The 228,799-nt window shown below is 71.4% G+C and carries 197 protein-coding genes, 1 tRNA gene and 4 pseudogenes (2 of these 202 cut by a window edge); 81 read left to right on the top strand and 121 right to left on the bottom strand.

The window, feature by feature from the left end; all coding sequences use genetic code 11:
• From CPH93_RS28610 to argC, 6 genes are all read right to left on the bottom strand, one after another.
• A protein-coding gene (locus CPH93_RS28610; RefSeq protein WP_093482281.1) for a mechanosensitive ion channel family protein crosses the window boundary here: on the bottom strand, positions 1-77 show its start. It extends 1,018 nt beyond the left edge of the window; 77 of the gene's 1,095 nt are visible here — the first part of the coding sequence; the start codon lies at positions 75-77; the stop codon falls past the left edge of the window.
• A 424-nt stretch (positions 78-501) separates the two neighbouring features.
• Positions 502-1,044 (bottom strand): arginine repressor, encoded by a 543-nt coding sequence (locus CPH93_RS28600; RefSeq protein ID WP_006607541.1) that lies wholly within the window; start codon positions 1,042-1,044, stop codon positions 502-504.
• An 8-nt stretch (positions 1,045-1,052) separates the two neighbouring features.
• A complete protein-coding gene (locus tag CPH93_RS28595) occupies positions 1,053-2,288 on the bottom strand; it encodes an acetylornithine transaminase (RefSeq protein ID WP_093482282.1) in 1,236 nt (411 codons plus the stop codon).
• A complete protein-coding gene (gene argB, locus CPH93_RS28590; protein ID WP_006607544.1) occupies positions 2,285-3,214 on the bottom strand; it encodes an acetylglutamate kinase in 930 nt (309 codons plus the stop codon). Before argB ends, CPH93_RS28595 begins: the two co-directional genes overlap by 4 nt.
• Before the next feature lie 67 nt (positions 3,215-3,281).
• Positions 3,282-4,433 carry a bifunctional glutamate N-acetyltransferase/amino-acid acetyltransferase ArgJ gene (argJ, locus tag CPH93_RS28585; RefSeq protein ID WP_096214478.1) on the bottom strand — a complete coding sequence of 384 codons (1,152 nt, stop codon included), beginning with the start codon at positions 4,431-4,433 and terminating at the stop codon, positions 3,282-3,284.
• A 64-nt stretch (positions 4,434-4,497) separates the two neighbouring features.
• A complete protein-coding gene (gene argC / locus CPH93_RS28580) occupies positions 4,498-5,526 on the bottom strand; it encodes an N-acetyl-gamma-glutamyl-phosphate reductase (RefSeq protein ID WP_096214477.1) in 1,029 nt (342 codons plus the stop codon).
• A 220-nt stretch (positions 5,527-5,746) separates the two neighbouring features.
• Here argC and CPH93_RS28575 point away from each other — a divergent pair, with 220 nt between their 5' ends.
• The 4 genes from CPH93_RS28575 to CPH93_RS28560 all read left to right on the top strand — a co-directional run bounded on the left by CPH93_RS28575 (position 5,747) and on the right by CPH93_RS28560 (position 9,497).
• On the top strand, positions 5,747-6,487 hold the full coding sequence (locus CPH93_RS28575) for a VOC family protein (RefSeq protein WP_096214476.1): 741 nt from the start codon (positions 5,747-5,749) through the stop codon (positions 6,485-6,487).
• 81 nt (positions 6,488-6,568) lie between these two features.
• A complete protein-coding gene (locus tag CPH93_RS28570) occupies positions 6,569-7,240 on the top strand; it encodes a HEAT repeat domain-containing protein (RefSeq protein WP_093482286.1) in 672 nt (223 codons plus the stop codon).
• 3 nt (positions 7,241-7,243) lie between these two features.
• The gene (locus CPH93_RS28565) at positions 7,244-8,248 is read left to right on the top strand and encodes a MerR family transcriptional regulator (RefSeq protein WP_096214475.1); all 1,005 of its coding nucleotides are present in this window, start codon (positions 7,244-7,246) and stop codon (positions 8,246-8,248) included.
• Positions 8,249-8,387: 139 nt separating this feature from the next.
• Positions 8,388-9,497, top strand: a complete 1,110-nt coding sequence (locus CPH93_RS28560) for an FAD-dependent oxidoreductase (RefSeq protein WP_096214474.1) — start codon at positions 8,388-8,390, stop codon at positions 9,495-9,497.
• A 61-nt stretch (positions 9,498-9,558) separates the two neighbouring features.
• On the opposite strand, the gene CPH93_RS28555 is transcribed toward CPH93_RS28560, so the two are convergent.
• Positions 9,559-12,216 (bottom strand): patatin-like protein, encoded by a 2,658-nt coding sequence (locus CPH93_RS28555; protein ID WP_159032209.1) that lies wholly within the window; start codon positions 12,214-12,216, stop codon positions 9,559-9,561.
• Between the two features lie 203 nt (positions 12,217-12,419).
• On the opposite strand from CPH93_RS28555, the gene CPH93_RS28550 reads away from it, so the two are divergent.
• Together CPH93_RS28550 and CPH93_RS28545 are read left to right on the top strand one after the other, a co-directional pair.
• The gene (locus tag CPH93_RS28550; RefSeq protein ID WP_231976980.1) at positions 12,420-13,316 is read left to right on the top strand and encodes an RNA polymerase sigma-70 factor; all 897 of its coding nucleotides are present in this window, start codon (positions 12,420-12,422) and stop codon (positions 13,314-13,316) included.
• Positions 13,304-13,768 (top strand): SRPBCC family protein, encoded by a 465-nt coding sequence (locus CPH93_RS28545; RefSeq protein WP_096214472.1) that lies wholly within the window; start codon positions 13,304-13,306, stop codon positions 13,766-13,768. Before CPH93_RS28550 ends, CPH93_RS28545 begins: the two co-directional genes overlap by 13 nt.
• An 85-nt stretch (positions 13,769-13,853) precedes the next feature.
• Here the strand turns inward: CPH93_RS28545 and CPH93_RS28540 are convergent, their stop codons facing one another.
• Positions 13,854-15,257, bottom strand: coding sequence for a flavin monoamine oxidase family protein (locus tag CPH93_RS28540; RefSeq protein WP_096214471.1), 1,404 nt, complete (start codon positions 15,255-15,257; stop codon positions 13,854-13,856).
• Between the two features lie 152 nt (positions 15,258-15,409).
• Positions 15,410-15,814: a DUF5997 family protein gene (locus CPH93_RS28535; RefSeq protein WP_096214470.1), complete on the bottom strand. Its 405-nt coding sequence runs from the start codon at positions 15,812-15,814 to the stop codon at positions 15,410-15,412.
• Between the two features lie 58 nt (positions 15,815-15,872).
• On the opposite strand from CPH93_RS28535, the gene CPH93_RS28530 reads away from it, so the two are divergent.
• Complete coding sequence (locus CPH93_RS28530; RefSeq protein WP_093482293.1) at positions 15,873-16,646, top strand: LysR substrate-binding domain-containing protein; 774 nt, start codon at positions 15,873-15,875, stop codon at positions 16,644-16,646.
• Positions 16,647-16,781: 135 nt separating this feature from the next.
• Here CPH93_RS28530 and CPH93_RS28525 read toward each other — a convergent pair whose 3' ends face one another.
• Complete coding sequence (locus CPH93_RS28525) at positions 16,782-16,973, bottom strand: DUF1059 domain-containing protein (protein WP_093482294.1); 192 nt, start codon at positions 16,971-16,973, stop codon at positions 16,782-16,784.
• A 123-nt stretch (positions 16,974-17,096) separates the two neighbouring features.
• Here CPH93_RS28525 and CPH93_RS28520 point away from each other — a divergent pair, with 123 nt between their 5' ends.
• Together CPH93_RS28520 and CPH93_RS28515 are read left to right on the top strand one after the other, a co-directional pair.
• Complete coding sequence (locus CPH93_RS28520) at positions 17,097-18,185, top strand: class I SAM-dependent methyltransferase (RefSeq protein ID WP_093482295.1); 1,089 nt, start codon at positions 17,097-17,099, stop codon at positions 18,183-18,185.
• A gap of 117 nt (positions 18,186-18,302) precedes the next feature.
• Positions 18,303-19,052 carry a helix-turn-helix transcriptional regulator gene (locus CPH93_RS28515; protein WP_096214469.1) on the top strand — a complete coding sequence of 250 codons (750 nt, stop codon included), beginning with the start codon at positions 18,303-18,305 and terminating at the stop codon, positions 19,050-19,052.
• A 268-nt stretch (positions 19,053-19,320) separates the two neighbouring features.
• Here CPH93_RS28515 and CPH93_RS28505 read toward each other — a convergent pair whose 3' ends face one another.
• From CPH93_RS28505 to CPH93_RS28480, 6 genes are all read right to left on the bottom strand, one after another.
• The gene (locus CPH93_RS28505; RefSeq protein WP_096214468.1) at positions 19,321-21,381 is read right to left on the bottom strand and encodes an IPT/TIG domain-containing protein; all 2,061 of its coding nucleotides are present in this window, start codon (positions 21,379-21,381) and stop codon (positions 19,321-19,323) included.
• 419 nt (positions 21,382-21,800) lie between these two features.
• A complete protein-coding gene (locus CPH93_RS28500) occupies positions 21,801-22,163 on the bottom strand; it encodes a DUF4333 domain-containing protein (RefSeq protein ID WP_096214467.1) in 363 nt (120 codons plus the stop codon).
• Between the two features lie 5 nt (positions 22,164-22,168).
• A complete protein-coding gene (locus CPH93_RS28495) occupies positions 22,169-22,870 on the bottom strand; it encodes a hypothetical protein (protein WP_096214466.1) in 702 nt (233 codons plus the stop codon).
• A gap of 259 nt (positions 22,871-23,129) precedes the next feature.
• Positions 23,130-23,699 (bottom strand): histidine phosphatase family protein, encoded by a 570-nt coding sequence (locus CPH93_RS28490; protein WP_093482299.1) that lies wholly within the window; start codon positions 23,697-23,699, stop codon positions 23,130-23,132.
• 43 nt (positions 23,700-23,742) lie between these two features.
• The gene (locus CPH93_RS28485) at positions 23,743-24,195 is read right to left on the bottom strand and encodes a GNAT family N-acetyltransferase (protein ID WP_096214465.1); all 453 of its coding nucleotides are present in this window, start codon (positions 24,193-24,195) and stop codon (positions 23,743-23,745) included.
• 106 nt (positions 24,196-24,301) lie between these two features.
• Positions 24,302-25,795, bottom strand: a complete 1,494-nt coding sequence (locus CPH93_RS28480; RefSeq protein ID WP_096214464.1) for an aminotransferase-like domain-containing protein — start codon at positions 25,793-25,795, stop codon at positions 24,302-24,304.
• Between CPH93_RS28480 and CPH93_RS28475 the strand changes: the two genes are divergently transcribed.
• Both CPH93_RS28475 and CPH93_RS28470 read left to right on the top strand, forming a co-directional pair.
• A complete protein-coding gene (locus CPH93_RS28475) occupies positions 25,794-26,798 on the top strand; it encodes a DMT family transporter (protein WP_096214463.1) in 1,005 nt (334 codons plus the stop codon). The genes CPH93_RS28480 and CPH93_RS28475 overlap by 2 nt on opposite strands.
• Before the next feature lie 213 nt (positions 26,799-27,011).
• On the top strand, positions 27,012-27,221 hold the full coding sequence (locus CPH93_RS28470) for a DUF1918 domain-containing protein (RefSeq protein ID WP_006607564.1): 210 nt from the start codon (positions 27,012-27,014) through the stop codon (positions 27,219-27,221).
• Between the two features lie 84 nt (positions 27,222-27,305).
• Here CPH93_RS28470 and CPH93_RS28465 read toward each other — a convergent pair whose 3' ends face one another.
• Complete coding sequence (locus CPH93_RS28465) at positions 27,306-28,538, bottom strand: glycoside hydrolase family 10 protein (protein ID WP_093482303.1); 1,233 nt, start codon at positions 28,536-28,538, stop codon at positions 27,306-27,308.
• 159 nt (positions 28,539-28,697) lie between these two features.
• Here CPH93_RS28465 and CPH93_RS28460 point away from each other — a divergent pair, with 159 nt between their 5' ends.
• The gene (locus CPH93_RS28460; protein ID WP_093482304.1) at positions 28,698-29,567 is read left to right on the top strand and encodes a 3-hydroxybutyryl-CoA dehydrogenase; all 870 of its coding nucleotides are present in this window, start codon (positions 28,698-28,700) and stop codon (positions 29,565-29,567) included.
• Between the two features lie 334 nt (positions 29,568-29,901).
• Positions 29,902-30,159: a hypothetical protein gene (locus CPH93_RS28455; RefSeq protein WP_093482305.1), complete on the top strand. Its 258-nt coding sequence runs from the start codon at positions 29,902-29,904 to the stop codon at positions 30,157-30,159.
• Positions 30,160-30,189: 30 nt separating this feature from the next.
• Here the strand turns inward: CPH93_RS28455 and CPH93_RS28450 are convergent, their stop codons facing one another.
• From CPH93_RS28450 to CPH93_RS28440, 3 genes are all read right to left on the bottom strand, one after another.
• The gene (locus tag CPH93_RS28450; protein ID WP_006607568.1) at positions 30,190-30,720 is read right to left on the bottom strand and encodes an NUDIX domain-containing protein; all 531 of its coding nucleotides are present in this window, start codon (positions 30,718-30,720) and stop codon (positions 30,190-30,192) included.
• Positions 30,721-30,768: 48 nt separating this feature from the next.
• The gene (locus CPH93_RS28445) at positions 30,769-32,106 is read right to left on the bottom strand and encodes a transcriptional regulator (protein WP_093482306.1); all 1,338 of its coding nucleotides are present in this window, start codon (positions 32,104-32,106) and stop codon (positions 30,769-30,771) included.
• Positions 32,107-32,230: 124 nt separating this feature from the next.
• On the bottom strand, positions 32,231-32,824 hold the full coding sequence (locus CPH93_RS28440) for a TetR/AcrR family transcriptional regulator (protein WP_096215626.1): 594 nt from the start codon (positions 32,822-32,824) through the stop codon (positions 32,231-32,233).
• 81 nt (positions 32,825-32,905) lie between these two features.
• Between CPH93_RS28440 and CPH93_RS28435 the strand changes: the two genes are divergently transcribed.
• Entirely contained in the window at positions 32,906-33,844 is a 939-nt protein-coding gene (locus tag CPH93_RS28435) for an oxidoreductase (RefSeq protein ID WP_096214462.1), read from the top strand.
• Here CPH93_RS28435 and CPH93_RS28430 read toward each other — a convergent pair.
• From CPH93_RS28430 to infC, 8 genes are all read right to left on the bottom strand, one after another.
• A complete protein-coding gene (locus tag CPH93_RS28430) occupies positions 33,819-35,039 on the bottom strand; it encodes a PP2C family protein-serine/threonine phosphatase (RefSeq protein ID WP_096214461.1) in 1,221 nt (406 codons plus the stop codon). The genes CPH93_RS28435 and CPH93_RS28430 overlap by 26 nt on opposite strands.
• A 344-nt stretch (positions 35,040-35,383) precedes the next feature.
• On the bottom strand, positions 35,384-37,909 hold the full coding sequence (gene pheT, locus CPH93_RS28425) for a phenylalanine--tRNA ligase subunit beta (RefSeq protein ID WP_096214460.1): 2,526 nt from the start codon (positions 37,907-37,909) through the stop codon (positions 35,384-35,386).
• Entirely contained in the window at positions 37,909-39,060 is a 1,152-nt protein-coding gene (gene pheS, locus CPH93_RS28420) for a phenylalanine--tRNA ligase subunit alpha (RefSeq protein ID WP_096214459.1), read from the bottom strand. Before pheS ends, pheT begins: the two co-directional genes overlap by 1 nt.
• Before the next feature lie 189 nt (positions 39,061-39,249).
• Positions 39,250-40,410, bottom strand: coding sequence for a sensor histidine kinase (locus CPH93_RS28415; RefSeq protein ID WP_096214458.1), 1,161 nt, complete (start codon positions 40,408-40,410; stop codon positions 39,250-39,252).
• Positions 40,411-40,493: 83 nt separating this feature from the next.
• Positions 40,494-41,348, bottom strand: a complete 855-nt coding sequence (locus CPH93_RS28410; protein WP_006607576.1) for a TrmH family RNA methyltransferase — start codon at positions 41,346-41,348, stop codon at positions 40,494-40,496.
• A 126-nt stretch (positions 41,349-41,474) separates the two neighbouring features.
• Positions 41,475-41,858 carry a 50S ribosomal protein L20 gene (gene rplT, locus CPH93_RS28405; RefSeq protein WP_006607577.1) on the bottom strand — a complete coding sequence of 128 codons (384 nt, stop codon included), beginning with the start codon at positions 41,856-41,858 and terminating at the stop codon, positions 41,475-41,477.
• Positions 41,859-41,962: 104 nt separating this feature from the next.
• On the bottom strand, positions 41,963-42,157 hold the full coding sequence (gene rpmI, locus CPH93_RS28400) for a 50S ribosomal protein L35 (protein ID WP_016576627.1): 195 nt from the start codon (positions 42,155-42,157) through the stop codon (positions 41,963-41,965).
• Between the two features lie 124 nt (positions 42,158-42,281).
• Positions 42,282-42,992, bottom strand: a complete 711-nt coding sequence (gene infC, locus CPH93_RS28395) for a translation initiation factor IF-3 (RefSeq protein ID WP_093482313.1) — start codon at positions 42,990-42,992, stop codon at positions 42,282-42,284.
• A gap of 333 nt (positions 42,993-43,325) precedes the next feature.
• On the opposite strand from infC, the gene CPH93_RS28390 reads away from it, so the two are divergent.
• Positions 43,326-43,706 carry a DUF1844 domain-containing protein gene (locus CPH93_RS28390; protein WP_006607580.1) on the top strand — a complete coding sequence of 127 codons (381 nt, stop codon included), beginning with the start codon at positions 43,326-43,328 and terminating at the stop codon, positions 43,704-43,706.
• An 86-nt stretch (positions 43,707-43,792) separates the two neighbouring features.
• On the opposite strand, the gene CPH93_RS28385 is transcribed toward CPH93_RS28390, so the two are convergent.
• The 4 genes from CPH93_RS28385 to CPH93_RS28370 form a co-directional block, all read right to left on the bottom strand.
• The gene (locus tag CPH93_RS28385; protein WP_096214457.1) at positions 43,793-44,563 is read right to left on the bottom strand and encodes an aquaporin; all 771 of its coding nucleotides are present in this window, start codon (positions 44,561-44,563) and stop codon (positions 43,793-43,795) included.
• A gap of 117 nt (positions 44,564-44,680) precedes the next feature.
• A complete protein-coding gene (locus tag CPH93_RS28380) occupies positions 44,681-45,415 on the bottom strand; it encodes an SseB family protein (RefSeq protein ID WP_096214456.1) in 735 nt (244 codons plus the stop codon).
• A 74-nt stretch (positions 45,416-45,489) separates the two neighbouring features.
• Positions 45,490-46,659, bottom strand: coding sequence for a type VII secretion-associated serine protease mycosin (gene mycP / locus CPH93_RS28375; protein ID WP_096214455.1), 1,170 nt, complete (start codon positions 46,657-46,659; stop codon positions 45,490-45,492).
• A complete protein-coding gene (locus tag CPH93_RS28370) occupies positions 46,656-47,948 on the bottom strand; it encodes a hypothetical protein (protein WP_096214454.1) in 1,293 nt (430 codons plus the stop codon). Before CPH93_RS28370 ends, mycP begins: the two co-directional genes overlap by 4 nt.
• Positions 47,949-48,152: 204 nt before the next feature.
• Between CPH93_RS28370 and CPH93_RS28365 the strand changes: the two genes are divergently transcribed.
• Complete coding sequence (locus CPH93_RS28365; RefSeq protein WP_096214453.1) at positions 48,153-49,403, top strand: amino acid deaminase/aldolase; 1,251 nt, start codon at positions 48,153-48,155, stop codon at positions 49,401-49,403.
• Between the two features lie 34 nt (positions 49,404-49,437).
• On the opposite strand, the gene CPH93_RS28360 is transcribed toward CPH93_RS28365, so the two are convergent.
• The 4 genes from CPH93_RS28360 to CPH93_RS28345 all read right to left on the bottom strand — a co-directional run bounded on the left by CPH93_RS28360 (position 49,438) and on the right by CPH93_RS28345 (position 54,373).
• The gene (locus CPH93_RS28360; protein WP_093482318.1) at positions 49,438-50,706 is read right to left on the bottom strand and encodes a haloacid dehalogenase-like hydrolase; all 1,269 of its coding nucleotides are present in this window, start codon (positions 50,704-50,706) and stop codon (positions 49,438-49,440) included.
• A 125-nt stretch (positions 50,707-50,831) separates the two neighbouring features.
• The gene (locus CPH93_RS28355; protein ID WP_093482319.1) at positions 50,832-51,617 is read right to left on the bottom strand and encodes a 3-oxoacyl-ACP reductase; all 786 of its coding nucleotides are present in this window, start codon (positions 51,615-51,617) and stop codon (positions 50,832-50,834) included.
• A complete protein-coding gene (locus CPH93_RS28350; protein ID WP_096214452.1) occupies positions 51,618-52,994 on the bottom strand; it encodes an aldehyde dehydrogenase family protein in 1,377 nt (458 codons plus the stop codon). It lies immediately after the preceding gene.
• A gap of 11 nt (positions 52,995-53,005) precedes the next feature.
• Entirely contained in the window at positions 53,006-54,373 is a 1,368-nt protein-coding gene (locus CPH93_RS28345) for a glutamine synthetase family protein (RefSeq protein ID WP_093482321.1), read from the bottom strand.
• A gap of 73 nt (positions 54,374-54,446) precedes the next feature.
• On the opposite strand from CPH93_RS28345, the gene CPH93_RS28340 reads away from it, so the two are divergent.
• The 3 genes from CPH93_RS28340 (at position 54,447) to CPH93_RS28330 (ending at position 57,594) form a co-directional block, all read left to right on the top strand.
• Positions 54,447-55,166 (top strand): FadR/GntR family transcriptional regulator, encoded by a 720-nt coding sequence (locus tag CPH93_RS28340; protein ID WP_093482322.1) that lies wholly within the window; start codon positions 54,447-54,449, stop codon positions 55,164-55,166.
• 279 nt (positions 55,167-55,445) lie between these two features.
• Positions 55,446-56,885, top strand: coding sequence for an amino acid permease (locus CPH93_RS28335; protein ID WP_231977489.1), 1,440 nt, complete (start codon positions 55,446-55,448; stop codon positions 56,883-56,885).
• Between the two features lie 19 nt (positions 56,886-56,904).
• Positions 56,905-57,594 (top strand): gamma-glutamyl-gamma-aminobutyrate hydrolase family protein, encoded by a 690-nt coding sequence (locus CPH93_RS28330; protein ID WP_093648811.1) that lies wholly within the window; start codon positions 56,905-56,907, stop codon positions 57,592-57,594.
• A gap of 28 nt (positions 57,595-57,622) precedes the next feature.
• On the opposite strand, the gene CPH93_RS28325 is transcribed toward CPH93_RS28330, so the two are convergent.
• Positions 57,623-58,555, bottom strand: coding sequence for a LysR family transcriptional regulator (locus tag CPH93_RS28325; RefSeq protein WP_173909899.1), 933 nt, complete (start codon positions 58,553-58,555; stop codon positions 57,623-57,625).
• 99 nt (positions 58,556-58,654) lie between these two features.
• Here CPH93_RS28325 and CPH93_RS28320 point away from each other — a divergent pair, with 99 nt between their 5' ends.
• Positions 58,655-59,797, top strand: a complete 1,143-nt coding sequence (locus CPH93_RS28320; protein ID WP_096214451.1) for a TDT family transporter — start codon at positions 58,655-58,657, stop codon at positions 59,795-59,797.
• Between the two features lie 69 nt (positions 59,798-59,866).
• Here CPH93_RS28320 and CPH93_RS28315 read toward each other — a convergent pair whose 3' ends face one another.
• From CPH93_RS28315 to CPH93_RS28300, 4 genes are all read right to left on the bottom strand, one after another.
• Positions 59,867-60,604 carry a helical backbone metal receptor gene (locus CPH93_RS28315; protein ID WP_096215625.1) on the bottom strand — a complete coding sequence of 246 codons (738 nt, stop codon included), beginning with the start codon at positions 60,602-60,604 and terminating at the stop codon, positions 59,867-59,869.
• A gap of 50 nt (positions 60,605-60,654) precedes the next feature.
• Positions 60,655-61,101 (bottom strand): hypothetical protein, encoded by a 447-nt coding sequence (locus CPH93_RS28310; protein WP_093482325.1) that lies wholly within the window; start codon positions 61,099-61,101, stop codon positions 60,655-60,657.
• Between the two features lie 303 nt (positions 61,102-61,404).
• The gene (locus CPH93_RS28305; RefSeq protein ID WP_096214450.1) at positions 61,405-64,005 is read right to left on the bottom strand and encodes an ABC transporter permease/substrate binding protein; all 2,601 of its coding nucleotides are present in this window, start codon (positions 64,003-64,005) and stop codon (positions 61,405-61,407) included.
• Positions 63,998-65,221, bottom strand: a complete 1,224-nt coding sequence (locus CPH93_RS28300; RefSeq protein ID WP_096214449.1) for a quaternary amine ABC transporter ATP-binding protein — start codon at positions 65,219-65,221, stop codon at positions 63,998-64,000. The genes CPH93_RS28305 and CPH93_RS28300 overlap by 8 nt, the downstream gene beginning before the upstream one ends.
• A gap of 227 nt (positions 65,222-65,448) precedes the next feature.
• On the opposite strand from CPH93_RS28300, the gene CPH93_RS28295 reads away from it, so the two are divergent.
• From CPH93_RS28295 to CPH93_RS28280, 4 genes are all read left to right on the top strand, one after another.
• Positions 65,449-66,363, top strand: coding sequence for a 5'-3' exonuclease (locus tag CPH93_RS28295; protein ID WP_096214448.1), 915 nt, complete (start codon positions 65,449-65,451; stop codon positions 66,361-66,363).
• A gap of 48 nt (positions 66,364-66,411) precedes the next feature.
• Positions 66,412-67,269, top strand: a complete 858-nt coding sequence (locus tag CPH93_RS28290) for a siderophore-interacting protein (protein ID WP_096214447.1) — start codon at positions 66,412-66,414, stop codon at positions 67,267-67,269.
• Positions 67,270-67,539: 270 nt separating this feature from the next.
• Positions 67,540-68,178, top strand: coding sequence for an ArsR/SmtB family transcription factor (locus CPH93_RS37345; RefSeq protein WP_093482330.1), 639 nt, complete (start codon positions 67,540-67,542; stop codon positions 68,176-68,178).
• A gap of 2 nt (positions 68,179-68,180) precedes the next feature.
• Positions 68,181-68,915: an SRPBCC family protein gene (locus CPH93_RS28280; RefSeq protein ID WP_093648818.1), complete on the top strand. Its 735-nt coding sequence runs from the start codon at positions 68,181-68,183 to the stop codon at positions 68,913-68,915.
• Positions 68,916-68,937: 22 nt separating this feature from the next.
• On the opposite strand, the gene CPH93_RS28275 is transcribed toward CPH93_RS28280, so the two are convergent.
• On the bottom strand, positions 68,938-69,294 hold the full coding sequence (locus tag CPH93_RS28275; RefSeq protein WP_093482332.1) for an L-rhamnose mutarotase: 357 nt from the start codon (positions 69,292-69,294) through the stop codon (positions 68,938-68,940).
• Between the two features lie 160 nt (positions 69,295-69,454).
• Entirely contained in the window at positions 69,455-72,271 is a 2,817-nt protein-coding gene (locus CPH93_RS28270) for a DEAD/DEAH box helicase (protein ID WP_093482333.1), read from the bottom strand.
• A 179-nt stretch (positions 72,272-72,450) separates the two neighbouring features.
• On the opposite strand from CPH93_RS28270, the gene CPH93_RS28265 reads away from it, so the two are divergent.
• A complete protein-coding gene (locus CPH93_RS28265; protein ID WP_093482334.1) occupies positions 72,451-72,738 on the top strand; it encodes a hypothetical protein in 288 nt (95 codons plus the stop codon).
• A gap of 174 nt (positions 72,739-72,912) precedes the next feature.
• Here the strand turns inward: CPH93_RS28265 and tatC are convergent, their stop codons facing one another.
• From tatC to CPH93_RS28215, 10 genes are all read right to left on the bottom strand, one after another.
• A complete protein-coding gene (gene tatC, locus CPH93_RS28260; RefSeq protein WP_093482335.1) occupies positions 72,913-73,878 on the bottom strand; it encodes a twin-arginine translocase subunit TatC in 966 nt (321 codons plus the stop codon).
• A 62-nt stretch (positions 73,879-73,940) separates the two neighbouring features.
• Positions 73,941-74,228, bottom strand: coding sequence for a Sec-independent protein translocase subunit TatA (tatA, locus tag CPH93_RS28255; RefSeq protein ID WP_093488502.1), 288 nt, complete (start codon positions 74,226-74,228; stop codon positions 73,941-73,943).
• Between the two features lie 216 nt (positions 74,229-74,444).
• Positions 74,445-74,648, bottom strand: coding sequence for a hypothetical protein (locus CPH93_RS28250; RefSeq protein WP_093482336.1), 204 nt, complete (start codon positions 74,646-74,648; stop codon positions 74,445-74,447).
• 16 nt (positions 74,649-74,664) lie between these two features.
• Complete coding sequence (locus CPH93_RS28245; protein WP_093482337.1) at positions 74,665-74,928, bottom strand: hypothetical protein; 264 nt, start codon at positions 74,926-74,928, stop codon at positions 74,665-74,667.
• 37 nt (positions 74,929-74,965) lie between these two features.
• On the bottom strand, positions 74,966-75,916 hold the full coding sequence (locus CPH93_RS28240) for a helix-turn-helix transcriptional regulator (RefSeq protein ID WP_006607609.1): 951 nt from the start codon (positions 75,914-75,916) through the stop codon (positions 74,966-74,968).
• A 16-nt stretch (positions 75,917-75,932) separates the two neighbouring features.
• Positions 75,933-76,901: a helix-turn-helix transcriptional regulator gene (locus tag CPH93_RS28235; RefSeq protein WP_093482338.1), complete on the bottom strand. Its 969-nt coding sequence runs from the start codon at positions 76,899-76,901 to the stop codon at positions 75,933-75,935.
• A gap of 206 nt (positions 76,902-77,107) precedes the next feature.
• Positions 77,108-77,482 (bottom strand): FKBP-type peptidyl-prolyl cis-trans isomerase, encoded by a 375-nt coding sequence (locus CPH93_RS28230; protein ID WP_093482339.1) that lies wholly within the window; start codon positions 77,480-77,482, stop codon positions 77,108-77,110.
• A 68-nt stretch (positions 77,483-77,550) separates the two neighbouring features.
• Positions 77,551-78,537, bottom strand: coding sequence for an FKBP-type peptidyl-prolyl cis-trans isomerase (locus CPH93_RS28225; protein WP_096214446.1), 987 nt, complete (start codon positions 78,535-78,537; stop codon positions 77,551-77,553).
• 135 nt (positions 78,538-78,672) lie between these two features.
• The gene (gene pafA / locus CPH93_RS28220) at positions 78,673-80,034 is read right to left on the bottom strand and encodes a Pup--protein ligase (RefSeq protein WP_006607613.1); all 1,362 of its coding nucleotides are present in this window, start codon (positions 80,032-80,034) and stop codon (positions 78,673-78,675) included.
• A 9-nt stretch (positions 80,035-80,043) separates the two neighbouring features.
• Positions 80,044-81,303, bottom strand: coding sequence for an MFS transporter (locus CPH93_RS28215; RefSeq protein WP_096214445.1), 1,260 nt, complete (start codon positions 81,301-81,303; stop codon positions 80,044-80,046).
• A gap of 121 nt (positions 81,304-81,424) precedes the next feature.
• Between CPH93_RS28215 and CPH93_RS28210 the strand changes: the two genes are divergently transcribed.
• Positions 81,425-82,546 (top strand): LacI family DNA-binding transcriptional regulator, encoded by a 1,122-nt coding sequence (locus tag CPH93_RS28210; protein ID WP_096214444.1) that lies wholly within the window; start codon positions 81,425-81,427, stop codon positions 82,544-82,546.
• Positions 82,547-82,591: 45 nt separating this feature from the next.
• Here CPH93_RS28210 and prcA read toward each other — a convergent pair whose 3' ends face one another.
• From prcA to arc, 6 genes and pseudogenes are all read right to left on the bottom strand, one after another.
• Positions 82,592-83,443 carry a proteasome subunit alpha gene (gene prcA / locus CPH93_RS28205; RefSeq protein WP_096214443.1) on the bottom strand — a complete coding sequence of 284 codons (852 nt, stop codon included), beginning with the start codon at positions 83,441-83,443 and terminating at the stop codon, positions 82,592-82,594.
• Between the two features lie 66 nt (positions 83,444-83,509).
• Positions 83,510-84,355 carry a proteasome subunit beta gene (prcB, locus tag CPH93_RS28200; RefSeq protein WP_093482344.1) on the bottom strand — a complete coding sequence of 282 codons (846 nt, stop codon included), beginning with the start codon at positions 84,353-84,355 and terminating at the stop codon, positions 83,510-83,512.
• A pseudogene (locus tag CPH93_RS37455) lies at positions 84,307-84,820 on the bottom strand (endonuclease VII domain-containing protein). The gene prcB and the pseudogene CPH93_RS37455 overlap by 49 nt, the downstream one beginning before the upstream one ends.
• The gene (locus tag CPH93_RS28190) at positions 84,759-84,977 is read right to left on the bottom strand and encodes a ubiquitin-like protein Pup (protein ID WP_006607619.1); all 219 of its coding nucleotides are present in this window, start codon (positions 84,975-84,977) and stop codon (positions 84,759-84,761) included. Before CPH93_RS28190 ends, CPH93_RS37455 begins: the two are co-directional and overlap by 62 nt.
• Before the next feature lie 189 nt (positions 84,978-85,166).
• Positions 85,167-86,678 (bottom strand): depupylase/deamidase Dop, encoded by a 1,512-nt coding sequence (dop, locus tag CPH93_RS28185; RefSeq protein ID WP_093482345.1) that lies wholly within the window; start codon positions 86,676-86,678, stop codon positions 85,167-85,169.
• A gap of 278 nt (positions 86,679-86,956) precedes the next feature.
• Positions 86,957-88,723, bottom strand: coding sequence for a proteasome ATPase (gene arc, locus CPH93_RS28180; protein WP_006607621.1), 1,767 nt, complete (start codon positions 88,721-88,723; stop codon positions 86,957-86,959).
• A gap of 249 nt (positions 88,724-88,972) precedes the next feature.
• Between arc and CPH93_RS28175 the strand changes: the two genes are divergently transcribed.
• A complete protein-coding gene (locus CPH93_RS28175; protein ID WP_006607622.1) occupies positions 88,973-89,266 on the top strand; it encodes a ferredoxin in 294 nt (97 codons plus the stop codon).
• Between the two features lie 45 nt (positions 89,267-89,311).
• Here CPH93_RS28175 and CPH93_RS28170 read toward each other — a convergent pair whose 3' ends face one another.
• The 3 genes from CPH93_RS28170 to CPH93_RS28160 form a co-directional block, all read right to left on the bottom strand.
• The gene (locus CPH93_RS28170; protein WP_096214442.1) at positions 89,312-89,887 is read right to left on the bottom strand and encodes a hypothetical protein; all 576 of its coding nucleotides are present in this window, start codon (positions 89,885-89,887) and stop codon (positions 89,312-89,314) included.
• 248 nt (positions 89,888-90,135) lie between these two features.
• Positions 90,136-91,134 carry a tRNA (adenine-N1)-methyltransferase gene (locus CPH93_RS28165; protein WP_093482347.1) on the bottom strand — a complete coding sequence of 333 codons (999 nt, stop codon included), beginning with the start codon at positions 91,132-91,134 and terminating at the stop codon, positions 90,136-90,138.
• 91 nt (positions 91,135-91,225) lie between these two features.
• Entirely contained in the window at positions 91,226-92,485 is a 1,260-nt protein-coding gene (locus CPH93_RS28160; protein WP_096214441.1) for a site-2 protease family protein, read from the bottom strand.
• Between the two features lie 176 nt (positions 92,486-92,661).
• On the opposite strand from CPH93_RS28160, the gene CPH93_RS28155 reads away from it, so the two are divergent.
• Together CPH93_RS28155 and CPH93_RS28150 are read left to right on the top strand one after the other, a co-directional pair.
• Positions 92,662-93,657, top strand: coding sequence for a RecB family exonuclease (locus CPH93_RS28155; RefSeq protein WP_096214440.1), 996 nt, complete (start codon positions 92,662-92,664; stop codon positions 93,655-93,657).
• A 68-nt stretch (positions 93,658-93,725) separates the two neighbouring features.
• Positions 93,726-94,397, top strand: coding sequence for a response regulator (locus CPH93_RS28150; RefSeq protein WP_006607627.1), 672 nt, complete (start codon positions 93,726-93,728; stop codon positions 94,395-94,397).
• A gap of 86 nt (positions 94,398-94,483) precedes the next feature.
• On the opposite strand, the gene CPH93_RS28145 is transcribed toward CPH93_RS28150, so the two are convergent.
• The 4 genes from CPH93_RS28145 to metH all read right to left on the bottom strand — a co-directional run bounded on the left by CPH93_RS28145 (position 94,484) and on the right by metH (position 102,588).
• Positions 94,484-96,082 carry an ABC transporter substrate-binding protein gene (locus CPH93_RS28145; protein ID WP_093648826.1) on the bottom strand — a complete coding sequence of 533 codons (1,599 nt, stop codon included), beginning with the start codon at positions 96,080-96,082 and terminating at the stop codon, positions 94,484-94,486.
• A 90-nt stretch (positions 96,083-96,172) separates the two neighbouring features.
• Positions 96,173-97,780 (bottom strand): ABC transporter substrate-binding protein, encoded by a 1,608-nt coding sequence (locus CPH93_RS28140; protein WP_093648827.1) that lies wholly within the window; start codon positions 97,778-97,780, stop codon positions 96,173-96,175.
• A 362-nt stretch (positions 97,781-98,142) separates the two neighbouring features.
• Complete coding sequence (locus CPH93_RS28135; RefSeq protein ID WP_006607630.1) at positions 98,143-98,856, bottom strand: HAD family hydrolase; 714 nt, start codon at positions 98,854-98,856, stop codon at positions 98,143-98,145.
• Positions 98,857-99,060: 204 nt separating this feature from the next.
• Positions 99,061-102,588 carry a methionine synthase gene (gene metH / locus CPH93_RS28130; protein WP_093482352.1) on the bottom strand — a complete coding sequence of 1,176 codons (3,528 nt, stop codon included), beginning with the start codon at positions 102,586-102,588 and terminating at the stop codon, positions 99,061-99,063.
• A gap of 260 nt (positions 102,589-102,848) precedes the next feature.
• On the opposite strand from metH, the gene CPH93_RS28125 reads away from it, so the two are divergent.
• The 6 genes from CPH93_RS28125 to CPH93_RS28100 all read left to right on the top strand — a co-directional run bounded on the left by CPH93_RS28125 (position 102,849) and on the right by CPH93_RS28100 (position 109,889).
• The gene (locus tag CPH93_RS28125) at positions 102,849-103,613 is read left to right on the top strand and encodes an IclR family transcriptional regulator (protein WP_006607632.1); all 765 of its coding nucleotides are present in this window, start codon (positions 102,849-102,851) and stop codon (positions 103,611-103,613) included.
• Between the two features lie 231 nt (positions 103,614-103,844).
• Complete coding sequence (locus CPH93_RS28120) at positions 103,845-104,633, top strand: MIP/aquaporin family protein (RefSeq protein ID WP_006607633.1); 789 nt, start codon at positions 103,845-103,847, stop codon at positions 104,631-104,633.
• Between the two features lie 46 nt (positions 104,634-104,679).
• Positions 104,680-106,221, top strand: coding sequence for a glycerol kinase GlpK (glpK, locus tag CPH93_RS28115; protein ID WP_093482353.1), 1,542 nt, complete (start codon positions 104,680-104,682; stop codon positions 106,219-106,221).
• Between the two features lie 2 nt (positions 106,222-106,223).
• Positions 106,224-107,828, top strand: coding sequence for a glycerol-3-phosphate dehydrogenase/oxidase (locus tag CPH93_RS28110; protein ID WP_006607635.1), 1,605 nt, complete (start codon positions 106,224-106,226; stop codon positions 107,826-107,828).
• 268 nt (positions 107,829-108,096) lie between these two features.
• Positions 108,097-109,143, top strand: coding sequence for a hypothetical protein (locus CPH93_RS28105; protein WP_371126760.1), 1,047 nt, complete (start codon positions 108,097-108,099; stop codon positions 109,141-109,143).
• Between the two features lie 74 nt (positions 109,144-109,217).
• Positions 109,218-109,889 carry a FadR/GntR family transcriptional regulator gene (locus CPH93_RS28100; RefSeq protein WP_096215624.1) on the top strand — a complete coding sequence of 224 codons (672 nt, stop codon included), beginning with the start codon at positions 109,218-109,220 and terminating at the stop codon, positions 109,887-109,889.
• Positions 109,890-109,980: 91 nt separating this feature from the next.
• On the opposite strand, the gene CPH93_RS28095 is transcribed toward CPH93_RS28100, so the two are convergent.
• The 7 genes from CPH93_RS28095 to CPH93_RS28065 form a co-directional block, all read right to left on the bottom strand.
• Positions 109,981-110,814, bottom strand: a complete 834-nt coding sequence (locus tag CPH93_RS28095; protein WP_096214439.1) for an amidohydrolase family protein — start codon at positions 110,812-110,814, stop codon at positions 109,981-109,983.
• Positions 110,814-111,839: an aldo/keto reductase gene (locus CPH93_RS28090; protein WP_096214438.1), complete on the bottom strand. Its 1,026-nt coding sequence runs from the start codon at positions 111,837-111,839 to the stop codon at positions 110,814-110,816. The genes CPH93_RS28095 and CPH93_RS28090 overlap by 1 nt, the downstream gene beginning before the upstream one ends.
• Positions 111,840-111,847: 8 nt before the next feature.
• Positions 111,848-112,882 carry an ABC transporter permease gene (locus tag CPH93_RS28085; protein WP_096214437.1) on the bottom strand — a complete coding sequence of 345 codons (1,035 nt, stop codon included), beginning with the start codon at positions 112,880-112,882 and terminating at the stop codon, positions 111,848-111,850.
• The gene (locus CPH93_RS28080; RefSeq protein ID WP_096214436.1) at positions 112,879-114,516 is read right to left on the bottom strand and encodes a sugar ABC transporter ATP-binding protein; all 1,638 of its coding nucleotides are present in this window, start codon (positions 114,514-114,516) and stop codon (positions 112,879-112,881) included. The genes CPH93_RS28085 and CPH93_RS28080 overlap by 4 nt, the downstream gene beginning before the upstream one ends.
• Positions 114,516-115,547, bottom strand: coding sequence for a sugar ABC transporter substrate-binding protein (locus CPH93_RS28075; RefSeq protein ID WP_096214435.1), 1,032 nt, complete (start codon positions 115,545-115,547; stop codon positions 114,516-114,518). Before CPH93_RS28075 ends, CPH93_RS28080 begins: the two co-directional genes overlap by 1 nt.
• Positions 115,548-115,826: 279 nt before the next feature.
• Positions 115,827-116,624: an SDR family NAD(P)-dependent oxidoreductase gene (locus CPH93_RS28070; protein ID WP_096214434.1), complete on the bottom strand. Its 798-nt coding sequence runs from the start codon at positions 116,622-116,624 to the stop codon at positions 115,827-115,829.
• Complete coding sequence (locus CPH93_RS28065) at positions 116,621-117,964, bottom strand: enolase C-terminal domain-like protein (RefSeq protein WP_096215623.1); 1,344 nt, start codon at positions 117,962-117,964, stop codon at positions 116,621-116,623. Before CPH93_RS28065 ends, CPH93_RS28070 begins: the two co-directional genes overlap by 4 nt.
• Positions 117,965-118,225: 261 nt before the next feature.
• Here CPH93_RS28065 and CPH93_RS28060 point away from each other — a divergent pair, with 261 nt between their 5' ends.
• Positions 118,226-119,353 (top strand): PAC2 family protein, encoded by a 1,128-nt coding sequence (locus CPH93_RS28060; protein ID WP_096214433.1) that lies wholly within the window; start codon positions 118,226-118,228, stop codon positions 119,351-119,353.
• 77 nt (positions 119,354-119,430) lie between these two features.
• Here the strand turns inward: CPH93_RS28060 and CPH93_RS28055 are convergent, their stop codons facing one another.
• The 5 genes from CPH93_RS28055 to CPH93_RS28035 all read right to left on the bottom strand — a co-directional run bounded on the left by CPH93_RS28055 (position 119,431) and on the right by CPH93_RS28035 (position 126,334).
• Positions 119,431-122,487 carry an NPCBM/NEW2 domain-containing protein gene (locus tag CPH93_RS28055; protein ID WP_096214432.1) on the bottom strand — a complete coding sequence of 1,019 codons (3,057 nt, stop codon included), beginning with the start codon at positions 122,485-122,487 and terminating at the stop codon, positions 119,431-119,433.
• A 141-nt stretch (positions 122,488-122,628) separates the two neighbouring features.
• Positions 122,629-123,858 (bottom strand): cysteine--1-D-myo-inosityl 2-amino-2-deoxy-alpha-D-glucopyranoside ligase, encoded by a 1,230-nt coding sequence (mshC, locus tag CPH93_RS28050; protein ID WP_096214431.1) that lies wholly within the window; start codon positions 123,856-123,858, stop codon positions 122,629-122,631.
• A 179-nt stretch (positions 123,859-124,037) separates the two neighbouring features.
• Positions 124,038-124,961: an SCO1664 family protein gene (locus CPH93_RS28045; protein ID WP_173909898.1), complete on the bottom strand. Its 924-nt coding sequence runs from the start codon at positions 124,959-124,961 to the stop codon at positions 124,038-124,040.
• Positions 124,925-125,515, bottom strand: a complete 591-nt coding sequence (locus tag CPH93_RS28040) for a DUF3090 domain-containing protein (RefSeq protein ID WP_093482366.1) — start codon at positions 125,513-125,515, stop codon at positions 124,925-124,927. The genes CPH93_RS28045 and CPH93_RS28040 overlap by 37 nt, the downstream gene beginning before the upstream one ends.
• A 120-nt stretch (positions 125,516-125,635) precedes the next feature.
• Positions 125,636-126,334: a histidine phosphatase family protein gene (locus tag CPH93_RS28035; RefSeq protein WP_093482367.1), complete on the bottom strand. Its 699-nt coding sequence runs from the start codon at positions 126,332-126,334 to the stop codon at positions 125,636-125,638.
• 59 nt (positions 126,335-126,393) lie between these two features.
• On the opposite strand from CPH93_RS28035, the gene corA reads away from it, so the two are divergent.
• Entirely contained in the window at positions 126,394-127,389 is a 996-nt protein-coding gene (corA, locus tag CPH93_RS28030) for a magnesium/cobalt transporter CorA (RefSeq protein ID WP_093482368.1), read from the top strand.
• A gap of 88 nt (positions 127,390-127,477) precedes the next feature.
• Here corA and CPH93_RS28025 read toward each other — a convergent pair whose 3' ends face one another.
• Positions 127,478-128,266: a hypothetical protein gene (locus CPH93_RS28025; RefSeq protein WP_093482369.1), complete on the bottom strand. Its 789-nt coding sequence runs from the start codon at positions 128,264-128,266 to the stop codon at positions 127,478-127,480.
• A 311-nt stretch (positions 128,267-128,577) separates the two neighbouring features.
• Positions 128,578-129,633 carry an LLM class F420-dependent oxidoreductase gene (locus tag CPH93_RS28020; protein ID WP_093648832.1) on the bottom strand — a complete coding sequence of 352 codons (1,056 nt, stop codon included), beginning with the start codon at positions 129,631-129,633 and terminating at the stop codon, positions 128,578-128,580.
• A gap of 127 nt (positions 129,634-129,760) precedes the next feature.
• On the opposite strand from CPH93_RS28020, the gene CPH93_RS28015 reads away from it, so the two are divergent.
• Together CPH93_RS28015 and CPH93_RS28010 are read left to right on the top strand one after the other, a co-directional pair.
• Complete coding sequence (locus tag CPH93_RS28015) at positions 129,761-130,744, top strand: aldo/keto reductase (RefSeq protein WP_096214430.1); 984 nt, start codon at positions 129,761-129,763, stop codon at positions 130,742-130,744.
• A complete protein-coding gene (locus CPH93_RS28010; RefSeq protein ID WP_231976978.1) occupies positions 130,741-133,500 on the top strand; it encodes a helix-hairpin-helix domain-containing protein in 2,760 nt (919 codons plus the stop codon). The genes CPH93_RS28015 and CPH93_RS28010 overlap by 4 nt, the downstream gene beginning before the upstream one ends.
• A 121-nt stretch (positions 133,501-133,621) precedes the next feature.
• Here CPH93_RS28010 and CPH93_RS28005 read toward each other — a convergent pair whose 3' ends face one another.
• Positions 133,622-134,296: a hypothetical protein gene (locus CPH93_RS28005; RefSeq protein WP_093482372.1), complete on the bottom strand. Its 675-nt coding sequence runs from the start codon at positions 134,294-134,296 to the stop codon at positions 133,622-133,624.
• A gap of 47 nt (positions 134,297-134,343) precedes the next feature.
• Between CPH93_RS28005 and CPH93_RS28000 the strand changes: the two genes are divergently transcribed.
• Complete coding sequence (locus CPH93_RS28000) at positions 134,344-134,532, top strand: DUF5703 family protein (RefSeq protein WP_006607658.1); 189 nt, start codon at positions 134,344-134,346, stop codon at positions 134,530-134,532.
• 87 nt (positions 134,533-134,619) lie between these two features.
• Here the strand turns inward: CPH93_RS28000 and CPH93_RS27995 are convergent, their stop codons facing one another.
• The 3 genes from CPH93_RS27995 to CPH93_RS27985 all read right to left on the bottom strand — a co-directional run bounded on the left by CPH93_RS27995 (position 134,620) and on the right by CPH93_RS27985 (position 137,307).
• The gene (locus tag CPH93_RS27995; RefSeq protein ID WP_093482373.1) at positions 134,620-135,432 is read right to left on the bottom strand and encodes a chaplin; all 813 of its coding nucleotides are present in this window, start codon (positions 135,430-135,432) and stop codon (positions 134,620-134,622) included.
• 173 nt (positions 135,433-135,605) lie between these two features.
• The gene (locus CPH93_RS27990; RefSeq protein WP_093482374.1) at positions 135,606-135,839 is read right to left on the bottom strand and encodes a chaplin; all 234 of its coding nucleotides are present in this window, start codon (positions 135,837-135,839) and stop codon (positions 135,606-135,608) included.
• A gap of 142 nt (positions 135,840-135,981) precedes the next feature.
• Positions 135,982-137,307, bottom strand: a complete 1,326-nt coding sequence (locus CPH93_RS27985) for a M20/M25/M40 family metallo-hydrolase (RefSeq protein ID WP_093648833.1) — start codon at positions 137,305-137,307, stop codon at positions 135,982-135,984.
• A 234-nt stretch (positions 137,308-137,541) separates the two neighbouring features.
• Between CPH93_RS27985 and CPH93_RS27980 the strand changes: the two genes are divergently transcribed.
• The 3 genes from CPH93_RS27980 (at position 137,542) to CPH93_RS27970 (ending at position 138,925) form a co-directional block, all read left to right on the top strand.
• Positions 137,542-137,629: transfer RNA gene (locus tag CPH93_RS27980), tRNA-Leu, on the top strand.
• 502 nt (positions 137,630-138,131) lie between these two features.
• Positions 138,132-138,560 carry a C40 family peptidase gene (locus CPH93_RS27975; RefSeq protein ID WP_096214429.1) on the top strand — a complete coding sequence of 143 codons (429 nt, stop codon included), beginning with the start codon at positions 138,132-138,134 and terminating at the stop codon, positions 138,558-138,560.
• A gap of 89 nt (positions 138,561-138,649) precedes the next feature.
• Positions 138,650-138,925 (top strand): MarR family transcriptional regulator, encoded by a 276-nt coding sequence (locus tag CPH93_RS27970; protein ID WP_159395059.1) that lies wholly within the window; start codon positions 138,650-138,652, stop codon positions 138,923-138,925.
• A gap of 656 nt (positions 138,926-139,581) precedes the next feature.
• On the opposite strand, the gene CPH93_RS35910 is transcribed toward CPH93_RS27970, so the two are convergent.
• From CPH93_RS35910 to CPH93_RS27960, 3 genes are read right to left on the bottom strand one after another with little or no spacing between them, the layout of a single operon-like run.
• Entirely contained in the window at positions 139,582-139,857 is a 276-nt protein-coding gene (locus CPH93_RS35910; protein ID WP_159395058.1) for a hypothetical protein, read from the bottom strand.
• Positions 139,858-139,872: 15 nt separating this feature from the next.
• Positions 139,873-143,658 (bottom strand): DUF6531 domain-containing protein, encoded by a 3,786-nt coding sequence (locus tag CPH93_RS27965; RefSeq protein WP_096214427.1) that lies wholly within the window; start codon positions 143,656-143,658, stop codon positions 139,873-139,875.
• Positions 143,655-144,386, bottom strand: coding sequence for a WXG100-like domain-containing protein (locus CPH93_RS27960; RefSeq protein ID WP_096214426.1), 732 nt, complete (start codon positions 144,384-144,386; stop codon positions 143,655-143,657). The genes CPH93_RS27965 and CPH93_RS27960 overlap by 4 nt, the downstream gene beginning before the upstream one ends.
• A 496-nt stretch (positions 144,387-144,882) precedes the next feature.
• Here CPH93_RS27960 and CPH93_RS27955 point away from each other — a divergent pair, with 496 nt between their 5' ends.
• The 4 genes from CPH93_RS27955 (at position 144,883) to CPH93_RS27940 (ending at position 148,467) form a co-directional block, all read left to right on the top strand.
• Positions 144,883-145,947: a pentapeptide repeat-containing protein gene (locus CPH93_RS27955; RefSeq protein ID WP_159395057.1), complete on the top strand. Its 1,065-nt coding sequence runs from the start codon at positions 144,883-144,885 to the stop codon at positions 145,945-145,947.
• A gap of 239 nt (positions 145,948-146,186) precedes the next feature.
• Positions 146,187-147,125, top strand: coding sequence for a pseudouridine synthase (locus tag CPH93_RS27950; protein WP_096214424.1), 939 nt, complete (start codon positions 146,187-146,189; stop codon positions 147,123-147,125).
• A 125-nt stretch (positions 147,126-147,250) separates the two neighbouring features.
• On the top strand, positions 147,251-147,934 hold the full coding sequence (locus tag CPH93_RS27945) for an HAD family hydrolase (protein WP_096214423.1): 684 nt from the start codon (positions 147,251-147,253) through the stop codon (positions 147,932-147,934).
• A 14-nt stretch (positions 147,935-147,948) separates the two neighbouring features.
• Positions 147,949-148,467 (top strand): NUDIX hydrolase, encoded by a 519-nt coding sequence (locus CPH93_RS27940; protein ID WP_443031407.1) that lies wholly within the window; start codon positions 147,949-147,951, stop codon positions 148,465-148,467.
• Positions 148,468-148,532: 65 nt separating this feature from the next.
• Here CPH93_RS27940 and CPH93_RS27935 read toward each other — a convergent pair whose 3' ends face one another.
• The gene (locus CPH93_RS27935) at positions 148,533-150,149 is read right to left on the bottom strand and encodes an ABC-F family ATP-binding cassette domain-containing protein (RefSeq protein ID WP_096214422.1); all 1,617 of its coding nucleotides are present in this window, start codon (positions 150,147-150,149) and stop codon (positions 148,533-148,535) included.
• A gap of 354 nt (positions 150,150-150,503) precedes the next feature.
• On the opposite strand from CPH93_RS27935, the gene CPH93_RS27930 reads away from it, so the two are divergent.
• From CPH93_RS27930 to CPH93_RS27920, 3 genes are all read left to right on the top strand, one after another.
• Entirely contained in the window at positions 150,504-150,905 is a 402-nt protein-coding gene (locus CPH93_RS27930) for a (2Fe-2S) ferredoxin domain-containing protein (RefSeq protein ID WP_173909897.1), read from the top strand.
• 165 nt (positions 150,906-151,070) lie between these two features.
• Positions 151,071-151,871, top strand: coding sequence for a response regulator transcription factor (locus CPH93_RS27925; protein ID WP_096214421.1), 801 nt, complete (start codon positions 151,071-151,073; stop codon positions 151,869-151,871).
• Positions 151,868-153,031 carry a sensor histidine kinase gene (locus CPH93_RS27920; RefSeq protein ID WP_093648838.1) on the top strand — a complete coding sequence of 388 codons (1,164 nt, stop codon included), beginning with the start codon at positions 151,868-151,870 and terminating at the stop codon, positions 153,029-153,031. Before CPH93_RS27925 ends, CPH93_RS27920 begins: the two co-directional genes overlap by 4 nt.
• Positions 153,032-153,056: 25 nt before the next feature.
• On the opposite strand, the gene CPH93_RS27915 is transcribed toward CPH93_RS27920, so the two are convergent.
• The 6 genes from CPH93_RS27915 to CPH93_RS27890 form a co-directional block, all read right to left on the bottom strand.
• A complete protein-coding gene (locus tag CPH93_RS27915) occupies positions 153,057-154,370 on the bottom strand; it encodes an MFS transporter (RefSeq protein ID WP_096214420.1) in 1,314 nt (437 codons plus the stop codon).
• Positions 154,367-154,993, bottom strand: a complete 627-nt coding sequence (locus CPH93_RS27910; protein ID WP_096214419.1) for a helix-turn-helix domain-containing protein — start codon at positions 154,991-154,993, stop codon at positions 154,367-154,369. The genes CPH93_RS27915 and CPH93_RS27910 overlap by 4 nt, the downstream gene beginning before the upstream one ends.
• Before the next feature lie 90 nt (positions 154,994-155,083).
• Positions 155,084-155,824: a cytochrome b/b6 domain-containing protein gene (locus CPH93_RS27905; RefSeq protein WP_096214418.1), complete on the bottom strand. Its 741-nt coding sequence runs from the start codon at positions 155,822-155,824 to the stop codon at positions 155,084-155,086.
• On the bottom strand, positions 155,808-156,560 hold the full coding sequence (locus CPH93_RS27900; RefSeq protein WP_093482384.1) for a molybdopterin-dependent oxidoreductase: 753 nt from the start codon (positions 156,558-156,560) through the stop codon (positions 155,808-155,810). Before CPH93_RS27900 ends, CPH93_RS27905 begins: the two co-directional genes overlap by 17 nt.
• Before the next feature lie 52 nt (positions 156,561-156,612).
• Complete coding sequence (locus CPH93_RS27895; protein ID WP_096214417.1) at positions 156,613-157,581, bottom strand: hypothetical protein; 969 nt, start codon at positions 157,579-157,581, stop codon at positions 156,613-156,615.
• Between the two features lie 344 nt (positions 157,582-157,925).
• Positions 157,926-159,581, bottom strand: coding sequence for an FAD-binding dehydrogenase (locus CPH93_RS27890; RefSeq protein WP_096214416.1), 1,656 nt, complete (start codon positions 159,579-159,581; stop codon positions 157,926-157,928).
• 209 nt (positions 159,582-159,790) lie between these two features.
• Here CPH93_RS27890 and CPH93_RS27885 point away from each other — a divergent pair, with 209 nt between their 5' ends.
• On the top strand, positions 159,791-160,684 hold the full coding sequence (locus CPH93_RS27885) for a DMT family transporter (RefSeq protein WP_096214415.1): 894 nt from the start codon (positions 159,791-159,793) through the stop codon (positions 160,682-160,684).
• A gap of 260 nt (positions 160,685-160,944) precedes the next feature.
• Here CPH93_RS27885 and CPH93_RS27880 read toward each other — a convergent pair.
• Positions 160,945-162,142 (bottom strand): annotated as a pseudogene (locus CPH93_RS27880) (RNA-guided endonuclease InsQ/TnpB family protein); the annotation flags it as partial.
• A 182-nt stretch (positions 162,143-162,324) separates the two neighbouring features.
• Here CPH93_RS27880 and CPH93_RS27875 point away from each other — a divergent pair.
• From CPH93_RS27875 to CPH93_RS27850, 6 genes are all read left to right on the top strand, one after another.
• Positions 162,325-162,858 (top strand): NUDIX domain-containing protein, encoded by a 534-nt coding sequence (locus CPH93_RS27875; RefSeq protein WP_093482388.1) that lies wholly within the window; start codon positions 162,325-162,327, stop codon positions 162,856-162,858.
• A gap of 37 nt (positions 162,859-162,895) precedes the next feature.
• Complete coding sequence (locus CPH93_RS27870; protein WP_093482389.1) at positions 162,896-163,306, top strand: YidH family protein; 411 nt, start codon at positions 162,896-162,898, stop codon at positions 163,304-163,306.
• A 3-nt stretch (positions 163,307-163,309) separates the two neighbouring features.
• Entirely contained in the window at positions 163,310-163,669 is a 360-nt protein-coding gene (locus CPH93_RS27865; RefSeq protein WP_093482390.1) for a DUF202 domain-containing protein, read from the top strand.
• Positions 163,670-163,795: 126 nt separating this feature from the next.
• Positions 163,796-164,815 carry an MBL fold metallo-hydrolase gene (locus CPH93_RS27860; RefSeq protein WP_093482391.1) on the top strand — a complete coding sequence of 340 codons (1,020 nt, stop codon included), beginning with the start codon at positions 163,796-163,798 and terminating at the stop codon, positions 164,813-164,815.
• A gap of 154 nt (positions 164,816-164,969) precedes the next feature.
• Positions 164,970-166,022: a phosphotransferase family protein gene (locus CPH93_RS27855; protein ID WP_096214413.1), complete on the top strand. Its 1,053-nt coding sequence runs from the start codon at positions 164,970-164,972 to the stop codon at positions 166,020-166,022.
• Positions 166,023-166,029: 7 nt separating this feature from the next.
• Positions 166,030-167,244, top strand: coding sequence for an acyl-CoA dehydrogenase family protein (locus tag CPH93_RS27850; protein ID WP_096214412.1), 1,215 nt, complete (start codon positions 166,030-166,032; stop codon positions 167,242-167,244).
• A 100-nt stretch (positions 167,245-167,344) separates the two neighbouring features.
• On the opposite strand, the gene CPH93_RS27845 is transcribed toward CPH93_RS27850, so the two are convergent.
• The 3 genes from CPH93_RS27845 to CPH93_RS27835 all read right to left on the bottom strand — a co-directional run bounded on the left by CPH93_RS27845 (position 167,345) and on the right by CPH93_RS27835 (position 170,532).
• Positions 167,345-167,950 (bottom strand): TetR/AcrR family transcriptional regulator, encoded by a 606-nt coding sequence (locus CPH93_RS27845; protein WP_096214411.1) that lies wholly within the window; start codon positions 167,948-167,950, stop codon positions 167,345-167,347.
• A gap of 26 nt (positions 167,951-167,976) precedes the next feature.
• Entirely contained in the window at positions 167,977-169,638 is a 1,662-nt protein-coding gene (locus tag CPH93_RS27840; RefSeq protein WP_096214410.1) for an AMP-binding protein, read from the bottom strand.
• A 123-nt stretch (positions 169,639-169,761) separates the two neighbouring features.
• Positions 169,762-170,532: an SDR family oxidoreductase gene (locus tag CPH93_RS27835; RefSeq protein ID WP_096214409.1), complete on the bottom strand. Its 771-nt coding sequence runs from the start codon at positions 170,530-170,532 to the stop codon at positions 169,762-169,764.
• Between the two features lie 208 nt (positions 170,533-170,740).
• Here CPH93_RS27835 and CPH93_RS27830 point away from each other — a divergent pair, with 208 nt between their 5' ends.
• On the top strand, positions 170,741-172,006 hold the full coding sequence (locus CPH93_RS27830; RefSeq protein WP_096214408.1) for an exo-beta-N-acetylmuramidase NamZ family protein: 1,266 nt from the start codon (positions 170,741-170,743) through the stop codon (positions 172,004-172,006).
• A 130-nt stretch (positions 172,007-172,136) separates the two neighbouring features.
• On the opposite strand, the gene CPH93_RS27825 is transcribed toward CPH93_RS27830, so the two are convergent.
• Positions 172,137-173,036 carry an alpha/beta hydrolase gene (locus tag CPH93_RS27825; protein ID WP_096214407.1) on the bottom strand — a complete coding sequence of 300 codons (900 nt, stop codon included), beginning with the start codon at positions 173,034-173,036 and terminating at the stop codon, positions 172,137-172,139.
• Between the two features lie 257 nt (positions 173,037-173,293).
• On the opposite strand from CPH93_RS27825, the gene CPH93_RS27820 reads away from it, so the two are divergent.
• Positions 173,294-174,157, top strand: a complete 864-nt coding sequence (locus CPH93_RS27820) for a helix-turn-helix domain-containing protein (protein ID WP_093482398.1) — start codon at positions 173,294-173,296, stop codon at positions 174,155-174,157.
• A 25-nt stretch (positions 174,158-174,182) separates the two neighbouring features.
• On the opposite strand, the gene lspA is transcribed toward CPH93_RS27820, so the two are convergent.
• The 3 genes from lspA to CPH93_RS27805 all read right to left on the bottom strand — a co-directional run bounded on the left by lspA (position 174,183) and on the right by CPH93_RS27805 (position 179,059).
• Positions 174,183-174,797, bottom strand: coding sequence for a signal peptidase II (lspA, locus tag CPH93_RS27815; protein ID WP_096214406.1), 615 nt, complete (start codon positions 174,795-174,797; stop codon positions 174,183-174,185).
• 130 nt (positions 174,798-174,927) lie between these two features.
• The gene (locus CPH93_RS27810) at positions 174,928-175,950 is read right to left on the bottom strand and encodes a LysR family transcriptional regulator (RefSeq protein ID WP_096214405.1); all 1,023 of its coding nucleotides are present in this window, start codon (positions 175,948-175,950) and stop codon (positions 174,928-174,930) included.
• Between the two features lie 289 nt (positions 175,951-176,239).
• On the bottom strand, positions 176,240-179,059 hold the full coding sequence (locus tag CPH93_RS27805; RefSeq protein ID WP_096214404.1) for a penicillin acylase family protein: 2,820 nt from the start codon (positions 179,057-179,059) through the stop codon (positions 176,240-176,242).
• Positions 179,060-179,431: 372 nt separating this feature from the next.
• Between CPH93_RS27805 and CPH93_RS27800 the strand changes: the two genes are divergently transcribed.
• From CPH93_RS27800 to CPH93_RS27790, 3 genes are all read left to right on the top strand, one after another.
• Positions 179,432-180,046 carry a hypothetical protein gene (locus tag CPH93_RS27800; protein ID WP_096214403.1) on the top strand — a complete coding sequence of 205 codons (615 nt, stop codon included), beginning with the start codon at positions 179,432-179,434 and terminating at the stop codon, positions 180,044-180,046.
• Positions 180,047-180,126: 80 nt separating this feature from the next.
• On the top strand, positions 180,127-180,873 hold the full coding sequence (locus CPH93_RS27795) for a 3-keto-5-aminohexanoate cleavage protein (protein ID WP_096214402.1): 747 nt from the start codon (positions 180,127-180,129) through the stop codon (positions 180,871-180,873).
• Positions 180,874-181,068: 195 nt separating this feature from the next.
• On the top strand, positions 181,069-182,508 hold the full coding sequence (locus CPH93_RS27790; protein WP_096214401.1) for an amidase: 1,440 nt from the start codon (positions 181,069-181,071) through the stop codon (positions 182,506-182,508).
• 48 nt (positions 182,509-182,556) lie between these two features.
• Here the strand turns inward: CPH93_RS27790 and soxR are convergent, their stop codons facing one another.
• Positions 182,557-183,132 (bottom strand): redox-sensitive transcriptional activator SoxR, encoded by a 576-nt coding sequence (soxR, locus tag CPH93_RS27785; RefSeq protein WP_093482405.1) that lies wholly within the window; start codon positions 183,130-183,132, stop codon positions 182,557-182,559.
• 135 nt (positions 183,133-183,267) lie between these two features.
• Between soxR and CPH93_RS27780 the strand changes: the two genes are divergently transcribed.
• Entirely contained in the window at positions 183,268-183,729 is a 462-nt protein-coding gene (locus CPH93_RS27780; RefSeq protein ID WP_096214400.1) for a MaoC family dehydratase, read from the top strand.
• A gap of 117 nt (positions 183,730-183,846) precedes the next feature.
• On the opposite strand, the gene CPH93_RS27775 is transcribed toward CPH93_RS27780, so the two are convergent.
• The gene (locus CPH93_RS27775; RefSeq protein ID WP_096214399.1) at positions 183,847-184,479 is read right to left on the bottom strand and encodes a TetR/AcrR family transcriptional regulator; all 633 of its coding nucleotides are present in this window, start codon (positions 184,477-184,479) and stop codon (positions 183,847-183,849) included.
• 164 nt (positions 184,480-184,643) lie between these two features.
• On the opposite strand from CPH93_RS27775, the gene CPH93_RS27770 reads away from it, so the two are divergent.
• The 3 genes from CPH93_RS27770 to CPH93_RS27760 are packed head-to-tail and all read left to right on the top strand — an operon-like array spanning position 184,644 to position 186,445.
• Positions 184,644-185,285 carry a TetR/AcrR family transcriptional regulator gene (locus CPH93_RS27770; protein ID WP_096215620.1) on the top strand — a complete coding sequence of 214 codons (642 nt, stop codon included), beginning with the start codon at positions 184,644-184,646 and terminating at the stop codon, positions 185,283-185,285.
• A gap of 54 nt (positions 185,286-185,339) precedes the next feature.
• Entirely contained in the window at positions 185,340-186,182 is an 843-nt protein-coding gene (locus tag CPH93_RS27765) for a helix-turn-helix domain-containing protein (RefSeq protein ID WP_096214398.1), read from the top strand.
• Positions 186,164-186,445: a DUF397 domain-containing protein gene (locus tag CPH93_RS27760; RefSeq protein ID WP_096214397.1), complete on the top strand. Its 282-nt coding sequence runs from the start codon at positions 186,164-186,166 to the stop codon at positions 186,443-186,445. The genes CPH93_RS27765 and CPH93_RS27760 overlap by 19 nt, the downstream gene beginning before the upstream one ends.
• On the opposite strand, the gene CPH93_RS27755 is transcribed toward CPH93_RS27760, so the two are convergent.
• The 4 genes and pseudogenes from CPH93_RS27755 to CPH93_RS27740 all read right to left on the bottom strand — a co-directional run.
• A complete protein-coding gene (locus CPH93_RS27755) occupies positions 186,442-187,542 on the bottom strand; it encodes a Zn-dependent alcohol dehydrogenase (RefSeq protein ID WP_096214396.1) in 1,101 nt (366 codons plus the stop codon). The genes CPH93_RS27760 and CPH93_RS27755 overlap by 4 nt on opposite strands.
• A gap of 79 nt (positions 187,543-187,621) precedes the next feature.
• Positions 187,622-189,016: an aldehyde dehydrogenase family protein gene (locus CPH93_RS27750; RefSeq protein ID WP_096214395.1), complete on the bottom strand. Its 1,395-nt coding sequence runs from the start codon at positions 189,014-189,016 to the stop codon at positions 187,622-187,624.
• Between the two features lie 244 nt (positions 189,017-189,260).
• Positions 189,261-190,709, bottom strand: coding sequence for a CitMHS family transporter (locus CPH93_RS27745; protein ID WP_096214394.1), 1,449 nt, complete (start codon positions 190,707-190,709; stop codon positions 189,261-189,263).
• 256 nt (positions 190,710-190,965) lie between these two features.
• Positions 190,966-191,598 (bottom strand): annotated as a pseudogene (locus CPH93_RS27740) (TetR family transcriptional regulator); the annotation flags it as partial.
• A 138-nt stretch (positions 191,599-191,736) separates the two neighbouring features.
• On the opposite strand from CPH93_RS27740, the gene hmgA reads away from it, so the two are divergent.
• Positions 191,737-193,077 carry a homogentisate 1,2-dioxygenase gene (hmgA, locus tag CPH93_RS27735; RefSeq protein ID WP_096214393.1) on the top strand — a complete coding sequence of 447 codons (1,341 nt, stop codon included), beginning with the start codon at positions 191,737-191,739 and terminating at the stop codon, positions 193,075-193,077.
• Positions 193,078-193,127: 50 nt separating this feature from the next.
• On the opposite strand, the pseudogene CPH93_RS27730 reads toward hmgA, so the two are convergent.
• Positions 193,128-194,362, bottom strand: a pseudogene (locus CPH93_RS27730) (RNA-guided endonuclease InsQ/TnpB family protein); the annotation flags it as partial.
• A 202-nt stretch (positions 194,363-194,564) separates the two neighbouring features.
• Here CPH93_RS27730 and CPH93_RS27725 point away from each other — a divergent pair.
• Entirely contained in the window at positions 194,565-195,311 is a 747-nt protein-coding gene (locus CPH93_RS27725; protein WP_096214392.1) for a GntR family transcriptional regulator, read from the top strand.
• 503 nt (positions 195,312-195,814) lie between these two features.
• Here the strand turns inward: CPH93_RS27725 and CPH93_RS27720 are convergent.
• Entirely contained in the window at positions 195,815-197,206 is a 1,392-nt protein-coding gene (locus CPH93_RS27720; protein WP_096214391.1) for an MFS transporter, read from the bottom strand.
• Between the two features lie 219 nt (positions 197,207-197,425).
• Between CPH93_RS27720 and CPH93_RS27715 the strand changes: the two genes are divergently transcribed.
• Positions 197,426-198,676: a type ISP restriction/modification enzyme gene (locus tag CPH93_RS27715; protein ID WP_096214390.1), complete on the top strand. Its 1,251-nt coding sequence runs from the start codon at positions 197,426-197,428 to the stop codon at positions 198,674-198,676.
• 247 nt (positions 198,677-198,923) lie between these two features.
• On the opposite strand, the gene CPH93_RS27710 is transcribed toward CPH93_RS27715, so the two are convergent.
• From CPH93_RS27710 to CPH93_RS27700, 3 genes are all read right to left on the bottom strand, one after another.
• Positions 198,924-199,187 (bottom strand): hypothetical protein, encoded by a 264-nt coding sequence (locus tag CPH93_RS27710; protein WP_093482419.1) that lies wholly within the window; start codon positions 199,185-199,187, stop codon positions 198,924-198,926.
• Between the two features lie 271 nt (positions 199,188-199,458).
• Positions 199,459-200,265, bottom strand: coding sequence for an SGNH/GDSL hydrolase family protein (locus tag CPH93_RS27705; protein ID WP_096214389.1), 807 nt, complete (start codon positions 200,263-200,265; stop codon positions 199,459-199,461).
• A gap of 247 nt (positions 200,266-200,512) precedes the next feature.
• On the bottom strand, positions 200,513-201,223 hold the full coding sequence (locus tag CPH93_RS27700) for a YoaK family protein (protein WP_096214388.1): 711 nt from the start codon (positions 201,221-201,223) through the stop codon (positions 200,513-200,515).
• A gap of 258 nt (positions 201,224-201,481) precedes the next feature.
• Here CPH93_RS27700 and CPH93_RS27695 point away from each other — a divergent pair, with 258 nt between their 5' ends.
• From CPH93_RS27695 to CPH93_RS27670, 6 genes are all read left to right on the top strand, one after another.
• The gene (locus CPH93_RS27695) at positions 201,482-202,594 is read left to right on the top strand and encodes a DUF5925 domain-containing protein (RefSeq protein WP_096214387.1); all 1,113 of its coding nucleotides are present in this window, start codon (positions 201,482-201,484) and stop codon (positions 202,592-202,594) included.
• A 79-nt stretch (positions 202,595-202,673) separates the two neighbouring features.
• Positions 202,674-203,690 (top strand): DUF5954 family protein, encoded by a 1,017-nt coding sequence (locus CPH93_RS27690; protein ID WP_093482423.1) that lies wholly within the window; start codon positions 202,674-202,676, stop codon positions 203,688-203,690.
• A gap of 132 nt (positions 203,691-203,822) precedes the next feature.
• Positions 203,823-205,037 (top strand): metal-dependent hydrolase family protein, encoded by a 1,215-nt coding sequence (locus CPH93_RS27685; protein ID WP_096214386.1) that lies wholly within the window; start codon positions 203,823-203,825, stop codon positions 205,035-205,037.
• Positions 205,038-205,169: 132 nt separating this feature from the next.
• Positions 205,170-206,132, top strand: coding sequence for a hypothetical protein (locus tag CPH93_RS27680; RefSeq protein ID WP_231976976.1), 963 nt, complete (start codon positions 205,170-205,172; stop codon positions 206,130-206,132).
• A gap of 20 nt (positions 206,133-206,152) precedes the next feature.
• On the top strand, positions 206,153-206,818 hold the full coding sequence (locus tag CPH93_RS27675) for a hypothetical protein (RefSeq protein WP_173909896.1): 666 nt from the start codon (positions 206,153-206,155) through the stop codon (positions 206,816-206,818).
• Entirely contained in the window at positions 206,802-207,665 is an 864-nt protein-coding gene (locus CPH93_RS27670) for an inositol monophosphatase family protein (protein ID WP_096214384.1), read from the top strand. Before CPH93_RS27675 ends, CPH93_RS27670 begins: the two co-directional genes overlap by 17 nt.
• Before the next feature lie 52 nt (positions 207,666-207,717).
• On the opposite strand, the gene CPH93_RS27665 is transcribed toward CPH93_RS27670, so the two are convergent.
• On the bottom strand, positions 207,718-208,860 hold the full coding sequence (locus CPH93_RS27665; protein ID WP_231977487.1) for an SLC13 family permease: 1,143 nt from the start codon (positions 208,858-208,860) through the stop codon (positions 207,718-207,720).
• Between the two features lie 120 nt (positions 208,861-208,980).
• On the opposite strand from CPH93_RS27665, the gene CPH93_RS27660 reads away from it, so the two are divergent.
• On the top strand, positions 208,981-214,956 hold the full coding sequence (locus tag CPH93_RS27660) for a TIR domain-containing protein (protein ID WP_096214382.1): 5,976 nt from the start codon (positions 208,981-208,983) through the stop codon (positions 214,954-214,956).
• A 252-nt stretch (positions 214,957-215,208) separates the two neighbouring features.
• Here the strand turns inward: CPH93_RS27660 and CPH93_RS27650 are convergent, their stop codons facing one another.
• The 4 genes from CPH93_RS27650 to asnB form a co-directional block, all read right to left on the bottom strand.
• Complete coding sequence (locus CPH93_RS27650) at positions 215,209-216,168, bottom strand: pirin family protein (protein WP_096214380.1); 960 nt, start codon at positions 216,166-216,168, stop codon at positions 215,209-215,211.
• A gap of 70 nt (positions 216,169-216,238) precedes the next feature.
• Entirely contained in the window at positions 216,239-217,015 is a 777-nt protein-coding gene (gene ddaH / locus CPH93_RS27645) for a dimethylargininase (protein ID WP_096214379.1), read from the bottom strand.
• A gap of 35 nt (positions 217,016-217,050) precedes the next feature.
• Positions 217,051-217,440 carry a GntR family transcriptional regulator gene (locus CPH93_RS27640; RefSeq protein WP_096214378.1) on the bottom strand — a complete coding sequence of 130 codons (390 nt, stop codon included), beginning with the start codon at positions 217,438-217,440 and terminating at the stop codon, positions 217,051-217,053.
• Positions 217,441-217,606: 166 nt separating this feature from the next.
• Entirely contained in the window at positions 217,607-219,457 is a 1,851-nt protein-coding gene (gene asnB / locus CPH93_RS27635) for an asparagine synthase (glutamine-hydrolyzing) (RefSeq protein WP_096214377.1), read from the bottom strand.
• Positions 219,458-219,697: 240 nt separating this feature from the next.
• On the opposite strand from asnB, the gene CPH93_RS27630 reads away from it, so the two are divergent.
• Positions 219,698-220,627, top strand: a complete 930-nt coding sequence (locus CPH93_RS27630) for a GNAT family N-acetyltransferase (RefSeq protein WP_096214376.1) — start codon at positions 219,698-219,700, stop codon at positions 220,625-220,627.
• Positions 220,628-220,649: 22 nt separating this feature from the next.
• On the opposite strand, the gene CPH93_RS27625 is transcribed toward CPH93_RS27630, so the two are convergent.
• Complete coding sequence (locus CPH93_RS27625) at positions 220,650-221,384, bottom strand: class I SAM-dependent methyltransferase (protein WP_096214375.1); 735 nt, start codon at positions 221,382-221,384, stop codon at positions 220,650-220,652.
• A gap of 194 nt (positions 221,385-221,578) precedes the next feature.
• Between CPH93_RS27625 and CPH93_RS27620 the strand changes: the two genes are divergently transcribed.
• On the top strand, positions 221,579-224,104 hold the full coding sequence (locus CPH93_RS27620) for a SpoIIE family protein phosphatase (protein ID WP_096214374.1): 2,526 nt from the start codon (positions 221,579-221,581) through the stop codon (positions 224,102-224,104).
• Positions 224,105-224,480: 376 nt separating this feature from the next.
• Positions 224,481-225,488 (top strand): lytic polysaccharide monooxygenase, encoded by a 1,008-nt coding sequence (locus CPH93_RS27615; protein ID WP_096214373.1) that lies wholly within the window; start codon positions 224,481-224,483, stop codon positions 225,486-225,488.
• A 317-nt stretch (positions 225,489-225,805) separates the two neighbouring features.
• On the opposite strand, the gene CPH93_RS27610 is transcribed toward CPH93_RS27615, so the two are convergent.
• Positions 225,806-226,288, bottom strand: coding sequence for an SRPBCC family protein (locus CPH93_RS27610; RefSeq protein ID WP_096214372.1), 483 nt, complete (start codon positions 226,286-226,288; stop codon positions 225,806-225,808).
• Positions 226,289-226,365: 77 nt separating this feature from the next.
• On the opposite strand from CPH93_RS27610, the gene CPH93_RS27605 reads away from it, so the two are divergent.
• A complete protein-coding gene (locus tag CPH93_RS27605) occupies positions 226,366-226,953 on the top strand; it encodes a TetR/AcrR family transcriptional regulator (RefSeq protein ID WP_093482438.1) in 588 nt (195 codons plus the stop codon).
• 90 nt (positions 226,954-227,043) lie between these two features.
• On the opposite strand, the gene CPH93_RS27600 is transcribed toward CPH93_RS27605, so the two are convergent.
• Positions 227,044-227,895, bottom strand: a complete 852-nt coding sequence (locus tag CPH93_RS27600) for an esterase/lipase family protein (protein ID WP_096214371.1) — start codon at positions 227,893-227,895, stop codon at positions 227,044-227,046.
• A gap of 400 nt (positions 227,896-228,295) precedes the next feature.
• Here CPH93_RS27600 and CPH93_RS27595 point away from each other — a divergent pair, with 400 nt between their 5' ends.
• On the top strand, positions 228,296-228,799 hold the 5' portion of the coding sequence (locus CPH93_RS27595) for a pyridoxamine 5'-phosphate oxidase family protein (protein ID WP_231976975.1). The gene runs 171 nt beyond the window's last position; only the first 504 of its 675 coding nucleotides appear in the window; it begins with the start codon at positions 228,296-228,298; the stop codon falls past the right edge of the window.

The following is a 228,799-nucleotide window of genomic DNA, read 5'->3' as shown; positions in this document are numbered from 1 at the left end:
AGCAGGCCGGCCACGATGCCGGCGGCCAGCGCCGCTCCGGCGACGATCAGGTCGTGCAGTGTCACAGCGCGGTTCACCGGCCGGCTCCTCCCGCGACCGGAAGGAGCGGACGTGCTATGAGCCGGATGTGATGTCTCGTCACCATGCCACCTTGTCTCTAGGGCTGCGAAGGCGCCGGGACATCCGTGGACGTCCCGGCGCGAACTGCCATCCTGCCGTATGGGGTTCGGCAGGCCGCGGGTGGCTAGGGCCTGTCCGGTGGATCAGGGTCGGAAAGGCCGCGGCGTCTGGTGTGGTGCATCGCAAGGCGCCGGAGCGTCCTCATAGCGGAGCTATGCGGACGTTTCGGCAACGCCGCGAGGTGCCGCGCCAGGCGTCGCGGACCCGGCCATGATCCACCGGACAGGCCCTAGGCGGAATTTGGGCACGGCCGCCGCACGGGGCGGGGCGATGTGCTCCGGGTGGTGGCGGGATGCGCCCCGGGCGCGGCGGGGGCGGCGCTCAGTGCGCCTTCTGCGCCAGCCGCAGCAGGTGGTCGGCGAGGGCCTGGCCGCCCGTCGGGTCGCGGCTGATGAGCATCAGGGTGTCGTCGCCCGCGATGGTGCCGAGGATGTCGTGCAGCTCGGCCTGGTCGATGGCCGAGGCCAGGAACTGGGCGGCGCCCGGCGGGGTGCGCAGGACAACGAGGTTGGCGGAGGCCTCGGCGGAGATGAGGAGTTCGCCGGAGAGGCGGCGCATCCGCTCCTCCTTGGCCGACTCGCCCAGCGGCGCCCGCGGCTTGCGGTCGCCGCCCTCACTGGGCACCGCGTAGATCAGCTCCCCACCGGTGTTGCGGATCTTCACCGCGCCCAGCTCGTCCAGATCGCGCGAGAGCGTCGCCTGGGTGACGGACAGGCCGTCGTCGGCGAGCAGCTTGGCGAGCTGGCTCTGGGAGCGGACCGGCAGTCGGTTGAGGATGTCCACGATCCGGCGGTGGCGGGCGGTGCGGGTCTGCGGCACGGCCTGGCCACCGTTGTGCGACTCGTTGTCCTGCGGCTCGGTCATCGTTGTCGTCAGTCTCCGGATCGTCGTTCCCCGTCGGCCCCTTGGCGGGCCGTGCTGAGGACCGCGGGCAGCTTCCGGAGGAACTCGTCCGCTTCGTCGTCGGAGACGATCAGCGGCGGGGCGAGCCGGACGACGTCCGGCGCGACCGCGTTCACCAGGAGGCCCGCGTCCTGAGCCGCCTGCTGCACCTGTGGCGCGAGCGACTCCGTCAAGACGATACCCAGGAGCAGCCCCGCACCGCGGACCTGGCCGACCAATGGGTGCCCCAGGGCCTCGGTCCCCTCGCGCAGCCGCTCGCCGACCCGCTTGACGTGGTCGAGGATGCCGTCCTTCTCGATGGTGTCCAGGACGGCGAGGGCGCCCGCGCAGACCACCGGGTTGCCGCTGAACGTCGAGCCGTGCGAACCGGGGGTGAGCAGGTCGGCGGCGGGGCCGAAGGCGAGGGTGGCGCCGATCGGGAGGCCGCCGCCCAGGCCCTTGGCGAGGGTGACGATGTCCGCCTCGACGCCCTGGGCCTGGGACTCCAGCCAGTGGCCGGTCCGGCCGATGCCGGTCTGGATCTCGTCGAGGACGAGCAGGGTGCCGGTGGCGGCGGTGATCTCGCGGGCGGCCCGGAGGTAGCCGGGCGGCGGCACGACCACGCCGTTCTCGCCCTGGACGGGCTCCAGGATGACGAAGGCGGTGTCGGTGGTGACGGCGGCGCGGAGGGCGTCGACGTCCCCGTACGGGACGTAGTCGACGTCGCCGGGCAGCGGGGCGAACGGGGCCTGCTTGGCGGGCTGGCCGGTGAGCGCGAGGGCGCCCATGGTCCGGCCGTGGAAGCCGCCGGCGGTGGAGACCATGTGGGTGCGCCCGGTCAGCCGGCCGATCTTGAAAGCGGCTTCGTTGGCCTCGGCGCCGGAGTTGGAGAAGTAGACCCGTCCCGGGCGGCCGGCCAGCGCGAGCAGCCGCTCGGCCAGGGCGACGGTGGGCTCGGCGACGAAGAAGTTCGAGACATGGCCGAGGGTGGCGACCTGGTCGGAGACCGCGCGGACCACCGCGGGGTGGGCATGGCCGAGGGCATTGACCGCGATGCCGCCGAGGAAGTCGAGGTACTCCTTGCCGTCGGCGTCCCACACCCTGGCGCCCTCGCCGCGTACCAGCGGGACGCGGGGGGTGCCGAAGTTGTCCATCATGGCGCCCTGCCAGCGGCCGGTGAGAGCCGCGTTGGTCACCGGGCCGTGGCCGTGTGCCGCCTCGCTCATGTCGCCCCCTCGATCGTGTTCGCGTCCGGCACGACCATCGTGCCGATTCCTTCGTCGGTGAAGATCTCCAGCAGGATCGAGTGCTGGACCCGCCCGTCGATGACCCGGGCGGTGTGCACGCCGTTGCGCACGGCGTGCAGACAGCCGCGCATCTTGGGGACCATGCCGCTGGCCAGGTCGGGCAGCAGCTTCTCCAGTTCGGAGGCGGTGAGGCGGGAGATCACCTCGTCGCTGTCGGGCCAGTCCTCGTAGAGGCCCTCGACGTCGGTGAGGACCATCAGGGTCTCGGCGCCGAGGGCCGCGGCCAGCGCGGCCGCGGCGGTGTCGGCGTTGACGTTGAAGACGCCGGAGCCCCCGGAGGCGGCGTCCTCGGCGTCGCTGCTGCGGGCGATGGAGGAGATGACCGGGATCCGGCCGTCGTCCAGCAGCGCCTGGACCGCGCCGGGGTCGATCGCGGTGATCTCGCCGACCCGGCCGATGTCCACCCGCTCCCCGTCGATGTCGGCGTAGTGCTTGGTGGCGGCCATCAGATGGGCGTCCTCACCGGTCATGCCGATGGCGAGCGGGCCGTGCTCGTTGAGCAGCCCGACCAGCTCACGCTGCACCTGGCCGGCCAGCACCATCCGTACGACGTTCATCGCCTCGGGCGTGGTGACCCGCAGGCCGCCCTTGAACTCCGACTCCAGGCCCAGCAGGTCCAGCTGCGCGCTGATCTGCGGGCCGCCGCCGTGCACGACGACGGGGCGCAGCCCGGCGTGCCGCAGGAAGACCACGTCCTGGGCGAAGGCGCGCTTGAGCTCCTCGTCGATCATGGCGTTGCCGCCGAACTTGATGACGACGGTCTTGCCGTGGTGCCGGGTCAGCCAGGGCAGCGCCTCGATGAGGGTGCGTGCCTTGGGAAGGGCGGTGTGCTTACGGGTGCTCATGCCGGGCCGGCCTCGTTTCTCCCGGCGGGCTGTGCGGACAGCGCGCGCCGGAGCCTCGGGTGCGCGCTCATGACGAGTACGCGCTGTTCTCGTGGACGTAATCGGCGGTGAGGTCGTTGGCCCAGATGACCGCGGACTCGGTGCCGGCGGCGAGGTCGGCGGTGATCCGCACCTCCCGGTAGCGCATGTCGACCAGCTCGCGGTCCTCGCCCACCGAGCCGTTCTTGCAGACCCAGACGTCGTTGATGGCGACGTTCAGCTGGTCGGGCTCGAAGACGGCGGACGTGGTGCCGATGGCCGAGAGCACCCGGCCCCAGTTGGGGTCCTCGCCGTGGATGGCGCACTTGAGGAGGTTGTTGCGGGCGATCGAGCGGCCGACCTCCACCGCGTCGTCCTCGCTGGCCGCGCCCACGACCTCGATCCGGATGTCCTTGCTGGCGCCCTCGGCGTCCCCGATCAGCTGCCGGGCGAGGTCGGCACAGACCGTGCGCACCGCCTCGGCGAAGGCGCCGGTGTCCGGGACGATGCCGGAGGCGCCGGAGGCGAGCAGCAGCACGGTGTCGTTGGTCGACATACAGCCGTCGGAGTCGATCCGGTCGAAGGTGGTACGGGTGGCCGCGCGCAGTGCCGTGTCGAGCTCGGCCGACGGCACATCCGCGTCGGTGGTCAGCACGACGAGCATGGTGGCCAGGCCCGGGGCGAGCATGCCGGCGCCCTTGGCCATGCCGCCGACGGTCCAGCCGTCCTGGGTGACGACGGCGGTCTTGTGCACGCTGTCGGTGGTCTTGATGGCGATGGCGGCCTTTTCGCCGCCGTGCGGGGTCAGTTGGGCGACCGCCTTGTCGACGCCGGGCAGCAGCTTGTCCATCGGGAGCCGCAGGCCGATCAGCCCGGTGGAGGCGACCGCGACCTCGCCGGCGCTGTGCCCCAGCGCCTCGGCCACCTTCTCCGCGGTGGCGTGGGTGTCCTGGAAGCCGAGCGGTCCCGTACAGGCGTTGGCGCCACCGGAGTTGAGGACGACGGCGGAGACCGCGCCGCCCTTGAGGACCTGCTCGGACCAGACGACCGGCGCGGCCTTGACGCGGTTGGAGGTGAAGACGCCGGCGGCGGCGCTCCGGGGCCCGTTGTTCACCACGAGGGCGAGGTCCGGGTTGCCGTTCTCCTTGATCCCGGCGGCGATGCCCGCCGCCGTGAATCCCTGTGCTGCCGTCACGCTCACTGCTTGTCCTCCGTCGCTTCTCCGGCCCCGCCGGTCACGCCTTGCTGTCCTGTGCCGGTCCCGGTCACGGGGCGACCCCGACCTTCGGCAGGCCCGTCTCCTCCGGGAGTCCCAGGGCGATGTTCATGCTCTGCACCGCGCCGCCCGCGGTCCCCTTGGTGAGGTTGTCGAGGGCGCTGATCGCGATGATCCGGCCGGCCGCGGCATCGAGGGTCACCTGGATCTGCGCGGTGTTGGAGCCGTACACGGAGGCGGTCGACGGCCACTGGCCCTCGGGCAGCAGCCGGACGAACGGCTCGTCGGCCAGCGCCTTCTCGTACGCGGCCCGTACGGCGGCGGCGTCCACACCGGGCTTCGCCTTCGCCGAGCAGGTGGCGAGGATCCCGCGGGACATGGGGGCGAGGGTCGGGGTGAAGGAGACGCCGATGCGCTCGCCGGCCACCGCGCTGAGGTTCTGGATCATCTCGGGGGTGTGCCGGTGGCTGCCGCCGACGCCGTACGGGCTCATCGCGCCCATGACCTCGGAACCCAGCAGATGCGGCTTGAGTGCCTTGCCGGCGCCGGAGGTGCCGGTGGCCGCCACGATGACTGCCTCGGGCTCGGCGAGCCGGTCCGCGTAGGCGGGGAACAGCGCGAGCGAGACGGCGGTCGGGTAGCAGCCCGGGACCGCGATGCGCCGGGTCCCCTGGAGCGCGGCGCGGCCCCCGGGCAGCTCGGGGAGGCCGTACGGCCAGGTGCCCGCGTGGGCCGTGCCGTAGAACGCCTCCCAGTCCGCGGCGTCGGTGAGCCGGAAGTCGGCCCCGCAGTCGACGACGAGCACCTCGGGCCCGAGCTCTTCGGCGACCGCGGCGGACTGGCCGTGCGGCAGCGCGAGAAAGACGACATCGTGCCCGGCCAGGACCTCGGCGGAGGTCGGCGCCAGCACCCGGTCGGCCAGCGGGAGCAGCTGCGGCTGCAGCGCTCCCAGGCGCTGGCCCGCGTTGGAGTACCCGGTCAGCGCCCCGATCTCCACCTCCGGATGCCCCAGAAGCAGACGCAGCACTTCACCCCCTGCGTACCCGCTCGCACCGGCCACTGCTGCTCGTACCGTCATGGACCCTCCTTCTTCATGGCATGACTATACGGACAGCGGCAGTTTTATGCAATGAGGTGGGGTGGGGGCGGTCCGGGACCTGTGACCGAGACTCTCGGTCGGCGGATCATGATCTGAACCGTGGAGGTCAGGAGCGCGTCGAGGATTCTTGTTGCCGAGTTGATCTCTGTTTGGCGACGGTCCGGATGTCGTGACAGAGCGGGTGCATAGGATCACCGGCATGGCACTGCGACCGGTTCAGGTGAACATCAAGGCTCTTGATCACTCGGCGGTCGGCCGGTTCTGGGCGGAGGCCCTCGGCTGGGGTGCTCACAGCCCGGGCGTGACCACCTACACCGGGCCCGCCGGCGGCACCGTCTGGCCGGAACCGGTCGGCCTCGGCATCGACGTCGTTCCCGTTCCGGAACCCAAGATGACGGCGAAGAACCGGGTACACCTCGATCTCGCCACCACCTCCGCGGCCCATCAGGCGGAGTTGGTCGCGCGCATGAAGGCTCTCGGCGCGACGCCCGCCCACGTGGGCCAGGTCGACGTGCCGTGGACGGTCCTCACCGACCCGGAAGGCAACGAGTTCTGCGTGCTGGAGCCTCGGGAGATCTACCGGGACACCGGGCCGATCGCCGCGGTGGTGGTCGACTGCGTGGATCCGCGGGCCATGGCCCGGTTCTGGGGTGCGGCGATGGACTGGCCCCTGCACGAGGTGACCGACGATCGTGCGGTGTTCCGCTCCGCCAAGGGTGTCGGCCCGTATCTCGAGTTCCTCCGCACGCCCGACGCGAAGACCGTGCCGGACCGCGTCCATCTTGACCTGCTGCCGTACGCCGGTGACGACAAGGCAGCGGAGGTGGCCCGGCTGCGGGCCCTCGGCGCCACCGACCTCGACCTCGGCCAGGGCGACGTCCCGTGGACGTGCCTGTCCGACCCGGAGGGCCACGAGTTCTGCGTCCTCGGCCCGTCCTGACGCGGAGCCCTCGCGCAGCGGGCGCTGTTTGACCTTGACACGGTGTCAGGGCCTTCACTGCTTGCCGAGGAGGTGGTCTCGATGACGATCACGGGGCAGGACACGGATGCGGTGCGGGCGCTTCAGGGGTTGGAGGACGGCCGTTCGTCCGTGCGACTGCGGGCTGCGCTGGCGGTCGGCACGACGCCCGACCCACGCTTCGTCGACAAGCTCATCGAGCGATGCGCGATCGAGCCCGAGTTTTTCGTCCGCGACATGCTGACCTGGGCGCTCACCCGCCACCCGGTGTCCATGACGCTTCCCGGGCTGCTCCGCGAAGTCCGCTCGGAGCGTACGCAGGCACGGAGCCAGGCGCTGCACACGCTGTCCAAGATCGGGGACCGGCAGGCGTGGCCGGCGATCACCCGGACGCTCCTGTCCGACGCCGACGACGAGGTGGCGCGGAGCGCCTGGCGGGCCGCGGTCGTGCTCGTGCCGGAAGGTGAGGAGTCCGCGTTGGCAACGGTGCTGGCGACGCAGCTCGGGCGCGGTGGGCGGGAGACGCAACTGAGTCTCAGCCGGGCGCTGGTCGCGCTGGGCGAGGTGATCGTGCCGGCTCTGCTTGCTGCGACAACGGCCCCTGACCCGCGCATGCGCGCACACGCGCTCGCCACACAACGGCTGCTGCGCGACCCGGACGCCGGATTCGAGTCCGCGATCGAGGAGGCGAAGCGCGTCGTGGCCCTCGGCGGGTTCGGCCAGGAGGGACGATAGGACGTGTTGATCGGTGAGGTGGCGCGACGATCCGGGGTCAGTGCCCGCATGCTCCGGCATTACGAGTCGCTCGGTCTGGTGCGTCCTTCGGGTCGTACCGGCTCCGGCTATCGGGAGTACTCCGGCGAGGACATCCAGCGGATCTTCCATATCGAGAGCCTGCGGTCGCTGGGGCTGTCGCTGCGTGAGATCGGACGCGCGCTCGACGATCCCGGCTTCACGCCCTCGGCGCTCGTCGACGACCTCCTCCGTCAGACGCGCGAACGCATCGCGGCGGAGACGGAGTTGCTCACCCGGCTGCGCCGGATCGATGCCGCAGACCCCGCCGGCTGGCAGGACGTCCTCCAGGTCGTTGCGCTCCTCCAGGCACTGGCGTCTAAGAGCGCCGACGCGCGCCAGCGCGCGGCCCTTTCCTCGGCCGACGAGGTTCCGGTGCCGGTGGAGGCCCTGGTCGAGGCCGTACTGAGCGAGACGGAGCCGAACGTCGCGGGCGCCCTTCGATGGGCGCTGGCGCGATCGGGCGACCGCGGCCCGGCGCTGCTGGCGGAGGGCCTCGGCTCACCGGTGGCCGAGGTGCGGGAACGTGCCGTTCGGTCCCTCGCCAAGATGCCCGGTGGGGAGGCCACCGCGCATCTGCGGGATGCCCTCGCGAACCCCGATGCCGTGGTCCGCGGGTATGCGGCTCTGGAGCTCGGGACACGTGGTGTGGCCGATGCGGTCCCGACGCTCCTCGAGATGATCGTGGAGGGAAGGAACGACACCGATGCCGCCGATGCCCTGAGCGTGCTGGCGAGCGACACCGTGACGGCGGATCAGATCGCGACCGGGCTCGTCGACCGCCTCGCCCATGACACCACGGAAGGGCCTGCACGCCGACGGCTGACCCAGGCGCTGGCGGGCATCCCGGGGACGAGGGCGTCCCGTGCCCTCGTGGAGCTGTCGCATGACGTGGACCGTGCCGTTGCGCTGACTGCGGCGTACCTTCTTCGGCTATGCGACGCACGGTGACGGAGCTCTCCTGGGGCGCCGCGTAGGTCGGTTCGGTCCCGGCACACCGTATTTCAGAGGCGCTTTCTTGGTGACTGTGTTTTCTTGGCATGCGCCGGACCTCCTGGCAACTCACCCACCTTTCCAAGGGGAAACTCCCATGAACTCCGCTCACGGCCCCCGCATCGCGGTCGTCGGCGCCGGCCTCGGCGGCCTTGCCTTAGCCCGTGTCCTGCAGCGCCACGACCGCTCCGTCACCGTCTTCGAATCCGATGCTTCCGCCGGCGCCCGCCCCCAGGGCGGCAGCCTCGACATCCATGCCGCCACCGGTCAGGCCGCCCTGCGTGCGGCGGGCCTGCTCGACCGGTTCCGCGCCCTGTCCCGCCCCGAAGGCCAGGAGTGGCGCGTGCTCGACCCCGTCACCGCCACCGCCCTGCCCTTCCCGGGGCCCGTCCACGACGACGACAGCCCGGAGATCGACCGCGGCCAACTGCGCAGCCTGTTCCTGGAATCCCTCGCCGAGGGCACCGTCCGGTGGGGCTGCACCGTCACCGGGGCCACCCCGCTCGGGGACGGCACCTGGCGCCTGCTCCTCGACGACGGCACCACCGAGGACGCCGACCTGGTGGTCGGCGCCGACGGCGCCTGGTCGCGCATCCGCCCGGCCCTGTCGGACGCCACACCCCGCTACACCGGTGTCACCTTCATCGAGACCGGTTTCGACGACTGCGACACCCGCCATCCCGACCTCGCACGCATGGTCGGCAACGGCACCCTGCTGGCGACGGCCGACGGCAAGGCCCTGCTCGCCCAACGCAACGGCAACGGCTACCTCCGCGTCTACGTCGCCTTCCGCGCCCCACGTGACTGGCAGGTGGCCGCCGACGTGGCACCCGACGACACGGCGGCCGTGCGCGCACATCTGCTGAAGAGGTTCGACGGCTGGGACGAGAGCCTGCTCTACCTCCTGCGGCACCACGACGGCGGGTTCGTCGACCGGCCCGTGTTCGTGCTGCCCGCCCCGCACACCTGGGAACACGTCCCTGGCATCACCCTGTTGGGCGACGCCGCGCACCTGATGCCCCCCGTCGGGCTCGGTGCCAACCTCGCCATGCTCGACGGCACCGACCTCGCCCACGCCCTCCTCACCGAATCCAGCATCGACGACGCCGTCCGCGCCTACGAGCACCTCATGCTGCCGCGCTCGGCCCAGGCCGCCCAGGACTGCGCCGAGGCACTGGACCACCTCATTCCCCCGACGGACTCCTGAGCAAGCGCCACCACCACGCCGGACATGAGCCCCACACTGCCGACGCCTGGATCTTGGTGTGTCAGCCCAGCCGCATACCGAGCACCAGGCCGAGGGCGAGAGCGACGGCAAGAGCGACGGCAATGATGACGAGGACGCCGGCGAGGACGGTGAGGGCCGTCCGCTTCAGCCCTTTCTTTGCTTCTCGGGGGATCTCGGTGGGGTCCCGCTGATAGGCGGACGAGATCGATCGCCGCAAGGGCCGGGTCAGCCGTCGGATCCATCTGCGCTTTCTGTTCTCCTTGCCCGCCAGGTCGGACTTGCTCAGGAATGGGTCAAGGACGCACTCTCCGTACGCCACAACGGTCTCCCACACTCGCGCCCAGCGCGGCACAGGGCCGCGAGCCGGCTGCTTGCCCGACTCTTTGAGAAGCCTCCCGACAGATTCCATGACGTCCTTCAGCGTCTCCTTGGCACTGTCATTGCCGCGGTAGACGGTCTCCAAGAGGTCGTGGCTCGACTTCTGCTGCTTTTGCAGGTTTCCTTCCATCCATGCGCGTGCGGCGCGCGCGGTGGCCAACTCCCCCGTGGGGCCCTTCGGCGCCTCCGCCCGGAGGATGGCCAAGTGGAGTTCGACCTCCGCACTTCGGCGGTCCTGGTTACTGAGCCCTGGCAGCAGGTACAGCAAATGGTGCGCACCATCGAGGCGGCCCCAGGCAAAGTCGGACCTGCGCCATTCGGCATCGATGAATGCACCGAAGTGCTCGAATTTGATACCGAAGAGCTTACGGTCGCCCAGCCCGTCATATCGGTCTTCATCGAACAGGGGGCTGATATTATCCGGGCCGAGTCGCAAGAAGTCGAATTGCGGCGCAAGGGGTTCGACGACCTCCGCGGGAGGTGCATACGTGCGGCAGAGCACTTCGACCGCCAGGCAGGCGGACACTACTGAATTCGCATCCCAATCTCCCCGGTACGCCCACTCCGTGCCGGAATCAGAGCCGTCCTGACTCATTTGACGAGTTGCCTCGCGAACCGCCTCGATATAATCGTTCGCCGCCTCCAGAATGATTCCCGCCGTCTTCTGAGGAACGTCCAGATCATCGAACACCCGCTGGTAAAGTCGAGCCGCCCCTTCGTCGGCGACCTCCTCACCTCGCGCATGCGTGAGGAGTTCGGCATTGACGGCATCCGTCATCGCCAATACCTCGCGCAGCTTTTCGCTGATTTTCTGTGCACCTTCGCTCAAAGGGCCCCGCGCCCTGTCGAGTTTCCCTCCCTGCTCAACATCGAGTGGCTGATGGAGATGCCCGATGAGGCATTGAAGGACCCGTTCCGCTGTGGAGAGCCCCCAGGACCAGCGCGTTGCCCTGTCGCTCTCACAGGGTCGCGTGATTTCACTGGCATCGTTGCACGGTACCCAGTTGGGGCGCTCCCACGTCCCCTCTTCCTCCCGGCCTTCCCCAAGCACCTCGTCGACCCACTTTCGCTCCGCTTCCGGCGTCGCGGACAGGCAATTCACCACACCCAGTGCCGTCATGCGCTTTCGCACGTCATACAGCACGGAGCGAGCCCGGTTCCGGCGGTACTCAGGAAGCAGGTCCGCCGCCACCTTGCGCGTGGTGTCATCCAGAGGGGAGTCGTTCGCCATTCTCTGAAAGAGGTCGAGTTGCCGGTCCCGAATACTGCTTGCCAGACGTTTCGCCAAGTCCTCGGCGCCGGATCGAAAATTGACCTCTGCGGGATACCGGATGGCGCTCATGCCGGCCGCATACCACTTGATTTCGTCGCACGCTCGGTCCTTGGTGTTCTCCGGTGGAACCCGGCCGGCGGACGGGACGATGAAGACAACGACGCGCCGCACCGGAAGGTCGATCTTTCGCCGGGTGATCGCGTCGAGCACCGGCCCGAACGGGGCGTTGTTCAGCACTCCGCCGTCCATGACGCAGCTCGCAGGGAACCCCAATGCTGCGGGCGGTTCCTGCCGGTACTTCATCAAAAGACTCTCGCTGACCGGACCGAATGCCATCGGAAAGCTCGCGGTGGCACGTGCGGCCAGGACGAGGGATTCATCATTGGCCTTGTCGAAGTCGGTGTGCAGCTTTCGCTTCATGTCCCAGGTGCGGCGTGTGTTCTTCGTGTAGGTCACCCGCTCACCCTGCTGGAAGCGGTACAGGCGCCGATGGTCACGTACATCGAAGACCGCGCCGAAGCCGTCGCTGAACTGTTTGCTCCGACCATCAAGCGCGGTCGCGGTGATGAACAACGTCACCGGCTGCTGGGGACAGGCAGCGCAGTCACCGATGGTGTTGAGGGCAGCCCTCATCTTGGCCTCGAATGCCTCGCCCCTGAGCACACTGTTCACCGGTTTTTTCAGCGGCTTCAGGAGCTGGTCCAGCGCGGCTGACTCCTGCCACACCGAACGGAGATTGGGAAGGGCCGAACCGCGGGCGAGAGCAGTCGCGAGCAACAGACCGTTCAATCCACCGGCAGATGTGCCGGATACGATATCGATCGACACCTTGGTCCCGGCGTTACGGGCCAGCCGCTCCCAGATTTCGAAAACCGGCCGGTCCTCGTCGGCCACGGCACCCGCCGAGTCGATACCGCTGGAAGCCCGTCGCAGAAGGTCCAGCTCGTGCGTCACGCCGCCCATCCACACGGCCAGGCTGACGCCGCCGTTCAGGACGAGCGCAAGCTGCGTTTCATGGTGCCGTGTGGGGGTGTTCGCATCCGTCATATGCTCGAAACTAATTCCGCATGATCCACGGCGCCTGGGGACAGGGCTATTCGGCTTGCGGCGACGCATTGCCGTCGGTGCCGCCATATGGCCACTCCGCTCCACCCCTCGCGAAGCGTGATGTGAAGCGGATCACAGCGGCAGGCTGTCACGGTTCTCCGGCGTGGGGTGTCCCGATGGGCGTCCGAAGAGAGGAGCCGGGTGTGGCTGAGGACGCCTTCACCGAGCACCGTTCGCTGCTGTTCACCCTCGCCTACGAGATGCTGGGCAGCGCTGCCGACGCCGAGGACGTGCTGCAAGAGAGCTACCTGCGGTGGAGCGCGGTCGATCCGGCCGCGGTCGCGCATCCGCGCGCCTACCTGGTCCGCGTGGTGACCCGGCTGAGCCTCAACCATCTGCGCGCGGTCAGGGCACGGCGCGAGGAGTACGTCGGGCCGTGGCTGCCCGAACCGATCCGCACCGCACCGGAGGTGAGCGATGACGCGATCCTGGCCGAGTCGGTGTCGATGGCCATGCTGCTCGTGCTGGAGACGCTGAACCCGAACGAGCGCGCGGTGTTCGTGCTGCACGACGTGTTCGGCTACACCCACCGCGAGATCGCCGCCGCCCTCGGCAAGACCGACGCCACGGTCCGGCAGATCGCCCACCGCGCACGCGGGCACGTGCACGCGCGGCGCCGCCGTTTCGAGCCCGACTCCGCCGCCACCCGGGAGACCGTCCAGCGGTTTCTGCGCGCGGCGGCGACCGGCGAAGTCCAGTCGCTGATGGACCTGTTGGCGCCCGATGTCGTGCAGCTCTCCGACGGCGGCGGGAAAGCGGTCGCGGCCCGCCGTCCGCTCACCGGCCGTGCCGAGGTGGCCCGGTTCGTCCTCGGCGTGATCCGTACGAGCGGTGCGACGACCCACGTCGAGCCGGCCACGTACAACGGCATGCCCGCGGCACGGTTCCTCACCGATGGGGCACTCGACTGGATGGTCGCGTTCGAGATCGTGGGCGGACGGATCACCGGCCTCTACGGCATCCGCAACCCGGACAAGCTGCATCGCGCCGATGCGGTACACCCACTCGACCGAGGAGAGCACCAGCCGTGGAAACCATGACCGTCGAACGCGTCATCAGCGCCCCGGTCGAGGAGGTGTTCGCCTGGCTCACCACGACCACCCACTACACGCGCTCGCCGCTGGTGTTGCGTTGCCGGCTGACCCGACGCGGCGAGAGCGCGCCCTACGGCGTCGGCGCGGTGCGCAGTCACCTCTGGCTGATCGGCTGGTTCCGGGAACGCATCACCCACTACGACCCGCCGCACGCCACCGAGTACGTCGTCGAGCGCAGCCTGCCGCCGTCCCGGCACGAACTCGGCCGCATGACGTTCACCGTGGTCGACGGCGGCACCCTGGTGTGCTGGACCACCCGCGCGGAGATTCCCGTCCCGTTGCTCGGCGCCCTCCTCACCCGACGGCTCGCGCGGCCGGTCGTCACCCGCACCTTCCGCAACATCCTCGACGCCGCCGAGACCGCACTGGCTCAACACCCCAGCCGGAAGCGGGCATAACGACCGCGGGTGAAGCGCTCCGTCACCGCGGCCGGTGCCCGGCCGGTGGGGCAGCCGCGGTGCCCGTCCGGTCCGGGCCGGCGGGTCAGGCAGAACGGTCGTGCAGGGCGGCCGTGGCGTGCCGCCGGCCGGAAGACAGCGCGGTCAGGACTTCCTGGGCGGCCCGCTCGCCGGAGCGCACCGCGCCCTCCATCAGCCCGTGCATCAGCGTGGCCGACTCGGTGCTGGCCCAGTGGATCCGGCCCACCGGCTCGCGCAGCGCGCTGCCGTAGTTGGTGAGGGTGCCGGTCGGGAAGTGGCCGATCATCCCGCCCAGCGACCACGGTTGGGAGGACCAGTCGGTCTCCAGGTACTGGCTGGGACGGCGTGCCTGGGCACCGAACCGCTCGGCCAGCGCGGCCAGCCAGATCTCCTTGCGTTCGGTCGGGTCCAGGCGCTCCATCCGCAGGGCCCCGGTGCTGAAGGCGTAGCTGCTGAGCACCCCCGGCTCGCCCGACTGCGGTGTCTGGTCGATGGTGAGCGGGACGGGCGACCGGGGCGCGAGCGTCTGTCCCGACAGGCCCTGCGCGCGCCAGAACGGCCGCGGGTAGACCGTGTGCACCCGGATGATCGCCCCCGGCACCACGCGCTGCAGCAGATGGCTGCACGCGGTGGAAAGCGGCGGGTCGAAGCTGATCCGCCCCGCCAGCACCGGCGGCGTCGCCACGATCACGCGCTGCGCCCGTACGGCGAGCGAGGCGGAAGCAATCCGCACACCGGTGGCGTCGTGTGTGATCCGCTGAACGGGGCTGGACAGATGCACCCGGTCCCCCAGCTGCTCGGCCATGCGCCTGGCCAGTTCGGGGGCTCCGCCGTCCACGAGGTGGGATTCGGTTCTGCGGGAGTCGGTGTAGTAGCCGAAACCGCCGCCGCCCCGGGCCAGGGTGAGGGCGCCCAGCAGCGAGACCTCCGCCGGATCGGCGCAGAACAGCAGGTTCATGGTCGACCTGAGCAGGGTGCGGGCGGCCGCCGAGGGCACGTTGAGCGGGTCGGACAGCCACTGCCCGAGCGTGCGGGAGTCCCACGCCCTGGCGCTCCGGGCCCGCCACGGGGCATCCGCCGGGAGGCGCCGCGCCATCAGATGCAGCCGCGCAAACGCCAGGCCGAGGGCGGCGAGGGTCCCCGGGCCCGTGGTGGGGACGGCACCGCGGTAACGGTGGTTGACGCCGTCCAGACGCAGGAGGTGATCGCCCTGCTCGTACTGGGGGTACACGGCAAGTCCGAGTTCCCGGCAGAGCTGGAACATGCGGTCCTGCCCCTTGCCCAGCCAGGTGCCGCCCGCCGAGACCACGGTCCCGTCGGGAAGCTCCCGGTTCCACACCCGTCCGCCCACGCGGTCCCTGGCCTCCAGGACGACCACCTCATGGCCGGCTTGTACGAGCCGTCTGGCAGCTGCGAGCCCGGCGAAGCCGGCGCCCACCACGCACACATCTGCCTGCACCTTTCCCATGACCCACCTCCACGGCTCAGCCTCGCCCAGCAGGCCCGGCTCCGCCCGGCGGGTGATCCATCAGGGCGTGACCGGTACGGCCGCGTGCGGGGCGAGCGCTGCGGAGGGTGGCCAGGGGAGCCTCGCGACGGGTCAGGAAAGCATCAGCGGAGTCACTCGCCCTGCTTCGCGTCCTTCGCGTCCTTCTCCTCGTTCCTCTCCTTGATGCGCACGGCTTCCTTGCGGACCTCGGCCTGGGTGGCGCGTTCCTTCTGCAGCCACTCGGGAAGCTCCTGCTTCAGCGCGTCGATCTGCTCGGTGGTGAGGGGCTCGGTGATGCCGCCGCGCGCCAGGCCCGAGATGGAGACGCCGAGCTTCGCCGCGACCACCGGGCGGGGGTGCGGGCCGTTGCGCCGCAGCTCCACCAGCCACTCCGGCGGATCGGTCTGCAGCGCGTTGAGCTCGCTGCGCGAGATCACACCCTCCTGGAACTCGGCGGGGGTGGCCTCGAGGTACACACCCAGCTTCTTTGCCGCGGTCGCGGGCTTCATGGTCTGGGTGGTCTGGTGCGACGTCATGGTGTCAAGGGTAGCCAGCGTGTGCGAGGGCTCCGACCACGACCGGTAACCTGGCGGCGTGACAGGCTCCGATGTGCCCCCCTCGTTCCGGCTCGCGTACGTACCGGGCGTGACGCCGGCCAAGTGGGTGCGTATCTGGCAGGAGCGGCTGCCCGGCATCCCGCTGACCCTGGTCGCGGTGGCCGCCGCCGAAGCCGCCGGTGTGCTGCGGGACGGCGGCGCCGACGCGGGTTTCGTGCGGCTGCCGGTCGATCGGACGACCTTCAGCGCGATCCCCCTCTACACCGAGACGACGGTGGTCGTGGTCCCGAAGGACCACCTCGTGGCAGCGGCGGACGAGGTGTCCGCCGAGGACCTGGCCGACGACATCGTGCTGCACCCCCTCGATGACACCCTCGACTGGGAGACCCTGCCGGGCCGCCCCGCGAACGAGCGTCCCGCCACGACCGCGGACGCCATCGAGCTGGTGGCGGCCGGGGTGGGCGTGCTCGTCGTCCCCCAGTCGCTCGCCCGGCTGCACCACCGCAAGGACCTCACCTACCGGCCCGTGACGGATGCCCCGGAGTCGCGCGTCGCGCTGTCCTGGCCGGAGGACGCGACCACCGACCTGGTGGAGGACTTCATCGGGATCGTGCGCGGGCGGACGGTCAACAGCACCCGGGGCCGCACCACCGCACCGGCCGAGCCGAAGCCGTCGAAGCGGGCTCCCGCCGGCGGTGCGCGGCGCCAGCCCGCGGCCGGCAAGACCGGCAAGACGGCCGGCAAGACCCCGCGGGGCGGCGCCGGCGGCGCCAAGGGCGGCAAGCGCGGCAAGCCCCGGCGCCGGTCGTAGCCCGCGCGGCCGGTGTGAGCCCCGGCGGCCCGCGTGAGGAGTCTCCAGCCCGCCCGCCGGTCGTCATCCCGGCGGCACGCGTCCGGACGCGACGAAACCGCCGCCCCATGTCAGGGCGGCGTATCGCCGCGCGCGTCAGGCGTGCTGCGGAACCTCGTCCTTCAGTTCGGCCTTGATCTGTTCTCGCAGTTCAGGGCTGTCCTCGTGCCCGTGGACGGATACCGCGTGCTCGGTGGCGGCGCGGATCACTTCGTCCTCCTCGCCGGAGATGACGAGGCTGCAGTTCATTTCGCTCGGGTGTTCCCGGCAGTCGACCTTCTTCCGCATGGTGCACCTCCTCGTCTTTCCAGTGTCGGCCGGTGTCGTCCCCGCGTCGAATACGGCGAATCCCGTATGGCGCGGGCGGCGGCCGCGCTGCTGCAGTGGAGAGGACGGAGGAGGTGAGCGCACATGGCGACCTCTGCCGACGTCACACCCGGTGGTGCCATGGACGAGGAGCGGGTGCAGCAGTTCCTGGAGAAGGTGATCTCGGACAGCGCCGCCGCGGTCGCCGGCCTGTGCACCTCGCTCGGCGACCGGCTCGGGCTGTACGCGGCCATGGCCGGTGCCGGACCACTCACCTCCGTACAGCTCGCCGCACGCACCGGGCTGGCCGAACGCTATGTGCGCGAATGGCTGGCCGCCCAGGTGGCCGGCGAATACGTCGACTACGCGCCCGGCACCGAGACCTACCTGCTGCCCGACGAGCACGCCGCCGTCCTGGCGGACCAGGACGCACCCACGTACGCGGCCGGTTTCTTCACCCTGCTGCAGGCCCTCTACGCCACCGAGGACGCCCTCATGACGGCCTTTCGCACCGGAGAGGGCGTCGGCTGGGAGGAGCACGGCCCGGCGCTGTTCGCCGGCACCGCGAAGTTCTTCCGCCCCGGCTATGCGGCCGCGCTGGTACCGGAGTGGCTGACCGCGCTGGACGGCGTGGTGGAGAAGCTGGAGCGCGGCGCGCTCGTCGCGGACGTGGGGTGCGGATACGGCTACTCCACGACGCTGATGGCGCAGGCCTTTCCCCGGTCACGGTTCCGCGGCTTCGACTTCCACCGCCCGTCCGTCGAGGCGGCCCGCGAGATCGTGGCCGAGCAGGGACTGGGCGACCGGGTCAGCTTCGATGTCGCCACTGCCCAGGACTTCCCGGGCGAGGACTTCGACCTGATCACGTTCTTCGACTGTCTGCACGACATCGGCGATCCGGGCGGCGCACTCCACCACGCCGAGGAGGCGCTGGCCGACGACGGGACCTGCATGCTGGTCGAGCCGAACGCCTCGGAGCACGCCGAGGAGAACACCAACCCCATCGGCCGGGCGATCACCGCATCCTCGGTCGCCGTCTGTCTGCCGTCCGCGCTGGCCCAGCACGGGCCGCAGGCACTGGGAAACCACGCGGGTGAGGAGACGATGCGGAAGATCGCCGACGAAGCCGGCCTCCACCATTGGCGACTCGCCGCAGAGTCCCCCGTCAACCGCGTCTATGCCGTCGGGCGCTGAGGCGCCTGACGCCCCGGCCGGTCTTCCCCCGGCCGGCCGGGTGGCCACCGCGCTCCCGCCCTCCGGGCGCCCCCGCTCTCGTTTGACTGGCTGCTGCCCCCTCGGCACGCTGGACGTATGAGCGCGGCCGCGGAGGCCGGCCTGCGGCGCATTCTCGCCGTCGTGGACCTCTTGGGCGATGCCGTCGACGAGGAGTCCCTCGTTCCGGCCCTGCTGCCGCTGTTGCTCGCCGCCGTGCCCGGCGACAGCATCGTCTGGTCCCCCCACGCCGGCTCCGCCGACCGCCCGCTCACCCTGCCCCCCGGCCTGCTGACCGACGACATCCGGGAGGCGTTCGCCCGCGAGTCGGCCGCCGACGCCCTCGTCGCCCACACCACCCTGGGCCCGGGCACCCCGATGCGCCGCTCCACGCTGCAGACCCCCGACGAATTCCATGCCCTCGCCGCCTACACGGACGTGTACCGGCCGTGCGGCAGCGAGCATCAGCTGGCGATGTCGTTCCCCGCCGGCCATGCGGACGGGGTGCCACGGCAGGTGTGCGTGGCGTTCAGCCGCAGGACCAGCGACTTCTCCGACGACGATGTCGCAGCCGCCGCTCTCCTACGCACCCGACTCAGCCACGTCCTCGGCCGGCTCGCCCCGCCGACGCCCGAGCCGTCCCCCGTCACCCGCCGCGAATCCGCCGTCCTCGCCCTGCTCGCCCGGGGCCTGACGAACCAGCAGATCGCCCACCGGCTGGCGATCAGCCCGCGCACCGTCGACAAACATCTGGAGCACGCCTACGCAAAGCTCCGGGTCGGCGGCCGGGTCGAGGCGGCGAACGCCTGGCTGACCCGCAGCCCGGCGGCGGCGCGGCCCGCGCCGTAGGGGTCACGGGCGGGGACAAGGACCAGGAGGCCGCGGCCGGTTGGCTGCCCGGAGGGCTGTCCGCACGACCAACCGCATATGTGACGAGGCATCAGCGCAGGCGAGCACGATCCGCAGCGCAGGACGAAGGCCTGGGCCGAGGTGGCCCGCCGCGAGCAGCGCAGCAGCGTCTCACGCTCCTCGTCGGTGAGAACCACCTCGGCCCTCGGCCGTCCCGTGCGCGCCACGGGATCCGCATCCTTCTACGGAGTTCCCGGGCCTCGGAACACTAGGGGGCGATGACTCCCCCGTGGGCGGTGGACGGTTGCAGAGTGGGGGTGCCTGCGAAGGCTGCGGTGTAGCCGCCGTTGAAGAGGATCACAGGGAAGCTGACGGCCTCGGACAGTTGGGCGGTGCCTTGGGCATTGGTGGTTGCGGTGCCCAGGAAGTTGCTGCCGGCGGTGAAGGTGATGGTCTGACCCGGCACGGGCAGGCCGGTGACGAGGTCGGTCAGAGTGGCGTACAGGAACGGGTAGTACACCTGCGCCGGGAACAGTTCGAGCAGGGCGGGGGTGGCGGTCAGCTGGGTGGCGTGGGCGACGACCACGTAGGTGAAGCCGTCGACCAGGCGGGCGCTGCCGCCGAGGGTGGTGACGACGACGGTCGCCGGACCGGGTACCCCGGCCGGGGTGGTGGCGGTGATCTGTGTCCCGGCGGGGTTGACGCTCACCCCGGTGGCCGGATTACCGCCGATCGTGACGCTCGCCCCGGCGAGATGGGTACCGGTGATGGTCACCACGGTTCCGCCCGCAGTGGACCCCTGGGTGGGACTGATACCGCTGAGCGTGGGAGCGGCGACGTAGGTGAAGGCACCGGCGAGAGTGGCGACACCACCAGGCGTGGTGACAGTGACATCCGCCGGGCCGGCCGACCCTGCCGGAGTCGTGGCCGTGATCTGCGTACCGGCCGGGTTCACGCTCACCCCGGTCGCCGGGTTACCGCCGATCGTGACACTCGCCCCGGCGAGATCGGTACCGGTGATCGTCACCACCGTCCCACCATCAGTCGACCCCTGAGCAGGACTGATACCGCTGAGCGTCGGAGCCGCAACGTAGGTGAACGCACCGGCGAGAGTCGCCACACCACCAGGCGTGGTCACAACGACATCCGCCGGACCAGCAGACCCAGCCGGAGTCGTCGCCGTGATCTGCGTACCGGCCGGGTTCACGCTCACCCCGGTCGCCGGATTGCCGCCGATCGTGACACTCGCCCCGGCGAGATTGGTACCGGTGATGGTCACCACGGTCCCGCCCCCAAGGGGGCCTTGGTTCGGGCTGATGCCGGTCAGGTCGGGGTACGGGGGGATGACGCTGACATCGTTCGATCCGATGTTGGTCACGTAGATCTTGCCGTTGGGGGCCACCGCGTCCGCGACCGGGCTGTTGTCCACCGGGATGCTGGGCACCACGACGGTGTTGGTGACGCTATCGATCACCGTCACGTCGCCTGTTGCCTCATTGACCACGTAGACCTTGCCGTTGGGGGCCACCGCCACCCCGCCCGGGGCTCCGCCGACGGGGATGCTCGCGATCAGGACGGTGTTGGTGGCGGTGTCGATCACCGTCACGTCGTTCGACAGACCGTTGGGGACGTACGCGTTGCCGTTGGGAGCAATCGCTACGCCGCTCGGTTCGGTGCCGGCGGGGATGCTGGTGATGACGCTGTTGGTGGCGGTGTCGATCACCGTCACATCGTTCGAATCGAGGTTGGCGACGTAGGCATTGCCGTTGGAGGCGACGGCCACCGCGAACGGCTGGGTGCCGACGGGGATGCTGGGGACGATGACGGTGTTGGTGGCGGTGTCGATCACCGACACGTCGTTCGAACCCTGATTGCCGACGTAGGCGTTGCCGTTCGGGGCGATTGCCACCGAGTTCGGGTTGGTGCCGACGGTGATGCCGGGGACGACGACGGTGTTGGTGGCGGTGTCGATCACCGTCACGTTGTTGGAGACGAAGTTCGTGACGTAGGCGCTGCCGTTGCCGGCGAGCGCCACCCAGGTCGGGACGCTGCCGGGCAGGGTGAGGCTGGGGATCACGACGGTGTCGGTAGCGGTGTCGATCACCGTCGCATCGTTCGACGCGGCGTTGATGACGTAGGCAAAGCCGCCAGGAGTGATGGCCACCCCGTAGGGGCCGCCCCCGACGGGGATCGTCGTTGCCGCCAGAGGGGCGAGCGCCGGAGCCGCTACCCGGCTCACCTCCGCACCCGCGGCAGTCGGCCGTTCCTGGCCGGAGCTGGAAGCGATCTGTAGCCGCTTGAGCAATCGTGGCTGGACGTTCGGACTCATCGGGACCCCTTCGGGTAGAGGGGCCGCCCCGGCCTGGTGAACCGCCGCCCGGGGACCGGGCACCGGCACCGGGCCGTGGTTCCTTCTGCGGGGCCACAACAACGAGAAACCGCACGTCACCGGATGCAACGGGCTGCCCACCCCGAAGAGGGATGGGCAGCCCAGTGGTTCGATTACCTCTGCGATGCCCGCACCGTAGCCGGACGAAACACCCCACGGTGAAACGTGATCGGCCTCGGGACACCGGCGCAGCGCCCCCGCCGGCCGGTCGGCCGCCCGGCCCGACGGGGCAGCGACCGGCCCGGCGTGACAGCCCGTCAGGCCGCCCCGCCGGTCAGCCTCAGCCGGTCGGCCCGTCAGGCCTGGGCCGCGCGGGAGTACGGGCTGAGGACCGGGGACGGACGCGGCGGCGGTGTCGTTCAGCGGGGCAGCGAGTGGCGCCGGTAGGTGACCTTGTTGTGGCGGACGTGGGTGACTTCGACGGTCAGGTGGCGGTCCCGTCCGATGGGGAAGTGCGCCGTGCAGCGCACCGCGTCGTACGGCACGGGCCGCAGGTCGCCGAAGCAGTGCACCGCGTCGGGCCCACTACGGAACGGCAGAGTGAGCTGGCCGCTGATCGCTCTGGCGATCTCGGTGCGCAGCACGGTGTGGGTGCCGTCGTCGACCTCGCTGGTGGCCTCGCGGTCGCGGAGCCGGGCGGCGGCGAACGCCAGCGCGCCCGCCGTGACGAGGGCCGCGAGGAGACCGATGAGGAGGCCGCGCCGGATGGGATGGTGGTCCACCGCCGTCAGCTCCCGGTGCCGCGGGTGCCCCGGCGGCGGGCGAGGGCGCCCCAGCCGGCCGCGGCCATCAGCAGCAGACCGCCGGCCGTCGTGGCCGTCCGGCCGGTACCGGCGGCGCCGCCGAGGCCGGTGTCGGCGCCGCCCAGGGGGACGGTGCCGTCGGCGCCACCGGAGACGATCATGGTGCCGGTGAGGGTCCGGCCGTCGCCCGATTCCTTGCCGCGCCCGCCGGCGTCCCCGTCGCCCTGCGCGGTGCCGTACCCCGCTTGGTCCTCATCGCCGTCCCGGCCGGATGCCAGGGCACCGGTCCGGGCGCCGGAGGTGCCGCCGCAGGTGAGGGTGACCGTGTACGAGCCGGGCGCCGTGCTCTCCGGGAGGATCGCGGTGCCCTCGGTCCGGCCGCTCTGGCCGGGCAGCTGCATCGTGGGGATGTCCGCGTCGCCGAAGGTCGCCGTGGCGGATTCGCCCCGGCAGCTGCCGCCGTCGTGGACGGAGAAGGCGGTGCCCGGTGCCACCGGGTCGGGCTGTACGACCACCGTGCCGGCGGTGTCCTGGGCGGCGGGAGCGGCCTCGTTGACGGCGTCGCTCACCGCCCCGCTGACGGCCTCGGTGGCGCCGTCCGCACCGTCGCCGTCGCCGACGAGCAGGACGGTCGCCAGCAGCGCACCGGCCCCCAGGGTGTACAGGGATATGTGGCGTATGTGCATAACCCGAGACAAGCGCCCGGTCACCCGCCGCGCACCTCGATCGGGTGCCGCACCAGGGGCGTACTGCCCGGGAACCCCTCCCGGCGCTCACTGTTCGCGCAGGTCAGACGGGTGCGTACGCCCCGGACGGCGGAACGCGCGGGATGGGCTTTCCGGGTGGTGCACGGGTACGGACCGGGACGTGCACCTCACACCGCGTGAGGATGACTCGTGGGCTCCTTGCCCGGCTGCCTCATTGCGCTGGCGCTCGGGCGGCGGTTCAGGTCTCCAGCTGGAGGTCCCAGCCGCCGGACCGGCTGGTGAGGGTGGTCACCGACAGCGGCTGCACATCGATCCGCCAGAACGCGTGCGGGGGCGCCTGGAGCACATAGACCAGGGCGGCGCGGATGACGCCGGGTTCGGCGACCGCGAGCAGTCCGGCGGCGTCGTCGGCCGGCCGGGTGTCCAGCCAGCCGCCGACCCGGGAGATGAACGCCGGCAGCGACTCCCCGCCGTGCGGCGCGGAGCGCGGATCGCCCAACCAGGCCTCCACCGCGCGCGGTTCGGCGGCGGTCACCTCGCCCAGCGTGCGGCCGCGCCAGCGCCCCATGTCGCAGTCGCGCAGCGCCGGCTGGGCCAGCGGGCGCAGCCCGAGCGCCTCGCCGGTCTCCCGGCAGCGGGCGGACGGCGAGCAGTAGCGCAGTTCGGCGGCGGCGAGCCGGCACAGGGCGGGGGCGGCCCGCTCGGCCTCGTACCACCCGGCGGCGTCGAGCGGGCGGTCGTCGTCGAACCGCGTTTCGAGCAGCGAAGAGTTGCGGGCGGCGGCGAGCAGCTTGAGTCGAACGCTCATTCGCCGATGGTAAGAGCCATGCCGCCCCGGTGACACCAGTTGATCACAATTCGACAGGACCCGGGTCGATCAGCCCCAAGGTCATCCACTGCTCCGGCGACACCAGGGGGCGGAAGCCGACCTTCTCGTACACCCCGTGGGCGTCCTGGGTGGCGAGCGTCAGCCGGTTGAGGCCGCTGGGCGCCATGTGGTCGGCGACGGCCTCGACCAGGGCCGTGCCCAGCCCCTTGCCACGGTCGTCCCAGCAGATGTAGACGTCGCAGAGCCAGGCGAAGGTGGCGTGGTCGGTGACCACCCGGGCGTAGCCGGCCTGACGACCCGAACCGGACACATACAGGCCGAAGTTGAGCGAGCCCGCCACGGCGCGGTCGTGCAGCTCCCGGGGGCGGCCCACGGCCCAGTAGGCGTCGGTGGACAGCCAGTGGTGGACCAGGCCGGCGTCCAGGCGGGCCGGGTCGGTGGAGATCTCGTAGCCGTCGAGGGCGGGGGCGTTCATGCCGGGAGGTTCGCAGAACGGCGGGGCGACGTCGAACCGATGGGCGAATGGGCCGCCCCCTCTCCGGGACGGCCCCGGCTCCGCGACGTCCAACGTGGCCCCGCCCTCAACTCACCTCCATCCCCAGCTCCGTACACGCCGTACGGAGCCTGCGCACGCCTTCGGCGATCTCGCCGGTGCCGGACGCCGCCGCGAAGCTCAGCCGCAGATACGCGGCCGGCGGCTCGGCGGCGAAATACGGGCGGCCGGCCGCGACCCCGACCCCCGCCCGCAGCGCCGCACCGGTCAGGGCCGCCTCGTCCGTGCCGTCCGGCAGCCGCAGCCAGAGGTGGAAGCCGCCCGGCGGGACGTACGGACCGCCGGGCGCGGGGTCGTGGCCCGGCGCCGGCCGGTGCCGGGTGAACGCGGGCAGCTGCCGGTGCAGTGCGGCGAGCAAGGCGTCGCGGCGAGTGGTCAACTCACCGGCGATCAGCCGCAGATGGCGGGGCCAGGCGGGCGAGCCGACGAGTTCCAGGGCGGCTTCCTGGAGCGGCCGGGGCACGAAGAAGCTGTCGACGACCTGGATGGCGCGCAACCGGTCGAGGACCGGGCCGCGGGCGGCCAGCGCCCCCACCCGCAGATTGGGCGAACTGGCCTTGGTCAGCGAGCGGACGTGGACGACGGTGCCGTCCTGGTCGTCCGCCATCAGGGTCGGCGGGGGCGCGGGGGCGTCGGCGTGGACCAGCAGCCGCGCGAAGTCGTCCTCGATCACGAAGGCGCCCGCCGCGCGGACCACCCGCAGCACCTCGCGGCGCCGCTCGGCGGCGAGCACCGCGCCGGTCGGATTCTGGAACAGCGGCTGGCAGACGAAGAGCCGGGCCCCGCTGGCGCGGAAGGCATCGGCGAGCAGATCCGTACGGACCCCGTCCTCGTCGATCGGTACGGGCACCGGCCGCAGCCCCGAGGCGCGGGCGACGGCCAGCACCCCCGGGTAGGTCGGGGACTCGACGAGCACCGGGGCGCCGGGCGCGGCGAGCGCGCGCAGGGCCGCGGTCAGCGCGCTCTGGCCGCCCCCGGTGACCAGCACGTCATTGGCGCTGAGCGGGCCGCCGGAGCCGGCGATCTCCCGGGCGAACCAGGCCCGCAGCTCCGGCACTCCGCCGACCGGCGGGCGCCCCCAGGCACCCGGCCGCCGGCCGGCCCGGGCGAGCGCGGCGGCCAGGGCGCGTTCGGGCTGCAGATCGGCGTGCAGATAGCCGCCGTCGAACTCGATGACGCCGGGGGCGGGGGTGGCGAGGGTGGCCAGCACGCCGGTGGCGTCCACGCTGCGCGGCACCTGATCGCCGGCCGGCTCCGCGCTCAGCGCGATCTCCTGCCAGGAGGTGTCGACGGTACGCGGCGCCTCGCCACGCGGTTCGGCCCGGAAGGCCCCGGCGCCGGGCCGGGTGACGACCAGGCCCTCCGCCGCCAGCTGGGCGAGCGCCCGGGAGACGGTCACCGGGCTGACCCGATGCCGTTCGACGAGGGCACGACTGGACGGCAGCTTCTCTCCTGGAGAGTAGCGGTCCAGCCCTCGACGAAGGATCGCGGCCAGCTCGGCACCACTGCTACGCTCTTGCATGAAGGACAACGATAGCGCTATCGCCACCGCCGGGATAGCGGTCAGCACCCCGGACGCCCACGCCGCCAGTGATCCGGGCACCGCGAAGACCGCCACCGTCAAGGGCCCGGGCACCCCGAAGGCCGCCACCACCGCCCCCGGCACCCACGTCGGCCGCGGCATGCTGCTCGCCGCCCTCGGCGTCGCCGCCTTCTCGCTCACCTTCCCGGCGACCGCCTGGGGACTTGAGGGCATGGGCCCGTGGACGGTGGTGATGCTGCGCAGCGTGCTGGCCACCGTCCCGGCCGGCGCCGCACTCCTCGCGCTACGGGTCCGCCCGCCGGAGCGGCGCCACTGGGCGGGCATCGCGGTGGTCGCGGGCGGCGTCGTGCTCGGCTTCCCGCTGCTGACCACCCTGGCCCTGGAGACCTCCACCACCTCGCACGCCGCCGTCGTGGTCGGTCTGCTGCCGCTGACCACCGCCGCCTGCTCGGCCGTACGGACGGGCGCCCGGCCCTCCCGTACGTTCTGGATCGCCTCGCTGGTCGGCGCCGTCGTCGTCATCGGCTTCGCGGTGCAGCAGAGCGGCGGGGTTCCGAACCGCAGCGATCTGCTGCTGTTCGCCGCGCTGCTGGTGTGCGCGGCCGGCTACACCGAGGGCGGCCGGCTGGCCCGCCACATGCCGGGCTGGCAGGTGATCGGCTGGGCGCTGGTGCTGGCGCTGCCCGTGACGGTGGCGGGCGCGGCGCTGGCACTGTCCGCCGAGCCGCTGGAGCTGACGGCGCGCTCGGTCGCCGGGGTGCTGTGGCTGGCGGTCGGCTCGCAGTTCCTCGGGATGGTCGCCTGGTACCGCGGGATGGCCACGATCGGCATCTCCCGGGCGAGCCAGCTGCAGCTCGCCCAGCCGCTGCTGACCCTGCTGTGGTCGGTGCTGCTCCTCGGCGAGCGCCTGCCCCCGGCCGCGCCCGCCGCGGCGCTGGCCGTCCTGGTGTGCATCGCGGTCACCCAGCGGACCCGGGGGTGACGGGCCGCGGGGACGGCCCAGGGGAACGGAACAAACGACCACTTCCCGGGTGCGACGGGCCCCTGCGGACGTAAACTTGCGGCGACGGCAGATAGCGCCGTCCGGGTCACGACAGGCCCGTAAACCGTTGAAACCGTTGGCCGTTCAACCGTTGGCCGGCGCACTGTCGGCCGCACCGGGCACACGGCCGCCCCGAGGCGGGGAGGAGCCCTGATGCACGCGAACAGGGGCGACCGGCTGGTGGTGCACGGCAGGACCGTCGGGCATCACGACCGGGTCGTCGAGATCATCGAGGTAATCGGCACGAACGGCGATCCGCCCTACCGTGTCCGCGGCGAGGACGGGCATGAGGCGATCATGTCCCCCGGCCCCGACTCCGTCGTGCGGCACGTCAAGGCCACCGACACCGAATCCGGCCGCTGACCCGGTCCCGCAGGCGGACCGCCGGCACATCGGCCGCACGGCCAAGATCCGTGCGGCCGGTCCGTACGGCCGCCCCGGCGGTCCCTAGGCCCGTGCCGTCGCGCTCCCGTAGTGGTCGCGTACGACCCGCGCCATGGCGCCGGACGGATCCTTGGCGACCACCTTCGCCGAGAAGTAGACATGGCCGCCGACCTGCGGATAGCCGCGGGCGAAGGTGAGATGGCGGGAGATCTCGGCCGGGTCCTTCCAGGCGACGGGCTCCGTCTCGCCCGCCTTGTAGAGCGCCTCGCCGATGTAGAGGTCGACTCCCGTGCCGTCGACGGTCCGCGCCCACCAGGGCACGAGTTCGGCGTAGTCGGCGGCCTTGGTGCCCAGGGGCCAGTAGACCTGCGGCACGATGTAGTCCAGCCAGCCCTCGCGCACCCAGCGGCGGGTGTCGGCGTACAGATCGTCGTAGGTCTGCACCCCTGCCTGGGTACGGGAGCCCTGCTGGTCGGTGGCGTGGTTGCGCCAGACCGCGAACGGGCTGACCCCGAACCGCACCGGGCGTCCGGCCCGCTCCCCCTCGTCGCGGAGCTTGCCGGCCATCTCGTAGACCAGCCGGTTGATGTTGTCCCGCCGCCAGGCGTCCCGGCTCTCGAACGTGCTGCCGTACTCCTGGAACGCCGCGTCGTCGTCCAGGTGCCGGCCGGCGACCGGATACGGATAGAAGTAGTCGTCGAAGTGCACCCCGTCGACGGGGTAGCGCCGCACCGCGTCGAGCATCGCGTCCTGGACGAAGGCGCGGACGTCCGGCAGCCCGGGGTTGTAGTAGAGCTTGCCGCCGTACGACAGGACCCACTTCGGGTGCCGGCGGGCGGGGTGGTCCGCGACGAGCCGGCCGGGGTCGGTGTGGTTGGCAATCCGATAGGGGTTGCACCAGGCGTGCAGTTCCAGATCGCGCCGGTGCGCCTCGCGGACCGCGAAGTCGAGCGGGTCCCAGCCCGGGTCGCGGCCCTGTTGCCCGGTCAGATACTGCGCCCACGGCTCGTACGGGGAGGGCCACAGGGCGTCCGCGGTGGCGCGGACCTGGAAGAACACCGTGTTGAGCTTGCGTGCGACGGCGGTGTCGAGGAGGGCGCGCAGTTCCCGCTGCTGCGCGGCCGGCGTGAGCCGGGCGCTGGAGGGCCAGTCGAGGTTGGCGACGGTCGCCAGCCACATGCCGCGCATCTCGCGCCGGGGCGCGCCGGCCGCGGGTGCCGCCGCCCCCGCGGTGAGCAGGGAGGAGGCCGCACCCAGTGCGGTCACCGCGAATCCTCTTCGTGTCATCCGACTCATCAAAAGTCCCCAAGTGTCTGGTTCATCCCGTCTTGAGGGCTCAGAATGCCCGCCCCGGCGCCCTTAGCACAGCACCTCGCGGAGTAACGTCGGGGCCGAAAGCGGGCGTCGCACCTTACGGCGCACCGCCGGTTCCTGAAGATCAGCGAAAGGCACGAGGTGACGGACACATTTGCCGACATTGCACGCGTCGGAGTGGTCGGCTGCGGCCAGATGGGCGCAGGCATCGCCGAGGTGTGCGCCCGCGCCGGGCTGGACGTCATGGTCGCCGAGACCACCGGCGAAGCGCTGGAGCTGGGGCGTACCCGCCTGACCAACTCGCTCGGCAAGGCCGCCGAGCGCGGCAAGATCACTACCGCGGAGCGGGACACGACGCTCGGCCGGCTCAGCTTCACCACCGACCTCGGCGAATTCGCCGACCGTGATCTCGTCATCGAGGCCGTGGTGGAGAACGAGCAGGTCAAGACCGAGATCTTCCAGATCCTCGACCAGGTGGTCACCCGGCCGGACGCCATCCTGGCCTCCAACACCTCCTCGATCCCCCTGGTGAAGCTGGCGGTCGCCACCTCCCGCCCCGACCAGGTCATCGGGATCCACTTCTTCAACCCGGCGCCGGTCCAGAAGCTGGTCGAGCTGATCCCCGCGCTGACCACCGGCGAGGAGACCATCAAGCGCGCCGAGGCGCTGGTCCAGGACGTCCTGGGCAAGCATGCGATCCGCGCCCAGGACCGCTCGGGCTTCGTCGTCAACGCCCTGCTCATCCCGTATCTGCTCTCCGCGATCCGGATGTTCGAGTCGGGCATCGCCAGCCGCGAGGACATCGACAACGGCATGGAGATGGGCTGCGCCCACCCGATGGGCCCGCTCAAGCTGAGCGACCTCATCGGCCTGGACACCGTCGCGTCGGTCGCCGCCTCGATGTACGAGGAGTACAAGGAACCGCTGTACGCCGCTCCCCCGCTGCTCGCGCGGATGGTCGACGCGGGACGGCTGGGCCGTAAGTCCGGGTCGGGCTTCTACTCGTACTGAGCCCGGGATGCGTCCGCCCGCCGCTCGGGGGAAAACCGGCGGGCGGACCCCGGGCCGGCGGGCGCCCGTCCGCCGGCGTCGGCCCCCGTGGCACCTTCGAGTCAACTCCCCTGCGGGCGCGAGGGGGAGCGTGTGAACCGCCCCGGTCGGGGTGCGCGATTCACACCCCGTACGAATGCGCCGCGCCGCCCGTCACCCCGTGTCACTTCACACGGGGTGTGAAGCACGGACAAACATCTCCCCGCCGCACACGCTCCCGCCCGTCGCCCCAGCGCAGTTGACTGTTATGTGTATGGACTACGAACTCGCGACACGAAGGAATGAGGAGCGGACCGTGACCGCCCACCCCCGAACCGATCCGGTGATCGCCGACTTAGCCGAGTTGAGACGCCTCCACGACGTCGGCACCGCCCGGGTCGACGGTCAACTCGCGCTGTTGGCCCAGCGCTCCGAGCAGCAGACGCGTGACGCGGACGAACTGCAGGTCCGCGTCACGCAGCTGGAGAGCGCCCGCTGGCCACTGCCCTCGCTCGCCGCACTCACGGGGCTCGCGGCGCTGGCGGTGGCGGTGTGGCAGGCCACGGGCCGGTGAACCGCCGGCCACGGTCACCGGCCGGTACGGTCAGCCCAGCCGGATGTGATGCAGCATCAGCAATGCGGCGGCCATGTTGGCGGCCGGCACCTCCCCTCGCGCCACCATGTCGGGCACCAGCTTCAACGACACCCACTCCCGCCGCTCGGACTCGAACCCGTCCTGGGGCGGGCCGGCGTACTCGGCCCGGTCGGACCAGTAGATGTGGTGCCGCGCATCGGTGAGGCCGTTGGACGGCTCCACCGTGAGGAGATGGTGGAGGGGCCCCGGGCGCCACCCGGTCTCCTCCTCCATCTCCCGGGCGGCCGCCGCCGCGATGTCCTCGCCGTCCTCGACGACCCCGGCGGCCAGCTCCCAGCCCCAGGTGTCGGTGATGAAACGGTGCCGCCACAGCAGCAGCACCTCGTTGGCCTCATTGACCACGGTGGCCACGGCGACGGGCCGCATCCGGATCAGATAGTGATCCAGGTGACGGCCGTCCGGCAGCTCCACATCGGCCAGTTGGACCCGGAACCAGGGATTCGCATAGACGGGCTTTTCGCTGAGATTGTTCCAACGCACGTAACTGCCACCTTCCGCTGTTTGGCCGGCAAGGTGACACGAGCCCGGTCACAGCGGAACGCGCAGCACCTCGTCGATGAGATCGGCAGCCTCGTCCGTCGCGGAGCTCCCGGTCCTGGCCAGATGCTCGCGCACCGCCCGCAGCCGGTCCCGCAGCCGTTGCGACTCCATGCCCCGAGCCTGCTCCGTCATCTGCGCGGCATCTGCCACGGCCCGGTCCGCATCACCTTGGCGCAGCTCGATATGGGTGAGCATGGCCAGCCGGTGGACCCGGCCGCGGTCGTGTGCGGGGGTGTCGACGGCGGCGTCCGCCTGCTCCCGGGCGGCCCGCAGGTCCCCGAGACTCAGCAGCGCCTCCGCTACCTGTACGTTCACCAGGCCGGGCTGGACATAGCCCGTCTCGGCCGGCTCCTGCCCGGGCCGGATGCGCTCCGCGGCCGCCTCCGCACGCCGGATGCACGACAGCGCGCTGGCGCCGTCGCCGAGCCGGGCGTAGGACTTGGCCTGCATCGCGTAGAGGTCCGCGGCGAGCGCCGGGGTGATCTGCGGGCCCGCGGCCCGCAGCGCCGCCTCCGCGAAGGCGACGGCCTGGCGGTATTCCCGTACGAAGAGGGACTGGTTGACCAGCAGCGCGATGACGTACGCGCCGAGGCCGCGGTCCCCGCTGGCCTTGGCCAGCCGCAGCGCCTGATGGAAGTAGCGCTGGGCCAGCCCGAGCGAGTCCGAGTCGTACGCACAGATGCCGGCGACCGCGACCAGTCCGCCGGTCGCCCGGTGGAGCTGACGCCCCGTCGCATCGCTGTAGCTGCCCCGCAGCAGCGGCGCCGCCTCGGCGTTGAGGAATCCCACGATGCGTGCTCTGGTAGCGATACCACCCGCCTTCCGGTACATCGTCTCGTAGTGCGTCCGCGCGGCGCGCAGCATCTCGATGTCGGCCATGCCGACGCGGGTCAGCCCGTCGCGGGACACATCGGAGTCCTCGGGAGGGTTCTCCCACTCCCATACGGGGATGACCGCCGAGGTGCCGGTCAGCGCGGGCGCGTCGAGGATGTGCGGCCGCTGCTGCTCGTCGGACCGCCACAGTGCGGTGGCCCGTTCGACGAATCCGGAGAGCTGGGTGTCCGCGCTGCGCCGGGCACCCGGTCCGCTCAGCCCGATGTCGTCCAGCCCGACCGGCCGGTGCAGCCGTTCGCCGAGGATCTCGCAGATGAGGTCCGGTACCTGCCCGCGCGGCCGCTGGCCCTTCAGCCACCGGGCCACCGCGGTGTGTTCGTACCGCAGCGCCAGACCGCGGCACCGGCCGAGCTGGTTGATGCGCGCGGCGAGCCCGGCATGGGAGATGCCGGACTCGTCGAGAATCGCGTCGAGCAGGGTGTTGGGCTCCATACCGGCCTCCTGGTGAGCCGGGCCCGCCCACGGGCCATCAGCTCATGGCCTTGTCGACTTCACCACTCCGTCAGTTGAGCGTAGTGAAGCGCCCCTCACACGGGGTGTGAAGGGTGACGGCAGCTCAACTCGGGGCGCAGCCCCGCAGTATGTACGCGAACACCGCATCGAGGCCGGAGGCGACGTCCTCGGCCGAGAGCACGCCGCTCACCGCGAAACTGGCGAAGCCGTGCAGGGTGGTGAACACCGGCATCGCGATGCTGTCGACGGGCCCCTCCCGCACCTCACCGCTGCGCTGGCCCTCCGCGACCAGCTCCCCCGCCATCGCGGCCAGCCGCTGGCCGGCCGCGATCAGCGCCTCGGACGCCGCCGGGTCGTGCTTGACCGTGTACATCAGGTCGAGCAGCTCGGCGTTGGCGAGGGCGAAGTCCACATAGGCGCGGACGAGCCCGCGGAGCCGGTCGGCGAATTCCTCACCCGCCGCTTCCCGGGACGCGGTCAGGGCTTCGTCCAGCCGCTCGAAACCGGCCAGCGCCAGCGCGTCGAGCAGGGCCTGCTTGTCCTTGAAGTGCCGGCTCGGCGCGGCGTGGCTGACGCCGAGGTCGCGGGCCAGTTCCCGCAGGGACAGCGCGCCCGGTCCCTTCTCGCGGAGCGTCTGCTCGGCGCGGGTGAGCAGCGCGGCGCGCAGATCTCCGTGGTGGTAACGACGAGTGTGCATGCCGGCCATCCTATCTCCCATGTATTCACTGGCTACATTGTTGGCATTGACATCATTGTTGGCGTTGCCTACATTGGCGCCATGGCTCACACCCCGAAATGGAACGCAACCGACCTTCCCGACCAGACCGGCCGCACCGCCGTGGTGACCGGCGCCAACAGCGGACTCGGCATCGCCACCGTCGACGCCCTCGCCCGGGCGGGTGCCCATGTCGTGCTCGCCGTACGCGACCCCCGGCGCGGCGAGGCCGCGGCCGAGACCGTGCGGGGCGCCAGGGGCAGCGTCGAGGTCCGCCGCCTCGACCTGGCCGACCTCGCCTCCGTACGCGCCTTCGCCGCCGGCTGGCAGGACCCGCTCGATCTGCTGATCAACAACGCCGGCGTCATGAACATCCCGGAGTCCCGGACCAAGGACGGCTTCGAGACGCAGTTCGGCACCAACCACCTCGGCCACTTCGCGCTGACCAACCTGCTGCTGCCGTACGTCACCGACCGCGTGGTGACCGTGGCGTCCGGGGCCCACCGACTGCCCGGCAATCGCATCCACTTCGACAACCTGAACCTCACCGACGAGTACCGCCCCGTCACTGCCTACAGCCAGTCCAAGCTGGCCAACCTGCTGTTCACCCTGGAACTGCAACGCCGCCTCACCGCCGCGGGATCGCCGGTGCGCGCCCTGGCCGCGCACCCGGGCTGGGCCGCCACCAACCTGCAGGGCGCCGACGCCAGCCCGCTGCGGCGCGCGGTGATGCAGGTGGGTAACCGCGTGGTCGCCCAGGACAACAAGGCCGGTGCGCTCCCCACCCTCTACGCCGCCACCCAGGACCTGCCCGGCGCCTCCTACCTCGGCCCCGACGGACTGGCCGAGATGCGCGGCGCACCGGCGATGGTCGGCAGGACGGCCGCGGCCAGCGACCCGGAGAGCGCCGCCCGTCTGTGGCAGGCGTCCGAGGAGCTGACCGGTGTCACCTTCCCGCCGCTGGGCGGCCGGCAGGTCACCGCGGAAGCCGCACGCCAGTAGGCGGGGTGCCGGCCGACTGGGCCGGCACCCGCACCCGGTCGTTGCTCAGCATCAATAACGCGACGTCGTCGGTGAGGCGCCCGCCCGCATGCCGCAGCAGCGCCTCCCGCACCTCCCCGACCACCCCCGCCGGCGAGGGGCCGCAGGGCGCCGCGGCCGCCTCGACACTGCTGCGCAGCTCCTGCGCCAGCGGAAAGAACTCCCCCGCCGCATCCCGCGCGTCGGCCGCCCCGTCGGTGTGCAGAAACAACCCCTCGCCGGGCCGCAGCCGCCCGCACCGCACCGCGGACAGCTCCTCGGGCAGCGGAAACAGCCCCAGCGGCGGCATCGGCTCGGCCGGCGCGACCGGGGCGACCGCCTGGCAGGCGACGCGGTACGGCCACGGATGCCCGCAGTTCAGCGCCGTGACGGAGCCGTCCCGCGCCACCTGAAGAAGCAGCAGGGTCACGAACTCCTCCGCGAGCCGGCCCACCGGCTCCCCGCCGCCGCCCGGCGGCTGCCCCTCCCCCGCCCGCTCGCGCAGATGCCGCTGGTGCGACCGCTCCAACCGCCGCAGTACGTCGCCGAGTTCGGGCTCGTCGTGCACCACTTCGCGAAAGCTGCCGAGCATCGCGGCGACCGTGCCTATGGCCTCCAGCCCGTGCCCGCGCACATCCCCGATCACCGCCCGTACGCCGTGCCGGGTCCCCACGACCTCGTACAGATCCCCGCCGACCTCGGCCCCCTCGCTCGCGGAGAGATGGTCGGCCGCCAGCAGCACCCCGTCGATCCGCCGCGGCAGCGGCCGCAGCACCACCCGCTGGGCGGCGACGGCGATCTCCCGGGTCCGCTCCAGCTCCCGTACGAGCCGCAGCCGCCGGCCGGCCGTCAGATAGCTGGCACCGATCACCGCGAGGATCGCCCCGCAGGTCATCATGCGGGTGCCCAGACCGGTGCCCGGCTCGACCGTGCCGAACGGCACCAGCGCGAGCAGGGCGCACACCCCGCCGAGCAGGACGCACTGCCGGCGGCCGGTGCCCGCACAGGCGATGGCCGGCGCGGCCGCGAGGAGTTGCAGCAGCTGACCGCTGGTCGGACGGCACAGCTCCCAGGCCACCACCCCGAGCACCCAGAGGCCGGGCAGGACGAAGACGAAGGCGCGCCGGGCGTGTGCCGCACCGGCGCGCACTCCGCCCCTCGCCCAGGTTCGAATCATGCCGATGGTCCCCTAGCAGGCGTTGAGCGGGTTGGTGCGGCCCGCTGCCGCGGTCACGCGGGCCGCCCGGACCCGACCGATTCTGGCGACGTTCCGTGTGTGCCCGACGACGATGCGTACATAATCACCCGATTGGGTGATCGTGTGCGGATCTGATGGTCTCCCCGGGACGGGGGGCTCTGTCCCTGCCGCCCCAGGGTCATCTCCCCCATCGCAGGTCCGCCCCACCTGCCGCGCCTGCCCCATCCGCCGCACACCGCACATGCTGAGGGCGCAGACGGTCAAACCGTCTGCGCCCTCAGTCTTCAGCACGCCGTTGCGGCGGTCGCGGGCAGCGCCCGCACTCAGCCGCGCAGCACCGCCCCGGTCCGCTCCACGGCCGTCGCGACCGCTGCGTCACGGGCCGCCGAGGCCTCCTCCGCGGTCAGCGTCCGGTCGTGGGCACGGAAGCGCAGCGCGTACGCCAGCGACTTCTTGCCCGCGCCGAGCTGCTCACCGGTGAAGACGTCGAACAGCCGCAGCGACTCCAGCAGTTCACCGGCGCCGTCGCGCAGCGCGCTCTCGACCTCCGCCGCGGGGACGGAACCGTCGACCACCAGCGCGACATCCTGGGTCGCGACCGGGAAGGCCGAGATCTTCGGGGCGCGCAGCGGACCGGTGCCGGCCCGCTCCAGGCGGTCGAGGTCGATCTCCATCGCGCAGGTGCGCTCCGGCAGGGCGAGGGTCTTGATGACCCGCGGGTGCAGCTCACCGGCGTTGCCGACGAGGACCTCCTCGCCGTCGACGAGGGCGAGGAGCGCGGCACAGCGGCCCGGGTGGAACGGGGCGTGCTGGTCCTGACGGACGATCAGCTCAACCCCCGCCTCCCGCGCGACCGTACGGCCCGCCTCGACGGCGTCCGCCCAGATCGCGGGGCGCGCGCCGGCCCACCAGCCGGCCTGCTCCCGGCCCCCGGCGAGCACCACGGCGGCGCGCCGCGGCTGCTGCGGGAGCGAGGCGTCCAGCGAGGCGATCTCGTCGTCGGTCGGCCGGCGGTCGACGACCAGCCGGGTGGCCGGCTTCTCGTCACCGGTCGACCGGAAGACCGGCCCGGTCTCGAAGAGCGCCAGGTCGTGGGTGCCGCGCCCGTAGTTGCGGCGCAGCGCGTTCAGCAGGCCCGGGATGAGCGTGGTGCGGAGGTCGGGCTCCTCGTCGGAGAGCGGGTTGACGAGGGTGACCGCCGCGCGCCGCGGGTCGTCCTGCTCGATGCCGAGCTGGTCGAGGACGTGCGAGCCGGTGAACGGGTAGTTCAGGGCCTCGACATAGCCCGCACCGGCCAGCGCCCGGCCGACCCGGCGGTGCAGCCGCTGACGCTCGGTCAGCCCGCGGCCGGCGGGCGGCTTCGGGAGGGTGGAGGGCAGGTTCTCGTAGCCCTCCAGCCGGATGACCTCTTCGGCCAGGTCGTTGGGCTCGCTGAGGTCCGGCCGCCAGGACGGCACGGTCACGACCAGCTCGTCCTGGCCGTAGACGTCACAGCCGACCTGCTGGAGGCGGCGGACGACGGTCTCCCGGCCGTAGGCGACACCCGCGACCTTGTCCGGGTGGTCGGCGGAGACGGTGATCGTGCGCGGCCCACTGGGGGTGACGATCTCCGTGACGCCGTCCTCCGCGGTACCGCCCGCGAGCAGCACCAGCAGGTCGACGGCCCGCTGGGCCGCGGCGGACGCGGCCTCCGGGTCGACACCGCGCTCGAAGCGCTTGGCGGCCTCCGAGGACAGCTTGTGCCGGCGGGCCGTACGGGCGATGGAGAGCGCGTCGAAGTGCGCGGCCTCGATCACGACATCGGTGGTGCCGCGCAGCCGCCCGGTCTCCGGGTCGGCGACCGCAGCCGCGATCTCGGTGTTCGCGCCGCCCATGACACCCGCGAGCCCGATCGGGCCGCGGTTGTCGGTGATGACCAGATCCGCCGCGTCCAGCACCCGCTTGGTGCCGTCGAGGGTGGTCAGCTGCTCGCCCGGGGTCGCCCGCCGGACACCGATCGGGCCGGCCACATTGGTCCGGTCGTAGGCGTGCAGCGGCTGACCGAGCTCCAGCATCACGTAGTTGGTGATGTCGACGGCCAGCGAGACCGGGCGCATCCCGGCCTTCTGCAGCCGGCGCTGCATCCACAGCGGCGTACGCGCCTCGGGCTCCAGGCCGGCGACCGTACGGGCGGTGAAGCGGTCGCAGCCCATCGGGTCGGAGACCTGGACGGGGTAGCCTCCGGCGTTCGGCGGCGGCACGTCGAGCAGCGCCGGGTCGCGCAGCGGCAGGCCGTAGGCGGTGGCGGTCTCGCGGGCGACACCGCGCATCGACAGGCAGTAGCCGCGGTCCGGGGTGACGGCGATGTCCAGCACCTCGTCGACGAGCTCCAGCAGCGCGATGGCGTCGGTGCCGACCTCGTACTCGGGCGGCAGCACGATGATGCCGTGCGAACCGTCGTCGCCCATGCCCAGCTCGTCGCCGGAGCAGATCATGCCGTGCGAGGTCCTGCCGTACGTCTTGCGCGCGGCGATCTTGAAGTCGCCGGGCAGCACGGCGCCGGGGAGAACGACCACGACCTTGTCGCCGACGGAGAAGTTCCGCGCACCGCAGACGATTTCCTGCGGCTCGCCGGTGCCGTTGGCCTGGCCGACATCGACCGTGCAGAAGCGGATCGGCTTCTTGAAGCCCTCCAGCTCCTCGATGGTCAGCACCTGGCCGACGACGAGCGGACCCTTGAGGCCCTCGCCGAGGCGCTCGACGGTCTCGACCTCCAGGCCGACCGCGATGAGCTTTTCCTGTACGTCACGACCGGTTGCCGTGGCCGGCAGGTCGACGTACTCCCGCAGCCAAGAAAGCGGGACCCGCATCAGATCTCCATCCCGAACGGCCGGGTGAACCGGACGTCGCCTTCGAACATGTCACGCATGTCTTCCACGTTGTGCCGGAACATCAGCATCCGGTCGATGCCGAACCCGAAGGCGAAGCCGCTGTACTTCTCGGGGTCGACGCCGCAGGCGATGAGCACCTTGGGGTTGACCATTCCGCAGCCGCCGAGCTCGATCCAGCCCTCGCTGGAGCAGGTACGGCAGGGACGGTCGGGGTTGCCCACGGACTCGCCACGGCAGACGTAGCAGACCATGTCCATCTCGGCGGACGGCTCGGTGAACGGGAAGTAGTTCGGCCGCAGCCGGGTCTTCATGTCCGGGCCGAAGAGCGCCCGGACCATGTGGTCGAGGGTGCCCTTGAGGTCGGCCATGGTCAGGCCCTCGTCGACGGCGAGCAGCTCGATCTGGTGGAAGACCGGGGAGTGCGTGGCGTCCAGCTCGTCGGTGCGGTAGACCCGCCCCGGGCAGACGACGTACACCGGCGGCTCACGGTCGACGAGCGTACGGGCCTGGACCGGCGAGGTGTGGGTGCGCAGCACGACGCCGCTCTCATCGCCCTCGGTTCCTCCCCCAGACTCCGTCTGGGAGGTGCCCCCACCCTGCACGAAGAAGGTGTCCTGCATCTGGCGCGCCGGGTGGTCGGGCACGAAGTTCAGGGCGTCGAAGTTGAACCACTCCGCCTCGACCTCGGGGCCCTCGGCGACCTCGTAGCCCATGGCCACGAAGACGTCCGCGACCCGCTCCATGAACGTGGTCAGCGGGTGCCGGGCGCCGGGCGGGGTCCGGTCGTAGGGCAGCGTGACGTCCACCGCCTCCTCGACCAGCACGCGCGCGTCGCGCTCCGCCTCCAGTTCCTCCTGGCGGGCCTTGAGTGCCTGGTTCACGCGGCCGCGGGCCTGGCCGACGCGCTTGCCGGCCTCCGCCTTGGCCTGCGGGGGCAGGGCGCCGATCTCGCGGTTGGCGAGGGCGAGCGGCGAGGTGCCACCGGTGTGCGCGATCTTCGCCTGGGCGAGCGCATCGAGGTCGCCCGCGGCGGCGATGGCGGCCAGCGCCTCGTCCAGCCGGGCGGCGATCTCTTCCGGTTTCAGGGCTTCGACCTCGACAGGGTCGTACGACTTATTGGGTGCGGACATCTCTTCCCGTGCTTCCGGTGGACTGGCTTGGCTTGGCTCGCTTCGCCTCGGCTCCTCGATCACAAAGGTCGGATGCCGAGCCCGCGCTGTGCCCGCGATGCCTGTGCGCCAAAGGTGCCAAAGGTCAAGTCTAAGGGGGACGGGCCACGCGGCAGGCCCGAGCCCCTGCGGGGCGCCCGGCGCGGAGCCTCAAGCCAGGAAGGCCGGGGCCGCGACGGGCAGGCTAAATCGGAACTGCGCGCCGCCGGCCGGCGCCCGGCCGACCGTGATCGTCCCGCCGTGGGCCTCGACGATGCCCTTGACGATGTAGAGGCCCAGGCCCGTGCCGCCGCGCTTGCTGCCCCGCCAGAAGCGGGTGAAGACGCGGCTCATCGACTCCTCGGGGATGCCGGGGCCCTCATCGCTCACGGTGACGCTCGTCCCCTCCGCGCTGGTCGTATCCGATACCGGTCCGACCTCGATGGTGACGGTTCCCTCGCCGTGGCGCACCGCATTTTCCAGCAGGTTGCCCAGGACCTGGTCGACCTTGTCCGGGTCCGCCCACAGATCGGGCAGCGGTTCCAGCATCCGGATCAGAAAGCGGTCGGGGCGCTGGCCGGCGGTGGTCTGCGCCTGGACGTTCCGGCGGACCGCGGCGCTCATGTCGACCCGCTGCCGGCGCACCTCCAGCCGCCCGGAGTCGATCCGGGAGATGTCCAGCAGCTCGGCGATCAGCCGGGTGACGCGGTTGGCGTCGGCGTCCACCGTCTCCAGCATCAGCCGCTTCTGGTCGTCGGTGAAGCGTTCCCACTTCTGGAGGAGGGTGGCGGTGAAGCCCTTGACGGAGGTCAGCGGCGAGCGGAGCTCATGGGCGACGGTGGCGATCAGCTCGGCGTGGCTGAGCTCCGTACGCCGCCGCGCCTCGGTGCCGCGCAGCGCGATCACCAGCCGCTGGACGGGGCCGGTCGGCGCGCTGCGGACGTAGCGGGCCGAGACCAGCACCTCGCGGCCGCCGAGCAGCAGATTGCGCTCCGGCTGGCCGCGGCGGATGGCCGGCCCGCCATAGGGGTCGGTGAGCCGCCACCAGCGGCGGCCCTCGATGTCCTGCAGCGGCAGGGCGTGTTCGAGGGGGTGGCCGAGCGCGTCCTCGGGGGCGATGCCGGTGATCCTGGCGGCCGCGGCGTTGAAGCAGATCACCCGGCCGGTCTCGTCGGCGACCACCAGGCCGTCGGGCAGATCGTCGGGGTCCAGTCCGAGACCGGTCCCCAGGGCGTCCGCTCCCCCGCCCGTGGCGGGCGACGGCTCGGGCAGCGGTCCGCCGGACGGGCGGCCGCCGGCAGTGGCTGTGGTGCCGGAAGTCCTCACACTCATCCCCGTTACCCCCTTCCGGGCCCCCGGGCACCAAAGCCTACTAGCTCACACCCCACGTGCCGCGAGGATCCGGGCTACGCCCCTCAGGCGGGTGACACCGCACGGCATCCGCCGGTGCCGCGCTGGGCGCGGGCGGAGGCGTAGAGGCAGACCGCGGCGGCCGTCGCGAGGTTGAGGCTCTCGGCCCTGCCGTGGATCGGGACGCGTACGACGGCGTCGGCCAGCGCCCGGGTCTCCTCCGGCAGCCCCCAGGCCTCGTTGCCGAACACCCAGGCGGTGGGCCCGCCCATGGAGCCGGCGTCCAGCTCGGCGTCCAGGTCGCGGTCGCCCGCCCCGTCGGCGGCGAGGATCCGGGCCCCGGCGTTCCGCAGTCCGTCCACCACCCGCTCGACCGGTACGCCCACCGTGACCGGGAGGTGGAAGAGCGAACCGACCGACGCCCGCACCGACTTGGGGTTGTACAGGTCCACGGACGCGTCGGTGAGCACCACCGCGTCCGCGCCGGCGGCGTCCGCGCAGCGCAGCACCGTGCCGGCGTTGCCGGGGTCCCGGACGTTGGCGAGCACCGCGATCAGCTGCGGGCGGGCGGCGAGGATCTCCTCGAACGGCGAGTCGAGGAAGTGGCAGACGCCGAGCAGGCCCTGCGGGGTGACGGTCTGGGAGATGTCGGCGATGGTCCGGTCGTCGGCGAGGTGCACCCGCACCCCGGCCGCGCGGGCCGCCTCGACGATCTCGGTGTGCCGTTCGGCGGCCTCGACGGTGGCGAACAGCTCGATCAGGGTGGGGACCCCGTCCGTGCGGTGCGCGATGGCCTCCCGTACGGCCTGCGGCCCCTCGGCGATGAACCGGCGCTCCTTGCCGCGGAAGGCGCGGCGGGCCAGCCGCCGGGCGGCGGTGACACGCGGGGAACGCGGGGAGATCAGCTCGGGGGTGCCCATGGGCGGCGGCTCGCTTCTGTTGTTCGGTGCGTGGGGCCCGGAACCGGGCGTCATCCGGTCCGGAAAAGCGGCGGACCCGCAGGCCGGGGCCTGCGGGTCCGCGTCACAACGTCGTCAGGCTGAGGTTCAGGCAGCCTTCGGGGCGTTGACGTCGCTCGGAAGCGCCTTCTGGGCGACCTCGACGAGCGCGGCGAACGCGTTGGCGTCCGTCACCGCGAGGTCGGCCAGGATCTTGCGGTCCACCTCGATGTTGGCGGCCTTCAGACCCTGGATGAAGCGGTTGTACGTCATGCCGTTGGCGCGGGCAGCGGCGTTGATGCGCTGGATCCACAGCTGACGGAAGTCGCCCTTGCGCTTCTTGCGGTCGTTGTAGTTGTAGACGAGGGAGTGGGTGACCTGCTCCTTCGCCTTGCGGTACAGGCGGGAGCGCTGGCCACGGTAGCCGCTGGCCTGCTCGAGGATCGCCCGACGCTTCTTGTGGGCGTTGACTGCCCGCTTGACGCGTGCCACTTGTTAACTCCTTGTAGCGGGGCCGTGGTTGTCGTCACACGGCCCGAATCGATTGGGTCCCGGTCGAAGTCGCGCGCCCCGTACGTCATGCGGGGCGCGGCGGCTCACTTGCCGAGAAGCTTCTTGATCTTCGCGGCGTCGCCCGGGGCCATCTCGGCGTTGCCGGTGAGGCGACGCGTCACGCGGGACGACTTGTGCTCGAGCAGGTGGCGCTTGCCGGCGCGCTCACGCAGCACCTTGCCGGAGCCGGTGACCTTGAAACGCTTGCTGGCACCGCTGTGCGTCTTGTTCTTCGGCATGCGCCGTTCTCTCCTCGTCAGTGGCGCTCCCGCAGGCACAAACCGGCAAGCGGGAGCGTCAGATGTATCGGTTGGTGTCCGGGGCGGGGTGCCCCGGCGGCAGCCGGGGCTCACGCCTCGGGGATCACGCCTGGGCGTGCTCCTCGGTGGGCTCCTCGGCGGGCTCCTCCACGGACTGGTCCGCGGCGACTCCGCCCTGGCGCTCCGCCTTGCGGGCGGCCTGCGCCTCACGGGCCTCGGCCATCGCCTCGGTCTTCTTCTTGTGCGGACCGAGAACCATGATCATGTTTCGGCCGTCCTGCTTCGGATTCGACTCGATGAAGCCGAGGTCCTCCACGTCGGACGCGAGCCGCTGCAGCAGCCGGAAGCCCAGCTCGGGGCGGGACTGCTCGCGACCACGGAACATGATCGTGATCTTGACCTTGTCACCCTGCTTGAGGAACCGGACGACGTGACCCTTTTTGGTGTCGTAGTCGTGCGGGTCGATCTTCGGCCGGAGCTTCATCTCCTTGATGACCGTGTGCGCCTGGTTCTTGCGCGCCTCACGGGCCTTCATGGCCGACTCGTACTTGAACTTCCCGTAGTCCATGAGCTTGCAGACGGGCGGGCGAGCGTTCGCCGCCACCTCGACCAGGTCGAGGTCGTACTCCTGAGCAAGCTCAAGGGCCTTGGCAAGCGGAACAATCCCGACCTGCTCGCCGCTGGGACCGACAAGTCGCACTTCGGGAACGCGAATCCGGTCGTTGATGCGGGGCTCGGCGCTGATGGATCCTCCTCGGTAGCACCACGCGACGGCCTGGCGGACTGCCGCGTAACGTCTTCTTGGTGTGACCAACCGCGCGGTACATGAAAAATGCCCCGGACGGGACACAGGCGGGGCTCCACATAGATCTGGAGCACCGCCGCGAAGTCTCCGCGGGGCGCAGCCGGACCGTTGACCCGCCAGCCGGTGAGGCCAGTCGGGTGGGAGATCGGAGCCTCCACTTGTGGGCCGGTCACATGCGTGTCCGGCCGGTCGGAACACCAGAATACACGAGTCAAGGGGTGGCACCCACTCCTGTGCAGTTCCCGCAGGCGGGGCGGGCAGTCACGGGCCCTCCCGCACGCGGGGCCCGGATGCGCTGGCCATAGGCTGGAGGCGACCCCTCAGCAGGAAGAAGCCCGAGACATGAGCGACCAGACCCCGCAGCAGCCCGACGCCCCGAACGCGGCGACCCCTGACTTCGACGCCATGACCCGAGACATCGCGGAGGTGCCGGCGGTCGAGGTGATCACGACGGTCGCGGTGCATCTGATGAGTTCGGCGGCGGTCAACCTCGGGCTCGCCGAGGAGGGCGCGGCGCACAAGGACCTGGACGAGGCGCGCAAGCTGATCCAGGCGCTGGCCGGGCTGGTCACCGCCAGCGCCACCGAGATCGGCTCGTACCACGCGGCGCCGCTGCGGGACGGGCTGAAGTCGCTGCAGCTGGCGTTCCGCGAGGCCTCGGTCGTGCCGGACGAGCCGGGCCAGGGCCCCGGGGAGAAGTACACCGGGCCGGTCCACGGCTAGAGCGCTTCAGCGACAGCGCACATACGACGGGCCCCGGCCGGGACACGGTCGGGGCCCGTCTGTGCGCGGAGAGCGGGCGGCGGGCGTCAGATCGGCTCGTGGGGCTCCGTCGGGGCGTCGTGCGGCATCGCTTCGTCGGCGATGAGGAAGGGCTCGTGCGGCGGGTGGGTGACCTGGTGCACCGCCGCCGCGAGGGCGCCACCGATCAGTGGCGCGACGATGAACAGCCACAGCTGGGTGATGGCCGCGCCGCCCGCGAAGAGCGCCGGGCCGATGGAGCGCGCCGGGTTCACGGAGGTGCCGTCGAGCGGGATGCCGATGAGGTGGACGGTGGCCAGCGCCAGGCCGATCCCCAGACCGCCGAAGCCGATCACGGCGACCTTGTGGGTGACCGCCAGCCACACGTAGACGAGCAGGAAGGTCATCACCATCTCGGCGACGAACGCGCCGCCGAGGTTGAGATGCACCGCCGAGCGGTCGCCCCAGCCGTTCGTGCCGAAGGACGCATGGGTCTGCAGGCCCGGGACCTGCTTGGCGACCAGGAAGAGCAGGGCCGCGCCGACGATGCCGCCGACGACCTGGGCGATCCAGTACTCGGCGGCCGTGCGCAGGGTGATCCGGCGGACCAGCAGCATGCCCAGGGTGACCGCGGGGTTGAGCTGGCTGCCCGAGACCGGGCCGAGCGCGTAGGCAAGCGCCACCATGGTGAAGCCGAAGGCCAGGGCGATGCCGAAGGTGCCGATGTATTCGCCCGCCAGCACTGCCGAGCCGACGGCGAAGAACACCAGGAGCAGCGTGCCGAGGAACTCGGATACGACCGGGCGGGTCAAGACCGTCGAGATCTCCGTTTTCTCCATGGGGGCTCTCCTCGCGTGGATCTTGAGCTCTCCTCCGCATTGTGCGGCCCTGGAGACGAACCCGCCCGTCGGCGGCCCGGGGGCCGGCAGCGGACGGCGGGCCCGGGCTGTGGGGTGTCAGCGCCGGAAGAGCGGCTCCCCGTCGGTGGGGGCGCCGGGCGGCAGCAGGGCCAGGTCCAGACCCTTCACCAGCCGGGCGCGCAGTACCTCGTCGGCGGCCACTGCCTGGGCCAGCCGCTGGGCGACCGTGGCCGGGTCCGCGTCGGGTGCGAGGCCGAGGGCGAGGGTGGCGTCGGTTTCCCGGGACGGCACGAGCCGGGCGAGCCGCACCGCCGGCTCGGCGTCGATCAGGGCGCGCAGGGCGTCGGTGACGGCCGGGTCGGCGAGCGGGTCGGCGCTGGTACGGCCCTCGGCGAGCGCGCGCAGGGCGGGGCCGGTGAGCTGGTAGGTGACCGGGCCGGCCAGGTCGACGACGACGGTGTCGGCCTGCTCGTGGGACGCGGCCAGCAGGGCCTGCTGGAGCGGGACCGCGACGGGCCTAGCGTCGGCGCGCCAGCGCTGGAGGGTGTCCATGGAGGTGAAGGCGGGGAGGGCCCGGCGGCCGTCCGGGGCCTGGAGGGTGGGGACGGCCATGTCGCTGCTCTTCTCGCGGCGCAGGCCGTCGGGTCCGGTCTCCACCTCGCCGAGCACCGCCACCACGGGGACCAGGACACGCGCCCCGGCCAGCACCGACAGGAGTTCCGGCTCGGCGCCGCGGTCCCGCTCGTAGGCCGCCAGGGCCGCGGTCAGTGCCGGGTCGGCGGAGCCGTCGTCGTCGGCGAAACCGGGGTCGGGGATGTTCTTCTGCACCACGTGAGCGTATCGGCTGGGGGTGCGGTGTCCTCGGGGCGGGCCGGGGGCCCGGAAGCCGGCGGGGTGCGTACCGGTCAGGGGTAGGTCCGGCGGCCGCGCCAGAGGACGACGGCGGCCGCGACGAGGGCCAGTCCGGCAGCGCCGGCGGTCCAGGGGAGCCAGTTGACCGGGGAGTCCGCGGCGTCGCCGGCGGTGGGGCCGGGGCCGAAGTAGCGGTCGGCGTAGGCGGCGGGGGACGGCTTCTGCGGCGTGGGCTTGAGGTCCCCTGCTGCCGCGAGGGCGGCGGCGGGGTCGATCAGACCGGCACCGTAGTCGTCGTCCCGGCCGCCCTCGGGGCTGTCCTGGGCGGTGGTGGTGAGCAGCCGGCGGATCTGGGCCGGGCTCAGATCGGGGTGGGCGGAGCGGATCAGGGCGATGGCGCCGGAGACGAAGGCGGCGGCGGGGCTGGTGCCCCAGCCCGAGAGGTAGCCGTTCCCGGCGTCGGCCATGACGATGTCGAAGCCGGGGGCGCTGACCGTGGCGTACCAGTGGCGGGTGGAGAAGCGGGCGCGCGCGCCCACATGGGTGACGGCAGTGGCCGCGATGACGCCCGGGTAGGCGGCGGGGTAGGAGACGTGGTTGCCCTTCTGGCCGCCGTTGCCCGCCGAGGCGACGACGGGGATTCCCTTGCCGAGGGCGTACTGGATCGCGGCGTCCTCCCGTGGCTCGGGGTGTGCGGACTCGCTGTCGTCGCCCAGGGACATGTTGATCACGTCGGCGCCGTGGTCGGCGGCCCAGCGGATGCCGTCGGCGAGTGCCCCCGCCTTCTGGGTGCGGGCCCGCTCGCGCTGCGGGTCGTTGTCCTCCAGGATCACTCGGACCGGCAGGATTTTGGCCTGCGGGGCGAGCCCGAGCACACCGTCCTGGCGGCCGGCGCCATGGCCGTGACCTGCGATGATGCTGGCCATGCCGGTGCCGTGCTGGGCCCAGGCGGTGTCTCCCGGCCCGGCGCCGAAGCCGACCAGGTCCTGTTCGGGCTCCACCTGGCCGTCGAGGTCGGGGTGGTTGGCGTCCACGCCGGTGTCCAGGACGGCGACGGTGACGCCCGCGCCCTTGGTGGTGCGCCAGGCCTGCTGGGCATGGACGGCCTGGAGGGCCCACTCCTGGGCGCGCAGGGCGTCGGCCTGGGCGGGGACGGCGGGCAGCACCGCGAGCGCCGCGCAGGACAGTGCGACGGCGGCGCCGCGCAGCACGGTCTTCGTCATGACGGTGCCTCCGTGGTCTGCGCGGGGCTGCCGGCTGCCGTGCGGAAGTCCTTCCCGATGCGGTCCGCCAGGTCCTTGGCGTCATGCCCCAGACCGGATTCGGCCGGGGCGGTGGTGGCGCCGGGCTTCGTCGCGGCCTCGGCGGGCTGCGGTTCGGCGAAGGTGCGGCCGTCGGCGAAGCCGGAGACGGCGTAGACGACGACCGGGATGTCGGTGAGCACCCGGACGGTCCAGCTGACCCGCTGGGCGCGGCCGAAGTCCTGGGCCGGGGTGTCCCGGGCGGCGTACGGCAGCGGCATCAGGTCGGTGCGGGTGCCCAGACTCCTGGTGCTGAAGCGGGTGTTGAGGGCCATCATCCCGGCCTGGTCGGCCTTGGTGATCTGCGCCCCGACGGTGATGACGCTGCTGCGGGTGGCATCGACGTAGGTGGCGCGCAGCAGGCGGAGGCAGCCCGCGCGGGCGAGCGCGGCGGCGAGCTTGGGGTCGTAGGCGCCGGTGCAGCCGCTGTCGGGGGCGACGGCGATCCGGCTCCAGGTCCGGTCGGCGCCGCCGGGGCCGGCGCCGAAGCCGTTGACGGTGCGCGGGAAGAGGGTGTCGACGGCGGTGTTGTGCCAGACGTCGCGGCCCTTGGCGAAGGTGGCCGCGGCGTCGGGGGTGGCACCGGCGGCCTCGTCGGTGAGCCAACTGCCCGCCGCCGCACCGCCGATGAGGCCGACGCCGAGGACGAGGCAGGCCGCGGCGGCCAGCGCCCGGGCGCCGGGGCGGTTCGCCGAGGGGCGGCTCGGCACACCGGGCCCGCCCTGTACAGGCACGGGGGCCGGGGACCACGGTGGCTGTGGCCGGCGCGCGGAGGCGGGGCCGGGCGGTGCGCTGCCGGCGGCCGCCTGCGGGGTGGCGGAGTCGGGCTCGCCGGGGCGCGACGGGGCGCCCGGCCCGCTCCACAGGTCCTGGCTGTGCGCCAGATGGAAGGCGGCGGTGTCACGGAAGGCGTCGGGGCGGGCTGCGGGCTGCGGCGGGACGGCCGGGCCGGGCGCGCCGGCCGGGCGGGGCGGCAGCGGGGCGCCGGCGCCGGGCGGCTGCGCACCCGGCGGGGCGGGCGGTGGAGCGGTGGGGCGCGGCGGGACGGGGGGCGTCCCCGGTGCGGAGGGTTCGGCCGGCACCCGGCGCAGCACGGCCGTGTGCGGGTCGCCCGCCGGCTCCGGCGGCGCGGCCGGAGCGGGCCGCCGGGGCGGCTGCGGGGGTATGGGCGGGATGCGCCGCGCATCGGCGAATTCGGCGTCGGTGCTCACCCGCGCTCCCCCTTGCACCGCTGGCCGCCCCACCCCGATCCGGAATCGGGGCACGGTGGTTCGTATCCGGACAACACCCGCTGACCTGCTGGTTGCGGTGTCGAGCCACTCTAAGGGCTGGCGGCGTCCGTGCTCCAACCCCTGTCCGCTCTGTGGCCATCTCTCCCCTTACCCCGTGGTAGGAGGTTCTGGCAGGCTGCGGCCATGTCACCGCAGACTGCCGACGCGCATGGCGACCGGGCCCGTCCCCCCGCTCTCGACGGGAAGACCCCGTTCGACCGGGCCACCGCACACCTCGACGCTCCGCTGGCCGTCGTCGACCTGGAGGCCTTCGACGCCAACGCCGCCGATCTGGTGCGCCGTTCCAAGGGGAAGCCGGTCCGGGTGGCGAGCAAGTCGGTGCGCTGCCGGGCGCTGCTGGAGCGGGTGCTGGCCCGGGAGGGCTTCGCGGGGATCATGAGTTTCACGCTGGCCGAGTCGCTGTGGCTGGCCCGCTCGGGCTTCCGCGACATCCTGCTGGCGTATCCGACCGCGGACCGGGCGGGGCTGGCCGAGCTGACCGCCGAGCCGCAGCTGGCGGCCGCGGTGACGGTGATGGTCGACGACCCGGCGCAGCTGGATCTGATCGACGCGGCCCGCCCGGACGGTGCGCCCGGCGGCGCGGAGGTGCGGGTGTGCCTGGAGCTGGACACCTCCTTCCGGCTGCTGGGCGGGAAGGTACGGGTCGGTGCGCGCCGCTCTCCACTGCGGGAGCCGGCCCAACTGGCCGCGCTGGCCCGGGCGGTGGTGCGCCGCCCCGGGTTCCGTCTGGTGGGGCTGATGGCGTACGAGGGGCATCTGGCGGGGGTGGGCGACGAGGTCGCCGGCAAGCCGGTGTTCTCGCGGGCCGTCCAGGTGATGCAGGCGGCGGCGCGCAAGGAGCTGGCGCGGCGGCGCTGGGAGGCCGTACGGGCGGTGCGGGCGGTGGCACCGCGGCTGGAGTTCGTCAACGGCGGCGGGACCGGCAGTGTGCAGCACACCGCGGCGGAGGCGGCGGTCACCGAGATCGCGGCCGGCTCGGGGCTGTACGTACCGCGGCTGTTCGACAACTTCCGTTCGTTCAGCGGGCGTCCGGCGGCATTGTTCGCCCAGCCGGTGGTGCGCCGCCCCGGCCCGGGCGTGGTGACGGTGCTGGGCGGCGGCTATCCGGCGTCGGGGGCGGCGGGCGCGGACCGGCTGCCGGTGCCGTATCTGCCGGCCGGGCTGCGCTACGACCCGCAGGAGGGCCCCGGCGAGGTGCAGACGCCGCTGCTGGGGCCGGCCGCCGACGGGCTGCGGATCGGCGACAAGGTGTGGTTCCGGCACGCCAAGGCCGGTGAACTGTGCGAGCGGTTCGACGAGTTGCACCTGATCGAGGGGGACCGGGTGGTGGACACGGTCCCGACGTACCGCGGGGAGGGCCGCACCTTTCTCTGACCGGTGCGGCCCTCCCCCGTACGGAGCCGGTGGCTCAGTACACCGTGTCCTGCTGGTCCGGGATCACCGAGCCGTCGGGGCGGTGGATCGGGGCGAGGGTGCCGTCCGGCTGGACGTAGCCGGCGGTCGAGCACGGGTACGCGTCGGTCTTGCGCTTCTTCGGCTCGATGAACATCGGGTTGATGATCCAGCGGTGGTCGCTGTTGTCGTACGCCCGGCACATCAGCTCGGTCTTGTTGCGGTTGATGGCCAGGTGGCCGGCGGTGGCATCGCCGACGAACGTCACATCGGTCTCGGCGTCGCCCGCCGCGAAGGCGGCACGGTGCGCCGGGTCCTGCTGCTGCCAGGCCTTGGCGCCCTTGACGTGGAAGATCTCCTGGTTGATCCAGCAGCGCTTGCCGTCCATGTACGTCAGGACCTCGCCGTTGGTGTCCTTGACGTCACCGCAGCCCTGGACGCCGGTGGTGAGCCGGCCGTCGCGGACGATGTTGCGGATGCCGACGATGTGGTCACGGTCGATGCCCACACCGGGCGCCCAGGCGCGCACCAGCGGCTCGGCGGACGCCGAGACGATGTAGACGTCGAAGCCGGCCTTCTTGAGAGTGCCGATGAGGTCGCGCTGCTGCTCGTAGTAGCGGATGTATCCGGCCCACTTGTGCGTGCCGACCGTCTGCTCCGTACCGATCGGCGCGGCGAGGTTCTGCTTGCGCGCCTTGGCGGCGTACGAGGTCAGGGTGTCCGGGCTGTGCCCGGCGAACAGCTGGGTGATCCAGACGTAGGAGGGCACCGTGCGCCGGTGGTTCCACTCCCCCGCGAACGCGGGCTTGCCGTCCGAGGTCTTCTCGTCGTTGTAGACGTCGAGGATCTCGTCGGTGCAGCCGGTGTCGGTCGAGGTCGGCAGCGGGCGGCCGGCCGGTACGGAGGTGCCGCAGGCCTTGGTGAGCGCGGCGGCCGCGTCGTCGGTCAGCCACTTGTTGGTGGCCTTCCAGCTGGCGGGGCGCAGCACCTTGTCGTGCCGCAGCATCCAGGCCAGCGTGGCGTCGGAGATGTCGTTCTTGACGACGGTGTTGTCCCAGTCGAAGGTCGCGACCGGCCGCGCCCCGTCGGAGCCGGCACAACTGCCCTGCTCATCGATCATTTTCTGCAGCTTGGCACGGTTGTCGCCGTACCAGCCCTTGGTGACGTGGAGGGTGGGGCACTGACGCGGTGCCGGGCCCGCCGTGGCCGTCTGGGCGGACGCGACGCCGCCTCCCACGACCGCGAGGGCGGCACCTGCTGCCAACCAGCGACGTTTGGTGAGCATGGAACGCACTCCTGTCGAACGAAGAATCGAAGGCGGAGGCTAGCGCATGGCGGCCGGGCGTGGTGCGAAGCCCGGCCACCATGATGCTGAAGTGGAGGTGAACAACTAGGGCCACGCCCTAGTGGTTACACCGGGGTGACGTACGCGCCCGCGATCCCACCGTCGACCAGGAATTCGGCGGCGTTGACGAACGAGGAGTCGTCGCTGGCGAGGAAGGCGACGGCCGAGGCGATCTCCTCGGGCTCGGCGAACCGGCCGACCGGGACGTGCACCAGGCGGCGCGCGGCCCGCTCGGGGTCCTTGGCGAACAGCTCCTTGAGCAGCGGGGTGTTGACCGGCCCGGGGCACAGCGCGTTGACCCGGATGCCCTCGCGGGCGAACTGCACGCCCAGTTCACGGGACATGGACAGCACGCCGCCCTTGGAGGCGGTGTAGCTGATCTGGGAGGTGGCGGCACCCATGACGGCCACGAAGGAGGCGGTGTTGATGATGGAGCCCTTGCCCTGGCGCTGCATGTAGGGCAGGGCGTGCTTGCAGCAGAGGTAGACCGAGGTCAGGTTGACCTCCTGGACGCGCTTCCAGGCGTCCAGGCCGGTGGTGAGGATCGAGTCGTCGTCGGGCGGCGAGATGCCGGCGTTGTTGAAGGCGATGTCCACCGAGCCATAGGTGTCGAAGGCGGTCTTGTAGAGCGCCTCGACCTGCTCGGAGTCGGTCACATCGACCTGGACGTACAGGCCGCCGACCTCTTCGGCGGCGGCCTTGCCCGCCACCTCGTCGATGTCGGCGCAGACGATGTGGGCGCCTTCGGAGGCCAGTCGGCGGGCGGTGGCCAGGCCGATGCCGCTGCCGGCTCCGGTGATCACGGCGGTACGGCCGACGAGGCGGCGGCACACTGCGGTCTGGTCGGTCACTTAGCGCTCCTCTGTGCTGATGAAGATGTTCTTGGTCTCGGTGAAGGCGGTGAGCGCGTCCGGGCCCAGTTCACGGCCGAGGCCGGACTGCTTGAACCCGCCGAAGGGGGTCCAATACCGCACGCTGCTGTGGGAGTTGACGGAGAGGTTGCCGGCCGCCACGCCGCGCGAGACCCGCAGGGCGCGGCCGACGTCACGGGTCCACAGCGAGCCGGACAGGCCGTAGTCGGTGGTGTTGGCGATCCGGACCGCGTCGGCCTCGTCGTCGAAGGGCATGACCACGGCGACCGGGCCGAAGATCTCCTCGACGGCCGTACGGTCCTCGGGGCGGCCCTCCAGGACGGTGGCCGGGTACCAGAAGCCCTTGCCGGCGGGCGCCTCGCCGCGGATGGCGGCCGGGGCGTCCTCGGGGACGTAGGACCGTACGCGGTCGCGCTGGGCAGCGGAGATCAGCGGTCCCATCTGGGTGGCGGGATCCGCCGGGTCGCCGACGGTGAACGCCTTGACCTGGGGCTCCAGCAGCTCCAGGAAGCGGTCGTAGACGCCGCGCTGGACGAGGATGCGGCTGCGGGCGCAGCAGTCCTGGCCGGTGTTGTCGAGGAAGGAGCCGGGGGCGGCGGCCGCGGCGGCTTCGAGATCGGCGTCGGCGAAGACGATGTTGGGGCTCTTGCCGCCGAGTTCGAGGGTGAGCCGCTTGGTCTGTGCCGCGCAGCGGCCCGCGATCTGCCGGCCGGTCGCGGTGGAGCCGGTGAAGACGACCTTGGCGACGCCGGGGTGGTCGACCAGCGCGGTGCCGGTGACCGGGCCCTCGCCGGGCAGGACCTGGAAGAGGCCCTCGGGCAGCCCGGCCTCCAGGGCGAGTTCGGCGAGCCTGAGCGCGGTGAGCGGGGTGGTCTCGGCGGGCTTGAGGAGGACCGCGTTGCCGGCCGCGAGCGCGGGGGCGGTGCCCCAGGCGGCGATCGGCATCGGGAAGTTCCAGGGCGCGATGACGGCGACCACGCCGAGCGGCTCCTGGACGGTGATGTTCAGGCCGCCGGCGACGGGAATCTGGGTGCCGTTCAGGCGCTCCACTCCCCCGGCCGCGTAGTGCAGCAGATCGCGGACGTTGCCCGCTTCCCACCGGGCGTTGCCCAGCGGGTGGCCGGCTTCCTTGAGTTCGAGCGCGGCGAGCGGCTCGATGTGGGCGTCGACGACCTCGGCGAAGCGGCGCAGCAGCCGGGCCCGGTCGCCGGGTGCCATCGCGGCCCAGGACTGCTGGGCGGCGGCGGCCCGGCGGACCGCGGCGTCGACCTCGGCGGGCGAGGTCGTGGGGACGGTCGCCACCACTTCCTCGGTCGCCGGGTTGAGGATCTTCAGCTCGTGCAGACCAGTGGACACGTGCGGGTTCCTTACATGCGCTCGAAGGAGCGGAAGCGCTCCCAGTCCGTGACGGCGGCGTCGTAGGCGTCCTGCTCGACGCGGGCCATGTGGCGGTAGTGGTCGACGACCTCGTCGCCGAAGGCCTCGCGGGCGATCGGGCTGTTCTCCCACAGCTCGGCGGCCTCGCGCAGGGTGGTGGGGACGTGTGCGGCGTCGCCGTTGTAGGCGTTGCCGGTGGTGGCCTCGGGGAGTTCCAGCTCGTGCTCGATGCCGTACAGGCCGGCCGCGACCATGCCGGCGACCGCGAGGTAGGGGTTCACATCGCCGCCGGGCAGGCGGTTCTCCAGGCGGTGGGCGCGGCCGTGCCCGACCACCCGCAGGGCGCAGGTGCGGTTGTCGGGACCCCAGGCGACGGCGGTGGGCGCGAAGGAGCCGGGGCGGAAGCGCTTGTAGGAGTTGATGTTGGGTGCGTAGAAGAGCGTGAAGTCACGCATCGCGGCGAGCTGGCCCGCCAGGAAGTGCTGCATGGTCTTCGACATGCCGTACGGGCCGCTCTCGTCGGCCAGCACCGGCCGGCCGTCCTCGTCCTGCAGCGAGAGGTGGATGTGACAGGAGTTGCCCTCGCGCTCGTCGTACTTCGCCATGAAGGTGAGCGACATGCCCTCCTGGGCGGCGATCTCCTTGGCACCGGTCTTGTAGATGCTGTGCTGGTCGCAAGTGGTGAGCGCCTCGTCGTAGACGAACACGATCTCGTGCTGGCCGAGGTTGCACTCGCCCTTGGCGGACTCGACCGTCATCCCGGCCGCGCCCATCTCGTTGCGGATCCGGCGCAGGACGGGCTCGACGCGGCCGGTGCCGAGGACGGAGTAGTCGCCGTTCCACTGGTTCGCGGGGTTCATCTCGCGGTAGCCGCGGGACCAGGCGTCCTCGTAGGAGTCCTTGAAGAGCATGAACTCCAGCTCGGTGCCGGCGTACGCGCTCCAGCCGCGCTCGGCGAGCCGGTCGAGCTGGCGGCGCAGGATCTGCCGGGGCGAGGCGACGACCGGGGAGCGGTCGTGCCAGGCGAGGTCGGCGGTGATCAGGGCGGTGCCGGCGTTCCAGGGGGTGCGGCGCAGGGTGGCGACATCGCCGTGCATGGCGAAGTCGCCGTAGCCGCGTTCCCAGGAGGACATGGCGTAGCCCTCGACGGTGTTGAGGTCGACATCGACGGCGAGGAGGTAGTTGCAGCCCTCCGTGCCGTGGTCGAGGACGGTGTCGAGGAAATATCGGGCCGCGAACCGCTTGCCCTGGAGCCGGCCTTGCATATCGGTGAAGGCGAGGACGACAGTGTCGATCTCCCCGGCGTCGACGAGGACTCTGAGCTCCTCGACGGAGAGTGGGGGCGTGCGGTCTGCCACGGTGTTGCCTCCTGTCACTGCATCCGGAGGTCATAAGGTAGGCACACGAACCATTGATTGGGAAGGGGTATCGATGGACGGTGCGGCTGACCGGCTGGCGCCCGTGCTGCGGCCGGTGCGGGCGGGCAACGGCTTCGAGGAGGCGCTGGAGCAGATACTCCAGATCGTCCGGCTCGGCCTGGTACCCCAGGGCGAGCGGCTGCCCGCGGAGCGGGAGCTGGCGGAGCGGCTGCAGATCAGCCGGGTCACCCTGCGCGAGGTGCTCAAGGTGCTGCAGGACGAGGGCCTGGTGGAGAGCCGGCGCGGACGCTACGGCGGCACCTTCGTCCGGGTACGGGCGGAGAATCCGGGCGAGGCCGAGCTGCGCCGCCGGACCGAGAAGATCGACGTCGAGGACACCCTGCGCTTCCGGGAGGTGCTGGAGGTGGGCGCGGCCGGGCTGTGCGCCGCCCACGGGCTGTCCGACGTGCGGCAAGACCGGCTGCGGGCGGCGCTCGCGGCGACCCAGGAGGCCCCGCTGGCCGACTACCGCCGGCAGGACACCCTGCTGCATCTGACGCTCGCCGAGCTGTCCGGCTCGCCGTCGCTGGCGGCGCAGTACGCGGCGGTGCGGGCGAGCGTGAACGATCTGCTGGACTGCATCCCGCTGCTGGTGCGGAATCTGGAGCACTCCCAGACCCAGCACAGCGCGCTGGTCGAGGCGGTGCTGGAGGGCGATGCGGACGGGGCGCGCGAGGTGATGCGGGAGCACTGCGCGGGCACGGCGGCCCTGCTGCGCGGCTTCCTGTCATGAAACCGCTCGCCTCGGGAAACCTCACCGTCACGAGATATTTCCGTCCAGGTCTTGCGCTCAGCCGCCCTGGCAGCAAAGGTATCGCCCCATACCTTTATTGCGAGGCTGGGAGCGGTTCGCCGGACGCCGTACCCGCCACGGATTCCCGAGGCCCTCGGAGGCGTTGTGTCCATCGACAAGCCCGCGACGAACCCAGACCAGGAACATCAATCTCCTCAGCTGTCCAGCGATGAAGAGCGCCTCCACCAACTCGGTTACGCGCAGGAACTCGCCCGCTCCATGTCGGCGTTCTCCAACTTCGCCGTCTCGTTCAGCATCATCTCGGTCCTCTCCGGCTGTCTGACGCTGTACGGCTTCGGCATGAACACCGGCGGACCCGCCCTGATCACCTGGGGCTGGCCGGTGGTCGGCGTCATGACCCTGTTCGTGGGCCTGGCCATGGCCGAGGTCTGCTCCAGTTACCCAACCGCGGGCGGCCTGTACTACTGGGCGGCGAAACTGGCTCCCTCCCGCGGCCCGGCCTGGTCCTGGTTCACCGGCTGGTTCAACTTCCTCGGCCAGGTCGCGGTGACCGCGGGCGTCGACTTCGGGGCCGCGTCCTTCCTGAACGCGCTGCTGGACCTGCAGTTCGGCTTCACCGCCACCCCGGCACACACCATCATGCTGTTCGGACTGGTCCTGCTGGCGCACGGCCTGCTGAACACCCTCGGCGTGAAGCTGGTCTCGCTGCTCAACAACGTCAGCGTGTGGTGGCACGTCTTCGGTGTGCTGGTCATCGTGGGCGCGCTGGTCGTCCTGCCGTCGAAGCACCAGTCCGCCTCCTTCGTCTTCACGCACGTCGTCAACAACACCGGCTGGCACTCCAGCCTCTACGTCGGGCTGCTGGGACTGCTGCTCGCGCAGTACACCTTCACCGGCTACGACGCCTCGGCACACATGACCGAGGAGACCCACGACGCGGCCAAGGCCGGGCCGCGCGGCATCGTGATGTCGATCCTCGTCTCGCTGGTCGCCGGCTGGATACTGCTGGTCGGCATCACCTTCGCCATCCAGGACTACGACGGCGCGCTGAGCAGCAAGACCGGCGTCCCCCCGGCACAGATCTTCATCGACGCCCTCGGCAGCACCGGCGGCAAGCTGCTCCTGCTGATCGCCATCGGCGCCCAGTTCTTCTGCGGCATGGCGTCGGTCACCGCCAACTCGCGGATGATCTACGCCTTCTCCCGGGACGGCGCGCTGCCCGGCTCCCGGCTGTGGCACCGCATCAACAAGCGGACCAAGACCCCGACCAACGCGGTCTGGCTCTCCGCCGGCGGCGCCTTCCTGCTGGGCCTGCCGTACCTGTGGAACACCACGGCGTACGCGGCCGTCACCTCGATCGCCGTGATCGGCCTGTACATCGCCTACGTCCTGCCCATCTTCCTCCGCCTGCTGCAGGGCGACCGGTTCGAGCGCGGCCCGTGGCACCTCGGCCGCTGGAGCAAGGTCATAGGCATCATCGCCGTCGGCTGGACCTTGGTCATCTCCGTCCTGTTCATGCTCCCCACGAGCAGCCCGGTCACGGCGGACACCTTCAACTACACCCCGCTCGCCGTCCTCGTCGTCCTCGGCTTCGCCGGCATCTGGTGGCTGGTATCGGCCCGCAAGTGGTTCACCGGACCGAAGGTCCAGGGCTCGGCCGAGGAGCTGGCCGCCATTGAGCACGAACTCGAATTCTGAAGGGACCCGATCCGTGTCCATGCCTCTCATCGGCATCAGCACCTACCAGCAGGAAGCCAGCTGGGGGGTCTGGACGCTGCCGGCCGCGCTGGTGCCCGCCGGATATCCGCGGCTGGTGCAGCGCTCGGGCGGGCTGCCCGTGCTGCTGCCGCCGGGCGACCCGGCGACCGCCGCCGCGACGGTGGCCCGGCTGGACGCGGTGGTGATCGCCGGCGGTGCGGATGTGGCACCGGCGCGGTACGGTGCGGAGCCGCACCCCCGCACCGGTCCGCCGTCCCTGGACCGGGACGCCTGGGAACTGGCCCTGATCGAGGCCGCGTTGGCGGGCGGCGTCCCGCTGCTGGGCATCTGCCGCGGCCTCCAGCTGCTGAACGTGGCGCTGGGCGGCACCCTCGTCCAGCACCTCGACGGCCACGCCGGCGCCCCCGGGGTCTTCGAGCGGCACGACATCAAGCCGGTCCCCGGGACGCTGCTGGACCGTACGCTGCCCGAGCCGGTCTCCGTGCCGACGTACCACCACCAGGCCGTGGACCGGCTCGGCCGCGGACTGCTGGTCTCGGCCTACGCGGAGGACGGCACCATCGAGGCCCTGGAGCTGCCGGACGCGCCCGGCTTCACGCTGGCGGTGCAGTGGCACCCGGAGGCCGGCGACGACACCCGGGTGATGGAAGCCCTGGTGGCGGCGAGCGGGGCGGCCGCGGAGGACTGACCCGGCGGCCCGCCGGGACGGCCGCCGCTCAGGCCGTCCCGCGGGTCAGTCCCAGCAGCTGGCGGGCCGGGCCCACCGGGCGCTGACCGGCCGGCCACACGGCCCGCAGCTCACGGCCCAGCCGCAGCCCGTGCACCGGAATCTCCACCAGCCGGCGCGCGGTCAGCTCCTCCCCGACGGCGAGTTCACTCAGCACGGAGGGTGCCGCCTCGCTCACCACCGCCGCCTTCACGGCGGTGGTCGAGGCGAGTTCGAGGAGCGGTGCGGCCAGGCCGCCGTGCCGGGCCAGCGCCGCATCCAGCACCTGCCGGGTCCCCGAGCCGCGTTCGCGCAGGATCAGCGGGGTGGCCGCGAGTTCGGCGGCGGTCAGCTCCGTACGCCGCCGGGTCCAGGGGTGGGACGGGGCGGCGACCACGATCAGCCGGTCGTGCCCGATGACCGTCCCGTCCAGCCCCTCCGGCACCTCCAGCCCCTCCACGAATCCGAGGTCGGCCGCGCCGGTCAGCAGCCGCTCGGCGACCGCGCTGGAATTGCCGGCGAGCAGCGAGACGGCGGTCCCGGGCCGCTGGGCGCGCAGGGCGATCAGCCACCCGGGCAGCAGGTACTCGGCGATCGTCATGCTGGCCGCGACCCGCAGCCGGGAATCGCGCCGGCCGCGCAGCGCCTGCGCCCCCGCGTCGAAGGCCTCGGCCGCCTCCACCACCCGCCGCGCCCAGTCGGTCACCAGCGCACCGGCGTCCGTCAGCCGGGAGCCGCGCGGCGAGCGTTCGACCAGCGCCACCCCCAACTGCCGCTCCATGGACCGGATCCGGCTGCTGGCAGCGGGCTGGCTGATCCCGCGCGCACGGGCGGCCCGCCCCAGACTGCCGAGCCGGGCGACGGCGAGCAGCAGCTCCAGCGCACCGAGATCCGGGACCCGGTGTGCCAGCGACACGGCACCGGGCTCGGCCTCCTCACCCATCGACTCCCCCAGACACGACCCTGCACATAACCCCAGCTTATGCCCTCATAGACGCGATGCCCCTGGTGGCGCCGGCGCCCGGCAACGACGCTGTATGCCATGGCAACCCTCGTGCACGCACCTTCCCGCGCCGGCACCGGTGGCGGCACCGGCACACCCGCTCCAAAGGGCTCGGTCCGCCATCTCGGGCCCAACTGGTACGCCGCTGTCATGGGGACCGCGATCGTCGCAGGCGCCGGTGCGGCCCTGCCGTTCACCGCGACCGGTCCCCGGCTCGCGTACCAGGCCGTCTGGGCGCTGTCGGCGCTGATGCTGCTGGCCCTGCTGGCCGCCCGGGCTGTGCACTGGGTCCGCCACGGGGACCAGGCGCGCCGCCATCTGCTGGACCCCGCGGTCGCCCCCTTCTACGGCTGTACGGCGATGGCGCTGCTGGCGGTGGGCGGCGGCACGCTGGCCGTGGGCCGGGAGGTCATCGGCGCCCCCGCCGCCCTCGCCGCGGACGCCGTCCTGTGGAGCCTGGGCACCCTCGTCGGCCTCGCGGCGGCCGCGGCGATCCCGTATCTGATGGTGACCCGGCACCGCATCGCCCCCGGCAGCGCCTCCCCCGTCTGGCTGCTGCCGCTGGTCGCGCCCATGGTCTCGGCGGCGCTGGGCCTGGCGCTGGTGCCGTATCTGCCGGCCGGCCCGTGGCAGCAGACCCTGCTCTTCGCCTGCTACGCGCTGTTCGGGATGTCCCTGCTGGCCACGCTGCTCGTGCTGCCGCTCGTGCTGTCCCGGCTGATCCATCACGGCCCGCTCCCGCTCGCGCTGACCCCCACGCTGTTCCTCGTCCTGGGCCCGCTGGGCCAGTCCACCACCGCGGTGACCAACCTCGCCCATGTCGCGCCGGGAGTCGTGGACTCCTCCCTGGCGCCCGCGATGGACGCCTTCGCGGTGCTCTACGGCGTCCCGGTGATGGGCTTCGCCCTGCTCTGGCTCGCGCTCGCGACGGCGATGGTGGTCCGCGCCTTCCGCAACGGCATGGGTTTCGCGATGACCTGGTGGGGCTTCACCTTCCCGCTGGGGACCTGTGTCACGGGGGCGGCGGGACTTGCCCGGCAGACCGGGCTGGGCGCCTTCGACGGGCTCGCGGTGGCCCTCTACGCACTGCTCGTCACGGCGGTGGCGGTGGCCTTCACCCGCACCGCGTTCGGGCTGGCCCGCGGACATCTGCTGGCGCCGCCCCGGCCGGTCGCCCCGTAGCCGCCAACCGCCCAACGGGCCCGTAGCCGCCAACCGCCCGACGGCCCGTAGCCGCCATCCGCCCGGCGGTCAGCGGGCCGTGGCCAGCGCCTCGGCCAGCACCGCCGGAGCCTCCGCCAGCGACGGCCCGTACCAGGTCAGATGCCGGCCGCTGACCAGCGCCGCGGGCAGCGCGGGAAACGCCTCCGGACCGTCCTCGGCGGTGAAGCGGTACGGCTCGTCGGGCAGCACGACGAGCTCGGCGCCGGCGCTGTGGAGCTCCTCCAGCGGGACCCGGGGGTAGCGGTCAGCGTGGCCCGCGTACCGGTTGCGTACGCCGAGCCGGGCGAGGAGGTCGCCGGCGAAGGTGTCCCGGCCCAGCACCATCCACGGCCGGCGCCAGATGGGCACCACCGCCGTGCGCTCCGTGGCCGGGGCCGGCAGCTCCCGCCAGGCGGCCTCGGCGGCCGCCAGCCACCCGGGCCGGGTCAGGCCGCAGCCGTCCACCAGCACCCGGGTCAGCTCGCGCCATGCCTGGTCCAGCGTCCGCACCTCGGTGACCAGGACGTCCGTCCCCGCGGCACGGAGCGCGGCCAAGTCCTGCGGACGGTTCTCCTCCTCGTTGGCGAGGACGAGCCCGGGCGCCAGCGCGGCGATCGCCCGGAGGTCGGGGTTCTTGGTGCCGCCGATCCGGGTGACGTCCAGCCCGGCGGGGTGGCTGCACCAGTCGGTGGCTCCGACCAGCAGCTCAGGCGCGCAGGCGGCCACCGCCTCGGTGAGGGAGGGCACCAGGGACACCACGCGCCGGGGGGAACGAGGACCGGTCATCCGCCCACGGTACGCGCCCGCCCCGGGACCGCCGCCCCGCATCCCGCCGGTCAACCCGCCCCTGGGGAGCGCCCGTTGGCCGTGCGGCGGAGCCAGTACGCCGCGCCTCCGGCCAGGGCGAACAGCGCCAGACCGCCGACCGCCTGACCGGCGTCGACCCCCTCGACCCGGCCGTCCCGCACGGTGACGGTCTCGGTGAACCTCTCCCGGCCCGGCCCGCATTCGACGGTGACCGGGTAACGGCCCGGCGCCGTCCCCTCGGCGACCTGGACATCGGCCGCCATCCCGCGGTGCGCCGGCCGCAGCACCACCGACCCGAACAGCGGCGAGGCCACCCGGGCCCCGGTGGCCGGAGCACACCGGCTGCCGTCACTGATGCGCACCCGCTGGCCGGCCACCATGGGATCCGGCTCGACATGGGCCGACGCGGCGGGCGCGGCGAGACCCAGGACGGCGACGCCGAGCAGGGCGGCAGCGGCGGTGTGCGCAGGCTTCACGATCCTCTCCTTCGGCGTCCGCGACCGCTGCGGCCGTGGGCAGACCACGGCGACCGCCAAGGAAATACCGTCATACACCAGAGCGAATCACCTGGCCCGTACCGCCGCGCAGCAAACGCGGCCGGTCAGGTGAGCCGTCCGGAGATCTCGCCGTACCGGCCGCGTTTGGGACCGGCGGCGGCCCACGATGGCCGCCGCCGAACGGGTCACCCGGCACGGGCCGCCCATGCGACGGGCCCCGCCACCCGGCCATTGCCGGGGACGGGGCCCACTGCGGGAGCGTGCCGGGCACGCCCCGCTCGCCTACTTCACCGGCGCCATCTTGTCGACGATGCCCGGATGGTCACCGATCCACTTCTCGACGCCCTTGTTCTCGTTGCCCTTGCCGGCGTCCTGGATGTCCTTCTCCACGCTGCCGAGCTCCTCGGCGTTCATCTTCCAGTTCTTCAGCCAGCCGGCGAACTCCGGGAACTTCTTCGGGAAGCTCTTGTTGCCGAGCGTCTTGATCTGGTTGTTGGCGCCCCAGGTGCCCTTGGGATCCGCGAGCTTGGTGAGCTTGTACTTGCTGTAGGCCCAGTGCGGCGACCACAGCACCACGGCAATGGGCTCCTTCTTGTGGTACGCCCGGTCCAGCTCCGTCAGCATGGCGCTGGTGCCGGCCGAGGTGACGTCGAAGTCCTTCAGGCCGTACGCCGGGGCGACGGTGTCCTTGAGGCGCTTCATCTCGCCGGTGCCGGGCTCGATCCCGATGATCTTGCCGCCGAACTCGTCCTTGTGCTTGCGCAGATCGTCGAGGGTCTTGACGCCCTTGACGTAGGACGGGACCGCGATCTCCAGCGAGGTCTTGTCGTACCAGGGCCCGACGTCGACGAGATCCTTCTTGTACTTGTCCCAGTACTGTTTCTGCGCCACCGGAAGCCAGCCGTCGGTCTCCACATCGATCTGGCCCGTGGACAGCCCGGTCCACATCGGCCCGATGTCGAGGTTGCGGATGTTCGGCTTGTAGCCGCGCTTCTCCAGGACGTTCTTCCACAGGTACGTGGTGGCGATGCCCTCGTCCCACGCGGGGTAGCCGATGTTCGGGGCCTTGCCCGCGTCCTTGCCCTTGGCGTAGGAGGCGTCCGCGGACGGCGCGAGCTTGTCGACCAGGCCCGGGTGCTTCTTGAGCCAGGTGCGCACACCGTCCTGCTCATGGCCGTCACCGGCGCTCTTGATGTCGTTCTCGAGGCTGGTGAGCTGCTTCTCGTCCAGATGGAAGTTCTTCATCCACTTGGCGACCTGGGGCTCGTCCTTGGCGAAGCCCTTGCGGCCCAGCAGATGCAGGCTGTCTCCGGCGCCGAAGGAGCCCTTGGGGTCCTTGAGCTTGGTGAGCTTGTACTTGTCGTACGCCCAGTGCGGCGACCACAGCGTGACCGCGATCGGCTTCTTGGCGTGGATCGAGCGGTCCAGCTCGCTGAGCATCGACGCGGTGCTGGACTCCTGGACCTTGTACTCGCCGCCCAGGCCGTAGTCCTTGAGGACCTTGTCCTTGAGGATCTTCATCTCGCCGGCGCCCGGCTCGATGCCGGTGATCTTGCCGCCGAACCGGCCGCCCTTGCCCTTGAGGTCGTCGAGGGACTTGATGTCCTTCATGTACGACGGGACCGCGATCTCCAGCGAGGTCTTGTCGTACCAGGCCCCCAGGTCCTCCAGCTTGTCCTTGTACTTCTTCCAGTACGAGGCGTGGGTGGTCGGCAGCCAGGCGTTGGTCTGGACGTCGATGTCACCGCGGGCCTGCCCGGCGAAGAGCGGACCGGCCTCCAGCGCCTGGGCCTTGGGCTTGTAGCCGCGCTGCTCCAGGATCTCCTTCCACAGGAAGGTGGTGGCCTTGCCCTCGTCCCAGTTGACGTAACCGAGGCTGATCGGCCGGCCGTTGCCGCCGCCGGACTTGCCGTTGGACTGGCCGAAGTAGCTCATCCCGCCGGCGAGCAGCGCGAGCACCACCACACCGGCCATCGCCACGGAGGTGGCGGGCCGCCACTGCAGGAACTTCATCCCGCCCAGCGCCGCCTGCGCCTTGGCCAGCGCGCGCCGGCCGAGCGGGGAGACCCGCTGGTTGAGCGCGCCGGTCATCCGGTCCAGGTACATGGCGAGGATGACGACCGCGAGGCCGGCCTCGGCGCCCAGCGCCACATCGACCGAGCTGATCGCGTTGTAGACCGACGAGCCGAGACCGCCGCCGCCGACCATGCCGGCGATGACGACCATGGACAGCGCCAGCATGATGACCTGGTTGATACCGGCCATGATCGTGGGCAGCGCCAGCGGCAGCTGCACCCGGAAGAGCGTGCGCCGCGGGTGGGTGCCGAACGCCTCGGCCGCCTCGACCAGTTCCTCGTCGACCTGCCGGATGCCGAGCTCGGTCATCCGGACCGCGGGCGGCATGGAGAAGACGATGGTGGCGACGATGCCGGGCACGACGCCGAGGCCGAAGAAGAGGATGCCGGGGATGAGGTAGACCATCGCCGGCATCGTCTGCATCAGGTCCAGGACCGGGCGCAGCGCCCCGCCGACGACCCGGCTGCGGGCCGCCCAGATACCGAGCGGCACGGCGACCACGACGGTGATCAGACAGGCCACCAGCACCAGGGAGAGCGACTCGATGGTCGGGCCCCACTGCTCGACCGACTCGATCAGCGCGAAGCCGAGGAAGGTCAGCAGGGCGGCCGGCAGACCGCGCAGCCACCAGGCGAGCACCGCGAGGATGCCGGCCAGCAGCAGCGGTTCGGGCCCGGACAGGACCGTGTGAATGACGTCGTAGAGGCCGTTCAGCACCTTCGTGATGAGGGTGAAGAGCCAGTCGAGGTGGTCGCGCAGCCAGTTGACGGCGTGCTCGGCCCAGCTGCCTATCTGGATCCTAGGCATCGGCGCTCACCTCGTCCTCGGGCGCGTCGTCCCCGGGCGCGGCCGGGGAGTCCTCCGCCGCCGTGCCCGTGGCGGGCTGCTTGTCGAGCCGCGCCGCCGTGGCGGGCGCGCCCGTGTCCTGGGAGGGGATGCCGGAGGCCGGCTCCCGGTCCGCGCTGTCGCCGAGGACGGCGAGCAGCCGCTCGGCCGGTACGGCGCCGGCCAGTTCACCGTTCGCGTCGGTCACGGCGACCGGTACGGTGCTGGTCGAGCAGGGGGCGAACAGCTCGGCGAGCGGGGTGTCGATACCGACCGTCGCGGGCGCGGCAGCCCGGAACTCCGCGGCGGTGCCGAGCGTCCGGCCGTCGGGGGCCTTGGCACCCAGTACGGTGCCGACCTCGGCCATCACCGCGCCGGCGGTGAGCACCCGGCTGCGGTCGACGTCCTGGATGAAGGACGCCACATAGTCGTTGGCGGGCCGCAGGAGGATGTCCTCGGCGCTGCCGATCTGCACGATCCGGCCGTCCCGCATGACCGCGATCCGGTCGCCGAGGCGCATCGCCTCGTTGAGGTCGTGGGTGATGAAGACGATGGTCTTCTTCAGGGTCTTCTGCAGTTCCAGCAGCTGGTCCTGCATGTCCCGCCGGATCAGCGGGTCGAGGGCGCTGAAGGACTCGTCCATCAACAGGAGATCGGCGTCGGTGGCCAGCGCCCGGGCCAGGCCCACGCGCTGCTGCATACCGCCGGAGAGCTCGTCGGGCCAGGACTTCTCCCAGCCCTTGAGCCCGGTGAGTTCCAGCGCCTCGGTGGCGCGCCGGGTGCGCTCGGCACGCGGTACGCCCTGCACGTCGAGGCCGTAGGCGGCGTTCTCCAGCACACTGCGGTGCGGGAAGAGCGCGAAGTGCTGGAAGACCATGGAGATCTTCTCGGAGCGGACCTTGCGCAGCTCCTTGTCGCTGAGCGACGTGAGGTCCTGGCCGTCGAACCGTACGGTTCCCGCGGTGGGCTCCAGCAGCCCGTTGAGGGTGCGCAGCAGCGTGGACTTGCCGGATCCGGACAGGCCCATGACGACGAAGATCTGGCCCTCGTCCACCTCGATCGAGGCGTCGATCACCGCCGCGGTGATGCCTTCGTCCCGCAGTTCCTCGCGGCCGGCACCGGCCTGGAGCCTGCGGACCGCTTCCTCGGGTCTTCTGCCGAACACTTTGTACAGGTGCTCGGCTTGCAGCCTGGCCACATATGCCTCTCTTGTCGCATGCGAAACGACCTGTCACCCCCATGGACAGGTCGTGGAGCGACACGGGGTCGGCCCGCCTTTACCGGTGGAATCCTTGAATCCGCTACCGGTCAGCTCCGGGTGCGCGCCTGCCCGCCTTTATCTGGCCCAAACACGGCGGTGTTTTAGATCACATCTGTGTGACGTATGGGGCATACGGCATCATGCGGGATGTGACTCGACGCCTGATGCTCCTCGACACCGCCTCGCTCTACTTCCGCGCCTACTTCGGGGTACCGGAATCGGTCAGGGCCCCGGACGGCACTCCCGTGAACGCGGTCCGCGGACTGCTGGACTTCATCGCCCGGCTCGTCCAGGACCACCACCCCGATGACCTGGTCGCCTGCATGGACTTCGACTGGCGCCCCCAGTGGCGGGTCGATCTGATCCCCTCGTACAAGGCGCACCGGGTCGCCGAGGAGGCCCCCGCCGGGTCCGCGGAGCCCGACGAGGAGGAGATCCCCGACACCCTCTCGCCGCAGGTCCCGGTCATCGAGGACGTCCTGGACGCCCTGGGCATCGCCCGTATCGGAGCGGCCGGCTACGAGGCCGACGACGTCATCGGCACCCTGACCGCCCGGGCGAAGGGCCCGGTGGACATCGTCACCGGCGACCGCGACCTCTTCCAGCTCGTCGACGACCGGCGCGGCATCCGCATCCTGTATCCGCTCAAGGGCGTCGGCACCCTCCAGCTCACCGACGAGGCGCTGCTGCGCGCGAAGTACGGCGTGGACGGCCCCGGTTACGCCGACCTGGCGCTGCTGCGCGGCGACCCCAGCGACGGCCTGCCCGGCGTACCGGGCATCGGCGAGAAGACCGCCGCCAAGCTGCTGGACGCCTACGGAGACCTGGCGGGCATCCTGGCCGCCGCCGCCGACCCGGCCTCGAAGGTCACCCCCGCCCAGCGCACCCGGCTGCTGGAGGCAGGCCCGTACCTGGCGGTCGCCCCGAAGGTCGTGAAGGTGGCCACCGATGCGCCCGTCCCCGCCGTCGACCACGCCCTCCCGGCCGAACCGGCCGACCCCGAGCGGCTGGAGGCGCTGGCCGCACAGTGGGGTCTGGGCGGGGCGCTGCAACGGCTGCTCGTCACACTTCGCCGGTAACCTGTTAGGTTAGGTAAACCTAACCATCACGCGTCAGGGGAGACCGCCGTGGCTGCAGAGCGTCCGTCCCGCAAGAAGCCCACCGTGCACCGCGCCCGGGTACAGCGCACGGAGCGGCTCACCCCGCACATGGTCCGCGTGGTGCTGCGGAGTGAGGAGCCGGCGGAGTTCACCGCGGGCGAGTTCTCCGACCACTACATCAAGCTGCTCTTCCCGGTGCCCGGCGTGCAGTACCCCGAGCCGTTCGACATCGCGCAGATCCGCGCCGACTTCCCGCGCAACCGGTGGCCCAGGACCCGTACGTACACCGTCCGCGCCTGGGATGCCGACAGCCGTGAACTGACCGTGGATTTCGTGGTGCACGGCGACGAGGGTCTGGCCGGGCCGTGGGCGGCCGCGGCCCAGCCGGGCGACGAGATCCTGTTCCTCGGCCCCGGCGGCGCCTACGTCCCGGACGGCGCCGCCGACTGGCATCTCCTGGCGGGCGACGAGAGCGCCCTGCCGGCCATCGCGGCCTCGCTCGCCCGGATGCCCTCGGGGGTGCCGGTGCACGCCTTCATCGAGGTGGCGGGCCCGCAGGAGCGCCAGGAGCTGGCCGCCCCGGCCGGCGCCGAGATCCACTGGCTGTACCGCGGCGACACCCCCGTCGGCCGCGAACTGGCCGCGGCCGTCAGCGCGTTGGAGTTCCCGGCCGGCGAGGTCCAGGCGTTCGTGCACGGCGAGGCCGGCTTCGTGAAGGAGCTGCGCCGGCTGCTCCGCGTCGAGCGGAACGTCCCCCGCGAGGCACTGTCCATCTCCGGCTACTGGCGCGCCGGCCATGACGAGGACGGCTGGCAGGCCTCCAAGCGGGACTGGAACCAGCAGGTCGAGGCCGAGCAGGAGTCCCCGGCGGCGACGGCCCCCTGACCGACGGGGGCGGCAGCCCCGCTACGACGTGGCCCCCGCGGGCGCAGGTGTGGGCCAAGTGTTTGTCCATGGGCCCGGAGCAACTCGACGTTGACTCCGGGCCTTTGGCGTGCGGTACCTGAGTCGTGGCGCTTTCCCGGCCCGTGGCGCGGCCGTCCCGCCGTCGATCGCCGCGCGTATCACCGTCCCTCGCCACCACAAGGCCTCCTCCTCTCCACCGACAATATCCCCTTCCTTGACAATAAAGTTTTTCGGTTGCATTCTGTTGGGGTGATCGATGTAGCAGTGATCGACGATCCGGCCGCCGCCGGGGTCTCGCTGGATCCGGTGCGGGCGCGGCTGCTGGCCGTGCTCGCCGTGCCGGGTTCGGCGACGACGCTGGCCGCGCAGGTCGGCCTGTCCCGGCAGAAGGTCAACTACCACCTGCGGGCCCTGGAGCGGCACGGCCTGGTCGAGCTGGTCGAGGAGCGCCGCAAGGGCAATGTGACGGAGCGGATCGTGCAGGCGACGGCCGCGTCCTATGTGATCTCCCCCGCCGCGCTGGCCGCGGTCGCGCCCGACCCCGGCCGGGCACCGGACCAGCTCTCCGCCCGCTGGCTGCTGGCCCTCGCGGCCCGGCTGGTGCGCGAGGTGGGCGAGCTCATCACGCGCTCGACGAAGGCGCGGCAACGGCTGGCGACCTTCGCCGTCGACGGTGAGATCCGGTTCGCCTCGGCCGCCGACCGGGCCGCCTTCGCCGAGGAGCTCGGCGCGACCGTGAACCACCTCGTCGCCAAGTACCACGACGAAGGGGCGGCGGGCGGGCGCAAGCACCGCCTGATCGTCGCCCTGCACCCCAGCATCACCCGTGACGCCGACGAGCCCGCGCCGGCCCCGGCGCACGGGTCCACCGCACCGACCGAGGAGTAGCCATGCCCAGAGAGTTCGAGATCCGCCGGGAGGTCGTGCTGCCGGCCGCCCCCGAAGACGTCTTCGCGGCCGTCACCACCGGTACGGGGGCGTGGATGTTCCCCAAGGAGAAGGTCACCGCCGTCGGGGGCAGCGACGCGGAGGACGACGCGGTCACCGTCTGGGAGCCGCCGCACCGCTTCGAGGTCCGGATGGACGGCGAGGACGGCTGGTTCAACGCGCTGGAGTACGTCATCGAGGCCCGCGACGGCGGCACCGCCGTCCTGCGGTACGTCCACAGCGGCGTGCTGAGCGACGACGACTGGGACGGCCAGTACGACGGCGCCTCCCTGCACACCGACTTCTATCTGCACACCCTCGGGCAGTACCTGACGTACTTCACCGGCCGCCCGGCCGCCTTCGCCGACATCCAGGGCCCGGCGGCCTCGCTCACCCCCGACGGGTTCGAGCGGCTGCTGCACGCCCTCGGGGTCACCGCCACGACGGCGGTGGGCGACCGGCTGCGCCTCGAACTGCCGGGCACGGCCCCGCTGGACGCGGTCGTCGACTACCGCACCGAGCACTTCCTGGGCCTGCGCACCGACGGCGGGCTGTACCGCTTCTTCGGGCGCAATGCCTTCAAGGCGCCGGTCGGCCTCACGCTCCATCTGTTCGCCGGCGACACCGACGCCGAGAAGGCCGGACGGGCCTGGCAGAGCTGGCTGGACGGGGTCTACACGGCGGGCGCCGCGGGCTGACCGTCCGTACCCCTCGGGCGGCTCAGTCGTGGTGGAAGACCTCCTGCATCGGTGTCCACCACTCCCCCGGCACGGCTCCCCGGGTCTGTTCCTGGCACGGGTCGGTGAGCCGCCACCATCGCCGGGTCACCGGATCGGCGGCCATCGCGGCCATATCGGCGGCGTAGTCGTCCCCGACGTACTCGGCGTACGAGAACAGCAGATCGCCCTCCAGGAAGATCGAGTAATTGCGGAGGTGGCAGGCGGTGATCGTGGCCAGTACCTCCGGCCAGACCTCCGCATGCAGCCGCAGGTACTCCGCACGGTGTTCGGGGCGCAGCTTGATGAGCTTCCCGAGGCGCCGCACCGGGGCGGCACCCTCGTCGCTAGTCATGGTCATGGCGGCATCCTCCTCCCACCGCCCCGGCCGTCACACCCGGCCGACCGCCCGCAGTGCCGTTAACTCGCCGCGGTGCCAAAAGAATTGAAAAACGGTGCCGCGCCCCCTCCAGGACGGGGCGCGGCACCGCTGCATGCCCGGAACGGGCGGGTCGTCCCCCTCAGCCCACCGACGAATACGCCACCACGCCGCGCAGCACGCCATCCATGGCGCGGCGGGCCGTGCGCGCCACCGTGCCCTCGGGCGGGGCCGCCGCCGCGATCTGGCCGAGTACGTCGATCAGCTGCTTGCACCAGCGGACGAAGTCACCGGCGGGCATCTCCGCGTCACGGAGCACCTCGTCGAGCCCGAAGCCGGAGGCCCAGCGGTACGCGGCCCAGGCGAAGCCGAGGTCCGGTTCGCGCTGGCCGACGCCCTCTGCCTGGTTGATCCGGTGGTCCTCCTCCAGGGCGTCCAGCCGGCCCCAGATACGGACCATCTCGCCCAGGGCCTCGCGGGCCTGGCCGGCCGGCAGCTTGGGCGCCACCGCATCGTCCGCCTGGCGCGCCTCGTACACCAGCGCCGAGGCACAGGCCGCCAGCTCCGCCGGGCCCAGACCCTCCCAGACGCCCTCGCGCAGACACTCGCTCGCCAGCAGATCCAGTTCGCCGTAGAGCCGGGCGAGCCGGCGGCCCTCGTCGGTGACGCTGTCGCCTTCGAGGTAGTCCAGCTCGGTCAGCAGGGCGCAGATCCGGTCGAAGGTGCGGGCGATGGTGTTCGTCCGGCCCTCGATGCGGCGCTCCAACTGGCGGGTGTCGCGCAGCAGTCGATGGTAGCGCTCCGCCCAGCGGGCGTGGTCCTCGCGCTCGTCGCAGCCATGGCAGGGGTGCGCGCGCAGGGCCGTACGCAGCCGGGTGATCTCCCGGTCGTCGGCCGCCGCCGACCGGGGCTTGCGATGCCGCGACGGGACGAGATGGCCGGCCTTCGTACGCAGCGCGGACGCCAGATCGCGGCGCGACTGCGGGCTGCGGGCATTGAAGGACTTGGGGATGCGCATCCGGTCCAGCGCCTCGACCGGCACCGGGAAGTCGATCGAGGCCAGCCGCTTGACCTGCCGCTCGGCGGTCAGCACCAGCGGCCGCGGGCCGTCCTGCGCATCGAAGCCGCGGTGGCCGTTCGTCCGCCCCGAGGGCATCCCGGGGTCGAGGACCAGCGCCAGACCCGCGAACTTGCCGGTGGGCACATGGATGACATCACCGGGCTTCAGCTTCTCCAGCGCCGCCGCGGCCGCCACCCGCCGCTGGGCCGCGCCCTGCCGGGCCAGCTCCGTCTCACGGTCCTTCAGCTCCCGCCGCAGCCGGGAATATTCCTCGAAGTCGCCGAGGTGGCAGGTCATCGAGCCGCGGTAGCCCGCCAGCCCCTCTTCGTTCTTCTGCACCTGCCGCGAGATCCCGACCACCGACTTGTCGGCCTGGAACTGCGCGAAGGACATCTCCAGCAGCTCCCGCGAACGGTGGTGGCCGAACTGGGAGACGAGGTTGACCGCCATGTTGTACGACGGCTTGAAGGAGGAGCGCAGCGGATAGGTACGCGTCCCGGCGAGCCCGGCGACCGCCCCCGGATCCATCCCCCGCTGCCACAGCACGACCGCATGGCCCTCGATGTCGATGCCGCGGCGCCCGGCCCGGCCGGTCAGCTGGGTGTACTCGCCGGGGGTGATGTCGGCGTGCTGCTCGCCGTTCCACTTCACCAGCTTTTCCAACACCACCGACCGCGCGGGCATGTTGATGCCCAGCGCCAGCGTTTCGGTGGCGAAGACGGCCTTCACCAGGCCCCTGACGAACAGCTCCTCGACGACCTCCTTGAACGTCGGCAGCATGCCCGCGTGATGCGCCGCGATGCCCCGCTCCAGGCCCTCCAACCACTCGAAGTAGCCCAGCACATGGAGGTCGTCGTCCGCGATCCCGGCCGTCCGCGCCTCGACTATGCGGCGGACCTGCTCACGGCCCTCCTGGTCGTTGAGCCGCAGGCCCGAATACAGGCACTGCTGGACGGCGGCCTCGCAGCCGGCCCGGCTGAAGATGAAGGTGATCGCGGGCAGCAGGCCCTCGTTGTCGAGGCGGTCGATGACCTCGGGCCGGCTCGGCGTCCAGATCCGGGACCGCTGCCGCCGCTCGCGCTCGCGGTCCGCCTCGCGCATGGTGCGGCCCCGGCGCTTGTCCCGGCCGAACGTCGGCCGGGAGTTCTCCATCCGGGCCAGCCGCTCCAGATCGGGGTTGACCTCGCGGCGCCCGCCGCTTTGTCCGTCCCGCTCCTCGAACAGGTCATATATCCGGCGGCCGGCGAGGACGTGCTGCCACAGCGGCACCGGGCGGTGCTCGGAGACGATCACCTCGGTGTCGCCGCGGACCGTGTCCAGCCAGTCGCCGAACTCCTCGGCGTTGGAGACCGTCGCCGACAGTGACACCAGCGTCACCGACTCGGGAAGATGGATGATCACTTCTTCCCAGACGGCGCCCCGGAAGCGGTCGGAGAGGTAGTGCACCTCGTCCATGACCACATAGCCGAGGCCCACCAGCGACTGCGAGCCGGCATAGAGCATGTTCCGCAGCACCTCGGTGGTCATCACGACCACCGGGGCTTCGGAGTTGACGCTGTTGTCGCCGGTCAGCAGACCGACCTTGCCGGCGCCGTAACGCTTGACCAGATCCTGGTACTTCTGGTTGGACAGCGCCTTGATGGGCGTGGTGTAGAAGCATTTGCGGCCCTGCTCCAGGGCCAGGTGGACGGCGAATTCGCCGACGATCGTCTTGCCGGATCCAGTGGGGGCCGCGACCAGCACGCCCTTGCCGGCCTCCAGCGCCTGGCACGCCTCGACCTGGAACGGATCCAGGCCGAAGTCGTACATCTCTCGGAAAGGGGCGAGTGCGGTGGCCTGCTCGGCCGCCCGGAGCTTGGCGGCGGCATAGCGCTCAGCAGGGGACATGTCCTCGGTCATCGTGTCTACGAGCCTACCGGCCACCTCTGACAACGAGCCGATGGCCACAACATGTCTTAGGATCATCTTGATCATTCCGTGCACTCGCGGGATCTTTCCATGACGCCTTATGACCAGAGGCGTCCCCCGCGGGCGGAGCGGAGGAGGCTACTCATGCCTCCCGATGACGAAGGGGACCGATGAACAAGTTCAAGGCAGCAACGGTGACAGCGGCGCTGGCCGTGACTGCGGTCGGGATGCCGTTGGCGACGGCTGGTCCGGCAGCGGCCGCGGGCGTGAACAAGTGCGTCAAGGCGACGTGGCACCCGAGCCAGAACTCCGTGGACATCGTCAACGACTGCAATAAGACGATCAAGGTGCAGATCGCCGAGCGCTGGTGGCCGGACAGCGACTGTTACACGATCAGGCCGAAGGGCGAGCTCCACTACCGGGGCACCGGCCAGCTTCAGGGCATCAAGTACTGCTGAACCGGAGTTGGCCGCGGCAGGGCCGTCTCCGCACTTCCTGAGAGCGGGCAGAGCACGATGAAGGGGGAGGCTCCACAGGAGCCTCCCCCTTCCATGATCCATCGGCCTCACATACGTGCCGCACCCGCGATACGTGCCGGGCCGGGGTGAGAGGACATCGGCCCGTCGTCTTCCTCAGGTGACGTCGTCGAAGCCGCCGCGCCTTGCATCGCCGTCTCCACGTGCTTGCTCCGGCAATGCCGCAGGAGTTGCTACCGGTTCGATCTCACCGATCTCCGCAGGCGTCAGATCAAGGTCGGACGCCTCGTCGTCGGCCGGCCCTGCCTCAAGCCGGCGCCGCCGTCGGGCGTCGTTGGCCAGCGCGATCCCGACCGCCCCGAAGTACAGCACGACGATCGGAACGGCCAGGGCAAGCATGGTCAGCGGATCCGTACTCGGTGTCGCGATCGCAGAGAAGACCGTGATGCCCATCACCATCGCCCGCCACCAGCCAAGCATGCGCTTAGCACTGATGATGCCGGCGAAGTTCAGCATCACCAGGAGCAACGGCAGTTCGAAGGACAGACCGAACACGACGACCATCCGCGCGATGAGGTCGAGCAGTTTGTCCAGCGTGAGGAGGTTGCCGATACCGATCGGGGTGAAGTCGATGAGGACCTGCGCCGTGGTGGGCAGCACCCGGTACGCGAAGTAGCCGCCGGCCACGAACAGCGGAAATCCCACGCCAACGAAGCTGAGCGCGTACTTCTTCTCATTACGGTGCAGACCGGGGGCGAGGAAGGCCCAGAGTTGGTAGAGCCATACCGGCGCCGAGAGGATGAGACCGGCGACCAGGGATACCTTCAGCGCCAGAGTAAAGGGGCCGAGGAGGTCCATCATCACGATGCTGGCGCAACGCGACCCCTTCTCCTGCTTGGCAAGGTCAGTGAAGAGTGAATTGCAGCCCACCGACTGCAACACCGGCTTCGTGAAGAAGTTGATGATCTCTTCGTAGAAGAAGGCGGCAACAATCGTCGCGAGGACGATGGCCAGCAAACCCTTGGCGAGCCGGTTGCGGAGCTCACGCAGGTGCTCCACGAGAGGCATTCGCCCCTCGGGGTCTTTCACCTTCTGTTGTTTTTTGGGGGCAGACTTGAGCAACCCACGTCCTCATCTCATGCGACGGGCAGCGGCCGCGCCACTACCGGCAGTCAAGCCCTGGATCAGCGCTGCACAGTGTGATCGTTCTCGGTAACCGGCCGAGCCGTGTTCGCGTCACCAGGCGCCGCCTTGATCGTCCGGGGCGCACTCTGCGAGTCGGGGTTCGGCGGGTCGGAGGGGGCTTCTTGCTGCTGTCCAGCCTCTGCCTTCATCGCCTTAGCCTCGCTCTTGAGGATGCGGGCGGACTTCCCGAGCGAGCGAGCCATGTCGGGCAGCTTCTTGGCGCCGAACAGCAGGAAGACGACGACGAGAATGAGAATGATCTCGGGAGCGCCGATCTTTCCGAACAACATAAGCGTCTACCTTCTCACCGAGGCGGCTGGGGATGGGACTACCTGACTTGGCCGGACATCCGTCCGCCCGCCGTGCTAGCAGCGATCGTAACGCTCACGGGTAAACGCTGGGCAACCCCTGTGCGCACTCCCGGCAGCGGGCCGCGCCTCACCCTTCGGCCCTGCCGACAGCCTACCGTCCACACGTACGAGAGCTCCGGCCCGTCACGCGTGCTACTCCGTTTCTCGCCAATGCGCCGACGCCGCGAGGGGCGCCGCGGCCCGCTCCAGATCCTGGGCGGCCCGCTGGATCCGCTCCGAGGCCGCACCGACCTGACGGGCCAGCCGCCGCACCTCCGCGAAGACGCGGACGGCCAGGACGCCGAGCACGGCGATCCCGGCGAAGCCGAGGGCGATTGCGATCATGGGCCAGAGCATGGGACGAGCCTATCGGTCAGCCCGTGTGCAGCCGCAGCGTGCGGACCCCGCCGCCGGTGAGCAGCTCGATGATCCGCTCGCCGGCCGGTTTGCGCACCGCGCGCCGGCAGTCGGGGCAGGTGAAGGAGTAGAAGGTGGTACGGCTGCTGGCGCCGATCGCCAGCCGGAAGGCGTCCGAGGCGAGCTCGAAGCAGCCCCGGCAGTCCGGGCAGGCAGCCTTGAAGAGCACCGGAGCGGCCCGGCCCGCCAGGCCGACGGCCGCCTTCGTGGTCCTCACCATCCCTGCCTCCTCCTTCTCCCCGCGGTGGCCGCGGGGCTCACTCGCCGTATGCCGCGAGTGCCTGGTCGGCGGCCTGCCGTGCGCTGTCCGCGAGGGCCTGCGGCGCGACGATCCGGCCGTCCCCGCCCAGCCGCAGCGCCAGCCGCCGCAGCGAGGCCGGGTCGGGGGTGCGCAGGGTGATCCGCAGACCGCCGTCGGGCAGCTCCTCGGCGCTGTCGTGCGGGTAGTACTCGGCGACCCAGCGGCCGCCGGGCCCGACCTCGATGCACACCTCGGGGTCCTCGGCCGCGGGCTGCACCAGGCCCTCCGACAGATCGCGCAGCTCGACCGGCGGCGGATCGGCCGGCGCGTCCAGCAGCGTGATCTCGGCGACCCGGTCGAGCCGGAAGGTGCGCCGGGCCTCCGAGAGCCGGCACCACGCCTCCATATACGTATGGCCGACGGCGAACAGCCGGATCGGGTCGACCTCGCGCTCGGTCAGCTCGTCGCGCGCCGGGGAGTAGTAGCGCAGCCACAGCCGGCGCCGCTCGGCGATGGCGCGGTCGACGTCGGCGAAGACCCCGCCCTCGGACTCGAAGGTCACCGAGAGCCGGGAGCTGGCGCCGGCCGCCTCACCGGCCGCCGCCTCCAGCTTGGCGGTGGCGCGCAGCAGCGCCTGCCGGTCGCCCTCGCGCAGTCCGGGCAGAGTGGCCACCGCCCGGGCCGCGACCAGCAGCGCGGTCGCCTCGTCGGCGGCCAGCCGCAGCGGCTCGGCGACATCGTCGGGGTTGTGCCACCAGATGCGGTCGCCGTCGGTGTCGATGTCCAGGAGGTCCCCGCCGCGGAAGCTCGTCCCGCACATCGGCAGGACGTCGAGGTCGGCGATCAGCTCGTCCTCGGTGATGCCGAAGGCGCGGGCGACGTCCCCGACGCGGGCGCCGGGGCGCTCGCGCAGGTAGGTCACCAGGGACAGCATCCGGCGGGTCTGGTCGATCGCGTTCGTCGCCATGGGTCTCGTATCCCTCTCAGCCCTTGGCCACGGCACGCAGCCGGTCGATGACCTCGGCGCGCAGTTCCGCGGGTTCCAGTACGACCACGTCCGGCCCGAACTCCACGAGCCAGGCGTCGAGTCCATGGCCGCTGGGGATCTCCAGCTCGTCCCAGCCGTCGCCCAGCGCGCGGACGGTGAGCGCACGGGCGCGCAGCGGATAGCCGTGCTCCGCACGGAGCTTGATGCGGGCGGTGCCGGTGGCGGTCTCCCCGGCCCAGCTCTCGACGGTCTCGCGGACGGTGACGTGATCGGGCACCGGCGCGGTGAACTTCCCTTGCCGGGAACGGACCTTGCCGGTGATCCGGGAGAGCCGGAAGACCCGCTCGGCCTTACGGTCGCGGTCCCAGCCGGCGACGTACCAGTGGCCCCGCCAGCACTCCAGGATCCAGGGTTCGACCTGCCGCTGCTCGGGGTGGGCGGCCGTGGACTTGCGGTAGTCGAAGACGACCGGCCGGCGGTCCCGGCAGGCCAGCATCAACGGCTCGAAGGCGGCCTCGTGGGCGGGGATCCGCGGCTCCAGCGCGCTGTGCGGCTGCGCGGCGTCGTAGTCCGCGCCCTCCCCGGCCAGCGGCATACCGGCCGCGCGCAGTTTCTGCAGCGCCCCGGAGGCGGCGCCGGCCAGCCGGGCCTGCTGCCAGATCTTCGCGGCCAGCCCGAGGGCGGCGGCCTCCTCGGCGTCGAGGGTGATCGGGGGCAGGCGGTTGCTGTCCCGCCGGGCGAGATAGCCGACGTCGCCCTCGATGCCCTCGACGGTCTCGATCACCAGACCGAGCTCCCGCAGATCGTCCTTGTCCCGCTCGAACATGCGGTTGAACGAATCGTCGTTGCCGGCCTCGATATAGGCCTCGATGGACGACCTGAGCTCACGCTTGGTCAGCGGGCGTCGCGTCCCCAGCAGGCACAGCGCCAGGTTCATCAACCGCTCGGCCTTGGCAATGGCCATCGACGCCCTTTCTCGTTGTCTTCCCGATCGTTGACCGTACCGCTCGCGATGCTCAGGGCAAAAGCCGGACGAGTAAGCCCTCACTCCCTTCGTCCGCCCGCAGGGCCGGAAGGGAGTGAGGGCTTACTCGTCCGAGGGCCCGTGCCATCGCGGCACGGGCCCTCGGATACGTCAGCCGTGGCCCCGCGGGGCGACCGGCAGCGGTCTCAGACGGAGACCAGGTCGCAGACGAAGATCAGCGTCTCGCCCGGAGCGATCAGGCCGCCACCTGCGCCACGGTCGCCGTAGGCGAGGTGCGCGGGGATGGTCAGCCGGCGGCGACCGCCGACCTTCATGCCCTGCACGCCCTTGTCCCAGCCGGCGATGACCTGGCCGGCGCCCAGCTGGAACTGCAGCGGCTTGCCGCGGTTCCAGCTCGCGTCGAACTCCTCGCCGGTGCTGAAGGACACACCGACGTAGTGCACGGAGACGGTGTCCCCGGCCTTGGCGACCGGCCCGTCGCCCTCCTTCAGGTCCACGATCTCAAGCTCGGTGGGAGCCGGGCCTTCAGGAAAGTCGATCTCGGGCTTGTCGATGCTCACGGATGTGCTCCTACTTACGAATCTTTACGATTACCGGGCCAGTCTTGCAGATCTTGCCGGTGCCGCCGTCAGACCGTGCCGACGATGTCGACCGAGAAGACCAGGGTGTTCTTGTCCAGCCCGCTCTGCGGCTGCCCGGCGTAGGCCAGCTTCGGCGGGATCACGATCTCCACCCGGTCACCGACGTGCTTGCCGACCAGCGCCTTGTCCCAGCCCTGGACGACCTGGCCGGCGCCGATCTGGAACGCGGTCGCGCCACCGTGGTCCCAGGAGGAGTCGAACTTCTTGCCGTCCTCCCACTTCACACCGGTGTACTGCGCGATCAGCCCGTCGCCGGCCTTCACCTCGGGGCCCTTGCCCTTGATCAGGACCTGCTGCTTGAGGTCCTTGGGCGGCTGCTCCCCCTTGGGCACGGTGATCTTCGCGGCCTTCTCGTCCGCGGCCGTCACCTCGGGCATCCCGCTCTCCGGAGCCGCCTGCTTGCCCTCGGCCTTCGCCTTCTTGTCGAGCTTCTTCGCCCCGACGACATCGATGACCCACACCAGGCCGTCCCCCGGCTTGATGCCGAGCTGCGGGTTCAGACGGGGGCCGACCAGCTCCTTGGCGGTGCCCTCGACCTCGAAGCGGCTGCCGACCTTCTGCCCGGCCACCGCGGCCAGCACCTTCGACGGCAACTGCTGCTGGGCCTGATCGGTGACCTCGCTGACGATCTGGGTGCGCGGGCCACCGGGCTTGGCCCCGGGCTGCCGCATCCAGCTGCTGCCGAGGTTCTGGCCCTTCATCGACTGCGCCGAGTAGTCCAGCCGGACCAGATCGCCCTTCTTGACGGTGGCGCCCTTGCCCTCGACGAGGGTCTTGGTGACGGCCTTGTCGGTCGGTTTGGCGCCCTTGGGCACCGTGATCTTGGGCTGCGCCCCTACCTTGCCGTCGACCTTGGCGACCGCGTCGCCCGCCGAGCCCTTGCCGTCGTCGGACCCGCAGGCGGCGGTGAACAGCAGGACGGGCACGGTCAGCACTGCTGCGGCGGCGCGACAGGTGTTCTTCGTGAGGTTCATCAGTCCAACTCGGGCTCGTGGGGAATGGGCAATGCCCGCCACTCTACGACCTGTGCCGCCGGACGCTGCCCGGCACAACAAGGCAATGTGCCGGGAGCCGTACGGCCCCCGGCACACCTCCGCATTCCCCGCGGGTCACATTCCGGCGATCAGCTTTTCCACCCGGTCGTCGACGGACCGGAACGGGTCCTTGCACAGGACCGTGCGCTGCGCCTGGTCATTGAGCTTGAGATGCACCCAGTCGACCGTGAAATCACGGCGCTGCTCCTGAGCACGGCGGATGAAGTCGCCGCGCAGCCGCGCACGGGTGGTCTGCGGGGGCACCGACTTGCCCTCGAAGATCTTCAGGTCATTGCAGATCCGCGCGGCCTGACCCTTCCGCTCCAGGAGGTAGTAGAGCCCCCGGCGGCGGTGGATGTCGTGGTACGCGAGGTCTATCTGCGCCACCCGTGGGTGGGACATGGTGATGTTGTTCTTTGTCCGATACCGCTCGATGAGCTGATGTTTCATCACCCAGTCGATCTCGGTCGAGATGCGGTCGAGCTCCTGGTCCCGGATCGCCTCCAGCGTCCGGCCCCACAGCTCCAGCACCTGCTCGACGAGGCCCGTACGGATGCCGCGTCGGTCGCAGAAGTCCACGGCCTTGTCGTAGTACTCCTGCTGGACCTCCAGCGCCGAGGCCTCCCGTCCGCTGGCCAGCCGCACCTTGCGCTGTCCCGTGATGTCGTGGCTGACCTCGCGGATGGCCCGGATCGGGTTCTCCAGGGTCAGATCGCGCATGACCGTGCCCGCCTCGATCATGCGCAGCACGAGGTCGGTGGCACCGACCTTCAGCATCATGGTCGTCTCGGACATGTTGGAGTCACCGACGATGACGTGCAGCCGCCGGTAGCGCTCGGCGTCCGCATGCGGTTCGTCGCGCGTATTGATGATCGGCCGGGACCGCGTGGTCGCCGAGGAGACGCCCTCCCAGATGTGCTCCGCGCGCTGGCTGACGCAGTAGACGGCGCCCCTGGGGGTCTGCAGCACCTTGCCCGCGCCGCACAGCAGCTGACGGGTGACCAGGAACGGAATGAGGATGTCCGCGAGCCGGGAGAACTCACCGTGACGGGCGACGAGATAATTCTCGTGGCATCCGTAGGAGTTACCCGCCGAATCGGTGTTGTTCTTGAACAGATAGACGTCGCCCGCGATTCCCTCCTCATGCAGGCGGCGCTCGGCGTCGACGAGCAGGCCTTCGAGAATGCGCTCGCCGGCCTTGTCGTGCGTGACCAGCTCGGTCACGTTGTCGCACTCGGGAGTTGCATATTCCGGGTGCGAACCCACGTCCAAGTACAGGCGGGCGCCGTTCCGCAGGAAGACATTGCTGCTGCGGCCCCATGACACGACACGGCGGAAGAGGTAGCGCGCCACTTCGTCAGGCGACAGTCGGCGCTGTCCCCTGAACGTGCACGTGACGCCGTACTCGTTCTCCAGCCCGAAAATGCGGCGGTCCATGACTGAACATTACGCCTGACGGCCTGCTCTGAAACCGGGTTCGGCTGCCCCGTTTCGATCATTTTCCGTCGTGCCCGCATCAGCCGTACGCTGCACGGGATCCCCGAGGAATCGCTTCGTCGACAAAAGGACCAGCAGCGCGGCGAGCCCGCCGGCACCGGCCACCGCGAAGCCCGCCACCGCGCCGCCCCGCTCGACCGCCGGCCCCACCACCGAGCCGCCCATCGCCGATCCGACCCCGAAAGTCGTCACCAGCCACGAAAACGCCTCCGTCACGGTGCCCTTGGGGGCATGCCGGTCCACGACCACGAACGCACAGGCCAGCGACGGTGCCAGAAACACCCCGGCGACCCCGGTCAGCACCGTCATCCCGAAGACGCCCGGGACCAGCACCAGCGGGAGATACCCCAGCGCCAGCAGTCCGATCAGCAGCCGCAGCCGCCCCTCCGGCCTCCCCGGCCACTCGCGGGCGCCGTAGACCACCCCGCCGACCAGCGCACCGGCGCCCAGCGCGGAGAGCAGCCAGCTGGAGATCATCCCGCCGCCGTGCTCATCGGCGTACGCGACCGCCGCCACCGCGATCGACCCCAGCGCCAGCCCCACGAAGAAGAACGACCCGATCAGCACCAGCAGCCCCGCCGAGCGCAGCGCTCCCAGCCAGTGCGCCTCGCGCGGGGCGCTGCGCCACTGCCGGGACGGCTCCGAGACCACGACGGAGAGCGCCCCGAGCACCCCGATCAGGTTGATCACCAGCAACGCGGCCCGCTCCGACCACACCGCCACGCACAGCGTCACCAGCAAGGGGCCCACCGCGAACATGACTTCCTGCGCGACCGCATCCAGCGCGTAGGCGGCATGCACCCGGTCCGCGCGCCGCAGGACGCCGGGCCACAGCGCCCGCAGACCGCCCTCCAGGGGCGGGGTGAAGAAACCGGCGATCACCATGGCGGCATAGGCCAGCCACAGCACATCCAGGCCGACGACCGCGAGCAGCGCCGCACCGAGCGCCGAGACGACCGAGGCGGGCAGCATCACCCGCGGCTGGCCCCAGAGGTCCACGGCCCGGCCGAGAAGCGGCTGGCCGAGGGCGCTGCACAGGCCGTAGACCGCGGAGAGCACACCGGCCAGGGCGTAGCTGCCGCCCTCGGCCCGCACGAAGAGGATCACGGCCAGCGCCGCGGTGGCATTCGGCAGCCGGCCGGCCAGCGTCCCCGCCAGGAGCCGGGCCGCGTGCCGGGTTCTGAGCAACTCCGCATATCCCGCGGCCATCCCCGCCCCTTTCCGCCCGGCCCATACCGGACGTGATACGTATAACTTCCGGGGTTATACGTATCATGACGGCACGCCGCGGTCCACCCCGCAACGGCCGAGACGAGGAGTGACGCACCCGGTGACCAGCAACGAGGCAAAGACGCCCGCCGGCGCACGCACCGGCGCCACCGGAGCGGCCGGCGCCGCGCACCCCGGTCGGCCGGCCACCGCCCGCACCACCAGCCGGGACGTCGCCCGCCTCGCCGGCGTCTCGCAGGCCGCCGTCTCCCTCGTCCTGGGCGACAAATGGCACGGCCGCGTCTCCCCCGGTAAGGCGGAGGCGGTGCGCGACGCCGCCCGCGAACTGGGCTACCGCCCCAACCTCGCCGCCCGCAGCCTGCGGATGGGCCGCACCCGCACCGCGCTCCTCGTCGTCCCCGCCCTGACCACCGAATTCTTCGCCCGCGTCTACACCGGCGCGGCCCGGGTCGCCGCCGACCACGGCTTCGGTGTGGTCCTCTACCCCTCCCCCGAGGGCATCGGCCCCGCCCGCGACCCCTTCGACTCCGCCGCGGCCACCCTCGACGGCGTGATCGCCTCCTCCATGGCCGCCGACGCCCTCGCCCCCCTCCGGGACGCCGGTCTGCCCCTGGTCATGCTGGACAGCGACCCCGACGACCACCGGGCCACCGCCACCGTCAACCTCGATATCGCGGACGGCGTACGGCAGCTGACCACCCATCTGGTCGCCCTCGGGCACCGCCGCCTCACCCATCTCGCGGCGGACGTGCGCTCCTGGACCTTCGAGGTCCGGGCCCGTGCCGTCACCGACGCCCTGCACGGCGTCCCGGGGGCACACCTGCGGCGCCTGCCGACCGCCCTCCGGATCGACGCCGGACTGCAGGCCGCACACGCCGCCCTGACCGGCCCCGGCCCCCGCCCCACGGCGCTGCTCTGCGACGACGACATCATCGCCGCGGGCGCCTGCAAGGCCGTCCGCCGGCTGGGCCTGCGGATCCCCGAAGACGTCTCCGTCACCGGATTCGACGACCTGGCCCTGGCGGTCGCCGTCGAGCCGGAGCTGACGACCGTACGGCTGCCCGCCGAGGAGTTCGGCGAGGCCGGGATGCGGGCCCTGATGGCGGTGCTCGACGGCCACCCGGCCCCGGCGCCCGCCCTGCCGGTGGAGCTGGTCACCCGCGGCTCCACCGCCCCGCCCGCGGACGCCCCCGCCAACGCCGCGCGCCCCGGCGGGCGATGACCCACCGGGGCGCGCGCTCCGGGTATCCCTCCCGGAGACCATGCATCAGAGCAGCGGGCCGGACTCCCCCTCGGAGTCGTCCTTGCCGGTCGCTCCCTTGCCCTTGGTGCTCTTGTCGGACGCCGCGGCCTCTCCGGCACCGGCGCCCTCCTCCGCATCCGCATCCGCGTCCGCCGCGTCCCCGGCGTCCGCAGTGGCGTGCTCGTCCAGGAGCCGCGAGAGCTGCCGCCCCAGGATCCGCTTGAACTTGCGCTGCTGCGGTCGCGTCCGGTCCAGCGTCGCGACCTCCAGCTGCTCGGCGGTCAGCGTGCGCTCACCGCCGTTGGTGTCCCGCGACAGCGACTCCACCGCCAGCTTGAGCGCCTCGGCCAGCGTCATACCGTCGCGGTGGCGCTGGTCGAGGTAGCTGCTGATCTGGTCGGCATTGCCGCCCACCGCCACCGAACCGTGCTCGTCCACGATCGAGCCGTCATGCGGCAGCCGGTAGATCTGATCCTCCTCGGGGGCACTGCCCACCTCGGCCACGATCAGCTCGACCTCGTACGGCTTCTCGGCGGCGCTGGAGAAAATCGTGCCGAGCGTCTGGGCGTAGACGTTCGCCAGGCCCCGCGCGGTCACGTCCTCACGGTCGTACGTGTAGCCCCGCAGATCGGCATAGCGCACGCCGCCGATCCGCAGATTCTCGAACTCGTTGTATTTGCCGACCGCCGCAAAGGCGATCCGGTCGTAGATCTCGCTGACCTTGTGCAGGGCGCGGGAGGGATTCTCGGCGACGAAGACCACGCCGTCGGTGTACTGCAGCACCACGACGCTGCGCCCGCGCGCGATGCCCTTGCGGGCGTACTCGGCGCGATCGGCCATGGCCTGCTGGGGTGAGACATAGAACGGCGTCGACACCGGCTATCCGTCCCTTCCTGTCAAAAGCTCTCTCACTGGCGAATGCATAGCGGACCATCCGTCCCGTCAGAGCAGCGCCGCGCGCGGGCCGTCGGGCTGTTCCTGGCGGCGCTCGAGCACGGCCCGGGCGATGTCCGAGACCTCCGTGTCGGACAGCCTCCGGAAACCGTCTTCGGTGATCACCGTGACGATGGGGTAGATCCGCCGCGCCATATCGGGCCCGCCCGTCGCCGAGTCGTCGTCCGCGGCGTCATAGAGCGCCTGGACGACAGCGGTGGCCGCCTGATCCTCCGTGAAGTCTTCCCGGAAAAGCTTCTTGAGGGCACTGCGCGCGAACACCGAGCCGGAACCCGTCGCCGCGAAACCGTGCTCCTCCGAGCGCCCGCCGGTCACGTCGTAGGAGAAGATACGGCCCTTCTCGCGGTCGAGGTCGTAGCCGGCGAACAGCGGCACCACGGCCAGGCCCTGCATGGCCATCCCGAGGTTGCTGCGAATCATCGTCGACAGACGGTTCGCCTTGCCCTCCAAGGAGAGTTGGGCACCCTCGACCTTCTCGAAGTGCTCCAGCTCCAGCTGGAAGAGCTTGACCATCTCCACCGCGAGGCCCGCCGTGCCCGCGATGCCGACCGCCGAATACTCGTCGGCCGGGAAAACCTTCTCGATATCACGCTGCGCAATGACATTGCCCATTGTCGCCCGCCGGTCACCGGCGAGCACCACGCCCCCGGGGAACGCCGCGCCCACGATCGTCGTGCCGTGCGGCGCCTCGATGGCACCCTGCACCGGCGGCAACGGGCGGTTGCCCGGCAGCAGATCGGGCGAGTGCGCGCCGAGAAAGTCCATGAACGACGAGGAGCCAGGCGTCAGGAAGGCAGCTGGTAGACGCCCGATGCTTCGAGTGTTGGCTTCCACACGTTTCCTTCCGGATACTCGGCCGCCCGCCTCAAGACGTCCGGCCGATCCTTGAATTGACCCAAGGCTGCGTTACAGCTGAAGCAGTACGCCTCGGACCTTACCCGTCTCGTGGTCGTGATCCACATGCCCAGGGTCGGCAGCCCGGCAGATCACGCACATCCCGCGCCGTTCCTTGATCGTCGCCTCGCGTTCGGCCCCGCCGAGGCCGTATCGGCGCTTGAGGTTGGGGGGAAGCCGGCCGCGCGTCCCCTCGGCGATGCCGCTGCACACCTCACGATTCGACCGCCCGGGGAGCGAAGGCCGCGCGCAGCGTCTCCTCACCACACCGCGCGCAGCGCTTCGCCTGCTCCCGCTCCGCCACTCACCCACCCCGAGCCTTCGATTCAAAGGCGCAGCGCGGCTATTGCCCGCCCTTTTGCACGAAGGAGCGCACGAAGTCCTCTGCGTTCTCCTCAAGGACATCGTCGATCTCGTCCAGCACCGAGTCCACGTCGTCCGACAACTTCTCCTGGCGTTCCTTGAGGTCTTCCGAGGCCTGCGCGTCCTGTGTCTGCTCCTCGACCTCTTCGGTGGAACGCGTGGCCTTTGCCTGTCCGCCGCCGCTGTCCTTGGTCGCCATGTCCCTCACCCCGCTCGGTTCGCCCCGCTCGATGTGACCTTCAAGATCTGACCCTACAAGCAGGGTCCGACATCGGCCCTGCACTTGCTGCAACGCCCGGGAGTCACCTCGATGATTCCCGCACCGCGGCAATTTCAGCCCCGGATCGGCTGCGGATCGCCGGGAATTTTGTCGTGACCCTGTCGTGGTTCAGCGGCCGGACAGCGTCCTCACCAGCTCTTCTGCGGTGCGGCAGCGGTCCAGGAGCTCCTTGACGTGTTTACGGGTCCCGCGCAGCGGCTCCAGTGTGGGAACCCGTTGCAGCGAGTCACGACCGGGCAGGTCGAAGATGACCGAATCCCACGAGGCGGCCGCGACGTCGTCGGCGTACTGCTCCAGGCAGCGACCGCGGAAGTAGGCCCTGGTGTCCTCTGGAGGCTTCTGCTCGGCCCGCTCGACCGCCGGCTCGTCCAGGAGCCGCTTCATCTTGCCGCGGGCCGCCAGACGGTTGTACAGGCCCTTGTCGGGCCGTACGTCGGCGTACTGCAGGTCGATGAGGTGCAGGCGGGCGGCGTCCCAGTCCAGACCGTCGCGGCGGCGGTAGCCCTCCATCAGCTCACGCTTGGCGACCCAGTCCAGCTCGCCGGACAGGCTCATCGGGTCGTTCTCCAGCCGGCCGAGCACGTCCTCCCACCTGGTCAGGACGTCCTTGGTCTGCTCGTCCGCATCCGCTCCGTAACGGTCCTCGACATATTTGCGGGCCAGCTCGAAGTACTCCATCTGGAGCTGGACGGCCGTGAGGGTGCGGCCGCTGCGGAGCGTGATCAGGTGTTGCAGCGTGGGGTCGTGCGAGACCTGGTGCAGGGTGCGGACGGGCTGGTCGATGGCCAGATCGACGGCGATGAAACCGTCCTCGATCATGGAGAGCACCAGCGAGGTGGTGCCCAGCTTCAGATACGTCGAGATCTCGGAGAGGTTCGCGTCCCCGATGATCACGTGCAGCCGGCGGTACTTCTCCGCGTCCGCGTGCGGCTCGTCGCGGGTGTTGATGATGGGCCGCTTGAGGGTCGTCTCCAGGCCGACCTCCACCTCGAAGTAGTCGGCGCGCTGGCTGAGCTGGAAGCCGTGCTCGTGGCCGTCCTGGCCGATGCCGACCCGGCCGGCGCCGGTGATCACCTGACGGGAGACGAAGAACGGCGTCAGGTGCCGCACGATGTCCGAGAACGGGGTCTCCCGCTTCATCAGGTAGTTCTCATGGGTGCCGTAGGAGGCGCCCTTGTTGTCGGTGTTGTTCTTGTAGAGGTGGATGGGCTGGGCGCCGGGGACCTGGGCGGCCCGTTCGGCGGCCTCGGCCATGATCCGCTCGCCGGCCTTGTCCCACAGCACGGCGTCCCGCGGATTGGTGACCTCGGGGGCGCTGTACTCGGGGTGGGCGTGGTCGACGTAGAGCCGCGCGCCGTTGGTGAGGATCACATTGGCCAGGCCGATGTCCTCGTCGGTGAGCTGGCTGGCGTCCGCGTTCTCCCGTGCGAGGTCGAAGCCGCGGGCGTCCCGCAGCGGGTTCTCCTCCTCGAAGTCCCAGCGGGCACGGCGTGCCCGGTGCATCGCGGCCGCATAGGCGTTGACGACCTGGGATGAGGTGAGCATGGCATTGGCGTTCGGGTGGCCGGGGACGGAGATCCCGTACTCCGTCTCGATTCCCATTACTCGCCGTACGGTCATGCGGCCCTCCTAGCCCGGCGGCGCCCCTGGATAAGGGCGGCGCTCAAGTACCGCTGTGCCTCCGGTCCCTGTGCGTGCCCCACGCCCGCACAGCGTGATGTAGCGGTACCGAAGAGCCTAGAACGCCTTTGCGGCGCTGGGGAGATCATTACAGTCATTGCTCCAGTCCGGTTTTACCTGGTTCATCGCGCTCTTATGGGGAGCGGTTCCGGTGTGCTCCCGGAAAAGCGTCCGGCTGCGGACGCCCCGTGCAGGACATCCGCAGCCGGAGAGCGGTGTTACAGGTATTGGCCGGTATTCGCCACCGTGTCGATGGAGCGACCGGTGTCCGCGCCCTGCTTTCCGGTGACCAGCGTGCGGATGTATACGATCCGCTCGCCCTTCTTTCCGGAGATCCGGGCCCAGTCGTCCGGGTTGGTGGTGTTGGGCAGGTCCTCGTTCTCCTTGAACTCGTCCACGCAAGCCTGGAGGAGATGGGAGACCCGCAGACCCTTCTGATTGTGTTCCAGGAAGGCCTTGATGGCCATCTTCTTTGCGCGTCCTACGATGTTTTCGATCATCGCACCGGAGTTGAAGTCCTTGAAATAGAGGACTTCCTTGTCACCATTGGCGTAGGTGACCTCCAGGAAGCGATTCTCCTCGGATTCCGCGTACATCTGCTCGACCACCGACTGGATCATTCCGCTCACTGCGGCCTTCCGCGATTCGCCGTGTTCGGCGAGGTCGTCGGAGTGCAGCGGGAGGTTTTCCGTGAGGTACTTCGAGAAGATGTCCTTGGCGGCCTCCGCGTCCGGGCGCTCGATCTTGATTTTCACGTCGAGCCGGCCGGGGCGCAGGATGGCCGGGTCGATCATGTCCTCGCGGTTCGAGGCGCCGATCACGATCACGTTTTCCAGGCCCTCGACGCCGTCGATCTCGGAGAGCAGCTGGGGAACGATGGTGTTCTCCACGTCCGAGCTGACGCCGGAGCCACGGGTGCGGAAGAGGGAGTCCATCTCGTCGAAGAAGACGATGACGGGGGTGCCCTCGCTCGCCTTTTCCCTGGCGCGCTGGAAGACCAGCCGGATGTGCCGCTCCGTCTCGCCGACGTACTTGTTGAGCAGCTCGGGGCCCTTGATGTTGAGGAAGAAGCTCTTCCCCGCGGGCTGCCCGGTCACCTCGGCGACCTTCTTGGCAAGGGAGTTGGCGACCGCCTTGGCGATGAGGGTCTTGCCACAGCCGGGCGGGCCGTAGAGCAAGACGCCCTTGGGCGGGCGGAGTTCGTGCTCCTTGAAGAGGTCGGGGTAGAGGTAGGGGAGCTCGACCGCGTCCCGGATCAGCTCGATCTGGCCGCCCAGACCGCCGATCTTGGTGTAGTCGATGTCCGGAACCTCTTCGAGGACGAGTTCCTCGACCTCGCTCTTCGGAATGACTTCGTAGACGTAGCCGGAGCGGGGTTCCAGGAGCAGGGCGTCGCCGGGGCGGATGGTGATGTCCAGCAGCGGCTCGGCGAGCCTGACCACCCGTTCCTCGTCGGTGTGCCCGATCACCAGGGCGCGCTCGCCGTCCTCCAGGATCTCCTTGAGGGTGACGATGTCGCCGGCGCTCTCGAACCTCATGGCCTCGACCACGTTGAGCGCCTCATTGAGCATGACCTCCTGGCCACGCCTGAGCTCTTCGGTGTCCACACTCGGGCTGACATTGACCCGGAGCTTTCGGCCTCCGGTGAAAATGTCGACGGTGTCGTCCTCGTTCGCCTGCAGGAAGACACCGAAGCCGGCCGGCGGCTGTGCGAGCCGGTCGACCTCTTCCTTGAGCGCGACGATCTGGTCGCGGGCCTCGCGGAGAGTATTGGCGAGACGCTCGTTCTGCGCCGAGACGCCGGCCAGGTTGGTCTGCAGCTCGACGATCCGCTCTTCGAGAATCCTCGTGTGACGCGGAGAGTCGGCGAGCTTGCGTCGCAGGACGGCGATCTCCTGCTCGAGATAGGCAACCTGGCCGGCGGGATCTTCAGACCCTCGCCCCGGCCGGATGCCGCGGTTGATGTCGTCGTCGTGGGCTGCCACGGTCCTCACCTCCTCCAAGGAGCTGGACGCTTCCTGACCCTACCTGGGCCGGTGCAGGTTGAAACCCCTAGATCGAAAAGACTGTCGGGGCGTGTCCGATCTTCACCCTTGCGCACGTCCTCACGCCAAGGGAATACCCACCCAACAACATCGGAAAGCGAGCGGTTGTATCGTCGAGTCGGTCAACACCCGTCAGGGCTGGCGCCACTTAGACAAAAACGGTTCACGTACGCAGGAACGGCAGGCGAGATGACCGCACAGGACGAAGCCCCAGAGCTGGAAGTATGGATCGACCAGGATCTGTGCACCGGGGATGGCATCTGTGCGCAGTACGCGCCTGAGGTCTTCGAGCTCGACATCGACGGGCTGGCCTATGTGAAAAGCCCCGCTGACGAGCTGCTGCAGGACCAGGGCGCCACAACGCCCGTCCCGCTGAAGCTGCTCGCCGACGTGCGGGACTCGGCGAAGGAGTGCCCCGGGGACTGCATCCACGTCCGCCGGGTCAATGACGGCGTCGAGGTCTACGGCCCGGACGCGGAGTAGCCGGCGGGGTGCGGAACGCGCCCGCCGACCACATCATGTGACAGATCACGCACGCCCGGTGCTCATGGCGGCGGGGAGTTCGCTCTGAACGAACTTCCCGCCCTGCCATTGCCACTTGAGGCTCTTGTGCGCGTCCGGGCAGCAGCGCGGCACATCGCGGGTGGAGTAGCCCAGGAACGCCGCTGCGATCGCGCCATGCCTGACGGTGAGGGTTTGGACGGTGAGCTGCTGGGCGGGCGCGACGAGGGTCGCCACGACCCGTGGTGCGGTGCCCGCCTTGGCCGGCTGGGCCAGGACGTAGACGCCGGTGGGCGGGGTGCCGGTCCCGCTGTGACAGCGGACCGCCGCGACCGTCTCGGTCGTCCCGTCGCCGTCGAGGTCGGCGGAGGCCTTCTTCACCACGTCGAGGCGGTAGGGGCCGCAGTCGACCGGAAAGGTCACCTTGGCCGGGTCGGGGGCGGCCGCGGGGGGCCGGCCGGTGCCGGCGTCGCGGGAGGTGGTGGCCGTGGCGTCGGCGGGCTGGAGGAAGGACGCGGCCGCGACGACCGCCGAGAGGGCGGTGGCGGTGGCGAGCCAGTGCATGGGGCGCGGCTGGGTGTGCAAGAGGTCCTGGCCTGCCATGGGCTGCACGCGGGGTAACTCCTGTGAGGTGCTGTGGAGGTGGGAGTGCCCAGCATCGTTCCACAGCAGGGGGCACCAAGGAACCGGCCGGACGGGAGTTTTCCGTGCCGATCCGGCGGAGTTTTCCGTGGGGATCCCGTGAGGAAACGCAACGGCGCCGCCGGCGGTTCCCCGTACGGGAACTCGTCGGCGACGCCTGAGGATTCGGTGGCCGGTTCTGTGCGGTCGGCCGGGCCCGGTGAGGTCGGTCAGCCGCGCTCGGCGGAGCCGTCTCCGGACGCCGCGGAGCGGTCCTCGTCCGGGGCGGCCTTGTCCTGCCCGTCCGGCGTTACCTGTGCCCGTCCACCCGGTGCTGCCTTCTCCCGCCCACCCGGCCCGGTGTAGTCGTCGCCGTAAGCACCCTTGGCGGGACGGCGGCGGCGCAGTGGGGGCTCGACGCCGTCGGCGAGGCGGCGGGCGGTCAGCAGGAAGCCGGTGTGGCCGATCATGCGGTGGTCGGGGCGGACGGCGAGGCCCTCGACGTGCCAGGTGCGGACCATGGTCTCCCAGGCCGACGGCTCGTTGAAGGTGCCGTGCTCGCGGATCGCCTCGACGGTGCGGGCCAGCTGCGTCGTCGTCGCGACGTAGGCGCAGAGGATGCCGCCGGGCACCAGGGCCTTGGAGACGGCCTCCAGGCACTCCCAGGGGGCGAGCATGTCGAGGATGACGCGGTCGACGTCCACGTCGGAGAGGTTGTCCTGGAGGTCACCGACGGTGAGCGTCCATGCGGGGTGCGGACCGCCGAAGTAGCGCTCGACGTTCTGGGTGGCGATCTCGGCGAAGTCGGCGCGGCGCTCGTAGGAGTGCAGCATGCCGTCGTCGCCGATGGCGCGCAGCAGGAAGCTGCTGAGCGAGCCGGAGCCCACACCGGCCTCGACGACGCGGGCGCCGGGGAAGATGTCGGCCATCGCCAGGATCTGCCCCGCGTCCTTGGGGTAGACCACGGCGGCGCCGCGGGGCATGGACAGGACGTAGTCGGGGAGCAGCGGGCGCAGCGCGAGGTAGGCGACGTTCCCGGTGGTACGGACAACGCTGCCCTCGGGAGCACCGATCAGCTCGTCGTGGGGGAAGGCTCCCTTGTGGGTGTGGAAGCTTTTTCCCTCTTCGAGCGTGAAGGTGTAGTGGCGTCCCTTGGGATCGGTGAGCTGGACCTGGTCCCCGACCTTGAAGGGCCCGCGACGGCGGGCGGCACCGGTCGGTTCGGACATGTGACCAGCCTACCGGCCCGTTGGGGCGCCGCGGACCAGTGGGCGGCCGCCGGGCGGACCGGAAAGCGACGGGCGGGCCGTGCGGGCGGGGTCAGGGACGGCGGGCCATGGCGGAGACGAAGGCCCGCTCGACGTCGGCGGTGGACAGCACGCCGTAGATCTCGCCGGTCTCCTCGACGACGAGGTATTCGGTGGCGGGGGTGGCGCGCAGATACTCCAGGAGGTCCTCGCCGGCGAGCTCGGCGGAGACCCGCATCCCGTCCTTGAGGTCCTGGGCGAGGGTGCCCACCGCGACCCAGGGGCGGCGGTGGTCGGGGACGCCGACGATGGCGGCCTCGCGGACGAGGGCGGTGGGGTTGCCCTGGCGGTCGACGACGACCAGGGCGCGGGCGCCGGCGTCGTTGGCGCGGCGGAGCCCTTCGGAGAGCGGGGTGTCGGTCTCTACGGGGACGGCACGCCGGGTCAGGATGCGGGCGGTGAGGTCGGGGAGGCGTTCGCGCAGCCGGGCCATGCGCAGGCTGTTGCCGGCGCCGGTCCAGATGATGGCGGCGAGGATCGCGGCGAGCAGGGCGTCGGTGAGCGAGTCGGCGCCGCCGATCTCGGGCCGGGCGTTGCCCAGGGCGCCGGTGTGGGTGAGCAGCGGCAGGCCGAAGAGGACCGTGACGGCGAGCGCGCGGCCGACCCAGGCGGCGGCGATGGTGCCGCTCATGGGCCGGCCGGTGAGCTTCCAGACGACGGCGCGCAGCATCCGGCCGCCGTCCAGGGGCAGGCCGGGCAGCAGGTTGAAGATCGCGACGATGAGGTTGGAGACCATCAGGCCGGTGAGCAGCACCCCGGGGACCGTGTCGGCTTCGACGAACTCCATCCCGGCGTAGAAGACGCCGGCGAGGACGAGGGAGAGCAGCGGGCCGACGAAGGCCAGGACGAACTCCCGGCCGGGGGTCTCGGTCTCCTTCTCGATCTCCGAGACGCCGCCGAAGAACTGCAGCTGGATGCGGCGTACGGGGAGCTTGAAGCGGAGCGCGGCGACGGTGTGCGCCAGCTCGTGGACGAGCACCGAGGCGTAGAAGGCGACGGCGAAGAAGAGCGAGACGAGATAGCGGGCGGCGCCGAGCTCGGGCAGGACCCGCTCCAGCTGGCCGCCGAAGACCCAGGTGATCAGGGCGGCGACGAGGAACCAGCTGGGGGCCACGTACACGGGCACGCCGAAGGGACGGCCCATCAGGATGCCGCCGCCGCTGCCCTTTCTGCCCGGCGTGGGCGCCTTGGGCGGGTCGTGCTGCTCGGGCGGTTCGGGCGGCTGAGGCCGCACGGACTCCTGGGGGTCCTGCGACTTCCCGCTCTGGTCCACGGCGTCCCCTCATCGAATACGGCATTCGCCCCTGTTCGGCCTGGTATCTCGATCATGCAGGGCGAAGGGGTCCGGCGTCGATGGTATGCGGAATGCCCCGGCCCGACCTGCCGCGGGGCCCTTGCGGCTACCGCGGCGTAGGCGCGTGTCAGTGGCGGGCCGTAGGGTTTTGCGGCATGGGATGGAGCGCGGAGCAGACCGAGGCGGTCACGCAGGGCGGGCCCGGCGGGCCGGGGACGGAGACCGCCGGGGCGCAGACGGAGGCCGCCGGGGCGGGGACGGAGGACCGGGAGGGGCCGCGGCCGCCGGTGGCGCTGTCGCCGTCGCGGGCCGGCGATTTCATGCAGTGCCCGCTGCTGTACCGCTTCCGGGTGATCGACCGGCTGCCGGAGAAGCCGAGCGCGGCGGCGACGCGGGGCACGGTCGTCCATGCGGTGCTGGAGCGGCTCTTCGACGCTCCGGCGGCGGAGCGTACGGCGGCCGGGGCGCGCGCGATGGTGCCGGACGAGTGGGAGAAGCTGCTGGCCAAGCGGCCGGAGCTGGCCGGGCTGTTCGCGGACGACAGCGCGGACGACCCGGCGCACGACACCGCGGGCGAGCGGCTGGCGACCTGGCTGGCGGAGGCCGAGGCGCTGGTGGAGCGGTGGTTCGCGCTGGAGGATCCGACGCGGCTGGAGCCGGCGGACCGTGAGCTGTACGTGGAGACGGTGCTGGAGTCGGGGCTGCGGCTGCGGGGGTTCATCGACCGGGTGGATGTCGCGCCGACGGGCGAGGTGCGGATCGTCGACTACAAGACCGGCAAGGCGCCGCGGCCGCAGTTCGCCGAGGGCGCGCTGTTCCAGATGAAGTTCTATGCGCTGGTGATGTGGCGGCTGCGCGGTGTGGTGCCGCGGCGGCTGCAGCTGGTCTATCTGGGCAGCGGCGATGTCGTGACGTACGACCCGGGGGAGGCCGACCTGCGGGGCGTGGAGCGGAAGTTGCAGGCGCTGTGGGAGGCCATCCAGCGGGCGACGGCGACCGGCGACTGGCGGCCGCGGCCGACCAAGCTGTGCGGCTGGTGCGACCACCAGGCACACTGCCCGGAATTCGGCGGCACTCCCCCGGTGTATCCGCTGGAGGTGCGCCCGGCGGACGGCGCGGTGGTGCCGCAGGGCAGAATGGGAGAGATCTAGTAGGCCCGGTCCGGGCGATCAGGGCCGGGCCCGCGATCGCCCGGAGAGGGCCTATCGAAGGAGAGCTCGTGGCCATCCGCGTCCTGCTGGTCGACGACCAGCCCCTGCTGCGTACGGGATTCCGGATGATTCTGGAGGCGGAGCAGGATCTGGCGGTGGTCGGGGAGGCCGGTGACGGTCTGCAGGCACTGGAACAGGTGCGGGCGCTGCAGCCGGACGTGGTGCTGATGGACATCCGGATGCCCCGGATGGACGGCGTGGAGGCCACCCGCCAGATCACCGGCCCGGCGAAGGACGGCCCGGCGAAGGTGCTGGTGCTGACCACATTCGATCTGGACGAGTACGTCGTCGAGGCGCTGCGGGCGGGGGCCAGCGGCTTTCTGCTCAAGGACGCGCCGGCCGATGAGCTGGTGCAGGCGATCCGGGTGGTGGCGGCGGGCGAGGCGATGCTGGCGCCGAGCATCACGCGCCGGCTGCTGGACAAGTACGCGGGCCATCTGCCGTCGGGCGAGGAGCCGGTGCCGGACACCCTGCACACCCTCACCGAGCGTGAGGTGGAGGTGCTCAAGCTGGTGGCACGCGGGCTGTCCAACGCGGAGATCGCCGCGGATCTGTTCGTGAGCGAGACCACCGTCAAGACGCATGTGGGGCACGTGCTGACGAAGCTGGGGCTGCGGGACCGGGTGCAGGCGGCGGTGTACGCGTACGAGAGCGGGCTGGTGCGGCCCGGCGCGCAGTAGCGGCAGCCGGCACGGCAGACGAACGGCGGCGGGGCCGGTCCGGGAGTGTTCCCGGACCGGCCCCGCCGGCGTAGTACAGGGCCCGGTCAGGCCTCGGAGGGCTTGCTGATCTCCCAGAACCGGAAGACGGTCGAGGAGTCCAGGGTCCATTCCAGGCCGGAGACGCCGTCACGGGCGACCGCGTACTGCTTGCCCTGCCAGATCGGTATGACCGGCACGTCCTGGGCGATGATGTTCTGCAGCTCCCGGAAGTCGGACTTGGTGGCGCCGCGGTCCGGCTGATCGGCCGTCTTGGGCAGCAGCCGGCCGGTGATGGTGGGCGAGCTGTAGTGGTTGGACAGCACGCTGTCCTTGCCGAAGAACGGCTGGGTGAAGTTGTCGGGGTCCGGATAGTCGGGGACCCAGCCCTTGACGTAGACGCCGAACCGGCCGGCGGCCACGCCCTGCTCGTACTCCTTGGTGGGCACGCTGCGCACCTTGGCGTCGAACAGGCCGCTGCGGTTGAGCTGTTGGGCGATCTCCTGGAAGGCGGGGACGGTGCCGGGGCCGAACCGGTCGGGGGTGGCCCACAGGGTGAGCGGCACCTTGCCGTGCATGCCGGCCGAGCGCAGCGCTTCCTTCGCCTTGTCGGGCTTCGGCTGGTCGCCGTAGGTGTCGAAGAAGGCGGTGTTGTGGCCGCTGATGCCGGCCGGGACGACCGAGTAGAGCGGTTCCGCGGTGTGCTGGTAGACGTCCCGGACGAGGGTCGAGCGGTCCAGGAGGTAGGCGATGGCCTTGCGGACGCCGAGCTTGCCGGCGACCGGGTCCTTGAGGTTGAAGACCAGGTGCATCACCTCGGCGCTGCTGCCTTCGACGACCTGGGTGCCGTGCTGCTGGTGCAGGGAGGCGCCGTCCAGTGCGGCGATGTCCTTCATGGACAGGCCGCGGTAGGCCAGGTCGACGTCGCCCTTCTCGACGGCCGTCTTGAGCTTCTCCGCGCCGTTGAAGAACTTCACGGTCATCCCGGAGTTCTTGGCCTTCGCGGGGCCCTTGTAGGAGCCGTTGACCGCGAAGACAGCCTTGCGGGAGTTGTACTCCTTGAGCGTGTACATGCCGGACCCGGTGGCCTTGCCGTCGGTACGCAGCCGGTCGGCCGGGTAGTCGGCGTGGTCGACGATGGAGCCGGCGCCCGAGGCGATCTTCATCGGGAAGGTGGCGTCGGGCGTCTTCATGTGGAAGACCACGGTCTTGGCGTCCGGTGTGTCGACCTTGTCGAGCGCGGCGAACATCACGGCGGGGCCGTTCTTGTCCTTGATGCGCCGGGTGCGGTCGAAGGAGAACTTGACGTCCTTGGACGTCAGCGGGTCACCGTTGCTGAACTTGAGGCCGTCCTTGAGGGTGCAGCGGTAGACCTTGCTGTCACCGTCGGTGAAGGCACAGCGCTGGGCGGCCTCCGGCTCGGGGGTGGTACCGCCCTTGGGGAAGCTCAGCAGCGACTGGAAGACGTTGTTGAACAACAGCCAGGAATCGGGGTCGTAACCGGCCGCCGGGTCGGTGGCCATGGTCGTGTTCGTCATTCCCATGACCACGGGTGCACCAGTGCCGGCTGCTTCCGGGTCGTCCGTGCCGCACCCGGCGAGCGCGAGCAGAGCTGTCGCCAGCCCCGCTCCGATCGGGGCAGCCAGCCGCGGGTCACGCTTCCTCACTAATGGTTCCTCACGTTCTGGGTCATGCCTGTCGGGCCGCGGTGTGATGGCCGCGGCGGATCTGTGCCGCATCGGTCGGATGCGCACGGGTCAGTCGGCCACACCGCGGCCGAGCTCCCACATCTGCAGCGACGAGGAGGAGTTGAGGGCCCATTCCACGCCGGTGACGTCGTCGCGGGCGGCGACGTACTGCTTGCCCTGCCACAGCGGGAGCAGCGGGACATCGTCGGCGAACGTGTCCTGCGCCTGCTTGAAGCCGGCCGCGGCGGCGTTGCGGTCGGTCTGCTGCCGGGTCTCCGGGATCACCTGAGACTCGATCTTGGTACTGCGGTAGGGAGAGTTGAGGAAGTTCCCCTTGCCGACGAACGGCGCGATGTAGTTGTCCGCGTCGGGGAAGTCGGGGAACCAGCCCATGCCGTAGGCGGTGTACTTGCCGGCCGTGGAGTCGGTGCGGAACTGCTGCCAGCCGTCGATGCCCTTGATGTCGACATCGAACAGCTTGCTCTGGTTGAGCTGGCGCTGCAGCGTACGGAACTCCTTGACGGTGCTGGAGCCGTAGTGGCCGGTGGTGTAGGTGAGCGTGAACTTCACCGGGGTGTTGATGTGCGCCTGCTGAAGGGTCTTGCGGGCGGCGGAGACGCTGGGGTTCCCGTACTTGGTGAAGAAGGAGTTGATGTGGCCGGTGAGGCCGGTGGGAACGATCGAGTAGAGCGGGTCACCGGTGTAGGAGTAGACGTCCCGGACCAGCTGGGAGCGGTTGATCAGCTGCGCCATCGCCTGCCGTACGGCCTTGTCGGAGACCGCCGGGTCCTTCGTGTTGAAGGCGAGGTAGCGGATCTCCTGGCCGGGCATCTCCTGGAGCACGATGTGGCTGTCGCGGGAGTTCTCCAGGCCCTTGACCTGGGTGGGCGACAGACCGCGGTTCATCAGGTCGATGCCGCCCGTGCGCAGCGCCTTCTCCATGTCGGTGGAGTCGTCGAAGAAGCGCATCTCGACCTTGTCGCTCTTCGGCTTCTCCCCGCCCTTGTAGCTGGGGTTCCTGGTGAAGAGCGCCTTGGTGATACGGCCGTTGCTGCGCTCGGTCTTGAGCGTGTAGGGGCCGGAGCCGACCACGTCGAAGCCGTTGTACAGCCGGGTCTTCGGGTAGACCTCGCTGTCGACGATGGCGGCGGCCGGCGTCGCGAGCTTCTGCGGGAAGGTGGCGTCCGGCTTCTTGAGGTGGAAGACCACCTCGGAGTCGCTGGGCGCCTCGACCTTGTCGATGCCGCTGAGCAGCGACACCGGACCGTTGGCGTTGTTGATGCCCCGCATCCGGTCGAGGGAGAACTTCACGTCCTGCGCGGTCAGGGCATGGCCGTTGGAGAACTTCAGTCCGCTGCGCAGGGTGCAGCGGTACTGCTCGTTCTGGGTGTCGCGGAACCCGCAGGACTCGGCGGCCTCGGGCACCGGCGCGGTGCCGGACCTGGGCAGGCGCATCAGCGTCTGGAGGGTGCTGCGCAGCACGTTCCAGGCGTCGACGTCATAGGCCTGTGCCGGGTCGAGAGGGGCCGGCGCTGCCTTGGTTGCCTCGATCTGGGAAGCGACTCCCACGACGATGGGCTTGCCGCCCTCGCCCTCGCCGTCCGTGCCGCCGCAGGCAGCAAGGACAGGGGCCAGGAGTCCGGCCAGCGCCGGCAGCACCAAGGTCTTGCGATTCATCGTCGGCAGGTTCCTTATCAGCGCAGAGGTGTTGCTCGCGTCGAGATTAGTAGGCACGGCCAGCCGCGCTGAGACACAAAGGAGTTGAATCGATATGGCGTATGGATAACGGAGGCGGCCGGATCGATATCCGGACGGGGGAACGATACGCGCGTTGCTCCATCAATGTGGACACTTACCCCCGTAGAAACCCCCCATGAGAGCCCCTGGAGCACCTGTTGGGCCCGCTGTCGATGCCCTGGCGCGTGAGAAACGTCACGCATTCGAGGATCCGTGGCGCTGCAGCAATTCGGTCAGTGCATTCGTCACGGAAAATAAGCGGGCCGCTCCCCTCGGTTCCCGCGGCTTTCTCCGGGACACGCTCAGTGCACGGTCCGGCGGCTTTCCGTGATGAGCGTTCGGAGAAATGGGAGATCGACTTCTTCCAGCGACGGGACGATCGTGCGGCCCGCGGCCGGCGGGACCGGCGCCACCGACGGCACCGCGACGACCGGGCAGCCCGCCGCCTCACCTGCGGCCACGCCGGTCAGGGTGTCCTCGATGACCGCACAGCGCGCCGGGTCCACGCCCAGCCGCGCGGCGGCCGTCAGATACGGATCCGGGTGCGGCTTGGTGCGTTCCAGGTCGTCGCCTGCGAGGGTCAGCCGGAAGTTCTCGGGGCCGAGGGAGTAGAGCATCTGGTCGACGATGGCGCGGTGCGAGGCGGAGACCAGTGCGGTCGGCACGTCATGGGCGGCCAGTTCGGCCAGCAGCCTGCGGGCGCCGGGCATCAGCGGGACGCCGCGGCCGATCCGGGCCAGGAAGGCGGCGTTGAGCAGCACGCTGAGCTCGGTCAGGCTGATGTCGACGCCGGTGACCTGGATGAGATAGCCGGCGCTGCGGGTCATCGGGCCGCCGACCACGACCTCGCGGTGCGCGTCGTCGAGGATGTGCCCGAGCTCGGCGAAGACTTCCGCCTCCGCCTCCCACCAGAACCCCTCGGTGTCGACGAGGGTCCCGTCCAGATCGAGGAATACGGCCTGGAGGGTCGCGGCTTCGGCCGTTCGGGTGCCGACTGCGGGGATGCTGCTGGTCATCCATCCACCTCCGTTGCCACGTCCCCAAGGGACGCAAGGGCCGGTCGCCCTCCCCGGCGGGGGAACGACCGGCCACTACCGGACCGACAAGTGTACGACGGTGCGCGCCGGAATGCGCGGTGCTCCAGGTCAGGGACGTCCGGGGACGGCCCTGACCTGCACGCACGGCGCCACCGGGTGGCCCCTTCGCCCGGTACCGGTTGGCTACCGTGCGTTGAAGTACTTGGCCTCGGGGTGATGGATCACGATGGCGTCGGTGGACTGCTCGGGGTGGAGCTGGAACTCCTCGGAGAGCTCGACGCCGATCCGCTCCGGCTGCAGCAGGTCCGCGATCTTGGCGCGGTCCTCCAGGTCGGGGCAGGCCCCGTAGCCCAGCGAGAAGCGCGCGCCGCGGTACTTGAGCGCGAACATGTCCTCGACGTCGGCGGGGTCCTCGCCGGCGAAGCCCAGCTCGGCGCGGACGCGCGCGTGCCAGTACTCGGCGAGCGCCTCGGCCAACTGGACGGACAGGCCGTGGAGTTCGAGGTAGTCGCGGTAGGAGTTGGCCTCGAAGAGTTCGGCGGTGGCGGCGCCGATCTTCGAGCCGACGGTGACGACCTGCAGCCCCACGACGTCGGTCTCGCCGGACTCCTCCGGGCGGAAGTAGTCGGCCAGGCAGAGGCGGCGGCCGCGGCGCTGACGGGGGAAGGTGAAGCGGGTGCGCTCGGTGCCGTCCTCGTTCAGCAGGATCAGGTCGTCGCCCTTGGAGTGGCAGGGGAAGTAGCCGTGAACGACGGCGGCTTCGAGGAGGTTCTCGGTCTGCAGCTTGTCCAGCCAGCCCCGCAGCCGCGGCCGGCCCTCGGTCTCCACCAGCTCCTCGTACGTCGGGCCGTCGCCGGTGCGGGCCTGCTTGAGCCCCCACTGGCCCTTGAACAGCGCGCCCTCGTCCAGCCAGGACGCATAGTCGGCGAGCTGGATGCCCTTGACCACCCGGGTCCCCCAGAACGGCGGCTCCGGGACCGGGTTGTCGACGGCGACGTCCGAACGCACCGCGCCCTCGGGCTCCTCGATCTCCGCCACCGCGGTGTCCCGCTTGGGCACGCGGCGCTGCTTGAGCTCGGGGAGGGTGGCGCCGGGCACTCCGCGCTTGACGGCGATCAGGGCGTCCATCAGCCGCAGGCCCTCGAACGCGTCGCGGGCGTAGCGGACCTCGCCTTCGTAGATCTCGTGGAGGTCCTGCTCGACGTAGGCGCGGGTGAGGGCGGCGCCGCCGAGGATGACGGGGAAGTCGGCGGCCATCTTGCGCTGGTTGAGCTCCTCCAAGTTCTCCTTCATGATCACCGTGGACTTCACCAGCAGCCCCGACATGCCGATCACATCGGCGCGGTGCTCCTCGGCCGCCTCCAGGATCGCCGCGACCGGCTGCTTGATCCCGAGGTTGACGACGTTGTAACCGTTGTTGGACAGGATGATGTCCACGAGGTTCTTGCCGATGTCGTGGACGTCGCCGCGGACGGTGGCCAGGACGATGGTGCCCTTGCCCTCGTCGTCGGACTTCTCCATGTGCGGCTCCAGATACGCCACCGCGGTCTTCATCACCTCGGCCGACTGCAGCACGAACGGCAGCTGCATCTGGCCGGAGCCGAAGAGCTCGCCGACGACCTTCATCCCCTCCAGCAGGGTGTCGTTGACGATGTCCAGCGCGGGGCGGTCCTGCAACGCGGTGTCGAGGTCGGCCTCCAGGCCGTTCTTCTCGCCGTCGATGATCCGCCGCTGCAGCCGCTCGTCCAGCGGCAGCGCGGCCAGCTCCTCCGCCTTGCCCGCCTTCAGCGACTTCGCCGTCGCGCCCTCGAACAGCTCCATCAGCTTCTGCAGCGGGTCGTAGGCCGGCTCGTCGCCCTGCTGGGGGCGTCGCCGGTCGTAGATCAGGTCCAGGGCGGTCGTGACCTGCTCCTCGTCCAGCCGCGCGATCGGCAGGATCTTCGAGGCGTGCACGATCGCCGAGTCCAGGCCGGCCTTGACGCACTCGTCGAGGAAGACGGAGTTCAGCACGATCCGAGCGGCCGGGTTCAGGCCGAAGGAGATGTTCGAGAGCCCGAGCGTGGTCTGCACCTCGGGGTGGCGCTTCTTCAGCTCCCGGATCGCCTCGATGGTGGCGATGCCGTCGCCCCGGGACTCCTCCTGGCCGGTGCAGATCGTGAACGTCAGGCAGTCGATGAGGATGTCCGACTCGTGGATGCCCCAGTTGCCGGTCAGGTCCTCGATCAGCCGCTCGGCGATGGCGACCTTGTGCTCGGCGGTGCGGGCCTGGCCCTCCTCGTCGATGGTCAGCGCGATCAGCGCCGCACCGTGCTCGGCCGCCAGCGCGGTGACCTTCGCGAAGCGCGACTCCGGCCCGTCACCGTCCTCATAGTTGACCGAGTTGATGACCGCGCGGCCGCCGAGCTTCTCCAACCCGGCCTGGAGGACGTTCAGTTCCGTGGAGTCCAGCACGATCGGGAGGGTGGAGGCGGTGGCGAACCGCCCGGCCAGCTCCTCCATGTCCGCCACGCCGTCCCGGCCCACGTAGTCGACGCACAGGTCGAGCATGTGCGCGCCCTCGCGGATCTGGTCGCGGGCCATCTCGACGCAGTCGTCCCAGCGCCCGTCCAGCATCGCCTCACGGAACTTCTTCGACCCGTTGGCGTTGGTCCGCTCCCCGATCGCCAGATACGAGGTGTCCTGCCGGAACGGCACCGTCTGGTAGAGGGAGGCGGCGCCCGGCTCGGGGCGCGGTTCGCGGGCGGGCGGGGCGATGCCGCGCACCCGCTCGACGACCTGCCGCAGATGCTCCGGCGTCGTACCGCAGCAGCCGCCCACCAGCGAGAGGCCGTACTCGGCGACGAAGGTCTCCTGGGCGTCGGCCAGCTCGCCGGCGGTCAGCGGATAGTGCGCACCGTTCTTGCCCAGCACGGGCAGGCCCGCATTGGGCATACAGGCCAGCGGGACGCGGGAGTGCCGGGCCAGGTAGCGCAGGTGCTCGCTCATCTCGGCCGGGCCGGTGGCGCAGTTCAGGCCGATCATGTCGATGCCCAGCGGCTCCAGCGCCGTCAGCGCCGCCCCGATCTCCGAGCCCAGCAGCATGGTGCCGGTCGTCTCGACGGTCACCGAGCAGATCACCGGGAGATTGCTGCCGGTGGCCTCCAGGGCACGGCGGGCACCGAGCACGGCGGCCTTGGTCTGCAGCAGATCCTGCGTGGTCTCCACCAGCAGTGCGTCCGCACCACCGGCGATCATGCCCTCCGCGTTCTGCTGATAGGCGTCGCGCAGCGTCACATACGGGGCGTGCCCCAGCGTCGGCAGCTTCGTTCCCGGACCCATCGAGCCCAGGACGTAGCGCTGCTGTCCGGTCGAGGCGGTGAACTCGTCCGCCACCTCGCGCGCCAGCCGGGCGCCGGCCTCGGACAGCTCGAAGACCCGCTCGGGAATGTCGTACTCTGCCAGCGCGGCGAAATTCGCGCCGAACGTATTGGTCTCGACGCAGTCGACACCGACCGCGAAGTACTCCTCGTGCACCGACCGCACGATGTCCGGCCGGGTGATGTTGAGGATCTCGTTGCAGCCCTCCAGCTGCTGGAAGTCCTCCATGGACGGATCCTGCGCCTGCAGCATGGTGCCCATCGCGCCGTCCGCGACCACCACCCGCGAGGCCAGGGCCTCACGGAGCGAGTCGACGCGGGATGTGCTGATGGGCGATGGCGTGTTCGAGGCCATGGAGATGCTCCCGTGGTTGCGACGGCTGTCGGCTTTGCACCCTCCTTCAGAGGGCGCACCCGGCCAGCGTAGCTGCCGGTCCGGTACACATGTTCCCCGTTCCACGCCCTGGACAGCACTGCTCCACCCCACTGCGGGCACCCTCCGCGCTCTTGGCAGACTCCTGCTTCTCTCACCAAGTCGCGTCAGTTCGCTGACTCGAGTCGGCATGGGCCGATATCGTTCAGCATTGTCGAACCGCTCACTTCGGAGGTTGCCCGATGGCACGCACCATCCAGTCGCTGGAGCGCGCCGCAGCGATGCTGCGGCTGCTCGCAGGAGGGGAACGGCGGCTGGGACTCTCCGACATCTCCTCCTCACTGGGACTGGCGAAGGGCACGGCCCACGGGATCCTGCGGACGCTGCAGCAGGAGGGCTTCGTCGAGCAGGACGCCGCCTCCGGCCGCTACCAGCTGGGTGCGGAGCTGCTGCGGCTGGGCAACAGCTACCTGGACGTGCACGAGCTGCGGGCCCGCGCCCTGGTGTGGACCGACGACCTTGCCCGCTCCAGCGGCGAGGCCGTCTACCTGGGCGTCCTGCACCAGCAGGGCGTACTGGTCGTCCACCACGTCTTCCGGCCGGACGACAGCCGGCAGGTGCTGGAGGTGGGCGCGATGCACCCGCTGCACAGCACCGCACTGGGCAAGGTGCTGTGCGCGTACGACCCGGTCGCGCACAGCGAGGTCGTCGAGGCGGAGCGGGAGGCGATCACCCCGCGCACGGTGACCGGACTGGGGGACGTCGAGGGGCTGCTGGATCTGACCCGGGCGCGCGGCTGGGCCGCGGACGTGGAGGAGACCTGGGACGGGGTGGCCTCGGTGGCCGCGCCGATCCACGACCGGCGGCGGATGCCGGTGGGTGCGGTGGGCATCACGGGGGCGGTGGAGCGGGTCTGCAACGACGGCGAATTGCGGCCGGAAATCATCGCCGCTGTGAGGGATTGCGCACGCGCGGTGTCCCGGGATCTTGGCGCCGGGCGATTCTGACCGGATTCACCCATTAAGTTCACCTAAGTTTTTGGCCACGGAACCCTTGACGGGGTGCTACGGGTGAACAAAACTGCCGTGCATCGGTCGGCATTGTCGAACACCTAACGGCAATATTCGCTATGGTGGGGCATCGCCGCGGACCGATCACCGCCCTCTCGGAGGGCGGCGGACCACCGGACGGGACCCGGGGTTCGTCTTTCCCCTGGACGAAGGACAAAGGAGTCGCGGGTGTCCAGCTCCGACATCTTCATCAGCGAAACCATCGGTACCGCTGTTCTGATCTTGCTCGGCGGTGGCGTCTGCGCCGCCGTCACATTCAAGCGCTCCAAGGCGTTCAACGCCGGATGGGTCGCCATCGCCTTCGGGTGGGGCTTCGCCGTCCTCACGGGTGCCTACATCGCCGCGAAGTCCGGCGCCAACCTCAACCCCGCGGTCACCATCGGCCTCGCCATCAAGGGCGGGATCGAATGGAGCCAGGTGCCGGTCTACTTCGCCGGCGAGATGTTCGGTGCCATGATCGGCGCCGTCCTGGTGTGGATCGTGTACTACGGGCAGTTCCATGCGCATCTGACCGACCCCGAGGTGCTGGCGGATCACACCAGCCACGAAGGACTGGTCGACCAGGCCACCGCGCCGAAGGCCGGCCCGGTGCTGGGCATCTTCTCCACCGGCCCGGAGATCCGTCATGCCGTACAGAACCTGGCCACCGAGATCATCGCCACCGTCGTGCTGGTGCTGTCGATCCTGACGCTGGGTCTGAGCGACAACGGAAAGGGCGTCGGCGTCATCGGCACCCTGCTGGTCGCGCTGGTCGTCGTCGGCATCGGTCTGTCGCTGGGCGGCCCGACCGGGTACGCCATCAACCCGGTCCGCGACCTCGGCCCGCGCATCGTGCACGCGCTGCTGCCGCTGCCGAACAAGGGCGGTTCAGACTGGGGCTACGCGTGGATCCCGGTCGTCGGTCCGCTGATCGGCGGAGCCCTCGCCGGGGGCATCTACCAGGTGGCGTTCGCCTGAGCCGCCTGACCCCCCGCCCGCCCGCACAGACTTCTTGGAGCACACCATGAGCGACACCCCCACCACCTCCTCCCACGGGCACGGGCCGTTCATCGCGGCCATCGACCAGGGGACCACGTCCAGCCGCTGCATCGTCTTCGACAAGGACGGCCGGATCGTCTCGGTCGACCAGAAGGAGCACGAGCAGATCTTCCCGAAGCCGGGCTGGGTCGAGCACGACGCCACCGAGATCTGGACCAACGTCCAGCAGGTCGTCGACAGCGCGGTCCACAAGGCCGGGCTGAGCGCGGCCGACGTCAAGGCCATCGGCATCACCAACCAGCGCGAGACCACCGTGCTGTGGGACCGGACCACCGGTGAGCCGGTCCACAACGCCATCGTCTGGCAGGACACCCGCACCGACGCGCTCTGCAAGGAGCTCGGCCGCAACGTCGGCCAGGACCGCTTCCGCCGCGAGACCGGTCTGCCGCTGGCCTCGTACTTCGCCGGTCCGAAGATCCGCTGGCTGCTCGACAACGTCGAGGGCCTGCGCGAGCGCGCCGAGCGCGGCGACATCCTCTTCGGCACCATGGATTCCTGGGTCATCTGGAACCTGACCGGCGGTGTGGACGGCGGCGTGCACGTCACCGACGTCACCAACGCCTCGCGCACCATGCTGATGAACCTGCACGGCCTCCAGTGGGACGAGAAGATCCTCGCCTCGATGGACATCCCGGCGGCGGTGCTGCCGGAGATCAAGTCCTCCTCCGAGGTCTACGGCCGCGCCACCAGCGGTGTGCTGGCCGGCGTCCCGGTCGCCTCGGCGCTCGGTGACCAGCAGGCCGCGCTGTTCGGCCAGACCTGTTTCGAGCAGGGCGAGGCCAAGTCCACGTACGGCACCGGCACCTTCATGCTGATGAACACCGGCCACGAGCCGGTCAATTCGTACAACGGGCTGCTGACCACCGTCGGCTACCGCATCGGCGACCAGGAGCCGGTCTACGCCCTGGAAGGCTCCATCGCCGTCACCGGCTCGCTCGTCCAGTGGATGCGCGACCAGATGGGCCTGATCAACAGCGCGGCCGAGATCGAGACCCTGGCCAGCACGGTCGAGGACAACGGCGGCGCGTACTTCGTGCCGGCCTTCTCCGGCCTGTTCGCCCCCTACTGGCGTTCGGACGCGCGCGGTGTCATCGCGGGCCTGACCCGCTATGTCACCAAGGCGCACATCGCGCGTGCCGTGCTCGAGGCCACCGCCTGGCAGACCCGCGAGATCACCGACGCCATGACCAAGGACTCCGGCGTCGAGCTGACCGCGCTCAAGGTCGACGGCGGTATGACCTCCAACAACCTGCTGATGCAGACCATCTCGGACTTCCTGGACGCTCCCGTAGTGCGCCCGATGGTCGCCGAGACGACCTGCCTCGGCGCTGCCTACGCGGCCGGTCTGGCCGTCGGCTTCTGGTCCAGCACCGACGAACTGCGCGCCAACTGGCGCCGGGCCGCCGAGTGGACCCCCCGGATGGATGCGGCCACCCGTGACCGCGAGTACAAGAGCTGGCTCAAGGCCGTCGAGCGGACCATGGGCTGGATCGAGGACGAGGAGTAAACATGAGCACCCTGCAGAGCGTCCCGGCACTCGGGACGCACCCGGCCAGTGGTTCGCACGCGAGCCGCGCCGAGACTCGGGAGCAGCTTTCCAAGGCGACGTACGACCTCCTGGTGATCGGCGGCGGCATCCTGGGCATCTCCACCGCCTGGCACGCCGCACAGGCCGGACTGCGGGTGGCCCTGGTGGACGCCGGTGACTTCGCCGGCGCCACCTCCTCCGCCTCCTCCAAGCTGCTGCACGGCGGCCTGCGTTACCTGCAGACCGGCGCGGTCAAGCTGGTGGCGGAGAACCACTTCGAGCGACGTGCGGTGTCCCGCCAGGTCGCACCGCACCTCGCCAACCCCCTGACCTTCTACCTGCCCGTCTACAAGGGCGGCCCGCACGGCGCCGCCAAGCTGGGCGCGGGCGTCTTCGCCTACTCGGCGCTGTCCGCGTTCGGCGACGGCGTCGGCCATGTCATATCCCCGGCCAAGGCGGCGCGCGACGTCCCGGAGCTGCGGACGGACAACCTCAAGGCCGTGGCCGTGTACGGCGACGACCAGATGAACGACTCCCGGATGGCCCTGATGACCGTCCGTGCGGCGGCCGCGGCCGGCGCCACGGTCCTCAACCACGCCGAGGTCACCGGCCTGCGCTTCACCCAGGGCCGGGTCACCGGCGCCGAGCTCAAGGACCGGGTGGAGGGCGCGGAGTTCGGCGTCAACGCCCGCCTGGTGCTCAACGCCACCGGCCCGTGGGTGGACCACCTGCGCAAGATGGAGGACCCGAACGCGGCCCCCTCCATCCGGCTGTCGAAGGGCGCGCACCTGGTCCTCAAGCGCACCGCCCCCTGGAAGGCCGCGCTGGCCACCCCGATCGACAAGTACCGCATCACCTTCGCCCTCCCCTGGGAGGACATGCTGCTGCTGGGCACCACGGACGAGGAGTTCGAGGGCGACCCGGCGGATGTCGCGGTCACCGAGAAGGACACCGCCCAGATCCTGGACGAGGCCGCCTTCTCCGTCCGCGACCAGCAGCTGTCGCGCGATCTGATCACGTACTCCTTCGCGGGTCTGCGGGTGCTGCCCGGCGGCCCCGGCGACACCTCCAAGGCCAAGCGCGAGACGGTCGTCACCGAGGGCAGCGGCGGCATGCTGTCGGTGGCCGGCGGCAAGTGGACGACCTTCCGGCACATCGGCCGTACGGTCATGAACAAGCTCGCCGCGCTGCCCGGCCACCCGCTGGCCGAGGACATGGAGCCGATCGCGCATCTGCCGAAGAAGCTTCCGCTGCCCGGTATCGCCAACCCGAACGCGGTGGCGCACCGGCTGCTCGTCGACGGCGGCACGCCCGGCCCGCGGATGGCCCCGGAGACCGCGCGGCACCTCGCCACCCACTACGGCTCGCTGTCCTTCGACATCGCCCGGCTGGCGAACGAGAACCCGGCGCTGGCCGAGCGCATCCACCCCGAGGCGCCGGAGATCTGGGCGCAGGTCGCCTACGCCCGCGACCACGAGTGGGCCGAGACGGTCGACGATGTGCTGCGCCGCCGCACCACTCTGATGATCCGCGGACTGGACACGGAGGACGTCCGGGCGAAGGTCAAGGACATGCTGGCGGGTTGAGCAGGGGTCGCCGGGCGCGGCCGAGGACGGCTGAGGGCCGGGAGCTGGTAGCTGGTAGCTGGTAGCTGGTAGCTGGTAGCTGGTAGCTGGTAGCTGGTAGCTGACGGTACGTCATGGTGGCGTACGGCGCGTGACGATGGGGCGGTCCACGGGGGCCGCCCCATCGTCGTCTCCGCGTGCCGGGCCGTCGCCATCTCCACGTGCCGGGCCGGGCGGTGACTGTCAGTGGCGGCTGCCATGATGTGCACCGGGACGCATCTACGGGGGGATGACGATGGCTCGGCGACGATGGCGGCGGGTGGGGAAGTGGACGGCCTGGGCGGCGGCCCTGCTGATCGTGCTGCCGGCGGTGCTGGCCGGCACGGCGCTGCGCGCGCAGTACGCGGGCGCCGCCGCGCCGCAGACGACGACCCGCGGGAGGGATGCGCTCTGGCTCGGCCACGCCTGGGTGGACGGTCGGCGGGGCGCCTCGGATGTGGCGGCGCTGCGACGGCGTCTCACGGGCAGCGGCATCCGTGATCTGTATGTGCACGCCGGGCCGTTGGAGCACGACGGCACCCTGCCGCCGGCCCGCCGCGCCTACCCGCGGGCGAAGTGGCTGATCGCCGCGGTGCACCGCGCGCTGCCGTCGGTGCGGGTCCATGCCTGGCTGGGCGACCGGCTGGTGTACGAGGCGGGTGAGCACGGCGGGCTGCGGCTGGCGGACGCCTCGGCCCGGCGCGCGATCGTGGCGAGCGCCCGTCAGGTGCTGGCGGACGGCTTCGCCGGCGTCCATCTGGATCTGGAGCCGCTGCACTCCGACAACGCCGACTATCTGCGGCTGCTGGACCGGCTGGGGCCCGCGGTCCGGGACCGCGGCGGGGTGCTGTCCGTCGCCGTGCACCAGATCGATCCGCTGCCCGGACTGCACACGGTCAGCGGGGCGGTGACCGGCCACCGCAAGTGGATATCCCAGCGGTTCTTCGGTCAGGTGGCGCGGCGGGTCGACCAGATCGCGCTGATGTCGTACGACACCGGGCTGCCGGCCGAGAGCCTGTACGGCGGTTATGTGGCCCAGCAGACCCGGCTGGCGCTGGCGGCGGCGGGGCCGCACACCGATCTGCTGATGGGGCTGCCGTTCTTCCACACCGAGGAGTTCGGCCATCACGGCTCGGCGGAGACGGTGCGGGCCGCGGTGCGGGGCATACGTCTCGGGCTGACCCGTGCGGACCCGGGCCGTCGCCGGTTCGGGATGGCGCTGTACGTCGATTTCGCCGCCACGGAGGAGGACTGGGCCGCCTATCGGAGCGGCTGGGGTGGGCATCACAGGTCATAATGGGCTCAGACATCGGATGTCTGTGCCAGGCGTCCGGCGGCGAGATCCGGACGGGTCCGGGCGGGGAGGTCGGCATGGCGGTCACCGACGAGGCGATCGAGAAGATCAAGGGCATGATCGTCTCCGGCGCGCTGCGGCCGGGCGACCGGCTGCCGAAGGAGAGCGAGCTGGCGGCCGAGCTCGGCCTGTCCCGCAACTCCCTGCGGGAGGCGGTGCGCGCGCTCTCCCTCATCCGCATCCTGGACGTGCGCCAGGGCGACGGCACCTATGTCACCAGCCTCGATCCCACCCTCCTGCTGGAGGCGATGAGTTTCGTGGTGGACTTCCACCGCGACGACACCGTGCTGGAGTTCCTCGCCGTCCGCCGGATCCTGGAGCCGGCCGCCACGGCCATGGCGGCCGGCCGGATCCCGGTGGAGGAACTGGACGCCCTGGAGGCCCAGTTGAACGCGCTCGGGCCGGCCCCCTCGGTCGAGGATCTGGTCGCCTGCGATCTGGAGTTCCACCGCGGCATCGTGGCGGCCTCCGGCAACTCCGTGCTGTGCTCCCTGCTGGAGGGGCTGTCCGGGCCGACCACCCGGGCCAGGGTCTGGCGCGGGCTGACGCAGAAGGACGCGGTGACCCGCACCCTCACCGAGCACCGGGCGATCCTCGGCGCCCTGCGCGACCGGGACGCGGAGGCGGCGCGGGCCTGGGCGACGGTGCACATCGCCAGCGTGGAGCAGTGGTTGCGCGCGTCGCTGTGAGCCCCGCGCCGCCCGCCGCACCGCCTGCCATCGTGCCCCGCCCCGGGCCCGGCCGTACTCCCCCCGCGCGGTGAGCACGGCCGTACGGGCCCTACGGCACCGCGACCCCGTACACCCGCGCGGCCGTCCCCCCGAAGACGGCCGCCCGCTCCGCCCCGGCGAGCTGGCTCGTGGCCGACTCCGCGAGGGCGACGACGTCCTCATAACCGGCGGCCAGCGTGCACACCGGCCAGTCGGACCCGAACATCACCCGGCCGGGGCCGAAGGCGTCCAGCACATGCCGGGCGTAGGGCAGGATCTGCTGCGGCCGCCAGGCCTCCCAGTCGGCCTCGGTGACCAGCCCGGACAGCTTGCAGCTGACGTTCGGCAGCGCGGCCAGCGCAGTGATCGCGGCCGCCCACGGCTGCCAGTCGCCCTGCGCCACGGCCGGTTTGGCGGCGTGGTCCAGGACGAAGGCCAGCTGCGGCAGGGCGCGGACGGCGGCCTGCGCGGCAGGCAGTTCGCGCGGGGTGACCAGCAGGTCGTAGACCAGTCCGGCGTCGGCCAGCGCACCCAGGCCGCGCAGGACGTCGGGGCGGGTGAGCCAGTCGGGGTCCGGTTCGTCCTGTACCTGGTGCCGGATGCCGACCAGCCCCGCGGGCAGCGCCGCCAGCACCTCGGCGAGCGCCGGGTCGCGGAGATCGGCCCAGCCGACGACGCCGGCGAGGGGCCCCTCCCCCGCCGCGAGGGCGAGCAGTTCGGCGGTCTCCTCGTACGAGGACGACGACTGGACCAGGAGCGTGCCGTCGATGCCGTGCCCGGTCAGATGCGGGGTGAGGTCGGCGAGCGTGTAGGTGCGGCGGATCGGGTCGGCCCATGGCCCGTCCATCCACGGCTGCGCGCGCCGGTTCAGGTCCCACAGGTGGTGATGGGCGTCGATACGCATCAGGGGTGCGCTCCGGGTCGGGCTCGGTCGTTCAGGGGCAGCGGCAGATCGGGGTCGAGCAGGCCGCGGGCGACGAGCGTATGCCACAGCTCGTCCGGGATATGACGGGTGAACAGCCTGGCGTTCTCGGCCATTTCACCGGGGGTGGCCGCGCCGACAACCGCCGAGGCGACGGCGGGGTGGCCGAAGGGGAAGCGTAGTGCCGCCGCTTTGAGTGGCACGTCGAACTCTTGGCAGACAGCGGCGAGTTGCTGTGCCCGGGCGAGTAATCCTGCGGGAGCAGGAGCGTAGTTGTAGGGCGCGCCGGGTGACGGGTCGGCCAGCAGGCCGGAGTTGTAGACACCGCCGACGACGACCGAGGTGCCGCGGCGCAGGCACACCGGCAGCAGATCGTCGAAGGCGGTGCGCTCCAGCAGGGTCCAGCGGCCGGCGCAGAGCACCACATCGGCATCGAGGTCGGCGACCAGCCGGGCCAGCACACCGCTGTGGTTCATCCCGAAGCCGATGGCCCGCACCATCCGCTGGGCGCGCAGCTCGGCGAGGGCCGGGAAGCCGGTCTCGTACACCTCCCGCAGGTGATCCTCGACATCGTGCAGGTAGACGACGTCGACGGCGTCCACCCCGAGCCGCTCCAGGGACGCCTCCAGCGTGGCGCGGATGCCGTCGCGGGAGTGGTCCCGTACGCGGGCGCGTGCGGGGGCGTCGACGAAGCCCTCACCGGACGCCTCCTCCCCCGGCAGCAGCGGCCGCAGCCGGCGGCCGACCTTGGTGGACAGGGTGTAGGTGGCGCGGTCGTGGCCGCGCAGCGCCCGGCCGAGCCGCTCTTCGGACAGGCCGGCGCCGTAGTGCGGTGCGGTGTCGAAGTAGCCGGCGCCGGCGGCGAACGCGGCACGGACGACCTCGTGCGCCTGCCGTTCCGGGAGGGCGCGGTAGAGATTGCCGAGCGGTGCGCAGCCCAGCCCCAGGGGGGGAACGATGACGCCGGTTCGCCCCAACTCCCGTGCCCCGAAAGGATGATGATCCATAACGCTGCTCAGTCCTGCTTCTCGCCGCTGGTGAAGCGGGAGATGACCAGGGCGATGATGATGATCAGGCCGTTGAGGAACTGCGTCCACAGCGGCGGCACCCCGGCCAGCGTCATCACATTGATCACGAGCTGGAGGGTGAGGACACCGGTGAGCGCGCCGAAGAGCGTGCCCCGGCCACCCTTCAGGCCGATGCCACCGATCACCGCGGCGGCGAAGACCTGGAAGATCCAGCCGTTGCCCTGGCTCGCGGAGACCGCGCCGTAGTGGCCGGTGTAGAGAATCCCCGCAAAGGCGGCGAGCACCCCGCCGAGCGTCAGCACGGTCCAGGTGAGGCGGTCCACCCGGATGCCGGCCGCGCGGGCCGCCTCCGGGTTGCCGCCGACCGCGTACAGCGCCCGCCCGTGCCGGAGAAAGCCCAGGGCGGCGCCGCCGAGGGCGAAGAGGACCAGGCAGATCCATACCGCGGCCGGGACGCCCAGCCAGTCGGCCTTGCCCAGATAGGCGAACGAGTCGGGGACGTCGCCGATGGACTGGCCCTCGGAGATGCCCACTTGCAGTCCGCGCAGCATGGTCAGCATGCCGAGGGTGGCGATGAAGCCGTTGACCCGCAGGGTGAGGATCAGGAAGCCGTTGGTGGCACCGACGGCCGCGCCCACGGCCAGACAGAGCGGGACCGCCGTCCAGGCGGGGAGGAGCCCCAGCCCCTCGAAGCGGGCGCCGTGTGCGGGCATCACCAGCCACAGGGCGAGCACCGGCGCCAGGCCGATGGTCGACTCCAGCGACAGATCCATCCGCCCGCTGATCAGGATGAGCGCCTCACCGAGCACCAGCAGGCCCAGCTCCGTGGACTGCTGGACGACGCCGATGAGGTTGTCGCCGGTGAGGAACGCGGGCGAGACGATGAAGCCGATGACGCCCAGTACGAAGATCACCGGCACCAGGGAGAGGTCCCGCCAGCGGCCCGGACCGATCCGGGGCCGGCGGCGCGGTGCGGCGGTGCCGGGGCGTCGGGTGGCCGGCGGCGAGGCGGTCTCGGTCATGGCGCGGTCCCTTCCGTTCCGTCGGGGGCGGGGTGGTCCGGTGCGGCGGGCCGCCCGGTGTCCGGAGGGCCGCCAGGGGCTGGAGGGCCGCCAGGGCCGCCGGTGTCCGGAGGCCCGTCCGAACCGCCGGTGCCCGTCATGCCTTCCATGGCGGCGACCAGTTCGTGGTCGTGCCAGCCGGCGGCGAACTCGGCGGTCACCCGGCCGTGGAAGACCGCCAGCACCCGGTCGCAGATCCGCAGATCGTCCAGCTCGTCGGAGACGATCACGGCGCCGCTCCCCCGGTCGGCGACCTCCCGTACGACGCCCAGCAGCGCCTCCTTGGACCGGACGTCGACGCCGTTGGTGGGCCGGATTGCCACCAGCACCGCGGGATCGCGGGCCAGCGCACGGGCGACCACCACCTTCTGCTGGTTGCCGCCGGAGAGTCCGGACACCGGCTGGCCGGGCCCGGTCGCCTTGATGTCCAGTGCGGCGATCATCCGCCGGGCGAACTCGCGGGTCCGGGACGGCAGGACGGTGCCCAGCGGCCCGAGCCGGCCGGCCACGGTCAGGGTGGCGTTCTCGGCGACGCTGCGACCCGGCACGAGTCCCTCGCGGTGCCGGTCCTCGGGGACGTAGCCGATGCCCGCGTCGAGGGCGTGCGGCACGCTGCCGGTGCGGACCGGCCGCCCGCGCACCGTGATCCGGCCGGCGTCCGGGGCGCGCAGCCCGGCCACGGTGCGCCCGATCGCGGTGCCGCCGCCGGCCGCGGCGCCCGCGAGCCCCACCACCTCGCCTCCGCGTACGGTCAGATCGAGCGGCGCGAAGTGCCCGTCGACGGCCAGCCCTTCGGTCCGCAGCACCGCCTCCCCCGCCGTCCGCGCGCCCGCCCGCGGCTGCCGCGCGGCCCCCGCCTCCTCCCCCGTCATCGCCGCCACCAGCGCGTCCTCGGCCAGTCCGGGAACCGGCGCGGTCAGGACGTGCCGGGCGTCCCGGAAGACGGTGACGGTGTCGCACAGCTCGTGGACCTCCTGCAGATGGTGCGAGATGAACAGGAAGGCCACCCCCTGGTCGCGCAGCGTCCGCAGCTTGCCGAAGAGCCGGGCGATGCCGCGGGCGTCCAGCCGCGCGGTGGGCTCGTCGAGGACGATCAGCCGGGCGCCGCACGACAGGGCCCGGGCGATCTCCACGAACTGCCGCTGCTCGACGCCGAGATCCTTGATCCGGGCGGCCGGGTCGGCCTCGACGCCGTACTCGGCGAGCAGGGCGCGGGCCCGCTCCCGCAGCGCCCGCCAGCGGATGGTACGGCCGCCCGGGAAGCGGCCCAGGAAGAGGTTCTCCGCAACCGTCAGCTCCGGCACCGTCATCGACTTCTGGTGGACGCAGGCGACCTTGCGCTGCCAGGCGGCGGTGTCGCCCCAGGCGGGTGCGGGCGCACCGTCGAAGGTGACGCGGCCGGCGTCCGGGCGTGCCATCCCGGTCAGCACGGACACCAGCGTCGACTTGCCGGCGCCGTTGCGGCCGACGAGGGCGTGCGCCTCGCCGGGCCGTACGGTCAGCCGGGCGCCGTCGAGGGCGACGGTGGGGCCGTAGCGTTTGACGATTCCCTCGGCGTGCACGGCCGCCGGCCGCTCGCCGGTCTCCGCGCCCATTACTGCTTCTTCTCCAGCTGATTGGCCCACAGCGTCGGGTCGTTGACGTTGCCCTTGGTGACCAGGGGTGCGGGCAGCTGGTCCTCCAGACCGTTCTTGATCTTCACGATGGTCGAGTGGTGGTCGGTGGGCCCCGGCCTGAACGTCTTCCCGGCCAGGGCGGATTTGGCGTAGTACAGCGCGTACTTGGCGTAGAGGTCGGCGGGCTGGGAGAGGGTGGCGTCGATCTTTCCGGTGCGGATCGCGTCCAGCTCGTCCGGTATGCCGTCGTTGGAGATGATGGTGAGGTGCCCGTGGGAGCCGGCCGGCTTGAGGAGTTTCTTCTGCTCCAGGAGGGCGAGCGTGGGCTGGAGGAAGGCGCCGCCGGCCTGCATGTAGAGGCCGTCGAGGTCGGGGTGCTGGGCGAGCAGGCTCTGCAGCTTGCCGGAGGCGACGTCGCCCTTCCAGTCGGTGGCCAGCTCATGCACGGTGATCCTGGGGAACTTCCGCCGCATGCAGGACGCGAACGCCTCGGACCGGTCCCGGCCGTTGACCGAGCTGAGGTCCCCCTGGAGTTCGGCGACCCGGCCCCTGCCGCCCAGGCGCCGGCCGAGGTATTCGCAGGACTTCTCGCCGTAGGCCCGGTTGTCGGCGCGGACGACCATGTAGACGCTGCCCTCGTCGGGACGGGTGTCGACGCTCACCACCGGGATCTTCTTCTCCGCCAGGCGCCGCAGCTCGGCGGTGATGGCGCCGGTGTCCTGCGGGGCCATCACGATCGCCTTCGCCCCCTGGCCGGTCAGAGCCTGTACGTCGGCGACGACCTTGGCGATGTCGTTCTGCGAGTTGGACAGCGGCAGTGCGGCCGGGCCGCCGTGGTCCAGGTCCTTTTCGAGGTACTGCTGGTAGGAATTCCAGAAGTCGGTGTCCGTACGGGGCACATCGATGCCGATCCTGCCGCCCGCGGTGTCGCCGCCGCGGTTGCAGCCGGCGAGCAGGGCGGTGGCGAGCACCGCGGCACAGGCGGCCGCGCCGGTGGTACGCAGTCTCATGGGGGGTCCTTCGGTCGTGGTGTGCTGCTCCCCCCACCCCCGAACCCACCCCCCGCCCCCTCCCCCGAAGGGGGAGGAGGGGGAGGGGGCGGGGGAAGCCCTGCGGGGTCGAAGCGGAGGAGGCGGTTCAGGTAGCGGACGCGGCGGTTGAGGTGACGAGGCGGTTGAGGTAGCGGACGAAGCAGTTCAGGCGACGAGGCCGTACGGGTGGCGGCCGAGGCGGTACAGGCCACAAGCCGGTTCAGCCAGCGAACGAAGCAGTCCAGGCATCAAGCCAGTTCAGGTATCAGCCCGCAGCCGCACCCCCTGCATCCCCCCGTCCACGGCAAGTGCCGTCCCCGTGATGCCGGAGGCCCCCGGGGACGCCAACGAGGCGATGGCGGCGGCCACTTCGCCCGCGGTGACCATCCGGCCCATCGGCTGGCGGGCGTGCAGGGCGGCGCGTTCGGCGGCCGGGTCGTCGGCCGCGTCCAGCAGCCGGTCGATCCACGGGGTGTCGGCGGTGCCGGGATTGACGCAGTTGACGCGGATGCCCTCGCGGAGGTGGTCGGCGGCCATGGCGAGGGTCAGGGAGAGGACCGCGCCCTTGCCGGCGGCGTACAGGGCGCGCTGCGGCAGCCCGGCGGTGGCGGCGATGGAGCAGGTGTGGGTGATGGACACCCGGCCCGGGGCCCCGGCGGCGGTGCGGCGCAGCGTCGGGAGCGCGGCGCGGGCGCAGCGCACCAGGCCCAGCACGTTCACGTCCAGGACCCGGTGCCACTCCGCGTCGTCGTTGTCCTCGACGGTGCCGACGGCGCCGATGCCGGCGTTGCCGACGAGGGTGTGCAGGGCGCCGAGTTCGGCCACCGCCCCGGCGACGGCGGCCCGTACCGCGTCGTCGTCGGTGACATCGGCCCGTACCGGGATCGTCCCGGCGGGCGCCCCGGAGGGGTCCCGGTCCAGGACGGCGACCCGGGCGCCGCGGTCCCGCAGGAGCGCGGCGGTGGCCGCTCCGATGCCGGAGGCGCCGCCGGTGACGAGGGCGGCCATGCCCGTGAAGTCGGCCGGCGGCAGGCCGGTGTGCGGTGCGGCACTCATGCGGTGACCTCCTGTGCGTCGGGCCGGTCCGGCTGCGTACGGCGGGCGCGCCAGACGGGCCCGTCGGGAAAGCGGTGGGCGGTGAGCGAGGCGGGTTTCATCCGGGCCGAGAACCCGGGCGCGGCCGGGGCGCGGTAGCGGCCGCCCTCGATGACGACCGGGTCGGTGAAGTGGTCGTGCAGATGGTCGACGTACTCGATCACCCGGTCCTCCCGACTACCGGACACCGCCACGTAGTCGAACATCGCCAGATGCTGCACCAGCTCGCACAGCCCCACCCCGCCCGCGTGCGGGCAGACCGGTACGCCGTACTTCGCGGCCAGGAGCAGGATCGCGAGGTTCTCGTTGACCCCGGCCACCCGCGCCGCGTCGATCTGTACGAAGTCCACGGCGCCGGCCTGCAACAGCTGCTTGAAGACCACCCGGTTGGCGATGTGCTCCCCGGTGGCGACCTTCACGGGCTGGCCGGCGCGCACCGCGGCGTGCCCCAGGACGTCGTCCGGGCTGGTCGGTTCCTCGATCCAGTAGGGGGCATACGGCGCCAGCGCGGTCATCCAGCGGACCGCCTCGCCCACGTCCCAGCGCTGGTTGGCGTCGACCGCGATCCGTACGCCGGGGCCGACCGCCTCCCGCGCGAGCCGCAGCCGCCGCCGGTCGTCGTCGAGGTTCGCGCCCACCTTCAGCTTGATCTGGCCGAAGCCGGCGCCCACCGCTTCGCGTGCCAGCCGCACCAGCGTGTGGTCGTCGTAGCCGAGCCAGCCGGGCGAGGTGGTGTAGGCGGGGTAGCCCTCGGCCTTGAGGCGGGCGGTGCGCTCGGCGCGGCCCGGTGCAGCGGCGCGCAGCAGGGCGAGGGCCTCGCCGGGGGTCAGCGCGTCGGAGAGGTAGCGGAAGTCGACGAGCGAGACGAGTTCCTCGGGCGTCAGGGTGGCCAGGAACTCCCACACCGGCAGGCCGGCCCGGCGGGCGGCCAGGTCCCAGGCGGCGTTGACCACCGCGCCGGCCGCCATCTGCATCACGCCCTTTTCGGGGCCGAGCCAGCGCAGCTGCGAGTCGTGGGTGAGGTCGTGGTGGAGTGCGGCGAGATCGGCGGCGGTGGCGGGCGCGGGGCGGCCGGCGAGGTGCGGTGCGAGCGACCGGATCGCGGCGGCCATGACCTCGTTGCCGCGTCCTATGGTGAAGCAGAGGCCGTGCCCCTGCGGGCCGCTCGTGGTGTGGAGCACGACGTAGGCGGCGGAGTAGTCGGGGTCCGGGTTCATGGCGTCCGAGCCGTCGAGCCGGTCCGAGGTGGGGAAGCGGATGTCGTGGCATTCGAGCGCGGTGAGGGTATCGGAACCGGCCATGCGCATGCCCCCTGAGATGTTGGGGAAGAACATCGGACCTTTCCGGGTCATCCGATGTATAGCCCTTCGCGCAAGACGACGTCCAGACCCCGTACGGAAGTTGGGCCAATGGAACCCCCGACAGGTCGGATGAATCACTACCCCTTGCTGGAAAGGGGCTGCATACCGGCACCACAGAAGCCGTAGTCTTGGGATCGCACGCAAAGGAACTGCTGCCGGCGGCCGCCCCAGGCGGCCGGACCGGTCGGAAGGAGGCGCTGGGTGATCGAGCTCGAGGGGGTGCCCGAGCTGATCGACCCGGTCATGGTGGCCGCGTTCGAAGGCTGGAACGACGCCGGCGACGCCGCCTCCGCCGCGGTCGCGCATCTGGACCGGGAATGGAAGGGCGAGGTCTTCGCCGCGCTCGACGCCGAGGACTATTACGACTTCCAGGTGAACCGTCCCACCGTCTTCCTGGACGGCGGCGTACGCAAGATCACGTGGCCCACGACCCGGCTCTCCGTCGTCCGCATCGGCGATGCGAACGGCAAGGGGCGGGCGCGGGATCTCGTCCTGGTCCGCGGCATCGAGCCGAGCATGCGCTGGCGCTCGTTCTGTAACGAAATCCTCGGTTTTGCCCATGAGTTGGGTGTGGAGATGCTGGTGGTGCTGGGCTCGCTGCTCGGCGACACCCCGCACACCCGCCCGGTCCCGGTCAGCGGCGTCACCTCCGACGCGGAACTCGCGCGCCGGATGGATCTGGAGGAGTCCCGCTACGAGGGCCCAACGGGCATCGTCGGCATCCTCCAGGAGGCGTGCACCCATGCCGGCGTCCCCGCGGTGAGCCTGTGGGCCGCGGTACCGCACTACGTGTCGCAGCCGCCCAACCCGAAGGCCAGCCTCGCCCTGCTCAACCGCCTGGAGGACCTCCTCGACGTCCGTATCCCGCTCGGCGAGCTGAGCGAGGACGCCCGCGCCTGGCAGCTGGGCGTGGACCAGCTCGCCGCCGAGGACAGCGAGGTCGCCGAGTACGTCCAGTCCCTGGAGGAGGCGCGGGACACCGCGGATCTGCCGGAGGCGTCCGGCGAGGCCATCGCCCGCGAGTTCGAGCGCTATCTGCGCCGCCGTGACCCGCAGTCCGGTCCCGGAGTGGCGACCGAGGGCGGGCTCGCCGACGGCCGCGACGGCTCCTTCCACCGCGACTCCACCAGCGGCCGCACCCGCCCGCCCCGTCCGGTGCCCAAGGAGCCCCGCGAGCCCCGGCCCGGCGACGACCCGGGCACCGGCCCCACGGACCCGGGCCACGACAAGGGCGCCATGGACTCCGCGGACGAGGCGGATACATCCGGCGGTACGGACTCCGCCGACTCCGCGAAGCCGGAGGACGGCCCGGAGGACAGCGGGAGCTGACCTGCGACACCAGGGCGCCGGACCGGCCGTCTCGCCGGTCCGGCGCCCTGCGTGCGCTCCCCGGATGGGGGCCGCGCTCACCCCGCGCAGTGGAAGCGCGCCCCCGCCCAGTCGCCGTGATCGCCGGACTTCTTGCCGTCCGTATCGGTCACCTTGAGCCGGACGTGCCGGGCGCCGCCGAGCGGTACGTCCATGGGCACCGGCGCCGACTTCCCGGTCAGCTTCGGTGAGGTCCACAGCACCTTGCCGTCCGCCTCCACCGAGAACGCGACCTCGCCGTAGTCGCCGATCTCGTCGTCGATCCCCACGTCCGCGGTGACGGACGTACAGCGCCCGCCGGTGAAGAACTCCAGGTCCGAGTCGGCGTGCGCCCCGATGCCCTTGGCGTAGGTCTTCCCGGCGAGGGTGAGCGGATGGCCGTCCGCCGCCCCCGACTCTCCGTTGCTGCGGTCGCGTTCGGCCGGCCCGTATCCGTTGGCGGCGGTCAGCCACTCCAGATCGCTCGCCCAGGTGTCCCCGGCGGGCGCCGGCGGCACGGCCCGTACCTCGAACCGGTGCACCGCCGTCCGCCAGGCACCGGCCGCGCGGTAGCGGACGGTCGCGGTGACGGGGACCGGGTCCGCGCTGACGGCGTCCCGGGGCGCGGTGAGCGTCAGCGTCTCGTTCTCGCTGGCGCCGGCCGCGATCCGCCGGTGGTGCACCGGCGCCGAGGCGGTCCAGCCCCTGGGTGCGGACAGCGCCACCGAGACGTCCTGGGCGTCCCGGGTGCCGGCGGTGACGGCGGTCCGTACGGGCGTCGGTGCGCCCTTGGTCACCTCCTGGCCGCCGGGGGTGGCAACGACGGCCGGCGCGCCCGGTGTCCGGCCGCCGACGGCGCTCGCGCCCTTGAGCGTCAGGGCGAAGGCGCGGCCGGTGGTGCGGGAGGCGGTCTTGATCTGTACGACGCCCGCGCGGTCCGCGGGGTCGTAGCGCCACCCCTCGTCCGCCGCCTGGAACGCCCGCGCGGACGGCAGCCGCTTCAGCGGCCGCCCGGCCAGCTCGACGGCGCGCGGGGCGTCGCCGGTGTGCACGGTGAAGCGGTAGGGCCGGGACGTCTGCTTGCCGTGGAACTCGCCCCGCAGGGCGCCGACGTCGATCCGGACGTCGCCGCCGCCGGAGCGCGGCGCCGCCACCCGCACCCGCTGGGTGGCACTGCCGCCCCGCCGGTGCGCGCGGGTGACGCCGTCGTCCTCGTAGAGCGTGAACGAGGAACGGCCCTGCGGATAGACGTCCCAGGCGAGCGGCGAGTGTGCGGTGCGGTCCTGATACGACCTGATGCCCGGCCACATGGGGACGGCGGCCCCGGCCTTGACGAACAGCGGCAGGGTGTCCAGCGGAGCGCTATAGCCGTTGACGGTCGTCGGCCCCTGGTAGGTACGCCCGGACCAGTAGTCGACCCAGGTGCCCTTCGGCAGATAGATGCCGTCGCGGGTGTCGCTGTCCCGGTAGACGGGCGCGACGAGGAAATCCTGCCCGGAGAGGAATTCGTACTTCGCGGCGTCGGTGCCGGCTTTCGGGTCACCGGGATATTCGAGCGCCAGCGGACGCACCGGACCGACGCCGGTGCGGGTCGCCTCCGCCGCGTACGAGTACATGTAAGGCAGCAGCGACTCCTTCAGCTTCAGGTATTTCCGGTTGATGGAGGTGTAGGGCTCGCCCTGGCGATAGGGCTGTTTGTCGCTGGCGGCCCAGCCGTCCATCGTCATCATCGCCGGGAGGAAGGATTTCCACTGCAGATCGCGGACGTACGTTTTGGGGCTGCCGCCGAAAATGCCGTCCACATCGCCGGTCGTATAGGCGAGTCCGGACATGGTGGCGCCGGCATAGGTCGGTATCTGCCAGCGGATGTAGTCCCAGCTGCCGCTCTGGTCACCGGACCACTGGACGCCGCAGCGCTGGGCCCCCGACCAGCTCTCCGGGGCCCAGGTGAAGCCCCGCGCCGCACTGTTCTCCTCGATGCCCCGGTAGGCGTCCTTGCAGCCGTCCAGGGCGAATTTGTAGCCGTCGCCGACCCAGGCGACATCGAGTTTCGCGATCCGCTGGCCCGCTTTCACCTGGTCGGCGAGTTTGGCGATACCGTCCTCGGTCCACAGCCCGAGCTTCATCTTCCGTTCGCCGAGGCCCTGTGAGGTCTCGGCGAGATGCTCATAGCCGCAGCCGTAGCCGTCGTTGACCAGCATCCAGCCGTTGGGCAGATCGTTCTTCGTATATCCATCGGCGACTTTCAGCGCGTCGAGGGTGTGCCGCTCGCCCCGGTTCGCATTGTGCAGATAGCAGTCCGAATCGCCGATCTCCAGCCCGTACAGCGGGGGCAGAAAGGGCTTTCCGGTCAGTGCGGTGTACTGGCCGATGACGTCCTTGGCGCTCGGCCCGGCGAAGTAATAGGCGTCGAAGCGCCGTTCCTGTGCGCTGGTCGTCACCGGGTCCTGGAAGGCGTAGGTGTTGGGCGCGTAGGTGTTGCGGAAGACGCCGTAGCCGGCGGAGGAAAGGTAGAAGGGGACCGAGTTGGGGTGTCCGCCGTCGTCCCAGTGGTAGTCCACCCCGACCTCGGTGGTGTGGTCGCGGTGGGAGGTGTTGCCGCGGCCGTTCTGCATGCCGGCGCCGTAGAACTGCTCGCCGGCGCCGCGCGCGAGGGTCTGGGTGGTGGTCTTGTCGTCCCAGCTCAGCCCCTTGGTCTCGGACCACACCAGCGAGCCGTCGGCCCGCCGCAGCTCGAAGCGCAGCGGCGACTTGAAGGCCTTCAGGGTGACCTGGGAGGTGCTGAGTTCATAGGCGTCGCCGGCGTCCCGCCAGTGGGTGGCGGGCGGCGCGCCCTGGGGCAGCACGATGTCCTTGCCGGTGGGGTCGGAGAAGGTGCCGTCCGGGGCGAGTTCGAGCCGGAAGGTGCGGGCGGTGACGAAGCTGATGCGGGCCTCGGCCCGGCCGGCGTGCAGATGGTAGACGGGCCCGTCCGCCGCGAAGCCGGTGAGGTCGCCGACGGTCTGTGCGGGCGCCCGGCCGTCGGCCCGTACGCTGCCGGCCGGCCCCACGACCGTCATCGCGAGCCCGAGCAGCGCGGCAACGACCGCCGCCCGCAGTCCTGTTGGTGTTCTCATGACCGCAAGCTCTAGCCCGCCCGCGGGGCGCGCCACCATGGACTCTTGCGGCGGGCTGCTGGATTTCCGGGCGCGCCGCACGTGAGCAGGGGCGCTTTCGCCGGCCGGCGAAAGCGCCCCTGAGGACGGAGCGGACGGGTGTTACAGGGCCACGCCGAGGAGCGCGTCGACCGCACGGGAGACGAGGCCGGGTGCGCCCTCGTCCGTGCCGCCGTCGGCCTGCTGGGCGGCGGCCCAGCGGTCCACGGCCGCCAGCGCGGCCGGGGAGTCCAGGTCGTCGGCGAGCGCCGTACGGATCTCCTCGATCAGGGCGTCGGCGGACGGGCCGTCGGGACGGGAGACTGCGGCACGCCAGCGCGCCAGCCGCTCCACGGCCTGCTCCAGCACGGCGTCGGTCCACTCCCAGTTGGCGCGGTAGTGGTGGGCGAGCAGCGCCAGACGGATCGCGGCCGGGTCGGTGCCCTCGCGCCGCACCGTGGAGACGAAGACGAGGTTGCCCTTGGACTTGGACATCTTCTCGCCGTTCAGGGCCACCATCCCGGCGTGCACATACGCCTTGGCGAACGGGTACTCGCCGGTGAGCGCCTGGGCGTGCGAGGCGCCCATCTCGTGGTGCGGGAAGGCGAGATCGGAGCCGCCGCCCTGCACGTCGAAGCCCATACCGAGGTGGTCCAGGGCGATGGCGACGCACTCGATGTGCCAGCCGGGCCGGCCGCGGCCCAGCGAGCCGCCGTCCCAGCTCGGTTCGCCGTCCCGGGCGGCCATCCACAGCATCGGGTCGAGCGGGCTCTTCTTGCCTTCGCGCTCCGGGTCGCCGCCGCGCTCGGCGGACAGCAGCCGCATCGCCGCGGCGTCCAGCCCGGAGACCTCGCCGAAGTGCGCGTCGGATGCGACCGAGAAGTAGATGTCGCCGTCCAGCTCGTAGGCGGCGCCGGCGTCGCGCAGCCGCTCCACCAGCGGGACGATGCCGGGTATCGCCTCGACCGCGCCGATGTAGTGGCGGGGCGGCAGCATCCGCAGGGCCGTCATGTCCTCGCGGAACAGGGCGGTCTCGCGCTCGGCGAGCGCCGTCCAGTCGTCGCCGGTGGCCACGGCCCGCTCCAGCAGCGGATCGTCGACATCGGTGACGTTCTGCACGTAGTGAACCTGGCGCTTCGTGTCGAGCCACACGCGCTGAACCAGGTCGAACGCGTTGTAGGTCGCCGCGTGCCCCATGTGGGTGGCGTCGTACGGCGTGATGCCGCAGACGTAGATGCGGGCGACGGGACCGGGGTCGAGGGTTACTCGTCCGCCGGTCGCGGTGTCGTGGATCCTCAGGTCGCGGCCCTGGCCAGGCAGGGCGGGGACCTCAGAAGCGGGCCATGCATGCATGCCATGAGCGTAACCGGACGGATGTTCCGCATACGAACCGGACCAGGACTCTTGGCCGGAAAGGCGGTCTTGTGTTCGACGGACGAACGTGCAAGCCGGGCGGACGTGCAGGACAGACGGACGTGCAAGGGCGCGGTCCGGCGTCACCGCCCGGTGGCCGCACGGATCGGACGGGCGGATCAGACGGGCGGCCAGGGGATGGCGGGCCAGTCACCGCTCGGCTCCGGGTGCCGGCCGCTGCGCAGCAGCCCGGTCACCCGCGCGCGCAGCGCCGCGGTCTCGCCCTCCGTGATCAGTTCGGCCAGTCGGGCGGCGAGCGGCCGGCCGTCCGCCAGCGCCGTGTCCAGCTCCCGCAGGGCCGCGAGCGCCTCCTCGGTCAGCGGCTCCCCCGCCCACCCCCACAACAGCGTGCGCAGCTTGTCCTCGGCATGGAACGTCACGCCGTGATCGATGGCGAAGAACTCCCCGCCGGCGCCGGGCAGCAGATGTCCGCCCTTGCGGTCACCGTTGTTGATCACCGCGTCGAGCACCGCGAGCCGTCGCAGCCGCGGATCGTCGGCGTGCACCAGCAGCGCCGTGCGGCCCTCGCCGGTCTGCGCGAAGCCGACCGCCTTCCAGCCCGGAGCCGGCTCCTCGTCCTCGACGAGTGCAAGCAGCTCGGGCACCTCGTCGGCGCTCTCCGGCGGCTCGATCCACTCCTGGACCATGCCGGTGCCGTACGGGCCGTCCCGCAGCACCGTCGGGGGGATCAGGTCCCAGCCGCAGGCCCGGGAGATCTCGTACGCGGCCACCTCACGCTGGGCGAGGGTGCCGTCGGGGAAGTCCCACAGCGGGCGCTCGCCGGCGACCGGCTTGTAGACACAGGCGGCGCTGGTGCCGTCGTACGCGACCGTGCAGTAGAGCACGGCGTTGGACGCCTCCTCGATGCGGCCGCGTACGGTCAGCTCCCCCTCGGCGAGGAGGACGTCGCGCGGGTCCCGGACGGACGTCGGGGCCGGCGTCGCGTCCTGCGGAGCGGCGGGACCGGGCAGCGGGGCGGCCGGGCGGGCAGCGGGCTCCATGGCGCTCAGGCGTCCCGCCGGTATCCGTTCTGGCGCGGGCATACGTGTCCCTCCGGGTCGAGCGGCAGGCTGCACAGCGGGCACGGCGGGCGGCCGGCGTTGACGACCTCCAGCGCCCGCTTGGCGAATGCCCTGGCCATGGTTCCGGTGAGGCGGACCCGCAGCATCGGCGGGCCGTTCTCGTCGTCCTGGAGCAGCCGCTCCTCGGCGTCGGCGAGGTCCTCGTCGCTGTCCGCGTCCAGCTCGACCAGGGCCTGGGCCTCGACGATCATCCGCTCGTCCTCGCCGTCCCAGGCCAGCGCCATCGTGCCGACCCGGAATTCCTCTTCGACCGGCGACTCCAGCGGGGCGGTGTCGGCCAGCTCGGCGGGCGAGACCGCGGGCACCGGCGCATTGCCGCCGCTGCGCCGTACGACCTCGTCCAGCAGCTCGTCGATCCGCTCGGCGAGGGCTGCGACCTGGGTCTTCTCCAGGGCGACGCTGGTCGTGCGGCCGGCCGCGGTGGCCTGGAGGTAGAAGCTACGGCGGCCAGGCAGCCCGACCGTACCGGCCACGAAGCGGTCCGGCGCGTCGTAGAAGAACACCTGACGGGACAACGTCCTGCTCCGATTGCTCGACTGCGGGGTCACTGCGGTCGCTGCACGTCCTGCGGTCACTGCGCGGATCGCAGGGGCGTGGCGGGCAGCGCCGTCGCACCACCCTACTGCGCCGACTGATCACGCTGCTCCCGCACCACCGCCGACGGCCGCGTCCCGGTCGGCCGCCGCGGCGCCACCTTCCTCCCGGGGCGCGAGCGAGCCGAAATCACCGGTGTCCCCGAGCCGTACGAGGTAGGGGCGCAGCCGCGTGTAGCGGATCGCGGTGACCGAGCAGGGCTCCACGGAGATCCGCTGGAACAGGTCGAGGTGCATGCCCAGGGCGTCGGCGACCAGCGCCTTGATGATGTCGCCGTGCGCACACATGGCGTAGGTCGCCTCGGGGCCGTGCGCCTCCTCGATCCGGGCGTTCCAGTCGCGTACCGCGTCCACCGCCCGCGCCTGCATCGCCCGCAGCGACTCGCCGCCGGGGAAGGCCGCCGCGGACGGGTGCCGCTGGACGACCTCCATCAGCGGCTCGTCGCTCAGCTCGGCGAGTTTGCGGCCCGACCAGTCGCCGTAGTCGCATTCGTTGATCCGGTCCTCGATGTGCAGGGTGAGCCACGGCCGGGCGTCCAGCAGCGGCCGCACGGTCTCCCGGCAGCGCTGCAGCGGGCTGGAGACGACGGCGGTCAGCGGCACCTGGGCGAGGCGGGCGGGCAGCGCGGCGGACTGGGCGGCGCCGCGCTCGTCGAGGGCGACTCCGGGCGCCCGCCCGGCGAGCACCCCGGCGGTGTTGGCGGTGGAGCGGCCGTGCCGCACCAGGATCAGCGTGGGCATGACCGCCAGCCTACGTTCCGCGGCCGCCTTTCTGGCAGGCGGCCGGGCGAGGGGTGAGAATGCCAGTTGTGATCGTGGACTGCGCCATCTACCGGGAGGGCCGTCGCAACGAGTGCGCGACGGACTTCTCCGATGCCCTTCATGCGGCGCGGGCCGAGGGACATTCCTTCCTGTGGCTGGGGATGTACGAGCCGACGGAGGAGGAGTTCGCGCTCGTCAGGTCCGAGTTCGCGCTGCATCCGCTGGCGGTCGAGGACGCCCTCAAGGCACACCAGAGGCCCAAGCTGGAGGTCTACGACGACTCCCTGTTCATGGTGCTGAAGCCGGTCACCTACGACGACCGGGCGGACACGGTGACCGCTTCGGAGCTGATGGTCTTCGTCGGCGACTCGTTCGTGGTGACCGTCCGCCACGGGGAGGCCAGCCCCCTGGCCGCGGTGCGGCACCGGCTGGAGGAGCACCCGGAGATCCTGCGGCACGGCCCGGGGGCGGTGCTGTACGCGGTCAGCGACGCGGTGGTGGACCACTACATCGAGGTGGCGGCCGAACTCCAGGTGGATCTGGAGGAGTTGGAGGCGGAGGTGTTCGCTCCGGTGCGCGGCCAGGACACCCGGAACACCGCCGCCGAGATCTATTCGTTCAAGCGCGAGGTGCTCGAATTCCGTCGGGCGACCGGCCCGTTGGCGGAGCCGATGGCCCGGCTGCAGAACCCCGGGGTGCCGTTCGTGCACGACCACGCGCGTCCGTTCTTCCGCGATGTCGAGGACCATCTCACCCGCGCCAACGAGTCGGTGGAGGGCCTGGACCGGCTGCTCTCGGACATTCTCGCCGCCCATCTCGCGCAGATGGGCGTACGGCAGAACGACGACATGCGCAAGATCTCCGCCTGGGCGGCGCTGGCAGCCGTCCCCACACTGATCGCCGGCATCTACGGCATGAACTTCAATGACATGCCGGAGCTGAAGTGGCACCTGGGGTATCCGGTGATCCTGGGGCTGATGGTCGTCATCGAGGTGTCGCTGTACCGGCTGTTCAAGCGCCGCGGCTGGCTGTGACGCCGGCGTGGCCGGGGTTCGGTGGGGCCGGTGCGGGCCGGGGGCCGGTGGGGCCGGTGGGGCCGGTGGGGCCGGTGGGGCCGGTGGCTCAGGCGAACTCCGGCGCCGAGGCGGCCGGACCGCCCAGCGCGTCGCGCCGCTCGGGCATCCGGAGGCTGACCATCCGGCGCCAGCCGCCCAGCCGCTCGTAGCCGTACATCGCCCGGATCCCGGTGGCGAGCGCGGCGGATTTCGCCTTCGGCCACTTCAGGATGCGGCCCATGTGGTCCATCACGGCCAGGCTGACGTCCCGGTAGATGACGATCTCGGCGCGGGCGCACTCGTGCAGGATCCGCTGAATGGTCCGGCCGTGCCCGGCGCCGGCCAGCCGCAGCAGCTCCTCGTGGCAGTAGGCCAGGTGGTTCTCCTCGTCGTGGCAGATCATCCGGATCGCCTTGCCCACCTCGGGGTGGTCGCCGAAGTGCCGGGTGAGCATCTCCATCTGGTCGGCGGCGCGCTGTTCGGTGACCCGGCTGTGGGCGAGGTAGGTGATGATGTCGAGCTCGGTGAGCGGCTGGTTGCGGCGCAGCTTGTCGTGCGCCAGACCGATGCCGTGCCGCTCCAGGAGGGCGGTGTAGTCGGTCTCGTCGGGGACCGTGGTGGGCGTCAGGCCGCGCCGGCGCATCAGGGCGTGGAAGATCCGGCCGTGTTTGTCCTCGTCGGCGCCGTGCCGGCTGACCTTGGGCGCCAGCGCGCGCATGGTGACCGGGATCAGGGCGGCGATCCGGCCGTTCTCCCAGCCGCCCTGGGCCTCGCCGCTCGCCGCGATGGAACAGAACAGTCGGTAGGAGTCGTCGTTGTCGACGATCTCCTGGAACAGGCTTCGGGCCGAGAACATCTGCGCCACCTCCGAACGGACACACCCGCAAAGAACGAGTCAAGTGGGGTGTTCCGTGGGCGGCAACCGCAGTCGCGGCCCCATGGGCCGTTCGGGCGGCAGCTGCCCTCGTGGCGGGCGTAACCGGCCTGCCCGCCACCGCGTTGTGCAGCGCGACGGCCGTGGCGGGGAGGTTCCCCCGAGCCCCCACCACGGCCGCTGCGTATGTCCGGACCGGCGTCATGGCGCCGGACCATGAACGGGACGGGCTGGACGGGCCCCTGCGCGAGACGGGCGACCCGGCCATGATCCACCGGGCAGGCTCCAGGGGACTACGCCAGTCCGGCGCGCTCCAGGGCCTCGGTGCCCGCCCGCAGCGACGCCAGCCGGTCCTCCAGGCCGAACCCCGCCGGGGCCAGCGTCAGGGTGGTCACGCCCGCCGCCGCGTAGGCCTGCATCCGCTCCGCGATCCGCTCGACGGAACCGAGCAGCGTGGTCTGGTCGATCAGCCGCTCCGGGATCGCGGCGGCGGCGCCCTCCTTGTCGCCGGACAGGTACTTCTCCTGGATCGCGGCGGCTTCCTTCCCGTAACCCATGCGCTGAGCGAGCTGGTTGTAGAAGTTCTGCTTGGGGCTGCCCATGCCGCCGACGTAGAGCGCGGTGTACGGGCGGAACATGTCGGCCAGCGCGCTGACGTCCTTGTCCGCGCCGACGGCCAGCGGCAGCGTCGGACAGACGTCGAAGCCGTCCAGCGTCTTGCCCGCCTTCTCGCGGCCGGCCCGGAGGTGCGAGATCGCGGTCTCCTCCAGGTGGTCGGCCGAGGGGAAGATCAGCAGCGCGCCGTCGGCGATCTCACCGGTCTGCTGGAGGTTCTTGGGGCCGATCGCGGCGATGTAGAGCGGGATGTGCTCACGCTGCGGGTGCACGGTGAGCTTCAGCGGCTTGCCGGGGCCACCGGGCAGCGGCAGGGTCCAGTGCTCGCCCTCGTAGGACAGCCGCTCGCGGGTCATGGCCTTGCGGACGATGTCCACGTACTCGCGCGTGCGGGCCAGCGGCTTGTCGAACTTGACGCCGTACCAGCCCTCGGAGACCTGCGGCCCCGAGACGCCCAGGCCGAGCCGGAAGCGGCCGCCGGAGAGCGAGTCCAGGGTCGCGGCCGTCATCGCGGTCATGGCGGGCGCACGCGCCGGGATCTGGAAGATCGCCGAACCGATGTCGATGCGCTCGGTCTGGGCGGCGACCCAGGAGAGCACCGTGGCGGCGTCGGAGCCATAGGCCTCGGCGGCCCAGCAGACGGAGTATCCGAGGCGGTCGGCCTCCTGCGCCACCGCGAGATTGTCGGAGTCCATCCCGGCACCCCAGTAGCCGAGGTTGATGCCAAGCCTCATGCCGCTCCCCTTACCGATCGGTAACGTCGCTGTTCCGGGGACTGTAGCGCGCGCTCGCGCCGGCCGTCATCGGCGGGTTGTCCACAGGTCCCCTGATCCTCGCGCGCGGCCAGTAATCTCAAGGCTCATGGAGCAAAGGCACCTCGGCCGTACGGGCCTGCGCGTGACCCGCCTCGGGCTCGGCACCCTGAACTGGGCCCGCGACACGGACGAGCAGGAAGCCGCCGACCAGCTCAAGGAGTTCTGGGAGGCCGGTGGCACCCTCGTGGACACCGCCGACATCTACGCCGACGGTGGTGCCGAATACCTCCTGGGCCGGCTGATGGAAGAGCTCGTGCCGCGCGCCGATCTCGTGATTGCGACCAAGGCCGGCAGCGTCCTGGAGGCGGACCGCCGTGTCGACTGCTCCCGGCGCCATCTCCTCGCCGCCCTGGACGCGTCCCTGGAGCGGCTGGGCACGGACTACGTCGACCTCTGGCAGATGCACGGGTTCGATCCGCACACGCCGCTGGAGGAGACCCTGGCGGCCCTCGACCTCGCCGTCAGCAGCGGCCGGGCGCGCTATGTGGGGGTGTCGAACTTCTCCGGCTGGCAGCTCGCCAAGGCCGGCACCTGGCAGCTCGCGGTGCCCGGCGGGCGCCATCGCCTGGCGAGCACACAGATGGAGTACTCCCTGCTCCAGCGCGGCGTGGAGCGGGAGGTGCTGCCCGCGGCGCTCGATCTCGGCATCGGCCTGCTGCCGTCGTCGCCGCTGGGCCGCGGTGTGCTGACCGCCAAGTACCGCCATGGGACCCCGGCCGATTCGCGCGGCGGCTCGGACCACATGGCGCCGTTCGTCGCGCCGTATCTCGACGAGACGGCCGGCCGGGTCGTGGACGCGGTCGCCACCGCCGCCGACGGACTGGCCGTCACCCCGCTCCAGGTCGCGCTCTCCTGGGTCCGCGACCGTCCCGGAGTGACCGCGCCGATCCTCGGCGCCCGCACAGCACAGCAGCTCAGCGCGGCATTGTCAGTGGAGGCCCTTAGTCTTCCTGACGAGATCCGCCGGGCGCTGGACGATGTTTCGGCTCCGGTGCACCACTACCCCGATCAGGACTGGAGCACGCTGTGAGTACCGACCGCCTCGCCGGCGACACCCCGCCCGAGCAGGAGGCCGCGCCCGGGACTGCGGATGCCCAGACGCCCGCCGCCGCGGCGGCGCCGGGCGGGAACACGGAGCCTGCGGCGGCCGCAGCGGCTCCGAGCGGAGAAGCGGCGGCTCCTGGGGAGACCGTGGCGTCCGACGATGGCACGACGGCTCCGGGTGATGGCTCCGCGGAAGCGGCTCGTACGGACGGCCCCGCGGAAGCGGCTCCGGGAGACGCCACCGCGGCGGACGACGGCAGGACACCCCCGCAGGACGCTGCCGGGCCGGGCGAGGACGCGGTGGCGAGCGGTCCGGAGGCTGCGGCACCGGGCTCGGAGGCCGCGGCGCCGAGCTCCGAGGCCCGTACGGCACCGGCCGGTGCGGCGCGGGACACCGCGGCGTCCGGATCGGCCCAGGCGACCGCCGCGGCGCTGGCCGCGGCGGTGCGGGCCGTGGAGAGCGGCGAGCGCTCGGCCGCCTCGTTCTTCAACGCCCCGCGCCCCGCCAGGCCGGCCGCGCCCGCCGGCCGGCCCGCCCAGGGCGCCCCGTCGCCCGGCAGTCCTGCACCCCAGGACCGCCCGGCGGGCGCGGCACCGGAACCGGCCCGGCAGCAGCCCGCCCCCGGGGCCGGCGGCCCGGCCCGTCCTCCCGTCGTGGACGGCGGCGCCACGGGCCCGGCCGCCGGGGCAGCCGCCCCCACCGGCCCCGCAGCGGCCCCCGCCCCGGCGGCGTACGCCCCCGGAGCCGAGGGCGTCCGGCAGGTCCTCGCGGCGGGCGGCGCCCCCGAGGCGCTGGCGGACCGGGCCGCCGAGGTGCTCGGGGAGCGGGCCGCCGAGGCGCTGCGGGAGGACCCCTGGCAGCTGCTCGCCGTGCCTGGCGTCCGCCCCGAGCAGGCCGACGGCTTCGCCCGCGCACTGCTCGGCCCCGCCTGCGGGCCGGGCGACGAGCGGCGTGCACAGGCGCTGGTCGGCTGGCTGCTGGAGCAGGCCGCCGTCGCGGGGCACTCCGCCCTGGAGGCATCCGCGCTGCGTGCGGCGCTCGCCCAGCGCGCGGTGCCCGACCCCGATGACGCCCTGCAGACCGCCATCGCGGACGGCGCCGTGCTGGTCTTTCAGGACGCCATCGAGGAACCGGGCAGGCCACGTCCCGTCACGGACGAGGACGGGGAGGAAGCGCAGCCGGTCCGGATCCTGCTCGGCCTGGACCGGTTCGCGATGGCCGAGGAGAGCGTCGCCGACGGGCTGGCGCGGCTGCTGAACACCTTCGAAGCGGCTGCCGGACCGGAGGACCACCCGGCGGACGGCCCGGCCTCGGACGAGGACGCCACGGCTGAGGACGCCACGGCTGAGGCGGCACCGGCACCTGCACCGGCAGCGGACGGGGAGCGCCCGGCTGCCGACACCGACAACGGCACCGAGGTCGGCACCGAGGCCGGGGCGGAGGCCATCCGTCCCTCCGGCCACGCCGACGGCACCACCGCCGACACCTCCACCGCCCACCCCGTACGCCCCTCCGCCGCCGAGTGGGAAGCCGCGGCGGCCGCCGCGCCCTCGCCCTCCGCCGCGGAGCTCATCCGCGCCGCCGCCCACAGCGGCCTGGTGGCACACACGGGCGCCGAGGCGGCCCGCGCCGAACCGGCCGCGCTGCTCGCCGCGGCCCGCTCGCTCGGCCTGCGGGCCTTCGGCGCCGCGCACACCGAGAACGGCCGCCGGCGCCTGGCCACGGACCTCACCGAGTGCGCGCCCGGCGACCCGGCCATCGGCACGGCCGCCGTGACCGTCTCCGCCCTGCTGTCCGGGCAGCAGGGCCCCGGCCGGGACGCGGACGGCGCCCTCGCGCTCGATCTGCTGGTGGTGCTGGACGCCCCGCAGCTGGATCTGGAGACCGCCGCGCTGCTCGTCGAGTCGCTGCCCGACGGGACCCGGCTGGTGCTCAGCGGCGACCCGGGCGTCCTGTGGTCGGCCGGCCCCGGCCGGCTGTTCGCCGATCTGCTCGCGGCCCGCTTCTGCCCCCAGGTCGCCTCCCGTACCCCGGACTTCGGCCCGATCGGCGAGCTGGTGTCCGGCATCGGCATCGGCGAGCTGAGCCAGGTCGAAGCGCCGGGCAAGGAGGTGGTGATCGTCCCGGTGCGGGATGCCAAGGAGGCGGTGCACCGCACCGTCCAGCTGGTCGCGGACTCCGTGCCCCGGGCGCTGGGTGTCCCCGCGGACCGGACCCAGGTCATCACGGTCGGCCACGGCGGCGCGGCCGGCACCCGCGCGCTGAACGCCGCCCTCAAGGAGCGGCTCAACCCCGGCCCCGGCCGGTTCGGCGGCTTCGACCCCGGCGACCGCGTGGCCTACGTCCCCGCACCCGGCCGTGCGGTGCCCGGCACGGTCACCGGCGCGGACGCCGCCGGGCTGCGGCTCGACTGCGACGGCGCCGCGGTCGTGGTGCCGCGCGAGCAGGTCGGCGCGGGAGCCGTACGCCACGGCTGGGCGCTCACCGCACATCAGGCGGCCGGGATGCGCTGGCCCGCCGCGGTGGTCGTGCTCCCCGGGGATGCCGCCGGCGGCCTGACCCGCGCCTGGGTCTACACCGCCTTCAGCCGCGGCGAGCGCCATCTGTCGGTGGTCCAGGGCGTCGACCAGGCGCTGCCCCGGGCGGTCGCCGAGGTGCCCGTCAAGGAGCGCACCACCCGGCTGCGCACCCTGCTCCAGCAGAGCGTGCAGACCACGCAGGAGCCGTCGACGGCCGACTGAGCCCGGCCCGCCGTGCGCCCCGTACGCCCGCTGCCCCGGCCGTCGGCAGGTTTCTGACGGCCGGGGCAGCGTCGTATCCGGGTCGAGGTGCGGCGCCGCGGCAGCGCACCCCGCCCCGGACTCACCGCTCGTGGTCGAGCGGCTCCATCAGATCATCGTCGCCGAGTTCCTCGTCGAAGACCGCGCTGACGTCGAAGCGGCAGACGACCCGCTGGGGATCCGCCTGGTCGAAGGGGGCGGACAGCCACTCCCCCGGCTCGGCCGGGTCGTCGCCGGCCGCCACCCACAGGGTGGAATCGCCCTCCTCCAGGCCGAACTCCTTGTGCCGGGAGGCGATCTCGTCCGGTTCGAACTCGCCGAACAGCACACCGAGCGCGGCATGCACGCTGGTGCCGACGACCGCGGCGGCGTCGGCACCCCCGCCCGCGGCCTCGTCGGCGGCGTCCGGATCAAGATCGGCGATGCGCTGTGCCTGGTGCAGCAGCCGCTGCGGTTCGGCGACGGTGTAGTCGCGCCGGATCAGCACGCTCAGCGCACTTGGCTCCTCCGGGCCCGCATAAGCGGGCAGCGCATCGCTTCCAGGGATCTCGAAGGGGGTGACCTCGTCGTAGGTGTCGTAGAGCAGCTCGTCATAGACCTCAGCCGCCGCGGCGAGCTCGTCGAACGCGGCGTAGACAGCCGGATCATCCTGCCCCGAGCGGCGTTCGACCGCGTCGAGGTGACGGTCCAGCGCGGCTTTGACCGCCTCGGCGGCGGCACGTACCTCGGCAGCGGAAGGCTGCGCAGCATCAGACATAGTGCAGACGCTATCCGTACCGGGGCCGGTCCCGCACAATAGATGCGATGCCGGAATACGAATTCTGCGATGTGTATGTGCCCCGGGGAGTGTCCCGGAAGGCCGCCACACGCCTGCTGACCGACCATGCCGAGTACGGACACTGGGAGTTGGACCGCCTGCGGCTGAATCCCGACGGGAGCCGCAAGGTACGGCTGCGCCGCCGGATCATCCGGCAGCTCCGCGCCACCTGGTGACCGCCACCGGCGGGTGACGACAGCAGAGCGGGCCCCGCCGAGGCGGGGCCCGCTCCGTCGTGCGCCTGGTGCGCTATCCGTGGCCGGTCACCGGCGAGCGGCGCGCGCCCGACGGTAGAGCACGGCGCCCCCGAGCAGCAGCCCGGCGCTGGCCGGCACCGCGTACCCGATCGACCCCGCGCCGGTGTGCGCGAGGTGCCCGACGGGCTTGGCGGGCTTGGCCGGCGTCACATGCGGGCCGTGACCCCCGGTCGACGGGTGGGTACCCGGCGTGTGCGGGGTGTGCTGGCCCGGCGTGCCCGGGGTGTGCGGCGTCGTCGGGTGCTCCGGCGTGCCCGGGTGATGGGGCGTGCTCGGGTGCTCCGGCTTGCCGGGGTGGTGCGGCTTCCCCGGGTGGTGCGGCTTGCCCGGGTGGTGGGGCCTGCCGGGGTGCTGCGGCACGCCCGGGCCGGTCGGCGTCTCATTGGCACAGTGGTTGCCGAAGGCCGGGTTCAGCAGCCCGCCTCCGGAGACCTGGTTGCCGCAGGCGTTGACCGGAACGTCGACCGGGGCCTGGACGTTGTTGCCCGACACCACGCCCGGCGAGTTCGACGCCTGGCCTGCCGCGCCCGCACCGCCGCCGCCACCGTGGTGGTGGGTGCCGTGGTGGACGCCACCGCCGCCGTTGGCGCAGCGGTTGCCGAACGCGGGGTTGAGCAGCCCGACGACATTGACGGTGTTACCGCAGGCGTTCACCGGTACATGGACCGGGACCTGAACGCTGTTGCCGGATCCCACGCCGGGCGAGTTGGCCGCGCCTCCGGCGGCTCCCGCGTCGGCGTGTGCATAGCCGGCTGCCAGCGCAAGTACGCCACTGGCGGCCGCCGCGGTGATCAGGCCCTTTCGTGCGACCTGTCTCATAGGTAGTTCCCCTGCCTAGTGCCTTACAGGAATACGGACGAGTGGCGAACCCCGAAAAGATTCACCCGTCCGCCTAAATCCTCAGCGGCTCCGGAATACGGGAAACGCCTTCCGGAACTGGACTGAGTCGGACCCTTACGGGTGCAAGTACAACGCCAAAGGACGTCGGAAAGTCACTTGTTGACGCAGTTCTCGCCGAAGGAGGGGTTCATCAGGCCGACCACGGAGACCGTGTTGCCGCAGGCATTCACCGGAACGTGCACCGGCACCTGGGCGGTGTTGCCGGACACCACACCGGGGGAGTTCAGCGCCGCACCCTGCGCACCCGAGTCCGCAACGGCCAGGCCCGCACCGGCGAGCACGACACCACCGGCCAGTGCCGCAGCAGCGGCGACCTTCTTGATCATTATTCCTCCTTGTAGGCAATACGATCCCAGCCGCGGACCGCACACACTGCAACGAAGAAAAGGCCGTTGAAGCTACGAACACATTGGTGCGTTCACCCGTTTCAGCGAACCCGGCGCGAAAGGCAGGAAATCCGCGCCGAATTCAGCTCTGGTCGATGAATCGATCGAGCACCCGCACCCCGAACTTCAGTCCGTCCACCGGCACCCGCTCGTCCACACCGTGGAACATTCCTGCGAAGTCCAGCTCCGGCGGCAGCTTCAGCGGGGCGAAGCCGAAGCCGCGGATTCCGAGATCGTCGAAGGACTTGGCGTCCGTGCCGGCGGAGAGCATGTACGGCACGGCCCGTGCGATCGGGTCCTCGGCCTGCAGCGCCGACTGCATCGCCTCGACCAGCGCCCCGTCGAAGGTAGTCTCCAGCGCCTTGTCGGCGTGCACGTCCTCGCGCTTGACCCGCGGGCCCAGGATCCGGTCCAGGTCGGCCAAAAACTCCTCTTCGTGGCCCGGCAGGAACCGGCCGTCGACATGCGCGGTGGCCTGCCCCGGGATGACGTTGACCTTGTAGCCGGCGCCCAGCTGGGTCGGGTTGGCGGTGTTCTTGAGCGAGGCGCCGATCAGCTTGGCGATGCCGCCGAGCCTGGCCAGGGTCTCGTCCATGTTCTCCGGGTCGAGTTCGGTGCCCAGCGCGTCCCCGAGCTGGTCGAGGAAGGACCGCAGCGTCTTGGTCACCCGGACCGGGAACTCGTACCGGCCCAACCGGCCGACCGCCTCGGACAGTTCGGTGATGGCGTTGTCCTTGTGGATCATCGAACCGTGACCGGCGTTGCCGTCGACGGTCAGCTTCATCCAGTGCATGCCCTTCTGGGCCGTCTCGATGAGATAGAGCCGCACCTGCTCGTTGACGGTGAAGGAGAAGCCGCCGACCTCACTGATCGCCTCCGTGACGCCCTCGAAGAGGTGCGGGTGGTGATCGACGAGATAGCGCGCGCCGTAGGTGCCGCCCGCCTCCTCGTCCGCGAGGAACGCCAGCACGATGTCGCGCGGGGGCTTGCGTCCAGTGCGCAGCCGGTCACGGACGACCGCCAGCGTCATCGCGTCCATGTCCTTCATGTCGACCGCGCCCCTGCCCCAGAGGCACCCGTCGGCGATCTCGCCGGAGAAGGGGTGGTGGGTCCAGTCGTCGGCATTGGCCGGTACGACGTCGGTGTGGCCGTGGATGAGCAGCCCGGGCCGCGAGCGGTCCTCGCCCTCGATGCGGGCGACGGTCGAGGCGCGGCCCTTGTGGGACTCGAAGATCTGCGGCTCCAGGCCGACCTCGGCGAGCTTCTCCGCAACGTACTCGGCGGCGGCCCGTTCACCCGGGCCCGAGTGATCGCCGTAGTTGCTGGTATCCATCCTGATCAGATCCCGGCACAGATCGACGACCTCGTCCTCGCCGGTGACCGCACGGCCCGACTGCGACTCGCTCACACTGCCTCCTCTGGGTTCACGGCCGCCGCGTCACGCACCCCCGGGGAGCACGGCCCGCAGCGGGCTCCACCGCCATCCTCCACCCGCCACCGCCTGCGCCCAAGAGCGCAATACTCCCGACATGCCCTGGTCACAGCCCCACGGCCGGCCAACAGTGCGGGTGATCGACCACCCGCCAAGGTTTGCTATTGTTTTCCACGTCGGAACGGCCCAGGCCGCACCGAAAGACACCTTGTCCGGGTGGCGGAATGGCAGACGCGCTAGCTTGAGGTGCTAGTGCCCTTTATCGGGCGTGGGGGTTCAAGTCCCCCCTCGGACACCAGCTGAGACCCCTGTTCATCAGGGGTTTTCTGCTTTTCTGAGCAGTGGCGTGACCAACCACGTGATCAACGGCCCGGAGATTCCCCAGGTCAGACCAGGGATGACAGGACGAGCCTGTTGGGCTCCGGAGGCGGCGAGCTTCCGGGCTCCTTTCTTATGTGAGTGGCCGTAGCGGGCCATGGTGCAGCCCGGCGAGTGGTGCCGGACGTTCGCGGAGACCTCTACAGGGTTCTCCCCGGCCTCCAGACCGTTCGTGACTTGCTGGGCCTCCAGTCGTGAATCCGGAACCCTCGGGCAGCTTCAAGCGGGTACGCAGGGTGCGCCACCGTGCAAAGACCTTCTCCGGATCCTGCGGGCTGCCTGCCTCACCCCGGTACAGCTTGAAGCCGTCACGGGCCAACACCAGGTCATGATCCGTCCACGCGGAGCCGAGTCGTTCACGCTCCGCGTCCTGGCGCCCCTTCTGCCATTTGAGGACGTTCATCACGAACTGATCTACGTAGATGACGGCGTTTGGCGTCGCCGTGCTTGGTCAGCTTCCGCAGCCTGCAGGTGTTGCCTTCCTCAACCACGACCCAGCCCAACTCGATGGAGCCCTCATCCCACTTGGTCGCCGAGCGCCGCACCAGCTGACGACCCATCCGGCTACCGCCGGTAAGGACTGCTCCGGCCTCACCCAAGCCGCCTACGCCACCGCGGGAATCCGCCTCGGCCGCACCGCCGAGGCCCAGTACAACAACACCCCAAAGGTCCCCCGCGGCCAGCCACTCCACCCCGGCTACCTCGTCTTCCACGGACGCCCCGGCCACATCCACCATGTCGGCCGCGGAAACAACCAAATGAGCGACGCACCCCACCGCGGAGCCCACGTTCGCACCGAGAACTACCACTGGCCGGACTACTGGGGCGCTACCCGACCCACTGCGCCGTAGAGGAAGGAAGACCCCACCGGCCCGCACATGCGGGCCCGCCCCGGCTGGGGACCTCAACCACCCGAACACTCCGGAATCGAGGGACCCCCATGTCCATCGGCGACACCACTACCAACGGCACACCTATGCAGCACGTCTCACCCGCACCCGCCCCTGAACCGGTGACCGGACTGACCGGCGCACACGCCGCCATCTACACCGAACTGTCCGGCCTCGCCGAACCCGTCACCGTCGCCGAACTCGCCCTCGCCGCAGGCGTAGACAAGTTCACGGCCGGAAGGGCGGTGGCCGCACTGGAGAAGCGCGACCTTGCCGCACGCACCCCGGGCGGCCACACCGGCTCCCTCCGCAACTCCGACCTCTGATACCCGGCCAATCCCGCCATCGAGACCGCCAGCACGGAAGGGGACGAAAAGCCGACGAAGGCCCAGCCGGAATCCTCCACTACCGACGCGGAGGAGCCGGGCGACAGCAGCACCAAAGACGGAGACAACTCACCCGACGAGGCCGACCCCGACACGCCCACCACACCGGCCCTCAACAGCACCACCCCCGCCCCCGCCGGACCGGAGCCCCGTGCACCCCAGGACGATGCGGCCGACGAGACCGCACCGGATCCCCCCACCACACCGGCCGCTGATGCCACTGACCCCACCAACAGGCTGGAGGCCAACCCGTCCCAGGACGACCTGACCCCAGGGCACAGAGAACAGCGAGGGTGACGACAGCAGCGACGACGGCCCACAGAGCCAGGACAGCCACACCGCACTCGCACCCAGGAAACCGCCGAGCCGCCGACGGCACCGGCATAACCCGCACCGAGCACACAGGGACGGGTGGCCCCGGGAGCGCTCCGGCAGATGGCCATCGACCGCCTCCGGGCACACGCTGAGGACCCCGGACATCTTGGCGTTCATTCGCACTCTCGCCCGGCGGCGAACCTGCGGTTCGCCTGGCGTCGTCATTCCGCCTAGCGCCCATCTACGGCCTTTCGCACTAGGGCAAACCGTCTGTGCGAGCGTCAGGTTGGCTCCACGCGGAGTTTGATTTCATGGTTGTGCTCAACGTGATCCACGACAACCCCTTCGATCAATTCTCCTACTTTCGGCCACTCTGTGCGACGAGCCATCTGTCCGTCGGGCAGGTAGGAGATTCCGTCTACCACGGCTGTAACATCGGGAAAAGCTGCAAGCTGCACAAAGAATCCGAAACCGCTGTGCCGAACGACGGATGCTTGTGTGCGCGTACCGAATGGGAGTTGCCGCTTCACCTCTTCCCATTCCTGACTGTCGATCATCGACGCGTGCTCCTCTCATAGTCGGTGCCAGATTCTCTTATACTTGTTCAATTGTGGCATAGCCTCATGCGGGATGGGAACTTCGACGTCCGGGCCACCCTCATATGGCCTTTCGTATTTCTGGAAGTGGCGTCTATAGTCTTCGGCGGGTATCCTCACCTCAATGAGGCCTTCGCCGTAATGTTTTGCGTATTTAGTCAAAGGTAGCTCAAAATTGTCCTTTGAGAAATATGCGCGCCCATCATAGCCGGACGGATGGTGGTCCCCTCCAGGGAAATCTTCGGGCAAGTAGCCATGTTGCTCCTGATGCTGCCCCAATCCTGGCTGGGGAGCCTTGAATAGCCTGACCGGCTTCTCTTCTGACGGCTCATACGGTGCAAGTCCTAGCGGGTCGACAACCGTCAACGGGTTGCGTACATAGGAAACCGGATTGTCCGCCGGTTCTAGCCCCAAAGGATCCGGTGACAGGTAACGCGCCGTCGTCGGATCATAGTGCCGGAAATAGTTATAGTGTAGAGATGTCTCCGCATCGAAATACTGGCCTGGGAATCTCAGTGGCGTGTACGCCGTAGCTTCTCGGTTCCATATGGTGGCTCCTCCAAGCGTCGACCGCGCATGCCAGGCGATGTTGCCGGTTTCGGAGATGAGACCAGTGGGGCAGCCAGCGAGATCGGTGACAATCGCGAAGAAGCGCTCGTCGATCTCCGGTTGAGGTGCCGAAACCAACTCGGAGCCGCGCAGCTTGCGTTCCCGTTGGATCAGCGGGATGAGGCCCTGATGATCCCAGGTGAGGGTAATGGCGCGCTCAGTCTGCTCACAGAGGTTGTGGCCATCCCAGGTGAAGTCCACTCGCTCGGCGATGCTTTGGTTGTCCGAGGCCAGACGTAGCTTGGAGGTGCGGCGGCCGAGAGGATCGTAGGTGTACTTCCAGCAGGTGCCGTCGGGGGTGATGCAGGCGACCAGACGGTCTTGTGTGTCCCAGGCGTAGTGCCAGGTGTCCGGCTTACGGGATAGCCGGGTCTTCTGGCGCAGAATGGTGCGGCCAGCTGCATCGTATTCGTAGCGAACACCGCCCGCGCGATTGATGCGAGTGCCGGTGTACGTGCGCTCGCCGCGGGACTCGGGGGCTGGGTGGCGGTCGGGCCAGGTGGCGTGGGTCTGGTTGCCGGCTGTGTCGTAGGCGTAGGTCTCGCTCCAGTTGTGGGCGGAGACGGTGGTGACCCGGCCGGCAGTGTCGAGTTCGAAGTGGCGGGCGCCGTTGAGGTGGTCCTCGATGCCGGTGAGGTTGCCATCCGCGCGGTAGGTGTACGCGCGGTGCTGGATGGTTTCGGCAGCTGAGGTGATGTGCTGGTCGGTGAGCCGGCCGAGGACGTCGAAGGTGTGGGCGAAGGTGATGTCGCCGAGGGTGCGGGAGAGCTCCTGGCCCAGTGCATCCCGGGTGAAGGCGATGTTGCGACCGGAGGCGTCTAGCATGGTGCGCCGCCCGGCTGCGTCGTAGGTCCAGGTGCTCACCGCGCCGGTTGGGGTGGTGCGGGATATCCGGCGGCCCAGGGTGTCGTAGGTGAATGTGATGGTGCGGCCATTCACCGTCTCAGCGACGACCCTTCCGAATTCGTCCCGAGTGTAGGTGACTTCACTATCTGGTGCGGTGATCTCCGCCAGGTGTCCGGCAGCGTCATAGGCGAAACTCGTCAGCTCACCAGCAACGTCCTTGGTGGCTATGCGGCCCAGTGCGTCGTGGGTGAAGCGGATTGTGTGGCCGAGCGCTGTGGTGCGTGCGGTCAGTCGGCCTGCCGCGTCGTGCGCATAGCTCTGGGTGCGGTTGTCGAAGTCCGTCTCGGCGATCAGACGCCCGGCCTCGTCGTACTCGTATCGCCAGGTCAGGCCCTGAGGGTTGGCGACCTTCACGAGCTTGAGTTCGGTGTCGTGCATGAACTCGTGGCGTGCCCCGTCCGGTCCAGTGCGTGCCTGGAGCTGGTCGAAGTGGCCGTACTCGAAGGTGGTGACCTGGCCCAGGGGGTCGGTGTGGGCGATGCAGTTGCCCTCGCCGTCGTAGGTCCACGATTCCTGGGAGCTGTCCGGGTTTAGACGGGTCGCGATGTGCCCTTCGGCGGTCCAGGTGTAGTGGGTGGCGTTGCCGAGAGGATCGGTGACGGAGGTGGCGCGACCGAACTGGTCCCGGCGGAATCTCGTGACGGCGCCAAGGGGGTTGGTGACCGTGAGGGGGAGGCCGGCCTTGTCGCACTCGATGCGGGTCGTGTGCCCCAGCGGGTCGGTGACGGAGGTGAGGTGGCCGCGTTCGTCGTGGGTGAAGCGGGTGGTCTGGCCGGCGGGGTCGGTGACGGCGATCCGGTTGCCCTTGGCGTCGTACTCCTGGCGGACGGTGAGGCCGTCGGGGCCGGTCACCTCCGCTGGGAGGCCGAGGTCGGTGTAGGTGGCGGTGCTGGTGGAGCCGTCCGGGCGGACGATAGAGACGAGGTGGCCGTCCTCGTTGTACGTGAGGTGGGTGGTGTTGCCGAGGGGGTCGATGATCTGAACGGGCCGGTCGTCGGTGTCGTAGGTGGTGCGGGTGGTGTTGCCGAGCGGGTCAGTGACCGCAATGACTTGGAGGCGGTCGTTGATGAGGTACCGGGTGGGGAAGCCCTCCCCGTTGGTGTGTGTGGTCGTGCGGTGGCCGGTCTCGGGGTCGATGTCGCTGTAGGTGAAGCGGTTGGTGAGGTGGCCTTCGGCGCCGGCCTGGCTCGTGCAGCGGTGGCGGTCGTCGTAGGTGTACTCGTAGCGTGAGCCGTTGGAGTCCACCCAAGCGGTCATGCGGTGGTCGGTGTCGTACTCGAACCGGGTCACGGCGCCGGTGGAGTTGGTGACGGCGGCGAGATTGCCGTCATCGTCATGCTCGTAGGACCGGATCAGCTGATCTGTGCCGTCATCCGCGGCGCCGGCCAGGTGGAGGGCGGTGAGGCGACCGTTGTCGTCGCAGGTGAGCTTGAGCTCGTAGCCGGCGCTGTGCCGGACGGCGTAAGGGATGCCGGTCTCGTCGGCGTAGTCGAAGGTGATGCGGTGGCCGTTGCGGTCCGTGATCTCGTCGGGCAGGGCGATGCCGGGATGGCGCGGGGCGTCGCTGAAGTAGCGGGTCTGGCCGGTCTCGGGATCGTTGACGGCCCAGTCGTCCTGGAGGGTGCGCATCAGGGGCCAGCGCGGGCCGTGCTTGGGCAGCACGCGTTCGCCGGTCGCGGGTATCGGGTAGCGCAGCAGCATCCCAGACTCGGTGACGAAGATGACCTCTTCGCTGTCGATTTCCAGACGCTGGTCGATCGTGGAAGACCACGACGGCCCGATGTGACGCCCGATACGGGTCGACGACTCATATCTACGGGTGAAGACCAGCGGCAGGACGCCAGGCAGTGAGATATCGGTCTGGGTCAGGAATACCTTCCCCGTGGCGAGGTCGACCGGGTCGGTACCTTCCGTCTCCTTCGTCTCGTCCTTACGGGTACTGGCGTTTTCGTGGTCGGCTTCGGCCTGCTCGCGGGCCCCGCCGGACCGACCCCCACCGGACCTACGGCCACCGCCGCCGCTCGTGCCATGGGGCGCGTGTGGTGTGTCCTCCTTGCGGCCCTTGAGGAGCTTGTCGAGTTCCGCCGCGTGTTTGGCATCATTCTCGGCGTGGTTGGTGGCGACCTTCTTCAGGCGGTGGCCTGCCCCGTGGTACAGGTCCTGGACTGCCTTGCCGGCGTCCTTGCCCAGGGTCTTGCCGAGCTTCGCCGCGCCGTGCTCAAGTGCCTTGACAATCGGGTTGGTCATATGAAGCTCGCCCCCGCGGCCTTCGCTTCGAATTCGGCAGCGTGACCGGCCACCGTCCGTGCATGTGCGTGCAGCTTTTCCGCGCGTGCGTGCAGGGCCTCCGGATGGATGGAGAAGCCCTCCCCGCCACGTCCCCCGCCCCCACCGGAGACGCCGAGGGCGGATTCGGCGGCCTGGAAGACCAGGCCGCCCACGGCTTTACCGACCGTCTCGACGAGCGGATCGATGGCTGCCTCGATGACCTGGCCGATGATGTACTGCTCCAACTGCTGGACCAGGTAGTCCATCAGCTTCTCGGCAGCCTCGATCACCAACGCCTCAGCCGCTTCCGCGATGCCGAGGGTGGCGACGGCTGCGGCCTGGTCGGCGACGAATGTGATGGCCAGTACGGTGAGTTCGGCGATGGCCTCCAACTTCATCGCCACGATCGTGTCGGCTGCGATGTCCAGCGCGTCGGCCACTACGTGACAGGCGTTGACCAGCTCTGTCATGTGGCTGTCGGACATCTGGCCCCACTTGGCCAGCAACGCCTCGTACGACGCGCCCTGATACACGTCCTCCAGCTGCTTGACCGTGGAAGTGGATTCCTTGTGGGTGTCATCCACCTTCTGCGCAAAATCCCGCACGTGGGACCCGAATTCGCGGACCTTGTCCTCGTTGATGTCCGGCCAGTTCACCCCGATGAACTGCAGGAACGACACCACCTGGCCAGGCAGCTCGATCGCCATGCTGCTCCCCCTAGTTGAAACCCCGCAGCAGCTCACCAGACGTGGTTCAAGGGGGTGCAAGGAGCAGGCAAATGAATGTCCTAAACATGGCCATCAGTGTGTCTAGTGGTGTGGATCGGCAAGAAACCGTTGCTTCTTTGATTGGTTGTCTTGGCGTGGCCAGGTTCAGTAGGCAGGCTGCGGCCTCGGCGACATGGCGAGCCAGTGAGGGGGTCGGCGCCGGGCGGGTGACGGCCGTAGATCTCGACGACAAGGCTGAGCGAGCAGTTCGTGCGTGTGCGGGGCACATCGCCGGAGGGCCGGCGAGGCGGGTCTGCACCACGGCGAGCAAGCCTTGGGCGCAGGCGGGGCGTCGCCCCGGACGGTGCCGGGGCGGCGAGCCGTCACGGGTGGGTGGTGGCCAGGGCAGGCCCTTTCGGGCGAGAGGCGTTCGTTCGCGTAGGGGATGTGGACGAACCAAACACGCGAGACACATGACGCCGCCATGATGTCCGACATGAATTTGGTGAAGAGGCTCTGCCTTGTTCTGCTCCTCAGCGCTGTGGTTCTCGGCTACTCCCTGCTGCTCTGGCGCGGCCCCTGGTGGATCGACGGAAGCCACCTGCGTACGGAGGGCCTCCAGCCAGCAGATGGGGTTGTGATCACCGGCTTCCGCACCACGCTGGTCGCCTTGGGGGCCGGTCTCATCGCGGCGATCGGCCTCTACTACACGCACCGGACGCTGCAGCACACGAGGGAAAAGGACCGAGAGCAAGCCGAGATCGAACGCGAAGGGCAAGTCACCGATCGCTACGTGGAAGCGATCAAACTGCTGAGTTCCGACAGCCTCACCGAACGGCTCGGCGGGATCTATGCCCTGCAGCGCATCATGCAAGATTCCGTGAAGGACCACGTGACGATTATGAGCGTCCTCTCCGCGTACATCCGAACCTACCGATCCGTGCTGGATGACCGGCCGGCGGACTCTGCGAATGCAAGCCGGGCTCCCTCGTCAGCGCACCTGCCCGAGGACGTAAAGGCGGCGCTGTCGGTAATCGCCAAGAGACCAGAACGGAACCTATCCGATGAATGGGTCGATCTGCGCAGCATGGACTTCCGAGGAGCGGATCTGCGTGAGGCGGATCTGCGGGCGGCAGACTTGAGAGAGGCTAAGTTCGAAGGAACGAGCCTGCGTGGTGCCGTGTTGCGCGGGGCGAACCTTCGCGGGGCGAATCTCCGTTTCGCCGACTTGAAGGGCGCCGATCTGCGCAGCGCGGACCTGAGGGGCGCGGACCTGCATGTTGCGGACCTGGAATCGGCCGACCTTCGAAAAGCCAATCTCGGTAGTGCCGTGCTCCGTGGGGCGAACTTCCTGTACACGAACCTCGGCGATGCGGACCTTCAGCGTGCTGATTTGAGGGAGGCCGACCTCGCCGTGAGCGGGAAGACCGAAAACGGGCACCTTGAACCCACCCAAGTAGCCAAGGCGCACATCTACCGATCGACCAGACTGCCCACACCAGTAGCTGCGCAGGCCGTGGTTCTGAACCGTATCGAGGCGTGTGAGGCAGGCCCTCGGTGACGGCAATTGCAATTCGCCCCTCACCGGCATGTGCGTATGGTTCAAGTCCCCCACGGACACTTTCCATCAATCATCGCCCGCTCGGCTCCGGCCGCGCGGGCGTCGGTCGTTTTGCGGCCGGTCCGTGGCGCGCGGGCGCCGGGGAAACGGCGGGATCGCGCCGATCGGCGGCAAGGCTGAGCCCTCGCACGATCGGACCGCGACTTGAGCCGGCGGCCGTCCCGGTGTTCCCTTGCCAGGTGAGACGCAGAGCCCCGATTCCTCCTGCCCCGCTCCCCCAGCGTGACGGCATCGATCCCGTGCGGGTGCGGCTGCCCGCTGATCCGGAGGGGCGGTGGGGGACGGTTCGTGAGCATCTCGTCGAGCGGTTTGAGGGGGCGATCGGGGTCGGGCGGGTGGGCGCGATGCTGGAGGCGGGGCGGTTTGTGGGGGTGGACGGGGTGCTCGGTGGGGGCGAAGCGTATGTGGCGGGGCGGTATGTGTGGTTCCACCGGGACTTCGTGCCGGAGGTGCCGGTGCCGTTCGAGGTGGGGATCGTCCATCAGGACGAGCGGATCGTGATCGCCGATAAACCGCACTTTCTGGCCACCACGCCGCGGGGGCGGCATATCACCGAGACCGCGGTGGCGCGGCTGCGGCGCGATCTCGGGATGCCTGCCTTGCAGCCAGCGCACCGGCTCGACCGGCTGACGGCGGGGCTGGCGCTGTTCGTCGTACGGCCCGAGGACCGGGGTGCGTATCAGGGGCTGTTCAGCGGGCGGCGGGTGCGTAAGGAGTACGAGGCGGTGGCGCCGTACGACGGGCGGGTGGCGCTGCCGGTGACGGTGCGCAGCCGGATCGTGAAGGAGCGCGGGGTGATCGCGGCGCGTGAGGAGGCCGGTGCGGTCAATGCGGAGAGCCGGATCGAGCTGGTCGAGCGGCGCGGTGGGCTCGGGCGCTACCGGCTGCTGCCCGCGACCGGGCGTACGCATCAGCTGCGGGTCCATATGAACGGCCTCGGGCTGCCGATCCGCCATGATCCGGTGTATCCGGTCGCCCGGGATCCGGCCCCTGACGACTTCTCCACGCCGCTGCAACTGCTCGCCAGGGTGCTGGAGTTCACCGATCCGGTCGACGGGCGGACCCGGCGGTTCGAGAGCCGGCTGCGGCTGGCGGAGTGGGACGGCGGCGGAGAGTGAAGACCTGGGCGCGGCGCCGTCCGGTTCTTCCACGGCTCCGGCCGCGCCGTATTTCCGGTGCGTCCGGACCCGGTGCGTGCGTAGGGTGCGCGGGTCGGTGACGTGGGAGAAGGGCGTGCTGTCGGATGCTGATCTTCGATGCGGATGACACGTTGTGGGAGAACAACGTGATCTACGAGCGGGTGATCGAGGAGTTCCTGGAGTGGATGACTCCGATGGCCCCTCCCGGGCTCGGCCGGGCCGGGGTCCGGGCCGTGCTCGACGGGATCGAGGCGGCGAACGCGGTGACCCTCGGCTACGGCAGCAAGGTCTTTCTGCACAGCCTCGGGCAGTGTGCGGCACAGCTGCGGGGGCGGGACGCGACGGCCGAGGAGTCGGCGCGGATCTCAGGGTGGGCGGCGGCCTTCGCCGGGGAGCGGGTGGAGCTGATGCCCGGGGTGGCCGAGACCCTGGCGGAGCTGGCCCGGCGGCATGAACTGCTGCTGCTGACCAAGGGCGACACCGAGGAGCAGCGGCGGAAGATCACGGCGTCCGGGCTGACCCGGCACTTCCGGGACGTGCACATCGTGGCGGAGAAGAACACCGCCACGTACGAGGAGCTGACCCGCGCCTACGGTCTGGTGCCGGCCTCGGCCTGGATGATCGGGAACTCCCCCAAGTCGGACATCCTGCCCGCCCGTTCCGCCGGCCTCAATGCGGTGTTCATCCCCCATCAGCACACCTGGGTGCTGGAGCACGCCGACCTCGACCCGGCCGACGAGAAGGTGCTGCGGCTGTCGGCGTTCGGTGACTTGCTGCGGCATTTCTGAGGGGGGAGAGGCGAGTGAGGGTGGGAGGCGACGTGAGGGTGGGTGGGGACGTGACTGTGGTGGGGCCCAAAGATCCCAAGGAGCCCAAGAGGCCCACGGTGTCCTGTGTGTTCGTGTGTCATGACGGCGCGGGGCGGGTGTTGTTGGCCCGGCGCAGCGCGGGGGCCAGGGATGAGCCGGGGGCCTGGGACTGTGGCGCGGGGGCGTTGGAATTCGGTGAGTCCTTCGAGCGGGCCGTGGCGCGGGAGGTGTACGAGGAGTACGGCGTGCGGCCGCTCGGCATCGAGCAGATCGGGGTGCGCAATGTGCTGCGCGGTGATCCGGTCGACTCGCACTGGGTCGCGGTGGTCTTCGCCGTACGGGTGGAGCGGGATGAGGTGACGATCGGCGAACCGCACAAGTTCGATGCGCTCGACTGGTTCGCTCCGCATGCGCTGCCGGTGCCGCTGCATTCGCAGTGTGGGGCGACTCTGGAGCTGTTCGAAGCGGGTGGTGGTGCCCGTGAACGGTGGCCCGGTCGTCGGCAAGGCTGATCGAGGCTGGGGACGGGTCGGTGCGGGGGCGGAGATGCAGCCCGCCCCCGCACCGGGCCGGGTGTCTACAGCGGTGCTGTGCCGGTCAGTTCGCCGTCCTCAAGGGCCAGCCATCGTGTGATGCCGATCTCCCGCAGGAATGTCAGATCGTGGCTGACGACGACCAGGGCGCCCTCGTAGGACTCCAGGGCCGTGACGAGCCGGCGGACGGACGCGATGTCGAGGTTGTTCGTCGGCTCGTCGAGCAGCAGGAGCTGCGGGGCCGGTTCGGCCAGCATGAGCGCGGCGAGCGAGGCGCGGAAGCGTTCGCCGCCGGAGAGTGTGCCGGCCTGCTGGTCGGCGCGGGCCCCCTTGAACAGGAAGCGGGCAAGCCGGGCCCGGATACGGTTCTGGGTGGCGTCCGGGGCGAAGCGGGCGACGTTCTCGGCGACGGTCAGGGCGTCGTCGAGGACATCGAGGCGCTGCGGCAGGAAGCGGTAGGGGACATGGGCTTGGACCGTGCCGCCGGCCGGCGGGAGTTCGCCGGCGACGGTGCGCAGCAGGGTGGTCTTGCCGGAGCCGTTGCGGCCGGTCAGGGCGATCCGTTCGGGGCCGCGTACCTCCAGGTCGGTGGGTGCGCCGTAGCGGGTGTGCAGGGCGTCGAGGGTGAGCACGGTGCGGCCCGGGGGCACGGCGGTGTGCGGCAGGTCGATACGGATCTCGTCGTCGTCCCGGACCGCTTCGGCGGCCTCGTCGAGGCGCTCCCTGGCCTCCTTGAGGCGTTCGGTGTGCATGATGCGGTGTTTGCCGGCGGATACCTGGGCCTCCCTCTTGCGTTCGTTCATGACGATCTTCGGCTCGCGCTTGATGGCGTTCATCTTGTTGCCGTAGCGGGCCCGGCGGGCCAACTTGACCTGGGCATCGGCAAGTTCGCGCTTCTGGCGCTGGACATCGGCCTCGGCGACGCGCAGCATCCGCTCGGCCGCCTCCTGTTCGACGGCCAGGGCCTGTTCGTAGGCGTGGAAGTTGCCGCCGTACCAGTGGACCTCGCCGTCGCGGAGGTCGGCGATCCGGTCGACGAGCTGGAGGAGTTCGCGGTCGTGGCTGATCACGACGAGCACCTTGGACCAGCCGGTGACCGCGGCGTACAGCCGCTCCCGAGCCGCCCGGTCGAGGTTGTTGGTGGGCTCGTCAAGCAGCAGCACGTCCGGCCGGCGCAGCAGCAGGGCCGCCAGCCGCAGCAGGACGCACTCGCCGCCGGACACCTCGCCGATGGTGCGGTCGAGGTCGATGCCGGGCAGCCCGAGCTGGTCGAGGGTGGCGCGGGCGCGCTCCTCGACGTCCCAGTCGTCGCCGACGGCGGTGAAGTGTTCCTCGCGGGCGTCGCCGCCCTCGATGGCGTGCAGGGCGGCGCGGGCCCGGGCGATGCCGAGGACCTCGTCGACCCGCAACTGGGTGTCGAGCGGGGCGTGCTGTGGGAGGTAGCCGATCTCGCCGGCGACCTTGATGCTGCCCGCGGTCGGGGTCAGCTCGCCGGCGATCAGCTTCAACAGGGTTGATTTTCCGGCCCCGTTGAGGCCGATCAGGCCCGTACGGCCGGGGCCGATGGTCAGCGGGAAGTTCTCCAGGACGGTGCCGCCGTCGGGCCAGGCGAAGCCGAGGGCGGTGCAGACGATGGAGGCGGAGGTGGGGTGCGTAGACATACGGGTCTCCTGGGCGCGAGTGGGAGGGAGGGGACTGCGCGGGGAGACACCGCGCCGGGAACGCGGGGGTGCGCCGGGGTACGCGGTTGCGGTACGCCGAGGTCACGGACAGGCTGCGCGGGCATGATCCGCCGCTCCGGAATGCCGGGAGCACAGGGCGGATTGCCTCTTGTGGGCGCGGTGTCTCAGAACCTCAGACGAGCAACGGCCTTCTCCGATCGGCGGCAATGGAACGGGGATGACAGTACGGGGGCGGCAGTCAAAACGCAAACGCATTTTTTGTTGCGTTTATTTTGCCCCCACACCCCGGATCCCCGTACCGTGCGCCGGAGCGGCCCCCGTAGCATGGGCCGGATGATCAACAAGCGTGCCGGTCGGGCGGCCACTGCGGCCCCGTGCCGGGTCACCGTGTGCCGCGGCTGTTGCTGCGGCGATGCGGCCAAGATTCCGGGGGTCGACCACACCGGGCAGATACCGCGGTTGCGTGCGGCGCTGGACGGCGCGGCACCGGTGCGGGCCTCGGAGTGTCTGGACGTCTGCGACCAGGCGAATGTGGTCGTGGTCCAGCCGTCGGCCGCGGGGCGGGCGGCCGGCGGGCGGCCCGTGTGGCTGGGGCTGGTCAACGACGACGACGCGCTGGCGGACATCGCCGCCTGGATCCGCGCCGGCGGCCCCGGCCTCGCGGAGCCGCCGGGCGTCCTCGACCTGTACGCGATCACGGTGTCGCGGCGGGTACGGGAGGGGCTGGAGGGCTGAGCCGCCGGGCCGCCGCGGCCCGCCCGGCGGCGTACGACAGCGCGCGGGAACACCGTCACCGGTTACCGGAGTCTTACGGATGCGGCCCCGGCCGCCCGCCGCCGCGAGTGCTGGTGTTGGCTGGCACCATGACCTGCCGCCTCCCGGGAATGGCACGCTGACCCCGTGCACCCCGCCACACCGCCCTCCGCGCCGCCGCCCGGCACCGTATCCGGGCCGCCGCGCCGTGTCCTGGTCGTCGAGGACGATCCGACCGTCGCCGAGGTCGTCACCGGCTATCTCTCCCGCGCCGGCTACGCCACCGCGCACGCCTCCGACGGTTTCGCCGCCCTCGACCGGGCCGCGGACCTCCGCCCGCATCTGGTCGTGCTCGATCTGATGCTGCCGGGCCTCGACGGCCTGGAGGTGTGCCGGCGGCTGCGCCGGTCCGCCGACGGCCCCCCGGTGCCGGTGGTGATGCTCACCGCGCGCGGCGAGGAGGCGGACCGTATCGCGGGCCTGGAGCTGGGCGCGGACGACTATGTGACCAAGCCGTTCAGCCCGCGGGAGCTGGTGCTGCGGATCGGCTCGGTGCTGCGCCGTGCGGAGTCCGCGCCGCCGGCCGCGTCGGCGGCCGCCGTACTGCGGGCCGGGGACCTCAGCGCCGACCCCGCCGGCCGGCGGGCCGAGCGTGCGGGGCGGGAACTCAACCTGACCGCCCGCGAATTCGATCTGCTGGTCTTCCTGATGCGCCACCCCGGACAGGTCTTCTCGCGGGACGAGCTGCTGCACCGGGTCTGGGGCTGGGAGTTCGGCGATCTGTCCACGGTGACCGTGCATGTGCGGCGGCTGCGCGAGAAGATCGAGGCGGACCCGGCCGCGCCCCGGCTTGTGACGACGGTCTGGGGCGCCGGCTACCGCTTCGACCCCGTACGGAGCGAGCCGCCGCAGGACGGGCCGCTGCTGGAAGGCGACCTGCTGTCATGACCGACTTCCTGGTCATCGTGGCGCTGGCGGCGCTCGGTGCGGCGCTGGCGGGACTGCTCGCCGCGCCCGCGGTACGGGTCCTGCGGCGGCGTTCGGTCGCGCTGTCGCTGTTCGCGGTGGCCGCGCTGGCGGTGGCCGCGATGGCGGCGGGCACGGTGGCGGTCGCCCAGGCGATGTTCCTGTCCGGGCACGACCTGGGCGTGGTGATGGCCGTGGTGGCCGTCTCCGGAGTGGTGTCGCTGGCGGCCGCGCTGCTCTTCGGGCGGCGGATCGCGGCGGGCAGCCGGGAGCTGGCTCGTTCGGCCCGTACGGTCGGCAGCGAGGGCGGCTTCGTGGCGCCCACCGAGCCGCCGACGGCCGAACTGGCCGCACTGTCAAGGGCGTTGGAGGAGACCAGTGCGCAACTTGCCGACGCGCGGGAGCGCGAGCGGGCCCTGGACGCCTCCCGGCGGGAGCTGATCGCCGGGATCTCCCACGATCTGCGCACCCCGCTCGCCGGGCTGCGGGCGATGGCCGAGGCGCTGGAGGACGGGGTCGCCGAGGACACCGCGCGCTACCACGCACGGATGCGGGTCGAGGTGGGCCGACTGGCCGCGATGGTCGACGACCTCTTCGAGCTCTCCCGGATCCAGGCCGGGGCGCTGTCCCTGACGCTGTCCCGGGTGTCGGTCTACGACCTGGTGGACGAGGCGCTCGCGGGCGCCGGGCCGCTGGCGCGGGCGAGCGGGGTGCGGCTGGTGGCCGGCGGGGTGGTGCCGCTGCCGGTGCAGGTGGACGCCCAGCAGCTCACCCGCGTCCTGGGCAATCTGCTGGTCAACGCGATCCGTGCGACCCCGGCCGACGGGACCGTCGCGGTCAGCGCACGGCAGGAGCAGGGCCGGGTGGTGCTGGCGGTGGAGGACAGCTGCGGCGGTATCCCGCCGGAGGATCTGGGGCGGGTCTTCGACACCGGCTGGCGCGGCGGTGCGGCGCGCACACCGCGGGCGGACGGCGAGAGCGGCGCCGGGCTGGGGCTGGCGATCGTGCGCGGCATCGTGGAGGCACATGAGGGCCGGACGACGGTGCGCAACGCCGGGGCGGGCTGCCGCTTCGAGGTCGAGCTGCCCACCGTGGGGCCGCCGCCGGCCACGGACGCAGCGGCACTGCAACCGGCCGGGTGACGCGCCCCGCGTGACGGTCCCTGCCTCAGGCCCCCGGCAGTGGCGTCACGCCGTCCCGCCCCGCCGGCTCCGGGCCGCGCGCACCGGGCCCCGGCTCGTCCTCCACTGACCGTACCGGCAGGTCGCGCACCCGCCCGATCGGTGAGAAGAGCAGGACCAGGGCGGCCAGCGGCACACCTGCGGTCGTGATCCACATGGCCGGGCGGACACCGAGGGCCGAGCCGAGCGCCCCGCCGAGCAGCGCCCCCAGGGGCAGCGTGCCGTAGTTGAGGAAGGCGCTGCCGGCGATCAGCCGGCCGAGCAGGGCAGGCGGGCAGTACCGCTGCTGGAAGCCCACCTTGAGGACGTTGCCCGCCACCACCCCCGCGCTGACGCCGAAGCTGCCCGCGACGTAGAGCAGCGCCCCGGCGCCGTGGACGGCGAGCGGCATGAGCAACGCGGCGCTGGACAGGCCGAGTTCGGACAGCAGCAGGGCGCGGGCGGTGCCGAACCGGCCGGCGGCCCGGCGCGCCAGGAAGGCACCCGCGACACCTCCCGAGGCGCCCAGCGCCAGCAGCCCGCCGACCGCGCCGGGCGCCAGGCCGACCTCGCGGACCAGGAAGACCGCGGCGATCGACTGATAGCCCATGAGCGCGAGGTTGGAGACGGCGCCGAAGAGCGTCAGCGTACGGAACCACACATCGCCGGCGACCAGCCGCAGCCCCTCGGCGAGCTCCGCGGTCATGGCCCGCAGCCCCCGCTCGCGGGCCGCCGGGCGCGCCTCACGGTGCCGGATGCCCCGCAGACACAGCAGCGCGATCAGGAAGGTGGCGGCGTTGACGGACAACGCGTTGACGGCGCCGGCGAGTTGGGCGAGGAGGCCGCCCGCCCCCTGGCCGGCGAGCTGCGCCGCCGAGGCGCTGCCGTGCAGCTTGGCGTTGCCCTCGGCCCGGTCGGCCGGGGCGAGCAGCGTGGGCAGATAGGCGCTGTAGGCGGTCTGGAAGACCACCGCCGCCGCACCGGCCAGCAGGGCCACGGCGATCAGCAGGCCGAGCGGGAGTCCGCCGGACCGGGCGAGGAGCGGGACGGCGGTGAACAGCGCCAGCGACAGACCGGCGGCGCCCAGCATCAGGGGACGCCTCCGCAGCCGGTCCACCCATACGCCGACCGGCAGCCCGATGATCAGCCACGGCAGCCAGCCGCAGGCGCCGAGCAGTCCGACCGCGAAGGGGGAGGCGTGCAGGGTGGTCACGGCCACGAGTGGCATCGCCACATTGGTGAGTGCCGCCCCGAACTTGCCCGCCGTCTCCCCGCACCACAGCAGCCGGAAGTCCCGGTGCCGGCGCAGCAGTCCGCTCATCGCTCGCCCCGCCCCTTGCGCGGGAAGGACTGCAGCTGGACGAGGACCGGCTGCCCCTCCGGCTCACCGGCACCGGACGCGCGCTGCGCCGCCGCCCGGTGCCGGTCGACGACCTCGGCCAACTCCTCGTTCAGCGCAGCCAGTTGTGCGGAGCTGAGCCGCAGGTCGTGCCACTGGGTGAGGGTGCCGGCGTGCCGCCACTCGGCGTCCCAGTCCTGGGTGAGGTAGTCGACGACCCGGTGGAATTGCTGCTGCACCAGTTCGTGCACATAGACGGACAGGGCGCCGCGGGTGTCCGGATCGTCGCGGAACTCGGTGGTGTTGAGGTTGTTGCTGACCCGGGCCGCCCGCCACCAGCGCTCGCGCCGGGTGCCGCGCCCGGTCTCCTCCTCGATGAAGCCGTGTGCGGCGAGGTGGCGCAGATGCCAGCTGACCGTGCCGGTGTTCTCGCCGAGGCGGCCGCCGAGCCCGGTGGCGGTGTCCGGGCCGTCGAGCCTGAGCAGTTCCAGGATGCGCATGCGCAGGGGGTGGGCGAGGCCGCGCAGACTGCGGGCGTCCATCTGCCGGGTGGGCGGAGCACCGGAGGCGGCCGGCCGCGACGGCGGCCCAGGGGTGTCGGTCATGGACGGCAGGCTAGGACCGCAGAGGGTCCTTTGCAGAGGGTTCTCTGCATAGCTGTCTGAAATTGATACCCCGGCAGGTCGGACGGGTCGTCAGGCCCGTGGCTCGCGCCGGTTCCCGTCCCGCGCCCCGTCGTGCTCCCCGTCGTGCTCCCCGTCCCGCATCTCGTCCCGCGCCCCGTCCCCATGCCGCCACAGCGGATGCTCGCGCCGGGCCCACCGCGCATCGACGGTGCCCGTCCGCATCCCGCGGCGGGACTCGGGATCGCCGTACGCCTTCCCGACATGACCGGCGATCACGAGGATCACGGCGAGGGCGAGCCAGTCATGGACGAACGTGGCGCCGGTGCGCCAGACCAGGGGCACGGGCGTCCCCGCCCGGACGAGGCCGAGCGCCTGCGGGAGGGTGGACCACATCAGCAGGCCGGTGCCGAGCATCACCAGCACGGCGCCGGCGATCCAGGCGGCGTAGAGCTTCTGGCCGGCGTTGAACTTTCCGGCCGGGCGGCCCCCGCGGCGGCGCAGGGCGGCACTCAGCCACCGGCGGTCGTGCGGGCCGTAGCGGTTGAGGAGGGTGAGGTCGGCGCGCAGGGCCCGGGAGAAGAGGCCGAGCAGCACGGGCACCGGCAGCAGGATGCCGGACCACTCGTGGACGGTGACCATCAGGGCGCGGCGGCCGACGAGTTCGGCGAGGAAGGGGAGGTAGAGACAGCCCGCGGTGAGCACGCAGACGGCCATCAGGGCGGCGGTGGCCTGGTGGACCCGGTGTTCGGCGGGGGTGAAGCGCCGTACCCGAGGTCGGGCCGCGGACGGCTCGTCAGGTGGTGGGGGCATCGTCGCGTCCGTTCGACCGGCCGACCCAGGCATCGACGTCATATCCGAGGTTCTCCCAGTATCCGGGCGCGACATGGTCGGTGACGGTGATCCCGGAGAGCCACTTCGCCGACTTGTAGAAGTACATGGGCGCGACATAGAGGCGGACCGGGCCGCCGTGGGCATGGGCCAGCGGTTTGTCCTGCATCCGCAGGGCGACCAGGACGTCGTCACGGCGGGCCTGGGCGAGGGTGAGGGATTCGCTGTAGGCGCCGTCGAAGCAGGTGAAGCGGACCGCCTTGGCCTCGGGGCGGACACCGGCGGCGTCGAGCAGCGCCGAGAGGCGGACGCCCTCGAAGGGGGTGCCGGGCACCCGCCAGCCGGTGACGCACTGGACGTCCCGCACGAGCCGGGTCTGCGGCATCCGGCGCAGGTCGTCGAGGCGGTAGCTGGTGGGGTGGCGGACCAGGCCGTCGACCGTGAGGCGGTAGGTGCGGGCGTCCTTGTCCGGTACGGAGCCGGTCACCGAGTAGTAGCGGAAACCGCCGCCGGCCGGGAGCAGACCGGACAGCCCGGTGGGGTCCTTCTGGGCGGCGGCGCCGAGCGTCTCGTCGTAGGCACGCTGGAGGAAGGGCGCCGCGGCGACGCCGGCGGCACCGGCGGCGAGCATGCCGAGCACCACGCGGCGGCCCACGGGGGCGCCGCGCCCGTCCTCGCCGCCGCCCGCCGCGCGGGCCGGATTCGCGTCCTTGGTCATTCCACGATTCGAACACCCCGCGGCCGCCGGGGCCAGCGTCCGGGCCCCGGCGTCAGACTTTCGTCATCAGCGCCGCGGCCCCGGGCGCCGGCGTCCCGGCGCGGCGCAGGGCAGTGGCGCGGGCGGCCCGGAACGCGGCCTCGGCGTCGCGGCCCGCGTACGACCACGGGGCGCGGGTCGGGTGCGGGCCGATGCGCTGGAAGAGCGCGGCGGCCTCGGCCATCCGCCCCTCGTGGAACATGGCGTGGGCGAGGAAGTTGAGATCGATCGTGCGGCGCGGATGGTCCTCGCCCTCCCACTCCAGCCACCAGTCGAAGGCGGCCTGCAAGACGTGATGGGCGTGCCGGGTGGACCAGTGGCCCGAGTCCGCGGGGTCGGGCGGTGCCAGGCCCGCGGCGGCCAGTGCGCGGTAGCGCTCGGCGTGCGCCACGACGGGCAGCAGGGCGAGCGGGGAGTCGGCGGGGGCGCGTTCCGCGGCCCGGGCGGCGAAGTCATGGGCCGGGTGCCGCGGGCCGTCGCCGCCGTCCGGCTGCCGTTCGGCCAGCGCGGCCGTCATCAGGTGGTGTGCGTGATGGTGGTCGCGGTGCCGCGCGCGGATCTGCCGGAAGGCGTGCTCCTGTCCGTCCGGGGTGCCGCAGCGGCGGGCGAGGATCAGCGCGCCGAGCCACGGGGTGGGGTCGTCGGGCAGCATCCCGGCGGCGATCGCACACGCCCGGGCGGCGGCCGTGGTGCTGCTCGCGCCGCGCAGCGCGAGCCGGACGGTGGCGAGGGCCAGGAGGGTGGCGGCGTCACCGCTGTCCGGTTCGGCGAGCAGCCAGTCGGCGGCCCAGGCGGCGCTGCCGGGAGAGGTGGCCAGGACGGTTAATCGGTGGCCGCGCAGATCCCAGTCGGCGCCGGTCCCGGTGAGCAGGGTGCGCACCCGGGCCCATTGGCCGAGCGCCAGCGCATCGGCGGTGACGGCCAGTTCGGCATCGCCGAGGGCCGGGGCGAGGGTCCGCAGGTCCGGGCTGCAGGTGGGCACGAGGGACGACGGTGGGGGCGGTGGGGACGGGGTAATCGAGATCACGGGTCAGCGGGCTCCATGACGCGCCGCACCGGCCGTTCGCCGTACCGAGCCGTCCTCGGCGGGTGGGGCCGGATCTGTGCGCGCCTCTACAGAGGGTGATGGCGTGGTCCGTACCAGTCATCACGGACAGCAAAGCGGTACGCAGAGCTCCGCGTCAAGACGCGAAGGGGAATGGCTGGATCCGCCAACCCCCGTTACGTATCACGGTATTGGGCAGGCGGGCCAACCGGACCCGGTGTCGTCCGACCTCTCCCGGCCCGTCGCTCCCCTCCCCCGGCCCGGCCCGCTCAGGACACCGCTCAGGACACCGCCCGGGCCGCCGCCCGCCCCGCCGTCCGGCCGGAGAAGAGACAGCCGCCGAGGAAGGTGCCCTCCAGTGAGCGGTAGCCGTGCACCCCGCCGCCGCCGAACCCGGCCGCCTCACCGGCCGCGTACACACCCGGCAGCGGTGTGCCGTCGTCGGTCAGCACCCGCGAGGAGAGGTCGGTCTCCAGACCGCCGAGCGTCTTGCGGGTGAGGATGTGCAGCCGTACGGCGATCAGCGGGCCGGCCTTGGGGTCGAGCAGCCGGTGCGGCGCGGCGGTGCGGATCAGCCGGTCGCCGAGGTACTTGCGGGCCCCGCGTACCGCGGTCACCTGGAGGTCCTTGGTGAAGGGGTGGGCGATCTCCCGGTCCCGCGCCACGATCTCGCCACGCACCGCCTCCTCCGTGAGCAGCGGCTCCACGGTCAGTTCGTTCATCCGCCGGACAAGATCGGTCAGCGACCGCTCGACGACGAAGTCCGCGCCCTGGTCCATGAACGCCTGCACCGGGCCGGGCGCGCCGGACCGGGCCCGCCCCAGCACCCCGCGGATGCTCTTTCCGGTCAGATCGGGGTTCTGTTCGGAGCCGGAGAGGGTGAACTCCTTCTCGATGATCTTCTGGGTGAGCACGAACCAGGTGTGGTCATGGCCGGTCGACATGATGTGCTCAAGGGTGCCGAGGGTGTCGAAGCCGGGGAACAGCGGCACCGGCAGCCGTCGGCCGCGGGCGTCCAGCCACAACGGGGACGGCCCGGACAGGATCCGGATGCCGTGCAGCGGCCAGATGGAGTTCCAGTTCTCGATGCCCTCGGTGTAGTGCCACATCCGGTCACGGTTGATGAGCCGGCCGCCGGCGGCCTCGGCGATGCCCAGCATCCTGCCGTCCACATGCGCCGGCACCCCGGAGAGCATCCGCCGCGGGGGCTTGCCGAGCCGCTCGGGCCAGTTGGCGCGCACCAGCCCGTGATTGCCGCCGATACCGCCCGAGGTGACGATCACGGCCTGGGCCCGGAGCTCGAAGGCGCCGGCCACCTCACGGCTGCTGGGCCGGCCGCGCAGGACGTCCGAGGGCTCCAGGACCTCACCGCTGACGGTGTCCACGCCCCCGGCGCGGCGCGACAGTCCGGTCACCCGGTGGCGGAAGCGCAGCTCGACCAGGCCGCGGGCGGCCCCGGCCCGCACCCGCCGCAGGAACGGGGCGAGCAGCCCCGGCCCGGTGCCCCAGGTGATGTGGAAGCGGGGGACGGAGTTGCCGTGCCCCGTCGCGCCGTAGCCGCCGCGCTCGGCCCAGCCGACGACGGGAAAGAGCCGTACGCCCTGCCGGTGCAGCCAGGAGCGCTTCTCACCGGCCGCGAAGTCGACATAGGCCTCGGCCCATTTGCGCGGCCAGTGGTCCTCGGGCCGGTCGAACCCGGCGGTGCCCAGCCAGTCCTGCCAGGCCAGCTCCTGGCTGTCGCGGATCCGCAGCCGGCGCTGTTCGGGGGAATTCACCAGGAAGAGGCCGCCGAAGGACCAGTGGGCCTGCCCGCCGAGGGACTGCTCGGGCTCCTGGTCGAGCAGGATCACCTTGCGTCCGGCGTCCACCAGTTCCGCGGTGGCCGCCAGCCCCGCGAGCCCCGCTCCGATCACGATCACATCAGCGTCGTACGCCATCTGCTTCTCCTCAACGGGGCACGCCCGGCGCCCCGGCCGCCGTGGTGGAACGATCCTCAGCGCACCCGACTGCCGCGTCAACCACAGGGTTACTGCGCGGTACCGCAGGGCGCGCGGGAGAATGGTGGGTGACGAGGGCCACCCCACGCCCGACGCCGGATGACTATCCTCAGGCGCAATCCCCCACCCCGCGCGATACGAGGTGCGACGTGACGGTGATACTGCTCGCCCTTGGAGCGGCGTGCTGTCTGGGACTCGGCTTCGTGTTTCAGCAGGCCGCGGCGCAGCACGCCCCGATGAAGGACTTCCTCTCGGTCCGTCTGCTGCTCGATCTGGTGCGGATGCCGCTGTGGGTGGCCGGTATCGGGCTGATGGTCGCCGGGATGGCGCTCGGCGCGATCGCGCTGGGGATGGGCGACATCACTCTCGTGGAGCCGCTGCTGGCGACCAATCTGCTGTTCGCGATGGCGCTGTCCCGGCGGCTGACCCGGCAGCGGCTAGGCCGCAGCGGCTGGGCGGGGCTGTGGCTGCTGGCCGGCGGGGTGACGGCCTTCATCGTGGCCGGCCGTCCGCAGGGCGGGGCCAGCAGCGCCGACCAGACCTGGCAGTGGCTGATCATGGGCATGGTGCTGGGCACCGCCCTGCTGCTGGCGGCGGTCGCCAAGCGGGAGCGGGTGCATGTGAGCCTGGAGGCCGCCCTGCTGGGCGTCGCCGCCGGGCTCCTCTACGGGCTCCAGGACGCCCTGACCCGGATCAGCGGGGAGCGCTTCGGGAGCGGCGGCTGGGGCGCCCTGCTGACCAGCTGGCAGCCGTACGCCATCGTCGTGCTCGGGGTGCTGGCGCTGGTGCTGGTGCAGAGCGCCTTCGAGTCGGCGCCGCTGCGGCTCTCGCTGCCCGCGCTGACCGCCGCCCAGCCGCTCGCCGGGATCGCCTGCGGGGTGGGGTTTCTCGGCGACCGGCTCCAGGTGACGGCCGGGGCGCTGGCCTGGGAGGTGGCCGGGATCGTGGCCGTCGTCGCGGGCATCGTGCTGATCGGCAGCCATCCGGCGATGCCGCCGGGGGCCGGCCGGCGGGAGGACGTCCGGGAGCTGGAGCCGCGCTGAGGCCGGGTTGCTGGGCGCCTCTTCCGGAGCGCAGCCCCGCCCCCGTGACCCGTCCGGCCCCGCGCGCACTCCGCCGTCCGGGCCCTCCTCGTGCCCTGCGCGGGGACCCGGCCACGGCGTGGCGGGAACGGCGCCCCGCGGGGTGCGGCCCCCGCTCGTGATCGTTCGTGGTTGGTGGTGATTGCATGGCCTCTTGACTCCTCCCCCTCGTAAACGAGGGGGATTCCTGGCTCACGTTGCCTGCGGCCCGGCGGGCGCGTAGGTCTTACACGATCAGCACCAGCCGGGTTGAAGACCAGCCCGGAGCAGCATCACGCGGGCGGAATTCTTGTCCCTGGGCGAGACAGCTCCGCACGCGGTGCAGGCATACGTTCGTTCTGAGAGGGGAAGTGCGTGCTTGGTTCTCGCTCCGCACTGTGCGCAATCCATCGTGGTGTGCGCGGGGTGCACCAGGCGAACATCCCGCCCGTGCTTGCGGCCCATCTCGACCAGCGCGGCCTTCGTCGCGCCGATCGCGGCATCAGCCGCCTTGCGGGCCATGGTCGACTTCACCAGGAACTTCGGCCGGAAGTCCTCCACGGCCAGGGCGTCATGATCGCGGACCACACGCTTGGCCCACTTGCGGCCGGTGTCCTGACGCTGCCGGGCAACCTTCTTGTGGAGCTTTGCGGTCTGCCGCTTCGCCTCGCGATAGCCCTTCGAACCCGGCCGGCCCTTCTTCGGCCTGCGGCGAGCCATCATCCGCTGGTACTTCGCGAGCTTCTGCGCGGGGGTCTTCCCATGCTGCGCGTGCGGCAGGTCATGGGCGTCGGACGTGGTGGTCGCGGTCTCCTTCACGCCCCAGTCGATGCCGATCACGCGGCTTGTGGCGGGCAGGGCCTCGATCGTCGTGGCCACCACGAAGGACGCGTACCAGTGCCCGATGCTGTCTCGGTAGACCCGCACCGAGGACGGGGGCTTGGGCAGCTCGCGCGACCACACCACCCCCAGCACGGTTCCGCCGGCCAGGTGGAGACGGCCGTCTTTGAGCCGGAACCCGCGCTTGGTGTACTCCAGCGTCGGCAGGGCCTCGCGCTTCTTCTTGTACTTCGGCATCCCGGACCGCTGCCGCATCGGCAGCCGAGCCTTGATGTCCTTGAGGGCCTTGGCGCGGGACTTGCCGAAGTCTCGTACCAACTGCTGCTGTGGAACACATGCGCCCTCAGCCAGCCAGGGCGTCACCGCGCGGGCTGCGGTCAGCAGCTTCGCGAGCTGAACCGGCCCGCACGTCTGCTTGTCCTCGGGGCGCGCCTTGTTATGCAGGTGTACGGCCTTGGACTTCGCGACGCATTCGTTCCAGATCCACCGGCAGCGGTCCCACTCGGCTTCGAGGGCATGCCGGGCCGTGGACGACAGGCGCAGACGGAAGGTGTACCGGCAGTGCCCGGAACCGTCCGTGGTCTTCGCGTCCGTCGTCATGGACCTGAACCTACCTGGGAGGACTGACAGTTGAGAGCTCTTGATCATTGTGGGCAGCCTCATGCCCATGCTGGCTGTACGGCCAATCGCCCTGGAGGCGATTGCCCTTTCCCTGCCCCGCTCACGCGGGAGCTTCGTTTCCTCCCCCGGCTGAAGCCGGGGGTATCCACGAAGGAGACCTCATGACCGATCAGCAACCGCTCAACGCGGACGAGATCCTCGATGTCGTGGACGAGAACGATCAGGTCGTGGGGCAGGCCCCACGCGGTGCGGCCTACGCCCGCAGAATGCGCACCCGCAGCTCCTTCATCCTGGTCCGGGACGCCGAGGACCGGATCTTCGTGCACCGCCGCACCCCGCAGAAGCTGGTCTTCCCCGCGCACTACGACATGTTCGTGGGCGGGGTGGTCGGCACAGGCGAGAGCTACGACGAGGCGGCGCTGCGCGAGGCGGAGGAGGAGCTGGGCGTGCAGGGCCTGGCCCGGCCCGAGCCGCTGTTCAAGTTCCTCTACGAGACGGCCGAGCACACCTGGTGGTCGGCGGTCTACCAGGTGCGTTGCACCCTGCCGGTCGCCCCGCAGGAGGCGGAGATCGACTGGTATGCGTTCCTGACCGAGGAGGAGCTCGCCCGGCAGCTCGACGTGTGGCCGTGGACGCCGGACGGGCTGGCCGCCTACCGGGAGCTGCTCGCCCGGCGGGAGGCGGGGGACCTCTGATGCGACCGGGGCACGGGACGGACCTAAGGTTGCGGCCATGATCCTCACTGACGGGCTGCGGTCGGCCGGCGCGGCCGTACGGCTGTGGTTCGCGCCCGCGCGGATCCGCGCGGAGGGCACCACCCCCGACTACCGCTTCTCGCTCGCCAATGAGCGCACCTTCCTCGCCTGGCTGCGCACCGGGCTGGCGCTGATCGGCGGCGGGTTCGCGGTGGACCAGTTCCTGCCCCGGCTGCACCCCGGGATGCGGGTGACCTTCACCGTGGTGCTGCTGGCCGGCGGGGCGCTGTGTGCGCTGCGGGCGGTCAATCACTGGGTGCGCTGCGAGCGGGCGATGCGGCGCGGCGAGGACCTGCCGGTCACCCGCTTCCCCACGGCGCTGGCACTGGCCGTCGGCGTGCTGGCGGTGGCGGTGGTCGTGCTGGTGCTGCTCGGCCGGACCGGCTGACCGGTGGCGGGCGGAACGCGGCCGGACGCGGGGGCGCCGCGTCCGGCTCCCGACCGGGACCCGGGGCTGCAGCCGGAGCGGACCAGGCTGGCGTGGCGGCGTACGACGCTGTCGGCCACCGCGATGGCGGTGCTGGCCGGCCGCCAGCTGCTGGGCAGCCGGGCGCCTGGGGCGGTGGAGGTGATTCTGGTGGTGCTGATGGGGCTGTTCTGGCTCGCCTTCGTGGCGCTTGCGCACCGCCGGATGCAGGCCATGACCACCGGCCGTCCGCCGGGCCTGCCGCCGCGGACCGCCCTGCTGCTGGTCGGCTGCACCCTCGCCCCGGCACTGTGCGGCGGGGTGATGCTGGTGCGGCCGGGGTGAGGACGACGGGGCGCGGTGCCGCCGCGGCGCCCGGCGGCGGTAGCGTGACGCGACCCCCGCGGCACCAGGGGCCCGGGCCACGGGGCTGACGGGTCATCGGACGGTCATCGGACGACGGGAGACACCATGGGCGACGAGACGGCACCGACCACGCCGGCGCAGCACTCCGCGGACCCGGCACGGACCACCGGGCCGGACGCCGACGGGCCGGCCCCGGCGGCACCACCCGCTGGCACCGCCGTACCCGAGCCCTATCTCACCGAACTGGCCCCCGGCGTCCATGCGTTCATCCAGCCGGACGGCGGCTGGTGCCTGAACAACGCGGGCTTCGTCACCGACGGGGACGCCACCCTGGTCGTGGACACCGCCGCCACCGAGCGCCGGGCCCGGCTGCTGCGCCGGCGGATCGCCGAGAGCGGCGCGCCGGCGCCCCGCACGCTGGTGAACACCCACCACCACGGCGACCACACCTACGGCAACGCCGTCTTCGCACCGGAGGCGACGGTCCTCGGGCACGCCTCCTGCCGCCGTGAGCTGCTGGCCGCCGGGCATCAACTCCATGCGGTGTGGCCGGAGGTGGAGTACGGCGACATCCGGCTGACGGCCCCGGAGGTCACCTACACCGACGAACTGACCCTGCACACCGGCGACATCGAGGTGCGGCTGCTCCATCCGGGGGTGGCCCACACCACGGGCGACACCCTCGTCTGGCTGCCCCGGCAGCGCCTCGTCTACGCCGGTGACCTGGTCTTCCACGGCGGCACCCCGTTCATCCTGATGGGCTCGCTGACCGGCTCGCTGCGCGCGCTGGAGCTGCTGCGCTCCCTGGACGCGGTCACCGTCGTCCCCGGGCACGGGCCGGTGACCGGCCCCGAGGTGTACGACGGCATCGAGCGCTATCTGCGGTTCGTCGGCCGACTGGCGCAGGAGGGCCGGGCGGCCGGCCGTACGCCGCTGGAGGTGGCCCGGGAGGCGGATCTCGGGCCGTTCGCCGAGCTGGCCGAGAGCGAGCGGCTGGTGGCCAATCTGCACCGGGCGTATGCGGAGCTGGCGGGCGCGGCGCCGGGCGCACCGCTCGATCCGATCGCCGCCTTCGGCGATATGACGGCGATGAACGGCGGGGTGCCGATGGCCTGTCACGCCTGAGCTCCGCCCTCCTGCTGCGGGCAGCCAGGACCCATGGCGCGAAAGTCCCCTGCGTGACGGACGCCCCACGCCCGGCCACTGGACGCCATACCGACTAGTCGGCATGATCGTGCCCAGCGACCGATGGACCGTCCACTCCGCATGGAGGAGCACGATGAGCAAGGGCACCCCTCCCCCGCCGGCCCCGGGCCGGGAGCAGCCTCCCGGCCTCGACCTGGAACGATTGCGCGCGCATCTGGACCGGGAGCGGCCGGGGCTGACCGGCGGGCCGCTGCAGGCGGAGCTGATCGAAGGCGGGCGGTCCAACCTCACGTACCGGATCACCGACGGCACCGGCTCCTGGGTCGTGCGCCGGCCGCCACTGGGCCATGTGCTGGCGACCGCGCACGACATGCGGCGCGAGCACCGGGTCATCAGCGCGCTGCACGACACCCCGGTGCCGGTGCCCGAGGCGCTGCTGCTGTGCGAGGACGAGTCGGTGATCGGGGCGCCCTTCTACGTGATGGAGCTGGTGGCGGGCACGCCGTACCGCACGGCCGCGCAGCTCGCACCGCTCGGCCCCGAGCGCACCCGCGCGGTGGTCCTCTCCCTGGCCGACACGCTCGTGGACCTGCACGCGGTGGACCCGCAGGCGGTCGGGCTCGGCGATTTCGGCCGGCCGGACGGGTTCCTGGAGCGGCAGCTGCGGCGCTGGGGGAAGCAGTTGGCCGCCTCGAAGAACCGGGAGCTGCCGGGGATCGAGGAGCTGCACGAGGCGCTGGGCCGGGCGCTGCCCGCCTCCCCGGCGCCCACCGTCGTGCACGGCGACTACCGCCTCGACAACGTCCTGGTCGGCGCCGGGGACACCATCGAGGCCGTGCTGGACTGGGAGATGTCCACGCTCGGCGATCCGCTGACCGACCTCGGGCTGCTGGCGATGTACAGCTCGGACCTGGGCCTGCCGGAGTCCCCGGTGAGCACCACCAGCGGCGCGCCCGGCCACCCTTCGCCGGCCGAGCTGATCGAGCGCTATGCGGCCCGTTCCGGCCGGGACGTCTCGGCCCTCCCCTGGTACACCGCCTTCGCCTGGTTCAAGCTCGCCGTGATCCTCGAAGGCATCCACTACCGCTTCACGCTCGGCCAGACCGTCGGCGCGGGGTTCGACCGGATCGGCGAGCTCGTCCCCGTCTTCATCGACCACGGACTCACCACCCTCAAGGAAGGCTGAGGCACCCATGGACTTCGCATTCGACGCCCGTACCGAGGAGCTGCGCGAGCGGCTCCTGACGTTCATGGACGAGCACGTGTACCCGGCCGAGCAGACCGCCCATGAGCAGCGGGCCGCGCTCGCCTCGCCGTGGGACACCCCGGTGATCGTCGAGGAGCTGAAGGCCGAGGCCCGTAAGCAGGGACTGTGGAACCTGTTCCTGCCGGACGCGGAGCACGGGGCGGGGCTGACCAATCTCCAGTACGCGCCGCTGGCCGAAATCACCGGCCGCAGCCCGCAGTTGGCGCCCACCGCGCTGAACTGTGCGGCGCCGGACACCGGCAACATGGAGGTGCTGGCCCAGTTCGGCAACGAGGCGCAGCAGAAGCAGTGGCTCCAGCCGCTGCTGGCCGGCGAGATCCGGTCCGCGTTCGCGATGACCGAGCCGGAGGTGGCCTCGTCGGACGCCACCAACATCGAGACGCATATTGCCAGGGACGGCGACGGTTACGTCATCAATGGGCGTAAGTGGTACATCTCCGGGGCGATGAATCCGCTGTGCCAGATCTTCATCGTGATGGGCAAGACCGACCCGGACGGTCCGGACATCCGCCGTCAGCAGTCGATGGTCCTGGTTCCGCGCGACACCCCCGGCCTGGAGGTGAAGCGCGCCATGCAGGTCTACGGCTACGAGGACCACTACCACGGCGGCCATGCCGAGGTGGTCTTCCACGACGTACGGGTGCCGGCGGGCAATCTGATCGGCGAGGAGGGCGGCGGCTTCGCCATCGCCCAGGCCCGGCTCGGCCCCGGCCGGATCCACCACTGCATGCGGCTGATCGGGATGGCCGAGCGCGCCATCGAGCTGATGTGCCGCCGGGCGGTCAGCCGTACGGCCTTCGGCCAGCCGCTGGCCCGGCAGGGCGTGGTCCAGGAGTGGATCGCGGACGCCCGGGTGGCCGTGGAGCAGCTGCGGCTGCTGGTGCTGAAGACCGCCTGGCTGATGGACACCGTCGGCAACAAGGGCGCGCACACCGAGATCCAGGCCATCAAGATCGCCACCCCGCGCACCGTCGTGGACATCCTCGACAAGGCGGTGCAGCTGCACGGCGCCGCCGGGGTCAGCCAGGACTTCCCGCTGGCGGAGCTGTGGGCCGGGGCCCGCACGCTCCAATTGGCGGACGGCCCGGACGAGGTGCACCAGCGGTCGCTGGCGCGCCGCGAGCTGAAGAAGTACCTCTAGGCCCTGTCGTAGGCCGCAGAACGGCGAAGGGCCCCGCGACCACCGGCGGTCGCGGGGCCCTTCGCCGTGCGCGCTCGGGCGTGTCTCCGAAAGACACGCCCTACGGCCGCAGCGCCCGCAGCAGCAGTTCAGCGAGGTGGTCGGCGACCTGCTGCGGGCTGAGCGGGCCGTCCTCGCGGTACCACGTGCCCAGGTGGTGCACCGAGCCGAAGTGGTAGTCCACGACGAGGTCGGCGGGGATGTCGGCGGCGAACACGCCGGTGCGCTGGCCCTCCTCGACCAGGGCGCGGAACCGTTCGTGGTAGCGCCGCCGTTCGGCGCGTACCTGCTTGTCCTTCTCCGGGGCGAGGTGGTGCATCGAGCGGAAGAAGATCTTGGTGTCGTCGAGGTTCTCGATGGTGGTGACGACGACATCGACGGCCGCGTCCCGCAGTCTCTGCTCGACCGGCGCGTCGGCGTCGGCGAAGTGGTCCAGCCGCTCCTGCTGGAGCCGCAGCACCCGGCCGTAGACCTCGTGCAGCAGATCGTCCTTGGAGCCGAAGTAGTGGTAGAGGGCGCCCTTGGTGACGCCCGCCGCATCGACGATCTCCTGGACGGAAGTGCGGTCGTAGCCCTGCTCCGCGAAGAGCCGGGTGGCGGTGGCCAGCAGCCGCTGGGCCACCGGCTTCGCCCCGCCGTTGCCGTTGCCGTCCTTCGTGCCGGCCATCGCCCTCACCTGTCCTTCGTGCCTTGTCATGCGCGGTGGCGCAGCTCCCGTCGGAGGATCTTGCCACTCGTGGTCTTCGGAAGCTCGGCCAGGATCTCCACCTCACGGGGATATTTGTACGCCGCGAGTCGCTCCTTGCAGTACGCGGCCAGCTCGGCGGGTTCCGAGGCGGTCCCCGGCCGCAGGCTGACGTACGCCTTCACCGACTCGCCGCGATAGGCGTCGGGCACCCCGACGACCGCCGCCTCGCGCACCGCGGGGTGGCTGTAGAGCACGTCCTCGACCTCCCGCGGCCACACCTTGAAGCCGGCCGCGTTGATCATGTCCTTCTTGCGGTCGACGACATAGAGCCAGCCCTCGGTGTCCATGAAGCCGATGTCGCCGGTGCGCAGCTCGCCGTCCGGGAAGCCCTGGGCGGTGGCGTCCGGGCGGCGCCAGTAGCCCGGGATGACCTGGGGGCCGCGGACCGCGATCTCGCCCTGTTCGCCGAACGGCAGGTCCCGGCCCTGCTCGTCGATGATCCGTACGACGGTGTCAGGGCCGGGGACGCCGACGGCGAGGGTGCCGGAGACCTTGTCGACCGGCGCTTCCCTGCCCGGCGGGACGCTGGCGCAGGGGGCGGTGCACTCGGTCAGGCCGTAGCCGTTGTGGAGGTAGGGGCCGAAGCCGGTACGGAAGGTCTCGACGAGGGCGGGCGGCAGCGGCGCGCCGCCGGAGGACATGGTCACGAAGGACGCGAAGTGGTCGCGGGTGACTTCGGGGTGCGCCATCAGCGCCATATAGGCGGTGGAGGGGCCGACCGTGTAGGCGGGCCGGTGCTCCAGGAACGCGTCCAGCACGACGCCGGCCTCGAAGCGGTAGGCGAGCGCGAGGGTGCCGGCGTTGACGAGACAGGCCGCCAGTTCGCAGACCAGGCCGGTGATGTGGAAGAGCGGGGCGAGCGCGAAGTAGGTGGCGCCGTCGGGCAGGCCCAGACCGGTGCGCTGGCGCTCGGCGTTGTAGGTGATGTTGCCGTGGGTGTTGGTCGCGCCCTTGGGGGTGCCGCTGGTGCCGGAGGTGTAGCTGATCAGCGCGAGGTCGTCGGCGGTGAGTTCCGGGTCGGCCGGTACCGCACGTATCGGGCCGGCGGTGCGGGCGACGGTCAGCAGATCGTCGGCGCCCTCCTGCGGCTCGATCCGCGCGCCGCGCAGCACCCGCCGGTCGTCGCGGGTCTGCAGATCCCGCTCCCATGCGGTGAGCGCGATCCGTACGGACGGGGCCCCGTCGGCGATCAGGCGCAGAAAGCCGTCCCAGGTGCGGTCGGCACAGATGACGGCGGTGACCTGGGCGTCGTCCAGGATGTGCCGCATCTCGGCGGACTTGTACATGGGGTTGACCGGGACCACCACCCCGCCGGCCTTCCACACGCCGAGCACGGCGAGCACGAAGTGCGGGGTGTTCTGCAGCATGACCGCGGCCCGGTCGCCGCGCCGGAAGCCGCGCCCGGCGAGATGGGCGGCGATGCCGTCGGAGAGCGCATCGGTCTCGGCGTAGGACAGCCGGCCGTCGAAGTAGGCGAGCGCCGTACGGTCGGGGACGCGGCCGACCGCGGCCCGGAAGGCGTGCAGCGTCGTGGGCGGCGGCTGGACGGGGGCGCGCTGGGCGTCGGTGAGCTGTGCCAGCCACGGCTTGTCCTGGTAGGAGGTCATCGGGTGCGGCCCTTTCTTCCTGATCGCCTGATCATCCCTGCGGGGGAACACCGGGGGTGTGGCGGGGTGGCGCCCCGGGCAGCCGGCCGGTGCGCCACCCGTCCGTACGGGCTCGGGCCTCCCTCAGGAGCGGCCCTCGGCCTGCTCCAGCTTCTGCTGGAGGTGGTTCATCCCGGCCAGCCAGCGGTCGGGCTCGGCGGCCCGGGTCGCGTAGTAGCCGCCGACCTCCGGGTGCGGCAGGACCAGGAAGCGGCCCTCGGCCATGGCCGCGAAGAGGGCCTCGGCGACGTCCTCGGGCTCCACGGCAGTGGGCGTGAGGACAAGGTCGCCGGCGGCGCCGGTGGCGGCCAGCATGTCGGTGCGGACGCCCTGGGGGCAGATGGCGTGGACGTCGATGCCGCGGTGGCGGTAGGTCAGCGAGAGCCATTCGGCGAAGGCGTAGGCGCCGTGCTTGGTGACGCTGTAGGGGGCCGCCGCGACCATGGTCAGCAGGCCCGCGGCGGACACCGTGGAGATGAAGCGCCCGCTGCCGCGCTCCAGCCACTCGGGCAGCAGCTCACGGGCGGCCCGGACATGCGCCATGACATTGACGTCCCAGGCCAGCGTCCAGTCCTCCTCGGACGCCTCGGGCCCGCCGCCGGTGCCGACCCCGGCGTTGGCGCAGAAGATGTCGATGCCGCCGCCGAGCGCCGCCCGGGCGGCCGGAACGACGCCGGAGGCGTCCCCGGCGACCGCGAGCGCCCCGATCTCCGCGGCGGTCCGCTGCGCCTTGGCCTCGTCCAGATCGTTGACCACGACCCGGGCGCCCTCGGCGGCGAACCGGCGGGCCAGGGCGGCGCCGATCCCCCCGCCCGCCCCGGTCACGACAACGGCCTTGTCCCGTACGGCTTCCACTGCGGTGTCTCCCTCGGTCGCGCCGAATCGGCTGCAGGCAGACTAACCAGTCGGTATGTCTTGGCGGAAGAGGTCCGTTTGCGTCACGGCCGCCGCCGGGCGGGCTGTCGGTCACCGCCGGGTCCGTTCCGCAGCGGGCCGGTGCGCGTTAGCGTGCTCACGACACGTATCCGCGGGATGACCGACTGTTGATCACGGAGGTGTGCGGATGGCTCTGTCGAGACGTGTTCTGCTCGGGCGGCTGGCGGCGACCGGAGCGGCCCTGACCACGGCCGCGAGCCCGGCCGCCGCACGGCCCGCGCACGGCGGCCGGCGGCGGGTGCACACCGGCTTCGACCGGCTCGCCGCCGACGGCTACCGCCTCCTGGACGGCCGCACCGTCGGCGTCGTCACCAACCCCACCGGCGTCACCCAGGACCTGCGGCACCTCGTCGATGTGATGCACGCCGACGACCGGGTGCGGCTGACCGCGGTCTTCGGGCCCGAGCACGGCTTCCGGGGCACCGCCCAGGCCGGCGGCTCCGAGGGCCGCTATGACGACCCGGCCACCGGGCTGCCGGTCTACGACACCTACAACAAGAGCGGCAAGGAGCTCGCCGGCATCTTCACCGCCTCCGGTGTGGACACCGTCCTCTTCGACATCCAGGACGTCGGCGCGCGCTTCTACACCTACATCTGGACGCTCTACGACTGCATGGTGGCGGCGGTCCTCGCCGGCAAGCGCTTCGTGGTGCTCGACCGGCCGAACCCGGTCACCGGCCGCGCGGCCACCGGCCCGGTGCTGGACAAGGCGTACGCCTCGTTCATCGGCCGGGAGCCGATCGCCCAGGCGCACGGGATGACGGTGGCGGAGCTGGCGCTGCTGTTCAACGGCGAGTTCGTCCCGCAGGCCGCCGGGCGCCCGGTGGAGCTGGAGACCGTCCGGATGACCGGCTGGCGGCGCACCGACTTCTTCGGGGCGACCGACCTGCCCTGGGTGCCGCCGAGCCCCAACATGCCCACCCCCGACACCGCCCTCGTCTACGCCGGGACCTGCCTCTTCGAGGGCACCAACCTCTCCGAAGGCCGCGGCACCACCCGCCCCTTCGAGCTGCTGGGCGCGGACGGCATCGACCGGCGGTGGGCCGCGGCCGCCACCGAACTGGACCTGCCCGGCGTCCACTTCAGGGAGGCGTACTTCACCCCCACCTTCTCCAAGTTCCAGGGCACCACGATCGGCGGCGTCCAGCTGCACGTCCACGACCCGGAGGCGTTCGATCCGGTACGCACCAGCATCGGCCTGCTGGTGACCGCGAAGCGCGTCTGGAAGGGCTTCGCCTGGCGGCCGGACCACGGCATCGACCGGCTGACCGGCTCCGCGGCCGTACGGACGATGATCGACGCGGGCGCGGGGCCGGACGAGATCACCGCGGCCTGGCAGGAGAAGCTCACCCGCTTCCGTGCGGTGCGGCGGCGGTATCTGCGCTATCCGTAACGGCGTTGGGCCGGTCCCGCTCCGCGCCTGTCGTCGTCTCAAGAACCGGGACAGGCCATTTCACCTGTTGACCGGCCCCTGCACCGAGCCGGAACGTGCGCTCGTGAGCAGTGACGCGACAGGATCAGGGTCAGGCAGCCAGATATGCGCCGAAGAACTCGGACAGCTTCGCAACGGCCTGGGTGACGTACTCGTCCTTGTCGTACAGATCCACGTGGGTCGCGCCCTCGATGTCGAAGAGCTCCGCCGTGCGGCCGGCCTTGGCGACTGCGTGCGCGCTGAACGGACGGGTGGCCGCCTCGGTGCCCGCGATCATCAGGAACGGGCGCGGTGCGATCTTGTCGACCTGGGCGTAGGCGTCGAACTGGTCGAGCTGGTCCGCGCTGCGCGCCACCCACAGACCCGTGGCACGCGGGTGCCCGCCGCGCGGCGTCTTGTAGTAATCGACGGACTCCCGGACGAGCTCCGGGGTCGACGCGTCGATCTGGTCCAGCTCCGGCAGCACACTGACCAGGGCGGGCGTCTCGCCGGCCGCCTCCTCGCTGCGTCGGCGGCCGGCCGTCTCGACCATCGTCGCGAAGCCCGCCGGGTCGCCGCTCTTGAAGAAGCCCGCCAGGTCCATGGCGCTGATCGTGGCGACCGCCTTCATCCGGTGGTCGGTCTGCGCCGCGAAGGGCGCGTACCCGCCGGCGGAGCAGATACCGAGCACCCCGATCCGCTCCGCGGCGACGTCGTCCCGGGTGGCCAGGTAGGAGACCGCGTTGCGGAAGTCGTCCGCCCGCTGGAACGGGTTCTCCAGCCCGTGCGGCTCGCCCTCGCTCTCGCCCTGGTAGGCGGCGTCGAAGGTCAGGGCGACGAAGCCCCGCGCCGCGAGGCGCTCGGCGTAGACCGCCGCGGTTTGCTCCTTGACGCCCATGGCCGGGTGTCCGACCACGACGGCAGGCGCGGGGCCGGCCGACGGGGTACCCGGGGTGTACAGGTGTCCGGCGAGAGTGAGGCCGTTGCTGGGGAAGGTGACGTTCGTCTTCATGTCCCTCTTCGCTTTCTTTTATGCGCGCTGCGAACATCGGTACGTGCCGAAGAGGCCGAGCGATCTTCAACGCATCCGACGAACGTATTCGACGTACTCAACGGCTTGACTTCGGCGGCCGGTAGCTACCGGCCGCGTCATCGACTCTCGCACCGGCCGTAATTCTCGCAAAGAGGAGAATTCCATCCTGGGAGGAAATCATCCAGGGAGAAAAACATCCCCCTCTCCCGGGTCGTGCCAGCTGTCACACTGGATGCATGACCACCAGCGCGCGCCGCAACGAGTTGGGTGAATTCCTCAAGGCCCGCCGGGCCGAACTCAGTCCCCGCGCAGTGGGCCTGCCAGACAGCGGCGCTCCGCGACGGGTCAAGGGCCTGCGCCGCGAGGAAGTCGCCCAGCTCGCGGCCATCAGCACCGACTACTACACCCGCCTCGAACAGGGCCGCATGCAGGCATCGGCCTCGGTGCTGGGAATCCTGGCGCACGTCCTGCGCCTGGGTGACGACCAGCGGGCCTACCTGTACGAACTCGCCGGCAAAGACCACGCCCGCCCGCGCTCCCGCGCGCGCCAGCAGGTCCAGCCGCAGCTGCAGCGTTTGCTGGACGACCTCGCCTCGACGCCCGCGATAGTCCTCGGCCGTCGTGTGGACATTCTTGCCTGGAATGCGCTGTCCGCCGCCCTCATCACGGACTTCGCAGCCATTCCCGAGAATCGACGTAATTACGTCAGGATCATCTTCACCGACCCGGCGATGAAGCAACTCTACGCGGATTGGGAAACCGTCGCCCGTACCTGTGTCGCACAGCTGCGCATGGAAGCGGCGAAATACCCCACCGATCCCCGCCTGACCGAACTGGTCGGCGAGCTGTCCGTCCAGGACCAGCAGTTCCGCCAGTGGTGGGGCGAGCACTGCGTGGCCGCTCGCAATGTCGGCACCAAATCATTCCACCATCCCGTCGCCGGGGACCTCACCCTCGACTGGGACACCCTCACCGCCAGCACCGACCCCGACCAGCAACTCGTCATCTGGACCGCCGAGGCAGGCAGCCCCGGCCACGACGGACTCCGCGTCCTCGCCTCCTGGGCCGCCGATCAGTCGGGCAGTGCCGTGAACTCGTAGCCGAAGGTCAGCGGAGTGCGCTGCGCTACCGCTGAGAGCGCGCCGGGGAGGGCCGGCGCCCGCCGCCGCTCTGCCGGCGCCCGCCCCCGCTCCGGTGGACGGTGCCGTCGGGGTCCAGCCCGCGGAAGGCGAGCAGTACCACCAGGGATCCTCCGCAGCAGATCGACACATCGGCGAGGTTGAGAACGGCGAAGTGGGCGGGGGCGATGAAGTCGATCACCCCGCCCTGGAATCCGCCGGGCGCGCGGAAGAGCCGGTCGGTGAGGTTGCCCAGCGCCCCGCCCAGCAGCAGGCCGAGCGCGAGGGCCCAGCGCACGCTGTAGAGCTTGCGGGCCAGGCGCACGATGACGACGACCACCACCGCGGCGATGAAGCTGAACATTATGGTCATCGCCTCGCCGAGGCCGAAGGCGGCGCCGCGGTTGCGGATGACCCGGAGCTGCAACAGGGTCCCGATGACCTGTACCGCGTCGTGGTGTTCCAGCTTCGCGACCACGAGCAGTTTGCTGCTCAGGTCGAGGAGGTAGGCCAGGGCGGCGACCGCGAAGAGCACCGGGATGAGCCGTTTGCCCCGCACCGCGCCGCGCTCCCCGGTGGCGTCCGCCGCGGGTGCACCGGTGGTCTGCTGTGTTTCCGTCACGGGAGTCCCCCCAACGTTGTCCCGCCTCAGGCACCCCTGGTCGGGAACGAGCGTACGGCACCCCGGTCCGCGACCGGGCGGGCGCCACGGCCGGTTCCTGACGACACCTCAGAACGGCGGATGCGCTGCCTCACGACCGGAACCACCATCGGCCGCTCTCCCACGACAGGGCGTCCCACAGGAGGTTGAGGGGATGGCCGGGGGCGTAGGAGCCGCGCTCCCCGCGGCGGGTGAACACCCCGACCAGTACCTCGGTCCGGGGACCCGCCTCCCCGACCAGCTCCAGGGTGCGCAGTCCGCCGGCCTCCGGGAGACGGCCGTCCGCGGCCGCTTCCCCGATACCCCGGGTGACCAGCATCGCCCCGCTCACCACCCCGGACCGCAGCAGCTCGAAGCCGTAGTGGGCGGCCTCGATCTCGGCCGCGATGGAGAGCTTCTGCCCGTAATCCGGGCCGTACCACGAGGTCAGGAAGCGGTCTATCAGGCCGCGCGCCGAGACGACCAGGGGCAGCCCGGGCAGTGCACGGGCGTGGAAGGAGGTGCCGGGGAGCGTCTCCGGCGGCAGGTTCGTCAGCAGGGAAAGCCCGCTGCGCCGCCATTCCATGACCTCGTACGGACCAAACACTTCCGCTTCTTTGCCCTCGGTGACGACCACGCTGCCGCAGACCAGATCGAGCTCCTTGGAGCGCAATTTGGCGAAAAGGTCGCCGGTGCGGACATGGGTCACTTTCAGATCGACATCGTCGCGCCCGAATTCCTCGGTGACGCGTTCCACGGCGTCCAGCAGAAAGCCGAGCGTATAGCGGGTGGTGCCGACCGACAGCGTCCGGCCCAGCCGGCGGCGGGCATCGCGCACCCCGTCCGACCACTCCCCCAGGGTGCGCCGCGCCAGCTCCACCAGCGCCTCGCCGGTCGCGGTGAACAGGGCGTCCCTGCCCCGCCCCTGCTTGAGGACCAACTCCTCGCCGCACAGCCCGGAGAAGGTGCGGTTCATGGTGTCCAGCTGCTTTTGCACGCTGGACTGTTCCCGGCCGAGCCGGCGCGCGGCACCCAGCGCGGTGCCCGTCTCGTGGACGACGATCAGCGTGCGCAGCTGGTCCATGGTGGTATCCAGCAACTCCGTCGGGTACTGCTGCGGACCTAACAAAGCCATGCGCCCCTACTCGCCTTCCCATCCCCGGAATTCAGGACGGTGCAGCATAACCCCAGGGAAAACCCGCCCGGACACCGACGGGATAGCTGGGGGTTTCTTCCGGAAAATGCCGGATGCGTTCTCGGTAACCGTCGAATGGTCAAGTAAATCCCCGGTTCGCCGGACGCGCCCCGCGCGAGGATGCACGGCGCCGCTCACCGGGCCCCTGGACGGGCACAGGCCCCGGGCGCGCGCCCGGGGCCTGCCACCGGTATCCGGTCCGCCGAAGGGGCGGGCCGCCGCACATCCGCTACCGGTGGGCGGGGAATTCCACGACCTGCTGATACGTAGGCCGGTTCTGCCAGCTGATGGTGTCGTGGGTCAGACCGCCGACCGTGCGGTGGATGATCGCGTCCGCACACCACTGGTCGCCGGCCTTGCAGCTGCCGTCGCCCGGGTAGACCTGCTCGGCGGTCTTCCCGGTCGCCTGCTGGAGGGTGGCCAGCAGGGTGTCACGGCAGGCGGACAGGTCACCGCCACCGCAGTACGGCTCCGCGAGAGGGCCCTGCACCTTGTCGCCGAGCACCGCCCGCAGGTCCTTGTCCGCATAGCTCCACCAGCCGTACTGGAAGGCCGAACCGGCGTGCCCCCCGGTCGGGCCGTGGCCGGCCGACGGTGATTCGTCGATGCCGAGGTTGGCCCGCAGCGCGTCATAGAGGTCGCCGCCCAGGCCGGGCTTGAAGACCGCCTCGATCATCTGCGGCCACCACGCGTCCATCAGCCGCACCGCGTCGGAGTGGGCGTAGGTGTGCGAGCCCGCGGCGGTCTCCCGTCGCTGGGCACCGTCCTTGCCCCAGGCCTCCAGCTGCTGGACCGCGGCCTTCAGCTTCGGGTCGGTGACGGGCTTGCTGTTCAGCACCCGCAGCAGCTCGGGCAGCACGTCCTCACCGCGCAGATCGGTGACCGCGGCCTGCGACATGGCGCGGGTCAGCGACGCCCGGGTCACCCCGCCATCCTTGGTCAGGGCGCGCACCCGGTCGTCCAGCAGATTGCCGCGGTGCACCGAGCCGTTGCCGAAGCCCGCCGAGTCGTAGTCCTTGGCCTGTTTGTTGTTCCAGGAGATGTAGTAGTCCTGGTCGACGGACTGCGGGTGCTGGGCCGGTGGCGTGTAGTCGGTGGTGTTGGTGGCGGGGTCGTAGCCCTTCCACTCGTAGGCGTCGTCCGCCTTGACGGGCAGCGCCGGATCGACGTCCGGATTGCGGACCGGGTTGAGGCCGCTGTTGTAGTACGCGATGTTCCGGGAATCGGCGTAGAACCAGTTGAAGGCGTAGCCGATGTGCCCGGCGGCCTTCTGGAAGGACGCGGCGTCGGTGACGTAGGACGGGTCGTTGAACATCTGGAAGCCGATGATCGAGTCGGCCTCGTGGCGGTAGGTGGAGCGCTGCGCGGTGTAGGCGACGGGCTTGCCGTCGACGGTGGCGCGATGGCTGACGATCCCGAACTTCGTCCGGAAGACCTGCATCCGGTAGGAGCCGGCCGCGGTCGGGTCGGCGACGGTGGGCTTCCAGGAGTTGGTCCGCTCCAGCTTCTCCATGGGGACGCAGCCGCCGTGGTAGCGGTAGGAGGTGGAGTCCTTGGTGGGCGCGGAGCCGTCCGCGTTGCACAGCTCGACGGCGTAGGTGTCGGTGATGTCCTGGCCGGCGGAGGTGGCGCTCCAGGCGTAGTCCTGGCCGCGGCCGAGCTGGACGTACATCCCCACGCCCGCGAAGGAGGCTCCGCGGGCGCTGATGCCGGGGCCCTGGATCTCCTGGAGCATCAGCAGCTGGGGCGCGAAGTACCCGGTCTGCGGGCCGAAGACGGCGACGGGGTGGCCGCTCGCGGTGTGTTTGCCGGAGACCAGCAGGGCGTTGGACATCCCGCGGTGCTGCGTCGGGTCGAAGCTCCCCTTGGGCAGCACCCCGTCCTTGAAGAGCCCTTCCAGCTTCCGGTACTTCTTGGGGGCCTTGACCGGGTCCCGCGGCGGCGTCCCGCTCTTGACGGTGGCCGCGCCGGTGCGGTCGAAGACCAGCGGCTCGGCGGTGACCGAGCCGCGGTCGGGCAGCGCGGTGCCCTTGGCCTTGGCCGGCTTGACCGCGTACGGGAAGCTGCTCCCGTCGTGCAGGGTCTTGGCGGCCTCGGGGTCGTTGCGCTCCCGGAAGGACTCCCAGACCGCGGTGCCCTTCTCGACGCCGTACTTCTGCTGGGCGGAGAGCAGCGCGAGGGCCGAGGGGACCTCGCCGCCACCGCCGTTGCCGAACAGCCCGCCGACGACGGAGGCCAGGGCTATCAGGTCGGTGAGCTTGAAGGGCTGGATCTCACCGGCGTTGGTGATCGCGTCGACATGGCCGGTGAGGACGTACTCGCCGGGGAAGTAGCGGCCGTTCTTGGACTGTTCGCGGTAGGCGTTGATGCCGTCGACGTACGCCTGGGCGTCCTGCATGGCCAGCTTGCCGCGCTCGCCGTTGTGGTCCTTGATGTAGTCGACCTGCTGTTGCAGATCCTCCTCGGTGTACGGCGCCTGCGGCCAGAACTGCTGCTCCAGGCCCTGGTTGGCGAGCGCGCCGCCCGCGAAGGAGGTCAGCTCGCCGCGGCCGATGTGGCGGAAGAGGTCCATCAGCCAGAGCCGGTCCTGGCCCGCCGCGTAGCCGGCGCCGTATTCGGTGCCGTAGCGGGTGGTGCCCTTGATGTGCGGGACACCGGTCTTCTTGTCCCGGGTGATGGTGACGTCGTTGCGGGGCGTGGTGACCTTGCCGACCTGGTCCTGGGGAACGCCGAAGGAGGCGTCGTTGAAGAAATTGGTGAGGGTGTCGTCGGTGAGCGACTGATAGCCGCTCGCCAGCGCACCGTACGGGGCGAGTTGGTCGGTGGAGTGCTCGGGGTGGGTGCCGAACAGCTTGTTGCCGAGGATCTCCACCAAGGTGGCGTTGCCGGTGGCGCCGGGCGGCAGGATGTCGGCGCACTGGCCCTGGCAGTAGTCGTCGGCGTCGTGCACGGCCGCGGCCGCGGTGGGGGGCGGTGCCAAGAACGTGGCACCCAAGGCGAACAGGGCCGCCGCGGCGGCGGTCCTGAGCCTTCCGGTACGTCGTCGCATTCCTGCTCCTCGATGGGGGTCCCCCCGGCTCTTCGAGACCTTGGGGGAAGGTGGGCGGGACGTTACCGGCGGTTATCCCCGGCCGGAAGATGAACAACAGTCAACTTTTTGCTTTCTCAGGGGACATGGGACGGACGGCCGCCACTGCACCGCCGGGTCGCACCCGGAGCCGCCACCCCGCCCCAGGGCTCCGCCGGGTCCCGCACCCCGGCCCGCCTCCCGGACCACCGCCGGCCCGCACCCCGACACCCCACCCGGATCACACCCCGGCACCCACCAGCCAAAACCGCAAAAAAGTTCGATGGATCCAAGTGGGGGCAGGCTACGTCTCATCCACGTCAAGTCGGATCCTCCCCACGGAGGTGGGAAGAAATGGCCGGTTTCAGAGCCCTCGCAGAGCAGGTCCGCAATCCACGTCTCGTCGCGACCCAACGACGTACCGCGCTGCGCAAGTGCCTTGAACGCTTCGCCCCTTACGGGCACCGGGCGACCTGGCACCATCTGTGCACCCGGGCCGGTATCGCAACCCAGGACCGCGATCCCGATCCGGAGCGGCTGGTGGCCGCGCTGACCGAGCTGGAGGAGGCCCGTACTCTCTGGCTCGCGTACGAGGAAGAGTTCGCCGCCCGGCGCCGCAAGGAGAAGCACGACGGCATCCGGCAGCCCGGTGCCCTCGACGAATGGCACCGGCGTACCTGGGGCGGCTGCGACATCGTGCCGTGCCAGTCGCCGCAACAGCACCCCGCGGCCCGCCTCGCGGTGGTGCTCCGCAACATGATCGCGGCGATGGAGGCGGGACGCCCGCGCCGCGACTGCCCGGTGTGCGGCGGCACCCGCTTCACCTGGCTCCCCGAATCCATGAACCACCCGGCGTCCGGGCCGGCCTGCCGGGAGTGCGGCGTGCTCGCGCCGGTGTCCGTGCTCACGCCCGAGGCGCTGATGTCCGCGGACCGGGTCCGCAGCGCGGGGGCGTTCGCGGCGGCCTGAGCAGGCCAGGAAAGCCGCGCCGGGCACAGGGGGAAAGGCCGGGTCCGGACGTTGTCAGACCCTGCTGCCATCATGAGGGCATGATTCAGGTCTGTCTCAACGGCCCCCGGACCGCGGCCGATTCCGGCGCCTTACCGATGTCACCGGCCGCCCTCGCCACTGCCGCACGGCAGGCGGTGGCGGCCGGCGCCGAGGATGTCCATGTCCATCCGAAGACCCCGTGCGGCCAGGATTCGCTCGCCCCGCAGGTGGTGGCCGCGGCCCTGGAGGCGATCCGGTCGGTGGTGGACGTCCCGGTCGGGGTGACGACCGGCGCCTGGGCCGAGCCGGATCCCGAGCGCCGGCTGGCGCGGATCAAGTCCTGGACGGTGCTGCCCGATCACGCGTCGGTGAACTGGCACGAGCCGGGCGCCGAGGCGCTTGCCGCGGCCCTGATGGAGCGCGGCGTCGGCGTCGAGGCCGGCATCTGGGCCCGCACCGACGCCGCCGGGCTGTTCGCCCGCTCCCCTCTCGCGCCCAAGGTGCTGCGGGTGCTGGCCGAAGTGATCAGCACCGAAACCGGCACCGACGCCGGCACCGACGCCGCGTCCGCGCCGGCCACCGCGCGCGAGCTGCTGGCCGCGCTGGCCGATGCCGCGCCCGGCCGCCCGGTGCTGCTCCACGGCATGGACGACGGGGCCTGGCCGATGCTGCGGCTGGCCGGCGCGCTGGGTCTGGACACCCGGATCGGCCTGGAGGACACCCTCCTGCTGCCCGACGGCCGCCCGGCCCGCGACAACGCCGAGCTGATACGTGCCGCGGCGGCCTTGATGAGCGGGTCTCCCTGAGACGCATGAACTGTCCGTTCGTATACGGCCTTTACGCGCCGACCGGGAAACTGAAAGATCTGTGCATGGGCTGACCACCCGCACCGGCAACGCGCCCGGCGGGCACCGGCCCCGCCCGTACGGCACCAGGCCGCACGGGCCCCGCCCCCATGCCTCAAGGGCATGGGAGGTACCTCCAGGAGAAGGTGGACGTCCATGGCCGAACTGCACGATCTGACCGCGCTCGAACAGGCCGAGGGGATCCGGTCCGGTGACATCTCCCCGGTGGAGCTCACCGAGCACTATCTGGCGCGGATCGAGCGGCTCGACGACACACTCGGCGCGTTCCTCACCCGTACCCCGGAGATCGCCCGCAAGCAGGCCTCGGAGGCGGAGAGCGAGGCCGCCGCGGCCCGCCGCGAGGGCCGCGAACTCCCCCCGCTGTACGGCGTCCCCGTCCCGGTGAAGGACCTCAACCAGGTCGCCGGGGTGCGCTGCACGATGGGTTCCCGGGCGCTGGCCGAGAATGTGCCGGTGCTCGACGACCATGTGGTCACCAAGCTGCGGACGGGCGGCACGATCCTGCTCGGCAAGACCAACACCCCCGAATTCGGGCTGCCCTGCTACACCGAGAACGACCTCGCGCCGCCCGCCCGCACCCCCTGGGACCCGGAGCGCTCGGCGGGCGGCTCCAGCGGCGGGGCGGCCGCGGCCGTGGCCGGCGGACTGGCGCCGCTCGCGCATGCCAGTGACGGCGGCGGCTCGATCCGCATTCCGGCGTCCGTCTGCGGGCTGTTCGGCATCAAGCCCAGCCGGGGCCGGATCAGCGGCGGCCCCCTGCTGCACGACGTCTCCGGCCTGGCCACCTCGGGCCCGCTGGCCCGTACGGTCGCCGATGCGGCCACGCTGCTGGACGTCCTGGCGGGCCCCATGCCCGGCGACCCGTTCGCGGCGCCGTCGCTGCCGCCCGGCGAGACCTTCGCCGGGCACGCCCGCCGCGACCCGGGACGGCTGCGGATCGCCTGCCTCACCGAGGCGCCCGTCCCCGGTGTCGAGGTCCACCCCGACTGCCGCACCGCCACCACCGACACCGCCGCGCTGCTGTCCGGACTCGGCCATGAGGTCGAGGAGTTGGCGCTGCCGGCCGACGACGGCATCCTCACCGCCTTCACCCGCGTCTGGTCGGTGCTGGCCGCGAGCCGCCCCGTACCACCGGGGGGCGAGGAACTGCTGATGCCGCTCACCCGCTATCTGCGGTCCCGCGGCGCCGAGGTCTCCGGCACGGAATTCTCCCGCTCGCTGTATGCCTTCCGGATGCTCGCCCAGTCCCTCGCGGACGGGCTGATGCCGCCGGGCGGCTACGACGTGATCCTCTCGCCGACCGTGGCCGCGCCTCCGGTAGCGGTCGGCGCACTGCGCAACGACACCGACCCACAGGCCGAGTTCGCCGCCATCGGCGCCTTCACCCCGTTCACCGCGGTCTACAACGCCACCGGCCAGCCCGCGGTGAGCGTCCCGCTCCAGTGGAATGCCGAGGGCCTGCCGATCGGGGTGATGCTGGCCGGCCGGTACGGCGACGAGGCCACCTTGATCGCGCTCTCCGCCCAGCTGGAGCAGGCCCGCCCCTGGGCGGGCCGCAAGCCGGCCATCTGGTGACCCCGAGGTGTGTGCGTCCGCCCCTCACCGGGACGGACGCACACCCGCTCACCCCTCGTCCGGACAGCACCCCGGCGCGCCCTGGCCACCCGGCGTTCCGCTCTGCCGCCCGGCCCCGGCCTGCGGGTCGCCGGCGCGCCGCTGCGCCCCCTCCGGGTCCTGGGCGCTCCGGTCGACCCGTAGCCGGCGCGCGCCGGGCCCCTGCTCGCCGAGGTTGTCGTACGGGTTGGACAGCGCGCAGGTCTCCAGCGAGAGGCAGCCGCAGCCGATGCAGTCGGTCAACCGGTCGCGCAGTTCCACGAGTTGAGTGATCCGCTCGTCCAGCTCGGAACGCCAGCCCTCGGAGAGCCTGGCCCAGTCGGCGCGGTTGGGGGTGCGCTCGTCGGGCAGCTCCGCCAGCGCGTCACGGATCACCGCGAGCGGAATCCCGACCCGCTGCGCCGCCCGCACGAACGCGACCCGGCGCAGCGCATCACGGGAGTAGCGGCGCTGGTTGCCCGCCGTACGGGTACTGCTGATCAGCCCCTTGGACTCGTAGAAGTGCAGCGCGGAGACCGCGGCGCCACTCCGCGCGGAGAGCTGGCCGACGGAGAGCTCATGAACCTTGTACGGAAGCTGGGGCACGGTTCCACCCTAGGACGTGTCCGGTGGTCCCCAAGCGTTGACAGCGGGTGCCCGTACTCCGCATGCTGAGCAAGCGCTTAGTCCGCCGCCCGGCCGGTCGGCGGCGGTGGATGGATCCCGAGGAGGCAGACGGAGATGGCAGAGCCCCGAGTGTTCGGATCGCTCGACGAACTGCGGGCCGCGGTCGGTGAGGACCTGGGCACCAGCGACTGGCTGGAGATCGACCAGAAGCGGATCGACCTGTTCGCGGACGCCACCGGCGACCACCAGTGGATCCATGTGGACCCGGAGAAGGCGGCGGCCGGACCCTTCGGCACCACCATCGCGCACGGCTATCTGACGCTGTCGCTGCTGCCCGCCCTCGTCCCGCAGCTGATGCGGGTCGACAACGTGACGATGGGCATCAACTACGGCAGCAACAAGGTGCGCTTCCCGGCGACCGTCCCGGTCGGCTCCCGGCTGCGCGCCACGGGCCGGATCGCGGAGGTGGCCGAGGTGTCCGGCGGCGTCCAGCTCACCACGGTCGTGACCGTCGAGCGCGAGGGCGGCGACAAGCCGGTGTGCGTCGCGGAGACGGTCAGCCGGTTCTACCTGTAGGCCGGGCGACGCCCCGCACACCGGGCCGGGACCGGACGGGCCGGTGCCGGGGCGTCCGACCGGCCGGTGCGCCTGGCGACACCCCACCGGCCGCGCCCCCAACCCCTCCGGGTCGTACTAGCCCCGGTCCGCCGCGCCCACCATCCGCAGCACCAGATCGGCGTAGAGGGTGCCCACCTCGTCCGGCGTGCGCGGGCCGTCGGCCGTGAACCAGCGGGCGACGTCCACGCACAGCGACAGCACGGCGAGGGTGGTGCCCGGGACGTCGTCGGCCCGGAACTCCCCGCTGTCCGCGCCGTCCTGGATGATCTGCCGCAGCAACCGGTCGGTCTTGCGGCGCAGACCGGTGATCTCGGTGTAGTGCTCGGGGCTCAGCGCCTGGAGCTCGTACTGGATGACCCGGGCGGTGGTGTGGTGCTCGGCGTGCCAGCGGGCGAAGGTGCGCACGGCGTCGCGCAGCCGCTCGGTGGCGCTGCCCCCGGCCCCGGCGGCGGCGCCCATGATGCGCAGCGCCTTTTCGTGGCCGATGCCGCTGATGCGGTAGAGCAGCTCTTCCTTGGTCTTGTAATGGATGTAGAGCGCGGCCGGGCTCATCCCGGCCCGGCCGGCGATGTCACGGGTGGTGGTCGCGTGGTAGCCGCGCTCCGCGAAGGCCTCGACGGCGGCACCGACCAGCCGTCGCGCGGCATCCGGGGTCACCCCGGCCCACTCCTCGTTCTCCTCTTCGGCCCGTTCCGCCGCCGCACCCATCGCGCTCCCCGCTCCTCGATCCGCCAGGGACCCTCCACTGACGGATCGAACACCATATCGCGCCGCTGAGCAAGCGCTTAGGGCCCGGCGGGTGCGGACGGGCCGGCCGGAGCGCGTTAATGAGCACTGCTAGTTTTCGTCGGACGGCCCCTACTATGTTCGTCATGGCCCGACCCCGTAAGCCCCTGCTGAGCCGCGAACGCATCGTCTCCACGGCGCTGGCGCTCATCGACTCCGAGGGGCTGCCGGCGCTCTCCACCCGACGGCTGGCGGCGGAGCTGGGCGTGAGCGGGCCCTCCCTCTACAACCACTTCACGACCAAGGACGAGATCCTCGACGCGGTGGCCGACACGGTCATCGCCCAGGTCGATGTGTCGGCGCTGGAGACGGGCGGAGACTGGCGCGCCGGGCTGCTCGGCTGGGCCCGCTCCTACCGCGCGGCGCTCGCCGCGCATCCGCACATCGTGCCGTTCCTCGCCCAGGGGCCCGGCCGCCGCCCCGCCGGACTGAAGATGGCCGACGCGGCGTTCGGCGGCATGGTCGAGGCGGGCTGGCCGCCCGCCCAGGCCACCCGGGTCTGTGCGATGGTCCGCTACTTCGTGGCCGGCTCCGCGCTGGGCTCGTTCGCCCGCGGCTTCGTCGACGACCCGAGCGCCTACGACCCCGCCGACTATCCGCATCTGGGCCAGGCCCATCTGCTGGCGGAGCATCAACGGCAGGTGGACGAGGGCGCGTTCGAGACCGGGCTGCGGGCCCTGGTGGACGGCCTGGCGCTGCAATTCCCTGCGCGGCCCGCCAAGGGCTGACTACCGTAAGTGTTCTGGCCATTACGGGAATTGGCCGGTTACGGAGGAGGTCCCATGCCGCCGAGAAGGGTCGTCACCGGACGGAGCAAGGAGCCGCGCAAGCGGTTCGCGGAGGAACTGCGCTTACTGCGTGCACAGAAGGGCGACAGCCTGCGCAAGCTCGGTGCGGTGCTCGGCTGGGACGCGTCGCTGTTCGGGAAGATGGAGAGCGGGAAGACCATCGGCAGCCCGGAGGTGGTGGAGGCGCTGGCCCAGCACTACGAGGCGGAGGAATGGCTGCTGACGCTGTGGGAGTTGGCGGTGGGGGATCCTACGCAGTTCCTGGAGCAGTACCGGAGGTACATGGCGCTGGAACAGGAGGCGATGAGCCTCTGGCATTACGCCCCGAGCGCGCCGCCCGGCCTACTCCAGACGGCCGGGTATGCGCGCGAAGCGCTCGCTACGGGCGACCTCCAGGGCCGGGAGCTGGACCAGCAGGTCGAGGCGCGCATAGGGCGTCGGAAATTGCTGGAGCGGGACGACGCGCCACCGTTTCGCGTCATCTTCTCCGAGGCGGTGCTGCGCACGCGGCTGCGCGACCCTCAGAAATGGCGGGAGCAGCTGGAGTACCTGGCGGAGACATCTGAGCGCCCGAAAATCACCCTCCACGTCCTGCCGTTCAGCGCCGGTCCGCATGGCCTGATGAACACCGCCGTGAAGTTCCTGCGGCTGCTGGACGGTCGTACCGTGGCGTACACCGAGAATGACGATCGCGGTGAACTGATCGAGGAAAACGGCAGGGTTGAGGATTTGCAGCGCCGATACGATGCGATGCGTGACCTGGCTTTGTCCCCGGCCGAGTCGCGGAAGTTCATCATCCGGATGTTGGAGGAAGTGCCGTGCGAGCCATCGACCTGAGCAAGGCGACGTGGCGTAAGAGCAGCTACAGCAACACGAGTGGCGGCGACTGCATCGAGGTCTCCGATGACTTCCTCACCGCCGCCGCCTGGCACAAGAGCAGCTACAGCAACACGTCTGGCGGCAACTGCATCGAGATAGCCGACAACCTCCCCGCCCTCGTCCCCGTACGCGACAGCAAGAACCCCCAAGGGCCCGCGCTCGTCTTCAGCGCCGCCGCCTGGGGGTCCTTCGTTGCCGCCGTGAAGAACAGCGCCGTCTAGAAGACGACCAGCGCCCGCCCGCCCTTGCCCGCCAGCATCGCGTCGAACGCGGCCGGGATGCCGTCGAGGCCGATCCGCTCGGTGACCAGCGCGGAGAGATCGAGCGCGCCGGAGCGGACGTGGCCGGCGATGACGGGGAGGTCGCGGGCGGGGTCGCTGTTGCCGTAGACGCAGCCGGAGAGCGTCCGGCCGAAGTAGAAGAGCTCCAGGGCGGAGAAGGTCACCTGCTGCTCCTGGCCGCCGATGCCGACGACGGTCGTCCGGCCGCCGCGCCGGGTGGCCGACCAGGCCGTACGGATGGTGTCGGCGCGGCCCACGCACTCGATGGCGACATCGGCGCCGACGCCCCCGGTGAGCTTGCGGATCCGCTTGGCGCCGTCCTTCTCGAAGAACGCGGGCCCGTCGGCGACCACGAATTCGGTGGCGCCCGCCGCACGGGCCAGCTCCTCCTTCGCCGGTGAGACATCCACGGCCACGATCGGACCGGCACCCGCGATCCGCGCCGCCTGGAGCGTGGCCAGGCCCACTCCGCCGACGCCGAAGACCACGACCGACTCCCCCGCCCGCACCCGGGCGCTGTGGTGGACCGCGCCCCAGCCGGTGAGCACCGCGCAGCCGAGCAGTGCGGCGTCCGCGAGCGGCACCCCGTCCGGCAGCGGCAGCGCGGCCCGCGCGGGCACCACGGTCTCCTCGGCGAACGCGGCGGTGCCCAGGCCCGGGTAGAGCGCGGTGTCGCCGGCGGCGAGGGTGGCGTACGGGGAGTTCGCGGCGAGGCCCGCATCGGCGCACAGCCAGGGCTCGGCCAGCCCGCAGAAGTGGCAGTCGCCGCAGGACGGGGCCCAGTTGAGGACGACCTGATCGCCGGGGGCCACCGTGGTCACGTCGGGACCGACGGCGGTCACGGTGCCCGCGCCCTCGTGTCCGAGGACGGCGGGGGCGGGCTGGCGCAGGGTCCCGTTGGACAGCGACAGATCGGAGTGGCAGACGCCGGCGGCGGCGAGCTTGATCCGGACCTGGCCGGGGCCGGGTGCGGGCAGGTCGATCTCGGTGACCTGGAGCGGGGCGTTGACGGCGGACAGTACGGCGGCGCGGACCACGGGGTCTCCTCGGTGCGGGAGGACGGGGGCGGAGGGTGCCGGGCTGCGGGAGGCGGTGGCCTCCCGCGGCCCGGCCGGGTCAGAACTGGAGCGACTTGGTCTGCAGATATTCGGCCAGGCCGTGCGGCCCCAGTTCCCGGCCGACGCCGGACTGCTTGTAACCGCCGAACGGGGCGAGGGGGTTGAAGCGGCCGCCGTTGATGTCGACCTGTCCGGTGTCCAGTCGGCGGGCGAACGCGGCCGCCTCGGCGTCGTCGGCCGCCCAGACCGCGCCGGCCAGACCGTAGACGGTGCCGTTGGCTATCCGGACGGCGTCGTCCTCGTCCGCGTACTTCAGAATCGTCAGGACCGGGCCGAAGATCTCCTCCTGGGCGATGGTCATCTCCGGGGTGACGTCCGCGAAGACGGTCGGCCGTATGTAATAGCCGGGCCCTTCGACCGCCTCCGGGCCGCCCGCCACGACCCGCGCCCCCTGGGCGAGGCCCTGCTCGATGTAGCCGCGGACCCGGCCCTGCTGGCGGGCGTTGACCAGCGGGCCGACCCGCTCGCCGGGCACGTACTTGGCGACCGCGGCGGCCGCCAGCTCGACGGCCTCGGCGTATTGGTCTTCGTGGACCAGCATCCGGGTCCAGGCGCTGCAGGTCTGGCCGGAGTTGGCCATCACGTTGGCGACGCCCACGCCGACCGCCTTCGCCAGGTCGGCGCCGGGCAGGATGACATTGGCGGACTTGCCGCCGAGTTCCAGCGCCACCCGCTTGACCGCGGCGCCCGCGAGCGCGCCGATCTGCCTGCCGACGGCCGTCGAGCCGGTGAAGGAGACCAGATCGACCCCGTCGTGTGCGGCGAGGGCCTGCCCGGCGACCGGGCCGAGGCCGGTGACGAGGTTGAAGACGCCGGCGGGTATCTGGGCCTCGTCGACGCACTCGGCGAACAGCTGGGCTACCAGCGGGGTGTCCTCGGCGGGTTTGAGCACCACCGTGCAGCCGGCCGCGAGGGCCGGGGCGGCCTTGGCGACTATCTGGTGCAGCGGGTAGTTCCAGGGCGTGATCGCGCCCACCACGCCGACCGGTTCGTGCAGCACGGTGGAGTTGCCGATCTTCTCCTCGAAGGCGTATGTACGGGCGAGTTCGGCGTAGGACGCGCTGACCGCGAGCGGCACCCCGGCGTGCACCGCCGTGCTGAAGGCGAGCGGCGAGCCGAGTTCGGCCGTGATGGTCGCGGCGATCTCCTCGGCGCGCTCCGTGAGCCGGCCGTGCAGCGCGGCCAGCCGGTCCGCGCGCTCCTCGGGCGGGGTGGCGGCCCAGCCCGGCAGGGCGGCGCGGGCGGCGCGTACGGCGGCGTCCACATCCGCCGCGGAGCCGGCCGGGACGGTGGCGATGACCCGTTCGTCGGCCGGGTTGACGACCTCGATCGTGTCGCCGCCCGCGGCGGGCCGCCAGCTTCCGTCGATGTACATCGCGTCGTGCTGCTTCACGTCGTGATCCTCCCCTGCCGCCGGTGCTCTTCCGGCTCCCAAACTAGCGCCGGTAGTTTTGCGTACGCCAGGGAGCCCGCCGCCACCCGGCCGGGCGACGGCGGGAACGAGCCTACGGGGCGTCCGTAACGTCCGTTTATGGGGTCGGGGCACGGGCCCGACGTGGTCGGGGGCACGGCCCCACCCCCGGCGGCCGTGCCCCCCGCTCTCTCCGGGAACCCTGGTCCCCGGCCTCTCCGGTCCCCTAGAGGATGCCGAAGAGCAGCCCGGCCCCCAAGACCACGAGGGAGGTCAGCGCGGCCCATTTGACGGTGAATTTGGTGTGGTCGCCGAACTCGACCTTGGCCATGCCGACGAGGACGTAGACGGCGGGGACCAGCGGGCTGGACATGTGCAGGGCCTGGCCGACGAGGGAGGCCCGGGCGATCTCGATGGGGGCCACACCGTGGGCGGCACCGGCCTCGGCGAGGATCGGCACGATGCCGAAGTAGAAGCCGTCGTTGGACATGAAGTAGGTCAGCGGGATGCTCAGCACGCCGGTGACGAGGCCCATGTGCGGGCCGAGCGCGTCGGGGATGCCGCTGACCAGCCAGCGGGCCATGTGCTCGACCATGCCGGTGCCGGTGAGCACCCCGGTGAAGACGGCGGCGGCGAAGACCATGCCGGAGACGTTGAGGACGTTCTCGGCGTGCGCGGCGACCCGGGCCTTCTGGTCCTTCATGTGCGGGAAGTTGACGGTGAGCGCGAGGGCGGCGCCGAGCAGGAAGAGCACCGGGATCGGCAGCGCCTGGAGGATCAGCAGGGTGAGCAGCGCGACGGTGAGCGCGGCGTTGAACCAGTAGAGCTTGGGGCGCAGGGTGGCACGGTGCGGGTCCAGAACCTGGAGGTCGGCGACGCCCTCGTCCTGCGGGCCGCCGGCGGACGGCGTGGCGCCGGAACCGGTGCCGGCACCGCCGGAGGTGCGCGTGCTGCCGGCCGTACCGCCGCCCGTACCAACGGCGCCCGCACCGACCAGGACCTGCTCGCTCTCCCTCTCCTCCGCGGCCTCGGTCACCACCCGGGTATCGCCGAGGGTCAACACGCCCAGCCGCTTGCGCTCGCGCCGGCCGAGGACGTAGGCGAGGGCGAAGACCGCGACCAGACCGACGGCCAGGGCGGGGATCATCGGGACGAAGATGTCGCCGGCGTCGAGCTTGAGCGCGGTGGCGGCGCGGGCGGTCGGGCCGCCCCAGGGGAGGGTGTTCATCACGCCGTTGGCCGTGGCGGCGACGCCGGTCATGACCACCAGGCTCATCTTCAGCCGCTTGTAGAGCGGGTAGAGCGCCGAGACGGTGATCATGAAGGTGGTGGAGCCGTCCCCGTCGAGCGAGACGATCGCGGCGAGCAGCGCCGTGCCGACCACCACACGGACCGGGTCGGCCTTGCAGAACTTCAGGATGCCGCGGACGACCGGGTCGAAGAGACCGACATCGATCATCACCCCGAAGTAGATGATGGCGAACATCAGCATCGCGGCCGTGGGGGCCAGGTCGCCGATGCCCTTGAGGACGTAGTCGCCCAGGTGCGCGCCCTGGCCGACCAGGACGCAGAACAGCGCCGGGATCAGCACGAGCGCTGCCATCGGTGACATCTTCTTCATCATGATCAGCACCAGGAAGGTGGCGATCATGACGAATCCGAGGATTGTCAGCATTGGGGGTACCTCACGTTCGCCCTTGAACATCTGCCGGGGGTGGCGGTTGGGCTGACGTTAGGTCCCGCAAACTTTTGTTAACAAGGGCTTGACGTGAGAGCAATACGAGCAAAACCCCAGGTCAATGTGGATCGCACGGGCCGGGGTACCGCGCTCACCCCTCCCCCGCGGCCGCCGCGGTCCCCCCGTCCGCCGTGTCGCCGTCACCGTTGCCGTCACTGCCTCCGCCCCCATCGCCGTGGCCGTGGCCGTCGCCGTCCAGATAGCGCGCCAGATAGGCCCGCAGCAGCAGCTTGGTCTCCGCCACGATCGCCGGATCTCCTTCCGGATCCGTACGGAAGGCGAGCTGGAGCAGTGCGTCGGCGGTCTCGACGCCCACCAGGAAGGCGGTGCGCAGCCGCTCGTCGGCGGTGTCCAGGCCGAGCGGTCCGGCGAACAGGGCGAGCAGCCGGTCGGCCACCTCGTAGTTGGCCCGCCGGGCGGCGCGCGGGGCGGGGACGGTGAACTCCACCAGGGCGAAGCCCGGCACCGTCCGCTTCATGGCGAGGTACTCGTCGATCACCACGTCCATCGCCCGGCGCCACTCCGACGACGCATGGGCCGGTGTGGTCAGCCGGGCGGTGATGCGGTCCGCGTAGGCGTTGAGATTGCGCCGGGCGAGGGCCTCGGCCATGGCGCGCTTGTTGGGAAAGAAGCGGTAGACGGAGCCGATCGGGACGCCGGCGCGGACGGCCACGGACCGGGTGCTCAGGTTGTCGTAACCGCTCTCCTCCAGCACATGGGCGCAGGCATCGAGGATCCGGGCCAGGCGCTGGGCGCTGCGCTGCTGTACGGGGGCGCGGCGGAGGGAGCCGTGAGGCGGGGCGGGGCGCGGGGTGGGCTGCTGCACCCGTCCATCCTGCCCGGCAACCGGGCCGGTGGTGCGCAACCGAGACGTTCCGGCCGCGCGGCCGGGAGTCTCCGTTGACGGCCCCCTGCCGCAATCCTAAGGTCTTGCATAGGATTCCTTGAGCGGCGGGAGCACGCGATGACAGGCACGGGCAACGAGCAGGCGCGGAAAGTGGCCGAGGCGCTGGCGTACACCACCGGCTTCGGCAATGAGCACAGCTCGGAGGCCGTCCCGGGTGCGCTGCCGATCGGCCGCAACTCCCCCCAGCGCGCCCCGCTCGGCCTCTACGCCGAGCAGCTCAGCGGCTCGGCGTTCACCGAACCGCGCGACCGCAACCACCGCTCCTGGCTCTACCGCATCCGCCCGTCGGCCGCCCATCCGCCGTTCGTCCGCGCCGGACAGGGCGCGCTGCGCTCGGCGCCGTTCACCGACTGCGTCCCGGACCCCAACCGGCTGCGCTGGAACCCGCTGCCCGAGCCCGCCGGCCCGGCCGACTTCCTAGACGGCCTGTGGACGCTGGGCGGCAACGGCGACGCCACGCAGCGCACCGGCATGGCCGTGCACCTGTACTGCGCCAACACCTCCATGGACCGGCGGGTGTTCAGCTCCGCGGACGGCGAGCTCTTGATCGTGCCGGAGCGCGGCGGGCTGCTGCTGCGCACCGAACTCGGCCTGCTCCGCGCCGAACCGGGCGAGGTGGCGCTCATCCCGCGCGGTGTCCGCTTCCGCGTGGAGCTGCTGGACGACACCGCTCGCGGCTATGTCTGCGAGAACTACGGCCGGCCCTTCCAGCTGCCCGACCTCGGCCCGATCGGCGCCAACGGCCTCGCGAACGCCCGGGACTTCCGTGCCCCGGTCGCCGCCTACGAGGACGTCGAGGGCCCCGTCGAGGTCGTCAACAAGTTCTGCGGCCACCTCTGGACGGCGACCTACGACCACTCGCCGCTGGACGTCGTCGCCTGGCACGGCAACCACGTCCCGTACGTCTACGACCTGCGGCGCTTCAACGTCATCGGCTCGATCAGCTACGACCACCCCGACCCGTCCATTTTCACCGTCCTGACCTCCCCCTCCGACACGCCTGGGCTGGCGAGCGTGGACTTCGTGGTCTTCGCCCCGCGCTGGCTGGTCGGCGAGGACACCTTCCGGCCGCCGTATTTCCACCGCAATGTGATGACCGAGTACATGGGCCTGATCGAGGGGGCCTACGACGCCAAAGCGGAGGGCTTCGTCCCGGGCGGCGGCTCGCTGCACAACATGATGTCGGCGCACGGGCCCGACCGGGAGACCTTCGACCGGGCGAGCGCCGCCGAGCTCACGCCGCAGAAGATCGACGACGGCCTGGCCTTCATGTTCGAGACCCGCTGGCCGCTGACGCTCACCGAACAGGCCCGCGACGCCGGCCATCTGCAGCAGGGCTACGACGACGTATGGCAGGGTCTCCAGCGCCATTTCCGCCCACCGGGGAAGACCTCTTGACTCCTCCCGCTCCTGAAGGAGGGGATTCCTGGCTCACGTCGCCTGCGGCCCGGCGGGCGCGCAGGTCTTACACGATCAGCACCAGCCGGGTTGAAGACCAGCCCGGACCTGGGGGCACCTCCCAGCGGTAGCTGGGGGACATCACGCGGGCGGAGTTCTTGTCCCTGGACGAGACGGCTCCGCACACCGTGCAGGCATACGTCCTTTCGGAAAGGGGGAGTGCGTGCTTGGTTCTCGCTCCGCACTGCGCACAGTCCCTCGTGGTGTGCGCGGGATGGACCAGATACACGGCACGGCCGTGTTTGCGGCCCATCTCGACCAGGGCGCGTTTCGTGGCACCGATCGCAGCGTCGGCCGCCTTGCCGGCCATCGTCGACTTGGCGAGGAACTTCGGACGGAAGTCCTCCACCGCCACAGCATCATGATCACGGACAACGCCCTTGGCCCACTTGCGGCCGGTGTCTTCCCGCTGCCGGGCGACCTTCTTGTACAGCTTGGCCCGCAGGCGCTTGGCCTCGCGGTAGCCCTTCGAGGCCGGCTGCCCCTTCTTCGGCCTGCGCCGCGCCATCATCCGGTCGTAACGGGTCAGCTTCGCCTGAGCCCTGCCCCCATGCTGGGCGTGGGGCAGATCGTGGGCATCGGACGTGGTGGTGGCCGTCTCCTTCACACCCCAGTCGATACCGATCACGCCACCGGTTTCGGGAAGGCGTTCGCTCCTCGCTGCGACGACGAAGCTCGCGTACCAGTGCCCGACACCGTCCCGGTACACACGCACGCTCGACGGCGGCTCGGGAAGAGCCCGCGACCACACCACCGTCAGCACAATCCCACCCGCCAGGTACAGGCGCCCATCCCTGATCCGAAAGCCGCGCCGCGTGTAGTTCAGACTCGCATCGGCCTCGCGCTTCTTCTTCCAGCGGGGCATCCCCGCCCGCTGCCGCATCGGCAACCGGGCCTTGACGTCCTTCAACGCCTTCGCCCGCGACCTCGCGAAATCCCGTACGACCTGCTGCTGAGGAACGCTCGCCCCCTCAGCCAGCCACGGCGTACACGCACGGGCCCCGGTCAGCATCCTGTCCAGCTGCGCCGGACCACAGGTCAGCTTCTCACCCGTGGCCCTGCCGCGGGCATGGAGGGCCTTGGACTTGGCCACACACTCATTCCACACCCACCGACACCGGCCCCACTCGGCCTCGAGCGCGGCACGGGCCGTGGACGACACCCGCACACGGTAGGTGTACCGGGCGTGCCCGCAACCCTCCACCGTCTGCGCTGCTGTCGTCATACCCCGAACCTACCCGGGAGGACTGACAGTTGAGCACCCTTGATCATTGCGGGCTGCCTCGCCCCATCACGGCGTGGGCCCCGGATCACCCTGGCGACGAGGCGGTTGCCCGTGCCCTGCTCCGCAGGACTCCGATTCTCCCCCGCAAGCGGGAGGTGCCCCTACCCCGCCCTGAAGGACGGGGCTTCCTCGGAGGAATCAAGTGACCACCTTCGCTCCCGACTCGCTCGACCTGAACCGCAAGCTGCCGCTGTGGTACCAGGTCTCGCAGTCGCTGCGCGCCTCCATACTCGGCCGCTCCCCCGAGGCGCCGCTGCGGCTGCCCACCGAGGACGCGCTCGCCGCGCACTACGGCGTGAGCGTGCTGACCATGCGCCAGGCCCTCAAGGAGCTGGAGGCGGAGGGCCTGATCAGCCGGCACCGGCGCCGAGGCACCTTCATCGAACCGAGCGCACAGCGCGGTGCGCCGGTGCGGCTGCTGGGTTCCGTGGACGCGATCGTGGCCCAGCAGTCCGGGATGAGCACCGAGCTGCTGGGCCACGGCCCCACCACCGTGCCGTCCGAACTGTCCGGTTACTTCCCCGGCGTGGCCGAGGTGACGGGCTTCCGCCGGCTGCGCAGCGACGAGGAGACCGGCGAACCGACCAACCACGCCCACAACTACGTACGGCCCGAGGTCGCCGCCCGGATCGACCCCGCGGACCTGACACGCTGGCCGATGACGAAGGTGCTGCGGGACGTGGTGGGCGTACGGATCAGCCGGATCACCGACACCGTCGAGGCGCGGCTGGCCGACCCGGAGACCGCCCGGCTGCTACAGATCCCGCTGCTCAGCCCGATCCTGCACTACACGGGCATCACCTACGACGAGGACGGCCGCGCGGTCGATGTGGCCCGCATCCACTACCGGGGCGACCGCTTCTCGTTCACGGTGTCGCTTGACGCTTAGTTTTTCCCACGTTGTCGGCTTTCCCGCCGTGGTGGTTTCTCGCCGTTGCGCTTTGCGGCGCGGCGCACGTTTTCGGCTTTCCCGCCGTGGTTGCTTCTCGCCGTTGCGCCTGCGGCGGGCCGGGTGGGTGTCGGGTGCGGTGACGGACCTCCGGGGCCGGTATGTGGGACTGCTTCGCTTTACGTCCCACACACCGGCCCCTCCGGCCCGTCCCCTCCCGTTGTGGGAAAGTGAAGCTGAGTGGGGGCGCGCCACTCGTAGCAAGTTCACTGCGACCGACTAGGCGCACCGGACCACCTACAAACACCCCCACCGGCCTGTTTCCTCCCCACCACGGGAGGGGCCGAGCCGCAGGACGAAGTCCGGAGGAGCGGCACCGCACCCGACAAACCACGCCCGCCGCAGGCGCAACGGCGAAACACCCCCACGGCGGGAAAGCCGACAACGTACGGCGCGCCGCAAAGCGCAGCAACCACCACGGCGGGAAAGCCAAAAACGTGGGATCAAATCCGCTCCAGGCTCCGGCCCGTCGTGCGTGGCCCCAGCAGCGCCACGTCCAGGCACAGCAGCAGCATCAGCCCCGCCGAGCCGGTGAACACCGCGGCCGCCCCGAGGTCGCTGAGCACGCTCAGTGCGACGAACGGGAGGACGACCGAGGTGAGCCGGGACAGCGAGTAGGCGATACCGATCGCGCTGCTGCGCAGACCGGTCGGGAAGAGCTCGGTCTGGTAGACGTGGAAGGCGTTGGAGAAGACGTTGCTGCACACCGTCAGCAGAAAGCCGAAGGTGACGACGGCCCAGGGGGCGGCGGCGAAGCCGAAGGCCAGACCGCAGCCGGCGATGCCGAGCGCCGAGGCGATGATCAGCGTCCGGCGCTCGATCCTGTCGATCAGCGGGATGGACAGCGCGGAGCCGACCGGATAGCCGCAGAAGCTCAGCGCCGCGTACAGCAGCGACTCGGTGACGGTGTGCCCCTTCGCGGTGAGCACCACGGGCGCCAGCGTCCCGAAGCCGTAGTAGCCGACGGTCTGCAGCACCTGGAAGAGCCACCACATGACGGTCCGCCGCCGGTAGCAGCCCCGGAACATCTCGCCCAGCGGCACCTTGCGTTCCGGGACGCTCTCCGTCTCGGGTACGGAGGGCAGGCTGCCGCCGCTCTCCCGGGCCACCCGCTCCTCCAGCCCCGCCACGATCCGTTCGGCCTCCGCAGCACACCCCTGTACCGCCAACCATCGTGGCGATTCAGGGAGTTGGCGGCGCATCAGCTGAAGGAATCCGGCGCCCAGCGCACCGGCGACCAGCAGCCAGCGCCAGCCCTCGATGCCCAGCAGCCGGTGCGCGGCCACCAGGCGGGCCCCGAGCAGCGCGGCGACCGGCACGCCGACGAAGCCGACGGTGTACGCCCAGGCGATATAGCGCCCGCGTACCGCCCGGGGCAGGAACTCGGCGAGATAGGTGTCCACCAGCACGAGTTCGGCGCCGAGCCCGAGCCCGGCCAGAAAGCGCAGCGGTAGCAGCCAGGACAGGTCCGGGGCGCAGGCGCTCAGCAGCGAGAAGAGCGAGTACCCCGCCAGGTTGACCAGGAACATCCGGCGCCGTCCGAAGCGGTCGGCGAGCACCGACAGCACATTCGCGCCGACGAACATCCCGAGGAACCCGGCCGCGATCACCCAGGACTTCGCGGTGTGCCCCAGATGCCACTGCCCGGCGAGCACTGCGGCCAGCACCCCGCCCAGAAAGATCTCGTAGAGGTCGAAGAAGGCGCCGATGCCGACGACGAGGGTGAGGCGGCGGTGCCACCGGGACGGCGGCAGCCGGTCCAGCCGCGCGGCGGCCCGGTGGCCGATGGGGGTGCCCCCGCGCCGTTCAGGCGTGGGGGAGGCGGTGTCCGTCATGGCGCTCCTCCCCTGAGCAGGTCCCGGCGCACCGCACGGAGCCAGGTCCGCACCGTGTGCCGGGCGTACGGCGAGGACCGTACTCCGCCAAGATCAGCAAGCGGAAGACCGCGGGGAGGACCGCCCCGGAGGGGTGGTGTGACCGGCGGGGGCGGTACGCCCACCGGGCCCCGTGGTTACCATGCCGGGGTCAACCGAACGGTCCGGGAGGGGCTCCGCGTGACGGCGAAGCAGGACGCGCCACGGCTGTCCGATCTCATGCCGTGGTCCGTGGCGCCGCTGCGGCTCGGCCGTTCCTGGGTGCGCGCGCCGGACCCGGCGACCCTGCGCGCCCGCTGGTCGGCGCTGGTGGAGGCCGGCGACCTGGCGGCCCGCGAGCGGCTGTTCCGGCCGTCCCGGGCCCGCACCCTGCACTCCGCCGTCGGCCAGCTGCCGGGCCAGGCCACCCCGACCGGGCGGCTGCACCGCGCGAGCGGGCCCTGCCCCGAGCCGGTGCGGATCCTTCACGGCCCGTTCGACCAGCAGTGGCTGCTGCCCGACCACCGGCTGATCGACGGGGCGCGGCCGGAGCTGTGGCGGGTGGCGGACGAGCGGCAGCTGTTCGTGGTCGAGTGGGGCCAGGTACCGCAGCTGCCCGGCCCTCCGCTGGTGTGCTCCACGCTGCTGCCCGACGGGCGTTCCCCGGCCGGCCGGCCCGGCCGGATCCGTCCGTTCTACCGGCGGCCCGGCGGCCGGGAGCCCAACCTCGCCCCCGGCCTGCTCCCCCTGCTCGGCCGGCGCCTGGACCGCCCGGTGCACCCCACCGACCTGCTCGCCTGGCTCGCCGCGAGCGCCCTGCACTCCCCCGACGGCTGCACGGTGCCGCTCACCGCCGACCCGGAGATCTGGGAGCGCGGTGTTGCGCTCGGCGGGCGGCTGCTGTGGCTGTGGACCCGGGGCGCCCACGTCGACGAGGGCCCGGGCGGGCACGGCGGCGAGCGGCCCCGGATGCCCGGCGGCCGCCGCCCGTACGTACGTTCCGCGCTCCCCACCCGCGGGCTGCCCCCGTCCCTGGGCTACGACCCCGAGGAGGAGGCGCTGCTGCTCGGCGACGGCCGGATCTCCCCGGTGCCCGCGGGCGCCTGGGACTTCCACGCGGGCGGCATGCGCGTACTGGAGGCGTGGTTCGCCGCGCGCACCGGCACGTCGGCGGACGAGCCCGAGCCCGGTTCGCTGGCGGCGCTGCGCCCCACGAGCTGGCTCCAGGAGTGGACCTCGGAGCTGCTGGAGCTGGTCACCGTACTGGCGCTGCTGGCCGAACTCCGGCCGCAGTGCGAGGAGTTGCAGCAGGCCACGGACGGCGGTCCGCAGCTGGCGGCGGGTGAGCTGCGGGCGGCCGGCATCCTGCCCGCGCCGGTCTTCGCCCACCGGCCGGCCTCCGTGCTCGACCACCACGAGGAGGGCCCGGAGGGGCAGTTCGCGCTGTTGTGAGCGCGGCGCCGCCGGGGGCGCACACAAGAAACCACCCGTCGCAACGCAACGGGTGGTGGGGAGTCTCCTGCGCCGGCCGGGCGGGGACGGGGCCGGCGAGTGAGCGGCTCACGGCACCTTCGGGGCGAGGGTTCCCGCCCCGGCGAGCACACCGACACGCTGCCGGCGCCCTGGGTCTGACGAGCGATCGGACCGCAGTGCCGCGCCGGGACGGTGTGATCGCCCGAGATGCCGCTTCAGAAGCGGATCAGCCGTGCCCGCCGAAGAGCGAGCGCCGCAGCCTGCGCAGCGGCGCGAACAGCGACACCCTGGCGCCGCGGCTGTTCCTCGAACGCGCACGATCACGCGCGGTGAGCTCCTGCATCAGCGAGGTCGCGCCCTCCACCTCACGCTGCGGGACGGCGGGACCCCCCAGCACGGCGAAATGGCGGTCGAGGCGCGCACTGGATGCACTACTCCCGCAGTTGATCGCAGGGACTCGCGCCCTGCTACGCACTGTTATCTGTTCCATGACTCTCCCCACCCTACGAGGGCACCCGGCCCGGGCAGGGTAACCCTATCTCTCTCGGAGGACACGCGTGCAGACCGGTCAACGGATTCACCTGCCTCGCTTTGACGTTGACGCACACCATACGGAATGTCACCTACACGGCGTGGACCAGGGCGAGTTGAGCAACCACCGGGGCCGGCGGGGCCCCCGGGGGGCGCCTGACGGGGCGCCGGGGCGCACAAGGAGAGACCGGGATCTCACTGCCTCTCCCCGGCGCCCGGCGTACGGGTCGTCACGCAGCGGAGGCGAACACCGGGAGATAGCCGCCGGACTGGCCGGCGGCGGTCGGGTGGTAGGACTCCTCGACGGGGAAGGTCACGCTGTGCAACCAGGCGCTGCCGGAGCACAGCTCATGTCCGGAAAACGTGGCATTGACATCGGCGAACGAGAAGCCGTGGTCTGCGGCCCGCTTGGCGGTGACGCCGTTGATGTCGTCAGCCGCGGCGTTGATCGCGGCACGGGACTTCTCGGAGAGACCGGCGATGCAGGTGCCGTTGAGCCGGTAGAAGTGCGGATAGCCCAGGACGACCACACGGGCGGCCGGGGCCTTCTGGGAGATGGCGCTGTACACCCCGTCGAGCCGGCCGGGCAGGGTGTTGTCGATGTAGGTCCGGGCCTGGGCGACCCGGGCCAGGCAGGCGCTCTCGCCCTGGAGCGCACAGGTCGTCATGGTGTCGGCGAATCCGGCGTCATTGCCGCCGATGGTGATGCTCACCAGCCCGGTGGAGCTGCTGAGCGGCCCGAGCTGGCTGCTGAGAACATCACCCGTTCGGGCGCCGGAACAGGCGGTGAAGCGAAACGAGGAGGGGGAGTGCGCCGCGGCCCAGAGGGCCGGGTAGGACTTGGCGCTGCGCTTGCAGGAGCCGCTGGCACTGTCGTAGCTGCCGGCCCCGACGCCGGAGGAGTAGGAGTCGCCGAGGGCCACGTAGCCGGTGGCGGTGGGGAGTTGGGCGGACGCGGCGGCGCTCGCGCCGGTGAGCGCGAGCGCTGAGGTGACGAAGAAGGCGGACGTCAAGGCCGCGAATCGGGACAGTTTCATGGAACCTCCCTTAGCAGGAGCTCTGCCACATCCGTCGTAGCAAGACTCACGGGTAGCCGGAAGTGTCCATGCCAAAACTCATCGGCAGTTCGCGGCAAATCTGCCGATCCGAGGGGATGTTCACCGCAGTTCACCGTCATATCGCCGCTTCGGCCCCCGCTGACCGACACGTCCATGTCCACCCCGATGGCGGACCGCAGAGGCGCACGCGTGCGCGGCCGCCCCCGGCGACGTTTTTGGCGGCTCGTCAGTCCCCGGTGGCGGTACGGCGGCGGGCGAGGCCGGGCACCAGGAAGGCGGTGGCCGCGACGGTCGCCGCCACCAGCGCGATCACCAGCATCGGGCTTGTCCCCAGACCGAGCAGTCCGGCCCCCAGGAGGCCGCCGGCGAACATCGCGCCGACCGACGCCAGCCGACGGCCCGCCAGGTGTCTGCCGTACCCCAGCCGCTTGTCGCGCCCCACCGGCGATCCGCTGACCAGTGCCGTCATCGCCCGGGTCTCCACGGTGGTGGTGAAGTCGGGCGCGGACACCCGCATGGCCGTGACGTTGCGCATGCCCATCGCCATCGCCATCAGAGCGATGACGGCATAGCGGCGGCCGGGCGGCAGCCCCCGGGCCGGCCCCGACTGCCAGGCCGCCGCGGCGGCAGCAGCCAGCATCACCGCCTCCGTGATCAGCGCCACCGGGAACCAGGGGCGCCGGAGGCGGGCCAGCCCCGACTCCACCCGGGCCCCGAGCGCCGCGCCCAGCACGAAGGCACCGATCGACACCACCGTCGCCACCACCGGCACACCGCCCTGCCCGGCGATACCGAAACCGAGGAAGAGCAGATTGCCGGTCTGGGTGGCGGTGAAGACCTGACCGAGCGCCAGAAAGCTGACGGCGTCGAGCATCCCGGTGACCACGGTCAGACACACCATGATCAACGTCAGGGCGATGCCGCCCGGCGGCTCCACGGACGCGGCTCCTTCCGGCGGTCACTCACCTCGCGGCACGTCCCCCCAGTCTCCGGACGGCCCGCCCGGGGTGCCGCCATTGCGCCGTCTGTGGGCGGCTCAGCGGCAGCGCACTCTCCGGCCAGGGCAGCGACGTCCCCGTCATGCGCCGGGTCGGCGCTCACCTCCGGCTTTCCGCGTAACAGTTCTGTTCTGGTACCGGGAAAACGCCGGGATAATCCGTGTGCGTGCCGGGCCGCCGTGACCGATCATGGCGGGATGTGTGCCGATCACGTCCCACCGTCCGCCACCGAGGAGTCCCTTCCACTCCGGCTGACCATGGACGACAGCGATTCGCCCGCCGATGTCGTCGACGCGCTCTTTCTGGGACGGTTCGCCAAGGGGGAACAGCCCTACGCCCGGAGCCGGTCCGTGGACCGGGTGCGTTCCGGACTGACGCTGCTGCCGCCGGGCGCCCGGATCCTACGCGCGGCGCGGGACGACGACCGCAGCGCCACGCTCGCCGAGGGCGACGGCTACACCGTGCTGGTCTCCCGCTGGAACCGCGGCGGCGATGTGACGGTCACCGCCGTCACCGACGAACTGGCCGAGAAGGTGCTGGCGCAGGCCACGGAGGGCGCCGAGGACGAGCCGGCGCCGCAGCCGGAGAACGTTCCCATGGGCTTTTGGTACTTCTCCCCGCGCCGCGGACCGCACCGCACCTCCCGGCAGATCTCGGCCGGCACCTGGGAGGAGATCCGCCCCAACTACACCGCGCCGGTGGCCGAGGCGATGGACCGGCTGATGAAGGTGGCGCCCGAGGAGATCGCCGGCCGGCTGCTGTTGCTGCACGGCCCGCCCGGTACGGGCAAGACCTCCGCGCTGCGCACCCTGGCCCGCTCGTGGCGGGACTGGTGCCAGGTGGACTGCGTACTGGACCCGGAGCGGCTGTTCAACGACGTCGGCTATCTGATGGACATCGCGATCGGCGAGGACGACAGCACCGGCAAGGGCCGCTGGCGGCTGCTGCTCCTGGAGGACTGCGACGAGCTGATCCGCGGCGAGGCCAAGCACGCCGCGGGGCAGGCGCTGTCGCGGCTGCTCAATCTGACGGACGGGCTGCTGGGCCAGGGCCGTAACGTCCTGGTCGGGGTGACGACCAATGAGGACCTGGAGCGGATGCACCCGGCGGTGATCCGTCCCGGCCGCTGCCTGGCCCGTATCGAGGTCGGCCCGCTGAACCGCGCGGAAGCGGTGCACTGGCTCGGCACGGACCAGGGCATCGGACGCGAGGGCGCCTCGCTGGCCGAGCTGTACGCGCTGCGCCGCGGCACCCGTCCGGCGTCGGTCCCGGCCCAGGACGCGGGGGCCGACGCGGGGCTCTACCTCTGAGGCCGGGCCGCCACCGCGGGGCCTGATCATTTGCGACGTTCCGCCCCGCCGCCCACTGCCCGCGCACAACAATGCGTACATGGATGATGACTGGAAGCGACAGATCGAGCGGCTGCACGAGGGCTTGGTCCGGCGTGACGATCCGGCCGAGTGGGTGACCGAGGCCGACGCCGTGCAGGCCTCCTACCGCTATCCGCATCTCATGCTCCGCGGACCGGTCTTCGGTATCGCCGTACAGGACCCCGCCACCTCGGCGGACTGGCGACTGGTGCGGCCCGCGACGAGCGGCACGCCCCAGGAGGCCCGGGACGGCCTGAATTCCCTGCTGTGGTTCCAGGCCAAGGACGACACCGACGACCCCGGCGTCCGGCGGGAATTACTGGCCGCGGTGGCGGTGCTGGAGCGCGAGCCGGTCGACGAGCTCACGGTCCTCGGGGTGCGCTACCGCGTGGTGCGCGGGGAGGAGTTCGCGCGCAGCGGCGAGAGCGGCCTGGAGCCGCCGCGCCCCACGGACCCAGAACCCGCCGACCGGTCCTGGGAGGGCCGGCACGACACCCCGTCGCGGGACCTGGGCTTCGCCCTCGTCCCCGGCCGGGAGGACGGCCTCATGGCCGGCGCCATGAAGCTGGCGCTGCGGGGGTTCACCTATACCGGCGCGCGGTTCCCCCCGGAGGTGCGCAAGGACTCCGCCCGGGCACGCACATCCCATCCGGAGGTCGTTCTCCTTCCCGTCGGCTTCGGGGTGGTGGAACGCAGCGGCCCAGGGTGGCAGCCGCAGGGAGCCCTGATGGCGACCCCGCACGAGGCGCGGCGGCAGCTCTACAGCGGGCTGACCGAATTCTGGCCGCTGCTCCACAAGTTCGACGACCGGGAACGGGAGCAGTACGCGCGGGCCGGCGAGGAGTTCAAGGCCGCGGGCCGCGCCGACGAAGTACGGGTGGCCGACACGCTGTACCGGATCTGTCGCATCGAACGGATGATCAGATGCGGCCCCGACGGCCCGGAGCCGCCCCGCCCCTCGGACCTGGACAACTACGGGCCGACGAAGATGCATCCGAGGATGGACGAGGACGGCACCCTCCACCACGGCGAGTGAGGCGGCCGCGGACCGGCCGCCCGCCGCGGCCAGGCGCGGCAGCCGTCCGCGTCCCCCCTCTATGGCCGCAAATCCAGCGGTCGGTAACCGGAGGAGTATGAGTGTTACTGAGTAGTGAGGAGGCACAGTCGGGTGGTTGCCAGCGGTGAACAACAACACGTGCAGCGTCCGCGGATCTGGGCGGTCCGCGCAGCGCGGCTGTTTGACGGGTACACATTGCGACCGGGGCGCCCACTGGTGCTCATAGACGGCTCGCGCATTGCAGGTGTCGATATGACGGGAGCGCCTCCGTCAGCAGACCTGCGCGTCCTGGATCTTGGTGATGCCACGCTGTTGCCCGGGCTCATCGACTCGCACGTACACCTTGCCTTCGATCCCGACGACAAGTCGAAGCAGGCGATGGTGGAGGAAGATGCCCGCACCACCCTGGCACGCATGCGCGTCCACGCCGCGCAACAGCTGCGGGCGGGGGTCACCACCGTACGGGACCTCGGTGATCGTCAATTTCTCGCCGTATCGCTCCGTGACCACTACACGGCAGGCACGGAGGCAGGTCCGGAGATTCTCGCCGCCGGACCGCCCATCACGCGAACTCGCGGACACTGCTGGTTCTTGGGCGGCGAAGCCGACGGCATCGCGGCCTTGGAGGCCGCAGTCGAGGAGCGCATTGCACGCGGCGCCGACGTAGTCAAGATCATGGCAACCGGTGGCGTGATCACCCCTGGGTGGGGGCCGCACCAGTCGCAGTACACACGCGACGAACTTGCCGCGGTGACCCGTGCAGCCCATGCACACGGCAGACCGGTCACCGCCCATGCGCACGGTCGGGACGGTATGGCTGATGCTGTCGCGGCCGGCGTCGACGGCATCGAGCACGCCTCCTTCTTCACCGAAGACGGTGTCGAACCCGACTGGCGGACCGTTGCGGCCGTGGTGGAGGCAGGCATCTTCATCGGTGCCACCGAAGCATGGCTTCCGACAGGCTCGATGGTCGCGCCCCACATGGCCGAGCGCGTGGAGCAGCGAAGCGCGAACTTCGCACGGATGCACCGCGAAGGAGCGCGGCTGGTCTGCTGTTCCGATGCCGGTGCCGGTCCCCGCAAGCCCCACGGCGTGCTCCCGCACGGAATCATCCACCTTGGCTCGCTCGGCCTTTCCCCCACCGAAGCCCTGGCTTCGGCCACGACCCTCGCCGCACAGGCATGTGGGCTGGCCGACCGCAAAGGAAGAATCGCCGTCGGCCATGACGCCGACCTCGTCGCAGTAGCCGGCAATCCCCTGCACCGTCTGGAAACCCTGCTCGACATCCGGGCCGTGATCCGAGCTGGAAGGGTGTTCCAGGGCTGATCCACCGGCCTCCGTCCGCCGCCCCAACTCCCTTACGGACGTGGCGCAGAAGATATCGTCGGTGCCGGAATCCCTGGCCGCCGGGCTCGGCTCGCTCCTACGATGCGAGTACCCGGGGGAGAGGTTGTGGGCGTGGCACGCAGGACCGCAGAGACGCGGCGGGGCATCGAGAACTCCGTCGCCTGGACCATCCGCAATCTCGACAGCGTCGTTGCTCTCGGCGCCGCGCTGGTCATCGGACTGCTGGATGTCTTCGGTGGGGCGATTCAGGACAATGTCACGTCCGGCGCGACCCTGCTGGTGCTGGCCGCGCTGGTCTTCGGGACGCTGACCGAGCGCAGGCGCCGCGTGGCGGACATCCAGGGGGCGATGTCGGCGACGCACCAGGCGCTCGAAGACCTCACCATGGTGCGGTCGTTGACCGGCGCCGAGCTCGAACAGGCCCTGGACCGGGCGCGTCACCACACCGACCGCTGGGTGTTCAAGGGCGGCACGGGGACCTATCTGCGGGCCGTCACCCTGCCGGTCTGCATCCGGGAGGCGCAGCTCCAGCGCCGTTCCCTCACCGTCAAGATCGACATCATCAACCCGGCCGACGAGCAGGCCTGCGCCGCGTACGCGCGCTTCCGGCAGACCTTCGCCCACCGGCTGGACGTCGTTCCGCCGGACAGCTGGAGCGCCGACCGGACCCGCAAGGAGTCGTTCGCCACCGTGCTCGCGGCCTGCTGGCACCGGCAGCGGCTCGACACCCTGGAGATCGATGTGCATCTGTCGTCGGTCGTGCCCACCCTGCGCTTCGACCTCTCGGCCTCCTGCTTGATCATCACTCAGGACGACCCCCGGCGGGTCAACCTGCTCGTGGAACGGGACCGGCCGCTCTACGACTACTACGTCACCGAACTCCACCAGAGCCGGGAACAGGCCGTCGCGCTCGACCTGCGACGCACCGTGCCGCTGAGCGAGGAGCCGACGGTCGACGAGACCCACCGGCTCTTCGAGGGGCTCGGCCTCCCGCTTCCCTCGACCTTCACCGACAGAGACGTCAGCGAGGTCATCGACAAGGCGCTGCACGCGGAGAATCCGTACCGGAGGTGAGCGGCCGAGTGCACAGCCCCATGGATCACCGACAGCTCGAAGAGGCCATGAGCCGGCCCGGCGCGGCCACGGAGATCTTCGAGACGGCCGCCTCGGTCCTGGAAGAGATCGCCGCCGGCCGCCGCGGAGTGCGCGCCGTGCGGCATCCGCTCGGCTTCACCTGCTTCCCGGTGGAGCGCATCGGCGACCGCGGCGTCTGTGTGCACGCCTTCGGGGGCGAAGCGGACGAGGAGGCGGCGCGGCCGACCACCTCGCCGGTGCACTCGCACAGCTGGGAGCTGACCAGCTGTGTGCTGTACGGGGCGGTGGGCAATCTGCGCGTACGGGTCGTCGAGCGGCCCACGGAACCCACCCACCGGGTCTTCGAGGTCCTCAGCCACCCCTCGGGCGTAGACGAAATCCAGCCGACTTCTCGCCTGGTGAGCTGCGGGCCGGGCACCGAACAGACCAGCCTGCGCGGCACGGTCTACACCCTGCCGGCTGGAGAGTTCCACACCACCGTCGTCCCCGAGGGCGGCGTCGCCGCCACGCTGGTGCTCGGCCGGTCTCTGCCCGGGCGCTTCGACCTTTCCCTCGGACCGCTGCACGGCACCGGTCATCAAGTGGTACGACAGGCTTGCAACGCCGAAGCGACCGCCCGGACCGCCCGGACCGTCCTCAGGAGGATCCATGACCCCCACCCCTGACGACCCGTCGGAACAGTTCGCGGCCGAGCGGGAGCTGGCCGTCTCCGCCGCGCGGGAAGCGGGCGCCCTGCTGCGCTCCCGTTTCCAGGACGACTACCGGGTCCGGGCGAAGGGCGACGACGGTGACGTGGTCACCGAACTCGACCTGCTGGCCGAGGAGTTGATCGTCGGCCGCATCCAGGAGCGCTTTCCGCACGACCGGATCCTCGCCGAGGAGGCCGGGGCCCTGGAAGGCGACCGGGCGGCCAACGGCACCTCCCGCACCTGGCTGATCGACCCGCTCGACGGCAGCAACAACGTCGTCATCGGCCTGCCCGCCTATGTCGTCGGGATCGCCCTGTGCGTCGGCGACGCGGCCGCCGTCGGCGTCGTGCACGACCCCGTCACCGACCGGACCTGGACCGCGCTCGCCGGCTGCGGCGCGTACGGACCACTGGGCCGGATGACCGGCCCCGGGCGCTCGCTGTCGCCCGCGGGGCCGCTGCTCGCCTGGACCCAGGGGCACGGGGTGGCCCGTGACGATCCGACGGCGGGGGCCCTGAAGGAGGTGCTGGAGGTCCGCTCCCGGCGGCTGCTCCAGCTGTGGGCGCCCCTGCTGACCTGGTCCATGCTCGCCCGCGGTGCGATCGACGGCTTCGTCGGCTACCGCGCGGAGGCCATCGACCTGCCCGCGGGCGCGCTGCTCGCCACGGAAGCGGGCGTGGAGATCCGGGCCCTCGACGGCAGCCCCTTCCGCGGGAACGCCACCGGCCCGGACACCGACCGCAGCTTCGTCGCCGGGCGGCCGGACGACATGCCGTATCTGCTGGATCTGGTCGGGCGGAGCGCGGCGGCCGGAGTCCGCTGAGCGGGGCCTGAGGGGCTGACGCGGTGATCCCGCGCTCCCGTCCGGCCGGCGCCTAACCGGCCAGCGCGAGCGCCACGGTGGCAGCCGGCAGGGCCCCGGCGGCGAGCAGCGCTCCGGTGCCCATGAAGCTCTTCAGCGACACCCTGACGCCCTGGGCATGGCAGCGCTCGAACCACAGCAGCGTCGCCAGCGAGGCCCAAGGTGTCACCACCGGGCCGACGTTCGTCCCGATGAGCAGCGCCAGCAGCTGGTCGTGGTTGCCCACCGGCACGGCGGACTCCCCGGCCAGGTAGACGGGCAGGTTGTTGAGCACGTTGGACAGCCCGCCGCCGACGGCCGCGGCGCGGAGCATGCCGAGCAGCCCGCCGTCCGGGCCGATGGCGGAGGCCAGTATGGCGTGGAGCCCGTTCACATTGACCGTCTCCACCACCAGGAACAGCCCCGGCACCAGGACCAGCAGCCGCCACGGTACGAGCGACAGCCGGAGCACGCCCCTCCGGCGGACCGCGAACGCCGCCACCGCCACCCCGGCAGCCGCTGCCGACGCCGCCCACAGCGGGATGTCGGCGAGCAGAATGGCCAGCAGAAAGCCGACGCAGGCGAGCCCGCAGACGCGGAAGAGCGTGCGGTCCGCGGGCCGGTGCACCGCCGGCGGCGGGTAGTTCTCCGCGCCGCGCTTGCCGCTGCGCCAGAAGAACAGCCACAGACAGCCCATGCTGACCGCGATGGCCGCCAGCTGGGGAGCCCACATCTTCGCCGCCAGCCCGGCGGGAGTCAGCGCGACGCGGTCCGCCGCCAGCAGGTTCGTCAGGTTCGACACGGGCAGCAGCAGACTCGCCGTATTGGCCAGCCACACCGTCGTCATGGCCAGCGGTACGGGCGCGATGCCCACCCGCGAGGCGAGCGCCAGCATGACGGGGGTGAGCAGCACCGCGGTCGTGTCGAGGTTGAGCGTGATCGTGGTGAGCGAGGCGAAGGCCACGCACAGCACGAACAGCGCGGCGTAGCTGCCCCGCCCGGCCCGCGCCACTCCGGAGGCGACCACATCGAACACCTCGGCCGCGCTGGTCAGTTCGGCGAGGACGATCACCGTCCCGAGGAAGGCGAGCAGCGGGGCGATGCGGAGCATGGCGTCCCCGGCGGGTTCGGCCGGAAGGAGTCCGGTGGCAAGACACAGCAGGCCGCAGGCGAGCATCCCCCCGGCCAGCCAGTCGAGCACATGCAGACGTTTTATGGCGGCACGCACCCGCAAAGCATGGCACACCATTTGTGCGAACACGGTGTCCGCCAACGATCGGCTCCCTAGGATGGCGTCATGGTCGGGCGTCAGGAACTTACGGGGGAAACACAGCTGTTGGACTTCTTCATCAGCTATTCACCAGCCGACGAACGATGGGCTTCCTGGATCGCCTGGACGCTGGAGGAGGCCGGTTACCGCACCGTCCTGCAGGCCTGGGATTTCGTGGCCGGCACGAATTTCGTCGACTTCATGGACCGCGGCGTCAGCGAGTCCGCCGCCGTCATCGCCGTCCTCTCCCGGAACTACGAGCGCTCCCGGTACGGGCGGATGGAGTGGCAGGCCGCCTTACGTGCCGACCCCGACGCCCCGGAGCGCAGGCTGATCACCGTCCGCACCGAGGACATTCCGGTCGAGGGGCTGCTCGCCACCATCACCTATGTCGATCTGGTGGGGGTCAGTGACACCACGGCCGCCCGCGACCTGCTGCTCACCCGCGTCGGCCAGGCGCTGGAGGGCCGGGCCCGGCCCACCGCGCGCCCCGGCTTCCCCGGCGGACCGCCCGGTGCCCCCACCGCCGTACCGAGCATCCCGCGGCCGGCCGGGCCCTCTCCGGACCGGCCGCTCGGCCGGCCGGGCTGGGCAGGGCGCCGGCGGCCGGCGGTCCCGCCGCGCTACCCGCAGGCCGCGGAGTCGAGCCCGTCCAGAGAAGCCGTCTCGGTGCTGCACCTCGCCGGGCCGTGCTTCGGCCGCGGCGCCGAACCGGCAGCGCTGCAGGCGGCCATCTGGGGCGACCTCGTCGAACTCGCCGATGCCGGGGCGCCCGACCCCGACCTCCTCGTCGTCACCGGCGACCTCACGGCGTCCGGCAGTCCACGGGAGTGCGAACAGGCCCTCAGTTTCCTGACCGGTCTGCGGTCGCGGCTCGGCCTCGACCCCGACCGGCTCGCCGTCGTACCCGGCGGGCAGGACGTCAGCCAGGCCGCCTGCCGTGCGTACTTCAGCACCTGCGAAGCCGACGAGATGCAGCCCAGGCCGCCCTACTGGCCCAAGTGGCGGCACTACCACCGGCTGTTCCAGGAGCTCTACCAAGGGCTCGACGTCGTCTTCGACGGCGACCAGCCCTGGAGCCTGTTCCCCATCCCCGACCTGCGAACGGTCGTCGCCGGGCTCAACTCCTCGATGGCGTACAGCCACCGCCCCGACGACCAGTACGGCCTGCTCGGGCCGGAGCAGGCCGCCTGGTTCGCCCAGGCGCTGCGCCCGTACGAGCAGGAGGGGTGGCTGCGGATCGGTGCCCTGCGGCACCCGGTGGGGGCGGACCGGCCGCTCACCTCCGACGACGGGCCGGCAGCGGATCCGGACCGGAGCCCGCGCCGCGGGGCCGGTCCTGACACCGCATCCGGCGCCGCACCGGTACGCGACAGCGACGTCCTCGCCCGGCTCACCGGGCCGCGGCTGCACCTCCTGCTGCACGGGCCCGCCGGCAACCCCCGGGCCGCGTCGGCCGCGCCCACCGCCGCCGCGCTCCCCCTCGCCGCCGGCGAGCTGCCGGTCTTCGGTTCCGCCGCCCCGGCCCGGCACCAACTGCTCCGGATCACCGACGACGGCGTCACCCGCTGGCCGGAGCGGTCCGACGGACAACCGCGGCGCTTCGCGACCGCATGGCCCGGCGGCCGGCGCGTCTTCGGCGGCCAGGAGGCGTCGAACGCCCCGGGTGGCGAGGCGTCCGGCGGCACGGACGCGGCGCTGGCGGCCGACGCCGGTTCCGCGGCGCCCGCGCCGGAGGACTGCCGTACCGTCGAGGACCCGCTCGACACCCTGATCGCCCGGGTCACCGAGGTCTGCCGTACCCGCCACGAGGGGGCCCAGCTCCGGCGGGTGCCCGGCGACGTGCCGCAACTGCTCGTCACCTGGACGGAATCCGGGTTCGTCCGGCAGCAGCGGGTGGCGGTCTGTGCCGGTACCCCGCAGCCGGAGTTCGTCGACCGCTTCCTCGACCACATCCATGCGTCCGAGTCGGTGCCCGACGCCGAGCTCGTCCACGACGGCCCGCCGCCCGCGCCGGAGCTGCGGGAACGGGCCCGCCGCCGCGGCGTCCGGGTGCGCAGCTTCACCGAGTTCCAGGGGCTGCTGGATCTGCGCGGCTATGTGACCCGCCAGACCGAGCGGCTCAGTACCGATCTCCAGTACCACCCGAGCCTCTATCTGCCGCAGCGCTACCGCGAGGTCGAGCGGCCCGGCGGAGCGGAGCGCGACGGGCTCGTCCAGGACATGCTGCGGCTGCTCGACGCCGACCACGGCCGATTCGTCCTGCTCCTCGGCGACTTCGGCCACGGCAAGACCTTCGCCCTGCGCGAGCTGGCCCGCCGCCTCCCCGAGGAACTCCCCCAGACCGTCCCGCTGCTGATCGAGCTGAGCACCCTCGACAAGGCCCACACCATCGACGGCCTGGTGGCGGCCCATCTGGCGAGCCACGGCGTCGACACCATCGATCTGCGGGCCTTCCGGTACATGCTCCGCCAGGGCCGCATCGTCCTGCTCTTCGACGGCTTCGACGAACTGGTCAACCAGGTCAGCTACGAACGCGCCGCCGACCACCTGCAGATGCTGCTCGACGCCGCGGTGGACAACGCCAAGATCGTGGTCAGCAGCCGCACCCAGCACTTCCGGTCGCAGGCCCAGGTGCTGACCGCGCTCGGGGAACGCGTCGGGCTGCTGCCGCAGCGCCGGGTCCTGGCCGTCCAGGAGTTCTCACCGCAGCAGATCCGCACCTATCTGGTGAACCGCTACGGCGACGAGCACGCCGCCGACCGCCGGCTCCGGCTGCTCGAAGGCATCCCCGACCTGCTCGCGATGTGCCGCAACCCGCGCCTGCTCAGCTTCGTCGCCGACCTCGACCACGAGCGGCTGCGCGCCGTCGCGGGCGCCGGCCGGGCGCTGAGCCCCGCGGGGCTGTACGAGGAGGTGTTCACCTCCTGGCTGCAGTACGAGGAGCGCCGTGGCCAGGGCGGCCCCGGCAGCACCCCCGGGCTGAGCGAGCGTCAGCTCTGGCGGGGCGTGACGACCCTTGCGCTGCGCCTGTGGGAGAGCGGCCGCAGCGCGCTGCGGCTGGACGAACTCAACGACGTGGGCGAGGTGCTGACCGGCCTCGCCGACAGCAGGCTGTCCGTGCCGCAGGCCGCGCACGCCGTCGGGTCGGGCAGTCTGCTGCTGCGTACCGACGACGGCCTGTTCCAGTTCATCCACGGCTCCGTGGTCGAGTGGCTGGTGGCCCGGGAGGCCGCCGCCCAGCTGGGGAACGACTCGGGCCCCGAGGACAGCGGTCTGCTGGCCCGCCGCCCGCTGAGCCAGCTGGCGGTGGAGTTCCTGTGCGACCTCGCCGACCACCGCACCTGCCAGCAGTGGGCCGAACGCGTCCTGGCCGACGGTGCCGACGAGGCGGGCCGCGCGCAGAGCAGCTCTCGGGAGAGCGACGAGGTCGCCCGGGCGAACGCGGTCAAGGTCCTCAGCCGGCTCCGGGTGCCGGCCCACACGGATCTGCGGGGCGCCGTCCTGGCCGGGGAGGACCTCTCCTACCGCGACTTCTCCGGCGTCGACCTCACCCGTGCCGACCTCACCGACGCCGGCCTGGTCGGCGCGGACTTCTCCGGTGCCGTCCTGCGCGACACCTGCCTGGCCGGGGCCCGTCTCGACGAGGCGAAGCTCACCGGCGCCGACCTGCGCGGCGCCGATCTGCGGATGGCCCGGCTGCTCCGCGCCGACCTGCGCGGCGCCCGGGTCGCCGGCAGCCACTGGCACCGGGCCGCCCTGATCAATGCGGTCGCCGACGAGGCCACGCTGAACACACCGGAGCTGCGGGCGGCGGCGGTCGCCCCCGGCATGCCCGTCGAGTCCGGCTTCCGGCCGTCCGCGGTCGGCGTGCCGTACGGCTTCGACATGCGCACCAGCCGACTTCCCGAGCCGGTCTCCTACAGCCCCGACGGCGAACTCCTCGCCGTGGGCAGCGAGGACGGCGGCGTGCTGGTGTGCGACGCCGCCACCGGTACCGCGGTACGCACGCTCCAGGGGCACACCGGCCGGGTCTACGCGGTGAAGTTCCGCGACCGGGTGCTCGCCACCGGCGGCGCGGACGGCACCGTCCGACTGTGGGACCCGGTCGCCGGCACCTGCCTCCATCAGCTGGAGGTGCACCCGGACGGGGTGTGGCCGGTGTCCCTGGACGAGGCCGGGGCGCGGCTGGCGACCGGCGACTCGGAGGGCACCGTCATCGTGTGGGAGGTGGCGACCGGGACGCCGTTGCACCGGCTGTACGGCCACACCGCGCCCGTCTACACCGCGGTGTTCAGCCCCGACGGCCGCACCCTGGTCACCGGCGACGCGGCCGGGTCCGTACGCCTGTGGGACACCGGGTCCGGCCGGCTCCTGGGCGAACTCGAAGACCATCGGGGACCGGCGTACCGTGCGCGGTTCAGTCCGGACGGCACCCTCCTCGCCACCGGTGACATGGGCGAGGACGAGCGCGGCACGGTCCGTGTCTGGGAGGTGGCCGGACTGCGGCTGCGGCACGAGTTCACCGGCCACGCGGGGCGTGTCTACACCCTCGACTTCCACCCGGGCGGCAGGCTGCTCGCCAGCGGCGACACCACCGGACAGGTACGGCTGTGGGACCCGGTGAACGGAACTCCCGCCGGGACGCCGTCGGATGGCGGCGGTGCCGTCTACCAGGTGGTGTTCGACCCCGAGGGGACCATGCTGGCCGCGGGCGGCAGCGACGGTTCGGTCCGCCTGTGGCGGGTGGCGCAGGGGTCCGCTGGCTGGACGGTGGCACCGCTGCGGCAGCAGCCAGCGGACCATCAGGGGTCGGTCTGGGCCTGCCGGTTCCGGCCGCGGAGCCGTTTCGGCGCCCGGGAGACCGACCCGATGCTGGTGACCATCGGCAACGAGGGCCTGGTGCGGCTGTGGGACACCTCCACCGGCCAGGGCAGGCGGATCCTCCGCGGCCACGGACGGCGCGTCGCGAGCCTGGCGTTCAGCCCCGATGGGGCGCACTTGGCGGCGTGCGGCAACGACGGCGTGGCCCGGGTGTGGGAGTCCGCGACCGGCCGCCGGATACGAGAGTTCGCCGGCGACCACGACCGCCTGATCTCGGTGCTGTTCGTCCCCGGGAGGCGCCAACTCGCCACCGCCAGCAGCGATGGCGACGTCTACCTCTGGGACGCCCTCACCGGTGAGTACCAGCGCGAGATCGACGCCGAGACCGACCATGTGTGGGCCGAGGCGTTCAGCAGCGACGGCAGGATCCTCGCCACCGCGAACGACGACGACACCGTAGCGCTGTGGTACCGCAGTACAGGGGCCCGCGTGACCACGCTCGCCGACCACCGGGGCCGGGTGCGGTCGATCGCGTTCAGCGCGGACGGGGCGGGCCTGGCCACCGGCTGCGACGACCGGTTCGTACGGCTGTGGGACCTCGCGGACGGCCGCCTCCTCGCCGAACTCGCGGGCCACACCTCGCGGGTGTATGCGGTGGCGTACGGGCCCGGAGACGCGTGGCTGGCGAGTGCGTCGTGGGACGGCGAGGCCATCATCTGGCGGGACGGCGAGCTCCAGCACCGGCTCCGGGGACACGTCGGCCGCCTGTGGACCGCCGCCGCCCACCCGAGCCGGCCGCTGCTGGCCACGGCGGGCGACGACCGTGTCGTACGCCTCTGGAACCCGCTGGACGGACGTGAGACGGCCCGGCTGACCGGCCACACCAGCCGCATCCTCACCGTGGCCTTCAGCCCGGACGGCTCGCTGCTGGCCAGCGGCGGTGAGGACGGCACGGTCCGGCTCTGGAACGTCCCGGCCGACGGCGAGCCGACCCCGCGGGCCACGCTGATCGGCGTGCCGGGAGGCTGGGCCGCGCTGACTCCGTCGGGCGGCTACAAGTACGAGGGTGACATCGCGGGCGAGTTCTGGCATGTGGTGGGCATGTGCCGGTTCGAACCCGGCGAACTCGACGAACACCTTCCCGGTGTGCGGCGCCTTTCGATGGACGACCCGATCTGAGGCGCCGCTCCGGCAATCGGTTGTGCCGTCCCCCGTGGTCGTAGCGACCAGCGCTTGGTGACCCGGTGGCATTCGACGAATGCGCTGAGCCAATTGGTCGGTGGTCCGCAACTACCGCATCCCCGGCTACGCCGATATCCCCCGCACCGACGTGCTCCTGGTGGACTCGATGGATTCCGTGGGGCCGCTGCGGTCGAAGGGGATGGCGGAATGCTGTATCAACCTGGTGGCCCCCGCGTTGGCGAATGCGCGTCAGCGCGCCCGACCCCGAGGTTTCAGCGGCACCGGCGGCAGTGCGGGAGCCGGCAGCCGGTCGCCGTCGTAGCCCGTCACCTCGCCGAAGCGGGAGCCGGACATCCAGTCCGACCGGGCCTCTTCGATGTCCTCCTGCGACCGGCCGACGAAGTTCCACCACATCACGATCTGCTCCTCGAACGGTTCGCCGCCGAGCAGCATCAGGCTGCTGTCGGCGTCGGAGCGCAGCGGCAACTCGCTGCGGCCGCAGCCGAGGTAGAGGAGGGCGCCGGGGCCCAGGCGGACGCCGTCGACCTCGCTCTCGCCGGCGATGGTCAGCGCCGCGTACTCGAAGTCGGGGTCGACGGGCAGCCGGGTGTCCGTGCCGGCGGCGAGTGTGAGGTCGGCGCCGACCAGCGGGGAGTACGTGGTGCCGGGCGAGGTGGCGCCGTCCAGTTCGCCGAGGAGGACGGTGGCGGACAGCCCACCGCCGTCGATCACCGGCAGGTCGGTGTGGTGCTCGAAGGCGGGGGCCGTGTCGCGGTGTTCGCCGGGGAGGGCGACCCACAGCTGGGCGCCGTGCAGGAAGGGGCCGTGGCCGTGCGGGGACCCCTCGGAGTGGGCGATGGCCCGGCCCGAGGTCATCAGGCCCAGTTCCCGGGGGCGGACGGTCTGCAGGCTGCCGAGGCTGTCGCGGTGCAGTACCTCGCCCTGGCGCAGCCAGCTGACGGTCTGCAGACCCATGTGCGGATGCGGCGGCACCTGCATACCGGGCTCGCCGACGATGTCGTCGGGGCCGTAGTGGTCGACGAAGCACCAGGCGCCGACCATCCGCCGGCCGAAGTTCGGCAGCAGTCTGCGGACGACGGTGCTCTCGCCGAGCGGCACCTGCTTGCCGGGCTGGACGTCGCGTACCGGGCCCGTACGGGCGGTGCCGCCGCACAGGCTGGGCGCGGGTCTGAGGTCGAGGTTGCTCATGGCGTCACGATAGGCGCGGTCGGGGGTGCGGTCCGGGCAGGCGCACGAGGCGCCGCGGGGTGATGCCCCCTCATGTATACAGCTCGCGCAGCCGTACCGAGAGGCAGGTCACGCAGCCCTCCAGCTTCTCGAATTCGCCGATGTCCACGACGACCGGTTGATATCCGAGGTCGGTGAGGAGCTCCGCGCTCTTCGGGGCGCCGGCGGCCATCAGCAGCTTGCCGCCGCCGAGCAGGACGACGTGGGCGCCGGATTCCTCGGGGACGGGCAGGAAGCGGGGGAACAGGGCGGGGTCGTCGACCAGTGGCGGGTAGCCGATGACGGTGCCGTCCGGGAGGGCGGTGACCGCGGATTTGAGGTGCAGTACGCGGCTCACCGGTACGGCGACCACGCGGGCGCCCAACGGTTCGAAGGCGGCGCGGAGTTGGCGTATCCCCTCGCCGTTGGTACGGCCGCCGCGGCCGACGTAGACGGTGTCGCCGACCTTGAGGACGTCGCCGCCGTCCAGGGTGGCGGGGGCCCGGATCTCGTTGACGGAGCAGCCGAGTGCCTCGGCCGCCGCGCGGGCGGCGGGCACCTCGGGGCGGCGGACGCCGGCGCCGGGGCGGGCGAGGAGTGCGACATTGCGGAACATGACCACGGTGTCCTCGACGAAGACCGCGTCGGGGCAGTCGTCGGCGGGGGCGACCTCGGTGGTCTGCCAGCCGTGGTCGCGCAGCACCTGTACGTAGGTCTCCCACTGGCGCAGGGCGAGCGCGGGGTCGACCGGGCGCCGGTCGATATGGGTGACCAGGCCCTCGGCGAGGCGGGGGCCGGGGCGGCGGACGAGCGCCTGCTGGCTGGGCATGCGGATCCTTTCGGGCGGCGGCGGGGTCCGGGCGGTCAGGCGTCGGCGTCGTAGGTGGCGCGCAGGGCGTTCTCGACGGCGGCGAGGGCGGCGCGGTGGTCCAGGCCGAGGCGCCGGGCGCGGCGGGCGTAGGTCTCGGCGGCCGCGGCGGCCTCCTTGTCGGCGGCCTCGCCGGCCGCCGCGATGAAGCTGCCGTTGCGGCCGCGGGTCTCGATCACCCCGTCGGTCTCCAGGGCGCGGTAGGCCTTGGCGACGGTGTTGGCGGCCAGCCCGAGGTCCTCCGCCAGGCCGCGGACGGTGGGGAGTTTGTAGCCGACCGGCAGGCCGCCGTCCCGGGCCTGATCCGCGATCTGGGTGCGTACCTGCTCGAACGGCGCGGCGGAGGCCGCCGGATCGATGGTGAGGGACAAGGTCTGCGGGGACACGGGGGCGCTCCTGTTGCTGGTGGTGGGGCGGCTGGGGCGACGACGCGGCTGCCCGGGGTCGTACCGGGAGACGTGCCGTGCGCGGAACCGCCGGTGCGCTTGTTTGTCGCATCCATTGTGCGCCAAGAGCGCCCGCCGTGCCGGGAGGTGCTATCCCGCGGGGTGGTCACAGGGCGAGGGTGGTGCCGGTCGTCCGCAGCCAGGCGTTCATGCCGAGGACGAGTTCGGCGCACGGGCGGATGTCGTCGCTCGCCCCGTCGGCGGTGGCCTGGGCGGTGGCCTCGGGGTCCAGCAGCGGCCGTACGGGGGCGTCGCGGTCGGCGCACAGCGCCTTCAGCTCGGTGCGCAGCGCCTCGTTGTAGCGCGGGTCCTGGGTACTGGGATAGGGGCTCTTGACCCGGTCGGCCACCAGGGCGGGGAGCACGTCGCGGGTGGCGGCGCGCAGCAGCGACTTCTCCCGGCCGTCGAAGGTCTTCATCGTCCAGGGGGTGTTGAAGACGTAGTCGACGAGGCGGTGGTCGCAGAACGGGACGCGGACCTCCAGGCCGACGGCCATGCTGGCCCGGTCCTTGCGGTCGAGCAGGATCTGTACGAAGCGGGTCAGATGCAGATAGCTGATCTCGCGCATCCGGCGCTGATGGCCGGTATCGCCCTCGTGGTACGGCACTTCGGCGAGCGCCTCGCGATAGCGGCGCTGCTCGTAGCCGGGCAGGTCGAGCTTGCCGAGCAGGCCCTTGTCCAGCAGGGCCTCGCGGGTGGCGTTGCCGCCGGCGAACCGGCCGGAGAGGCCGGCGGCTATCCAGGGGAAGTTGTCGGCGTGGACGGACGCGGGGTCGTGGAACCAGCTGTAGCCGCCGAAGACCTCGTCCGCGGATTCGCCGGACAGGGCGACCGTGGACTGTTCGCGGACGGCCTGGAACAGCAGGTAGAGGGAGGTGTCGCCGTCGCCGAAGCCGTTGGGCAGATCGCGGGCGGCGAGCACCGCGGCGCGGTGGCCGGGGTCCATCAGGTCGGCGGTGTCCAGGACGATGTCGCGGTGGTCGGAGCGGACGTGCTCGGCCAGGGCGTGGGCGTACGGCCCGTCGGGGGTGCCGCGCAGAGCGTCGGGCGTGAAGTTCTCGGTGTAGCCGGTGAAGTCGACGGCGAACGAGCGGACCGGTCCGCTGCCCGCTTCCGCGAGCGCCTTGGCGGAGAGCGCGGTGATGACGGAGGAGTCCAGGCCGCCGGAGAGCAGGGTGCACAGCGGCACATCGGCGATCAGCTGGCGGGCCACGATGTCGTCGAGGAGTTCCCGGATGTGCGCGACGGTGGTGTCGAGGCCGTCGGTGTGGTCGCGGGCCTCGAGGGCCCAGTAGCGGGTGACGGTCGTCCCGGCGCGGCCGACCCGGACGATATGGCCGGGGCGCACCTCGTGCATGCCCTTGTAGACGGCGTGGCCGGGGGTCTTGGTGAAGGTGATCAGCTCGGCGAGGCCCTCGGTGTCGACGGTGGGCCGTACGGCGGGGTGGGCGAGGATCGCCTTGGGCTCGGAGCCGAACAGCACTCCGTCGGGGGTGGGGTGGTAGTAGAGCGGCTTGATGCCCATCCGGTCGCGGATCAGCAGTAATTCCTCGGTGCGTGGGTCCCAGAGCGCGAAGGCGTACATGCCGTTGAGGCGCTCGGCGCAGGCCTCGCCCCACTCGAGGTAGGCGTGCAGCACCACTTCGGTGTCGCTGTGGGTGCGGAAGGTGTGGCCCAGCCCGGTCAGTTCGGCGCGCAGCTCGCGGTAGTTGTAGACCTCACCGCTGTAGGTGGTGACGACCAGGGTGCGGCCGTCGTGGTCCACGGTCATGGGCTGGGTGCCGCCGTCGATGTCGATGACGGCGAGCCGGCGGTGGCCGAACGCGGCATGGGTGTCGAGCCAGATACCGGCCGCGTCCGGCCCGCGGCAGGCCATGGTGTCGGTCATCGTCTCCAGCGTGGGGCGCTGGGTCGTGAGGTCGTTGTCGTAGGAGATCCATCCGGTGATTCCGCACATGAGGCGGCCCCTCCTTCGTGGCAGCGACGGGCGGCCGCGCTCCGGCGGCGGCCCGTGCCAGCACCGTACGCGCGAATAGGTGTATGGGCCACACAAACCGCGCACGGGCCGCGCGGATCGAGCCATCCGCGCGCCGCGGGGCGGAAAGCACGCCACGGAGCGGAAAGCGGACGTACACCGCACCCCGCCCGCCGGAAAAGCAGCGGCGCACCAGCGCACCGGCGCGTACTCTCCGCCGTCATGACGCCTACCGTGCGCGACTTCCGCCCCTCCGACGCCAAGGCCGTCGCCGAGCTGCGACGGGCCGCCCTGCCCTTTCTCCTCTCCACCCCGCAGGGCATCGCCTGGGAGGTCGCCACGGCCCCCGCGGCGCAGCGTCTGCGGCTGTTCGTCGCCGAGCTGGACGGCAGGGTCGTCGGCGCGATCCGGGCCGTGCTGCTGCATGACGCCGGCGCTCCGGGCCAGGCCGCGGCCACGCCTCAGGTCCACCCGGACCACCGCGGCCGCGGCGTGGGCCACGCCCTGCTGACCGCGGCCGAGGACCATCTCGCCGCGGCCGGCGCCGCCCGGCTCTACGCCTGGGCGGTGGACGGGACCGGCGCACCGGCCTTCGCGGAACGCCACGGCTACCGCCGCACCCGGCAGGCCCGCTTCCTGCGGCTCGCTCTCACGGCCGCCGCACTGCCGCCGCTCCCCGCCGCCCTGCCGCCCGGTGTCCGGCTGCACACCGGCGCGGACTTCGAGGCCGACCCGCGCCGGCTGTACGAGGCGGACGCCGAAGCCACCGCGGACGAGCCGGGCGATGTCCCGGCCGACGCCCTGGCCTACGAGGACTGGCTGCTGCGCACCTGGGAGCACCCCCATCTCGACCTGGACCTCACCTCGGTGGTGACGGTCGACGGCGAGATCGCCTCCTTCACCCTGGCGGCCACCGACGGCCGCACCCGCTACTCCTCCGCGATGACCGGCACCCGCCGCGCCTTCCGCGGCCGGGGCCTGGCCCGGCTGGCCAAGACCGCCTCCCTCCACCGCGCCCGCGACGCCGGCTACACCGAGGCGTTCACCGGCAACGACGCCGCCAACGCCCCGATGCTCGCCGTCAACCAGGCCTTCGGCTACCGGCCGTGCGCCGGGGAGTGGCGCTACGTACGCGAGCTGCGGCGGGACTGAGAAACCGCCCGCGGCCGAATCCTCACCCGTTCGGCGACGCGAGAGGGGCCGCCGCTGCCACGGCGCTTCCCCGGCCCGGGACTTCGGCGAGCAGCACATAGCGTTCATCGGTCACCTCCTTGCCCCACAGCGCCGGCTCGTCCACCAGGCTCTCCACCCGCGTCCACGCCGCCAACGGCTCCACGAGGGAGGTGAGTTCGGCGGCCGACACCCCTATGGGCTCGGCCTCGCCCCAGCGGCCCTCCACCAGCACCAGCCGGCCCCCGGGAGCGAGCAGACCGGCCCAGCGGCGCAGCGCGGCCCGGGCGTCGGGCAGCGCCCACAGGACATGACGCACCAGGACGGCATCGAACCGCCGCTCCCCCACGGGCGGTTCGGCGGCGTCACCGACCAGGAAAGCGGCCTCCCGGCCGGCGAGCTTGGCGCGCGCCCGGGCGATCATGCGCGGTGAGCGGTCGATGCCCGTGACGCGATGCCCCTGTTCGGCCGCGAGCAGGGCCAGGCTTCCCGTCCCGCAGCCCAGATCGAGGACGGCGGCGGGCCCGGACGGCAGCCAGCCACGCAGCCGGGCGGCCCAGGCGGCGCGGACGGCGGGGTCCCGCAGGCCGTGGTCGGGCTCCTCGTCGAACGAGGCGGCGGCCGCTTCCCAGTAGGCGGCGTCCGCGGTCGGCAGGGGCGATTCCCCCCGGCCGGCACGGGGGTTGGCGGATCCGGCGAAGGGCCGGCGGGACGGGTCGGCAGGTGCGTCGGTGCTCATGTGCCGATGGTGGCAGCGACCACTGACAACGCCGGTCGGACGCGGTGCGCGGGCAGGCCGGGCGGGCCGGAGCGCGGCGCCGGGAAGGGCACCGGCGGGGGTGAGGGAGTACCGTGGAAAAGGCCGGTACGGTGCGTCGATGTCGTCCGCAACAGGGCGTCCGTCGCAGGTGGTACCGGCATTGGACCGGTCACATGAGCGTGCCCCAGAGCAGCGGTCTCTCCGGAGGCGGCGTCTTCGACCTCACGCGGACGGCCGTGGTGATGGCGGATCGCGCGGGGGTGGCGCAGGGCTGGACCGAGGGGGCGGAGCGGCTGCTCGGCTATGCGGTGTCCGAGGCCGTCGGCAGGCCGCTGGCGGACCTCTTCACCGGGGTGGACCCCCGGTCGGCGCAGGACACCAGGTGGCAGGCCCGGCTGGCGGCGGCGGACGGCTGGAGCGGGCTGGAGGCCATACGGCACAAGGACGGGCACCGCCTCGACCTGGAATTCCGCGTGCTGCCGGTGCTGGACGCCGAAAAGCGCTCCGCGCGGCTCGTGCTCGCCGCCGAGATGGCACAGACGCCCTGGTCGGGAGCGAGCCGGTCGTTCCTGGAGGGGATCTTGGGCATGTCGCCGATCGGTGTGGCCATGGTGAACGCCGATCTGCGGTTCGTGTGGATGAACGACGCCCTGGAGCGGATGGGCGGGGTCCGGCGTGAGGACCGCCTCGGCAAGAGCCTGGGGGAAGTACAGCCGGGCCTGGCCGTGGAGGCCATCGAGGCGGAGATGCGCCACGTGCTGCGCACCGGCGTCCCCTCGGTCGGCTACGAATACCTGGGACGTCCGAAGTCCGATCCGCAGCGGGAGCACGCCTACTCCACGTCGTTCTTCCGCCTGGAGGACGGTGCCGGCCATGTGCTCGGCGTCTGCTACATGGTCCTCGATGTCACGGAGGGTTACCGGGCGCGCCAGCGGATGGCGCTGCTGAACCGCGCCGCCGAACGCATCGGCAGCTCGCTGGACGTCTGGCACACCGCGCAGGAGCTGTCCGATGCGGCGGTGCCCGATCTCGCCGACTTCGTCACCGTCGACCTGCTCGATGCGCTGCTCAGCGGGGAGGAGCCGAGCGCCGGCCCGGTCGACGCCACGGCGCTGTTCACCATGCGCCGCGCGGGACAGCAGTCCGTACGCGAGGGCTGCCCGGAGGCGGTGGTCGCCGTCGGGGACCGGGCCTCCTACCCTCCGTCGGCGCCCGTGGTGCTGAGTCTCACCGAGGGCAACTCCACCCTGCTGCAGACGCTGGATCTCGCCGACGGCGAGTGGGCGGCCGAGGACCCGGTGCACGCCGCGCATCTGCGGGGGCTCGGCTTCCACTCGCTGATGGTGGTGCCGCTGCGGGCGCGGGGGGTCTTCCTGGGCGCGGCCGCGTTCGCCCGCTGGCAGCACACCGGACCGTTCCAGCCCGACGACCTGGTGCTCGCCGAGGAATTCGTCACCCGCGCCGCGATGGCCATCGACAACGCCCGCCGCTACACCCGGGAGCACACCGCGGCCCTCACCCTCCAGCACAGCCTGCTGCCGCGCGATCTGCCCGACCAGTGCGCGGTGGACGCGGCCTACCGCTATCTGCCGGCCGACTCGCTCAGCGGCGTCGGCGGCGACTGGTTCGACGTGATCCCGCTGTCCGGAGCCCGGGTCGCGCTGGTGGTCGGCGATGTGGTCGGCCACGGGGTGCACGCCGCGGCCACGATGGGCCGGCTGCGCGCCGCCGTCCAGGCGCTCGCCGATCTGCCGCTGTCCCCGGAAGAGGTGCTGGCGCACCTCGACGACATGGTCAACCGGGTCGCCGACGACACCAACCCCGACACCGCCGACAACGGGGTCGTCGGCGCCACCTGTCTGTACGCGGTCTACGACCCGGTCGCCTGCAGTTGCACGCTGGCCCGCGCCGGTCACCCCGCGCCGCTGCTGGTGAGCCCGGCCGGCGCCGCCGAGCTGCTGGAGCTGCCGACCGGGCCGCCGCTGGGGCTGGGCGGGATGCCCTTCGAATCCGTCGAAGTGCCCTTGCCGGAGGGGAGCTTGCTGGCTCTCTACACCAACGGGCTGCTGATGGGGAAGGCTCTCGACCTCGACGGGGGGATCGCCCGGCTGCGCACCGCCCTGGCCGATCCGCAGGCGCCGCTGGAGAGCCTCTGCGACACGGTGGTCGGCGGTCTGCCGGGCGCCCAGCCGGTCGACGATGTGGCGCTGCTGCTGGCACGCACCCGGGCCCTGCCCCATACCCAGCTGGCCACTTGGGAGATCCCCGCCGATCCGTCTGCGGTCGGCGAGGCCCGCCGGGCGGCGTCCGCCCGGCTGGCGGAGTGGGACCTGGCGGACCTCGGCTTCTCCACCGAACTGATCGTCAGCGAGCTGGTCACCAATGCCATCCGGCACGCGTCCGGGCCGATCGGTCTGCGGATGATCCGGGCGCGGGCGCTGATCTGCGAGGTGTCCGACGCCAGCAGCACCTCACCGCACCTCCGCCATGCGCGGACCACCGACGAGGGCGGCCGGGGGCTGTTCCTCATCGCCCGGTACGCCCAGCGGTGGGGCACCCGCTACACCGCCGAGGGAAAGATCATCTGGGCCGAACTGTCGCTCCGCGCCGCCCCCGTGAGCCCAGCGGCCAACGAACTGAGCACACTCGCCGCCGACCTCGGCGACCCGTCCGCGTTCCCCGCTGCGGACGACTACTGAGGTGGGGGCGGGCTCCCCAGTCGCCTTGGCGGGGTGCCGGGCGTAGACCGTGGCCCGGGGAGCTCCCTGTGGTTGCCCCGCACCTTGGGGACGGCAAGGCCCGTCGGCCGGGGGCGCGATGCCCGTTTCCTCCCCGCCTGCCTGTGGCCCCGCTTAGCGGCTCCTTAAGCACACCCTAAAGATCCTCACCATCGCCCTTCGGGCCGTAATCCCGCTGTTCAGCGGGGCTAACGTGCTTCTCGCAAGGCGGCGTTGCGGGGCGTCGGTGCCGTACACCGGGGGCGGTGCCGACGTCCGCATCCCGACCCCCCACCACTGTGCCGCCCGTGCCTCCCCTGCCCCGGTTGGCTGCCCCCTCATGAAGGAGACCCCCACGATGACCGCTCGTCGCAAGGCCACCGGGATCGCGCTGGCCGGTGTCGCACCGCTCGCGCTCACCGTGCTCACCGCGAGTCCGGCCGCCGCGCACGGTTCGATGACGGACCCGGTCAGCCGGGTCTCGGCCTGCTACGCGGAGGGGCCGGAGAGCCCGCGGTCCGCGGCGTGCAAGGCCGCCGTGCAGATCGGTGGGACCCAGGCGCTCTACGACTGGAACGGCGTGCGGGACGGCAACGCCGGCGGCAAGTCGAAGCAGAAGATCCCGAACGGCAAGCTGTGCAGCGCCGGCGACGCCACGTACAAGGGTCTGGACCTCCCGCGCGCCGACTGGCCGTCCTCCCGCATGCGGGCCGGCCGGCACACGTTCCACTACAAGGCCACCGCTCCGCACAAGGGCTCCTTCGAGCTCTACCTCACCAAGAAGAGCTATGACCCGACCAAGCCGCTGAAGTGGTCCGACCTGGAGTCGAGGCCGTTCGCGAAGGTCACCGACCCGAAGCTGACCAACGGCGAGTACGTCTTCGACGGGAAGGTGCCGGCGCGGTCCGGGCGCCAGCTGATCTACAGCATCTGGCAGCGGTCGGACAGCCCGGAGGCGTTCTACACCTGCTCGGACGTCGTCTTCGGGAAGGCCGGCGACCGGTCCGCGGGCGCCACCGCGAAGTCCGCGCCCGCCGCGTCCGCGCCGAGCGACGCCCAGATCGCGGCGGGTGCCGGGAAGTCGTCGATGGACATGAGCCACCACGGCCACCGGGCTGCGGGCGACCACCCGGGGACCGTGCGCGCGGCGAGTGCCGACAGCCCCGCGGTGGGCGGGGGTTCGGACGCCACCGGCAACGCACCACGGCCCGACGGCGGCGCCAAGCCGGCCGGTGGCCGGCGGCTGGCGGAGACCGGCGGTGACTCCTCCACTGCCCCGCTGGCCGTCTCCGGCGCCGCCGTCCTGGCCCTGGGCGCCGGGGTGCTGGTCGCCGCCCGCCGCAGGGCCGCCCGGTCCCGCGGCTGACCCCGGCGGCCCGGCCGTCCGGTAAGCGGCGCCGTCCCCGCCCGTCAAGACGGGGGCGGCGCCGCCCTGTTGGCGCCAGGAATGGGAAGCGGCGCCGGCCCCTGAGCGCTCCCGGCCGCAGGGCACGGGGCAGTTCGCCGGCCCCGCCACCGTCTTGGAGCTGTTGCCACGCCGCACTCCCCTGTGGTGCGGCGGGTGCGCAAGCTCCCGGTTGAACGGTGGCGGCGCCGGCCTGCTGCCGGCCTCGTAGGGCATGCAGGCTCCGCATCCCGCCTCGGTCACTGCGGGCCGGTGGCGCGCCGAAGCGGGGCGCCGGGTCAGCGCACGAGCCGCCGCAGCAGCCGGACGTAGCGGCTCCAGCGGGCGGGCCGGGCGACGGTGCCCGTGCAGGCCTCTTCGGCACGGTCCAGGCTGTCCTCCAGGGCCGCGTCGTGGAGCGGCCGGAAGGCCAGCGGCCAGCTGAAACGGGCCGGGCCGCGGGCGTGCATGGCGAGGGTGTGGCGCAGCAGGGTGCGGTCCGGCCCCAGCGGGTGGACGGTGTATTCGTGGAAGCCGTGGAAGCCGCGCGGTCCACTGAAGGTGAAGCGCACCCACCGGCCCGGGACGTAGGCCGCCACGGTGTAGCGGACCGGGCCGTGGCCGCCGGCCGCGCCCGGCGCCAGCGGGCCGTCGAAGCGCATCGGGGGCCAGTCGTGGCGCGGCCAGAGCCGGTCGCCGTCCCCCGACAGGCCGTCGATCAGCAGTCCGGCCTCGGCCCCGGGCACCGGCAGCATCCGCTCGTGCACGTTGTAGACGCCCATCGCGCCCCTTCCCCGCGTGGTCCGCACCCCCGTTTTGGAGGAGCCTCTCCAATATAGTGGAGAGTACCCTCTAGAACATGGCCAGGCCACCCCGTTTCGACACCCCGCAGCTGCTCGACGCCGCCGTACGGCTGGCGGCCGAATCCGGGCCCTCGGGCGTCACCATGTCCGCGGTCGCGGCGGCCGTCGGCGCGCCCAGCGGCTCGCTCTACCACCGCTTCCCCGGCCGCTCGGCGCTGCTCGCCGAGGTGTGGCTGCGTACCGTCGAGGGCTTCCAGGAGGGCTACTTCGAGGCCCTGGAGTCGTCGGACGATCCGCGCACCGGGGCCCGGGCCGCCGCCCGGCACATCGTGGCGTGGAGCCGCGCCCATCCCCAGGAGGCCGCGCTGCTGCTGTACGGGTCCCATGACTTCGGCCACGACGACTGGCCGGACGAGCAGCTGCTGCGGGCCGAGGACGGGAACATGCGGGTACGGGCCGCCGTGGCGGCGCTCGCGGGGGCGCTCGGGATCCACGGCCGTCCCGGCCTGGACCGGGTGACACTCGCGGTCATCGATCTCCCGCTGTCCCTGGTACGCCGCCATCTGCGCGGCGGGTCCCCACTGCCCGCACACGCCGAGGACCTCGCCGAGCAGTGCACCGGCGCCCTGCTGGCCGACGACTGACCGCCGGCCGGCGACCGACCGCAGCGGGCGCCCCCGGTACGGAGCCCGGCACGGTCCCCTCGCCGACAGGGGGCCGGGCCGGGCTCCCGGTCAGCCCGACGTGCAGGTCGTCGGGGTGGCGTGGGCCGGGTCGAGCGCGTTGGCCGTCTCGTGGAAGGCGGCGAGGTCGGCGAGCCCGATGGCCACATGCTCGGAGATGTCGATCGCGCACAGGTCCTGGAGCACGACATTGTGCACATCGGGGCCGTCGAGGAACGCGGACCGGTAGGGCGTGACGACCTCGTCGTACCTGGTGGCGATCACGGTGTAGTGCACCCCGGGGAGGGTGTCGCCGCCCTCGTTGAGGCGGCGCAGGATGTCGGAGCCGACGATCTGGTCGGACAGCCCCGGGGTCATCTCGTCGAGGTACTTCTTGGCGCCGGGGAAGTACGGCAGCAGGTGGGTCAGGCCGTCCAGGTCGGTGCCGTGGTTGTCGGGAGCCAGCCCGACCAGCGCGTTCACCTTGTCCGCGCCGCCGTGGAACTTCATGTACACCCGCGCCATCATGCCGCCCTGCGAGTGCCCGACGAGGTCGGCCTTCGGCGCCCCGGTGGCGGCCAGCACCCGGTCGACGTAGGCGGCGAGCTGCCCGGCGGACGCATCGACCGGGCCCAGCCCGTGGAAGAACGGGACGCCGGGCAGCTGACCGTAGTCAAGGGAGAAGACGCAGTAACCGCGCGCCACCAAGTAGGGCGCGAGCCCGAGCCAGTTGTCGATGGAGTTGCCGAGGGTGCCGTGCACCAGGACCACCGGCCGCGGGTGGGCGGCGGAGGGCTTGCAGGAGTAGTTGTTCCAGCCGCTGCTGACGGTGGGGGCGTCGGCAGCGGCGGGAACGGTGGCGGCCCCGAAGGCCAGGGCGAGGGCGGAGAGGAAGGTGAGCGATCTTGACCAGCGCAGCTTCATACGATGCTCCTTGCGGGGGTGAGGGGACTCCGAAGTGCTCGGTGAGCCGTTCACCTGCGATCCGGATCGCAAGGGCCAACGCAGTTGACTCGCAAGTAAGTTACGGCCGGGTAAGCGGGAAGTGCCAGCGGCGTGACGGTGAAGGAAACGCCACACAACCCTCACCGGACGTCCGGGGCGCACGGCGGCCGGATCGTGCTGCATGCGGCGTGCCGCGACGGACGCTTCACCTGCCCGGCTGCCGGGAGGCTTGCCCCGTCACCCCAACTCACGTTCTTCTAGGGGTGGTTGACGCTCCCGAAGCCAAGGGCCCGCATACGTACGGGAGTACACGGTCGATTGTCAGTGGCATCCCGTACATTCGGTGATGCCTTGACCAGGGGAACGAGGGGAGACGCCGATGGAGACGTCGGGAACAGCGGGAACGGTGGGTACGGCGGGGGCGGCGGCGGAGGCCGGCCTGGTGGAGATCTCGTCGGAGGCGGAGCTGCGTGAGCTGATCGGTGAGCCCAGCTCCCATGCCGCGCACAAGGTCCGGCACCGGCTGCACGACCTCGACCGCCAGTGGCTGGCCCGCTCGCCGTTCTGCATGCTGGCCACCGCGGATGCGCAGGGCCGCTGTGATGTCTCGCCCAAGGGCGACCCCGCGGGCTTCACCCATGTCCTGGACGACACCACCCTCGTCATACCGGACCGCCCCGGCAACAAGCGCCTGGACGGCTTCGTGAACATCCTGGCCAATCCGCATGTCGGGCTGGACTACGTCCTTCCGGGGCGCGGCGACACCCTGCGGATCAACGGCCGCGCCCGGCTGCTGCGCGATGCCCCGTTCTTCGACGAGCTGATCGTCAAGGGCAACCGCCCGCGGCTGGCGCTGCTGGTGGAGGTCGAGGAGGTCTTCTAC

The sequence above is a fragment of the Streptomyces sp. 2323.1 genome, from assembly GCF_900221035.1.
Lineage (GTDB): Bacteria > Actinomycetota > Actinomycetes > Streptomycetales > Streptomycetaceae > Streptomyces > Streptomyces sioyaensis.
The sequence above is the reverse complement of the archived record's forward strand: the minus strand, read 5'-3'. Positions and strand labels throughout refer to the sequence as shown.

Bases quoted from the DNA above. Each gene is read 5' to 3' on its own strand.
- ddaH (WP_096214379.1), bottom strand. From the start codon at position 217,015: ATGCCCAGCCAGCAGGCGCTCGTCCGCCGCCCCGGCCCCCGCCTCGCC.
- CPH93_RS35910 (WP_159395058.1), bottom strand. From the start codon at position 139,857: ATGATCGACAGTCAGGAATGGGAAGAGGTGAAGCGGCAACTCCCATTC.
- CPH93_RS28385 (WP_096214457.1), bottom strand. From the start codon at position 44,563: ATGGAGAAAACGGAGATCTCGACGGTCTTGACCCGCCCGGTCGTATCC.
- CPH93_RS28475 (WP_096214463.1), top strand. From the start codon at position 25,794: ATGAAGGACAACGATAGCGCTATCGCCACCGCCGGGATAGCGGTCAGC.
- CPH93_RS27920 (WP_093648838.1), top strand. From the start codon at position 151,868: ATGACCGACTTCCTGGTCATCGTGGCGCTGGCGGCGCTCGGTGCGGCG.
- CPH93_RS27795 (WP_096214402.1), top strand. From the start codon at position 180,127: ATGATTCAGGTCTGTCTCAACGGCCCCCGGACCGCGGCCGATTCCGGC.
- CPH93_RS28340 (WP_093482322.1), top strand. From the start codon at position 54,447: ATGGACGGTGCGGCTGACCGGCTGGCGCCCGTGCTGCGGCCGGTGCGG.
- CPH93_RS27775 (WP_096214399.1), bottom strand. From the start codon at position 184,479: ATGGGTGCGGCGGCGGAACGGGCCGAAGAGGAGAACGAGGAGTGGGCC.
- CPH93_RS28175 (WP_006607622.1), top strand. From the start codon at position 88,973: ATGACCGCACAGGACGAAGCCCCAGAGCTGGAAGTATGGATCGACCAG.
- CPH93_RS27960 (WP_096214426.1), bottom strand. From the start codon at position 144,386: ATGGCGATCGAGCTGCCTGGCCAGGTGGTGTCGTTCCTGCAGTTCATC.
- CPH93_RS28535 (WP_096214470.1), bottom strand. From the start codon at position 15,814: ATGACGTCGCACCAGACCACCCAGACCATGAAGCCCGCGACCGCGGCA.
- CPH93_RS28560 (WP_096214474.1), top strand. From the start codon at position 8,388: ATGAACTCCGCTCACGGCCCCCGCATCGCGGTCGTCGGCGCCGGCCTC.
- CPH93_RS28080 (WP_096214436.1), bottom strand. From the start codon at position 114,516: ATGGGCGCGGAGACCGGCGAGCGGCCGGCGGCCGTGCACGCCGAGGGA.
- CPH93_RS28575 (WP_096214476.1), top strand. From the start codon at position 5,747: ATGGCACTGCGACCGGTTCAGGTGAACATCAAGGCTCTTGATCACTCG.
- CPH93_RS28055 (WP_096214432.1), bottom strand. From the start codon at position 122,487: ATGAGAACACCAACAGGACTGCGGGCGGCGGTCGTTGCCGCGCTGCTC.
- CPH93_RS27825 (WP_096214407.1), bottom strand. From the start codon at position 173,036: ATGAAGACGAACGTCACCTTCCCCAGCAACGGCCTCACTCTCGCCGGA.
- argB (WP_006607544.1), bottom strand. From the start codon at position 3,214: ATGAGCACCCGTAAGCACACCGCCCTTCCCAAGGCACGCACCCTCATC.
- CPH93_RS28360 (WP_093482318.1), bottom strand. From the start codon at position 50,706: ATGCTCACCAAACGTCGCTGGTTGGCAGCAGGTGCCGCCCTCGCGGTC.
- CPH93_RS27800 (WP_096214403.1), top strand. From the start codon at position 179,432: ATGGCCGGTTTCAGAGCCCTCGCAGAGCAGGTCCGCAATCCACGTCTC.
- CPH93_RS28165 (WP_093482347.1), bottom strand. From the start codon at position 91,134: ATGTCCGAACCGACCGGTGCCGCCCGCCGTCGCGGGCCCTTCAAGGTC.
- CPH93_RS28440 (WP_096215626.1), bottom strand. From the start codon at position 32,824: ATGCACACTCGTCGTTACCACCACGGAGATCTGCGCGCCGCGCTGCTC.
- CPH93_RS28305 (WP_096214450.1), bottom strand. From the start codon at position 64,005: ATGCCTAGGATCCAGATAGGCAGCTGGGCCGAGCACGCCGTCAACTGG.
- CPH93_RS28005 (WP_093482372.1), bottom strand. From the start codon at position 134,296: ATGTCTGATGCTGCGCAGCCTTCCGCTGCCGAGGTACGTGCCGCCGCC.
- glpK (WP_093482353.1), top strand. From the start codon at position 104,680: ATGAGCGACACCCCCACCACCTCCTCCCACGGGCACGGGCCGTTCATC.
- mshC (WP_096214431.1), bottom strand. From the start codon at position 123,858: ATGCATGCATGGCCCGCTTCTGAGGTCCCCGCCCTGCCTGGCCAGGGC.
- pafA (WP_006607613.1), bottom strand. From the start codon at position 80,034: ATGGACCGCCGCATTTTCGGGCTGGAGAACGAGTACGGCGTCACGTGC.
- CPH93_RS28480 (WP_096214464.1), bottom strand. From the start codon at position 25,795: ATGCAAGAGCGTAGCAGTGGTGCCGAGCTGGCCGCGATCCTTCGTCGA.
- CPH93_RS28035 (WP_093482367.1), bottom strand. From the start codon at position 126,334: ATGCCCACGCTGATCCTGGTGCGGCACGGCCGCTCCACCGCCAACACC.
- pheT (WP_096214460.1), bottom strand. From the start codon at position 37,909: ATGCGGGTCCCGCTTTCTTGGCTGCGGGAGTACGTCGACCTGCCGGCC.
- CPH93_RS27975 (WP_096214429.1), top strand. From the start codon at position 138,132: ATGACGGCGTTTGGCGTCGCCGTGCTTGGTCAGCTTCCGCAGCCTGCA.
- CPH93_RS28315 (WP_096215625.1), bottom strand. From the start codon at position 60,604: ATGACCGGTCCTCGTTCCCCCCGGCGCGTGGTGTCCCTGGTGCCCTCC.
- pheS (WP_096214459.1), bottom strand. From the start codon at position 39,060: ATGTCCGCACCCAATAAGTCGTACGACCCTGTCGAGGTCGAAGCCCTG.
- CPH93_RS28105 (WP_371126760.1), top strand. From the start codon at position 108,097: ATGACGATGGCTCGGCGACGATGGCGGCGGGTGGGGAAGTGGACGGCC.
- CPH93_RS27625 (WP_096214375.1), bottom strand. From the start codon at position 221,384: ATGAGCACCGACGCACCTGCCGACCCGTCCCGCCGGCCCTTCGCCGGA.
- argC (WP_096214477.1), bottom strand. From the start codon at position 5,526: ATGACGGTACGAGCAGCAGTGGCCGGTGCGAGCGGGTACGCAGGGGGT.
- CPH93_RS28280 (WP_093648818.1), top strand. From the start codon at position 68,181: ATGCCCAGAGAGTTCGAGATCCGCCGGGAGGTCGTGCTGCCGGCCGCC.
- CPH93_RS28365 (WP_096214453.1), top strand. From the start codon at position 48,153: ATGTCACCGCAGACTGCCGACGCGCATGGCGACCGGGCCCGTCCCCCC.
- CPH93_RS27910 (WP_096214419.1), bottom strand. From the start codon at position 154,993: ATGACCGACACCCCTGGGCCGCCGTCGCGGCCGGCCGCCTCCGGTGCT.
- CPH93_RS27605 (WP_093482438.1), top strand. From the start codon at position 226,366: ATGGCCAGGCCACCCCGTTTCGACACCCCGCAGCTGCTCGACGCCGCC.
- CPH93_RS27770 (WP_096215620.1), top strand. From the start codon at position 184,644: ATGGCCCGACCCCGTAAGCCCCTGCTGAGCCGCGAACGCATCGTCTCC.
- CPH93_RS28485 (WP_096214465.1), bottom strand. From the start codon at position 24,195: ATGAACGCCCCCGCCCTCGACGGCTACGAGATCTCCACCGACCCGGCC.
- CPH93_RS28265 (WP_093482334.1), top strand. From the start codon at position 72,451: ATGAACAAGTTCAAGGCAGCAACGGTGACAGCGGCGCTGGCCGTGACT.
- CPH93_RS28155 (WP_096214440.1), top strand. From the start codon at position 92,662: ATGGGATGGAGCGCGGAGCAGACCGAGGCGGTCACGCAGGGCGGGCCC.
- CPH93_RS27995 (WP_093482373.1), bottom strand. From the start codon at position 135,432: ATGAGACAGGTCGCACGAAAGGGCCTGATCACCGCGGCGGCCGCCAGT.
- rpmI (WP_016576627.1), bottom strand. From the start codon at position 42,157: ATGCCGAAGAACAAGACGCACAGCGGTGCCAGCAAGCGTTTCAAGGTC.
- CPH93_RS27780 (WP_096214400.1), top strand. From the start codon at position 183,268: ATGGCAGAGCCCCGAGTGTTCGGATCGCTCGACGAACTGCGGGCCGCG.
- CPH93_RS28135 (WP_006607630.1), bottom strand. From the start codon at position 98,856: ATGACCAGCAGCATCCCCGCAGTCGGCACCCGAACGGCCGAAGCCGCG.
- CPH93_RS27905 (WP_096214418.1), bottom strand. From the start codon at position 155,824: ATGCCCCCACCACCTGACGAGCCGTCCGCGGCCCGACCTCGGGTACGG.
- CPH93_RS28110 (WP_006607635.1), top strand. From the start codon at position 106,224: ATGAGCACCCTGCAGAGCGTCCCGGCACTCGGGACGCACCCGGCCAGT.
- corA (WP_093482368.1), top strand. From the start codon at position 126,394: ATGCCAGTTGTGATCGTGGACTGCGCCATCTACCGGGAGGGCCGTCGC.
- CPH93_RS27830 (WP_096214408.1), top strand. From the start codon at position 170,741: ATGGCTCTGTCGAGACGTGTTCTGCTCGGGCGGCTGGCGGCGACCGGA.
- CPH93_RS28490 (WP_093482299.1), bottom strand. From the start codon at position 23,699: ATGAGCGTTCGACTCAAGCTGCTCGCCGCCGCCCGCAACTCTTCGCTG.
- CPH93_RS27965 (WP_096214427.1), bottom strand. From the start codon at position 143,658: ATGACCAACCCGATTGTCAAGGCACTTGAGCACGGCGCGGCGAAGCTC.
- CPH93_RS27915 (WP_096214420.1), bottom strand. From the start codon at position 154,370: ATGAGCGGACTGCTGCGCCGGCACCGGGACTTCCGGCTGCTGTGGTGC.
- dop (WP_093482345.1), bottom strand. From the start codon at position 86,678: ATGACCGTACGGCGAGTAATGGGAATCGAGACGGAGTACGGGATCTCC.
- CPH93_RS28170 (WP_096214442.1), bottom strand. From the start codon at position 89,887: ATGGCAGGCCAGGACCTCTTGCACACCCAGCCGCGCCCCATGCACTGG.
- CPH93_RS28090 (WP_096214438.1), bottom strand. From the start codon at position 111,839: ATGGATCATCATCCTTTCGGGGCACGGGAGTTGGGGCGAACCGGCGTC.
- CPH93_RS28015 (WP_096214430.1), top strand. From the start codon at position 129,761: ATGGAGCAAAGGCACCTCGGCCGTACGGGCCTGCGCGTGACCCGCCTC.
- CPH93_RS27710 (WP_093482419.1), bottom strand. From the start codon at position 199,187: ATGGAACAGATAACAGTGCGTAGCAGGGCGCGAGTCCCTGCGATCAAC.
- CPH93_RS27900 (WP_093482384.1), bottom strand. From the start codon at position 156,560: ATGACCAAGGACGCGAATCCGGCCCGCGCGGCGGGCGGCGGCGAGGAC.
- CPH93_RS28140 (WP_093648827.1), bottom strand. From the start codon at position 97,780: ATGAATCGCAAGACCTTGGTGCTGCCGGCGCTGGCCGGACTCCTGGCC.
- CPH93_RS28505 (WP_096214468.1), bottom strand. From the start codon at position 21,381: ATGAGTCCGAACGTCCAGCCACGATTGCTCAAGCGGCTACAGATCGCT.
- CPH93_RS27850 (WP_096214412.1), top strand. From the start codon at position 166,030: ATGGACTTCGCATTCGACGCCCGTACCGAGGAGCTGCGCGAGCGGCTC.
- CPH93_RS28190 (WP_006607619.1), bottom strand. From the start codon at position 84,977: ATGGCGACCAAGGACAGCGGCGGCGGACAGGCAAAGGCCACGCGTTCC.
- CPH93_RS27675 (WP_173909896.1), top strand. From the start codon at position 206,153: ATGGATCACCGACAGCTCGAAGAGGCCATGAGCCGGCCCGGCGCGGCC.
- CPH93_RS27745 (WP_096214394.1), bottom strand. From the start codon at position 190,709: ATGCTGACAATCCTCGGATTCGTCATGATCGCCACCTTCCTGGTGCTG.
- CPH93_RS28000 (WP_006607658.1), top strand. From the start codon at position 134,344: ATGCCGGAATACGAATTCTGCGATGTGTATGTGCCCCGGGGAGTGTCC.
- hmgA (WP_096214393.1), top strand. From the start codon at position 191,737: ATGACAGGCACGGGCAACGAGCAGGCGCGGAAAGTGGCCGAGGCGCTG.
- CPH93_RS27660 (WP_096214382.1), top strand. From the start codon at position 208,981: ATGGTCGGGCGTCAGGAACTTACGGGGGAAACACAGCTGTTGGACTTC.
- CPH93_RS27890 (WP_096214416.1), bottom strand. From the start codon at position 159,581: ATGGCGTACGACGCTGATGTGATCGTGATCGGAGCGGGGCTCGCGGGG.
- CPH93_RS28240 (WP_006607609.1), bottom strand. From the start codon at position 75,916: ATGGCGACGAACGCGATCGACCAGACCCGCCGGATGCTGTCCCTGGTG.
- CPH93_RS28215 (WP_096214445.1), bottom strand. From the start codon at position 81,303: ATGGCCGCGGGATATGCGGAGTTGCTCAGAACCCGGCACGCGGCCCGG.
- CPH93_RS27665 (WP_231977487.1), bottom strand. From the start codon at position 208,860: ATGCTCGCCTGCGGCCTGCTGTGTCTTGCCACCGGACTCCTTCCGGCC.
- CPH93_RS28540 (WP_096214471.1), bottom strand. From the start codon at position 15,257: ATGGGAAAGGTGCAGGCAGATGTGTGCGTGGTGGGCGCCGGCTTCGCC.
- CPH93_RS27840 (WP_096214410.1), bottom strand. From the start codon at position 169,638: ATGACCTCCTACCAGGACAAGCCGTGGCTGGCACAGCTCACCGACGCC.
- CPH93_RS28020 (WP_093648832.1), bottom strand. From the start codon at position 129,633: ATGAGGCTTGGCATCAACCTCGGCTACTGGGGTGCCGGGATGGACTCC.
- CPH93_RS28415 (WP_096214458.1), bottom strand. From the start codon at position 40,410: ATGAGTGTGAGGACTTCCGGCACCACAGCCACTGCCGGCGGCCGCCCG.
- CPH93_RS27630 (WP_096214376.1), top strand. From the start codon at position 219,698: ATGACGCCTACCGTGCGCGACTTCCGCCCCTCCGACGCCAAGGCCGTC.
- CPH93_RS27615 (WP_096214373.1), top strand. From the start codon at position 224,481: ATGACCGCTCGTCGCAAGGCCACCGGGATCGCGCTGGCCGGTGTCGCA.
- CPH93_RS27955 (WP_159395057.1), top strand. From the start codon at position 144,883: ATGAATTTGGTGAAGAGGCTCTGCCTTGTTCTGCTCCTCAGCGCTGTG.
- CPH93_RS27935 (WP_096214422.1), bottom strand. From the start codon at position 150,149: ATGTCTACGCACCCCACCTCCGCCTCCATCGTCTGCACCGCCCTCGGC.
- CPH93_RS27860 (WP_093482391.1), top strand. From the start codon at position 163,796: ATGGGCGACGAGACGGCACCGACCACGCCGGCGCAGCACTCCGCGGAC.
- CPH93_RS27945 (WP_096214423.1), top strand. From the start codon at position 147,251: ATGCTGATCTTCGATGCGGATGACACGTTGTGGGAGAACAACGTGATC.
- CPH93_RS28330 (WP_093648811.1), top strand. From the start codon at position 56,905: ATGCCTCTCATCGGCATCAGCACCTACCAGCAGGAAGCCAGCTGGGGG.
- CPH93_RS28125 (WP_006607632.1), top strand. From the start codon at position 102,849: ATGGCACGCACCATCCAGTCGCTGGAGCGCGCCGCAGCGATGCTGCGG.
- CPH93_RS28430 (WP_096214461.1), bottom strand. From the start codon at position 35,039: ATGATTCGAACCTGGGCGAGGGGCGGAGTGCGCGCCGGTGCGGCACAC.
- CPH93_RS28095 (WP_096214439.1), bottom strand. From the start codon at position 110,814: ATGCGTATCGACGCCCATCACCACCTGTGGGACCTGAACCGGCGCGCG.
- CPH93_RS28100 (WP_096215624.1), top strand. From the start codon at position 109,218: ATGGCGGTCACCGACGAGGCGATCGAGAAGATCAAGGGCATGATCGTC.
- CPH93_RS27970 (WP_159395059.1), top strand. From the start codon at position 138,650: ATGTCCATCGGCGACACCACTACCAACGGCACACCTATGCAGCACGTC.
- CPH93_RS27690 (WP_093482423.1), top strand. From the start codon at position 202,674: ATGGATGATGACTGGAAGCGACAGATCGAGCGGCTGCACGAGGGCTTG.
- CPH93_RS27650 (WP_096214380.1), bottom strand. From the start codon at position 216,168: ATGAGCAACCTCGACCTCAGACCCGCGCCCAGCCTGTGCGGCGGCACC.
- CPH93_RS28085 (WP_096214437.1), bottom strand. From the start codon at position 112,882: ATGACCGAGACCGCCTCGCCGCCGGCCACCCGACGCCCCGGCACCGCC.
- CPH93_RS28250 (WP_093482336.1), bottom strand. From the start codon at position 74,648: ATGCTCTGGCCCATGATCGCAATCGCCCTCGGCTTCGCCGGGATCGCC.
- CPH93_RS28335 (WP_231977489.1), top strand. From the start codon at position 55,446: ATGTCGGCGTTCTCCAACTTCGCCGTCTCGTTCAGCATCATCTCGGTC.
- CPH93_RS27695 (WP_096214387.1), top strand. From the start codon at position 201,482: ATGTGTGCCGATCACGTCCCACCGTCCGCCACCGAGGAGTCCCTTCCA.
- CPH93_RS27845 (WP_096214411.1), bottom strand. From the start codon at position 167,950: ATGGCCGGCACGAAGGACGGCAACGGCAACGGCGGGGCGAAGCCGGTG.
- CPH93_RS28025 (WP_093482369.1), bottom strand. From the start codon at position 128,266: ATGTTCTCGGCCCGAAGCCTGTTCCAGGAGATCGTCGACAACGACGAC.
- CPH93_RS28320 (WP_096214451.1), top strand. From the start codon at position 58,655: ATGGCAACCCTCGTGCACGCACCTTCCCGCGCCGGCACCGGTGGCGGC.
- CPH93_RS28075 (WP_096214435.1), bottom strand. From the start codon at position 115,547: ATGAGACTGCGTACCACCGGCGCGGCCGCCTGTGCCGCGGTGCTCGCC.
- CPH93_RS27670 (WP_096214384.1), top strand. From the start codon at position 206,802: ATGACCCCCACCCCTGACGACCCGTCGGAACAGTTCGCGGCCGAGCGG.
- CPH93_RS27875 (WP_093482388.1), top strand. From the start codon at position 162,325: ATGACCGATCAGCAACCGCTCAACGCGGACGAGATCCTCGATGTCGTG.
- CPH93_RS28070 (WP_096214434.1), bottom strand. From the start codon at position 116,624: ATGAGTGCCGCACCGCACACCGGCCTGCCGCCGGCCGACTTCACGGGC.
- CPH93_RS28235 (WP_093482338.1), bottom strand. From the start codon at position 76,901: ATGGCCATTGCCAAGGCCGAGCGGTTGATGAACCTGGCGCTGTGCCTG.
- CPH93_RS28445 (WP_093482306.1), bottom strand. From the start codon at position 32,106: ATGGAGCCCAACACCCTGCTCGACGCGATTCTCGACGAGTCCGGCATC.
- CPH93_RS28045 (WP_173909898.1), bottom strand. From the start codon at position 124,961: ATGCCCGCGCCAGAACGGATACCGGCGGGACGCCTGAGCGCCATGGAG.
- mycP (WP_096214455.1), bottom strand. From the start codon at position 46,659: ATGACGAAGACCGTGCTGCGCGGCGCCGCCGTCGCACTGTCCTGCGCG.
- CPH93_RS27930 (WP_173909897.1), top strand. From the start codon at position 150,504: ATGATCAACAAGCGTGCCGGTCGGGCGGCCACTGCGGCCCCGTGCCGG.
- CPH93_RS28515 (WP_096214469.1), top strand. From the start codon at position 18,303: ATGAGCGCGGCCGCGGAGGCCGGCCTGCGGCGCATTCTCGCCGTCGTG.
- CPH93_RS28525 (WP_093482294.1), bottom strand. From the start codon at position 16,973: ATGCGGAAGAAGGTCGACTGCCGGGAACACCCGAGCGAAATGAACTGC.
- asnB (WP_096214377.1), bottom strand. From the start codon at position 219,457: ATGTGCGGAATCACCGGATGGATCTCCTACGACAACGACCTCACGACC.
- CPH93_RS27765 (WP_096214398.1), top strand. From the start codon at position 185,340: ATGCCGCCGAGAAGGGTCGTCACCGGACGGAGCAAGGAGCCGCGCAAG.
- CPH93_RS28495 (WP_096214466.1), bottom strand. From the start codon at position 22,870: ATGCACATACGCCACATATCCCTGTACACCCTGGGGGCCGGTGCGCTG.
- CPH93_RS27705 (WP_096214389.1), bottom strand. From the start codon at position 200,265: ATGAAACTGTCCCGATTCGCGGCCTTGACGTCCGCCTTCTTCGTCACC.
- CPH93_RS28435 (WP_096214462.1), top strand. From the start codon at position 32,906: ATGGCTCACACCCCGAAATGGAACGCAACCGACCTTCCCGACCAGACC.
- CPH93_RS28555 (WP_159032209.1), bottom strand. From the start codon at position 12,216: ATGACGGATGCGAACACCCCCACACGGCACCATGAAACGCAGCTTGCG.
- CPH93_RS28595 (WP_093482282.1), bottom strand. From the start codon at position 2,288: ATGAGCGAGGCGGCACACGGCCACGGCCCGGTGACCAACGCGGCTCTC.
- CPH93_RS28570 (WP_093482286.1), top strand. From the start codon at position 6,569: ATGACGATCACGGGGCAGGACACGGATGCGGTGCGGGCGCTTCAGGGG.
- CPH93_RS28410 (WP_006607576.1), bottom strand. From the start codon at position 41,348: ATGGGCACCCCCGAGCTGATCTCCCCGCGTTCCCCGCGTGTCACCGCC.
- CPH93_RS27810 (WP_096214405.1), bottom strand. From the start codon at position 175,950: ATGGCTTTGTTAGGTCCGCAGCAGTACCCGACGGAGTTGCTGGATACC.
- CPH93_RS28245 (WP_093482337.1), bottom strand. From the start codon at position 74,928: ATGGTGAGGACCACGAAGGCGGCCGTCGGCCTGGCGGGCCGGGCCGCT.
- CPH93_RS28325 (WP_173909899.1), bottom strand. From the start codon at position 58,555: ATGGGTGAGGAGGCCGAGCCCGGTGCCGTGTCGCTGGCACACCGGGTC.
- CPH93_RS27990 (WP_093482374.1), bottom strand. From the start codon at position 135,839: ATGATCAAGAAGGTCGCCGCTGCTGCGGCACTGGCCGGTGGTGTCGTG.
- CPH93_RS28225 (WP_096214446.1), bottom strand. From the start codon at position 78,537: ATGAACCTCACGAAGAACACCTGTCGCGCCGCCGCAGCAGTGCTGACC.
- CPH93_RS27600 (WP_096214371.1), bottom strand. From the start codon at position 227,895: ATGAAGCTGCGCTGGTCAAGATCGCTCACCTTCCTCTCCGCCCTCGCC.
- CPH93_RS28465 (WP_093482303.1), bottom strand. From the start codon at position 28,538: ATGAGTCGGATGACACGAAGAGGATTCGCGGTGACCGCACTGGGTGCG.
- CPH93_RS27610 (WP_096214372.1), bottom strand. From the start codon at position 226,288: ATGGGCGTCTACAACGTGCACGAGCGGATGCTGCCGGTGCCCGGGGCC.
- CPH93_RS28270 (WP_093482333.1), bottom strand. From the start codon at position 72,271: ATGACCGAGGACATGTCCCCTGCTGAGCGCTATGCCGCCGCCAAGCTC.
- CPH93_RS28275 (WP_093482332.1), bottom strand. From the start codon at position 69,294: ATGACCATGACTAGCGACGAGGGTGCCGCCCCGGTGCGGCGCCTCGGG.
- CPH93_RS27820 (WP_093482398.1), top strand. From the start codon at position 173,294: ATGACCACCAGCGCGCGCCGCAACGAGTTGGGTGAATTCCTCAAGGCC.
- CPH93_RS27805 (WP_096214404.1), bottom strand. From the start codon at position 179,059: ATGCGACGACGTACCGGAAGGCTCAGGACCGCCGCCGCGGCGGCCCTG.
- CPH93_RS28390 (WP_006607580.1), top strand. From the start codon at position 43,326: ATGAGCGACCAGACCCCGCAGCAGCCCGACGCCCCGAACGCGGCGACC.
- CPH93_RS28520 (WP_093482295.1), top strand. From the start codon at position 17,097: ATGGCGACCTCTGCCGACGTCACACCCGGTGGTGCCATGGACGAGGAG.
- CPH93_RS27790 (WP_096214401.1), top strand. From the start codon at position 181,069: ATGGCCGAACTGCACGATCTGACCGCGCTCGAACAGGCCGAGGGGATC.
- CPH93_RS27620 (WP_096214374.1), top strand. From the start codon at position 221,579: ATGAGCGTGCCCCAGAGCAGCGGTCTCTCCGGAGGCGGCGTCTTCGAC.
- CPH93_RS28600 (WP_006607541.1), bottom strand. From the start codon at position 1,044: ATGACCGAGCCGCAGGACAACGAGTCGCACAACGGTGGCCAGGCCGTG.
- CPH93_RS27720 (WP_096214391.1), bottom strand. From the start codon at position 197,206: ATGACGGACACCGCCTCCCCCACGCCTGAACGGCGCGGGGGCACCCCC.
- CPH93_RS27870 (WP_093482389.1), top strand. From the start codon at position 162,896: ATGATCCTCACTGACGGGCTGCGGTCGGCCGGCGCGGCCGTACGGCTG.
- CPH93_RS28295 (WP_096214448.1), top strand. From the start codon at position 65,449: ATGCTCCTCGACACCGCCTCGCTCTACTTCCGCGCCTACTTCGGGGTA.
- CPH93_RS28065 (WP_096215623.1), bottom strand. From the start codon at position 117,964: ATGGCCGGTTCCGATACCCTCACCGCGCTCGAATGCCACGACATCCGC.
- CPH93_RS28470 (WP_006607564.1), top strand. From the start codon at position 27,012: ATGCACGCGAACAGGGGCGACCGGCTGGTGGTGCACGGCAGGACCGTC.
- metH (WP_093482352.1), bottom strand. From the start codon at position 102,588: ATGGCCTCGAACACGCCATCGCCCATCAGCACATCCCGCGTCGACTCG.
- CPH93_RS27855 (WP_096214413.1), top strand. From the start codon at position 164,970: ATGAGCAAGGGCACCCCTCCCCCGCCGGCCCCGGGCCGGGAGCAGCCT.